Below are 230,686 nucleotides of genomic sequence, written 5' to 3'. Positions count from 1 at the left end.
AGTGAAAATGAGAAATTAATGTTTCCTTTTATAGAATAAACAAAGGGTAGCTCCTTAAACCATTCGTGGCTTTAGGAGCTACCCTTTGTTTAAGGGGTAAGAGACTCAACAAGGTCAACAAAGGATTGCTGCAACGGTTTTAAAATATGATCTTTACGCCAGCCGAGCACAAACCCACCGCTTTCAGGCAGAATCCCTGGCAGATTAGCATAGCTAAGCTTGCCTAGCACAATCTCAGCTTTAACCGCCGCTTTAGAACATATGCCAACACAGTCACTCCCGCTAACTAGCTGCTTAATCACTTCTGGAGAATTCAACTCGGATCGGTTCCATAAACGGATTTGATTGAATTGTGCCCATTGATCGGCATACCCTCGTAAACAAGATCCTTGCTCATGCTGAATCCACGGCTCATTGGCAATTAGTTCAGGTGTTAATTTCTCTAGGCCTTCAAATGGATGACCCGGTGCAAAAATTAGGACAGGTTCATCACGGACAATAAGCTGAAAATCAAAAGATTCGTCCTGCCAATCCGAAGTATGTAAAATGGCCATCTGAATATCCCGACTACGGAGACGTTCGCGTAACAAAGCATCGCTTTGAACCGTCAAGGAGTTGTTAATCCCCGGATAGAGTTTCATGAATTGGATTAACACATTAGGTAAAATATAAGTTGCAGGAATAAAACTGGCTTCCAGCTCTAATGTTCCTTTTGAGGGGGAAGAAAATTGTTTGACTGTACGCTCAGCTTCTGCTGTGAGGGAAACGATTTTGAGGGCGTATTGATAAAGGGCTCGCCCAGCATCCGTAAGCAGCACTCTTCCGCTGCGGTAAAGAAATAGAGGGGTTCCGAGCTCAGCCTCCAGATTCTTCATATGAAAAGAAACAGTAGGCTGTTTAAGGCCTAATTCTGCGGCTACATCGGTTACCTTTTTATATTTTTCAATTAGAACTACGATGTTCAATTTCATAATATTCATGACTTTCCTCCACATAATGCTAAGTTGGATTACAAATTATATCTCCATTATAGATTATATCTATACAGATATACACTTTATATTGGTATTTTTTTCGTTCACTTTACAAAGATAAGAAGTTTCTCTAACGAACGAGCTCTAGAATAAGAAGAGTCAGAGGGGCCAAGAAGTCCCGGACAACATATAACATATGCGTTTGATGAACTTTTACAGTAACCATGCATATGGGGGCCAAGCTCCACAACACCATGTTAAAGCTTTCGAAGCCAGTTTGGTATGAACTGATCAGGGAGCCATGCTAACAAACCATTTAGGAGGAGACAAAACAATGCAATTCAAAAAATCTTGGATCATGACTTTGGCTTTAACAAGCGTACTGGCACTATCGGCTTGCGGTAACGGCGGGGCAAACAACACAGGAGGAAACGCTGCAGCAACTAACGAAGGAAGCGGCGGCGCTGAAATAAGTGGTTCGATTCTGGCTTCTGGTTCAACAGCATTACAACCCTTGGTTGAGCTGGTAGCAGAGAATTTCATGGATAAAAACACTGGCGTGGACATTCAAGTTCAAGGCGGTGGCAGTGGTACTGGTCTTACTCAAGTAGCTGAGAAACAAGTAGATATCGGAAACTCTGACGTATTCGCAGAAGAAAAATTAAAAGATGCAGATGCAGAAAAAGCAGCAGCACTCGTAGATCATCAAGTAGCAGTAGTAGCGATAGCAGCAGTAGCTCATCCTGATGCTGGTGTGGATAGCTTAACTAAACAACAACTGGTGGACATTTTCACTGGTAAAATCACTAACTGGTCTGAAGTAGGCGGAGCGGATCAAAAAATCCAAATCATCAACCGTCCAGGCAGCTCCGGTACTCGTGCAACCTTTGAAAGCTTTGCACTTGGAACCAAAACAGAAGATATCCCAGGTTCGATTCAAGAAGATTCCTCCGGTACGGTTAAGAAAATGATCGGTGAAACTCCAGGGGCAATCGGATACCTTGCTCTTTCTTACCTGGATGATTCCATTAAAACACTTAGTCTTGACGGTGTGGAAGCATCTGTTGATAATGTTGTTTCTGGTAAATACCCAGTGTGGGCTTACGAGCATATGTACACAAATGGTGAACCTAACGCGACAGTAAAAGCATTCCTCGACTTTTTCTTAACTGACGAAGTGCAAACTGGTGAAGTTGTTGAACTTGGATACATCCCAGCTGTTAAAATGCAAGTTGTTCGCGACGTTGCAGGAACTGTTACCGCTAAGTAATTAAATTCTAGGCAATGTTATTGATTAGAATCTCAAGTGATTAGAGGCGGATACATCTGCCTCTCTTTTCACTTTAGAAAGAGGGAGCAATTGAGGGTGAAACTAAAGAACTCACGATTCGAAAAACATCATATTGAAGATTTTGTTGGACGTACTTATATGTCCTTCTGTGTATTACTGTTGATAACAATCATTGTATCGATGGTATATTTTGTAGCGTCTAAAGGAATTTCAACCTTCACAAGTGGTAATGCTACAGTTTCTGAATTTTTATTCGGTACAAAGTGGTCGCCAGAAGCGGATACGCCTTCCTTCGGAGCTTTTCCATTTATCTCGGGTTCCTTTCTGGTTACTTTGCTTGCCGCATTGATTGCTAGTCCACTTAGCTTATGCGCTGCGTTATTTATGACTGAGATTGTTCCAGGGTGGGGCAAAAAATTACTTCAACCTGTTATTGAGCTTTTGGCAGGGATTCCTTCGGTAGTATATGGTTTCATCGGATTAAGTGTAATTGTACCGTTTCTACGCAACAACCTGCCGGGCCAAGGCATCGGGGTAGCTGCAGGCGCGCTTGTGCTCTCGGTAATGATTCTTCCGACGATTACAAGCGTGGCTGCAGACGCGCTGGCTTCATTGCCGCAAAACTTAAAAGAATCTTCCTATGCGCTTGGTGCCACCCGGTGGCAGACGATTTCGCGGGTGATTATTCCAACAACCTTTCCTGCCATAATGACAGGGATTGTATTGGGAATGGCTCGTGCTTTCGGTGAAGCACTCGCTGTACAAATGGTTATCGGGAACGCGCCATTCGTACCAAAATCACTCTTTGAGTCAGCTTCTACCTTGACCAGTGTGATCACACTCGGTATGGGGAACACGACCATGGGCTCACCTCACAATAATGCACTGTGGAGTATGGCACTGGTTCTCATGCTGATGACTTTCGTATTTGTCTTCTTTGTGAGAATGCTTGAAAGGAGAAATAAAATTTGAAGCCGAGAACCGTAAATAAAATTGCCACCAGTCTTATTGTATTTTTCGCGATGCTCATCGTTGCCATTCTACTTGGACTTTTGGGATATATCCTCTTTAGAGGCTTAAGCCATATCAGTTGGGATTTTCTTTTCTCCGCACCGCAAAAGATTCGTGCAGGTGGAGGGATCGGACCACAGCTATTTAACTCCTTATTCCTGTTAGTACTGACACTTATTATTACAGTTCCGCTTGGACTGGGTGCCGGTATTTATATGGCGGAATATGCTCGTCCCGGTAAGATTACCGGCTTTATTCGCTTGATTGTTGAAGTATTGTCATCTTTCCCTTCCATCGTAGTCGGCTTGTTTGGTCTATTGCTGATTGTTAACTATTTCAATCTAGGCTTCTCCTTAATCTCCGGTGCATTGGCATTGACGGTCTTTAATCTACCACTGATGGTGCGGATTACGGAGCAAGCTTTTCGTAGTGTTCCAAAACAACAAAAAGAGGCCGGTTTTGCACTAGGATTATCCAAGTGGAAAATTGTTACCTCGGTGTTGTTTCCGGTAGCATTACCTACAATTATTACAGGTACTATCTTGTCCGCTGGCCGTGTCTTTGGGGAAGCAGCTGCGTTGATGTTCACAGCAGGAATGAGTAGCCCTAGATTGGATTTCACCAACTGGAATCCACTTAGTGCGAATTCGCCACTGAATCCCTTCCGTCCAGCGGAAACGCTGGCTGTCCACATTTGGAAGGTCAACAGTGAAGGTCTAGCTCCAGATGCTGCACAGATTGCTGCGGGAGCTTCGGCGGTGCTTGTAATTATGGTGTTAATCTTCAATCTGGCAGCACGTTATTTCGGAAGATTTATTTATCGTAAGCTTACAGCTTCAAAAAGAATGAACTAATCATACAAATTAAAGTAGAGATGTAGGAGGAGTAATCGATGGGAACGTCGGCAACAGCAGTGCGTGAATCTTTTCAAACCGAAGACCTGAGTATTTTTTACGGAACATATGAGGCAGTAAAGGGGATAAGCCTTCCATTTGCTGAAAATACGGTTACTGCACTGATCGGCCCATCCGGCTGCGGTAAATCAACCTTTCTTCGTTCTTTGAACCGGATGAATGACGAAATTTCTGGCTCAAAAACAAAAGGAAGCATCTGGATTGATGGAGTGGATATTAATGCTCCGGGTACGGATGTGATTAAGCTGCGTCAGAAGATCGGGATGGTATGGCAAAAGCCAAATCCGTTCTATAAATCGATTTACGATAACATCGCTTTTGGACCTAAGTATCACGGCATTAAAGGCAAAAAGGCTCTTGATGAGATTGTTGAGAGCAGTCTTCGCAAAGCAGCATTGTGGGATGAGGTAAAGGATCGTTTAAAAGATTCAGCACTTGCACTTTCCGGTGGACAACAGCAGCGCCTTTGTATTGCTAGAGCGTTGTCGGTTAACCCGCAAATTCTGCTCTTGGACGAACCAGCATCAGCTCTAGACCCGGTCTCCACAGGTAAAGTAGAGGAGCTAATCAAGGAGTTGAAAGAAGAGCTTCGCATCGTTATTGTGACACATAATATGCAGCAGGCAGCTCGGATCTCTGATTATACCGCATACTTTTATCTAGGCTCCCTTGTCGAATATGATAAGACGGATAAAGTCTTTACCAATCCAGAGAATCAAATGACGCAAGAATATATCATGGGCCGATTCGGCTGAAGCTGTGAACATCGTTCTTTCGGGAACGGTGTTTTTTTGTGAATTCAAGAGTTGTGATTCGAATGGTTGCCTATTATTTGCAAAAGGCAGAAAGATGCTGTATCATTTGTGATAATGATTATCATTATTGCTATATTAGGGAGTGGATCTTATGACGCAATCTCAGAAGACTCAACAGAATAGTGTGGCCAAAATAATAAAAGAACGACGCTCGATTAAGCTTTTTAAAAAAGATCCACTTCCACAAGGCCTTTTAGAGGAATTATTAAATGTAGCGGTATGGGCACCGAATCATGGTGTGCGTGAGCCGTGGAGATTTATTGCTTTTCAAGGGGAAGGTTCGAAATTCCTAGCTGAATCTGCATTTGCTTTTGTAAAACGTGCTATAGCTGATCCAGAAGTGGCTGCTAAACGTAAAGAATATATCTCGAATATTCCATTAACAGTAATCGTAGTGATGCCTGAAGATCCTCGGCAAAGAGAGTGGGACGAGGATTTTGCAGCAGCGTCCGCACTAGTACAGAACTTCCAGCTCGCAGCTTGGGAACAAGGTGTAGGAACGATTTGGAAGACTGATCCATACATCAACAACCCTGAATTCCGCACTAAAATTGGTGTGAAGCCCGGCGAAAAAATTGTAGCCATGATCCATGCCGGATATCCGGAAACTGTACCTGACAGCCGTCCACGCACAGACGCTTCGGAGCTGCTGAAGATCGTAGACTTCTATCCAGAGAATGGCGTAGTGGAATAAGGAAAGTCGAAGGCATTCGTATATTAAAAGCGGAAAGATCATAAACATCGAAAAAGCGTCGAAATATCAAAAAGATCGAAAGATCAAAAGCATCGAAAGATCAAAAGTATCCTTAGGGATGCTTTTTTTTGTTACTTTGACTAGCGATAGTAGGGGGAGGGCTACTGGGTGCTAGGTGCTGATCACGTTTCGCTGCTGGTTCCTCTGCTGATGTGGCTCAACCTTCTACTTACTTCTTAATGATCTTTACTGACCTCCAGCGGGCTTCATACAGACCTCCTACGGGCTCCCTAGTGATATCCTACTGACCTCCGCATCGGACCGTATTGCAACTATTTGAGCTTTTGGAGTCATTTTGCAGAAGTATCGGACCACATAGCTCTTATAACCATGTAACTGTGCAGAACTGGTGTGGTTATGAGTAAATAGCTGCAACTGGGTCCGATAGCACGTCAATTAGCTGCAAATATACGAAATAAGGACTCCTCAGTCCGATGCAACGGCGAATAAGCGAACTAACCCCAAACTAACCCCAAACTAACCCCAAACTAACCTAAACTAACTAAAGAACCTCATGTTGCGGACTGTATTGCAGCTATTTGAGCTTTTTGAGTCATTTTGTAGAAGTATCGGACCCCATAGCTCTTATTACCTTGTAAAGGCGCAGAATTGGTGTGGTTTTGAGTAAATAGCTGCAATTGAGTCCGATAACCCGCAGAAAACACTCGAATTTGCATAATAAGGTCATCTGAGTCCGAACTATTGGCAAAAGTGTACTTACATACTAGCAAAGGCGGCGAGTTAGGCATCGCAGCTGACTGGCTATGGACTCAGTTACAATCACTCTTCACCATTTGATCCAACGGTGGGGAGAAAGTATTTCCTGACGGAGAGGGAATGGAAAATGAAGTCTGGATCCTAAAATGACACGTCGATCCTAAAGTGAAATGTTGATCCCAATAAACAAATGTAATATATAATGTACATAATGACCGATATAGATTACAATGGTGGAAAATGGAATGCATCACAAACATTAAAGGGAGGTTATGGAGTGGGAGAGAACAAAAACATCAAGTTAAAGCTGGCAAGGATCCAAAAGAATCTTTCCCAAGAACAGTTAGCGGAAGTTGTAGGGGTTACACGGCAGACGATCGGCCTGATTGAAGCTGGTAACTATAACCCGACGATTAAGCTGTGCATAGCCATCTGCAAGGCGTTAGATACGTCATTAAACGATATTTTTTGGGAGGATTAGTTGTGAAAGGGCCAAAGATTAAAGACGAACGAATTATCACAGAAATTCAGAAGTTTAGTACGCACGGATTATTGATTGTGTTAGTGGGATTTATGATCAGCCTTTTGGTAAAAGTATTTATCCTGGAATGGGACATCAAATATTGGGTAGATACTTTTGGGATTATGCTGTTAGGTTGCTTGTATGTTACCGTTCGTTGTGTCAAAGATGGGATATACCTGCTGCCGAGTAAGGAAGGAGAACTCAGACGGTTTAAGAAGATTCATTTAATATCGGGTGTTATCAGCACGATTATTTGGGCCACGCTAACATTTTTGCTTGATTTTAGAGAAGCGGGTGAAGTGGATATTAGAAAAAATATATCGAGTACTCTCGTGGGGGCGGTTGTTTTTTTCATAGGGATCACTTGGGCGATGTGGTACATAATTAATAAATCCAACAAAAATGCTGACAAGAACATTGAGAGTTAAATATTAAAGATTAAAGATTAAAGATAACAATCTCTTGCAAAACTAATATCATTAGTTTATATTTAAGCTAATACCATTAGTTTATCGGAGGGGTAAGGATGAGAGTAACACGTGAAGGTCATTTATTGCAGTTGACTTGGATGCCAAATTTTTTTCCAGTGAATTGTTACATTATTGAGGAAAAGGATGGATTAACTTTAATAGATGCCGCTATGCCATTTAGTCTAAAAGGAATTATGGATACTGAAGTGAAGCTAAATAAGAAGCTTACACGCATAATCTTAACGCATGCGCATGATGATCATATAGGGGCACTGGATGGACTAAAAAAGCAACTTCCAGAGGCTCAGGTGTACATCTCTGAGCGAGATTCGGCATTACTACGTGGAGATCGTTCACTTCGGGAAGGAGAACCTCAGACCCCTATTAAGGGAGGCGTGCCGAAGAAGATAGCTACCAAGCCAGATGTCCTTCTCCACGAAGGGGATACCATTGGATCATTAACAGCGATTCACACTCCAGGACATACCCCCGGCTCTATGTCTTTCCTTGATTCACGCAGCGGTGCTGTAATCGTTGGGGATGCTCTTCAGACCTTCCGGGGAACTGCGGTGGCTGGAACCATCATCCCCCTGTTTCCTTTTCCAGCAATGGCTACATGGAATAAAGCTCAAGCTCTGAATAGTGCGATTAAGCTTCTAGAGTTATCTCCAGCTTTACTTGCTGTTGGTCACGGCAACTTACTTAAAGCGCCAAAGCAGGAGATGGAGAAAGCCATACGTAAGGCACAAATGATTCAGGATAGGAGTAATTAAATGTCACCTAGAGCAGGATTAGATCGTCACACACTAGTGATTAGAGCAGCAGAAATTGCCGATGATGAAGGTATAGAGGCCGTTACCTTGGCTGCATTAGCAGGTAAACTAGGTGTTCGTTCCCCGTCATTATACAATCATATAAATGGACTGCAGGATTTGCGGACTGGGCTCGCCATTTACGGATTAGAGTTATTATTTACAAGCATGTCGAACGCAGCTGAAGGATTAAATGGAGATGCTGCTGTACACGCGATGGGCCGGGCATATGTGGATTTTGCTAGGAGTAGACCAGGTCTGTATGAGACTACACTACGAGCGCCTGAGCAGGAGAACACGGAGCTTGAAGCGGCTGGTGAGCATATTTTGCAGTTTATAATTCAGGTGATGAAGAGTTATCAATTAGGCGAAGAAGGAGAACTTCATGCCGTAAGGGGATTACGGAGTATCCTGCATGGATTCGCCTCATTGGAGCAAAAGGGTGGATTCGGTATGGCGCTCGATACTAACGAGAGTCTAACCCGCTTGATTAGCACTTTTATAACCGGAATTGGAAATATGAAATCTGATTAAATTAGATCTAGGAGATGATGAACAAATGGGTCAGGAATATGAACAAGGTAGTGTCACCACTTATGGGGAAACAGCAGAGGTTATTGCGAAATTGGGGATTTTACCGCTTGCTGCGCTCATCCCCGGGCACCCGTCTTTAAACGGCTTAACTAAGCCCGAGAATTGGCATACTGGAACAGATTTAGATCCGTGGTCATGGCGTGCGCAGTTTCCAGGTGAGGGCCTTGCAGGATACGGAAAGTTTATCAAGAAAAAGGCTATTTTGGTCTCAAGGGAGTGGTTCCCGGCATTTGTAGCAGCAGCAGGCAGTACCAAATCTATTGAAGAGCGGTATAAGGATGGGTTGGCTAGTAAAGAAGCTGTGACCTTGCTGCAGATTGTTCGTGAACATGAAGGTATTGATACACGTAAACTTCGGGCAGAGGCTGATATGAAGGCAAAAGAAAAGAAAACAGCCTTCGATAACGCGGTTACTGAGCTGCAAGGATCTTTAGATATGGTGATCTCAGGCATCCAGCAACGTCTGAATGATGAAGGTGAAGTAAATGGTTGGAGCAGTACCTCGTTCGAGACGGTCAGTCACTGGATGTCAGATAACGGTTTATCCGCTTTTGAAGGGGATAGAGAAGAGGCCATAGCTTGGATACAATCGAAGATGAACGGGGTATGGTCGCCTACAGCAATAGCTTGGACAAACAAAGCATTCTCATGGAATTAATAAAAACGGTTAATCACTACTCCATAGAGAGTGATTAACCGTAAGCGTTTTCCAATAAAGTTATATCCATCACATTAAGGTTCCAACATAGGCGCCAAGTAAGCAATCAGGAAATACAAGAATCCAAAAAGCAGCATAACATAGGCAGTGTATTTAATAGCATTAGATGCAACAATTCTTGAATCTACCGGTGGTTGAATTTCTAGCTGTTCTTCTTCGATGCTGTCAACTTCTTTGGATACTGGGTCTCTCAACATGATAATCCCCTCCTTGGAAATTCAATCCTTAATTGTATTGTGACATATTTGTGAACGGAAATCAACAATAGTGTGAACAAATATTGAACAATTATTCAAATTTGGGCATTTTACCACCAGAAATGTTGTTGTTAAAACAAAAACAACCCGCTTACTCTCTAATTAGAGAGCTAAGCGGGTTGTTTGAAGTTGGTTCTATCTAGGATCTAACGGGTGTTGTTTAAGCCTTAAGCCCAATCCCCATTACGGAAGATAGGTACTGTTGTTCCATCATCGTTAATTCCGTCAATATTCATTTCAGGAGAGCCCATCATAAAGTCAACATGGGTATGGCTTTGATTCATTCCTTTTTCCAACAGCTGTTCCTTAGTCATCGTAATTCCTTCTTGAATTGTGAAGGCATAAGCTGCACCTAAAGCCAAATGACAGGAGGCATTCTCATCATACAACGTAGTGTAATAAAGAATACCGCTCTCAGAAATCGGAGAGTGGAAAGGTACCAAAGCAACTTCGCCAAGATAGGAAGAGCCTTCATCCAGCGCGATTAGTGATGCTAAAGTTTCAGCGCCTTCTTCAGCAGTAAAATCAATCACTTTACCGTTCTCAAAGGTCAGCGTGAAGTTATTGATTAGATTGCCGCCGTAGCTAAGTGGCTTAGTGCTGCTCACTTTACCATTAATACCAGACTTCAAAGGGGCAGTAAACACTTCTTCCGTAGGAATATTGGCTAAGAAAGGGACGCCCTTACCGTTCACAGCTCCAGCCTGACACCAGATGTGTCCTTCCGGCAACTCAATAGTTAAATCTGTACCAGGTGCTGTATAGTGCAGCTTGCGAAACTTACTTTCATTCAAGGAAGAGCAACGAGTTTTGAGTCCATCTAAATGGCGGCTCCATGCTTCAATAGGATCGTCCTGATCCGCACGTGTGGCTTTAAAGATGGCATCCCATAACAGTTCAACCTGCTGCTCGGATGGAGCGTCAGGGAACACTTTTGCAGCCCAAGAGGCTGATGGGAAGGCAAGACCGCTCCAGCTCGCATGATTTCCCATTAAGTACTCACGATATGGCGCTAGGGTCTGCCCAGAGATACGCTGATTATCGGCAATTCTTCCAGGTTCAACGCCTTTTAAAAGATCCGGGTCAGCAGAGATAATGGTTAGAAATGCCGCTCCCTTTTTAGCAAGATCCTCTAATTCATCGGCTTGCCACTGCGGCGGCTCCAGGAAGGAATCGGATGGAGCAAGATCATATCGTGTACGTAATACAACTTCATCACTATAATTCACCTTTACAAGTCTCGCGCCGGCTTCATAGGCTTTACGAACCACAAGTCGCACAAGCTCTGCGGATACAATATCTGCATTCACAACGAGTGTCTGACCCGGTTGAATATTAACGCCAATCTTCACGGCCAGCAATGCGTAATTCTCCAGCTTTTGCTTGAAATCCAACATAGTTTCTATTCCTCCCAATATCCTGTATCTCTTGTGTGCTTAAATTAGAACGCCCAGTTTCCATTCAGGAAGACAGGTTCTTCAGTTCCATCAGCAGTTATCCCGTAAATGTTCATCTCAGCTGACCCGATCATGAAATCCACATGGGTTACACTATTGTTGAGGCCATGCTCAATTAACTGCTCTGGATTCATGTCTTTACCGCCTTCTAAACAGAAGGCATAAGCCATACCTATAGCAAGGTGATTAGAAGCATTTTCGTCAAACAATGTGTTGTAATAAAGAATGTTGGATTCAGAAATAGGGGATTTATGAGGAACCAAGGCAACTTCCCCTAAGTATTTCGCTCCTTCATCCATACTAATGAGGTGCTCTAGCGCTTCTTGACCTTGCTCAGCAGTAACACTTACAATACGGCCGTTCTCAAAGCTAATAGAGAAGCCATCGATGATGTTGCCGCCATGACTAAGTGGCTTTGTGCTTCTTACAGTGCCATTAACACCAGTTTTTAGTGGTGCAGTGAAGACTTCTTCGGTAGGCATATTGGCTACAAAAGAATGACCTTTTGCATTAATGCTGTCTCCTTGTGCCCAGATATGGCCTTCAGGAAGCTCGATGCTAAGGTCAGTGCCAGGTGCTATGTAATGCAGCTTTTTATATTTTTTTGCATTGAGTACATTTGCTTTTTGTTCTAAGGTGTCGAGATGCTCCTGCCATGCAGCTACTGGATCTTCACGGTCAAGACGCACGGTGTGGAAAATGGCTTCCCAGAGTTTATCTACACGTTCTTCGGCTGGAACCTCAGGGAACACTTTATCCGCCCAAGCTTGACAAGGAACAGCTACAATACTCCAGCTAACTTTGTCGGACATTTGCATTTCACGATATTTGGTGAGGGCAGCTCCACGTACTTTTTGAAAATTGGAGATACGTACTGGATCAATACCTTTAAGTGCATCAGGATCTTCAGCGATCACGTTAAGGATAGCCGCACCTTTTTCGGCGAATTCAGTCATTTCACCTGCGTACCAAGTAGGAGGCTGAGTGAATACCTCTGGCGCAGCGTGTTCAAACTGTTGGCGTGTAATGCTCGCATCACTCCAGTTCACTTTAACTAAACTTGCTCCGATGGCATATGCCTTAGCGGTAATTAGACGTACGAAATCAGCGGCAAGAATCGGTGCATTCACCACTAGAATTTGCCCGGGTTGAACATTAACACCTATTTGTACAGCTAAATCTGCATATTTACTAAGCTTAGCCTGAAAATCAGTCATTGTAATTTCCTCCATTTACTAATAGTTTAGTACTTTACAAGCATTGTACTAAATTATTAACCGCCGGATGAAAAAAGTCAATTACGTGGAATTTACAGAGCAAAGAGAAGGAATTACAATCATTTCAATGATATACTGAAAGGGTAGCTGATTTGATGATAGGAAGGAAGATAAGTGGATGAATTTAGAGATCGTAAGTGCTGAAATGAGCCGTAAAGAAGATAAAAGTTATGTAGGGAGGACTGTATTCACTCTCGAAAATCATAAGGCTCCATATGAAATTACTTTCTTCAGTACAAGAGGAACGGAATGGGATTACAGTCTAAGCTTTGCGGGTGAGCCTGGGAGCGAGGAACAGTTCTTAGAAACGGATGCATTGCTGGAGAATGACGATGATGTGTACAATCAGTTGCTGGATGCGGCACTTGATCAACAAGAAATCGTGGAAGAATAATACTATTATTGATATGACGCCAGCGGCATTATCTGGTAGCCGCTGGCCATATCATGACTATCCAATCGTTATCTTACCTTCTGGGTAACGATACAGTTCTTTACTACCTTTTGGTTTCAAAGCATAAGCAAGTGTAAGTGGTCCGGTCCGGCCCATAAACATCAGGATAATCACTAGAACCTTTCCTGCCGTAGTCAGTTCCGGAGTAAGGCCCATAGATAAGCCTGAGGTTCCAAAAGCAGATACAGCTTCAAAAAGTACAGTTAGAAATTCAGCGCTCTCGGTCAAGGATAATAACATCGTAGCGATGACAAGCAGCATGAGAGACATTAATGTGATGGTAAGGGCTCTATATACATTTTCTTTAGCGATCCGGTGGCGAAACATTACAATATCTTCTTTCCCCCGTAATCGTGCAGCTACCGCAGTAACCAGTACGGCGAATGTAGTGATCTTAATTCCTCCACCCGTCGACCCAGGTGCAGCTCCGATAAACATCAATAGAATCATCAGAAATTGTGTGGATTGCCGTAAAAGTGGAACTTCAATGGTGGTGACACCACCAGATCGCGGAGTTACCGCTTGTAAAAAGGTCGCCCAAAACTTTCCGCTTGCACTCAAGGGCTTCAGCGTAGAATTATACTCCAGTAAGAAAAACAGCCCCGCACCAATAATAATCAATATAAGAGAAGTCCAAAGAACAACCTTTGAATGAAGAGTGAGTCTTCTGCGTTTAGGAAAGTCCATAAGATCAGACAGAACGATAAAACCAATCCCTCCAAGAAATATGAGGCTCATTGAGGTGAAGTTAACAATGGGATCATTTACAAAACGAGTAAGTCCGCTAAAGGGTCCATGAATATCACCGAAGAGATCAAAGCCTGCATTATTAAAGATAGATATACTATGAAAAATCCCATAATATGCTGCTTTCCCAAAGGGCATATCCATCATAAACCTTCCAGCAAACAACACGGCACCCGACAGCTGAATAACAAGAGAATAGATCAGGACTCTACGGATTAAGAGTACAATTCCCTGCATCGAATTTTGGTTCATAGATTCTTGCAAAAGGATTCGCTCTTTCAAGGATATCCGTTTATTAAGGACCAAGGTAATCAAAGTAGCCATCGTTACAAAGCCTAATCCTCCGATTTGAAATAAAATGAGTAGAACAACTTGTCCGAAGGTAGTTAGCTGAGTTCCCGTATCAATGACTGCAAGACCTGTAACACATGTGGCTGAAGTCGCCATAAACAAGGCATCGATAAAGGATATTTGTCCGGATGTTGAGGAGACCGGGAGACTAAGCAGAAAAGTCCCGGCAGTGATAAGGATTAAGAATCCTAGTGATAAAACTTTGGGCGGGGTCATTTTAAAACCACCGAAGTTCAGGTTAGCCAATGTAATTCTCCTGACGTACGTGATATTGGAGTAATGCTCACAGAATTATAACACAACTTACCAGCCCTTCCCTAAATGGAGGGAGGTAATTGACATATTTTATCGAATTATTCTAGAATAACACCCTATCCGTCAACTTTAAAGAGGAGGCTTTCTTAATGATGATAAGTCCGATTCTGAATCAGATTGGTGCTGTTTTTATTCCGGTAAAGGATATTGAGAAATCTAAACAATGGTATTGCCAATTGCTTGGACTGCCACTAGATGGAGAGGTATTATTCGGCCATTTATATGTAGTCCCTATGCAGGGACCGGGCATCGTTTTGGACAGTAAGATTTACACCGCTGAATCTGTTCTAAACATCCCTTCGTTTCATCTAAACACCGAGGACATTGATGCTGCTTATGATTATGTAAAGGCCAACGGAGGAGAGATTCTGACGGATATCGAACATGATCATTGGTTTAATTTTAAAGATCCCGATGGAAATGTGATTATGGTCTGTCGTTGTTAAGCGTTATATAGAAGGGAGTAGACGAATGATAAGAGAAGCTGTGCCCAAAGACGCTATCAATATTGAAGAACTATACCGGATTTTGCTGCCTGAGCATCCAGCTATTCATGTATCCCCTGAGCGACTGAAGCAGATAGCAGATCATCCGGATAGTTTTCTTTATGTGTACGAAGAACAAGGAATAATTGTCGGGTCGTTACATCTTCATTTTTGTATGGATGCTTTGTGTGACGATAGGCCCTTTGCTGTTATAGAAAGAGTTATTGTGGCTGAAAAAGTACGAGGAAAAGGGTATGGCGCAATGCTAATGAGACATGCCGAGAATGTAGCAATCTTCAAGGGAGCCCTTAAGATTATGTTATCAAGTGCTGCAAAGAGAGAAGAAGCGCATCGTTTTTACGAGCATCTAGGTTATGATGGCAGCTCCAGCAAGTTGTTCAAGAAGTATTTATAGTTATTTACGATTGGAAGTGATGATATGATGGTCACACTTAGAGAGCTGGTGCCGGAGGATGCAGGTGAATTGCTTCGACTTCAGCATCAGTTAGACCAGGAGTCCAAATTTATGTTATTGGAACCGGATGAAAGACAAGCTAGTCTTTGTCAGGTCAAAGAAATGCTCGAAAGCTTTCTGGCAGGGAAAACTTCAATTCTTATAGGGGCAGAGGTTGACAATCATTTGGCAGGTTACTTGTCTGTTAGAGGTGGAAGTGTTAGACGCAATAGACATAGCGCGTACATAGTGATTGGGATTCAGAAACAATATCAGGGGAATGGGATTGGAGCTGGCCTGTTCCGTGAGATGGACATCTGGGCTATGAACAATGGGATTGTTCGTCTTGAGTTATCCGTCATGACCCATAATCAAGCTGCTTTGGCGCTATATATCAAGAACGGGTTTGAAATCGAAGGGACGAAGCGGAAATCTCTTATTATCGATGGTGAGTGGGTGGACGAATATTATATGAGCAAAATTCTCCCAAAAGAAAAAAGGATAGAGGATCAGATTTAATCTGATGACTCTATCCTTTTTTTTATGAATAAAGGTTATGATTTCGTAATTTATGATGATTCAGTGTTGCTTGATTGTTCGATAACAACTTCAACCTTGCGGACACGGTATCTGTTCATCTCGCGGATGGTCAATGTTACATGGTCACGAACAATACTTTTGCCAATGGCTGGATCTGTAATATGACTATATACCCAACCTCCAACTGTAGTCACTTCTTCATCTTCGAAATCAAGCCCTGTAAGTTCCTTGACCTCTAACAGAGATACTTTACCATCGAACAGATAGTTAGTATCGCTTATTTTTTCGACTTCTCTGCGTTCATCACCGTCAAACTCGTCACGGATTTCACCAACGATTTCTTCCAAAATATCTTCAATCGTGATGAGACCGGATGTTCCACCATATTCATCAAGCAGCAAGGCAATATGCACACGTTCCAACTGCATACGAGTTAGAAGATTCTTGACTGGTGTAACCTCAGATACTGTCAGGACGGGTTGAATCAAACTTTGGAAATCAAAATCAGGATTGTTATCATACTGCAAATAGAGCTGTTTTGTATTGATCATCCCGATAATATTATCCTTGCTGCCTTGTGCCACAGGGAAACGAGTATATTGCTCCTTGCGGATAATTTCGAAATTTTCTTTCAACGAATGATTGGTAAAAAGACATACCATATCGGTTCGCGGAACCATGATTTCTTTGGCGAGCATCTCATCAAAAGTAAAGATTCGGTTAACATAGCCATATTCGGCTTTATTGATTTTCCCGCTTTCGTAACTCTCGGACAAGATCAAACGAATCTCATCTTCACTATGCGCGTCTCCATGCTCACTAGCTGGTTTCATCCCGAAAAGACGAACAAGCATATTAGCGGAACCGTTCATGAACCAAATGAGAGGGTACAAAATTCTGTAGAACCAAATAATCAGCGGTGAAGTAATTTGACCGATTTTTTCCGGAATGTTTATAGCTGCCGTCTTCGGAGCAAGTTCTCCGACAACAACGTGTAAGAATGTTGCAATGATGAATGCGAGTAAAAACGCAAGAGGGTGACTCACACTAGAACTGATATTGGCCCAGTCGAAAATCGGAAGCAATAACTGTTCGAATGCAGGTTCTGCCAGTGCACCAATACCCAGCGCAGTGATTGTAATCCCGAGCTGACAAGCGGATAAATAGCCATCGAGATTAGCGGATACCTTCTGTACTGCTAAGGCATTCTTCTTTCCGTCAAGCACCATTTGACTGATCTGGCTACCTCTAAGTCTCACCAATGCAAATTCTGTTGCTACAAAAAAAGCGGTTAAAATAATCAAAATAACCACCAACGTCAAACTAAGTCCTATACCCATATAATCTTTACCATCCCTTTCGTTCCTAAAATAGGTTATACTCATTATTATGAGTTCTTATGAACTATTCTACGAACTTTTCAGTAAAATATCAAATGGTGGAGGGAAACAGATATGGAATCATTTGCATTGACTCGTGTGGAGATGTCCAGTCTACTGCTCTCATTGACCGGATTGTCAGACCGGAAACCGCTGAATATCCTCCAAGAGGCATGGGCAAAGTTTCACCGTGAAGAATTACAAAAGGGGACTTCGTTACCCGCTTTTTTATCAACCAATGTTCCACCCATATTACAAAAGATCATTAAAGGCGGCCATGTAAAAGGCTTTTCACTTGGTGAAATTGCTTCATTGGGCCATCTTATAGAGTATTCCACATTGACCGTCACAGCTATGCAAAATTGGGTCAAGCGCGACTTCAAGGAATATCTCGGTTCGCCTAAAGAAGGAAAGAAATATTCGGTTAATCAGGCGGCGCTTTTGTTTATTATTGATGATCTCAAATCAGCCCTTAACTTTGAAAGTATTCGCCAATTGTTCCAGCTAATGTTCCTAAAGCCGGATCGCGATGATGATGATCTAATTGAACCGGCCAAGCTGTATTACGCATATGCAGGGCTTTTTGAGGAGATCAAAAGCAATCCATCGATTCAGACGCAATGTAAAGTAGATCAAGTGTTGCACAAGGAGTTCTCTTGGAAAGAAGATACCTCGTTAAAAAGCTCTATAGATCGTGTAATTAACCGGCTGACACATTTGTCGAGAGCGCAGAGAGAATCCGTTCGTAATATGCTGCTTATCGCCACAATTTCTGTGCAGACCTGTTATTTTCAATCGCTGGCTAGGCAATACTTTAATGCTGCTTTATTTCTTGATTTTTGAGCACTTCAATTTTAAAATGTATAAGTGAAACAATCAAAAGTAAGTTTTATTAGTTAGCAGGTTGAAATAAGGGGGCTTCGAAGTGAATCAAATGACACTGCTGCGGAATCCGAAACAAAGGAAATTACTCTTCAGCGCTGGCTTGAGCTGGATGTTCGATGCGATGGACGTCGGAATGATTTCTTTTGTTGTAGCAGCTTTAGCTAAGGATTGGAATCTGGGACCGGAGCAGATCGGTATATTGACTAGTATTAATTCCGTCGGTATGGCAGTAGGTGCTGCAGCGGCAGGAATATTAGCAGACCGCTTTGGTCGTAAACCGGTATTGCTGTGGACACTCCTTATTTTCTCGGCGGCAAGCGGATTATCTGCATTTGCAACAGGCTTTGCGATCCTCTGTGTGCTTCGTTTTATTGCTGGGTTTGGCCTTGGCGGAGAGCTGCCTGTCGCTTCTACCTTGGTCTCAGAGAGCATGCCTGCTCAGGAGAGAGGCCGTGCGGTTGTGCTTTTGGAGAGCTTTTGGGCAGTCGGTTGGATTGCATCTGCATTAATCGCGTTCTTCATTATCCCTGATTATGGCTGGCGTATAGCTTTCGGAATTGGGGCTGTACCTGCACTCTACGCTTTATATCTAAGACGGGCGATTGATGATTCACCGAAATTTGCTGAGATTAAAAAGGCACCCGTTTCCTTAAAGAAACGAATCGCTACCGTATGGTCGCCAGAATATCGCCGTTCTACAATTATGTTGTGGATTTTATGGTTTACGGTGGTGTTCTCGTATTATGGCATGTTTCTATGGCTGCCTACAGTTATGGTACTTAAAGGCTTCAGCTTGGTCAAAAGCTTCGAGTATGTGCTTATTATGACGCTCGCTCAGCTGCCTGGGTATTTTACTGCCGCTTACTTTATTGAAAAGTTCGGACGTAAATTTGTCCTAGTCATCTATATGCTGTTCACTGCGGTTAGCGCTGCATGGTTCGGAAATGCGACTACTGAAGGTATGCTGATGGCTGCCGGAATTTGTTTATCCTTCTTCAATCTTGGCGCTTGGGGTGGCATGTACGCTTATACGCCAGAGCTGTACCCAACGGCTATTCGTTCCACAGGTGCTGGTTTAGCAACGTCCTTTGGCCGGATTGGGGGCATTATCGCACCTTTGCTGGTAGGGGTTCTAGTAGGTAAATCTATGGCGATTGGCTCGATCTTTATGTTATTTTTTGTAACAATTATTATCGGTGCATTAGCGGTATTGTTCCTTGGCAAAGAAACAAAGGGTACCGAGCTTCTCTAAAGTGTGATTCTGCATTACATACTTGATGTTAATCTATCAACAGTGCTAAAATATCAAGAAGAAACGATGTTGTCGTCCTGTATGGACGACCACTACTATTACGTAAGAACAAAACGGTTCCTTCACAGTTGTGAACAGGACCGTTTTTTTACATTAATCCTTATTTATAAGGACGGAGCGATCGCACATGAGTAATGATAGGAAGCAGCCGCATTTCACAGAATTAGTCTGGGAAAGTACGGAACAAAATGTACCGATTCCGCCGCGAAATTCCCCTGAACCTGCGCTGCCTAAGTCATCTTCTAAGAATAATGGCAAAACAAATTCCACCCCTGAACCTTCATTACAGCTGCAGCTTTGGGATACAGAGATGGAAACGCCGGAGCCTGTGACTACCACCGAAGGGCAGTTCGTAACAAGAGCGAAGGAATTGGTTGATAAAACTGAGGATTCAGCGCTATTTGTTCCTTTTAAGAGTTACTGGCCTACATATGGCCATATGACAGGCACGCAAAGCAGATGGTATTTTTATTGGCGGAATGAAGTTAGACAAGGCAGATATCTGAAAACAGATCTTTCTTATATTTTTCTGCATGTATATGAGCTTATTAATGGCGTGGGGTGGACTGATCCTTATGATGGCTATAGGCAGCTAAATCAGATGTGGGAAGCTTACCGGGAAAGTTATAAACGCTTGGATCAATATCTTGGCGGCTGGATCGCGGACTTCTCTTTTGTACATCACTTGGATGTCCCGCTTTCTATCATTGTGGCTCGTTCACGTGGTCTTGCAGGAGATCTGGCGGAACTTGAATTAATGAGAGGCTTGACCGCAGCGCCTGAGCAACTAACCTTTGCAGTATTAACGGCAATGTCGGACTATGATATTAGTAAATCCAAGTTCTACATCGGAGAAGGCAAAGAAGCTCTTGAACAATACATTCCGCAGGTCGTGGCGTTAATCAATGCTTATGTCACCCGAAAACACGGCTCCAATCTAGTTGAAATGTTTCCACCTGGACCAGCGGTGATGCGGGAGCGTTATTTATTCCGAAGTGCCGTATATGACATTTCATTATATGGCTATTCTGTTCTTATACCGGTTGTACGTATTAGTAAATCTCCACCACTTCGCAGTCTGATTACCAGGCTATTTCGTCTGACTGAGAATAAACTACGGGAACTGATGGGCTACCGCGGACGACTTAAAGGTGTTAATGTGGATGCCGATATGGACGATTTGATCACTCGTTTTCTAAAGCGTGAGTACCTTAAAGAGACGCAGGAAGACAAGGGGCCGGCAGTCGTCATAGATCCGGAGAAGCTAGAACGCCTGCAAAGTGATTCTGAAATTGTACGGACGATGCTTACGGTTGAGAATATGGACGAGCAGGAAGATTACGAGGATAGCGAGATCGATGTAACTATCGATGAAATCGGTCCAATAAAAGACAGCAAGGAAGAATTGTTGCCTGTAGATGTGATGGAAGAAGCTCAAGTGGTTAACATAGGGTCGGAGGCAGAACAGTTTGCCAATGCTTTAAGTCCACTACAACGGGAAGCACTGTTTGCTCTTTTGGATGAGGATGGAAGTCAATCTATGCTGAAGCTGGCTGCTGCCAATGGCACGATGTCAGAGCTTTTAATTGATGAGATTAATGAAATCGCAATGGATATTCTCGGTGATCTGATCATTGAGGGTGAAGATATTGTTGAGGAATATATCTCTATGCTGCGCAATATTTAATGAGGTGAACTTTGGATGAGTGAATTAAAAATACCTAAACGAATGACAACTGCGCTAGTCAATTCGTTGACGGCTGGTGTTGTTCCGCGTATCGGACTAGAGCATATAGCCGTTGGCCGCCGGCCGGAGATTGAAGCCATATTAAGAGATATGGAGAACATTGCAGAGGGTGGGGCAGCTTTTAAGCTGATTACAGGCAAATTCGGCAGCGGCAAAAGCTTTCTGCTTCAGATGATCCGTAATTACGCGATGGATCGTGATTTTGTAGTAGCAGATGCTGACCTCTCCCCTGAGCGCAGATTAGTGGGAACCAAAGGACAAGGCCTAGCGACTTACCGGGAGCTAATGAGCCATTTATCGACCCGCACACGTCCAGATGGTGGAGCGTTGGAGATCATACTGCAAAAATGGATTATTACGCTACAGCAGTCCGTGATGCAGGAGAAGGAATATGGACCTGATCACCCTCAGCTTGGTGAAGAAGTAGAGAAGCGAATTTACGCTGTAGCCTCTGAAATGCGTGGTTTGGTACATGGTTTTGATTTTGCCAAAGTACTCGCCTCTTATTGGAATGCACACAAGCTGGCTGATGATGACCAGAAACAGGATTCGCTTCGCTGGTTGCGTGGAGAATTTGCAACTCGGACAGAAGCCCGCAAAGCGCTTGGAGTTGGCGTGATTATTGATGATGATAATTGGTATGACTATATGAAGCTTTGGGCGGAATTTACCGCGGCTATTGGCTATAAAGGTCTGCTGCTGTTTATTGATGAAGGTGTCAATCTCTATAAAATTACGAACAGTATTTCCCGCCAGAGCAACTATGAAAAGCTGCTTACTATGTTCAATGATACGATGCAGGGGAAGGCAGAGAACCTTGGGATTTTTATAGGGGGAACTCCGCAATTTGTGGAAGATGGACGGCGTGGATTATTTAGTTATGAGGCACTGCGATCGAGATTGGTTGCAGGCCGGTACGGGGCGGCGGGTCTGAACAATTATACTGGACCTATCATTGCACTGGACATGTTATCACACGAGGAAATTCTGGTACTGCTGCAAAAGCTTAAAGGGATTCACGCCCTACATTATGGTTATGAAGCGCGTTTATCACAGGAACAATTGGTTCATTTTATGGAGGAAGCGGTTGGAAGATTAGGGGCTGAAGAACTCTTGACTCCACGGGAGGTAGTACGTGATTTCATGGATCTGCTGCATACGCTCCACCAGCATCCGGAGATTACTTTTGAACAGCTAGTGGGCGAAAAAACGGCTAAGCCAGCTGAGACTGAGCAAAATGAACTGGATGGGTTTCTGGCGGAGTTTGAATTATGAGCGATAATCCGTTCTATAGGCTGGCACCCTTCATTAAAGAGTTTATTTATAAGAACCGCTGGGAGACTTTGCGTGAGGCACAGGTGGATGCCTGCCGGGTGCTTTTTGACACCCCGCATCATCTGCTGATTGCCTCAGGTACCGCTTCAGGTAAGACAGAGGCAGCTTTTTTCCCTGCGCTTACTGAACTGTATGAACGTCCTTCCGGTTCGGTTGGCATTTTGTATATCGCCCCTCTGAAAGCTTTGATCAACGATCAATTTACACGTTTGAATGATTTGCTTCGTGAAGGCAACATTCCAGTGTGGCACTGGCATGGAGATGTACCACAAGCCGATAAAACAAAACTGGTGCAGAATCCTTCAGGCGTGCTGCAAATCACCCCTGAATCGCTTGAAGGATTGTTGATGAACCGCCCGAATGCTATTCCAGCGTTGTTCCATGATCTGCGTTTTATTGTCATTGACGAGGTGCATGCCTTTATGGGAGCTGACCGGGGGATTCAGGTGTTAAGCCAGCTGGCGAGAATCTCACGTATGGCGGGATGCTATCCTCGCAGAATCGGACTATCAGCTACGCTGAGTGACTACGCTTCTGTCACAGAGTGGCTGGCGGCGGGCACGCGGGAGAGCGTTGAAGTGTCCGCTCCACAAGGCGGGCGTAAGCTCAGGTTAAGTGTGGAGCATTTCTCTTTCCCGGATGCACGGGATGAGGTGCAGGCGGAGCATTTAGAACGTGCGAAGCAGTCTTATTACGATTTTATTTATGATCATACGCATCTGAAGAAGGCGTTGATCTTCACCAACAGCCGCTCAGATGCGGAGACGGCGACCCTAGAGATGCGGAGAACGGCCGCGAAGCGTGGTGAACGGGATGTGTTTCACGTTCACCACGGCAGCATCTCCGCGATGCTGCGTGAAGAGACGGAAGCCGCGCTGCGGCAAGGCACCGGACCGGCTGTTGCCGCAGCGACATTGACGTTGGAGCTGGGTATTGATCTGGGCGAGCTGGAGCGAGTGCTACAGGTTGGCGCTCCCTATAGCTGCGCAAGCTTTGTGCAGCGGTTAGGCCGCTCGGGCAGGCGTGGAGACGCTGCATCCGAGATGATCTTTGTCACGCCCGAGGAAGAGGACGAGGAAGCTCAGCTTCCGGCGCGGATGCCGTGGACACTGCTTCGAGCGATAGCGGTTATTGAGCTATATGTGCGCGAGAAATGGGTTGAACCCCTGGTCGTGCGTCAGCTGCCAGTTGGACTGCTATACCATCAGACGATGAGCATTTTGAAAAGTATGGGTGAGGCCGAACCGGATGATTTAAAAGAAGCGGTTCTGAGTTTGCCTTCGTTTAAAACCATAGATCCTACTGATTATGATATTTTCATGACCTATATGTTAGGCATGGGACAAATTGAGAAGATGGACGAAGGCAGCTTGATCATCGGGATGGCGGGAGAGAAGATCGTGAATAACTTCCGCTTCTACGCGGTCTTCAAAGATGATGAAGAGCATGTGGTCTATAACGGAACTGAGGAAATCGGATCGATCACAACGGTTCCACCACCAGGCTACTGTTTTACTCTGGCAGGTAAGCTTTGGAAGGTAGAAGAGGTGGATAATCGCCATAAAGCCGTTTATGTGAAAACCTCACGCGGCAAAGTAGATACGTTGTGGCTTGGTGCGGGTGGGGATGTACATACACGCATCATGAACAAGATCCGTGAAATCTTAGGAGCCACTTCATTGTATCCGTATTTAGCTCCGAGTGCGGCTGCGCGGCTCGAACGATCTCGTCGTTTAGCGAAGGAAAGCGGAATGCTTGTGCGATCCGTTATGCCGGCGGGTGGAGATTCTATGTTCATTCTGCCCTGGGCGGGCAGTCGGCAATTCCGCACGCTGGAGCGCCTTCTGAAGAACAATCTGAAGAGCCCTCTGGGACTGCGTTCTATCGTTCCGATGGAACCTTATTATATGGTTGTTGCGGGTAAAACTGATGCAGAAACGCTGGAAGCAGAGATCATTGCCGAAAGTATGGCTGCCACAGATCCATTATCATTGTTATCACCAGATGAAGCACCCTACCTCGGAAAATACGATGAGTTCATCCCGCATGAGCTGCTGCGCAAAGCTTTTTCCTTGGATGGATTAGATGTCCCGGGTCTGATTGAAGTTTTAAAGCAGTGGCAGCAACCTAATTAACCTTGAGCAGTAAACATCGAAAATACTCTAAATTGCAGACGCCCGCATAAGCGGGCGTTTTGTTATGTCCGGACCCATGGTGATATATGAACTTTCCTTAAGTTTCAAATGTTGCATAAGAATAGGGTGGAAGGAGAATAGTACTAACAGATTCCTATAGAGGATGATTGCGATGTGGCCTAAAATAGTCTCTTATATTCCGGACTGGACAATTTTTATGCAGGCGGCGATTACGCTGCTCTTTCCCGTAGGGATTTTTTATCTTTACAGGCATTTGTATTTTTATGTTGGAAGCGGACGCTCTAAGGAAACAGAGGCCAAATCACAGGATGCGGAACTGAAGAAGAATGACAATCGGGAAGTAAATCCGCAGCCTCCTGTGTCTACTGCTTTTACTCAGGACTATGATGCCGATCTGACAGCGATAAAAACGGCATTGGGGGAGAACAGTGATGTACATTTTCGTGAATTCTCAGTTAAAGGTATTCAGGCACGTGCCGCATTAGTCTATGTAGAGGGGATGCAGCACGAAGAACTGATCAATCAGCAGGTGCTGCAGAATTTGATGTTTGCCGGCGAAACGCAGGCTTCAGAAGGAATATACAACTACTTGAAACAGAATATGCTCCCGCTAGCTCAGCTCAGTGAAGCCAAGGATTTAGACCAGCTGCAGGAGTTTGTCCTATTCGGATACACTGCGCTGATTGTCGAAGGCATGTGTGAGATGTTGCTGGTGGGTTCTCCGCATGGAGCAGTGCGCTCGATTACTGAGCCGACCTCAGAGGCTTTGCTGCGGGGGCCTCGGATTGGCTTTACCGAAGTGCTCAGTGAGAATACCTCTATGCTGCGGCGCCAAGGGCTTAATAAGAATCTGGAAATGAAAATGGTTGAAGTAGGCAGCGAAATCAAGAAGAACCTGGTTATCGCTTATATGAAAAACATTGTAAATCCTGATCTGCTCCAGGAAGTGAAGGAACGTATCTCCAAAATTGATATGGACTTTATTCTGGAATCCGGCTATGTGGAACAGTTGATCGAGGATGATTATTTAAGCCCGTTTCAGCAGACACAGAATACGGAAAGACCCGATCGGGTAATTGCTTCCTTGTTAGAGGGAAGAGTCGCTATTTTGCTGGATGGCACACCGTTTGCACTCGTTGTTCCAGTGACGTTCAGTATGCTTTTGCAGTCTCCTGAGGATTATTATGAGCGCTGGATTCCGGGTACACTTTTGCGGATACTCCGGTTTTGCGCATCATTTCTGGCTCTGTTGGCTCCGGCGCTGTATATTTCCTTTATCTCCTTTCATCCGGGACTGATTCCTACACAACTGGCGATCTCCATTATCGAAACACGCCAAGGTGTACCCTTTCCTGCATTAATTGAAGTGTTGATTCTGGAAATTTCCATTGAAATCTTGCGTGAAGCTGGAATCCGGCTGCCGAAGCCCATAGGTCCGGCAATGGGGATTGTCGGAGGTCTGATCATTGGAGATGCCGCGGTACAGGCTGGTATTGTGAGTCCGTTTCTGGTAATTGTTGTAGCCGTGACAGCGATCTCTTCATTTTCCATACCGATGTACAGTGCGGGGATTACTCTCCGGATCTTACGATTCGCAGGCATGTTATTTGCGGCGGTCCTGGGCATGTTCGGAACCATCCTTTTCTTCCTGCTTATTTGCAGTCATCTGACTCGGCTTTCAAGCTTTGGAGTTCCTTACGTCACCCCTATTTCCCCTTTCCGGTTAAGTGACTGGAAGGATTTGTTCGTCCGTGCACCGTTATCAATCATGAAGCGAAGACCGGAGATGCTGAAGACCCAGAAGAAAAAGCGCAGGTCCTAGAGAATGTATTCTTAGCAGGAGCAGAGGGGAGACCACAGTGTTCAAACGAACTGATGACAAGATCACAACCTCGCAGGCTTCCATAATCTTGACCAATTCAATGCTAGGTGCGGGAATTTTGACTTTGCCCAGAAATGTTGTTAAGGCTGTACAGACTCCCGATGCCTGGATTTCAGTAGTGCTGGGAGGTATCACCGTATCTTTGGTGATATTGGTTATGGTGAAGCTTAGCCAGCAATTTCCAGGGAAGACTGTCTTTCAGTATTCTAAAAGAATTGTTGGGAATCTTCCAGGCAGTGTAATGAGTACAATATTGATTCTGTACTTTATTGTGATAGCGGGTTTCGAAATCCGCGTTTTGGCGGAAGTAACATTGTTTTTTCTTCTGGAAGGGACACCGATCTGGGCGATTGTGATACCGTTCATCTGGGTGGGCACTTATTTGGTGTATGGTGGGATTAATTCCATGGCCCGCGTGTTTCAGATTGTATTCCCGATCAGTATTTTTATCCTGATAATTTGTTATATCTTAAGTACCAGAATATTTGATATCCAGCATTTGCGTCCTTTTCTGAGTGAAGGTATGATCCCGGTGATCCGAGGCATGAAATCGAGCATCCTGATCTTTACCGGTTGTGAGGTTGTGATGACAATGACGGCCTTTATGGAGCATCCACAGCAAGCAGTCAAGGGAATGTTGGTTGGTTTAAGCATACCATTTGTATTATATTTGGTTACTGTTGTAATGGTTATCGGCGGCTTATCTATTAATTCTGTAATCTCCAGCACCTGGCCGACGATAGATTTGGTGCGGAGCTTTGAAATTTCAGGGTTCTTTTTTGAACGATTTGAATTTCCGTTGCTGGTTATCTGGCTGATGCAGATGTTCTGCAATTTTTGCAGCTTTTTCTTTAATGCGTCACTCGGAATCTCCCAGGTGTTTCACCTAAAGATCCATCCGGTTATGTTCGCTTTAATGCCCATCATCTTCATCTGCACGATGATCCCTCAACGCATCAATGATGTCTTCAGTCTTGGTGATGCGATTGGCTATATGGGTGTGCTGATCTTTATATTGCTGCCACTGTTATTGTCGATTGTATTAATCATTAGGAAGAAAGGACTCAAGCAGAATGTTTAGACAGCAGGTTATTCGCTTACTATTGGTATTTATGATTCTGCTTACGCAGTCCGGCTGCTGGAGCAGTAAGGAAATTGAAGACTTGAGTGTTTATACGGGATTGGCGCTTGACAAGGGGGAACCTCAAACAGTCGAAAAGAAATTTGAGGAACTCGGAGGAAGTTACCTTAAGCATAATAAATTGACGGCTACGGTACAAATTGTGCCTGAAAATGTAATTGGAAACTCCGGCAAAGAAGGTGAAACACCCAAAACTCATTTCCATAATATTTCAGAGTCTGGAGATTCCCTGCTTGAAGTATTCCGCCAGATTTCGATCCGCAAGAACCGTCCGATTATAGGCCATCACCTCAAGGTTGTTGTCATATCCGAGAAATTGATACAACAAGAGAAAATCCGACGGCTAATGGACTTTCTGTTGCGTGATAACGATATTCGCCCTAGCTGCCTCATCTTTCTTAGCCAAGGACGTGCGTCTGATACGCTAAACACGACAGCAGAGGAGGTTCCTTCTTTTCGTCTGGAGGACATGGTCCATAACCACTTCAGGACTAGTAAAGTTATGAAGGGCATAACATTGTCGAATCTAGATGCATTGATGTATTCGAAGCAAAGCTTTGTTTTGCAGAACGTTATTGAGGCAAATGGTGAGGTGGAGTTTTCCGGCGCCGGTATTATCAAGGGAGACACAGGATATTGGATCGGCAATCTGAACCAACAGGATGTGGAGAGTATTGCCTGGATCAAAGGCGATGTTAAAGGCGGGAGCATCAAAACATATGATCAGTCAAACGAAGCAATTACTTATGAGATTAAATCAGTCAAGAGCAAAATTACACTGAAGGAGACTGCTGATGAGAAGTTTTCCTTTCATGTTGCGATTGAGTCTGATGGACGTCTTATTGAGCATTGGGATGATAATGAGCATTCCGCGGAAGTTGCCTATTTCAAAGAATTGGAGAAGATATTCGAGGAGAGATTGACCGAAAAAATTAATGCTCTTATTCACAAAATGCATTCCACCTATAAAGTAGATGTGGCAGGGTTCGGAAATTGGTTCAGCATAGAAAAACCGCAGGTTTGGAAAAAGGTCAAGGATCATTGGGACGAGGAATTTATTCGGATGCCATTAACCTTTGATGTAAAGCTTAAAATCACCGATTTTGGTTCCACGACTGAATGAAGGGTTCACTTGATAAACGTGTTAACTCAAAAAGGATCTCAGCAGCCGATGATGGCTATTGAGATCCTTTTCGTGGTTAGTAAGTAGAAGCTGCAAAAACAAACACAACCACGAATAATATAATAATTGCGTACATCAGCGTGCCCACAATTCCACATACCAGACCTGCAATCGCTAAGCCTTTGCCTTGTTCATAACGATTACGGATTTCCTTCAGCGATAAGGCGGATAGAATAATCGCAATAATTCCTAACAGAAAACCAATATAAGGCACAACAATGGAGAGGATTCCCAAGACAAAACCAGCGATTGATTTGCCATTCGTTGGTGCCGGAGGGGGTGGAGGCTGATAATAGTTCAAATTGTCGTTTGGTGGATAGCTCATTAAAATCACCTCCAATAGAAATTGTTATTGAATGTAGTTAATCCAGTGCTCTAGCTGCACACAAGGGACAAGTCCAATAGATTCAGCTAGACGAATGGACGCTTGATTTCTTTCAAGGACGTGATAGCGTGGAATAAAGCCTCGTTCTAACGTTTCTTGTATGGCTGTGCGAACTACCATTTTCGCGTATCCGTATCTTTGAAATGCTTCTAAAGTATGTACAGCGCCGATTTCCCAAATCTGCTCTTCATTGCGGAACGCTAGGCAGGTACTAACCGGATTGTCGCCCTGAAAGATTGAAACGGAAAACGCTCCTTTTTGGAAATATTCCTCAATTTCTTCCTTATTGTAATGGTTAGCAGCCCAAAGTGGAAGTAGTCTGTCGTCAAATGAATGATTGATTGTTACCTCTTTGTCCTTAACATACCTTAACCCCTCAGTTGTGCTGTAAGAGAAAAACCCCCGAACTTTTTCTAAAGAAAAATGCGCAGACAGTGCCTCTTGGTACTTCACATCCTGCAGTTTAAAAACAAGCTTCGCCTCTGTGGGGAGCAGCGTTAGTAATGCTGGAAATATATCGGGGCAGCTGTAATCCAAAAATACGATGTAATCCGCTTGAGGATATACCCTATGATCATATGCGTATGCTGTGGCTGGAAGAAGTAAAACAACACCCCACTGCTCACCTTGCTCTACTAGATGTGTTTCCATGACTTCGTGGAAGGAGGTTAACATTTTTAACAAGCTAACATTCTTTAAGGGGTTCTTTTGTAGTTTGTTTATGATTTGTTCGTTCTGGTGCACACCCATCCACTCCTAGCTCAGATTTATATATTTTACTATAAATTGTACTTATGCAGATATTTATATTTTTGCTTTTACTAATCATTAATCTATTGAAAAAGAAGGTTGACAGTGACTGATATAATATATTAGGGAAAATAAAGCTCGCTGTTTGAAGCAGCATACGTGAACGGAGGCACATAATTTCATGACACAATCTATCACAGGCGCTGCTGTTCGTGTAGGAGAAGGTCTATCTAAGCAATTCATCCTAATTCTAGCCATTGCATCAGGACTAAGCGTGGCAAATATGTATTATAATCAGCCGCTCCTAGCTGAGATAGGACGCACCTTTAATGCTTCCTCTAACGCAGTGGGATATGTATCGATGCTTACTCAAATCGGCTACGCGCTGGGAATGTTATTTTTTGTTCCACTAGGTGACATTCGTGAACGCAGAACACTGATATCCGGACTTCTTATTGCTGTATCACTGTCCCTAATTGGTTTCGCTACCGCACAAAACCTCACTTGGATGTATATCGCCAGCTTTGCTATCGGCATAACTACGGTGGTGCCGCAGGTCATCATTCCTCTCTCGGCTGAGTTAGCTTTACCGGAGGAACGGGGGAAGGTTATAGGTACAGTAATGAGTGGATTGTTTTTTGGTATTCTGCTAGCAAGAACAATATCCGGAATTATAGGGGATATGTTCGGCTGGAGAGCGATGTACTGGATTGCCGCAGTAGTTATGTTATTGCTATCCCTTATTCTTTATCGGCTAATCCCGGCAACGAAACCAGACAATAATTCTTCGTACTCCGATCTGCTGAAATCAATGGGGCAACTGATTCGCAGATATTCGACGCTTCGTGAGTCATCTTTAATTGGGGCTTGCATGTTTGGCGGCTTCAGTGTGTTCTGGACTTCTCTAGCTTTCTTTCTGGAAGGAGAACCTTATCACTACAGTAGCTCAATCACAGGATTGTTTGGTCTTATTGGTGTAGCAGGTGCTGCTGGTGCTCCATTTATCGGGAGGTTAGCAGACAGAATTGCTCCCAAAAAGATTGTAGGGATCCTACTGTTAATTACATTGATTGCTTACGGATTTTTTGGTTTAGCCGGATTTACAATCTGGAGTTTGATTGCAGGAGTTATTATTCTGGATCTTGGGGTACAGGGATCACAGATCAGTAACCAAACACGGATATATGCACTTGAACCAGCGGCTCGAAGTCGTATAAATACTGTTTTTATGGTCAGCACTTTTACAGGTGGAGCGATTGGATCCACGCTGGGAAGTTTTGCATGGCAGCATTGGGGCTGGAGTGGCGTCTGCTTAATGGGGGGAACGCTTGTTGTAGCCGCTCTATGCATATGGATAGTCTATAGAGTGATAGAGAAAGAGGATATACCGGAGATTAGCTAGAAACGTATTATATTACCTTTTATTATACCCGGGAGGTGTTTGATCATCGCTGAGAAGACGAAAGTTATAGAGGTTGTCCCGTATAACCCAGAGTGGAAGGCAGAATTCAATAAATTAAAAGAACAGCTCTTATCTTATGTCGGAGATCTTATTATTTCTATCGAGCATGTGGGCAGTACTTCCATTGAAGGGCTGGCTGCTAAACCTATCATCGACCTAGATCTTGTGATGGAAAGCTACGATGTACTCCCACAAATCATCGAACGTTTACAACAGCGTGGTTATGAACACCAAGGGAACTTGGGAATAGAGGGCAGAGAAGCTTTTCAAAGACTTCAGGATGACGGGTTTATGAAATATCATCTGTATGTTTGCCCTAAGGATGGAAAAGGCTACTTGGAGCATATCGCTTTCAGAGACTATCTGCGATCGAATACAGCAGCGCGTCAAGCGTATGCAGAGGTCAAGCAGCGCCTGGCAGAACAACATCGTTATGACATTGATGCTTATTGTGAAGGAAAGACAACGTTTGTTAGCTCTATTTTATCTAAAGCCATGAAAGAAACGTGAGTAATATCAATCACTTGCCCGTTCGAAGATGATTTCGAAATTCACTGGGAGACATGCCGCTCCACTTACGAAACTGCTTGGAGAAGTATAACGCGTCATTGAAACCGACCGAGGAAGAGATCTGGTCGATGGTCAGCGTTCCTCCTAGCAGTTTTTTTGCTTTATCCATCCGAACCTTTAATAAATATTGTTTGGGAGACATGCCGATCTTTTGTTTAAAGACTTTAGAGAGGTGTGCTCTATGATAGCCAAGGGAGGATGCCATATGGTCGATACTGATCTGTTGATGAAACTGTAGAGAAATCCAACGGATCGCTTGATCGATCTGGCGGTCGATAACATCCGGTAATTCTATCGATTGAGAGGGCAGCGAACTTATGTTCGCAACGCCGAATTTGTGCACTAGCAGCCGCAGCCAACCCGAAGCTTCTAAGCTCTCCAGTCGAGGATAAGCAGATTGCTGAAAGGATAAACGAATATGTTCATATATCTTATGTATCTCTATTAGGTTATCTAAGTGGACTATTGGATTGTCCCTTGTAATTCCCACTTCCTGTAGTAGCTGTTCAACCGCTTCCCCTTGTAAGGCCACCCATACATATGTCCACGGACGATCCATGTCTGCCTGATAGCTAAATAACGCCCCCGGAAAAATAACAAAGGTATCCCCCTTACTACATCCCTGCGAATTACTGCCACTTTGAAAAACACCTTCACCATCAATTACTGTATGAATGAGATAGTAATCATGAACAGAGGGGCCCATTTTATGTCCAGGAACGGGTTTGCCTTCTCCGCTGAATAATACAGATAGGTCATGATCATCGGGAGCCAGATTAAACCCTGCTGTAAAATGATAATGTTCTGAAGCCATTCACTTAGAACCTCCCCAAGATTGCTTTTATAATACATTTAGATTATAGGATTGAATATACAAATGCAACAAACGTCCATATTTCTCTTGTATTTCTCCATACTCATTGGGACCGCTCTCATTTATAGTGATTAGTGAAGAGAGCAGACGGTTATGATCTAACATCCTAGTGTTTATAAGGGAATTATAGTTTACTCTACTCCATAAAACTGCGATGTTAACACCGTTCACCTCACCTATAAGGAGGAATATTTCATATGTCTAAAATTACATTTATCGGAGCGGGTAGCACCGTATTCGCCAAAAACGTGTTGGGAGATTGTATGAGAACGCCAGCCCTGCAAGGGTTTGAACTTGCCCTGTATGATATTGATCTGCAACGCCTTAAAGATTCCGAGAATATGCTTAATAATATAAAAGAGAGCAGCGGCAGCACTTGTGTTGTGAAATCCTATACGGATCGTAAAGAAGCTTTGCGTGGAGCTAAATATGTCATTAATGCAATCCAAGTGGGAGGTTACGATCCTTGCACCATCACAGATTTTGAAATTCCGAAGAAATATGGCTTGCGGCAAACGATTGCGGACACAGTTGGCATAGGTGGGATATTCCGTAACCTGCGTACTATTCCAGTGATGCTGGACTTTGCTGCGGATGTACGGGAGGTTTGTCCGGACGCACTCTTTATGAACTATACGAATCCTATGGCAGTTCTGACCAATGTGATGAATACCTATGGCGGTGTAAAGACGGTGGGATTATGTCATAGTGTGCAGCATTGTATTCCGGGCTTGTTCGAGCATCTGGGTATGGATCAGACAGGTGTTCAGGCTAAGATCGCTGGGATTAACCATATGGCTTGGTTATTGGAGGTTACTAAAGACGGCGAGGATTTGTATCCGGAAATTAAACGCCGTGCAGCTGAGAAGCAAAAAGAACATCACGGAGACATGGTCCGTTATGAAATGATGCTTAAATTCGGTTACTACATTACGGAATCTTCGGAACATAACGCAGAGTATCATCCTTATTTTATCAAACGTAATTACCCTGAGCTTATCGAACGGTTTCAAATTCCACTCGACGAGTATCCACGCCGCTGTGTAGATCAAATTGAACGTTGGCAACAAATGCGGGAAGAATTGGTTAATAACAAAGAACTTAAACATGAACGTTCGCATGAATATGCGTCTTATATCATGGAAGCCATCGAAACTAATGTGCCTTTCAAAATAGGTGGCAATGTTATGAACACAGGTCTTATCACCAATTTGCCAAATGAAGCATGTGTAGAGGTCCCTTGTTTAGTAGATAGAAGCGGAGTAACTCCGACCTACGTGGGAGATCTGCCTCCACAGTGCGCCGCACTGAATCGTACAAACATTAATACACAATTGTTAACGATCGAAGCAGCGATTACCCATAAGAAAGAGCATATCTATCACGCCGCAATGCTCGATCCACATACAGCAGCTGAATTGTCGATGGATGACATTACAAATATGTGCGACGAGCTGATCACAGCCCATGGAGACTGGCTCCCAGCGTATAAATAAATTAACTAGTTAGGACTAAGGAAGCCTGAGAAATCAGGCTTTTTTTGATTGTATTTCTACGAAAAACGAATGTTATCTTTAAAAAAGACAACGTCATTTCTTCTTGCTTATCTGTCTAGGACAACTGGGGTATATCGGAATACACATATATGGATTATCTAAATGTGGAGGTGATCCTTTATGATCGTTGAAAGCTATACCTTAGCATCGTCCACAGCTTATGCTACCCCTTATTATGTGATTAGAGGTGAGCTTCCTGGTCCTGTCTTTATGGTGGTGTCGGGGATACATGGGAATGAGACAGGAAGTATTCGTGCCGCACAGATCATTGTAGAACGTTTTAACCAGAGAAGGTTGTATATACACCGGGGCACGATCATTGTAGTTCCTCTATTGAATCAAAAAGCTTACCGCAAACGGATCAGAGGTGTACCTGATTTAAATCGCACCTTTCCACGTTCTAGCAAAACAGCGGCAAGACATCCATTAGCTTCAGCTTTGCTACAGCTAGTACTAAGATATCGTCCCACCTGGTTTCTGGACCTTCATGAAGCAAATGGGTTGTCACAAAAAAATCCTAAGCGACTTGGCCAGTCGATCATCGTCACTCCGGGAAGCCGAGGAATAGGTACAGCAAAACGTGTCATCAAAGGCATTAATCGAACGATTCCCAAAACCGCTTATCATTTTAATATCCGTTTACGGGAGCGCCCCGGCTCCTCAAGGGCAGCCGTTACCCGTATATTAGGAGCTAAAGCATTTACTGTGGAAACCTGCTGGAGCCTTGATCGTGACCTACGGATTCGCTATCAGATAGATATTGTTAGCCGTTTTTTAAAAAGTGCTGGATTATTGTGATGAAGAAAATATCTGATAACTATGTAAGCTGGTTCTTAGATCCTAGGAATCAGCTTTTTTGCCGATACAAGAAAGGTAATTGACAACATTGAGTATAGTGTATATATTACATATATACATTGATAACACATAAACTAGGAGTGAGGGCACGATTCCATGAACATATTGATATCCAACACTTCCGGTGAACCCATCTATGCACAGATTGTCAGCCAGATCCGCCAGATGATTCTGCAAGGAGAGTTAGTGTCTGGCACCCCATTACCTTCTATCCGGCTATTAGCCAAAGAGCTGCAGATTAGCGTAATTACAACGAAACGAGCCTATGAAGAACTGGAGAGAGAAGGGCTTATCAATTCAATTGTGGGGAAAGGTTCCTTTGTTTCTGGTGCAGATCAGGAGTTTATTCGGGAACAACGGCTACGGATTATGGAGAACAAAATGAAGGAGATTATCGACGAGAGTAAAATGTTGGGGATTGATTTTGCTGAGTTTAGTGAGATGTTGAAATTGCTTTATGAGGAGGAGACAGAATGAAAGAAGTCATTCAATTGGACCAAATTTCTAAAAAATATGGCCATTTTAGCCTATGCGAACTTACGTTCGGTATCAAAGAAGGGTATATCACGGGGCTAATTGGGCCGAATGGGGCAGGGAAAACAACAATAATTAAAATGATGATGGGGATGGTGTTTCCTGATCGCGGCAGCGTCAAGATTTTTGACCAAGAGATGTCTATTCATGAAGCAGAGAATAAGGATCGGATTGGCTATGTCTCCGATGAGAATTACTTTTACGATCAATTAACCATCGATCAGATGAGTAAGATTATTGCTCCTTTTTATAGTCGTTGGGATCAAGAAACGTATAGGAAATACATAGAGATGTTCAAGCTTTCCCCGCGGAAAAAGATTAAGGAGCTCTCCAAAGGAATGAAAATGAAGTATTCACTCGCCATTGCCTTATCACATGGTGCAGATCTGCTCATTATGGATGAACCTACTGCAGGACTTGATCCTATATTCCGAAGAGAGTTGCTTGATTTGCTTAGTGAGCATATCCAGGATGAAAAGAAGTCTATTCTTTTTTCAACGCATAATACGACTGATTTGGATCGGATCGCGGACTATATTGTTTTTGTGAACGAAGGGCGCCTAGTATTTAATGAAATGAAGGAATCACTAGCCAACAAATATATGATGGTTAAAGGCAACAAAGAGTTGCTTGATCGGGATGTGCGAAAATGGTTCATCGGGCTTAGAGAGACGGAAGTTGGTTTCGAGGGGCTTCTGAACAATCGCTCTGAGGGGGAACACTTCTTTAGAGATCATGCCATATGCGAAACACCTACCCTGGAAGAAATCATGTATTTTACGGTAAAGGGAAACGCTTTGTATGTTTAACCTCTTTTTGCTGATTCGAAAAGATTTTATCCTACTGCGGAATTTTATCCCTATATTTCTCTTGAGTATCTTGTTTATTGCATATGTTCAACTGGATAACTCCAGCATGTTTGCTACATTTCAATCTTTACTGTTGCTCGTATACTCCTGTTCTATGGATGCATTGAATAACAACACAAAGTTTGTTATAGGGTTGCCAGTAAGACGGCAAGAGATTATCTTGGCTAAATACTTATCACTTGTTCCTTATTGTTTCATCGGTTTGGTTTGCTCTTTAGCTTTGTTACTAATTTCCTTTTCATTTGGATATTCCATTAGCCCGTTTTATTGGATAGGGGTATCTTTAACATTACTGATGATTCCTTTGACTGCGTCTATTTATCTGCCGATTCATTATTGGCTTGGTTCCAAAAACTATTACTTCAATATCCTTTTTAATGTAGTAATAACGATTACCACCCTAAACACTGGATCTTCACTCTCAAATTCATCCTTTTTCTTAACAATTACCCATTTAAAGCTGCAGGATCATCTGGTGCCGATTGGTTTGACAGGGATTGTTTATCTATTCATATTGTACTGCTCTTATAGGATTTCACTACGATTGTTTAGCAAGGAAGAGTTATAAGCTAAGGAGGACGTAAAGTGTATAAATCATTTTTTTTAATTCAAAAAGACTTCATTCTTTTGCGTAAATTTCTGATGCTGCTAATCCCTTTCTTTATTTTCATAGCATACTCAAGCTATCATAGCTTCAGTTTATTTACGGTAATGCCACCTATGCTGTTATTGATAAGCTCCTGTTCAATGGATACTCAGCAGATGACGCAACGGTTTCTCGTTAATCTCCCTGTACGGAGACAAGAGCTTGTCCGGGCCAAATATTTTTCGATCCTTCCGTTTGCTCTTGTCGGGCTGGCAGCAACGGCCTTTACCTATCTCCTGATTGTTGTGACAGGTAAAGCCGTAACCCCTCATTTTTGGCAAGAGGTTGGTATTACGATATCCATTTTCCCTCTCCTTGCGATGCTTTATTTACCGATTCATTACTGGTTAGGGGCAAAGGGGGCACAAGTGGTTAATCTTGTTTTTATGATGATTGTTATGTTTGGCCCGAACGTGTTTAGCTTTTTGATCCAGTGGATACCTGATGTGAACAGATGGCTAAGTTTTGGAGTGAAAGGTACGGTCATTCCCTTTATAATTCTAGGGCTGGCTTATGTATTCTTGCTTAGCTGTTCATATATCATTTCTCTGCGGATTTTTGTGCGGAAAGATCTTTGATTCGAAGGATTTGAGATTTTGAATGAATTCATATACCATTGTCACTACAAAGATAAATAGTAGGGGAAGGGTATACAACCAATGCCTAAAATGATTTATAGCTTTCGTACAAAAATGATTATGCTGCTGATGGCCAGTATGCTTGTATCCGGTGGAATTACCTTTTCAATCTATAAAATTCTGCAGAGATATTACCGATCAGAGGTCTTATTAGAAAATCCATTGACTAAAGTTCGCTACTTGATGCGGGATATCGGTGATGTTAATGCGTTTTTGATTATCTTCATTCCTTTGGCCATCTTATTCTTTTTTATATTTACTAAACCATATGCAAATTATTTCAAGGAAATCTCGAAAGGGATCCATCAGCTGGCGTCGGGTGATTTCTCGGAGCGGGTGGATATCCCTTCTAAAGATGAATTCGGCCTTATTGGCCATGATATCAATCTGGCTATTGATCATCTTCAGGAAGCTATTGAGCGGGGAGACTTTGCGGAGAGCAGTAAAGATCAACTTGTGTTAAATCTGGCACATGATCTGCGTACTCCACTTACCTCAGTTATAGGTTATTTGGATTTTATCCTTAAGGACAATGAATTAACGCCAGAACAGACCAGACATTACACAACGATTGCTTATACTAAATCTCAACGTTTGGAAAAATTAATTGATGAGCTATTTGAAATTACAAGAATGAACTACGGTAAGCTTACGCTTGAGAAAACCTCGATCGACCTTAGTGAGCTTCTTTTACAATTAAATGAAGAGTTATATCCCGTTTTTGAGAAAAATGGTCTTACTTCCCGCTTGGATGTAACCCAACCTCTGAAGATAGAGGGTGACGGTGAGCTGCTGGCACGTGTATTTGAGAATCTTCTCACTAACGCAGCGCGATACGGAAGCGACGGTCAATTTATTGATATTCATGGGTATTTAGAAGAAAACGAAGTCGTTATTGAGATTATTAACTATGGAGATTGTATTGATCCGGAAGAGCTGCCGCGTATTTTTGATATGTTCTACACCGGGGATCGAGCGCGAACGCATCCCACAGGGAGTACGGGACTGGGCTTATTTATCACTAAAAACATTGTGGAACAACATGCTGGAACAGTTTCTGCACAAAGCAGTGTAGTGCGGACGATGTTTGAAGTGCGGCTTCCACAAAATAATTGAGAACGAAGTCAAGTGTTGACTGGGCAGGAGTAAAAAAACAAGATCTACGTGATCTTGTGGTTTTACTCCTTTTTTAATGGTTTGGTCAGCAAACAGGATGAACGTTACGGACATTTATTTGAAATTTTTAATAAATCGTGATATTATTAGCTTGCTAAGTAATTTGTAAGGCAGTACGGAGGAAATATCTGTGATAGAAGATGAGATAAGGGAACTACTGGATAGAATATCAGCGGAAATGCGTAGAGATTATGCAGAGCTGCTTAGAGAACTTAATCTTCATGTGGGTCAAGAACAGTTATTATGCCGGTTATGGAGAACAGATGGAATGACACAGATACAGCTAAGTGAACGCTTGAATTGTGAGCCTCCAACCATAACAAATATGGTGAAATCTCTTGAAAATCATGGGTTTGTTGTTCGAAAAAGAGATCCTGAAGATGGCAGAGTTAGCCGAGTGTATCTAACCCCAGCCGGACGTAATCTCTGCGAACCTGTGGAACAGATCTGGAACAAACAGCTGGATAAATTACTAGCCGGAATTATACCTGAAGAACGTTTATTATTAAGAAGACTTATGAAACAAATGGCTGATAATTTAGCTTGAATCTGGAACTAATCGCCATAACCGTTAGTAAGCTAATTAAAACTAAGAAAAGAGGAACATAGATGATTACAAGTTTGACTCGCATCAATGAATTAGCTAAGAAAGAACGTGAAGTAGGTCTGACACAAGGCGAATGGGTTGAACAGATCGCATTGCGTGAAGACTACCTGCGTGAAATTCGTGGACAAGTTCGTAACAGTCTTTCTGGAGTGACAATTTTAGATCCGGATGGAAATGATGTAACTCCTGAGAAGCTTCGTGCAGCGCGTAAATAATCAATGAACTAATAAGTGGAAACTACACCTTTAGAAAACGTTGAATTGGCCTATGGTTAATCGACGGATAACTAAAGGTGTTTTTTTGTTATTCCAATCTTAACAGAAGCTTAAATCGTTATCATTAGGGGCTGTTGAAAGTTAAGAATCAATTAAACTTGCGTTACACAGGATCTAAGACTGGATTGATAGAATGGAATAGACAAAAGATAAGGGATAACAAGAAGGGGTGCAGAAGTTGGAGAAACTAAAAGAAACATCAAGGAAGGAAATGAAAGTATGAAGAAAACATTATTAATTTTACTTAAAGTAATAGTCGCTATAGTCATCCTCCTAGCACTTTTTCTGGTCATCGTTTTTACAGTCAATGTGATCAGCAATAAAGTGGAGAAAAGAAAAATAGAACCCTATGGTCAGCTTGTACCTGTCGACGGGAAAAAAATGAATGTAACCATACAAGGGCAAGGCAAGGAAACGGTCGTGTTACTCCCAGGGTTTGGAACCGCATCACCCGTAATTGATTTCAAACCACTTGTAGATGAACTGACTCCTTTCTATAAAGTTGTAGTAGTTGAGCCGTTTGGTTATGGACTAAGTGATGTCACCACAAAAGAACGAACAGTCGACAATATAGTGAGTGAGCTTCATGAAGCTTTACAAGAATTAAAGATAGATCGTTATATTCTGATGGGACACTCTATAGCAGGAATTTACGGACTGGACTATGTGAACAAATACGAAAACGAAGTTAGTGCATTCGTAGGCATCGACAGCAGCGTACCCACACAAGGGGGCAACGATGAAGAATTTCCATCAGGAACCTATAAGCTGCTTAAAAAATCAGGATTTATGCGATTGCTGGTAAAACTCAACCCGGCCCAAATCGTTACACCAAGTGATGATGAGGAAACTAAAGAACAAAATAGAATGATTTCACTTAAAAACATGATGAATCCTAATATCATCAGCGAAGCAGAGCATTTTAAAAGCAATTTCAAAGCCACGGAAACATTAAATTTCCCTAAAGATCTTCCTGTTATTTTCTTCCTAGTGAAAGACAATACGGATGTTCCAGGTTGGGAATCCCTGCATAAAGAACAGATTAACGACTCCTTACACGGGAAATTGATGTTGCTTGATGGGGAGCATTATTTGCACCATACCCGATCTAAAGACATTGTCGAGAACTTTAGAAGCTTTCTGGGAGAGATAAAGTAAAAATGAATGAGAAAAGCCTGCTAATACAGGCTTTTCTTTTTTTATATTTTCAAATAAGTGAATCCTTTAGAAAAAAATGATAAATTTATCAAAGCAATTATGGGCACTCTATATCCTAATCTTTATAATAGGAAGGACTGCCAGAGTATGTGTGGAATAGCAGGAATATTAAAATATAATGGACAGCCACCACATGAAGAAACCTTAAAACAAATGACAGGGGTTATGAATCACCGAGGTCCCAATCATGAGGGAGTATGGCTCGATTCTCGCATTGGACTTGGTTTTCGCAGATTGTCTGTAATTGATTTACGTGATGGCAATCAACCGATGACGAATGAAGATCGTACTCTTTGGATTATTTTTAATGGTGAAATCTATAATTATAAAACACTACGAGATCAACTTAAGCTAAAGGGACATCAATTTCAGACGCAATCAGATACAGAGGTCATTGTGCATTTATTTGAGGAATACGGCAAGGACTGTGTCCATCATTTACGTGGAATGTTTAGTTTTGCGATTTGGGATCTTAAGGAACAATCTCTTTTTGCTGCTAGAGATCATTTCGGGATCAAGCCTTTTTATTATTACAAAGACAAAAATAATCTTTTATTTGCTTCGGAAATTAAAAGCATACTTGCAGTGCAAGGGGTACCCAGAAAGCTTCAGTATCAAAGTTTATTCAGCTACTTAACTTTTCAGTATGTCCCGCATCCTGATACGATGTTTGAACACATTCATAAATTAGGACCTGCAGAGCGAGTATTTGTTAACTCGGAAGGTGAAATGAAGATCGAGAAATATTGGGAACCCCATTTTCAACCGGTAGTACGATCTTTAGCAGACTACGCAGAAGAAATTCAGTGGAAATTGAAAGAGTCTGTAAACCTTCATTTACAAAGTGATGTGAATAGAGGATGTTTTTTGTCCAGTGGAATTGACTCTACAGCTATAGCTGCAATGATGAGAACAGAAGAATCCACCAAAACCTTTTCAATTGGATTTGAAGGGTTGAACAATGAAACAATCATTGCAAATCAAACAGCAGCCAAACTGGGGACAGATCATTATTTTCACATCTTATCGCAAAAAGACTTTTTTGAAAGTATCCCGAAAACGGTCTGGCATCTAGATGAACCTGTAGCGGATCCTTCTGCCATTGCACTCTATCATCTAAACCAGCTTGCCAAAGAACATGTTACGGTTGTCTTATCAGGGGAAGGTGCTGACGAATTATTCGGAGGATACAGAATCTATAGAGAGCCAAATGCTTTAAGACCGATAACCTGGATGCCTAACTTTATAAAGGATTCGTTACGAAAATCATTATCCGTATATCCCTATCATTTTTATGGAAAAAATTATTTGCTTCGGGGTCTGACACCTTTAGAAGAACGTTTTTTCGGTAATGCGAACATCTTCAACAAAACCGGTAAGATGAATTTGCTCCACGAATCGGTACACGCTCAGCATAGCTTTTTACATCCCGCGGATATCGTTAAGCCTTTTTATGATAAGACAGCTCACCTAGACCCTACGACAAGAATGCAGTTTATTGATATGAATTTTTGGTTACCTGGAGACATTTTATCAAAAGCAGATAAGCTATCCATGGCTCATTCATTAGAATTAAGAGTCCCATTTTTAGATAAAGAGGTTTTCGAAACGGCTAGTAAAATACCTGTGTCCAATCGGATTGGGCAAAAAACAACAAAACTTGCTTTGCGTAAAGCTATGGAAGGAATCGTTCCGGAAGCTATTGTGAATCGCCCGAAACTAGGATTTCCCGTACCCATTCGTGATTGGCTCAAAACTCCAATTTCAGATATAATGTTCGAACAAATACGATATAGTGGCATTGAAGAAATATTCAATATGAATATCATCGAAGAGATGTTTACCCAGCATCGGAGTAATAAAGGCGACTATTCGCGTAGAATATGGCTAATTTACATTTTTTCAGTATGGTACACTCTTTTTATAAAAGAAGATCTGAAGCAATTAAATAGTGCCGTATTGTAATGGGGGAGTGATTCGTTGAATATTGAGGAACATGCATGGAATAAACATGAACAGCAATTAAGAGAAACTAACATGTTTACTTATACTAGTCCAAAGATAAAGATTATAGATAACCATGAATTAAGAAATCGGCTTGAAGAAACGCTTGAAGAGCTGCCGCAGAAGTTTCTGGCCAAATGGGCTTTGAAAGTAGCAGCTGAGCACCTGGATCATCTGGACCAGCAGCTTGTAAATGACCCGCGGATTGATTTAGGTATAGAAACGCTAGAAAAGCGTATAACTGGTGAGATTAGAGCCTTTGATTTAAGAAAAGTTGGATTCATAGTCAATGAATTGGCCAAAGAGTCCACAACCGAGGTTAGTAAGTATGCTGCCCGTTCTTTTGCACAAGCCATTGCAACTGGACATATGAGAGGACATGCTATGGTTTGCAGTGACTATGCAGTTAAACTAGTGAATTACATATCAGAACATTCTTCAGTTGCAGAGGCAGCTACTAAAGAACGGGAAAGACAATTAAGGATAGCTGAAGAGTTGCTTTGAAATTAAAGCTTTAAAGATGAACATGTATGAGGACGATTCTAAAAGTTAAATAATGGTAATAGTCAATTTATATAATCAAGAGTTATGTAATCTAATGCAACAATAAAAACATTATCAGCACTTAAAGTTTTATGCGAGACTTGATGAGCTTTAAAGCTTAATACTCGTTTAAGATAAATCGATTACTAAATAAGAATCAATTGCTTATGAAAGAGTAGCTATTTTGAACAGGTTTGAACATTGATTAGATAATCATTAATAGACAGTAAATTGGCAATAATTTGGATCAAATTGGTTGGTTCCTTTAATTTACACACTACTTCCTCACAAAACCCGTATTTTGTACATATGTCACTAAGATGCATTCTACTTAGACTATACATAGATCTATAATATGACAATCTAGGGGTTTATATTATTTGATCTATTTATCACTTCCTCTTTCGAGTTCCGAGCAATAACCACATCATTAATTAGAGCCTTGCGATTTCGACTGGCCATATCAATTGCTCAGAGTTTCATCAACCACTTATAGGACGACACACAAATGCATTTAAAAAAACTGTTGAGCTGATTCAACGGTTTTTTTGAAATTCCTACAAGGCATCACATCCAAGTTAAACATTGAGCGATAATCACCCTTTGTTTATATGCGCTAATAACCGGTAGCGAAGCCATATAATCTTCTTCGCTTATTGCACAGTATGTACTAATTTCTTCTTTTTTGAAAAGATTAGATAATAAAGAACTTTGCTGCGTTCTGTAGATATCCCCAAAAGTCCCGACAACAATTGTAAGTCTCTTTTGAAGAGTACTATTATTATTTAACTAATCACCGGAAAACGAATCATAACTGTCGTACCACACCCTACCCCGCTGCTAATGTGGACAGTACCTTGATGTTGATCGACGATCCAACGTGCGATCGATAGCCCTAGACCTGCTCCATGATCCCCTCTACTTCTAGAGGAATCTCCCTTATAAAAGCGATTAAATACGAGTGGTAATTCATGTTCCGAAATACCCACTCCGTTATCCTTGACGGTTACAAGAACTGATTTCCCCTGCCTAAGACACTCAAGATCGATTTGCCCATCCGCCTGCGTAAATTTAATGGCATTGTCCAACAAAATCATGAACAACTGTATGAGACGATTCTCATCTCCATTCATGAGCAATTCCGAGCCTTCGACATGAAGCTGTACCCGCAACTGCTTGTAATCCATTATTGGCTCCATTTTTTTGGCGATCTCTTTAATGATCCCGTCAATACGAACAGGTGTGCATGAGATAACTTCCTCATGTGAACGCCTCTTGCCAGAAGAAGTAGGCCGTCTACCATGTTGCTCATTCTTTTGGTTTCTTTCAGAATGGCTGAAAATTGGAGCACTTTCTTCCTCGATCGTATGATCGGGATGGCGTAACAATATTCTACTTCGGCTACGGTACTTAAAAGGGTAAAGTTAACGGGTGGCCGTTAGCTTAATAAAAAGACAGCCGATCATCTAGACGGCTGCTATCGTGTATGGATTGATCGATCATTCCCCGTAAGCGTAATGATGTTGCTTCAGTCTAAAATAACTGCAATCATATTAACCTGCTCCGTAATTTATAGCGAGGTTACGAACTTCACCTCCGGAAAACGGCTATCCGGTCCTTTCATTAAGATTCCGTCTTGATTTTTCAGATACATATCGAAGAAATTCAGCATATAGGTATTGGTAACGGAGTCCGCTCTATCGGGCTTAATCTTTCCTGTAATGCCCAGCATTTTGAAAATCGGAGAAATGAACTGTACGTCGGTAAAATTCAAATGCTCCGTATTTTCGATATAGAGGACTTGTCCCCCTTCGTCGACCGCTTTGCGCATTCGTTCTAGCTCTAACTTTTTATCTTCCGTTACTTGATCCTCCCACTCTCTGGTTGAGCCCATACGGTTAATTTCTGCATCCGTGTAGACCCGGTTATCCATCACCATTTTTAATTTTTCAAAATAGCTTTCCGAGTTGAGGAATAAAAACGGCTTTTGCAGTCCCTCTCTTTCACGCAGACGATAAAGCCCTCCATCCAGGTCTATGCCAACCGCGATTCGCGGATCGTAAGAAGCGTCATAAGCCGTTGCTCCACCGATAGAATGACCGAACACCCCGACATGGTCGAGATCAATCCAGCCTTTTAGATGACTTGGAATCTGCCCCGATTGGATAAGTTCGAATTGGTCCAGCACAAACACCACATCGTCGGTTAAAACTTTCCCTAACTTGTCGCGATTTCCGCTTTCCGTCCGATAATCATGGTCAGGCGAGAATAAGTCGTTGGTTGTGCTGGTCGTGATTCGACCGTCCGGAAACTCGGTTGCAGATGTGTTGTAGGTGTGGTCGATCATTGCCACGATATATCCGTGACTCGCGAGATATTCGGCTTGCGACGTGTGGAGGAACCTAGAAGAGCCGTTGCCGGGATTCCCAAGGATCAGTGGGTATGAAGTCTTTGCCGTAGAGATTTCCGCTTCCGAATATGCATGACTGGATACGTACTTCAGGTGTTGAAAAGTAAACCCGGGAAGACCATAGTTCGCGGCCATATAACTTAAAATCCGCGTATCGGGAATAAAAGCAGTTCGCTTGCCACTACCAGCTTGAGTCGGATACCATACCTGAACCATCAATTCTCTTTTACCCTCTCTTGCTTTATCAAAAATCTCTTGCCTATTGGTATCCACAAAATGAAACGTTTGCGTTCCTACCTTAAATATGCCTGTCAGTTCAGGGAGTTTAAACACAGGAAAAGTATACATGAGGACCGCTGTTCCGACCAGCATGATCGCTATAGCGGTATAAGCTGAACCCAACAGGAATCGAGGGATTTTTTGGAAACTGCTTTTTTTTAAATAACTATAACTTGAAATGGCTAAAAAAAAGACCGTTATGCAATATGATAAAAACAACTGCACTCTGTATCCTTCCACCGTCCAATGAATGACCAGTAAAACTGCGGCGATCCCGCTTGCAACGAATACTGGAATTATACGCTGACCTTTTTTTAATACAACTGTTAATACAAACAAACTGATGTTTGACAAATATAGCAATAATTCAAACAATCTCATCTCAAGTCTCCTTTAAAAAAATTTCATTTTCATTTGTTCCAATCATTCCTGCCTAGCTAGCCTAACCTCCCCTCCTTTTGCTGCTTCAGTATAAAGACGGTTTCTCAATCCAAAATGTATCAGTTTCGTTACTGTAAACTGCTTATTAGCTAATGAAAAGGCAGCCGATCATTTGACCGGCTGCCTTTTCATTTTGATTGAGCTATCGTTTATCATTAACTAGCTTAATGGATCACATTTGTAGTTTTAATGCAACCTACCACTTATTCCCTTAATCTCCCTTTACTTCATTATCGTTCGGAATTAATTCATACAAGGCACGAACATCACAACCGATGGAATCGGCGATCGATATGGCAATTTTGAGTGGCATCACTCTTTTGTTTTCAATAAAGTCGTAAACTCGTTCCGGTTTAAAAAACAAGTCTTTTGCCAGCCATTCTGCTGACTTTCCGGATTCCATCAATCGTTCATTCAGTAAGCAACGTCCTAGTTCAAATTTCAAGAAGCGATGACCTCCCGTATAAGATAATACTTAACCTTAAGCGTTGTCCATTGCCAGCATGAATATACTTCATAAAGAGTCCTATAACGATGAAGTTCCCCATGCGTCTGCCCAATTGTTGGGCGAGTTCCATCGCGGGCCTTCGTTTCCCGTTAGTTCAACCGTGTTAGACTCCGAAGAACTCTTTTATCTTCAGCCAAGACTCATACCAAAATGTTTTCGATTTATATAGTATGGCGTTCTCTATCTGTTCCTCATTTTTTATTATAAAAACTGCATTATCTGTGGCTTTCAAATTATTTATCTTGGCTGTCTTTTCTATATTGTTCCTCTCTTCTATCTTCACACTCCGCTTATCAACCGAAGTTTCAAACGAATTTTCCTGTTCACGATTGAGATATATGATGCATAATAGCACTGTGTAGAAAATCTGAAAAATCCTCATTGCTATATTGATTAAAGTAGTTATTGAATCGTACATCGAATTTATAAGTATCGGCAATGCAAGCCAGTAGCTCTTTATCACATGGCATGAATTGCATTAGATTTTTTTTCCACTCCTCGATTAATCGTTGAACTTCATCGGAGGAAGGATGCTGATCGACACAAGACGCAATTTGCTTGAATACTTCCTCCATCGATTGAAAACGTTCATCTTTTTCATCTTGTGATAGTTTATCCAACGTTTCATTAAACACATTATACGCTTCTGTTTCACCATAGATGAATCTCGCCTCATTTGCATATTGTTCTTTTAATGGCAAAACGGAAGAATTGTTGAAAATTTGCAAATTACTAATATCATTCCCCGAAACGTATTCTTCGAGAGCAACCATGATGGTTTCTAGTCTTTGTTTTCTCGAAAATAAGGTTTGTCTCTGCTTCTTTAATATTTGATTCTGTTCTTGCCTGGTCAGCTTTAAAATGTCCGCAATTTCTTTCAAGGGAAAATCCAATTCCTTTAAGAACAAAATAGTTTGAAGTTTTTCCAAACTGCTTCGATCATATAAGCGATACCCTTTTTCCGTCAGATGTGTCGGTTTAAATAAATCAATCCTATCGTAATAATGCAAGGTCCGGCTAGTAATGCCTGTAATCTGAACAATATCTTTAACAGCTAATAATGGTTTCTTCATCCCAAAATCCTTTTACTTCGTCTAGTATTTGAGCAGCAGGTGTTATTGTGGCCTCAAAGATTGTTCTTCCTGTTTTTCTTAAATAATATTGGATTAAATAATATCCGCAAGCGTAGCCAGCACTATAAGGCATATTGACCGGTTCAAAGTTTTGAAGTTTGGCGATCTCGTCACCGTAAAGATACGGAGCAAATTTATCAAACCCTGTTAATTGCAATTGCTCTCTAAGGACAGGCTTTATGCGCCTGTTAAGTGTGTCTGCGTTTGTTTTCGTTACCCAAGGGCCGAGCAATTCTTCGCCAAACATGAACATAGCATAGTTTTCAGCTAATCCTTCACTTACAATGAGCTCGCCCAAATTAACGGTGTGATCCCACTGAATAAATTGATATCGCACATTATGGTTGCATTCGTGCGCCAGCGCAGCCTTCATTCGAGAAATCGTGTACTCATTTGGCAAGAGTGTACCCCAGATAAACCCGGGAATGCCCCCAAAGCCACTATATCCTTCGTTTATTGTTAAGGCACTGCTTTCAGGATTCCCTAGTTGAATGGTAAACAAATATTCGGATACGGGGAGACTTATTTCATGCTCTATAAATAGACGGAGGCTTTTCCTTACCGCGTGCTCACACTCTAACCAAAAAGAATCTGATGAAATCAACTCTACCTCAGATGAAATCTGCTGGGTAATCTGATCAGGGGATCGATGCATTATACTATTAAACGTAACAACGTCAAAACCATTCCCCTCTTCAGCTCTAAAAGGGATCTGTTGAATTTGCCATTGTTTCATAAAGGGAGCCATCATTTCATTTCTGAATAATTCAAGTTTTTCCTCGGGCGAAGCTTGGGCAACTTTTTGATAAATGTGGTCTGAACGCAATGTTTTTATGTTCATATCTCTCACTCCTAGTCGTCTATTAGTGAGAATTATGCACTATGACCTAACGTCATAGTCAAGGGATTTGGATCAAATACTGAAAATTAGGTATTTTTATCGCCAGTTATATAAGTTTCTTCCCAGATGGTTCTCCTTTGCCTTAATAATTATGATTACACTGTTGAATCAATTGTTAGATACGAATTTTTTTGCAAAAGGTTACAAACAATTTCGTTGATATTTCAATATAATAGAAACTGATCGTATGGAACGTCGCTCAGTAAATATATAAGCAATAACGCCCTATCTCGTGCTCTATAACATCGTCCACCTTAAGAGTAAGTTAGGTCAGTTTTTATGGAGTATATTGTGTAAACAAGCTTATGCGCGCTTATTTATTGTTATAGACCATATGGATTTGGTTTGAATGACAGACTCATTCGTTAAAATAGGGCGTAATCCCTTTTGAATATAGGTTCTCCACTAACTTGAAAAATTCTTCAGACGACAAATCCTTTTGACGCTGGAGCCAAAGACGAAACAAAGAAAGAGCAGTTGTCAGGTAAAACTCAATGAAGTATGGCGTTAAGGATTGGTTTTGCGGAACGTTTAATTCTAATTGATCCAAAGTGATTTCTTTCTTTAAGCGTTTTAAAAAACGGGCACTTCCATAATCACCCAAAAGGGCATTAAGAACCAGGAGATGTTCTTTTTTATCCAGACAATTGAGCGTATCTTGAACCGTATCCTTCGATAGCTCTTTATTCGCCAATTCTTTTTTTATGTCATTCAATAAGTCATTTTCAACAGAGTCTAACAATTCGTAAATGTCAGTAAAGTATTGATAAAAGGTGCTGCGGTTATATCCTGACTTATTCGAAATTTCCTGAATCGAAATTTTTTCAATCGGCTTTTGACTATATAACTCACAAAAAACTTCTACAAACTTTTGTCTTGTTTTCTCCGTTATTTGGGGTTGCTTTTTCATGTTACCCTCCTACTAGTGAATAAGAATATCATCCGACAAATCATAAAAAACTGATGGTTGATCAAGGAATAATGAAGATTTATAATCACATCATACAACATGTTGTCGGATAATCAAAAGGAATATTAATAAGTAGGGGTGGTTTATATGTCGGCAAAACAAGATAGAATTTTAATTTTTGGTGCAGGTGTCATCGGGAGCATGTACGCAATAAAGCTTATTGAAGCAGGGTTTGACGTTAGCCTGTTTGCACATTCGAATAGATATACATCATTAAGAGAAAATGGCCTGCAGTATATAGAAAAAGGTACAGTTAGATCGATACAAGTGAATGTCATTGATACGCTCGAAAATGACGATGTATACGATTTTATTTTCGTTACCGTTCGTTATGATCGGTCCGAATCAGCATTGTTAGCGCTAAAAGATAATCAAAGCAAAAATATAGTTACGATGATTAGTAATTCAATTGGATTTTCTTCGTGGCTGGATATCGTAGGGGATAGACTTTTACCAGCTTTTCCTGGCTTCGGCGGACAGATTAAAGATGGAGTATTGCATACTCGATTTCTACCAAAGTTTATAGCGGCAACTGCATTTGGAGAAATTAGTGGTGTAGCGACAGAACGCATAGAAAACCTTGCAAAATTATTTAAAACTGCAAAGCTTCCCTACGTTATTAAAAAAGATATGCAAGCGTATCTAATCACACATTCCGTATCAGACATTGCCATGTTGAGTTTTTTGCATTCTGAGAATAAGATTATTGACAAAAAAACAGCCAGAACCAGAAAGACGGCACGCAAAATAACAGTCACTTTAAAAGCGTATCTAAGGGCAATACAAAAAGCTGGCGTTTCAATTGATCCATCAATGCTTAAAATGGTGCTGAAATTTCCAAACTTATTTTTGGATCTTTTCTTTATGACATGGCTAAGAACTAAAATGGTTAGGGATATGATGTTGCCGGATTATGCGAATAATGCTAACAATGAGATTGTGCAGCTGAGTAATGATTTAATAAAATTTTTAAGTCAAAATGATATCAAATCGGAAATACATGTTCAGTAATTTTTTGTTAAAATAGTATGGTGATTTTTAATTTATTTTCATTAAATCCTTCAATTGGGGTTAATCTAAATATGAAAATCGAAATATATAGTTTTTTCGTAACATCCTTGACTAAACTAACGGGAAACGATAATTGAGCAACAACAGCGGCAGTCTAAGACTTTATTTATCAAGTCTTTTTCTGTCGCTGCTTTATTATCCGGGACAGTCAGCTGATAAACGCATTTCAGTATTCAAAGTTTACTCACACCTGGGGTGATTCCTATCTTGGTTGTGGTTCTTGCCTGGATGCTGGCTCATAATATTTTGTACACCTATATCTCTCCTTTCCTTGGGCACTCCTGATTCTCTTGTTTCTTGCTCTGTTTGTTGCCTGGCGTGCTAAAAGGCATGGGTTTCGTCCATCCCAGATCCGTTAAGTAATCCGATTGCCATCCGTCTGCTATTGACTGTGAATTGTTCTTGCACGATCGTGGCAATCATTCATCGATTTGCACCACTGAAAATCATAAAATGCACCACCAAAAACAAAAACCATAAATTACATTAGATCGATATGTGAACCTGACGGAATCATGAATTTCGTCAGGTTCTTTTTGTAGTCTAGTCTTGTAAATCAAAGCAATCTAAGTAAACATAAAGGTTTTATATTACTTAGTATAAGTACACTTTACTTTTGTTAAAAATAAGTTTATAATTTGCTTCAAGAGGTGATGGTCATGAAGAAAGATTTTGGTGATTCAATATCCAATAAGGTTTATGAATATCGTGTACTTGCCAGAATGTCTCAGCAAGAATTAGCAGAGAAAGTCGGGGTTTCCAAACAAACCATTTTCGTAATGGAAAAAGGGAATTATGTTCCGACTCTGCTATTGGCTTTTCGAATTGCCGATTTTTTTAATGTTGATGTAAACGATGTTTTTACTTATTTGAAAGGAAATGATCAAAATGAAAATTAAGTCTATTTCTGATATCCATAACGCAATTTTTCATCCTTTAAAGTCCTGGGCTGAGCAATCTACGGGAAATTGGAATATTCTCATTGGAGTCGGTTTTTTACTGCTCATGGGTAGTGCGATTTTTACCTATGTATTTTATAAGAAGATTGGGCAAGACGATGAACGGACAAATAAAATCTTTTTGAAAAGCAGTTACTTTATGCTGTTGACAATTATTCTATGTGACATGATTTTTCCTAAAGAGTATATGTGGAACATCTTTTTCTTGTTCAAATATGCGCTAGCATTTTTAGCTGGTGGAATTTACATGGCCATCCAGTATAAAAAGGATTTGTCGTAAGGAAGGGTCGCAGAGCGAGGGCCAGCTAAGGATGGGGATTAGACAATGTTGATAAATATGCTAACTAAGTGATATGGAAGTTCAATAGGTGCAATCGGGTTGTAAAATAAATTGCTAAAATCAAAATATCCTTTTATGTTCCTTCCCCCCTCTGCTTCTAGCGGCAATGGTTACATGTTCTTGTCCTTTGATCGCGACAAGAACATGTATTCATAAATCAAAAAAACCTCGCTCTGCCCCGCCTCTTATGAGACTATTATATCGGTGAGTGTATACAAACCATGTAATGCTTGCTGTTAATAATGCTGACGAAATCAAGGCTGTAAGAACACTATATGTTTGCCAAATAAGTATCGTTGACCAATCTAATACACAGCACATTATACACAGGGCAATCGTAGCAATCAGCAAAATAGCTGTTACGATTATTCGCTTTTTTGTCATTGACTGCCGCTCATTCGTTTTCCTTCTGCGTAATCCTAGTAGAAAGAACAGAACGGCCAATAGGCAAAAAATAATTGTGGTAGACGATAAAATGATGTCCAAAAGCTGTGTGCTGCTTATTTCATATGACTGCGTTAGATTGCCGTCTAATATATCTTTAACTCTTAGTACAATGCTTCTATTGATATTTGCGCCGTTGGTCAGCAAGCAGACGGCTGTTCGTTCATTGGGCAGTATAATCACTTCGGTTCCAAAATTCGGATTTCCCCCGGGGTGCTCTATAATCGTTTGGTTGGCGTTTACCGTCCAGCCCGCCGCATAATACATTTCGTTGACAGCCGGAACAGACATATCACCCTGATGTGATTTTTCGATAACCGTATGGAATATTTCGGGTATGTCCTTCACAATACCCATCTGTATGCTCATCCAACGCGCCATATCTTTTGTACAAGAAATGATGTAGCCTGCGGGTTTATTCCCGGAATAATCCGGTGCGTTATATGGAGTTGTCATAAAAAAGGAAGAACGGTAGCCCTGTGCCAACTGTCCGGTGGCTTGAGCATCTTCTTTATAAACATACGTCTGGTGAAGACCTAACGGCTGAAATACCTGTTCCCTCATAAAGTCTTCATAGCTTTGTCCCGACACAATCTCAATAACCAAACCCAATACGTCATAATTAACGGTTCCATAGCTATACTGTTCACCGGGAGGGAACGCCAACCCAGCATCTACCAGCTTTTCCACAGTCTTTTGCAGCAAATCTGGTGTATTGCCTTGTGGAATATTTTGAGAATGCCTACTATTTGTTAGGCCGCTAGTATGGTGAAGAAAGTTATTGAGTGTAAGGCTTGTCATATCAACAGGTTTCCCTTGATACTTTAACGTAAACCAAGGTAAATATTTTTGGACAGTGTCAGTCATTGACAGCAGCCCTTGCTCCTCCAACAGCAGAATGCCCATGCCGGTAAAGGCTTTACTGACCGAGGCCAACTCATATAGTGTATTTTCACTTGCAGACAACCCACTTTTACGGTCTGCATACCCGGAAGAAAAGTAGAACATTTCATCATCAGCAAGTATCGAGATTGACATTCCCGGCACACCTGATATACGACGGGCATCATCCAGCAACGCGTGTATTGCCGCAGATTGCGTATCTGACAACGACGCATAACTTTGTGTTGCGAATCCTGAGATTAATATAAGTATCGTTATCACACAAACAATAGTCTTTTTCATAAACTCTCCATATCGAAAAAATTATGCGAGGATAATATAAACAACCCGTAGTACGCCTTATCCACCTAATGTATCGTTCCATTTTACTTAATGCTAGACGTTCAATAATTAGATTACAATTGTAAACTTCACAGACCCATGTATATTATTTCTTGTTTCGCAAAAAAGACCCCTCTGATTGCTTACCGGAAAGGTCTCCTTTCTTTTATAAAAATTCCACCCTATTATGATAAAGCTCAGCGTAGGCAAGTTTCATTAATCTTTCCATGTTACCTGCCATCCATATGACTGAAGTTTAAAGTATTTACTAAACTCCGCGACTACGGACTTCGCATTCTCTTTCGATGTTGCATGAAATATAGTTATATCGACTATATTACAGTCTGAAATTTCCTCCAAACCTTTAAGTCTTGATGCATCTACTCCAATCTGCTTTAGACTCATACAATTTTTGAGTATTGTTAAATCTCCAACCGGATAAGTGAACTGCTTTAATTTCTTCAATTCTCCTATAACCTCTATGTGTGATTCATCTATTGCACAGCTATCTGTCTCAAAAACCGTTAGATTCTTTAAAGCTTTTAAGAATGATAAATGTGGTATTGTCACTTGTTTGAGCTCTAGTTTTATTAACTTACTAAGGTTTGAAATATAAAGCAGGTCGCCAACCTCCATTTCTTCTAAACTTAGTTCCTTCAAATTTTTTATAGTTCCTATTAATTCCATTTCAATTGAGTTCATTCTACATAATCTCAAACTCTTTAATTTCTTTATATCTTTCAGTTTATGTATATTTTTTAATGGAAGTCCTATTAATGTTAGCTTCCTTAACCCATCTAAAGAAACCAAGTACTTCAAATCAGACTCTTTAAAAGCTTCTGATCCTATCACAAGTTCTGCTAAAGAAGTCAACCGTTGAAGTACATCAAAATTAGTAATTTCATCCGCATGTATAATAAGTTCTTTAAGATTAACCATATGGGTTAAAATATCCAAAGATATTGCTCCGTATTTTTGAGCTTGATCAGCTCTAATAAATACCATTCTCTTTTTTTTCAATGTTTTTGAAGATACAAAACCACTCTCAACATCGTCTTTAAAATACTCTTCCCAAAATCCGCTTACAGGGATAAGGCTTTTCTCTTCGATATTCCAATTAGTCAAAGCCAAAATATCATCTAACAAACTTCCATTTTCACGAGATAATATGATTACATCATCTTCTTCACGAATACCAATACTACTATTTCTGAGGCTCGAATTGATAAATTCAAAGAAATGCCCCAAACTTTCCGCAATAACATAGGAAAAATTAGAATTGTGATCTATAGTAATAATTTGCCCATAAATGCCCTTTTCTCCGGGGTCTAAATCTATTGCCAAAAATGAGCCACCACCATCTTCAGCAAAAGGAATCCAGCCTTCTCTGTAGTTCCCATCTTTTATTACATCTGATTTGCTGGATATAATATCGTATGCTGATTCCAAAAGGGACTTCCAGTTGCTTACTATCGATTCAATGTTCATCCAACCAAGACCAGCCATAACACCAAAAATCTGCTCTCCTTCTCCATTAGAATTCATGTATAACTTTCTGAAATCTTCTGGAAATTTGCAGTTCATCATGCTCTCGAAAAGATCTATTTCTGATTCCTCAAGTGCTGGATTCAGTAATTCCTCTACATTTGGTATATGCGATTTTAATGTCTCAATAAGTAAACACTCTTCTTTTTTATTAGCTAACGACATATAGTGGCCCCCATTCTACAGAGTCATAATAGTTTCAGTAAACATCCTTGGTTGATCATCAATCATTTTGTTATGATTCATCTTCAACAGTTCTATCAATAATTAATTCTATCTTACATATGGAGCATCTATTTCCCAATTTAGCAATATCGTATCATGAATTTGTAAATATTGTTGTATTAAGTCATATACAAAAACCTAAGAGTCATCTTAGGGGTTGATTTTATCTCTATATAAACTTCAATCACAACTAATTTTTCACCCTATTTATGATACGGTTCTCCTTATACGCTATAACGGCTAAATTTCTTTCACAATTTAAAAAGGGATATCGAGAAAATCGATATCCCAGAATAGACTCTTTACTAAGTTGACTTTGGTGCAGCGGCCGACAACATCCAAATGTGCTCAACACCTCAACACATTTTTATTGTAAATCTAAGTATAGCTTGCCCTCTTTTATTGCGGATTTGTTGTCAAAATTCCAGCAGTCTTTATAAAGACTCGTTGTGGTAATTGCAGAGTCGCTACAATAAGTTCAGCCACATCTTCAGGCTGCATCATCCTGTCTTCGTCACCTATTTTCAGACCAACATTCGCCGCCAATTCCGTATTAACCGTGCTTGGGGTCAAAGCAGTTACGAGAATATTGGATTTCCTCACTTCATGCATGAGAGATTCTGTGAATCCCAACACTGCGAATTTGGAAGCACAATAGGCAGAACCGTTGGCAATGCCGCCCGGGTAACATAGTACGTCCCCATGAGGTTCGTTTGAATGATGCGCTCCCAAGCCTCCGTTTCCATCTCAAGTACGGTCCCAAACTTCGCTACACTCGCATTATTGATGAGAATATCAATGGTTCCAAGCTTTTCTGCCAGCGTATTTATTGCTAGTTCAGCTTATTCTTTATTGAAAATATCGGCGGTAACCTGAAACACCTTGACTGCATACGACTTCCCTAAAAATTCTGAAGGCTCTCCAAATCGGCAGCGCTTCTAGCCATGATACCAAGATGTACGCCTTCTTTCGCAAGCGCAATAGCAGCGGCTTTCCCGATTCCCTTCCCTGTTCCAGGGCTAAGACTTGGGGGACCAACAATTTAAATCCTCCATGTAAATGACACTGAAAGTAATCGGCGGCAAGTGGAAGCCGGTTATTCTTTGCCACCTTACCGAGGGAGCCAAAAGATTCGGAGAGCTTCGCCGCGATATGCCAGGCATCACACAAAAGGTGTTGACTCAACAATTAAGGGAACTTGAAGATGATGGCATCATTCACCGAAAAGTATATACGCAAGTGCCTCCAAAGGTGGAATATAGTTTGAGCTTTTGTTCAAGTTCCAATACTGTTCCGTTGGTGGTAAATCATGCTGGTCTGTAACAGTTGCCAAAATGCTGTAGAACCCATTTCACCATCACATTCAATACTTCTTTCAAGGTACCATCCACCTCTTGAGTTTACGTAAATGATTTCACCCAGTGAGAGACTAGATCTTCCTTTGAATACTCTTTCTAGCTGCTCCGGGTAACGAATCTATCAAAAAAGGACCCCATCGTCGTTGACGGTGAGCACGAACCGATCATCAGTATAGAATTGTGGGATGCCGTCCAGAAGTTCTGCAAAAATCGGGGCGTGAAATAAACCCTCGTCCGTTCAATGATCGCGTCCGTTACCTGCAGGCGGCCTTGCGAGGATAAGACGACCGGCAAACGAATTATGCACCCAGGACGGTTTGAAATACAAATTGCCGGTTGTATAATTTTTCGATTACAGAGCAAGATAATACCAGATAATCACTTTAATCATGGAGGAGAAGACTATGGTTAAAAAAGACCCTCAAATGAAGAATCATCAAATGTCTACATGGCTTGATGAATTAAAACAGAAATTGAACCATATGGATGATGCCGAAGTCGTTGAGCACAGAATGGGTACCAGTGCTTCAGTCCATCTTTTATACATAAAAACGTTAATCGATCAAGAGCGTTTAAACGAGGCGATTATTCAGCCACTTTATCGATCTGTCGGCAATTCACTTTCTTCATGCATAACCAATGCCAAAGTTTCGGAAGTTCTATCGATCGAAGATGCTGAGCAAAAAATAATGCAAGGATTTATTCTTCTAAACGATTCAGTCAACAATCAATGGTTAGGCGTCCAGTTGGAAAGTTCTTTGGGTCGGGCAGTTGAACCTTCCCAAACGGAAACGGTTATATATGGAGCGAAAGACAGCTTCAGTGAACAAATCGATAAAAATATTACAATGTTGCGCAGACGTTTGCCTATAACTACATTAAAAACGGAAAGCTTTACTATCGGTTCACTAAGTAAAACGAAAGTTGTGTTACTGTACATAGACGGATTAATTAATCCAGAATTTGTATCCCTTGCAAGAAAGAAAATTAACAGTGTGGATTTCGATCAATTTTTAGACTCCTCTCAGCTTGCAGCTTTTATTGAAGATCATAACCATACGGTCTTTCCGCAGTTTCTACAAACGGATCGGCCGGATGCCTGCGCCTACGCCTTAGGTGAGGGAAAGCTGACGATATTGGTTTCCAATTCACCGTTTGCCTTAATTGCTCCCATTACTTTTTTCCATCTAATGCAATCGCCGGAAGACTACTTCCTTCGTTGGCCGGTAGCCAGTTTTTTACGTATAATCCGGTATGTAAGTTTTATTGTTTCTTTGACGATGATTCCTTTTTATGTTGCGTTAACGACATTTCATTACCAAATGGTTCCGCTGCCGCTTCTTTACGTATTGTTGGAATCGAGAAGCAAATTGCCCTTTACTCCGTTTGCGGAAGGATTTTTCATGATCATAACGCTGGAAATCATCAAAGAAGCAAGTTTGCGAATGCCGACCAAAACCAGTCAAACTTTAGGGGTTATCGGTGGTATCGTCATTGGACAAGCTGCAGTAGAAGCAGGCTTTGCAAGTAAAGTACTGATAGTGCTGATGGGTATATCCGCTATTGCTTTCTTTTTAGTTCCCAATTATCAAGTGACAAAATCCATGGTGCTGATACAAATTCTTTTTCTTGTCCTTGCATCGTTTCTTGGGTTGCCGGGAATCGTGATCGGGCTAATCGGGATTCTTGCACATCTCCATGCATTAACGTCATTAGGTCAACCTTATTTAGCACCGATCGCTCCTTTTTATGGGAAGGATTGGAATGACCTCTTTATCCGCGGCCCTTTAATTTGGATGAAAACGCGTCCAAAATATCTAAAACCACTACGGAAATGGCGACAGGAGATGAAGAAGTGAAGAGTTTATCCTTATATAATCGAACTTCCACCCTTGGCGGTATCTATTTCCTTCTCTTAGTGAATCGCATGCAAATGCATTATTTCATTTTAATCATGCCGGCTTATTTGGTTCATTCGTATATGGTTTGGGGAATTGTCGTGATGGGGCTACTGTCCCAACTTAATTTGATGATGATGTCCAAATGGTTTACTTCAAGTTATGCAGCGAAAGGCTATCAAGGATTTTTACAGCTTTTCGGGAAACGGGCGGTTCAAGTTTTCGCAATACTTGGTTTTTTGATAATATTGTTAAAAATTTCAGTCATCACACTGGGATACGTTGAAATGCTCCATAGTTTTATTTATCCATCAATGAATAAAAAATGGCTGATCCTAATGATTCTTTTGATCAGCTTATTTGTGGCTTCACATGGAATGGAGAACACATTGCGTTTTGTCGTCATCGCCTTTCTTTGCGGGGCTTGGATCGTAATCGTGTTTATTCCTTTTTTCTTTCCGCCGATTGCAAATTACCGCGATTTGTATCCTCTCATACCCACCGAATGGTCAGGACAATCATGGCAAGGTTTGTTGTTTATTTGGTCGGCATTTTCCGGTCCAGTATATTTGGTCTTTATGGTTCCATGGTTAAGCTCCAATAAAAAAATATCGAAATATCTGGTCATTGGAAACATGCTGACGATCCTGGAATATTCATTATTGTTCATTGCTTCGGTATTATTTTACGGTTCGAACTTCTTAAGCAAGATCAATTTCCCGATAGGATATATGGGAAGCTACATTCAAACGAGCGGTTTAGAACGAATCGATTACATCCTTATCTCTTTCCATATGTTTAATTATGTGTTTGACATTTCAATTCTTCTGTTGTGTTTTTATGGAGCCGGAAGAGTCTTTATGAGAAAAATGAACGAACGCACGACTCGGATCAGATTATTGTCGAGTTGGTTCGTCATTTTGATAAGCATCATCTTAATGGATCAATGGTTATGGCAAACGGTTCCGGGTCAAAAGATGTTACTGAACATTCAAATCTGGCTCAGCGCATTCATTTATTTACTTGTTCCTACGATCCTTTTCACTGCAGTTAAACGAAAGGAGAGTATGTAGGCATGGTATCATACAAGCACTATGGTTTATTAGCGAGTGTATGCCTTATGTGGATGGCCGGCTGTTCTTCTCCATATGTCGAGAACAATTTGGTCGAAGAGATCGCTCCGGTAGTTTTCTGGTCGGTTGACGAGGGGACGGAAGGAAAGTTGAAAATCAGCACTTTAGTACCACCGCTCATCCAAGAAAAAAAACGTCTTCTCTCCAAGGAAGTCGATCTGTTAAAGCAGGGAGGCAGGGAGTTTAATTTAATTTATTATCGGGAATTAAAGCAGGGGCAGCTGCGAATGTTATTAATCAATGAGGAGCTGGCAAAAAAAGGAGGAATTGAAAGGCTGATCAATACGATATTGGTTGATCCCGATATTTCAATGCGTGTCTATTTGTTGATTGTCAGAGGCGATTTTGATGAATACATAAAAAATCAATTGACGAAGCAAGAAAACCAAGATTATTTTCTTTATCGGATGTTAAAGCATTACGAGGAGCATAACCAAGGTGAAATGAGCATCGTCAATATTCATCAATTTATGAAGATGTTATATTCCCCTCTTAAGGATCCGATCCTGCCGGTTTTTCATTCGGATAAGAACAATTTCAATTACGTAGGGACAGCCTTATTCCAAAAGGATAAAGAAGTAATGGTCATTCAAGACGTGGACGATGATATTTTTCAACTTCTGGATAACGATCATTTCCTAAAAGTCTTGGCCATTCCAAAGTTATCTATCAGTTTAGGACGTATTCGATCCGATGTTCGCATGAAATTATCGAGGGACTATTCATCCTTGTCTTTACATGTGGGATTGAACGGAAGAATAGAGGAATACCAGGGAGAAATGAATATTCAAAGTGAAGAACAATCGGAACATTTAATTAATGAGCTTGAGCTCTACCTTCAGGAACAAACGTCGGATTTATTAAAAAGAATGCAACGGTGGAAAGTGGATCCCTTAGAGGTCGGAACCCATTCGCTTAAGCCGTTTTCTAAAGAAATAACGGATGAGCAATGGTTGAAATATTGGGAAAATATGAAAATTAATGTTGACTACGACATCAAAGTACATCCTTTAATTAATGGAGCGGTTGATGTGAGGTAGCACCAAGAAGTTTGTGTAAGCTAGGGAAAGTAATTCTTTGGATTGCCTGAGTGGTATGGGTGTTCGTTGGAGTGGAGGGGCCCCCACCCCAACGAAACTAGAGCAGCATTACTCTTCTAGCATGGCGAAACGGGATATCGTAGTGGTTGGAGAGTAATGGCTGCCAAACATACTTTCAATAAATCGAGCTACGTCACGCGTTCCCATTCCACTTTTGTACATCTGGATAACAGCCTCTTCCAGCTTCCTCACTGGTCATGAACTGCTGGATTTCCGCCTTCATGATGGACTTCAAATTATCTTTGACAAACTGGGTGACAAGATTTCAAATAGATTATTAAGCATGTTTTCGTGTAGAATACTCATCGAGTAGGGATAAGAAAATTGACAGTAAGGAACTTTATCCTGAGCTTGTTATTCTCGAGATTTTCGTAACTCTTAAAAAATCGGCTCCATGAGGCTCACAAATCGATTTATTGGTGCTTGCTTTGGCTTCGAGATGTGGTTTAAATCACACAACAACACTATATGTAGGCTAAGGAGTAGTTAATTTATTTAGTAGCCGTCATTTATGATACGGTTCAGCCCGATTTGTCCTCACCGCGGGATACATCTGTTCCAAGCTTTCAGCCACGTTTAGATTCTATTGTGATTGTGCGCCCTGAGTCTGAACCAGCTGATCTTCTCAACTGCTGTGTTGCGGTCCCCATCTGCAGTTTCCGGGCAATCTGCTTGTTGCGCATTCCTCTGATACCTTCAATAGTCCTCCTTGCTTCATTTAGAGTTATATATACTGGTTTTCTCAAATTAATCACGTAATCTAGTGCTCCGAATAATAAAAAAAGCCCGCAAGCTAGGTACCTGCGGCTTTGAATTTTATTTAGGATATGTTGTAATTTATTATTATCTCTCCCCTCCCCAACAAAGCCATAGCCCCCTTTTATGGAGTTGCTTGTGGAAGCTACAGCAAAGGCTATACGCGTTGAATCGTGGCTATCACGACCCCGGCAAATCCAATGCCTAACTGCACCAGTATTTCCGTGCTCCTAGGAGGACACGCTATGCGATTTTCAAGTGGCAATCGCCTCTTTCTGTTCCTTAGCTTTTGGGAATCCTTGATCTACTCCTTGTTCTCTACGACTATCACGCAAGAGCTCGTACGTCACATACACCGGTCGCCCTGTTCGTGGTTCCAGCATAATCTCGGCATCAATGGCAAACACCTCACGCAGCGTCCGTACCGTCATTACACGCTCTGGCGAACCATGCTCCACCACCTGGCCCTCACGAATCGCCACCATATAGTCGGAGAAGCGTGCTGCCAGATTCAGGTCATGCAGCACCATCACAATCGTCACCTGTTGACTGCGATTCAGTTCATAGAGCAGTTCCAGCACTTCAAGCTGATGCGCCAGGTCCAGATAGGTGGTGGGTTCATCCAGCAGGATCAGATCGGTTTGCTGGGCGAGAGCCATCGCAATCCATACGCGCTGACGCTGACCGCCAGATAGCGTATCGACCTCACGATGCTCAAACGCTGTAAGCTGTGTAACCGATAGGGCCCAGGCTACTACTTGCTTATCCTCTTTGGAGAGCTTGCCGAAGCCCCGTTGATGTGGAAAACGCCCATAGGCGACTAATTGACCGACCGTCAAACCGCTTGGTGCGGTCGGCGTCTGCGGCAGAATCGCCATCTGCTTGGCCACTTCCTTGGTGGACAGCGTGCGGATATCTGCACCATTCAGATAAACCGTACCATTATTCGTCTTAAGCAGCCGACCAACTACCTTTAGTACGGTTGATTTGCCGCATCCATTGGGACCAATAATCGAGGTAATCTGTCCACGCGGAATCTGCAAGTCCAGTTCTTGTACGATAAGCGTGTCATTATAGGCAATATCGATTTGTTGCGCTGTAATACTTTCCATGACGTCCTCCTAATTGGCCTTCGATAGTAAATAAAGAAAGTACGGAACACTGATGACCGTAATGACAATTCCCGTCGGCACATCTCCCCCCAGGCTAACCGTGCGCGTAATCGTGTCAGCAAGTACCACGACTAATCCCCCGGTCAGGCTGGCAGCGGGAACGAGCAATTTGTGATCGGGCCCGACCAGTTTTCTTGCCATATGCGGAGCGATCAAGCCAACGAAAAAGAAGCTTCCACCTACGGCCACACTGCCAGAGGATAAAGCAACCGCAGCGACCGACAACCCCAAAAACTGCCGCTTCACGGCAAGACCCAGCCCTACTGCCGTCTGATTGCCCAGATGGAGGGTGTTGAGTATGCGAGACTTGTAGAAAATATAGCCGAGTAAAATCAAGACCCATGGTCCCAGTACGGAGATATAGCGCCAATCAGCGCCCCATAAGCTTCCTGCCAGCCAGTGCAGCATGAAATCCATCTGCGAATCATTCAGCTTGAGTGTCAGGAAGGTGGTCAGCGCTTCATACCCGCTTCCGAGTGCGACCCCGGTTAAGATCAAACCGATTGGTGAGATATCTCGCCCACGGCGATACGATAATAAGAAGATTAATCCCGCCGCCAACAATCCGCCAACAAAGGCCAGTAGTGGCAGAGCAATAAAGGAGCCCTTTCCTGTTGATGCGATGAATACGACAAAGAACAGGACAAACAAACCTGATCCCGAACTAATCCCCAGCGTCCCCGGACTAGCCATGTCATTGCGCAGCAAACTCTGCATCACGACCCCAGACGCTCCCATTCCCAGACCTACCAAGATCGACAGTGTGATTCGTGGCAGGCGAAAATCGAACACGATCAGATTTTGCTTGTCTGTACCGTTTCCCAGGAGAACATTCAGCACTTCTAGCGGTGAAAGATTCATTTTGCCAGAATTCATGCTAATGACAGCAAACATAAGGATGAGCACCATAAGCACTATATTGACGATTATGCCCCTTTGCACCGTATAACGCTGCTTGATCATTCAGCTTCCCTCCTTTGCTTGCGAGCCAGGAAGAGAAAGTACGGCACACCAATGATAGAAAATATAATGCCAATCGGTGTTTCGAACGGCTTATTGATCAAGCGTCCAGCCAGATCGGCCGACACGGTCAGCAACGCACCATATAGCGCAGCTGCCGGAATAATGTAACGATAGTCGACACCGATCATGTATCGCACAATATGTGGGGTAATCAGACCAACAAAACCGATGGGGCCAACTAAGACAACAGCCAATCCAGTCAGCACGAGCACGATAATCGTCGATAACCCCTTGACAAGTCCGCTACGAATACCGAGTCCACTTGCCACATCATCCCCCAAACTGAGCAGTGTAACAGAAGGAGATAGCATCAGCGCCAGCAGCACACCTCCAACAAATAGCGGTGAGATAATTAGCAATTCCCCCCACTTGACCCCCGCTGTACTGCCTGCCGTCCAAAATGCCAATGCTCGACCCAGGTTATAATTGATCGCTAAATACTGACTGAGTGCGCCAAATAGCATGGAGATGGACAGTCCTGCCAGTACCAGCCGCTGAGGCGTCATCCCGCGCTTGCCGAGTGACGCGATGAAATAAGTGATCCCGGTCGCGAGCGCTGCTCCCAGACAAGCAAACAGCATCATCTGCCCATACGAATAACCCGGCAGAAAGGCCAGGCAAAGAGCAATCGCGAATGCTGCCCCAGAGCTGATCCCCATCAGCCCGGAGTCGGCCAGCGGATTGCGCGTCGTTCCCTGCATAATAGCCCCACATACCGCAAGGCTGCACCCGACGATCAGATCGGCTACGGTACGCGGAAGACGTAGGGTTTGAATAATTTGATGCTCAGTGAGCGTTGGATCAAATCGGAAAATAGCCTCCCATGCAGTCGCTAACCTCATGTCGGCGGCACCGAAGCTAATCGACGCCGCCGACATGAGAACCGTTAATCCAAGCCCTACCACCATGTACATGGCGAAGTTCACCGCCCCACGGCGTTTTTGTTCAGGCTTGTTTTTCATTACGTTTTCCTTTCCTTACCTACTGACAGTCATATTTGTAAATTGGAGTACTTCTTAATACCTTGTCAAAACCCTTATTGAGGCATTGCCAGCAATTGATTGATAATATGATCAATCAATGCACTGGAAGTCATTATATCCGTGGACCAAGATAGCGATGTACCCACCGTTATGATCCGATTATGTTGCACAGCAGGTAGTGATTTCCAGACCGCATTATCAGTTGGAACTTCCGTATCTCCTATAGCGATTAGATAATCCCCTATGTAAGCAGCCAATACCTCCATAGAGATATCTCCCCAATATTTATCTGCGTCAATAATATCAGTTTGAACTTTTGATGGTGCTTTCATTTTAAGTTCATTATAAACAAGCTCGCCAACCGCATGTTTGGCTCCAGCGATATAGTTACTTTTATCACTGAATTCCCCCATAGTAATCGTCACGTCTGAAAGACCTGCATTCTGAAGGGCTAACTTCGCTTCTTCGATTTTTCCGGCATAAGCACTCAGAACAGCTTTAGCCTCTTCCTGCTTGTTCAAAACATCGCCAATAAAATGTATACGCTCTTCTGTAGTCATATCACCATAAGGGACATAAATTGTCGGGGCAATTTTGGATAAATCTTCATAATTTTCATCACCCCATGCTAAAATGATCAGATCAGGCTCAAGAGTCATGACATCTTCCGGCTCCATAGCTATTTTAATGGAGTCTGTAATCTGGTTAGCAAAAACAGCCTCTTTCCCGTCCCTTGCTGCTCTCGCCACACCTAGAGGAGTTACACCGAGGGCTACCACATCACCCACTAAGTAATCGACTACAACACGCTGAGGGTTGTTAGGCACCTTAACGTCACCCTTTACTGTGGATATCGTTCTCGTCTGCGAGACTGCTTCTGAAGCTTTCGTCTCCGATACTTCCGGTTGTGTCGTCTGTTGTGTCTGTGCAGGGTTTGGATTTACCGTTCCCCCGTTATTCGATGGCGTTCCCGACGCACATGCCGACAATAACAGCATCAAGCTCATCGCCGCCGCCAAGATCATTTCTTTACTTCTTACTTTTCCAAACATGGTTGATTCCCCTTCTCTATAAGACTGGACTAGACCTGCTAGTTCCCTCTCATAGTAAAGAAAATGAGAATCATTATCAATACCATCAACCTGCATGGATAGTGCGTTTATTTTCCGATAATCACTTGGTGTCATCTTGTAATACTTCTTAAACATCCGAAACAGATTTTTCTCATCTGCAAAACCAGATCCTGTTGCGATCTCTTTAATGGTTGCTTCTGTATGCTTCAAGTCATGGCAGGCAGCTTCAATCCTTCTCTGAATGAGGTACTCCTGTAAGCTCATGCCTTCCTTCTTTTTGAACAGCCGCGTCAATTGCCCGCCACTGATCCCAAACATATCGGCAATTTCTTGAAACATAATCGGCTGCATGTAATGTTTATCGAGGTATATCTTGGCAGAACAAGCCGGATCTGGCTGGAGATACCGAATCTCACCACTCTCAAAATCTCTGTAGACCCCATGAATCAATTGATATAGAAAACTTTTGGCCTGCAGCTGATCCATCGCTTTGCCGCGGTTCCAGCCATTCATCATCTGTTGAAACCAATCGAGTAGCAAGATAGGATTACTTGGTGTATAACCAAACTGTTGAACAAATGGGTTCACTTCCTCCAGTAATTGCTGCAGGTGCCTCTTGAAAAAAAGAGGTAATTCTGCTTTATAAAACACCATAAAGGTCTTTACATTCTCCCCTATAGGTGAAATACTGAGCAGGCTCCCCTTCCCTCCGTGAACTAAACCAAAGCGTTCCATTCCAAATGTGGTTTCATTCAGTTGAATTTGTGCTTCTCCTCCACATGCATAGATAAACATACTACTAGGCATTTTATACTGCTCCAACGGGTATTGGGACGCTACATTCTGAAAACGCACGTCTATTAATGTAATGATCGAACGTGTCCAAATGTGGGCCATCGTATCGATCATCTCCGGTGTAAATACCTGGCTTGCTGCTGCTTCGTCTTGCATCTATCTGCGCTCCCTCATCTCACTTTTTCCATTTTATATATCACCTATCAATTGATATTGATTATCAATATCATAATTCATGAGGTAAGTATATCATCATTAAGTGACATTGGGGACAGGGGCCGAATAAATGTATAGAATCCTTATCTAGGATGCTTTCATGAACGGTCATCGTTGCATCAACCCCACCTTTAAACACAGATATCGTAAAAATGAACGTTTCAGCGGGCTTCCGCTTCGAGAAATTTAGAAGAACATCGAATCGGCAATCACAAGTTCTTGCCCTGAACAAAAGACAAGAACTTGTTCCAATAAAAAAACCGCGCCCAGCGCGGATTCCAGTGAGACTATGTTCTTGTCCTCTGATCGGAGAATCGTTTCTCAATCTCAGCAGAAGATATAGTTTACAGCTAAATATCACGAAGCAGTGAAGTATTAAGCTCCGCTCTCCCCAAGTAGCCGCTGCAGATAACGGGGCGGTTAATGATTTCATACATTTTTTTAAGATCGGAAATGTACTCTTGGCTCCAAGTTTCAAACGAATCGAATTCCGCCATTGATATTTGATGGTACTCCGGGGAGTCGGTTACCCCCGTTAGGACCTCATATGCATAAATATTGTCACCAAACTTTCCTACAGATTGGTATCTACCTGTTTTCAGGCGGATATAATCGGTATATCTCACGGTCTTCCCTCATCCTTTCATTGATTTCATCATGTCTATTTTCTTAATCTTGTATAAATCTAACTCCGCAGCAACTCGTCCCGCGCTTCCGTCAGTGCGAACCCCAGCAGATTTCTACCCCGCCATTTCACGGGATTCTCCGCATCTGGATTGGACTGGCCCATGCCGATCCCCCAAATACGGTCCCGCGGGCTAGCCTCCACAAGGATGCGGTTCTTCGTCGAGTTAAGATAATCGTTAAGCTTCGGATTCTGCGAAAATTTGGCCAAGCTGGCTCTTTTGACGATACCGTAACATTCCTTATCCCAAATATCTTTGTCAAAGTTTTGGACCGCACGTCCAAAAGCCTTCATCTCTTTTGGGTGCTTAGCTTTAAGGATGGACTCCAGCATTTCGTCATCGCCGAACAACCTTGCCTTTTCGGCCATCATAAACTGCTCGGCGCAGGAGTACTGCGTTCCCTCTACCGTGAACGGGCACATCCACCATTGGCTGAAGCAGCTTTTATCGACGCTCCCGTCCTTAGGCGGTGTATGTCCCCAAAAAAATACGAATTTGAACTTTTTTCCTTCGTTATATACTTTTCTTAACTCATCGATATTGTAAATCATCGTTAACCCTCCAAATTTCTCCGATATAAGCGGGATGGCCTATGCCCCGCATTTTCGGTATAATGATCGGTCTCCACTACAAGATCTGCAACTTTACGCCGGAAGGCCGCCTTCAACAGTTCTTTATCCATAATTACCTCATACACCTGCTGCAGTTCCGTCAAGGTAAAAAGCATCGGCATCAAGTGCAGTGCAATATCGGTATAATTCACTTTTCCCCGCAACCGATCAATCGCGCATGCTATGATCTTCGCATGGTCGAAGGCTAATCCGTCATTCGATACGATCTCATAATCCGTGCCAGTCGATGTAGTCTTCGCTGTCATAGTCCTTGCCACGACCGCCGAAAGTTCTTCTTCTTCACTGCTTAGTTTGAGTTCGTACTCCAGCGTCTTGATGTATCCGTCCTCAATCAGCTCTTTTTGCTCCCGCAGCGGCCGATAGGATACCTTGAACCAGGCGGCGTCTGCTGCATCATCTCCTGCCTTAAGCTCCAACTTGTCGCTGTTGATCAGAGCCATATAGCTGCAGCTTATCACCCAGGTTCGTGGGTCGCGCCCGATATCACTGAACGTATACAGCTGTTCCAGATAAATGTCTTCCACACCGGTTTCCTCGCATAGTTCCCTTACTGCTGCCTGCTCAGTCGTCTCATTCGGCCGGACAAAACCGCCAGGCAGAGCCCATTTGCCCAAGAAGGGGTGAGCCCCCCGGCGAATAAGGAGGACGCGTAGCTCTTTTTCCGGCAGTTTGCGATAACTGTCAGCATCCTCTTCCGTCACAGTGAAAATAACCATATCCGTTGTCACTGAAGGCCGCTCGTAATCCCCTGCTCTGTATTGCTCCAAAAATTCGCGTTCCATAAGACCATCCTTATCCAACAAATCCAAGTGGGTACGCCTCCTTTATATTTGATTTAACCGTTCAGCTCTCCGAAATAGTTTCCGTAGGGCTCGAACTTTGCCAACACTTCATCAACCTTGCGAATACGTTCCTCCAGGCTCCCCCGCAGCGTAATATAGGGGATCCGCCGCTCCTTCAAATCCGCGATAATCTGTTTATGAAACACATGCCGCTTCTGATCCCCACTGCGGTCCCAAGTATCGTCGTAAGGAATATCGTCAGCGCATAGGAAGAACAGATCATAACGTTGCGCGTTCTCAAGAGCGATCCGGGTTAACAGCTCTGGGGCCCAGCCGTGGTAATCCAGGGCGAACATATACGTCGTGATCGCATTGGTATCGACGAACAGAACCCGGTTCGCCTCAAGTATTGCCTGTTCTTCGCGCTCGATATGACCCACCGCGATTTCATCGAACGCTTCCAAACCGATTCGGCGGTCCACCTGATGTTCGGTCCAATAATCGCGTCCGTATTCGTTCGCGAACGTCGTGCAATATCGCCGTGCCAGCGCTTCGGTGATCGTCGACTTCCCCGTCGACATCGCTCCAACGAACACCACTTTCGTGATCAAATCCCGGTACACGATATCACTTACGAACTCCCTGTACTTATATGGATTGGAGCGGACCATCGTCGCTGAGATCGGAACCCGCTCTCGGGCTTCATCCACCCGCCGGTCTATTGCACCCAAAGAGAGACTCATATGTTTGCCGTAGAACTCGCTCGAGTAAAAATGCGTTACTTGCTCTCCGTTCAGCAAACCGAGTATATACTGTTCTTCCCGAATCTCATGCTCCCTGTCATCCGAATACCCGTCCGGACCGTCCCAAGCCTCGATTACCCGGACTTCCGGATAGAGCCTGCGAATCCAATTTGCCCGGACATGAAGCGGGATCGGGGTGACCGTCGTTTCGTAAATGACCAAGATCAATTCATCGACTTCTTGTAGTGCCGTCTCGATCATGAACTGATGGCCTTTATGCAGCGGGGCAAACTTCCCCAGTGTTAGTCCAAGCGTTTTCATGCCGCCACCTCCTTAGCCCCTTTATTCCAAATATAGTACCCGTATACTGCGTTGACCAGATACGCGCTCCACATCACGATCATCAGCAGGCCTTCTCCGCTACCCTCCAGCATACGAATCACCCACAATAGCACCGTAAAGAGATTTAGCACGATATAGACCAGCCATTGTTCCTTGAATCTTCTAACCATTAAGAAGGTCGCCTCAACAGACAGCACCGTCGTAGTAGCATCGATGTAAGGCGAGTTCTGTCCCGGAATGAACGAAAGACCAAATCCGAGGAGCAAGCAGCCGATTACACAGACCATCCCAACGAGGAGCAGTCTTCTAAGATCCATCTGCCTCATGGTCAGCCTACCATCTTCTTGCCGATTACTTTTCCACATGTAGAAGCCAATGACATTCATTGGAACGAAGAATAGCAGATTGAGCATAACCTCTCCAAACAAACCGTTAATATAGGCCAAATAAGCGTAACCGACTGTATTGTACATGCCGAAAACATAGCTCATCAGGTTGCCCTTCGCCGCAAGCACCACGCATAACACCCCAGTAATAAAAACCGTAAATCCGAATAAAGAGTCCTTTGTTATCACCGTAAACCCGACAGCGATTGAGGTAAACAGTACCAACCACGTAATTTCGAACAGATTCCAGCTACCCGCCACCTTTTTCATCTTGCATCCCTCCGCTTTTTCGACTCATTCATAGAGTGAAAAACATAAGTTTTACTTAGTATCATTTTGTTAATAACATATTGTTACTATCAAAAATAACAGAAAATCCTGCGAAGGGCAAGTAAATTCTTCCTATTTCTACAGACAGGTACTTATTCATTTGTAATGGTTCGTTATAGGATCAAGCATAAGCCCTTTGCTCTAGGGATAATTGAACTCCTCGCCAGTAAGGTATGCGTTTGGAAGTCCAGAAGGCTTCTCAACAGAACTAACTTTAATTGTGTGAAAATAAAAGAAGACCCCTAATAAAAGGGGTTTCCTCCAATCTTGTTCAACTAACGTACCAATAGGTGAACTGTTTTTTTAGGTATGTATTTTATAATTCTCACTCTATAAGGTTTACTATTCCGTCTTTATACTTAAATAAATAATCACCCTCTTTTTCTAAGAGAACAGGTAAATATTGAGCTACCATTTCAGCAATTCCTAAATTACTTGGGTTCAATATCCAATCAATTTGTTTCCAATCGAGAATACCTTCTCTCGTTATTTGTATGGGCTGATTTCCTAAATTCTTATCTACTTCGAATAAGTACAGATACAATCCATCTTTTTCCTCGCCATTTTTATCCCAGGTAATGATACCTTTTGAATAGTATTTGCTTACTTTAATACCCGTTTCTTCTAATACTTCACGTTTTGCACCATCATCAGCATTTTCGCCTACTTCATTTTTACCGCCAACACCGTTCCACACGCCCATAATTGGTGGTTTTTCACGATTCAACATTAAGATACGGTCGTCACTCTTTAAAAAACACACATTATATTGAAACACGAAATCATCTCCACAATTAAATTGTGCACTACATCAGATAAACCCGTCTTCGGGTTCACCAACATCAAATCCTAATACTTTTGTCGCTTCCAATTTAAATCTCTCTATCCAAGAATTCCAATCACCATTACTCATCTGTGCATAAAATGATAATCCACTTGGCTCTACTGAGGCCACAATAAAAATATCATCATCTTCCTGCCCGAACCAATAGGGAATTCCATTTTTATATCCTATCCAACCTGGCATACTCTCATATATATTAGTTACTTTATCCCAGACTTCATCTGATAGGTAATACCATATATTTAGATTGCAATTTTGAGAGGTTAGGTTACTCATTTGTGTCCCTCCTTTAGCCAAGATCTATTTCAGATCCTAGCTTCACTTATCTCTATATAGCATCAGCAACTTATAAGAGTCAGCAGCTCTGATAGAATAACTCTAAGCTCATGCTCCGTCTGCTCTGACTTCACGGCTTTTTCCAGCTTTGCTCGACTTCCGAATATCCGGTATAGAACCTGCTCCCGTTCATATATTTCTTTAGGAGACACCTCTCGAAGCAGCACTTCTGCTAGCTCGGCCCGATCGATCACGAAGTTTTTGACAGATCTTGCTTCCTCATTTCCTGCTAGCAGAATGTCTACTAGGACTGGTATAAGCTCAGCCTCTACACCGTGCGCATCAATAAAGGCCTCCGCATAACCATCCTGTATCATTTGGTGCTCCGTATCTACCATCTCCATATAACGAGAGATGAGTGAAAAATATTCCTTGCTATATAATCCTAATCCGAGTACAGCATAGGTACCAGGCATGACCGACTTTTCACCCGGATTTGTGTCCTTGTACCACGCATAGGGCTCCATAGCGATATTCGCATACGCAGCTAGCTTAGGATATAGAGCCGGATATGCGAGTGCACCAGCAAAAAACTGATGAAGACCTGATTTAGCCATTTTTTTTAGAGGAAGATAGTTCTTTTGTTTGCTTTTCAGCTTCAGGTTATATTCCTTCGGGAATCCTTGCTGCAGCAATTCGGTAATGTGATCTAATGCTTCTCCATAAGCTGTTTCCTCCTCGGTCAAAATCCGGACTTCAATGCTCTGGGTTACATCATTATTATCAACTTCAACACGGGTTCCTTTATATACTGGAGTGAATTTCCCGCTTCCCCCCTGAATATACTCCGCTGCGCGTTTTGAACCAAGCTGGACAGCAAGTTTCAAATATTGTTCCCGGATGTCCGGTTTCGTTTTTCCAATTTGCAGAGCGGTATATACAAAAAAGGAAAGTTGATCTGCATTCGGATCCATAAGCGCCATATTCTCTTTAGGTATCCAATCCATTCTAAAGCTGCCTGTACGCACAAAATGGCGAGGAAGAAAAACATTCTGAATCCAATCATCCATAGCCGAAGTATACTGGCCAGTCCATTCGTCTAAGCGTCCCCTATTACTTCTGAGATTGTCGGACAAACGCTCTATTAATGGGCCAACCGCATTCTCTTCCTGCTTCAAAAGATCAGGATTCATCAAGTGATGAGAAAAGAAAAACTGGTCATCAACACTCGGCAATACCGGAAGATCAGACATGATTTTGGATGTTATAAACTTCTGTAATGATTGGCGGAGTTCGTTCAGCTTCTCTTCGTTTACCAGATGCACGCAAAGCGTTAAGTCTTCGTCCTCCATTTCAAAGGAAAGTACGATCTGGAATCGGTAATCAAAAAAACGAGGACCTAGTTTATCTGATAAAAAAAGCTCCTCCACTCTCTTGCATAATGCCGGGTAAAGTTCAGATCTAATTAATTCATCCGTGAGCTCGGCGATATAAGGACCTGCTTCGATTTCATAAGAGCTGTCCGTCCAATCAAGCGGTTCTTCAACATCAATATGTATTTTTCCTTCACGCCAAGCTACTTGGAGATAATCCTTTATCCCAGCCTGAAGCGGACGATTGCCTATGAATTCATTTATTCTTATAGTCTCTTTGTTATATATGGTCATCATCTCGCTCCACACATCGTTTAAAAACCTCTGTACTGCTGCGTTCATTCCCACTCCTCCTCATAGTTAATGCTAATAGAACTTAGTACTCCTCATGCAGATTGAAGACGGAGCAGCAGTTGATCAACCAGATCTGTCTCTCGCAGCTGGTTGATCCAGCGCTGAGGGATATGCTCATAGCCATATCGGATTCCCGCAAGACCGCCTGTGATACAGGCCGTTGTATCCGTGTCGTTGCCTAAGGCAACTGCTCGTTTGACGGCATTTTCGTAGGAAGTGCAGGTTTGGAGGATCATACATGCACTGAACAAGGAATCCACGACATAACCAGATCCTTCGCCATAGAATACTTTATCAGGCTGAATGTTCTCTTCAAGCTCCCGTTCATGCTCAGGCATCTGCTGGTAGATCTTTCGAAGCTTGCTAAGAGCAGTTCGGTAGCACAGATTGAAGTCTTGCTTTTGCAACAGTTCACGTGCAATTAACACATACAAGGCACAACATACCTGATTACAGATATGTCCATGAGTTACAAGGCATTGAGTATGTGCGTTTTGAACGAGCTGCTCGTCTGTTCCTTTATGCCACAAGGCAAGTGGTAGCACGCGCATCAGCGCTCCATTCCCTTTCCCATCAGGAACCGTATTGCCACTCTCGTAAGGGGACATTCCATGGTAATAAGTAGTCAGCGTACGACTGGTTTGTATCCCAATATCAAAAACTTGTTGGGCTACTGCCCATCTACCTTCGTGATACCAATCGACCAATTTGTCTGCAAAATCAGTTAGCTCCAGTGTACCTTTATCGATCAGACTCTCCAGCAGACATAGTGCCTGCGCACCATCATCCGACCAGGTGCCTGCAGGGACATCTCGGTAGGTGGGCTGAAAGCCCACAGGAGGAGTAAACTCAATATGCTTCAGAGGTGGGAGCTGCTCCGCTGATCTGAATTCATAGGGGACACCAAGAGCATCTCCAATCAATAAGCCGTAAAGCCCACCCTTAATTTTATCCCACATGTTGTATTCTCCTTATCACTAGATATAATTTGGATCAAGTAGCCTACAAATATATAAGCCTACCCTATCAATATTTAAACTGTTTTGCATCATCTAAATAAAAATTGAAAAAATAAGCTTCCAATGAACAATACGATAGTAATCTAAGCCTTTTTTAAAATCAATAATATATAACAAAAGATGAGGCTGTTTTTAAAAATCAACAACCTCATCTTTTTTATGAATCTTTCCCGAATAATTACGTGTCTCTACTTAAATAACCAATCAAGTTTTTCTGCGTATTCGCAATTTACTTTAGTCCCAGTAATTAGTTAGGGTGAAGTGCCCGGGCCATCGCATCCATATAGCCCTGAACAGCGCGCTGACTCACTTCTGTTTCTGGAGCGAAAATTTCGAAAAGGTGAAAACAACCGGGATACAGGTGGAATTCAACATCTACACCTGCTTGTGCAAGTCGTGCCACATACTCCATTGTCTCGTCTCGGAATAGATCGAGCTGACCTATACAAGTATAGGCTGGCGGCAAACCTGCCAAGTTCTCCGCTCTCGAGGGTACTGCATAAGTAGATTCTCCTCTGCCAACGCTCTCCTCGCCCAGGTACATGTTCCAAGCTGCTATGTTGTCTGTTCGGTTCCAGATTGCGCCTGCTTCTGTGATCTCATGACTGGACGGTGTGATGTTACGGTTGTCAAGCATCGGATATAATGGCATTTGGAAAATAAGAGAGGGTCCTCCTTTATCACGCGCCATCAGCGCGAGCACTGCTGTCAGTCCGCCGCCACCGCTAGCACCGGCAATTGCAACCCGATTCACATCAATGCCAAGCAAGGCTGCCTCCTCCGTCATCCATACCAATCCAGCATAACAATCTTCGATCGCCGCCGGATAAGGATGCTCGGGAGCAAGCCTATAATCAACCGATACGACAATACATTCAGCTGTCTGAACAAAACGTTCGCATAATTCGTCGTCCATATCCGGATGTCCTAACACGTATCCGCCCCCGTGAATCCATAGCATGGCAGGTAACAAGTCATTCGTTCGCCCGGCAGGTTCATAAATTTTCACCAGCATCTCGCCTCCATCCCTCGGGATTTTGCGACTGGTTGTGTTTACATGCTCTGATCCTTCCACGGATGCAGCTGACACTAAGCTCCTGCTCCACTCTAAATTCTTCTCCAATTCAAACCCTGGAAATTGTGAATAAACCTCTCTTAATTCTGGTAGTATACGTGGTTCAATACTCATAATAATCCCTCCAAATAAAATAATGAATTCGTTCGTTTACGTTTTATTCATAGATAATCCTTATCCCATTTGAGCTTCCCACTTGGCAATTTCCTCTCGTACTCGCGGCGCAACCTCTGTACCGAGCAGTTCTATAGCCCGCATAACCAACTCATGCGGCATCGTACTTAAGGGAACATACATCATGAATCGTGTAATCCCTACATGCTTACGCAGATGGATAATTTTTTGGGCGACTGTTTCCGGATCCCCTACATACAACGCACCATCAAAGCGTCGGGCAGCATCATAGCTGGAACGATCATAGTACGCCCACCCCCGTTCTTTACCGAGCTTATTCATACCGTACTGGGTAGACGGAAAAAAGAGTTCTGCCGCCTGTTCCGTATCTTCTGCAACAAATCCAATGGAATGTGAACCTACCTGAAGCTGCGAAACATCATGTCCGGCATGAGCTGCCGCCTTTTTATACAGTTGTACAAGCGGCGCAAAATTGGTTGGGTTTCCACCGATAATCGCCAGGACTAATGGCAGACCCAGAAGTCCTGCACGTACGGCAGACTCCTGAGTACCGCCGCTACCAATCCATACGGGTAAAGAGTGCTGAACAGGGCGCGGGTATACACCCAGATTATTTATCGCTGATCGATGTCCTCCACTCCATGTTACTTTCTCAGATTCCCGTATTTTCAGAAGCAGCTCAATGTTTTCATTAAATAAATCCTCATAGTCATGCAGGTCATAACCAAAAAGCGGAAAGGATTCAACAAAGGAACCCCGGCCTGCTATAATCTCGGCACGTCCATTGGATAAGCCGTCCAGCGTGGCAAAATCCTGAAACACACGGACAGGATCAGCTGATGAAAGGACCGTCACAGCACTCGTCAATCGAATCCGCTTTGTTAGGGGGGCCGCAGCAGATAACACCACTGCTGGTGATGAAGCTGCATAATCTTCACGATGATGTTCACCTATGCCAAACACATCTAGTCCTACCTGATCCGCAAGGACGATTTCTTCGACGACTTCACGTAATCGTTGTGCGTGACTCATCACAACTCCGGTCTCAGTATCTGGCTTTGTTTCTATGAACGAAGTAACACCTATTTCCATAGTTAATCTCTCCTTATATTTTCTCTTGCGATTTGTCCGACATCATCGGTGACAACCCAATTTCTTAAGAAGAATGCTCAAGACAACGGATTAAAGCCGTCCAATCCAACTCACCATAACCATTGGCAATTCCCTCAGACAAGTGATGGTGGATAAGCTGACCTAAAGGTAGAGGAGTTTGAACGGACTTCGCTGCCTCAATAGCCAATGCAACATCTTTTAACCCAAGCTTCATTTTAAAACCGGCCGGTTCAAAGCGCTGTTCGCTCATGATCGCTCCATAGTTCTGATATATTGGAGACTGAAAAAGAGCATTTACAACATTCATAAATTGGGACGAATCAATACCGTGCTTTTCTACCATTAGCTGCACTTCCGACAAAGCTTCCAGCATTGAAGCAATTAGAAAGTTAACGCCAATTTTTACAACGTTCCCTTCTTCGCCGTGATCCCCAATCTCTACTATCTCTTGACTCATTGCTGTTAAAACGGGAAGTACCCGTTGTCTTGCTTGTTCCGGACCAGCTAAAATAATACGCAATTTAGCTTCTTTAGCGGCATCTGGGCGCCCCATCACCGTGGCAGACACAAAGTGTTGCTTTCGCTCCGCATGCGAGACGGATAATTTTCGAGCCAGATCTACGCTGATTGTACTGGCAGAGATGTGAATTCCATTTTCCGATAATCCATTCAGAACACCATTCGGTCCCTCGACGACCTCCTTCAAAGCAGCATCATCAGAAAGCATGGTAATTACAAGATTGCCTTCTTTCACTGCCTCTAGCGGTGTTTTGGCATATCGTGCTCCCTGTTTCATTAAGGGTTCAACTTTTTCAGGGGTCCGATTAAAGATGACTAATTCATAACCCGCTTTCAATAGATTTTGGGCCATTGGTAGCCCCATATTTCCAAGCCCAATAAACGATACTTTCATTAGACACCTCTCCTTATTTTGATGGACTTCTCAATAACGGAATGATCGTTCCAAAATAATCAAAAAAAATATAGTCTAACATATACTCTTCAATTATCACCTTCATAATATGGGAAACATGATAACGGAACGATCGTTCCAAAATAATTAAAAAAAATTAGATTCCTGCAATTACAAAGCTAATCATCTCTTTTGCACGTTCCGGGTGCTGATCTGCTTTGGCCATAATATTTATGCTTTGATGTAAATTCAGCAATAAATAAGATAACACTTTGATATCAGTCGTTTTATCAATTTCTCCCCGTTGCTGGCCCTTTTCTAAAAGGTCACAAAAAGCTTGCTCTAATTCCAAAAAACTAGTCTTTATCAACTCATTAATTTTTTCATCTGGCGACTCCAATGTTGTAGCTACATTCGTAACAAAACATCCGCCCGGCAGGCTGGTATCGTATGCTGAAGCAATGTGATACTCAAAAAATTGAAGAATTCCATCTCTAACGCTTGATGCCTGTTCAAGAATAGCCTGCTTATTGAAATTCCCCTTTTTATAATGCTCAAGGGCATCTGTATACAAGGTTTGCTTGTCGGAAAACGTATCGTAAAGGCTGGATCTGCTAATGCCCATCACTTCTAGTAAATCTGGTATGCTAGCCGCTTCGTATCCTTTTTTCCAAAACAATAGCATGGCTTGATGCAGCGCTTGATCTTTGTTAAATTCTTTTGTCCTAGCGATAAGTAACACCTCCCGTCATTGAAATATAACATATCTGAACTGATCAGTCCAGAAAAAAGTGAGCAGAACTTTCGCTCATGATTCTTTGCGATATGTGTACATTTATTTTCTATTATTAAAATCCTAGACTATGTCATTAATCCAGACTATTCTTTTGATTTATAAAATAAACGGACACTCATATTGGTGTCCGTTCTTAGATGAAATACTTATTCATTGAATTGCTCAAAAACATCTTTTATTCAAACATTAATGTTTGTTGCATATTGATCTAGTTAAATGATCATATCAGCTAGTTCAGAGTTAGGCATCTCGTTTACGGTAAAGTACAATGGCTGCTGTAATAAAGACCAGTGTCCATAACATGGAAATACCTGTCCCTTCCATTGGTGTAAGGACATTTATTTCATCGGAGGAAGGCGGCATAAACATATAATAACCTGCTGTATCTGGAAAAAAATATTTAGTATTGTGTAGAAAATCTTTCGACAATGGACTGACAATGAAGTAATAGCCAAGCAGTACCACTAAAGCAGGAGTAGTTCGTCTTAATAAAGCACCTATAGCTGCACTGAGAAGTGTGGTTAAAGTTAGATAGCCTGTTGCACCTGCTAATGATTTTATCATTTCGTCTATTTCAATCACTACTGCTGTGTCTTTCATCATGATAAAGGTATATAGTACACCTGATGCAATAGTAATAGACGCCGCAGGAATGGTTATAATGGCCAAGGCCAAATACTTCGTGGATAATTGAAACCCTCGCCAAGGTATCGTAGTTAAAGTAGTTCGAATCTGTCCCCCTGTATACTCCGAACAAGTAGTTAATATACCAAGAATAATAAACCCTGCTTGAAGATATCCCATAGAAGAAAGTCCTGTATTCAGTATATTTTGCGTTCCTGCTGCCTCTTGTAGATCAACAGAAGTAAAAGCTGCGGCTAAACCTAAATTAAGAAGGAATGTAACCAAAAGAGTGAGCCATATCAATGGTAATGTAACTAATTTATCCAGTTCAGCACCAAGGATTTGTGTTATCTTTCTACTAGATGAGACACTCATGCTGCTACATCCCTCCTATGGAATACAACAGCTGCAACAATGAAAACAACGACTACCCAGGCAAACATGACTAAACCGCCTGTGTAGGGGGTGTGAAACCCGTCGAATAAACTGCCTGTGGACGTGTTGTCCGTAAACATAAACATTTCAGCGCCAGCCCTATCTGGTAAGTAAAACGCCAACTTTGTAACCCTATACAACAGGACACTAAATGATACAACGGATGAATTTATTATGAGCACAGCTAGCGGGATGATGCCATTCTTAGTTAGAAAAGTAATCCCAAGTGCTAGAAGAGCAGTAAATGTCCAGTAACAAACTGCACCGATAAGTCTGGACCATTCAAATGCAGGGGCATATTCACCAAGAATAAGATGCGTTGCTGACACAGTTGTCATAATAGCAGCAATACAAAGCAGTATGCTGATCACAGTCACAGCACCTGCTTTTGCCAGCAAAAAATGAATTCGGGATGAAACAACAGTTAAACTCGTTGTAATCTGTTGTCCTCCACCAGATTCACTGCTCTCTGTCAAATACTCACTGCTAACAGCTAGCACACCAAGAATAATAACACCTTGCACACCAAGAGCTAACCCGATATAGCCAACTTCCGATAGCCGTGTGCTAACTCCAGCTATAATCTCCTCTTTTTGTGCTATGCTGTCCAAAGCAGCAATGGCTGCCGGAGCAAATGCTCCAATAAGTAAGGCTAGCCAAATGCCTGGCAGGGAGATCAATTTAGATAGTTCCGCGTTGAATGCCCTCATACAACATCACCTGCATTTTCAGATGTCAGGGCAAAAAAGGCTTCCTCCAGCGTGGAATAGTTACCTATTACTTCTTCCAAAGTTCCATCTGCAACGATGGTTCCATGCTTAATAATCACCACATCATCAACGGTCTCTGCAAGCTCTCCCATTAGATGACTGGATAATAACACCGTATTTCCAGACTTAGCACGTTCACGTAAAAATGTCCGAATCCAACGAATTCCTTCTGGGTCGAGCCCGTTTACGGGCTCATCTAAAATCAGTATTTTTGGATCACCAAGCAGCGCAGCTGCAATTCCAAGTCTTCTCCCCATACCCAGAGAATACTTCCCAACTCTTTTTCCAGCGGCATTAGTAAGACCTACTATTTCCAAAACTTCCTCGACACGTGAGTTAGACAATCCTGCGGCACGAGCAATCCAACGCAAGTGTGCCCGTCCTGTTCGCATACGATGAGCTCCAAATCCATCAAGTGCAGCACCTACTGTTGCTAGAGGATTATGTAGTTCTGCGAATGGCTTTCCATTGATTAGGGCACTCCCTGAGGTGGCACGATCTAACCCAAGCAGGATACGAAGGGTAGAGCTTTTACCTGCCCCATTTGGACCTAAAAAACCAGTTACTCTACCAGGTCTAGCTTTAAAACTGATACCTGATAAGATTTCCACAGTTCCGCGATGTTTGACTAAGTTATTAATTGTAAGCAACCATAACACTTCCCTTCTGTTATGGTTCTAATTATAAAGAAGCAAAGTTACATCTCGGTTATCCTGCTATTTACTTCTGGGTTAACTTTAGGTTAAGCTCTCTCTACCAATAGCTACTCTTGTGCCATCTTCATTTGATGTAAAGTCAGCTTTCAGTTTCATTTTTTTTAACATATAATTTGAAGTCGATAAACCAATCCCCGCCCCACGTTCATAGGAAGAGTTATCCATACCTGGACCTCTGTCTGCAACAATGATCTGTTCTTTTTCCACATCAACCCCAATGCTTACAAATTTCCCCTCTGCTGCATGTCGAAGAATATTCTGAAATAAATTATCAAGAACCCGTGTCATCCATTTAGGATCTGCTTCCCAATAAAAAGTCGCCTCTGTCGGTAAATCAACCTCGATCTGGATTTCTTTTTCTTCAAATACAGGATACCACGCAGCAACAGATGCTCTTACTAAACGTCCAATATCTGTTGAAGTGGGCTCAAAAGGATGTTTTCCTGATGTAAGCAATGTATAGGAAAGTAAATCATCCATTAGTTCTCCGACTCTAGTAATCGTATGGTTCATCTCTGATAATGAGTTTTGTCCTTCTAGACTCATTGATTCTTTATTTAATCGGGTGACATGTCCTCTCAAAATGGTAAGCGGTGTTCGTAAGTCGTGAGATAAATTCGCGATGAGTCGATGTCGTAACAATTCCTCTTCATGTTCTCGCTTGCGACTGTCTTCAAGCTGTTGAATCATCCAATTAAAAGAACTGCCTAACTGGTCTATTTCATCCATACGATCACTTTGAACAGATATTGGTTTAGGAAATGAGTTATGATTAGCGGAAAATGACATGACTTCCTGTAAGCGGGTGAGACGTTTACGAAGTCTCAAGAAAAAAATCCAAGAGATTACCACAAATGCGACAATAATAAAACCAAACAAAAGTAGTACAACGTAAAATAGATTTAACGCATTCAGTTCTTCACCATTAATAGGAGACTCAATGAACGCAGATAAGAAAATAAGTACGATCGGAGGTGAAAAGATAAATAGAAAATGTCCTTTTAGAAAACGACGAAATAATGATTTAGTCTGTTTCATAGTTTCACCCGATAGCCTATTCCCTTCAACGTTTCAATAATCTCTGGGGAGTCTGGATGACGTTCCAGCTTTTGACGCAGTCGATGGATATGTACCATTAATGTTTTATCACCTGTTATATAAGCTTCTTCCCAGATGGCTTCATAGATTTGTTCTTTTGGTAAAACTTGATTAGGATGGCGTAAGAAGTACATTAAAATATGATGTTGTTTCCCTGTCAATATAATTTCTTCTCCTGTGTGTTTGTCAAATACCATTTGAACTTCTGGATCTACTTCAATATAGTTCCCTAATGAAATACGTTCGGAATGTGTTCCGCCCTTTCGACGGATTAATACTTCTAATCTAGCAACTAATTCATCCGTATGGAATGGTTTCGTTAAATAGTCATCAGCAAATTGTAACCCTTCTACCTTATCATCTATCGATGTTCGAGCAGTTAACAGCAAAATAGGAATAGCAGGAGCTGCCTTTTTTAATCGTTTTCCCACAGTAAATCCATCTAAACCGGGTAACATGATATCCAAAATAACGATTTCATGCTGATTCACTTCTTTTTCAGCTCCTTCACCAGAAAGTAGCCATTGTACTGAAAATCCTCGTTGTTCCAATTCTTCCTTTACCCAACTGCCTATCTTCTCATTATCTTCAATATATAACACGTTTCTTTTCAAGTAACTTCCCTCTCTCTAAATCGAGTTCACTATTAGACAGATTAACACAATCTAAAGAATTGTTTCCAGTTAAGACAATTATATGGTTCGTGCGGACTTTCACTGCCAAGTTATCGTCCATGCCTGGCGCACACTAGAAAACCCTCTAACATGGCAGTGCATGTTAGAGGGTTTCGAGCGTAGCTGCTAATTTTAGGAAATACTACTTCATGATACTAATAGATTTCGAAGTATTATCGAAGAATATATTTGCACCAAAATACTCAGCAATGAAACGTAATGGGAGCATAGTACGACCGTTTACAAGTTCAGCTGCTACATCCATTCCTGGTGCAAGTTCACCGATCTTAATCGACAAAGTCTGACCTTTCAAGGTAATCATTACGGTTTTCATAACGTTATCCCAGCTTACATTTGCTCCTAAGCTCTCGGCAACGAAGCGCAGTGGGACTAACGTTCTGCCTTTAACTACCATTGAAGCAACGTCCATACTCATTTCGATTCCGTTTAATTTATATCCTGTCTTCCCTAAAGTGAATTCCAATTTCACAGGTTCAGGTTTGGTTGTAACGAAGATATAGCCTAGCCCTTTTGCCGTGAAGGTAAATTTACCTGTCTTATGGTCATAGTTGCCGCCTGAACGTTCCATGTTACCGTCTAACCGAAGCATGATACCACATAACATTCTAATATCGTTAGTCGACAACTTCTCTTTTGTCAGATCGAAGGTTACGGGTATAAGCCCTGTATAATCCGTTACTTCCCGGCCATCCGCGAAGATCTTCAACTCATATCCCCGCCCTATAACTCCGTCGCCTTCATCTACAGGTTTAATGACAATCTTCATCCTCTTGCCTGTATTCAACTGCTTCAACAATTCAGAGGACAATTCAACCGATACGGTGTCATTCGTAACGATTAGCGGTTTGTCGGCTTTAATAATCGCACCGATCGTATCGCTTTGAATCTCAAGCTCATCTTTTCCGGCTGACATCGTCAATGCAATGGAATTGCCCTTCTTCAGCTGCTCTTTGATTGTAGCATCAATACGCTCCGCTACTGATAACTCTGGCGAAGGAGTCGGCGTACTGCTGTGGCCATTTGAATTGCCGCCATTGTTATTGCCATTATTGCCACCACTGTCATTTGTAGTAATTACAATAGTTAACTCTATCGTATCCATAGCTGCATAATTGGAAGCCGTAATATTGAATTTGTAAGTTCCCGCTTCAGTAGGCACGCCTGAAATAACACCCGTAGCTCCTTCTAGATTCAGCCCAGCAGGTAAATAATTATCACTCACTGTCCAGGTAATCGGTTTGTCGCCGTAAACCGCTAATGTTACCGTATACGGTTGTCCAACTTTGCCGTTTGGCAAATTTTTAGTGATAATCTCCGGAGCTGTAACAACTGGCTTATCCTCTTTAATCTCGATGCTCAATACTCGCTCATCTATACCAAAGTCATTCGTTGCTGCAACCGTGAATTCGTAATATCCTGTCTCTTGAGGCGTACCCGAGATAACGCCTGTTGCTTCATCTAGGTTCAAATCTACTGGCAAATCTCCTCCCTGGACCTTCCAAGTAATCGGTTCGCTGCCATATACCGCTAGTGTTACCGTATACGGTTGTCCAACTTTTCCGCTTGGCAAATTCTTAGTAATAATCCCCGGAGCTGTGTCAACTGAGACATCTTCAGTGATCACTATATTGAAAGGTTTTGTGTCACTGCCTGCGTCATTATTTGCTTGAACTTTGAACGTAAATTGACCCCACTGATCCGGTGTACCAGAGATAACACCTGCACCTTCATCCAAGCTCAATCCTGATGGTAATTGTCCCTCTACAACGGCCCATTTGATAGGCTTATCGCCTTCAGTCGTAAGAACTGCCGAATAAGGTTGTCCGACCTTGCCATCCGCAAGCGAATTCGTCGTAATCGTTGGTGCCGTACCTGCGTCTTCAACCCATTTCGCATATAATCCAATATCCCTTGTAACAGGATCAGCAACGAAATTCCAGGCATCGTTTAATCCTGTATCTTGATACCAACCGCCGAAAACAGTTTTTTCTTTTGTTGGCGCTGTTGGCTCGGTAATTGTCCCGCCCATATCAGCGAACTTCATCGCAACTTCGCTGCCACCATTGGAATCAAAAGTTACCGCATAAGGGTTGTGCGCGCCGATGGAAGGCGTTCTTCCGCTAAGTGGATTGCCGAAGAAGTCTGTTCTCTCCGTCATATGAGGCAGAGCGTTCGCCCGATCCACATATGGGCTTACAATCTCGGCACCTGCACCATAGGCCAGGTTATTACCATCAGCAAGACGGAACCCGTTCATCGCACTGTAATCAAGCTTGGCATCCACTGTTCCGCTGTTGGTAATCCAATGTTCCGGCGCAGATTTATAATCATTTAATATAGAATTTAGTTCCTCTTCCGTTACATAGCGGTTGTCTGTTGCTGTTACGCCTGCACCTAGATATCCGCCTCCACCTGCGTTCATACTGTCAAAAAGATTAGCCGGATATACAATGTTGTTTGTAAACCGTCCGGTTGCAAATGGAGCTGATGTTCCCCCGCCTTTCAGACCAACCTGGTTGTTTGCCCCAGTGTAGGCAAATATATTATTTTGGAAATAAATGTGCAAGTTGGAGGCTGTCGGGTCAAATACTAACGAACTGCTATTCTTCAATGGTGTGACGATAACATTGTTATAGTATAAGCCACTTAATTCCTCGCTCGTTGAAGAACCTCCTGCAAGCAATATTAGACTGTTAAAACTCTTGTTAAAATCCGGACTGCGGCCGTCGTTCACGCTAATATTATAGCGAACGATATTGCCCTTGGCAGCGTTCATCTGTAAGTACCAACCACCATAGTTATTTCGGCTGTAATTGTATTCATACACATTGTCCTGACAATAGTTGTCAATGTCCCAAGCCATACCGTCATTACTTGCATGATAAGGGTTATCCACAGCTTCATTATAGCGGAAGATGGTGCCTTTACTTGCCATAATCCACGCTGCTGCATAGTTTTGCGAACCTAGATATGTTGGTGTTGTATTATTTGGACCCCAGTTCGTAACCAGATTGCCGCTCTTATCGCTTAAATAGCTATAACCGTTGTCTGTGACCACATTTCGTTCCACAAGGGAGTTGTTCCCGCCGGACATGACAATGCCATCTCCAACCGAACTAGAAACCCAGTTGTTTCTAAACACAGCGTTGGATGCCCAAGGATAGCTTGAGTTACTCCAAGTAATACCTGTGTTATTAGTCCCTGGATTGCTTGGCCCGTAGGCATTATTGCGAATACCTTCGTTATCACAACGAAGGGTTTTGTTGCCTTCAACCAATATATCTACATAACCATTAATAATGATGCCGCCGGATACCTTACTTGCTCCATTTGCTTGGTGCAGCCCATTAACATCATGAACATAGTTATCTCGAATGACGATTCCTTGCATACGAGCATCAGCATAATCTTGAATATTAAACTGTCCTTGTCCCAGCTTGGAAATCCGTGACATTACAGCGATACCGGAACGGCCGTCACCTGCCGCATTGCCGATGTTCGTTACTTCAATTCCACTGACAATCCAATAGTTAACGTCATATAACTCAATGGTACCGTTTAAGGAAATGCCAGATGGGCTCGACGCTGTTCCTCCACCATTAATTACCGGGCGTTTGTTAGGGTCGGTCGTATTATATTTTGTAAGCGTAATCGGATTTCCTTCCTCACCATTGCCACGCAGTCTGATTTGTTCATTCCATACGCTATTCGCATCCAGATAAATGGTTGAACCTGGCATAAATACATATTCATTAATTTTGGAGATTGATTTCCATGCTGTAGCCGGTGTGCGTCCATCTGCATGATCGTCACCGTTATTGGAGAAATAATAATCACGGACTTCAAGGGGTACAATGTTCAACTCGAATGTGATTTCGGCAGGATACAGATCAAGTCTAACGGTATATTTCCCCGGCACGATATTATTTCTTGCGAATGATTCTTTGTTAATTTTCAATACATTACCGCTAACCGTATAATCCACATCCCGCTGCAGTGTTACAGCGCCGATCTCCACTCCAGCTAGATCTGCTAAATCAGGATTTACGGTGATATTATAGTCGTCCAGACCCATAACATATGTGCTGTCTTCCAAGTGGCTATACTCTTTGGGCAAAAGCTTTAGCGTAATAGAAGATGTTCCGGTTTGGGCTGTTATTCCACTATCGATAACATATACGTCATCGATAAAGTGCCTGTTCTGTATATCCTTAACCGTTCCAGCCTTGTTGCCCCAGTTCGTAGCAAGCTGCAATGCATCGATCTTGGAAATATTGTTCTTAACTAGGGTATCAAAATTTCCGCCATCTGTTGATTGCCTTTGAATGTCTTGTCCGTCAATTTTATAGGTTGTTCCTGTTGATGTAACGAACCATTGAAATTTATGCCAGCCTTCACTTCGCTTGACATCTACAGGATAGAATCTCCCGGATGAACCGGGTCTGACTGCGTAATTGGTCAGATTTGCCGTCCAGTCACCATCTCCATTGCCATAATTTATTGCGATATGTTCATTGGACGATGGGGTTAAGCCAAAGACAGCGTGGTCATTGGAAGCCGCTCTGCCATCATCATAGTACCAAGCAGTAACGATTGTTGTCTTACCGGTTGCAGGGGCGTAATTATAGGTACCTGGAACAGTCGCCACCTGACCGGCGCCGCTTGATGTCGCGGCCTTTCCTCCGGTACGGGACATCACATCGCTGTGAATATATCCGTTCGCACCATTTGAAAATTTCTTCTCCCCTTCAAATCCATCGTAAAATTTAGTGTCAGCCTTATTGAAGTAATCAACGCTCACATGTACAGTAACTTCTTCGTTCCCTGTCGGAATATAACCTTTCTTAACCGTCACGAATCCGGCATCATCAACTTCAATCTTATCCTTGTCTTGATCCGCCGGACTGAAGCTGATGTTATCAGCAACGAACACATCAGCTGTGTCAACCATTAACCGCGTTCTATCTCCTGCCCGTAATGTATCGTTCTGGCGAATTAGCGCAATGTTCGCTGAATATTGTGCACTCTCCCCTGATTCATCAGAGTCCAAGAATCGTGACGTTGCGTTGCCGTTTGCCTTTACTTTAAAGGTATCGTTTAAAGTCGGAGACAAAGCCGTATCATTGCTTGTCGCTGCAATCGGGCTTCCATTAACCACTCCATTACTGAAGAGTTGAACCGAATAGGCAGATGCGTTAGCGACGCGATCCCATGTAGCGTATGTGCCGTTCCATCTGGCATTTGCCGGTGTAGGCAATTTCTCGATTTTCAATATTCCGGATGCTGCAACTTCTTCACTGATATCTCCCGCATTATTTATGACAATAGCTGTAACAGTGTAGTTGCCCACTCCCAGTGCCCTTGCATAGGGCAGAACATGATGCCTTTCATGATTGTTAGGCTGGTCGGGACCCCCATTTTTCGATAAATAATAACCAACAAGTCCACCGTCTTTGAACAGTGTTACAAGGGTATCGCCGTAATTGGAAGCGCCATTATAAATACCCGTATCCGAGTCAAGCGTTGGATTAATTGGTGCATTCACCTGCGTATTGGTGGTTATCAACAACGGTACAGCATGGGATTTCACCACAACTCCCTCTGCCGAGGAGACTTCGCAATAATAAAAATTGCCTTGTTGTGAAGCTGCGTCCACATTGGAAAGTGTTAATACTGCCTTATCAGCTCCGCTGACTTTTGTCCCGCTCAAGCCAGTCTCGTCATCAGATACATACCATTGATAAGCAGTAGCAGCGGCTGATGCCGTAATGCTAAATGTTGCTGTCTCACTTTGTTTCACTTCTGCCCTTGTTGGCTGAGTGATTATTTCTAAATTTGGCAATCCGCCGGGAGGTACCAAATTCACTGTTAATGTTCTGGTACCTGTTGTTGTAGCCACATCTTTTACAACATAAAAATCGTCAATTAGATGTTTATTTTTAATATAAGCTTTGTTCCCTGACTGGCTATTCCATCCTCCAGCTATTTTAGGCTGAATGGTTGTACCGCTCTTCATAGCTTTGTAAATATCACTTTGCGCTGAATCGGATATTAATGTTCCGTCTATTTGTAACGTCGCACCATTCGGTGTAATAAGCCACTCGAATTTATGCCAGCCTGTGGAACGTAAAGCCCCGCTATCTTTCCAACGGTTGCCTGCTGTACCCGCTGATGATGGTTCATAAGCCCAAGTATATTTCGTCGGGTTATGAATAACATCAGCCTCTGAACTTTGATAGAATGTCCCGGCAAAGGTGGCATTTTTGCCATCTACAATAGCAAATTGCGTTCTATCCGTCGCAGTCTTCTCCTCATTAGGATACGGGTCAAAATACCATGCCGTCATCTTATAATTGCTGCCAGCCGGCAATGCCACGTCCTGGGCTACCTTTTCATTATTCGTATCATCCGATGGTGTAATCGCTTTCAATCCAGAGCGGGACTGTGCATCGGACAGCGTGAAGGACGAGCCTAATTTGCTCATAGATGTCATCGGACCATTGTTGTTCTCGAAGTCCTCCATGAATAACACTTCTGAGTCAGGGTAATAACCTGCCGTGGCCGTGATTGTCACCGGGACGCCCGGGGCACCTGGCGACGCAAATGTATAACCGTTAGATAAAGTAATGTTACCCTGATTATTAACAGTTAAAAGATGCGAATTGCTGGAATCATAACTTACCTCGTCAATAACCGGTCCTTTAACCAGACTGCTTAAAGGCGAACCTTTATAGGAAAGATTTACCCTGCCTGCCTGACCTGCGGCTTGTGTCAATTCTAGTACAACGGAGTCAAAAGATTCGCCCCCTCCCGCAGCTGATACTTCAGATGAAGGCGCCAAGCCGAACAGACCAGGGAATGCCAACGTTGTTGCCGTAACTATCGACAAAGCTTTTTGCATCCATTTCGATCGTATCATTCCAAAATTTCCTCCCTTTGAAATTAATAAATTTATACTTTATAAAAAAATCTGTATCTATGGAAATCTCAATAGACATAGATTTTTATAAACTTAAAAACTAACTATTCTAGTTCACTACTAATTCACTGAATCGATTACCGTTATACACGATCTTCAACTTATTCGTATTTGTTATTAACGCTCGCAAGTCAGATTCCGCCCATTCGTATATAATGGAATCTTTCACTTCTTCCAGTTTAAGCTTGGTGTTTTCCGGTTTTGTGATTAATGTGGCAATGACATCCTCGTCCATATATTTACCGATTACTGTCTCACCTACAGAAGCAGCAGCTAATGACTCCCAGAACTTAAGAGACTCGGTATCTTCTTTGGATATATCCAAACGATTTAGCACTTTCTCTTCCTTGGCCTGCCCCGTTGTCGCTAACGCAGCCGTTAATTTATCAGCAACACGAGTATATTCCGCACTTTTTGATGCATACTCAACTTGTAACTCCGCGTTGCTCATTTTCGTTTTCTTAACCTGGGTTTCTACCAAATCCGGCCAACGGGCGCCACTTAAATATTGCATGTATTGATATAACTCAAACTGAGGCAGCCCATAGTATGTCTCTCCTGAATCATCCATCTTAGCTCGCTTAACATTTTCATCATCCATGTCGGATTCTAGCTCATCAAAGCTTTTATAAGGGGCGATCCCTCGCTCATCTGCAATAAATTGCTCCTGCTTGGTTTTTAGCAATGCAGTCATCGCAGAATTTTTGGCGTATTCAGAGGGGGTTTCATGATTTTTGCCGTATTTACGTGTCCAGAAGCCCTCATCTACTTGAGCCCCATAAGTTCTGAAGAAATAGTCTGCTGTTACAGCTCTTTGCTCTGTTACATAGAAATGAAATTCTTCCTCTGTTACGGCATATCCATCTACTGTAAATATCCAGTTTTCAGGCAGCTCCGCCTTTTTGTTAGTTAAGCCCAACATGAGTAAAGCAAGAACAATCAGAGCGGTAAACAAGATAATCACTGTTGGTTTTCGTCTTGTAATCCCCATGACAGCCCCCTTTCCAATATTCAACCTAGCTTTGCATGAAAGCCATGACAGTGAAATTCTTCCCCGTTGCAGGAGAAGTTCCCAAATTTAAATGGTTAGACATTATTGTAAGTTTAGCCACCCCTTAATGTAAGCGCTTATTTAGACTGAATTAGAACAAATTTGACTTATAAAAAAACAGTCCTAGTTCGCAACTTTGTGTGTACTAGGGGATCAATATCTTAAAAAGGAACTGTCGTTTGGTGTAAACGCTTTTATTTATGGATATTAATTTTTAAATTTTATTCACAAACACCTAGACACGGCGAAAATAGTTGTGATACATTTGAGCATAAGTAATGCTGCTGGGTTAGCAATTTCTACCTATAGGTGAAAAGTGACGTTGAGGATGCGATGATTTCCTATTGAAGCGCATATCTTCAAATCTCTTCAGCATATAAGTCAAATGTCACTTTCGCCCTAAAGTTAAAGCGCTTAAACTTTATAGGCTTAAATAACATCTATTGTTAAGCGTGTTACTTTGGAGATCAGACTATAGGGAAGGAGGATTCATTGACGCTAATTAAAAACCGTCACTTAAGGAGAAATTTTTGTGCACTCATTGAAATCGACCTCGGGCACAATGAAAGTGTTAATAGTAACGTTGAGGATGCGATGATTCCCTAATGAAGCACGTATCTCCAAATCTTTTTCAGCATATAAGTAAATGTCACTTCCGCCCTAAAGTTAAAGCGCTTAAACATTATAAGCGTGTGTAGCACTTATTGTTAAGCGTTTTACTTTGGAGATCATTCTATAGGGAAGGAGAATTCATTGACGTTAATTAAACTAACCATCACTTAAGGAGGAATTTTTATGTACTCATTGAAATCGACCTCAGGCACAATGAAAGTGATGTTACTTGTTATGCTTTCGGCGGTTATGCTTCTATCGACATTAGCCGCACCTGCACCGCTTCAACCAAAAGCTCATGGAGCGGGTGAATTGAAACCGTTTCCTCAACAAGTCAGCTATCCGGGTATCATTAAACCAAACCACGTCAGTCAATCCTCGTTGAATAGTTCTGTAGCTTCCTACTATGACTACTGGAAGGCTACTTATCTTAAAAACAACCTGTCCTCGCTGCCTGGAGGATACTATGTAAAAGGTGACATTACTGGCGAAGCGGACGGCTTCGATCCGCTAGGCACATCGGAAGGCCAAGGATACGGTATGGTCATTACCGTGCTTATGGCCGGTTACGATACGAATTCCAGAACAATCTATGACGGTTTGTTCAAAACGGCTAGAGCGTTCAAGAGCTCTAACAACCCGAACCTGATGGGATGGGTAGTAGCAGATAGTACTGGGGCTCAAGGGCACTTCGGTTCGGCAACAGACGGGGACCTCGATATCGCTTACTCCCTTATTCTAGCTGATCGCCAATGGGGCTCGACCGGAACGATCAATTATTTGGCTGAAGCCAAAAAGATGATTGGCGCTATTAAGCTTAGCAATGTGACAACTAACAACAGGCTGAACCTTGGTGACTGGGATACGAAGAGCGCCTTGAATACCCGTCCCTCCGACTGGATGCTCAGCCATCTACGGGCTTTCAATGAAGTAACTGGAGATTCAACTTGGCTAAATGTCATCAACAATCTGTATAACGTATACAGCCAATTTACAGCAGCTTATTCGTCTAGCACAGGTCTGATATCGGACTTCGTGATAGGCAACCCGCCTAAGCCGGCTCCCCCAAACTATTTGGAAGAGTTCCCTGAAACAAATGAATACAACTACAATGCAAGCCGTGTACCACTTCGGATCGTAATGGATTACGCCTTGTACGGAGATACCCGCGGTAAGGATATCGCTAATAAAATGGTGGTATGGATCAAAGGAAAAACAGGCAACAATCCGAACAATGTGAAGGACGGTTACCAACTGAACGGTTCGAATCGCGGTACTTATGCAACAGCGGTATTCGTAGCGCCTTTCATCTCCGCAGCGACGACTACCAGCACGCATCAAGCTTGGGTCAATGCCGGTTGGGACTGGATGAAGAACAAAAAGGAAAGTTACTTCAGCGACTCCTTTAACATGCTGAACCTACTGTTCATCTCGGGGAACTGGTGGAAGCCTACCTACAGTGCAGCGGATGCACAAGCTCCCTCGGATCCAACGAATCTGACCGCAACAGCAGTTTCAAGCAGCCAAATTAATCTGAGTTGGACTGCTTCCACAGATAATGTCGGTGTAACAGGCTATCGGGTTTACCGTGGCGGCGTGGAAGTAGGCGCACCTACAGACACATCCTTCAGCGATACCGGACTTACCGCATCGACAGCTTACAGCTATACGGTGAAAGCTGTCGATGCTGCAGGCAACCTGTCTGCTAACAGCAATACCGCAACAGAAACTACAAGTGCAACTTCTCCTGACAACACCAACCTTGCGCTAGGTAAGACAGCGGTAGCCAGCTCTATCGAAGGTGCAGGATTTGAAGCTTCCAAGGCAACAGACGGCAACTCCACTACCCGTTGGGCGAGCATGGAAGGAAGCAACAATGAATGGATTTACGTCGATCTGGGTGCAACCCAAAGTGTGAACCGCGTCAAGTTGAATTGGGAAGATGCTTACGCTAAAGGCTACAAAGTTCAGGTGTCTAACGACGCAACAACATGGACGGATACTTACGTAACAACGACCGGTAATGGTTCTATTGACGATATTACATTTACCGCAAATAGCGGACGTTACGTCAGAGTGCTGTGTACTGCTAGAGGGACCGTATACGGATATTCAATATTCGATTTCGAGGTTTACGGCTCTTAATTGAACAAAGCCTGGCGGATATGAATCCGTCAGGCTTTGTTACTTTTGCTTAGGGCAGCGACGGTTCTATAAACCGTATTATCACTGGATGTGCAGCTATATGGACTTCATTTCGATTATAGGAGAATAAGAACCATTTCCATTGCGACATTTGCTCGTATCTCTTTATTAAAGATTAAATATCCCGAAATCTGGATGCCTCCCTCCACTCTCATATCCTGATCTTGATCATTTATTCGATTTATCGTTCGCAACAAGGTTGATTTCCAGCAACCGGAGGGGCCGATCAAAGCCGTAATTGATTTTTCAAGGATGCACATAGTTATATTTTTTAATCTGGCACATCTCACGTTCAAAATAATACGGTTGGCTGAAATCGCCCTGCTGATCTAGCATGAGCAGTATCGTGTAAATATCACCCAGTTGTGAGCTTTGAAAGATTAGATTAAATACGATCGGATGCTCCGGCATATGTTCCAAAAATGTACTGTCTTCTTACATCATCGTTTTACAAGTGATTTGCATAATTCAATACTAAATTCCTAGAAATAAAAAGCCGAATGGATCGTTCTCATCCACTCAGCTCATAGGTTTATTTTACAATAATCTGTATAGTATCACTTTCCGTAGTTCCACTTCCATTCATAAACTCACAGTGATATTGATAAATGCCAGGAGTTTTCCCTGAGATTTGTGTAATGGCCGATTGAGCACTTGGTGTTTGTGAAGATAAAGATTGCGTTTCAATGAGTTCGCCATTTTCATATAATCGATATTGTGCTGCGTTCGTGCCCCACCACATATTAGCAGTAATGTTATAGTCCCCATCTTGATCCCAGTTGTCACTAGACAACACAGGTTTGCCGGGATTCGCCTCAGTCACGGTGACGGTGTGTGGATCACATGAAGTCGTTCCATACAAATTCGATAACTCACATGTATACACATAGGTTCCATTCGGCTTTCCTTGAATAGGAATAATGGAAGTCTGGGCAGCAGGCGAAACATCGGCCAGTGACTTCGTTTGGATCAATTGGCCATTCTCGTACAACTTATACAGTGAGCCATTGTTTCCCCACCACATATTCATCGTAACTTCGTAATTGCCATCATTTATGCCTGTGGCAACACCGCTATTATTCGAAAGTGCCGGTTTACCTGGCACCCCATTTGCAAGCAATTCCGGGCTAACGGAATGCCGTTCGAACTTGACTGCATCAGCCCTCGTATAAATCATATCGGCAGGTAGAGTTGGCGGATCTACCGTTGTCGGAGTAACCCTGGTTAGACGAACATACTCGCTGCCGTCTCCAGTAAAGTCGAACGTTCCTAGATTAACCCAACCTGAGGAGCCGACGGTTGCATCAATATACGTGACCTCGGTAACCGACTGATGCTTCACTTCTACTTTGACATAATTATCGTTTGCCGTCGTATGGACGAGCTTGTAGATGGAGACCGTATATTTCCCCTCTGGGAACTGGCCTTTCCACGTCGCTGATGATCCTTGCACGGTAGAGTAACGGGACTTAACCCCAATTTTGTATCCGGCTAAATTGCTTTGGCTCCAAGATCCTTCTGTCGTGTATAACCCAGTCGTATTCGTGCTGTCGACAATAACCGTTAAGTCCCTGATCGCAATTGTCAAAGACGGCGTTGTTAAGGTCACCCCGTCAATCGTTACAGTGGCCCATACCTCAATATGATCCGTTTCTCCGTCGAGACTTAGAAGGGTCAACATACCGCTACTGTCCACTTCAGCCAGATCGGTTCGATCAACGAAATATTGCACATTTGCCTGTGATAGATCACCAATCAGACCGTTATCCAAATAGCCGGTCACGCTTAGTTGTGCGGTTTGAGTCATTTGCAGTTCACTCCGATCCGACAGGATCACCACAGACTCCAATTGCGGCATACTGTTTGGATCGACCCACATCATCGCATCGGCAACTACCCGTGACTTGTTGGCCTTATTGGTTAACTCGACATATCCGCTATCGCCTGCTGCAAAAGGATAATCTCCCAGGTGCACCCAAGTCCCATTGGCCGTTGTCTCATCAACGGTAACCGTCTCGGAGCCTCCACTATAATAAACGGTAAATGAGGCATTCGTTGCCCAATTTTCACTTGTAGCGGTTATTTGCGGAAGCTTGTAATACACACTGTAAGTAACACTTTCCGGCAGCTCAGGCTGCCATTTAATTCTGCTTGTCGCTGTGCCGGCAGCCGATTTGGCGTACACATAGTTATCATAGTAATAGTCGTTAGCGGTTGTATCCCGTATCCAGACGCCTTCTGTCTCCGCCTCCGTATTATCCACAATGATCGATGAACCCTTCTGCCAATCCGGTTGAACCGGAGTTTCTTGTACCTGATCAGGCAAATAGAGTGTCCGCTTGCGAGTCTGTTTCCCGTCCGATTCCACATAATAAGTGAAGGTTTGGGATAAATCGTTTACCCGTATCGACCATTCCATCGGATAAATCGTATCTGGAATCGTCGTATACGTCGCCCCGCCATCCAAGGAATAATGGATCGTCGCTGGTTTTGTCGTTTTTGCCTGCACATAAGCATCATAGGCCGTTTCGTCGGGCTTGACGATCAGCATACCTTTAACCGCATCTATAGGGCTGTGGATATCGAAGAAATAGCTTGCCTCCGATGTATCAGCAGTTCTGACCTGGTGCAGCGGCACATCAATGTTGAGTCCTTCTACAATGATAGCGGTTATTCCCTTGCTTGAAACCGTGGCTTGAATGATTCCGCCACTCATAACCGTTTGCTCTGGTGTGCCATTGTCGCGGATGATGGTTACGGTATAATCTTGTGCCGGGTTGAACCCAATGATTTGCGCATTCAATTCGATAGGAGTCTGGACTTCAGCTGACGATTCGTTGCTTAACCCGATGTAGAATTTATTCCCGCTCTCTCCCGTTATCCAGTTCAATTGAGGATGGTTGGTCTTAATAATCCCCTTGGGCATCCAGAGCCAAACGTCGGAATTACCGTAAAAATGACCTGGTTTGTTTCCATAGAGGTGATATTTGAACCATAAAAAATTAGTTTCAAATACAGTAGGGAATGTAATACCACCATTCGATTTCAACGATTGTTCGCTGATCAAATAATCCATCGTTTGCCCGAGTTGTCCCGGGATATGGTGATAATAGATAGATGTAGCCCCGCTTGGGCCTTCCAGAGGAAACTCTGGTTCAAGTTGGCTAACGGCGAAGCCCTTATAGTAATAACCTGGATAACTGGAATATCGACCAATAACCGCATTATGAGCAATATCCTGCAGCAGTTTATCACCTGTATAGAGCGACAATCTCAGCATGAATGGAGCTTCCTGAGCATTCATCCGATAATAGCCAGTTGTACTTCCCGCTTCAAACGTCAATCCATTGGGAGATACAAGCTCACTATCCGCTTGTACGCCTCCGGCTACATCTTCTGGGAGCTTGATCCGAGGATATTGATATTTACCACTTTCCGGCCAGTGGAACGACTCCGCGTAATTATACGTCTCAGGCTGCGGAATCGTAACGGCACCTTCAGGAACCGGACGAGCAACGAACATCGTTGCATACCGTTTGGCTTCCTTATAAGCAGCATTCAAGTATTTGGGATCCTGAGTTTCCTCGTAAAGCTCCAAGATCTCCATCCACAGCTTGCTATAATAATAAATGAACTCATTTTTACTCACATTAACAGATGCAGGCGTATCAATATGCTGCATGATATAGCTGTCGGCTGCATCCTTGGCAGCCTGTAAATAATGCGCATCTCCCGTCATACGATACATCATCAGGGGCTGAATGACAGGACCGCGGTCTTTCTGGTCAGGATCACGCACGAGGTACTCTTCCTGTGCTAGCGCCCCAATTCCTGCCGAAGTACCCATCATCTGATTGACAGCGGCTACGCTTGAAAAATCAAACGGCAAGGTTGCCATTTTCCATAACGACGGCACACCGTATACTGGCTTCTGCGTCGGCGACCAACCTATGCCATTTCGCGATAAGCCATACTGGACGGACGGCAATGCTCTCGTATCGTAAAGCTGGTCATCCCCAGTCAAATAGTAAGCCCCCAAAAGAACCGCATTCGAGCTTGTTCGAACGCTATCCTCGTTTTCGATGTCAATGAAGCCCTTGGCACGGCTCCACCACCCGCTGGGTGACGGGACATAATCAACAGAGTCATCTCCTTGCGGCTCTATCTTAAGTAAATCGATCATATTGAACATCGCGTCAGTAAGCGACTGATCTGATACATTCTCACGGTATGCAGAATAACCGTACTCTTTGCGAAGAATATCCGCGTAGGACTCATACAAATTGCTTTTTTGAGCGATTAGTCCCATATGAAATTGATAAGTGCTTTCTGCGTTCATTTGCGAATAGGTCCCTAATTGAGGAGCATACAAGATTGGCTGCACGCTGCCTTCGTTGTTGACAAGGCTCATGCCGAGCCTTTGCTTCGTAACACCTCCCGTCGGTTCAAATTCAACCGGAAGCTCATCCGACGGTACAAATACCCCATACGTCAATGGATTCCCCGAACCGTCATTCTTCTCAACCAGACTCATCGGAGCGCTCAGTTCCCTTAAGCTTGTTGATTCCACTGAACCTACCATTTTGGCGTGTGATCTGAAACCATTTAACACTTCATTGACACCTGAGATTTGCTCTGTTGTGAAGGACTGATAACCGATTACATAATTGCCATCCCTGCGAGGTGTAAAGGCGAAGGAAACATCAGGTTTGTCCCCTGACATGGACCAGTTCACTTGTAAATCGTAATCGCTTTCATGTGAAGAATCGGTTAATACCGCCGTGTGGCTGTCTGGGAAAACGATCTCGTCGAATGTAATCCAACGTTTGTTCATCGTATCGTAATAATTGGTTCGACTCCCCGCATTTCCATCCAATAAGACCCATTGTTCTTCAAGTCTTTCCGCTACATTATTGACAGGCACCCAGTTCCCCGTATCCGTGTCTTTGTAGAACATATCACGAACGATAGTTTTCCCTTCATCCCAAGCTGCTTCATAAAAGGTCGCTTTATAGCTGGCATTCTCGATGCTGCCTTTTTCCGTGTAACTGAGATTCGCCAATGTACGGCTGCGCAGCGGAGGCAACGGTGGAGCTTGCTGCCGGATATTCCCTTCAAATTTGACCGCATCGGCCCGCGTAATGATCTTTCCGGTCGTAGGTTGTGTTCGAGTCAGTCTGACAAATTCGCTATCATCACCGCTGAAATAATAGGACCCCAAATCAACCCATCCGGCCGATGGCCCCGACGAGGGTCTCAGATCCATAAACATGACATCCGTTATCCCATTGTGAACAATTTCGATTTTAACGTTACTGTCTGCTTTATCCGCCCAATCAAGCTTGTTGAACGAAATTTTCGCTGTCCCTGCTTCTAATCGCGGATTCCATGTGATGCTTCTTCCTACTGCATCGGTAAATTTCGAACTGGAATTATTATATCCCTTCACTCCCGTACTTGTAGTCCAATCAGGAGCGGAGAACCCGTTATTTGCGTTATCTACATCAGTGGTGACGACATCATCAATCGTGAGGCTTCCATCATCTATGATGATCGTCTTATGAGGTTCTTTTTGCTGAATATTCCCTTCGAACTTAACCGCATCTGCACGAGTAAGTATCGTGCTGGTTGTGCTGGTAGACCGAGTTAATCTAACGAATTCGTTACCAGCTCCAGAAAAATAGTACTCTCCCAAATCAACCCATCCCACAGAAGCGCCAAATGAAGGTCTCAAATCCATAAAAAGAACATCCGTCGTTCCATTGTGGACGATTTCAATTTTTACATTGCTATCCGCTTTATCTTCCCAGTTAAGCTTGTATAACGAAATTTTCGCCGTTCCCGCTTCCAATCGTGGATTCCATGATATCGTTCTGCCTGCTGTACTCGTATATTTGGAGCTGGAGTTATCATACCCCTTCACCCCTGTACTTGTGGTCCAATTCGGAGCCGAATATCCGTTGTTCTCGTTACCCACATCAGGTGTCACAACATCATTGATCGTGATGCTCCCGTCATCGATGATAATCGTCTTATACGGTAAGGTCTCTGCATAAGCGGTCCTTATTCCGTCTAGGCTGAAAGGAACTAATATCGTCACGATGAAAACGATTAAGAAAAACAGCTTCCTTTTTATCATACAATTCATAGCCTCCCTTAAGTTGATAACGCTTTCAAAATAATAAAACCCTCCTTTGTTCGAAGATCATAAAGAAGCGATCAGCCGTATCCTTCTGGCTAATCCCGCTCCGTCGTTTTTATCATAACATGTCACAGAACTGTGAAATTTCTTTGATTTCAAGAATTTCTTATAAGATTTTAAGCAAGAAGAAACGACTTTGTCTTCCTTTAAAAAAGAGACCTACATCATAACTGGCCGCTCAACTGCAGTCAGTATAAAATAGGTCTTTCAATTGGATAAAACCTTTAGATTAATTATAATGGCGGCTGCACCAATAACAACTTCCCAAGCTGGATCACCGTTTGATCATACCAATCTGGATGCTGCCGAACATGCTCAATACTTCGTTCATTGCCGCATGCCTCAAACACAGCCGCTTTGTCTGTCTTTTCGGTATCGACTTCGAAGCGAACCGTATGTTTCCCATTCGGGAGCTCTGGCAAGAATACATACTGATTACGATTATGATCGTTGTGTAGTGTGAATCGATCGACAATAAAGGGTTCTCCACCATCCACCGACACCTTCAATCTGCCAGAATCAGGCCCCCCGATATCGAATAACCCGATATGGGTTCCCTCGAACTGCACCGTGATAGCCTCTCCAGGATCGACTGCTCGCCATAGGCCGGGGAACAACCAATTGTACTCGCGCACTAAAGCACAATCATCCGGAGTCATGTAAGACCATCCTGCGGAAAAATCGGTAAGACTATCCAGTGACAGCATGGTCGCATACTCCCAAGGATTAGCCGGAACCAACGGATTCTGAGGTAAGTGATGTACTGACCTTCCCGGATGATCTTGAAGTTCTCTAATTTTCTCAAATGACCGGGTGATCGTATCCGTGTAAATCTGGTGTCCTTCGGGAATAGTCGGATGGATCGAATCATGCGTAAAAACAACGGCTCCGGAAATGGACACGTCTTCCCTTGAGGTAAAAACGAGTTTTCCCTCCGACACCAAGTGACTGACCTCTACGCCTAGATGAATCGAAGGAATGCCGTAATAGTCGGCCACTTCCTCTTGCATTATAGCCCCCTTCTGGTATTCCCCAGACTGAAATAAGGCCACATCCCGCTCCTTCAGCGTATAAACGAACAGGATATCAGTAAACCGGTTCCGCTTGCGGATCTGACGGACAATCCCTTCGATACGCGCCTTGGATTCGGGATCTCCGCCATCGTTACCGACAAATTCAACAAATACTAGATCAGGCCGATGACGCAGTACATCTGTCTCCAAACGGGCACAGCCCAAATCCGATCCTGTCCCATCAATGCCTGCATTCACAGAGCGGATATCCGCCTTAGGATATTGCTTACGAAGCCAATCCGCCGTCATGACCCTGTAGCCTTCAGAACGTGTATTACTGCCGCCGAAATAGACGATTGTTACGGTATCCCCATTTTCCAATTTTTGAATTATATTGGGGAGCCCTTTACGAGGGAATAATTCCTTCATCGTGACTTCACCTGACCTCATTTATCGATTTTAGGAGCAAACAATTTTACAGCAAACACTTCGAAATAAGGCGAACCATAAGTTGCGCAGAAATTAATCCGGATTCGGGATACACGTTTCTCATCCACCTTATGTTTATTCAAGGTGAGATAATTCCCACGAGTTATGATTGTCCTATCGGTTCCGTCTTCTAAGGTCAAGGTCATATCATAATCTTGAATAAGGGACTCGATCGGATCGTTGAAATGCTCCAAATCCAGCTGTGAATTAAAAACAAGATGGATTTCGTCCAGATTTTTGGGGCTTGTAAAACAGAATTCCAACCATTCCTGTCCTTTCGAATGTTCAGAAATCCAGCCGTTCGGTTGGCCATAAGGTCTGGAGTAGCCATTGACAACATTCTCAGGACTATACATATTCTGAGCTGGCATCAGGTCCTTAAAGCAAATGCTCTTATTGAATTTCTTCAGCCTGGACGGCTCTTCCGGCCTATAATGGAAGCTGACCGCACCTGTCAATTTCTCTTCATTACCGTATATGGCAAGGCTCGCCGTGCCCTCCAATATGAAGTAGATTTTGTCGTCAGCCGGTTTCTTGCAGTCCAAGTCTAGCGTAATCCAGTCGTCATGACCGGCTGTAATAACCAAGTGGTAGTCTCTCAACTCGCTGGTTGGAATGTAGTTTTCCTTCCGTTCCCCGCCAAACAGCTTCACATGTAGAGTTTCCGAATGCTTGGACCTATTTTTAATTTTGATCCGTACGCTTTCAGCCACGGATGTCTGAATCGGCAAGACCAAACATAACCCTTTCTCCAAGGAAATCTCTTCGGTTGGATGAAGATTGTCATAACTGCGCTGAGACGAGGCACGAATAGTTAATCCGTCAGCGAAGTAAGGATCCAATTCTTCTTGAAGGCCTACAATGGTTTGCCCGTCTCGAAGCAGTAGCGCCTGCAGCTCCCCCATATGAGCTTCGACTATGGCCGCGGGGTCTACCTCATATTTCGAGCACAAAGAAGCAGCTGTTCCAACCGCCTGCCCCATACAACCGCAGGTTGCCATAACCCTTGTAGATCCGAAAGCCACATGGGTAGCACTTATATTGCGACCAGCGAACAAGAGATTAGGAATATTTCGTGAATATAAACTGCGGAAAGGGATATTGTACAATCCGGGCACGAAATTCCAAGCTGTAGCCGGCCCCTCATCGTAGATGCCCTTATTAGCATGTAAATCCATATACCATCCACCGACGGATACAGCATCTTCGAAATGCGGCTTTGCTGTGAGATCGTTCTGAGACAACATGTGATCGCCAATAAACCGCCTCGACTCCCGCTTTCCCGGGATCGGGCATACATAATCCAAAATGAGATTGTCTACATCATCAAATTCACCGCTATTTTTGAGATAATCCCAAATCCCATACACCAATTTCCGCAGCTCCAACGCGATGTCTTCATTATTTTTGATAATATCCATATGTCCGCCGTATTCCAGCCACCACAATCCGCCAAGCCCGTTGATTTTTCTTGGAAAAGCCCGATGGTTTAAGCCTTTTCTGATACTATCGAAAAAGGCCAACTTCGTAATATCATACGCAAAGCCAGGTCTTTTGTATGGAACGGAATATCCTACGTCACGGGCTTGAAACAGGATCGTATCGCCCATGGTGTAATGGTCCGCCACTTCAGGAGCCAATTCTTCCTTGTATTCATGTTTCGCTTCTCTCCCCCATCGGAAGAGAGCACCTGCCTGATATCCGACAACTCCATCTCCGGAGCAATCGATATAGGTTCGGCTTTCAAAACGAAATTTCCTTTCGGAAGCCAATTGAAGGCCCTCCACCCATTTAATTCTGCCGTTCTCCATGCCCGTTTCATGCACGCATGTATTCAGAAATAGAGAAATGTTAGGCTCAGCATAGACCATATCCAACAAGACCGTATCCGAAAGCGAAAGCATCAGCTTCTTGTTGTATAACGGATTATAGTGGAAAATCTTCAACTTGAGTTCTTCCACCAACCCTCCTTCGCGTGCATAATAGGATGGACTGTTTCCGAGATATGCCGACCCGTTGATATGAACCCTGACCTCGCTGCTCGCATTTCCCCCAAGAACCGGTCGATCATTAATAAGTGACACTTGCAGCCCTTGGCGTGCGGCAGCAATGGCAGCGCATATCCCAGCAATACCTCCGCCGACGACGGTTACATCTGCTTTAATAAGCTCCATTTTGATAACCTCCATGATTAGATCCTTCTATCATGGTAATCCTTTTGCTCCCTTTTTTTTTACATGATTTCGCGAAAAAATCACACATTTTTTGCAACCTTAATTGGATTCATACCGTGTCATTTTTATCCGATATTGCTTAGGAGTATCACCCGTATATTCTTTAAATAATTTGCAAAAATAACCTTCATTCACAATTCCTACTTCCTCGCACAATTCCAATATAGAATAATCCTGAACATTTAACAGCTCGAGAGCTAATTGGATTTTTTTACGATTGATGTAGCTGATAACGCCCTCGTTCATTGTTTTTTTGAATAAGCTGCTAAAATACGATGGAGCTAAATTCACTTCCTCGGCAATCGCCTCGAGCGTTAATCGCTGTTTCAGGTTTTTCTCTATAAACCGCATAGCACTCATGATTTCTATACGATGTAAAAGTTGGCCAGCGTGTACATATTCGAAGGTAAAGTCGCCAATATAGGCAAGCTGCTCCCGAAAAGCTAAAAATTCTATGGGAAACTCTGCTACTTCCGTGGCCAACTTGTTCCCCGATTTAAACTTCACAATAATGTCTCTGTACAAGTCTCGTAGCATAGGCGCCATGATGGACTTATGGATTTTATGGTCCGTAACAAATTGGTTCAGATCAGCAAATGCTTTCTCCAGCTCTTCCTTGGAAACCTTTCTTTTCACCCCAGCAAGAAAATCAGCCAGTTTCTGCTGAAATTCTTCTTTTCTGTCATTATGGTAATGGAACCGATGCATGGGTGTTTTTACTACTTTCTCTGTATGATAATAGAAATCATCACTCACATTTTGTGCTTCCGTGTAAGCTTGTTTGATGGATTCCCAGCCTCGGTGCTGACCTCCAAAAGCGACAGATACCCTTTGATTCAAATATTGATGCAAATGGGAGACGATCTGCCCCCCCAGTGTCTGGCAATCATATTCCGTTTCCAGATCACTACGATTATTTTCCCAGGAAAGAAAGCCAATAAAACGATTATCGGATAGATCCGCAGCTACACCACTGCCGCCATTCATCACCGTTTCTTCGATTATATTTGTAATCGCATACCGCAAGATGTTTTGATCAGACGCTGAATAATCGTTTCGGAAACTTTCATACATATTCATTTCGACAATGAAGCAGCGATAGTTGGCTTGAAAAAAATGGAACTGCATGCGATTGGCAAAATCCGATGCCCGATGAGAAGGAATTTCGCCTCTGATAAGCTCGTTAAAAAATTGCTTGCGGACTCTATATTTATTTTCAAGCACGGATACGTTTAACGATTGAAATTCCGCTTCTTTTTTCTTTACCTCATTTAAAATCCCGGCTGCCTTATCTAAAGCTCGATCCAAATCCGCGTCCCTGAGCGGAACCTTAACAATGTACTCCAATACGTTGGCTTGAATAGCTCTCTGGGCGTATTCAAAGGATGAATAAGCGGTCAAAAGAATGAATTGGGTATGGGGAAGCTTTGGCTTTAGCTGCTCAATCATGGAAATCCCATCCATTCGCGGCATAACGATATCAGATATCACGATATCCGGCTTAAGCTTTACGATCTCCTCTAACCCCTTCAGCCCATTATTCGCTTTTCCCACTAAATGAAATCGCCTATCCCTAAGGGAGAGCTCGTGAAAAAACAATTCCAATCTCTGAATGATTAGATCTTCATCGTCAACAATGAAGCAGGTGTAGTCTCTCATCATCATGCATCTCCTTTAAACAAGCCTGCTGGGAATAAGGCGCGAACCCGGGTTATTTCCTTAGGTATGCTTATGATTTGGAGCCCGAATTGTTCTCCGTAGTGAAGTCTGATTCGGTCATGAATATTGTTTAACCCGATTCTTTTTCTTTTCAATTCCACATCCCCCGGTTCTGAAATTAAAATATGCTTTATTTTATCAGTTGGAATTCCCTCGCCCTGATCAACTACTTCTATGATGACATTGCCGCCCTCCCTGTACGCATGAATAGTAATAGGGCCTTCGATCCCCCCACCGTTATAACCATGGAAGATACTATTCTCCACAAGGGGCTGCAGCAGCATTCTAAAAACCGGAAAATCTATTAGCCCTGCTTCGATATTTTCGATTAAGTGGAAGTTTCTGTTATAGCGGATGTTCTGGATCGCGATATAGTCCGATACATTTTGCAATTCCTGACGCAGTGATACCTTCTCCGAAGCGTCGGCTATCCCATATTCCAATATTGAAATAAGAGACTCAATCACCACATCTACTTTCTCTATTTGTCCGAGTCGTATGACATTGCTGATAGAACCAAGCGTGTTATACAGAAAATGAGGGTTTATTTGAGACTGCAGTACTTGAATTTCCAGCTTGCGTTCAAGTTCATTATGAAGCTCTGCTCCCCGAATCAGTTCCACAATTTGCTGCAGCATACGATCGAATGCTCGGGAAAGATCTCCAAACTCATCGTTTCGGTTAATCGATATTGTAGTTGTGAGGGAGCCTTGCTCCACCCGCTTCATTTTTGTTTTGAGTGCATAGAGCGGAGTCCTTATATATTTGGCAATAAAGAAGGAAACGAACAGACTTAAGAGAAAACCTGCAGCTAGAAGCTCTATATAATAGGTTTCCAATCTGGATAAAGCAGCTTTTAGGCGTGATTCATCGTTGATTGAGATGATGGTCCAGTTAAATTTTTCAGTCGGTTTTTTCAGAAGGGAGACCTGAATCCCCTCCTTGGTGTGCAGTTGAAGGTTTGTTTCTGTAGTATCCAGAATTTGTTCCGCTGACGTTTCACCGACTGAAAAAGTATGATCTTGAACATTCAGGGGTCCTTTATTTTCCGAAAACCCGGCAATGATTTTTCCCGATGCGGTGATTAGAGCCAAATTCATTTGTTCTTTTTTATTAATCTTGAACAAGGTTTCTTCAATGGCATTTAGATCTAAGTCTACCGCAATGGCCATAGGAAACGGAGCACTGTTCAGATATCGGACCATCGTAACTGTCCAGCCGGAATATTTAGATTTGTAAGGATCACTGACAAATGTAATCCTTCTGTTCTTGTCAGCTGCCTCAAACAATGGTTCTCTTTCAGATAAAGGTTCATCAAATATTCGGGTAGGTGTACTTCCGCCTAGAATGGATAAATCGCTTTTGATCAAATAAATATTACTGACGTAATTACTGTTGAGTTCATACAGCTCTCTTAATTGCTTTTTAATCACGTCCGGATTGTCAATGTTGGCTTTCACCGATGACTCGACCGAGAACAGCATCGTCTGGAAGGAGGAAAAATTAACTGTGAAATACTGATCAATCTTATCAAGTATTTGGTTGGTGTAATAAATGTCAGAGGTTCTTATTTCCTTTTGGACATAGCGATAAGACAATTGACTTATCAAGATTATGCAGCTTAATACAAATGCAAACACGATAAAAAATAGTTTTAAAGGCAAGCTGATTCTTCTTCGCATCGATCATCTTCCTTTTAAATCTGTAATAAACAAATAATAGCATATGATAAGAAGAAACGCCTTCGGCGTCCTTTTTAAGGACGATAAGCGTTTCTTCGAAAAATAGAAGGATAAAGTATAAAGTAAAACTTATACTTTCTTATATTTCAATAAAGAGAGGGGCTAATTATAGCCGCTCTCTTCGTTTAAAAGATAAGAATTTATATGCTTCGCGCATAAATGTTCCTTATCTTTCTCGCTGAAACGGTACCGCCCTTTAAAAGGACGGCGAAGCCGTTTCTACTTGATTTACTTGATTAAGCCTGCTTCTTTAAATTGCTTGATTACTGAGTCTTTATACTTCTGCATGTCAAACTTAGTTTCCAATGTATTGAGGAAATTGTCCCAGTTCGAAAGAGGTTCTTTGCCAGTCATAAATTTGACCAAGCTTTCATTAATGTAACGTTGGCGGTCAGCTGCCAATGAATCGTTCGGGTCTTCAGTCAATAAATTCCCGGGCAACGTAGCCGCCACGTATTTCTGGTTGTTCTCAAAAGCTTCTGCCGTCTTAGGATTCTGGAAGCTGAAGTACTCAGCATCATCACCACGACGCGGCATTCTATAATGATCGACCCATAAGTACTTTTCTTTCATTTCCTTTGATAATTCGGAGGTTTTATTTTTGATCTTGCCGTCTACCAAATCCCAATGAATCCCTTTAATTCCGTATGCAAAATTCGGATATGCTTCTTTGTCCGTAAAGAGATAATTTAGCATGGACAAGATCCGAATGATTTTGTCCTTATCCGCTTTCTTGGATATGGCCCATGAATTGCCTTGGAACGATTTTCTCTCTACAATTTGATCACCATAAGGACCTGTCATTGGAGGAATGACGATCCATTCCGGCACCTCTCCACTGATTTCTTTCATTTTTTGCTGATAATCTGGTTCCAACCTGCGGGCATCTCTTATCATGAAGCCAACTTTACCCTTAAATAACTTTTGGTCCAATAAATCGGGAGTATTCATCGTCACCCAGTCTGGATCTACAACTTTAGCTTCCATCATTTTATTGATATAAGCGAGTGCTTCTTTCATTTTTGGGTCGGTAAACAGGAACACTGGTTCATTGTCTTTCACATCAATGGCTGAGGGAGGATTGACACCAAACATCCACATCAAACTATCGAAGCCGTAGGTTTGCAGATTCCCTTCTTTATTCATTCCGCCTATGAATCCGTACGTATCATTTTTGCCATTGCCGTCAGGGTCTTTCTCTGTAAAGGCTTTCATAACTTCAAATAGCTCGTCAGGTGTTGTTGGCACTTCCATATTCAGCTTTTTCAGCCAATCATTACGGATAAAGAAGCTTCGACTAATACCGTTTACGTTATCATAACCTGGAACCCCAATGGTTTTTCCCTGATAGGACATCGCCTCCCAGGAGTCGTTGCTAAAACGTTTCTGCAATTCAGGAAATTGATCCAGATACGGTGTCAAATCCGCAAGAACGCCTTGGTCATAATATTGTGCGAGATCAGCCCGGCTCTTTAAGAAGATCAAATCTGGAATATCTCCGCCAGCAATGAGCGTATTTAATTTAGTCGTTGCTTGCCCTGATTGAGGAATCATCATTTCCAAGTCGATATTTACTGCTTTCTCCAACATTTGGCGTTGGATATCTTCTTCACGGGGAGGAATCGGAGCAGCAGCATTGAAAGTTCCTTGGTTAAACATCGAAATTTTCAATTTGGTTTCAAAGGGACTAGACTGGCCTTGTGAATTACCCGAAGCTGTCGATGTAACCTCTTTTTGTTCCCCACAGCCTGACAATACTGTTCCCACACCGACCATTGCTGTCAGAATAGCAAATGTAATCGCTTTACGTTGCATAATGACCTCTCCTTTGCTTCTATATTATCACGGTTTCCCCGTAACAACTCAGGTTGGAATATCTTTTTAACCTTTAACCGATCCCAAGAGCACACCTTTGGTAAAATGCTTTTGCATAAATGGGTAAACGATCAAAATCGGAACTGTAGTCACGACAACTGCTGCCATTTGTATAGCGAACGTACTAACAGCTCCGGTATTGGCAAGCGAATCAGCACTTTGTGTTGCGACGTTAAGCAGGATGTTGCGCAAGATCACTTGAAGCGGCATTAAGTTGGAATCATTGATATAAACAATAGCATCGAAGTAACTGTTCCAATGCCCGACTGCGTAAAATAAAGAAATTGTGGATAGGACGGGCAAGGACAGAGGTAAGATGATCCGCCATAGCGACTGAAGTTCACTTGCACCGTCTACCCTCGCTGATTCCTCGATTTCAGCAGGCAATTGCTCGAAAAAGCCTTTAATGATCACCAGATTAAATGCACTAATGAGATTTGGAATAATCAATACCCACGGGCTGTTTAGCAATCCCAGAGAGCGGACTAGTAAATAAGTCGGAATTAATCCTCCCCCAAACATCATCGTAAAGACAATGAATAGTAAAAATGGGCTGCGACCTGGCAAATATTTTTTGGATAACGGATATGCCGCGATTACCGTAAAGAACACATTGAGAGCAGTGCCCACAATCGTTCGAAACAATGTAATTTTATACGCCTGCCCAATACCATGAGAAATAAATACTTCTTTATAGGCTAGAAAGGTAAAGGTTTCTGGTATAATAACAATTCCTCTTCTTAGCACTTCCGATTCTGGTGTTACTGAAACAGCAACCACATATAGAAAGGGTAGTAAGCAAAGTAGAGCTAGCAAAATAAGAATAAAATAAACGAATGCTTGCCAGACCTTTTCTCCGATTGTCAAATTGATCATTTTGATAACCACCTCACCAAATTTGCCCATCGAATTTTTTGGCGAGCTTATTCGCTGCCAACACTAAAACAAATCCGATGACCGCTTTAAATAATCCCACAGCAGTAGCCAAGCCAATCTTAAGTCGCTCGAGCCCTTCACGGTATACCCATGTGTCGATAATGTCGATCTTCTCCTGATTAAAGCTGTTGGCAAACATGAATATTTGGTCAAAACCAGCATCCAGAATATGGCTTAGTTTAAGGATCAGCATCAGAATCATAACGCCTCGAATGCCGGGAAGTGTTACATGCCATAGCTGTCTCCACTTGGAAGCGCCATCAATTCTAGCCGCTTCATATAAGCTTGGATCGATTCCTGCTAATGCTGCAAGGTACAATATCGCTCCCCATCCAATATCCTTCCATATTTCAGATAAGATGATCAGCAGTCTGCCCCAGGCAGGTTCCGTTAGGAATGAGATGGGTTCAACTCCAGTTTCCTTCAAAATCATGTTAAAAAGACCATCCCCTGGGGCTAGTAATGCCACCATCATTCCATAAACAATGACCCATGATAGAAAGTGGGGTAAATAAGTGATCGTTTGTACGATTTTCTTAAACCATTGGGTATAAACTTCATTGAGCAGCAAAGCAAGTATGATAGGAGCTGAGAAACCGAACAACAGCTTATACAGGGATATGATAATCGTATTTCTCATGATGTCCCAGAAATAAACGCCGTTCATAAAATCTGTGAAATTTCTAAATCCCACCCATGGGCTATCCCATAGTCCCAAAGCTAGGTTATAGTTTTTAAAGGCAATAATGATTCCCGCCATAGGAATGTATTTGAATACGGCAAAGTAAACTAATGCCGGGAACAAGAGAGCGTACATCACTTTATACTTTTTTATCGTCCTTATCCATGAGTTCCGCTTTTTGGGGAGGGGAATGGCGTCCGCTGCCAATTTTGCTTGCATATCATCACCTCGTCTTTATTTGTATTTGTATAATAGCATCTCGTTATTGGATAAATTTCTGTAATTTCAAGAATTTCTTATAATATATTAAGTAAGTACAGCCTCGGATAATTCGAATACAATAGGCATGATTGTCTTGCATTAAAGATCGTACAATAACTCTGACACGAAAGTTTGAGTATAGACCAAATACAATCCTGAGGTCCCAAACAAAAAAAGCCCTAGAAAAAAATGGGCTTAATTTAATGAGTCTGTTTTTATATAATGCATCCACGTATTTTATTTTCCATTAATAAAAACTACATTCATGAACAAAAGTCATCCTCCAGCGTAAGTTTAGAGTTCTCAATATATAAATCAATAATGCTTATGACTAGACCAAAATTCCTTTAACAAACAATGAGACACTATGCTTGTAGAACTCTTCCTCGGTGACGAATTGGGATTGATATTGCCGATGAATCAGCTCGCTCATCTGAAATCCGTAACACATCGAGAGAAAAGACATTGCGACAAGACGCTCATCCTGCCTGGCGATAACTTTTTTCTTCTGCAAGCGTTCAAAATATTCAACCAGCAAGGAGTGAAGTTTCGCCGGCGGATCGGCCAGCACTCTGTCTAATTCGGGAAGCATTCCTTTGTCGCGGATGCCAATCAAAATGATGTCCGCATTTTTATGGAAAAATAAACGGTACTGCTGACTTACATTCAGCAGATCGACTTCCGGATTATCGGTCGCTTCCTCTTTTAACAGCTTCTCAAATTGCGGAATATCCGAATGTCTTTGAATGATGGCTTCCAATATCCCTTGCTTGCTTCCGAATTGCCGGAAAATCGTAGATTCATTTACTTTAGCTTCCGTTGCAATGGCTTTGGTGCTTACACCCCGATAGCCATTCTTTTTGATGAGACGTGTCGCGGCTTCAATGATTCTGTCTGAAGTTTGCATTGTAGTTCTCCTTTTGCATATGTTAATCCTATTCTACTACAAGTTTTGCAGTCAGGTACCACTTGCGTGAGCATGCTCTTTTACTATCATATCGCATAGAATAAATGCAAGCAAGTACTCGCTTGCATTTATTCTTTTCATTCTCTATAATAATGACTTAGTCAGTATGCCTTATCCTAAAAACATATACGTAAAGGAGAATTTTTATGAAGTATGGACGTATTATCCAAAAACCTCGCGTTAAATTTTTTGAAGTCGCAGATGGCGTCTTTGCTGGTATTTCGCCGTATCGTGGGATCAGTTGGGCCAATGCCGGATTCATCAACAAGGGTGATGGGTTGGTGTATGACACGTTCTTCGATTTGTTCCATGCGCGGGAAATGCGGGAGGTTTTTATGGAAGTAAGCAACGGCGGCTCTCCCGCATATGTGGTGAACTCGCACTATAACAGCGACCACGCCTGGGGAAACAAAGTGTTTGAAGATGCTTGTATTATTATGCACAAGGAAGCCTCCAGAGAGCGTCTCACCGAAAATATCGCTTGGATGGACAGCGTCATCAGAAGAGGAAAGAATTCTCCGGAATCGACTCCGGGTGAGCGGTTTTTTGCAGCGGAATTTGAAGGATTCGACCTGGAAGGCGTAGAATGGGTGCTCCCGAGTATTGAGATAAAGGACGATATCAACATCCGTCTTGGCGATACAGAAGTTATGATTCACAACGTAGCTCCAGCCCATTCTGATAGTGACTTACTGTTGTGGATGCCAAAAGAAAAAGTGCTGTTCGCTGGCGATGTCGTGTTTAATGGTTGTACGGCATACAGCGAAGAGGGAACTCTCAATTGGGTTAAAGTGCTTGATCGCATTATTGATGAAATTAAACCCGAAATCGTTGTTCCAGGGCATGGCGCCATTTGCGGCTTGGATTTCGTGAAGGAACAGCGAGACTACCTCTTGAACCTGATCAGCGAGTTCAACAAGCATTACAATGACGAAATCGATTCCTTGTCCCTGACCAAGCAAATGGATATTTCCCTCTTCCTTCATTGGATTCAGCCAGAACGCTTGTATGTTACAGTGGATATCCTATTGAAAAGCAAACGAGGGTTACCACCCCTTCCAATTTGGAACGAGGTGCCTGCTAAGCTGGAAGACATGAAAGCTTTTTTGGCTGGAAAATATGACAATCAGATCAAGCCATGGGACCCTATGAGTGTTTGGCAAGAATAGCAATTTACAGCTAACCTATGAAAACAAAAGAACCGCCCTGTCGCAAATGATGCGAACAGCGGCCGTTCTTTTGAATTGTTCCACGAAATTAAAAACGGTGCTTAGAAACGATTATGATAAAAAATGGAGAAGGACTATGACTTACTAGAGGGTATCCCCTCATTTGGATTGGAGAAGATTCCCGTTGTTGTTGGACTTATTATTCCAAATAACCTTCGGCAAGTTTCATCAAGGTTTCTTTGCTTACCTTATTCAAGTCCCCTTGTATAGTATAGGCGTATTTCACCTTTTTGTCTGGGCTCTCGTATACCCATTTCAGCTCGTGCCACTGCGAAGGACCAAATTCTGTATGCAGCATTTCTACACCCTTCACTTGAACCTTCTCCTGCTTAAATTCAACTTTCTCGTCAATATACGATGTTGGGTCGCTTTTCCCGCTCAGATTATTGATCATAACCCCGATTTTATCTTCGCCATTTTGATACGTAACATTGAGAAGAGAAAACTGATCTGTCATTTCAACAGACATCATTGCATAGCCCTTATTGGACTCTTCCGCCTGTTTTCTCAGCTTTTCTGCCATTTTCTTCTTTTCTTCCGAAGAAGGAGGATTCACTTCCTGAGCATTTTTAAAGATTACGTCCGCCTTTTGGAAAGTATAATTTCCATTGATGTTGTCTGCGATCTTAATGGATTTATCTGTAATCTTCTCGCGTAATTGTGAAGGATTTTGGAAGACAGTCAACTTCGTTCCAAGATCTGTTTGATGATTCGGGTTATTGGCAACCATATAAAACAGCCCTGCTTCCCCGTTCTTTAGCACCTTTTCCTTCAGTTCAAAAAATGCCTTGAAACGATCTGCCTCATCTTTCGATTCTGTTTTTACGTAATCTTTCGTAGATTTAGTTTCATATACGATTTTTCCATCTTTATTCGTCAAAGAATGATATTGAACTGCCGCATAACCCGTGGAGGCCATTAACATCATCCCTACACACGCAGTCAGAACAACTTTATATTTCATAAAAAACCTCTCCTTTTCTTTTGGCTTATCATGTAGTATTTTCATTACTCTTCCTGTCAAGTTGGCGTCGGGAATGCGCGGGTCATCAAACAGTTTTTTCAAATCCCGATCCCGATCCCTGTCCATATTCATACACTCCCACTCCCTTCACTTGAGCATAATACTTTCGAAATTTTGCAGATGTACGTTCGTACCTTTTACGAAGGCTGGCGCTGTTTTTACCGAGAATCAATCCGATCTCCTGGTAGCTTTTATCCTCGACACAACGTAAGATTAACAAATTACGCTCTTCTGCCGATAATTTTGCCATGGCCTGATGTACGGATTCATCAAAATAGTTGGCTTCAATATGCAAATCGACTTCATTATTTTCTTTATCATCCTGGTAAAAGAAAGGCAAATATTTAACCAACTTACGCTTACGGATGATGTCTATACATTGATGGTAGGCAATCTTGTATATCCAGGCGCCAAAATCGATCTGATATTGGGTATATTTTTTCAAGGTGCGGAAGGTCTTCAAAAATACCTCCTGTGCGTTCTCCTCGGCTTCGGCATAATTGCCCAGCATGTGATAACAATAGAGAAAAATCGGTTTTTGATAAATCTCCATGATTTTCTCGAATTGTTCTGTGTTCCCATCCAACACATCTGCAATGATCTGATTTAACTCCGTATCATTCAAGCTGTCTCCCCCCTTTCACTCTATACAACGAAGAGCTCGACCCAAAATGTGACAGCAATAAAGATCATTACAATCTAAATCGAGCTTCGCAAGGAGCTTGTGTGGCCCTTTTCCGTTGGAATGTTTGTCCTTTTTTCGCCATAAAAATATCCCCTCCAAGTGTCACTCGAACCTCCATGATAACATGCAGGTTTTTTCGAGTGTCTACTTGAAGGGGATAATACCAAACAAGATCAACCTTTAGTTTTTATCTTAACCATTTTTTGAATCAATCGTGTATAAACCATCGGAATCTGAGAAGTGGCATTTGCAACAAGTTGATGTGTTTGGTCTATATTTACACTTCAACTTCTCCGATCATTTGCTGTTCGATTTGTTTCATCTCATAAAAATAGCCTTTTTGCCCCATCAACTCCGAATAGGACCCCGTTTCGACTACCCTGCCTTGGTCCATGACCACAATCTGGTCCATCTCTTCTAATCCGGTTAGCCGATGACAAATCAGGAGAAGCGTATCATTAGCCGCCTGTGCGTAGAGATGCTTCAATACGTGATGCTCTGTCACATAATCCAGCGATGAAGTTGGTTCGTCCAGAAGCCATACCCGTCCTTTGCGGAGCATCGCTCGCGCCATAGCCAACCTCTGCTTCTCGCCGTCTGACAGATTCTCCCCTTTTTCATACACCATATCGGTCAACGATGTATCGGGCAGCTGCATTTTAGCTAGCACATCCAACAATTGTTCGTCAGCGTGTTCTTCTCCATTTAGCAGCAGGTTGTCCCGAATCGTTCCCCGGAAGAAATGATTTTGCTGAAATACCACATTAGCCGTTTGCCAAATGCTCGTCTCGTCCAGTTCCTTCACCGAAATACCGTTTAATCGTATCTCGCCAGCCGTTGATGTTCGCAGTTTGAGCAGCAATTCGATAATTGTTGATTTTCCTGACCCACTCGGCCCGACTATTGCCGTTTTGGAGCCAGGTAAAATGTGCAGGGACATATCCCTGAGTGCCGGTCTCCACTCCCCTTCATATTGAAATGTAACATTGGATAGTTCCATCGTAACAGCATGATTAACAGGCAATGTGCCACTTGGTTGCGAAGAGTGCTCATCAAAAGTCTGAACTGTTTCCGTCAGTCGTTTGGCTGCGTGTTCGCTATCCTCTTTATACGCGGGTAATGTGGCCATAGCCGCCGCTTCTTCAAATACAGTTTGTGATGCCATAACCAACATGGCAAGAAATACGCCTGCAAGCGCTCCTTCCATAATTAAATAGGCGCCGAGCGTCAGCACTCCCCAGGAAACGAGAAATGTAACAAAAGTATGCATCGATTGCCCGCGCAGCAAGTGCCCGGCTGCTCGTTGCTGTTCAGTTGCCAATACAGCGGAAGCATGCTGAAGCTGCTCCTCCCGCTGTGCCAATTGACCATATACTTTCAAATCCCGGAAACCGTACAACACTTCGGTAACTTCCGTGGACAGCTGCGCCCTCTGCTCACGAACGCGTCCATGTGTTCTCCGCTGCCCGAGTAACACAATTCCCGGTACAACGAATGCCGTTACCAGCATACCTATTACAAACAAAACGGCAATCCAGATCGAAAAGGTAGAAGTAAACAGCACCGTAGCCAAAAATACCATGACGACCATGATCGGAGGATAAGCGACTCGCAAAAAATAATTTTGCAAACTTTCCACATCCCCAACGATCCGCGCAAGCAGATCCCCGCTTCGATTTTTGTTCAATATACCAGGCGTTAAAGGAATAAGCTTGGCGAAAAAGGATGTACGTAAACGGCTAAGCATGGAGAAAGTCGCCCGGTGAGAATACAAGCGTTCTCCATAACGACTCGCCGCCCGAAGCAGACCCAGCAGTTTGACCATGGAGGTGAGTACAATTAAAGTATAAAGCGGTGGCGCAAATACCGTTTGTGAAATCAGATACCCGCTCGCAGAAAAGAGTGCCACACCGGCTATGCCGGCAATAAATCCACCCAAAATCGAAAGAATGATATCCTTGCGCTCCTGAATCATCGCCTTTGACAGAACAGCCAGTTCATTCATGAGGATATCCCCCCTTTCCGCTCTACATCAATCATCTCGGCATACTGAGGCAGGCGCTCCAGAAGCTCGTCATGTCGTCCCGAGTCCACCAACACTCCATTGTCCATAAACAAAATCTTGTCGGCTTGTTGAATCGTATATAATCGGTGAGCCACCGTAATCATCGTAGCCGTTTTTGCCAGTTTGGCTATGGAGCGTTGCAGTACCCGCTCGGTGTGCAAATCCAGTCCAACTGTGGGTTCATCAAACAAAATGATAGCAGGACGCTTCAAAAAAGCGCGTGCTAAGGCAAGCCGCTGCTTTTCCCCACCAGACAGTCCCCGGCCTCCTTCACCAACAAAGGTATCAAATCCATGCTCTAATTGGGCTGTAAGCGCAGCGAGTCCGGCTTCCTCCCCCGCCCGCTCAATTTCAGCTCTGGAGATGTTTCCACCAGCACCAATCGCAATATTTTCAGAAAATGTGCCTGCAAAAATATACGGATGCTGTGTAATGTAGCTAACATGTTCGAACCATTCGGTTTCATCGTATTGCGAGAGTGGACTTCCATTCACCAGAAGCGTACCCGATTCTGGTTTCAGCAGACCGGCAATGAGATGTAGCAAAGTCGTTTTGCCGGAACCGCTTTTGCCAACAATCGCAATGTGTTCTCCTGGGCTAAGCTTGATCCGCCCCGTCTTAAGCTCGAAAGAATCTGGAGCATACTGAAACCGAAGTTGGTCAATTACGATAGACGGTGGTATTAAAAGGTCTCCAGAATGGGCAAGTTCCAGTTTGCTTATTCTGTCGGTCCTATCCCCGACCTTATCTATGCTGTCGATCTCGTCGATTCCATCGGTTGTTAATGCTCCTTCAATGCCATTAGCGTCCCTGCTCTCCCCTGCCGTTTCCTCAAGCATCTGTTCCACCTTACGAACCGCACCCATACTTGTCCGGCCGCTGTGAAAGGCTGTTCCCGTATTCTTTAACAGGTTGTAAAACTCGGGAACGAGCAGCAAAACGAAAAAGGCAGTGTGGAACGTCATAGCTTTGAAAACAAGCAACTGGATGGCCAGTTCGAGAGCCACAATACCAATGCTTAGCATCACGATTGATTCCAGCATGAATGTATTCGTAAACGCAATCTTCAAAATACCCATCGTGGCATCACGATAACCCAAGCTACTGCGTTCAATCTCCTGTTGCTGACGGTGAGCCCGTCCAAATATTTTCAATGTCACCAGTCCTTGAAGAGAGTCCAGAAACGTCCCTGAAAACTCAGCGAGTTGCGCATATTTTTCTTCGGATTTGTTCTTCGTTTTCAGCCCTACCAGAATCATGAACAGCGGGATGAACGGAGCAGTAAACAATAGAATGAACCCCGTGTTGGCATGTTGGATAAATGTAACGACCAAAATCAGAACCGGGATGATAGCAGCTTCCATCATACGCGGCATGTATTGACTGAAATAACTATCAGCCTCATCCACAGCATCCAGAGCAATACTGACCTTCCCTCCCGTCTGTCCACTAAGGGTTGAAGGCATGGAAGCATGGGTCAAGTTTTGCAGCACGGCTGCGCGCATATTTGTCTTGGCAGCAGCTGCCATATGCAAGCCAACAATACCGTTTCCATAAGACAATAGTGTGCGTACAGCCATAATAGCCAGAAGTATACCGAGCAACAGGATAACCGATGAAAATGAAGCTCTCTCCACAAAAATCCGTTGGACTGCTTCAGCAAGCAGTCCAGCCTGACTCACAATAGCTATACCAAGCCCGAGCGAAATGATTGCGAGGAGAGCCATGTTTTTCCTTTGTGAAGACATTTGTTGAGAAATCAAACTGGATTTCCTCTTCACAGATCACACCTCCTTTATATATAGGCTTGTAGGGAAACCTCAAACATGCCGTAATGGATTAATCAGCTTTATTTTTTCCCTTTTACATAATCCGCATCAAACAGGAAGAGTCTGGAGACCAGAATAAGGGATGGGATCAACAGGCATAGACCGCCGATAAACACAATAACTAACGCTAAGCCCATTGCTGGTGAAGTTGCACTGCTCTGAATCGTGATATACGGATCAAGAATATAAGGGTATTGCCCAATCCCATAAGCGAAAAAGGCACAGAAAAATTGCAACATGACGCATATAAAAGCTAATCCGTAACGGCGTCCGTTATATAACAGCCACATCGCGATCATGAAGAAAGCAACGGAAAGTGCCAGCAACCACCATAAATCCATCATATTTTGAAAATGCCGCTCATTGTGTTGACCCAAATAGATAAATGCTGTAAGTGCGAGGATTATCGTCGGTGTGCTCCAAAACAGGGCGTAGTTGCGCATCAGCTTCAACGCGGAATGATCCTCTGCCCGAGAAGCGTAAAATGTCAGAAATGAGCCGCTAATGAACAAAACGGACACAATTGCCAGTCCAACGATACTCCACGATAACGGATTGGTGAACAGCGCCCAGTAATCCAGAGAAACCGTCTCCCCCTGCTTCACGATAAAACTGCCTTCAGACAAAGTTAGCGCCACTGACAACGATGCTGGAATAAGCAAACCTGTAGCTCCGTACAAAAAAAGATATACTATGTTTTTCTTGGAACCGTAATTTTCAAAAGCATAGAATGAACCGCGAATCGCAAGAAGAATCAATGCAATGCTTCCCGGAACAAGTAGCGCGGAGCCATAATAATAGGCTGTGTCCGGAAAAAAACCGACGATGCCAATGTAGAAAAAGATAAAAAATACATTTGTAATTTCCCAAACGGGTGATAAATAACGCGAAATCAGACGATTAATGAGATGATCCTGCTTCGTTAAACGGGCATAAAAGGCGAAGAAGCCCGCTCCGAAATCAATGGAAGCTATAATTAAATAGCCGTACAAAAACAGCCAGAGCACCGAGATGCCAATCAATTCGTAACTCATCATTCAGTGCCCCCCTTTTCGGTAGAATGATTAGGATGATCCTTCATCCATTTCTCCATCTCAGCTTCTGCCGGATTATTGTTGAACAAGCGTCTTAGCACGATTACACACATACTGCCGAGTACGATGTACAAGAGCAATAAGGCGAAGAATATAATTCTTACATTCGGTGAAGACGTGGCAGCCTCCTCAACACGCATATATCCACGGATAATCCACGGCTGTCTCCCGACTTCTGCATAAAACCAACCCAGCTCAACAGCCAGAAAAGCGAGGGGGGCGCTCAGTGCGATGATGCGAAGCATCCACTTGTTAAGCTCATTACGCTTTTTCCAGAACACAAACAGAAAATATAGGAACGAAATCGCGAGCAGAGTAAATCCGATTCCGACCATTAAATCAAACAGATAATGAACGAGAAGTGGTGGCCATTCTTCCTTGGGGAATTCCTCGAGCCCCGTCACCTCTGCATTAAAGTCTCCAAAGGCCAGGAAGCTGAGCAGCTTCGGAAGATGAAGAGCCCCTAGAACTTCATGCTCTGCATTCAGCCATCCCAATAGAACCAAATCCACCCTGCTACTCGTCTCAAAATGCCACTCTGCCGCTGCAAGCTTCTCTGGTTGATGCTCGGCCAAAAACTTGGCGGACACATCACCGGCTAACGTGTTCAGCAAACCGAATAGTAAAACGACCGCCATCATGAGATTTAAAGATTTTTTGTGGTATGCGGACACACCTTTTCTCAGCATCGCGAAGGCTGCAATCCCGGCTAACAAGGCAGCTCCTGTTAAATAGGCCGAGCTTAATACATGGAACACTTTGGAGAACGTCGCCGTATTCAGCATCGCTTGCACCGGGTTAATCGCTGTGAATTGGCCTGCTTCCATGACAAAGCCTTCAGGCTGGTTCATGAATCCGTTCACCGTCGTAATAAAAACGGCAGACATGCCTGCCCCGGCGACAATCGGTATCGTCAGCAGCCAATGGGTATATGGATTTTTGAACCGATCCCACGTATACAAATAAATGCCCAGGAAGATAGCCTCGAAAAAGAACGCGAACACCTCCATGAATAACGGAAGTGCAATGACATTCCCAGCCAGTTTCATAAAATTCGGCCATACCAGGGCCAGCTGTAGTGAAATCGCTGTACCGGTCACAACACCAACCGCCACAGAAATGACAAATCCTCGAGACCACCTCTTTGCCATAAGTGTATAATGGGGGTCTTTCTTCCGGATCCCGATGAACTCTGCTATAGCGATCATTAGCGGTATACCGACGCCAATCGTCGCAAAAATAACGTGGAACCCGAGAGTCAAGCCTGTCACTAGCCTGCTCCATAGCACCGTATCAATTGCCATTCTTTACTGCTCCCTTCAAAACTCTGTTCATTTTTCGTCTTAAGTTGATACTTATGATTAGGCCCGCTAACTGTAGGCTGCATTCAATATCAGGTTTAGCAAGGCTCAGCGACATCGTTTCCTGTTCGTTTTAGTATGACATTCCTCGTTCTTTGCTATGTAAAAAGAGAAATATTTCACAAAGCAAGAGTTGGCGAACCTGATTTACCTGTTACTGAGCAGTCAAATTAATAACGTGGCCTAATAATTAAAGCTATCTTATCTTAAATTTTAAGTATTTCAATCATCGACATCTCTTAATCCCTAAACGTTCAAGAAAGGGACAAATCTTTCTAACAACTCAGTGAATAACACAAAAAGCACCCGAAGGAGCTATTGATTGATTAGCGTATATGTGATGTCACAAGTTTCCTCCTACTTCGATGCTAACAAAAAAACGAAATTTTCTCATTTTAAGCCGTAATATACCCCCTTTTTGCAACAAAAAAACACTGACTTAAATCATCAGTGTTTTTGAATTCAAGCTAATTTCATCTTCGTCATGACAAATCTTGAACTGCCACCATCATTTAGTACGACCGTAGAAAAAAGAATACCCATCTGACTTCCCGAGTTTAGTCGTCTCCGTTCCGTCCACTAGCTTGACCGCTTTCAGCAACGATACAATTTGCGTATGCATTAGCTTTGCATCAAATTTGTCCATCTCTCTGTTGTCACTATCCACGAGCAGATAGTCGGGCATTGGAATGAATCCAATCACCGGTATCCCTGCTTCAAATAAGGGCTGACTCTCTCCAAACTCAAACTTGTTATGTCCACGCAATAATACAGTACGTGTGTTATCTGTCTTTTCAATAGCCTTCAGCCAAATGGCTGCCATCATTTCATTGCCTGCATACGTATATTCTGTACTTATTTGTCCAGTTGGACCATAATGACCCGTATCATCGTCCTTCCACTCCATGCTGCCTAAATGCTCAACCGTAATTCCAGCTACAGCTTTTAAATGACCATTCTTGCCATCCCACAGCTCTCGATGCCCCTCCATCCAGGTGGAAGTTGCCTGAGAGGACCCTTTGAACTCCGGTAATCTAAAATGTCCTGTCACAAAAGCGAAAATCATCGTACGTTCCGGCTGCTCCTGCTGTAAGTAACGAATCATAGACAGCATGCCCACAGCGCCATTCTCCTCCACTACATTTATCCCATCCGTATGGGTATTTACGATAATCGCTTCGTCTTTATTCTTACCGTCAATTTTCACATAAAAGGATTCTGTTGGGGCATCTTTTTGAATTTCCGCTTCTAAAATAACCGTACCTTCTTTATGCTCCTGAGCTGCGCTGATCACCTTTTTCCCTTCCGTTTCATTAACCCAGATTGCAGGGATTCCTGCATAATCGGTGGTAAAAGGCACATATTGCTCTTCAACCTTATCGTCAGATACCCCTTTCCAGACTAAAACAACAGCTTTTACGCCCATTTCCGTCGCTTGCTCCAATTTAGCTTCTTTTAAAGCTGTAGTGAGGACCAGATCGCCTTCATTTGGGGCAATTTGGTTGTCCATTGGAGATGAAGCCCGCATATTCATAACGATCCCACTTGGAAAATTTCTAAAATTCTCAATTTCAATGACAGCAATTTTTCCACTGGCCTGGCCATATTCACCACGCTTCGTATACACCAGCTCCCCTGTCACACCTTTTTCGTCAGTTTCCCCGGAATAGGGAAAAGCTGAAGAGACATGAATTGCCTGCTGATCAATCATTAAAGCACTGTTCTTTTCTTCCCATCGGTCAAAAGTATAGCGATCACGATATACTTGCAGCCCCATATCCGTTACCTGCTGCTCCAGCCAAGCAATAAACTGATTGTGACCCTCAGAGCCGGTTGTACGGCTTCCAAAAGAATTCATTACTTCAATATCTTTCAGCATCATTGCTGCAGAATCCAATTTACGTTCATCGATCGTCATAGCCGCATCAGCTGATAATGCCACAGGTGTTGTAATAGGTTTTGCATAGATTCCAATCCCCCAAAGTGCAGTAACGATAAGTGCAGTAATGCTGAATAACACTTTACGAACGGCTAGAAACGGAGTGACTCTTCTGCTCCCCGATTGCCCAAAGAGTCCTCTACATATGCCCGCTACGATCAGCAGCAGGATAGAAAGCGCAAGCAGCCAAAATTCTCTTGTTAGTAAGAATAGCCCTTCTGCCACCATCACACTAATAAAAACCACATGTACCTTCTCACGTTTCTTTAAAAGTAAAAAAGAGATGCCTAATTCTGCTAAAAAAAAGATAATGGTCACGATCGAGATTACCGTTTCTTTGCCAATGAATACCGTAGCACAGAGTGCTAGGATCAAATGCAGGACCGCTGACAATCGTCTATATAAGATTTCTAACATGACGCCCTCCCATTTTAACTAACGATTATTTTGACATTACATTTGTAATGCCTTATGGTTTTAGCATATTGAAAAGACTCATGAAAAACAATGAAACGAACATCAGAATGTACAAACGGAGGGGAAATGTCATCTCAAATCATGAATTATACAGTCCAAATACCTCTCAGCATCGTTCCAATAAAGAAACTAACCGTTTGACAAGAGAAGCCATCTGCACGGCATTAGTCTTCTTGATCCAGGAACAGTCTTTTAGTAAAATCACCATCACCGATATTGTAAAACGCGCAGGGGTTTCTCGAACGGCCTATTACAACAACTATTCCTCCAAGCAAGAGATCCTGGTGGATTTGGTCGATTCGCTTATTTTCGAAATTAATCAAAAACTCTTACCTTACACCAATGAATTAACAGGCAAAGCTAAAGAACCTCAAAAATTTATCAAAGTGCTTTTTGAAGTTATTTTTCAGCAGCGGAACATCTACAAAGCACTTCAAAGTGCAAAATTTGATCATGTAATTCTGGATTGCTTGAATGAAATGATGCTTTCTACTGCTCATGACAAAAGCGACGAGAATGTGTACCGAATATACTTTAAAGCGGGAGCCCTCTATAATGTTCTCCTTAAATGGATACAATCAGACTTTGCAAAATCCATTGACGAAATGACCAAAATTTGTCTTGAGGTATACCAGACTCCAATGTCCCAGGAATAAGGTTTAAAAATCGTGTTTATAAATGAAAAAACAAAGAAACCACGGAACCAAGTTCGGCTCCGCAGTTTAATTATCAACCCTACTATTGAATTTGAATTTGTTTCATGTACTCTTTGAATGCCTCAGCGATTTCTTTATATTTTGTATGATGCAGATAATGTGAACCTTCCATTGGGATCATTTTGCCCTGTGCGGATTGTTTGACTTGCTCCTCATGCAGCGGAATCCACTGTTTATTGTGCTCGTTATTCGATTGAACGAAGAGAAGCAACGGCAAGTCATTTGGCATTGTGATTTTTTCTCCATTTTTGAAATTGGAACCGAGGTGGCTCAGTTCATTCATCAACGTTGGATTGGTCGCGACTTGATTCGAAATCAAACGCATTTGTTCTTTGGTATGCTCATCGAATGCAAGCGATTCATACGGATCTCCGCTCACTTTTTGGACCAATCTCATTAGACCTGATTTTTGAAGAAACTGCATGGATTTCAAAGGTAGTTTGACATCCATTCCGGGTTGATTGGGAACGCTGCTATCGATGCCGACAAAAGCAAGAACTTCATCCGGATATGTGTTCACATAGGTCGCTCCGTAAAGTCCCGCGATGGAATGTCCCATTAGAATGTAACGGTCTACACCCATTTGCTGCAAAGCTTCGTGAACCTCACTTACTATATTTTCCGTAGTTCTTTCCTTCTCGGTTTCATCGCTCAAACCATAACCGAAAGGCTCGACCACTACGACTTTATAATTAGGGGTAATTTCATCGATCAGTAATTTGAAATCAAGAGCAGGCGTCGGGGTTCCTTGTCCCGGTAGGAGTACAACGGTTTGTTCTCCGCTGCCTTGAATAAGCACATTCATCTTTTTCCCATCCACATTGACATACTGGCCATACGATTCGATTTTCTTTTTCTCTACCCCGTCGCTGATTGCATCAACGATAAAAACGATGCCCATGAACAACACGAGCGCCCCTACAATACCTCCGATTATTTTTAACCATAGGTTCCGTTTCTTGTGGCTCTTAGTCCCAGTTGTTTTTATTTCCACCTTATTTGCCACGTTCATCTCTTCCCTTCCTTGTCCCTGTATCTGAAGTGCCGCCTTGACGACATATTCAAAGTGTAATCAATCAAGATGTACTCTTCGTGACGACAATATGAACGGAATATGAACAAGCCAAATAAGAAGTTTTAGATCAACATCAAATCGGAAATGAAATAATGTTCTTGTCCTTTACTCAAAAAGCAGCGCCTCTCATTTAGAGGATCGCTGCTTTTTATTGTTTACTTCATTTAATTATGTGTAGGTTCTCACTATTATATTATTTTTCAGCACAAATCATGAACATCGGTGTTGACCGGTTTAAGACTTGCTGTTTCTCATCCAGTACTTTGGCGTTCAAATTCTCTTCAGCAAAAATAGTGGTGAATCCTTCTTCCTTGAGAGTCCGTATATCCCATTCGGGACGCCACTCTCTGGTCAGTGGCAATACAAGACTCAGACGGTCTGTCTCCTCTATGTCCTTATGATGCGGGAGCTCACCAAAGCCCTTATCTACATAGACTTTCTGATCCTCTACTCGCTTTTGCTGCATCTCTTCGTCCCAGAGATGGCGATTCCAGTTGGCATCAAAAACCAGTAGCCGTCCCCCAGGCTTAAGTACTCTTTTCCACTCTTTGTAAGCTGACTGCGGATCGGTAAGGCTCCAGGTAACATTGCGGCACACGATCAGATCGAAACTCTCCGCAACAAAGTCAAGCTTGTGCGAATCCATCTTGCGGAAGGTAACGGTGACACCCTCCCGACTGGAGTGGGAACGTGCTTCTTCCAGCATATTGTCGGTACAATCGATCGCAGTAACCAGATACCCGGCACTTGAGAGAATCACAGAGAAGAAGCCAGGCCCGCAGCCAATATCTAGAACCTGCAATCTTTCCTTCTGTGGTGCGTTAGCGAGGATAAGCTTCAGCCAGGCCTCCCGCTGGAATCCGTTCAGTTCCTTCTGAATGCCTTCGCTGTACAGCTCGGCTTCGCCTTCCCAATACATTTCCACCTCTTGTTGTATACCCATTTATCATTCACTCCTTCTTGGCAAGTATCATGAACCGGTTTACATTCTGGTAACCGTATTTCATATAATCTAGCGGCATCGCACGGGCAGGGATAAAGTTTCGGTGAACATCTATGCTGCGGAACCCGGCCTGTTTCAGCGCTTTCTCGTCAGCTTCAGGCCGTTGTACATTAACAAATGGCAACTCGCTTAGCAGGTTTTTATCTTGACTGCTTCGCTGGCGGATTCTTTGTTCTGTGAGCAGAATCAGCGTCCAGGACAAAGCATACCAAAGTTTACGGAATACAGTCTTGCTCTCTTTATACAAATAGTTGCCGTCAAAAATAATCAGAGTCCCGCCCGGTTTTAGAATCCGGTACCATTCAGCATAAGCCCTCTGTGGATCAGGAAGCGTCCATACTACATCCCTGCAGACCACTGCATCAAAGCTATTCTCTAGCTCCATATGCAAGTCGGCAGCATCAGCGACATAAGCTGGAACTTTGTATCCATAACTCTCAAAATTTCGTGAAGCTCTATCTATCATTCCCTGAGAGGCATCCACCGCTGTAGGCAGATGACCCATCTGTGATAAGAGTATGGAGAAAAAGCCAGGTCCTGTTCCCACATCCAGCACCTTTTGCTGGGGAGTTGTTCCCAACCCTTTAATAAGCAGTTGTTTCCAGAGGTTTATAGTTTTTTTACTGCGGAATTGAGTCTGTATGACTTTGTCATAACTCTCCGAGCTTGATGTCCAGTATTTCGAAATCTCTTTTAACATCATTTTTCTCCTATGTCGAGTAGATTCCAGAAGACCGGCATAAAGGTGGAGTACCCCGGTTTAAATCCAGTCACTCTATTATTAACTGCCAAGATATCGTCAGGGAAATAAATAGCTGCAAACATAGCCTCCTGATACAATTTGGAAAAAATGGAGTCATATGCGGTCTGACGTTCCTGAATATCGGTTGTTCCTACTGCTGTGTCAATTTGAGATTCTAGTGCAGGATCAGACCATACCACAGCAGATGCATCAGCTGTTTTATGAAATAAGGAGAGCAAGAATGCATGCGGATTATAGGCATCGTCATAAGTCCGGTACATAATTAGATCATAGGCTTTGCTTGTCCATAAGGCATCGTAATAGGCATTCGGCTCAAGAACCTGAAGATTCACTCTAATGCCAATCTCCTTTAACTCAGACTGAACCAGTTCACTGATGGACTTCCATTCGGGATACTCAGCCTGCTGCAGCACGAAATTAAGCTCAAGCTGCGCTCCGTCCTTCTGTACCATTCCATCTCCGTCCGAATCCGTGTAACCGGCAGCTGCTAGCAACTGCTTCGCTTCCAGCGGATCGAAGCCGTACCAAGTATTATTGGACTCCGTCACATAAGGAACTGTCAGCGGGAACAGACCTTGAGCTTCACTGCCGATACCGTCCATAATATCTTCGACAATGCTTTTTTTGTTAATTGCCAAATTGATAGCTTTGCGCACATTCAGATCTTGAAGTGCAGGCGTTTTGTAGTTAAAGATCATGAAATGAGAGTTTGTTCCTTGTGCTTTTTGCAAGGTCTGTGAAGAATCCGCTTCAATCACTGGCACGCTTTCGACTGGAATCTTTCCCATTTGTCCCCCGGCAATGTCAACATCTCCCGCTTGCAGCGCTAGTACTCTGGACTGTGGATCAGGGATTACCTTTAAAATAATTTTCGACAGCTTCGGCATTTCTCCCCAATAATTCGGATTTCTGACGAGTACGGCTTCCTGATCTGTTTTGTAGCTCTCAGCCATCCATGCGCCAGTTCCAATCGCTTTGATGAATTTACCCGTAATATCTCCTGCGGGTTCCACAGCGGAAGGGCTGATAATTCGGACCGGTCTTGCAAAGGATAACTCGGTTAAGAAGGGATAATACGCTTTGTTGAATGTCATTGTAATCGTATGTTCGTCCACAACAACAAGGGATTGCATCGCAGTCGCCACATTTAACGAATTGGCTGGATCCTTAATCCAGCGTTCGAAGGAGAATTTAACCGCATCGGCATTAAACTCCGTACCGTCAGAGAATTTGACGTCATGGCGAAGATGGAACGTATATACTTTCCCATCTTCTGAAATATCCCAAGACTCCGCAAGCGACGGCAGTATTTCGCCTTTTTCACTATACTCCACTAATCCCTCATATATCATCGCGTGCACATTCATCGAACCATCATAGGCACCGGCATCCAATCGGTCTATACCGGCATCGGACGATATAGCAACAGTGACTGTCTTGTCCTGAGCTTCAGATCCTTGTGCAGCTTCATTATTGGCGGTATTATTGGCTCTAGCCGTAGAATTGCTGTTATTACTGTTACCGCAACCTGATATCACCATAACTACCACAAGAAGCATAAAGAATAACGATTTTGATAATAGGCTTTTTGTCTTAAGGTTCGTTCTCATTCTTGGTACATCCTTTCTCTACTTAACATCATAGGAATGGCTGGGTTGCCACTCTGTGCCCAGTCTCTTCTTCCTTAAGCGGGGGTCCTGCACGGGTACCGAAGAGAGTAATGTTCTTGTATAAGGGTGGTCTGCTTGCTGCAACATAGTTGCACCTGATTGCTTCTCTACTATTTCCCCTTGACACATCACTGCCACACTGTCGCAAAAACGATTTACAACTGACAAGTCATGTGTAATGAATACATAGGATAATCCCAGCTCATGCTTCAACTCCTGCAGCAGATCCATCATTTGCTTTCGCAGGGTGACATCGAGACTCGAGAAAGGTTCATCACAGATAATCAGCTCCGGCCGCAAGGTGATCGCTCGTGCAATTCCGACCCTTTGCTGCTGTCCACCGCTGAGTTCATGCGGATAGCGGTGAATATGCTGCCGTTCAAGTCCGACAAGCTCAAGTGTGTCTGCTACCGTAACCCTGCGGGCTCCAGCCTTCCTCTCTCCATAGTTTCGAAGAGGCTCCCCGATAATCTGCTCTACCGTAAACAACGGATTAAATGAAGCCAGACTGTTCTGAAACACCATCTGCATCTTCCTGCGGATCATGCGCATTTCGCTGAAGCTCCAGTCCGTATAATCCTCGTTCCGGTACATAACTCTTCCGGAGGATGGTTTCTCCAGTCCCAGAAGAAGTCTGGCCAAAGTGCTCTTACCACAGCCACTTTCCCCCACTAATCCAAGGGTTTCGCCGCTCTCCAGACTGAGAGACAGGTTGTTGACGGCATGAACACTTCTGGCATTACGTGTGAACCACCCCCTTTCCATCCCATATTTCTTGTTCAGGCTTACCGCTTCCAATAACTTCAAGATCACCACGTCCCTGAAAAATGTAATATTACCGTTGTTATCTGCACTCCATTAAGTATTGAGTATAGGGATGCACGGGATTAGAAAAGAGTTCAAACACATTGCCTGATTCCACGATCTTCCCGGACTTCATCACATATACATAATCTGCAAGCTCCGCAACAACGCCTAGATCATGGGTAATTAATAGGATGCCGACATTGTTCGTCCATCTGATTCGGTCCAGCTCTTTAAGAATCTGGGCTTGAATGGTTACATCCAATGCCGTTGTAGGCTCATCTGCAATTAATAATTTTGCACCGGATACCAGTGCGATGGCAATCATTACTCTTTGACACATACCACCGCTAATTTGAAAAGGATATTTATTGAAAAGCAATTCAGGATCGCTGAGCCCTGCTTGCTCCATCTGCTTCATGGCAAGTAATCTTGCTTCTTTTCCCGACACCCGCTTATGCAGTTTAATCGTCTCCGTGATCTGCCTGCCAATAGTAAGTACCGGATTCAGCGCGTTCATAGGATCTTGAAAGATTACGGCCATTTCTGTTCCCCGAAGTTTCCGTAACTGACGGCTGGAGCACTCACGAAGATTGTTACCCTTAAGCCAGATTTCTCCACGCTCAACTAAGCCTGGAGAATCTAATAATCCTAATATGGACATTGCCGTAACACTTTTACCGCTGCCGCTCTCGCCTACAAGTGCGACAATCTGCCGGGATTTCACCTCGATACTGACATCATCAACTGCCGTAACTTTATAACTGCCTGTGTGAAAGCTGGTGCGTAAATGATTGACCTTCAGCAGTGGAGACTCTACCATCATGTTCTGGCCCCCCACTTCACTGCAGAATCGAAAACACGCTCTGGTTGTCGCAAGCCTTCTCCCAACAGATTAAAGCCCAGAACCGCCAGCATGATCATCATTCCCGGAAATAGCATCAACCGTGGCTCCGTTTGAATATAGGCACGGCTGTCGTTCAGCATTACTCCCCATTCCGGTGTAGGCGGCTGAGCTCCCAAACCCAGAAAGGACAAACCCGCAATGGAGAGCATAATCGTACCCACTTCCATAGATGCAAGAACCAGAATAGGCCGGGCTGCGTTCAGCAGAATATGCCTGGAAATAATTTGTAAATGAGAAGTGCCTGACGCTTTGGCCGCTGTAATATATTCACTTTCCTTGATTTGAAGGACCATGCTGCGTATCACTCTGGCATATCCCGTCCACCAGACAGCAGCAAATGCGATTAGCAAATTCTTCATACTGGGACCTAGCATGGCTGTAATCGCAAGGGATAGGATTAAGCTGGGAAAGGCTAGCAATATATCTATGATCCGCATAATCAAATGATCGATCTTGCCGCCAGCGTAACCCGCCAGTAAACCAACAGGGATGCTAATCGCAAAAACAACGATCAACACCATAAACGAATAATTCAGGGTGGTTCGGGTCCCATAGATTAATCGGGATAAGACACAGCGTCCCAGATGATCCGTACCAAGCGGGTATTGCCAGGAAGGCATAGCCAGTTTGTGTTCCATGTGAATCTGCAGCGGATCGGAAGGTGAAAGCCATGGGGCAAAGAGTCCAACGCATATGAACAAAAGTACTATGCCCGCTCCTAACCTTGATCCCTTATTCTTAAATAAGCTAATACGAAATATGACAATCCGCTCCTTCTAAATCGTCACCGCAGCCTGATTCGCGGATCCAGCAGCAGATGTAATAAATCCACTGTCAAGTTAATCAGGACAACGACAACAGCCATCCATAATACGTAACCCTGAATGACAATATAGTCTTTCGCAAAAATCGCCTCAATGGCATACTTACCGATTCCCGGCCAAGAAAATATAGTTTCAACAATAACGGAACCGCCCAATAGCCCCGCTATGTTAACTCCAAGGAGGGTAAGACTCGGAAGAAGCGCATTACGAAGTGCATGCCGAATGATTATTCTCCATTCCTGCAGCCCCTTAGCTCTAGCTGCTGTGATGTACCGCTTGCCCAAAACGTCTAGAAGACTGGAACGAATCAAGCGGATGTAGACTCCTGCCATTCCAAATCCTAGTGTGAGGGCAGGTAGAATGACACTGGATACCCCATCCATTCCCATCACAGGAAATAGCTTAAACTTCACTGCACCATAATAAATTAGGAGCAGACTTAGCCAGTATCCCGGCATTGAAACACTGAGCAGTGCACATACTCTTCCCAGTCGATCAAGCAATTTACCCGGATATAGTGCAGATCCCACTCCTATAGGCAAGGCAATAAGAATAGCGGACAATACGGAACAGGCACTGAGCAGTATAGTTGCCGGAAAGCGACTCATTAGCTCTGTGAATACTGGACGACCGCTGCTGTAAGATAGGCCTAAATCGAGATGGGACACCCGGTTCAACCAATGAAAATATTGCTTATGTACAGGACCATCCAGACCAAGTGCATGTCTGGTCACCTCAATAGCTTCCTGCGTGGGTTTAATGCCGTCAGTACGCAGCATGATCTCCGCTGGATCACCTGGCGTTAAGTGCATCAGCGCAAAGGTAATGCAAGAGATACCGAGCAGCGCGGGGATGAGCTGCAATAAGCGTTGCAACAAGTATCGATTGATGGCATTCAACTCCAAGATCTTAATCGTAATAATTACGATTATAGCATAATCTTTTTAAATTAATAGTCTTAATTTGATTTATTTCATGTAGGACATAAAAAAATCAACCCATATTAAATGAGTTGATCTTTAAACATTTGGCCTCTGCACAGTCGCAACTTTTTTTGCAATAATATTGTCAAATCCTTAATAATCATGTCATTATAAGTAGGTTCATATTAAAAATAACAATAAAGGAAGTGTGTATTTGAATCGGTTCAATTTAGTCCTCATCTATGTTTTATCCATCATGATAGCTTTTCTTTTAGGAATTTACGTGGCCCCTAGCGTTGAAACACGCTTGAATGGGCAGAATGTGGCAAGTAATCCCGTTATCGAAGAAATACCACCTAGTACCGCAGATAAAGCTGCTATTGCTGCTGAATCCAACACTACTGGGTCCAATTCTATTGAATCAGATCCTACTGAATCAGATCCTACTGAATCTTCACCTTCCCCGGAAGCCGTTGTCTTGGAAGATATGCCTTCGGACGATGATACCGGACCCGCCGGTGATGAAGCTGAAGATCTGCCAGCAGCAGATACCCCATCCGGGCAAGGGATTGGTGCGCCATTAGAATTCAAGTATAGTACGAACTCTGCCGATGCTGTTAAGCTGACCTGGGAAGCTGACAACTTAACCGGTAAAAGGATCAATTATTACACAGCCCACATCAGCACGTTTAATCCAGTAGGCGATCCTTCCAATGATCAGCTGAACGGCAAGAGCAGCTTTTCGCTTAAATATGTGGGGCCGGTTGAGCCCAATGATACTTTATTTATTTTCAGTGATTTTACATATCAGAATACAATACATACGATTATTATTGACCAGCTCACACTTCAATATGATGATGGTACTATCGAGACCTTCGACTATGGTTACGAAACTACCGATGATAGCGGTCTATAATCCATATGATTTGCAGCCCTGGTGCGAACCAGAGCTTTTTGCGAGGCACAATGAACTAATGGTAATGTAAAAAACGAAGAGCGGCCTGGAATCCGGCGCTCTTCGTTTTTTACTGTTATTGTTACTGCCATTCAGTTTAGCGGATGACCGTTACCTTGATCGTATCACTGGCAGTTACTCCCGCCGCGTTGACCAGCTCCGCCCGATATTCGTACACACCGGCAGTGCGTCCGCTGATGGTGGTTGCTGCACTTTGCGCCGAAGGTGTATGGGCATTCAGCGGCTGTGAGTCGATGAGCTCCCCGTTCTCATATAGGCGGTACTCTGTAGCGTTAGTTCCCCACCAAAGATTCATCGACACCTTATAGGTGCCATCTCCGTCCCAGTTATCTTCGGACAGAATCGGCTTGCCCGGCGCAGAGTCACTTATGGTGACCGTAAGCGAATCGATCTTGGTCGTGCCATATTTGTTGGTTAACTCTGCAGTGTATACATAAGTGCCGTTCACCTTGCCATGAAGCTCTGTGCTTGCCGTCTGGGCAGCCGGCGATACATCCTTCAGTGTCTTAGAATCAATCAGTGTGCCGTTCTCATAGAGTTTGTAGCTCGTGCCGTTATTACCCCACCATAGGTTCATGGTGACCGTATAGTTACCATCACTAAGTCCATTAGCATAGCTGCTGTTGGAGGAAAGATCAGCCTGTCCTGGCTTACCAGTCGCAATCACCTGGCCGCCAATAACCTGGAAAGTATAGCTCTTTTCAGTCGTATTGCTGGCCGCATCCTGCACGGTGTATTTCACGGTGTGGGAGCCGGCGCCTAAATCGGCGGCGCTCAGGGTCTGGCCCTCGGCAATCGTTTTCCCATCTAATAGAAGCTGTTTCGAGGTGACACCTGACAATACATCGTCAGCAGTCAATTCAAAGTAAAGCTGCGCTCCTTCTTCTACATCTCTCACCTCATGGCCGGATTCCTTCAGTTCGGCAACCGGTGGAGCCGTATCAATATTGAGGTTCAACGTCTTGGGATCTTCCGATTTGCCTTTTCCCGGCACAGCATGGTATGTCAATGTATGCCGCCCGTCTTCCTTCAGGTCCACAGGTGTACTGTACTCAGCTTCCTTGTTGCCGTTAAGCGAGTAATAAACATTAGCTGTATCTGTATTCGCCTTCAGGGTAACGGTGACCGGCTGGTTAAACCAGCCGGAAGCATTAGGCTCGGCAGACAGCGTCGCCGTTGTCACCGGAGCCCCCTCTTCTTCTGCTGCGGCGAAGTCATCGAGGCTTCTCGGCTTGAGCTGGTAGATGCCTTTAAAAATTGCGGCAACACCTGTGATATTAAGTTTTTGTCCCTCAGTATAAGGGAAGATATCCTTAGTAATGCCTGTCCGGGCATCCACGCGCACATGATTGCTTGTCCCGTCGGCGTTGACTGCGTCGAATTCAAAGGAGCCGCTTGGCGTAGCGTTGATAATGTTCACCACTGTCACACCGTTCAGTTGAACCAATTGGCCTTGGTTGGCATCATTCACCATGTTCGCCGCAATCGGCTGCGGCAGTGCCGCCGTGCCCGTCTTCGCAATTTGTACTGCTTCGGTCAGCTCCAGCTCTGTGTTGTACAGTGCGGTGGACGCTGTTACCTTGACCTTATCGCCCACGTGGAAGCCGCTCTGACTCTGGAAGACATAAACCCCACCGGTTCCATCTTGGAGATAGAAGGACTGTCCGCCAAAGATACCCGGCTCGGTCGTCACGGTCCCCTCCACCGTTACCAGTGATCCGGCTGCCTTAGCCCGGGAATCGCCGATAGAGATTGTAGCCGGAATGGGATCTTCCTCAGCCGGAAGCGGTTCAGCAGGAACATTGCCCAGCGTCACCGATTCAGTCTTGAGGTTTGTACTGTTCTGACGGAGGCGCAGATTGGATGCAGCTGTGGTGCCCGGCTTGATCTGGATCGTCAGGTCCTTGTAGGCATGACCGTTCTGATCAGCCGTCAGATTGAATGAGGAGCTATAGCCGTAGCTACTTGGCCAGGTGCCGTCGCTGTTCTGAATCTTGGCGATTTGGGCGCCGCTGCTTACCTGGTAGACACCTACCTGGAAGCCGGAAACGCTTGTGCCTGCTGGAAGATTATCTGCACTCACCCGAATCTGAAAATTCTGTGCATTTGGCAGCACAGCCTGGTGCGTGAAGTTATAAACCGCACTTGCAGTGGCTGCTGGTCCGCCGTAGGAGCCTGCTTTGAAGGTGCTGCGATCATACCATTTGTAGCCAGCATTTGGTTGAGCCCAAGGCTCCGGTTGCGGCTCAGTGGACAGCGCTGGCTCCTCGAATGGCAGCAGTGCTGTCGGCTGATCTAGCATCAGGCCATTCACCTGGGTGAAATCCGTATAACTCTCCTGCTCAGCGAGCCAGTTGACGGTGTTAACCAGCAGTGTGGCATCGTCCACTTCCTTGAAGCCATCGTAAGTTGTTTTCTTGGCGCCGGTATCTTCGCGCAGGTATTTCGGTGTTGCATCCTCTACAGGAGATGAGTCACCGATGAAGGCTGCCTTGCCGGCGCCTTTTTTCGCAACTGCCACATAAGGACCTTCTGCCACACCACCGCCATTATAGACCCCCTGGTCTACGGCATTGGCCCAGGCAGCATTGGTTTGCGGCAGGTAGACGATACCTTTCGCACGGGCTGGGTCTAGAATGGCCAGCGTGGAACCGGCATGCATAGCTACCGCCGATACGCCCGTTGTAATGCCGAAGGCTTGATCGGGAGCCACGATGTTGGTTGCGTTAATGTCGCCAAGCGCATTGTAGCGGAAACGGACACCGAACTCGTCCGCCAGCCAGTCAGAGCTAACCACACCCTGCATGGCTGCAGAAGCGACCTCATCGGCATTCATGCCTTTGGCTGGATTGTCCCACGCTCCACGGCGGTAGCCGTTGAAAGCTTCAGAACCATCCCAGCGGTTTTTGTTGCGGTCGGCGTTATAATGGTCGCCGATGAAGAAAATACTGCCGCCATCCTCCACATATTCCGCCATCGCAAGCTGCTCGCTTGCTTTGTAGGGCACGTTGGATTCGGCGACGATGTAGACATCATAATCGGAAAGATCACTCAAAGTAATTGGAGTCGTCTTGCGGAGTTCTTTGACATAATAGCCTTCCTGGGCAAGGGCATTCCCAAAGTCTGAAAAAGCGCCGTCAATCACCCAATCGGCTGCTCCCGCAGTCTGCTCATGGGTGTTGTCAAACAGGATCTTCTGGCCTGCATGCTCATTGACCACTTTGGCCTCAATGTACGGTGCAGGATCGTTTGGTCCTTCTGCGAATACCGCCGAACCGGCTCCGAACGTGAACAGCTGAAGTGGTACGGCCACCGCCACAGCTAGAGTGCTGTTCATCAGCCTCTTTTTCCAAACTGAATTCTTCTCCTTCATACCCTTCCTCCTCAAGAAATAGTCCGGTGAGTAATTACCATAAATACCCACCTGCTTGACATCTACTATCCTATCTCAAAACAATTAAAAAAAAGATAGATTTATGTAAACTGCTGTAAAAATTATACTTTTGGCCTATAAAACGGGTCGAATATAGAAAGGGTATTATGAAAAAAGTCACAGTTGCTGAGGCTCATGATGAAGGATTGGGCTATCGGGATATTAGTACAAAAAAAAGCGAAACGGATAAATGCTCCGTTTCTCTCTCTCCTAAGTTACTGATAACCAAGTAACAAATTCACAATCGTATCAAGCTGAAGCTCTAATGAAAAAGGGTCCTCCATTACGAATTCATCATGATAATTATCGCCATACAAATAAACTTTGCCATTTTTCACTGCAGGGATGCCTTTCCATATGTTACTTTCCATTGCTTTATTGGTTGCATCCGCATCGCCATTATATACAAAAACATAATCACCTAAGTATTCTGGAAGCACTTCAAGTGAAATGGATTCAAACCCCTCCGCCATATTTTTGGCACTTTCTGTTGGAGGTAGCTTCAGCATATTGTATATAGTGGAAGAACCATAATTTCCTCCCTTTGCCGCTAAGACGTACACGGCCTTTTGTGAAAACTGAACAATCGAAACGGTTTCCCCTTCCTTGATAACCCCGGCAAGTTTCGACTTTGCTTCAGCTACTTTCAGTTCATATTCCGTAATCCATTCTTCTGCTTCTTTTTCTTTTCCGAATATTTTGCTTACACTCCTAAATTTATCAAGCGGCCCTGCTGTTTTTAACCCCTCCCAATAAGGCAGAAAAACAGTGGTCCCAATTTTCTCATATTGTTCTATGTTCTCATCGATCGAACCGATAATTAAGTCCGGATCTAGCATCGTTAATTTTTCCAAATTTAAAGGAAAATCCCCTAAATCCTCAATTTTCTCGATCGTTTCTTTGGGTATGTCCGCTTTTTCCATCCACCCTTCATCCAGCATAAACGTTCTTGCTCCGATGGGTATAATTCCTAATTTCAATAAATGCCCCATATATTGGTCAGCCGCCACTCTTTTCGGCTCTGCTGGTAGTTCCACATCTCCCTTAGGCGTTGATACTATTCGAGTGTTCGTACTTTCTTCTGATGTTGCTTGATTTACGGTTCCATTCCCATTACTTTGTTCCTTCGTAGCAGTACCCGTCCCGCTTGAGCAAGCACCTAATAATAGAGAACTGCAAAGCAGTAAAGCTGCCGTCGTCTGAGATTTTGTCATTTTAAACATAGGTAATTCCCCTTTTTCCGTATTATGATAATGATTATCATTATTAATATACTGTTGAACGATGGGTTCAAAAATAGAGGATGTGGGGAAGTTTAATGGACTTTCAGCAACTTTAGGCCGCTGAAACTCTCTTGTTCTAAAATGTGCAGGGGATACACCTTTTCTTTTCTTGAAAATTCGGCTGAAATAATATACGTCTTTATAACCAACACTTGCTGATATTTCCCCGACCGAAGCATCTGTTGTCATTAAAAGCTCCGTTGCAAGTTCAAGCCGAAACCGAATTAAGTAATCAATCGGACTCATACCTGTGTGCTCTTTAAACAAGGATGACAAATGATAAGCACTGAAATTAAATACTTCCGCAAGCGAATCTAATGTAATTGGCTCCGCATAGTACTCCTGGATATAGGTGATTACCTGGACTGCAACACTTGTTTGTTTCACTTCAGTCTCTTTTCTATGTAATTCTTTTAAAACCTGATGAATGAATTGATAAAAAAGTGATTTTACATTGAGTCTCTCTTCTTGCTCGTTCCATTTTTGATACATCAATTGCATTTTGTTATAAAGTAAAATGGGTGCATCTGGGGAAAAACAATATTGTGTTTGGAACAGATCCTCCTCTTGCATCCATGCACGGTAATAAATGATATAGTAAACAAAATTCTTGCTTGTCGGAACAATATTAAGGGTCGCTCCTTTCCCGCTATGCAGGACTTGAAATCCTGTAAAAGAAAATTCAGACTGATCTAATTGAACTTGAGCGCTCCCTTGTACCGAAAGTAAAAATATACTGGCAGGAATCTTATATTTATGAAGAATTTCGCCCCGAATCCTTTCAATACGGCGCACATCCAATAACTTGACCGTCGCTTGGTCCCAAAGCAATATTTGATTGCTTTTGTGCATAATGACTACCCCTCCGTTATCTGTCTAATACTCATCATAAATGATAACCATTATCAATAACAGTCAAGATATTTAACTTAATAACAAAAATCCGATTGCCCTAAAAGGTGCAATCGGATTTTGTAATATAATTTTATTGTTCAGACGCCAATTGCAGAAAATGATCTGCAGCCAAACGGACAGCCAGGATACTTGCGCTATTGAGTGAGTTATCAAAGATAAGTACATGATTGTTTTTCACTGCTTCCAGTGAGTTCCACACGTTCGAAGTTTCCTTGTCCTTGATGGCTGCCTTTGCGATATCCATATCATGCTGGATAATAATAAAATCTGGATTCATGCTGTATATTCCCTCCAGAGAAAGTGCCCCTCCCTCTTCAGGATATCCCTTTGGTGGCAACAACCCAAAGCCTACAGTTTGATTGTAGTACATCGTGTTTTTAGAGCCTTGAGCATTAAAATTGGCTTTTCCGTCGACCCGTAGTAAAGCAAATGTTTTATTCTCAAGACTACTTAACTGTTCTTTTGTTTTTGCAATCATTTCTTGGGTTTCCTTAATGGCTTGTTCCGCTAATGTCTCTTTACCAACAATCTGAGCACACAGCATCGCCGTTTTTTCCCAGGTATCGGTGTAGTCAATTAAGATGACTGGTGCAATCTTATTCAACTCTTCATAATTGCTATCAACAGAACCCTTGAAGGTTACAATCACATCTGGCTTTGCATCCATGATCATTTCCAGGTTCGCATTGCTGCTGCCCAAATCAATAATTTCAGCAGTTCCAGCATAAGGCTGTAAAGTAGCAAAATCCTTCATCGCTTCCGCTGCATTGGTTGATGCGATTGGAGGAGTATCTAGAGCAAAAAAGTAATCTAAATACAAGGGATGCAAAACCGCTATACGCTCAGGACGTGTCTTAAGCACCACTCCATTGTCGCTGGCATCCGCAATTGTTCTAGGCCATCCCGCTTCATCGATCTTGCCGGCTTCCGGTGTAGGCGTGACTGAAGTTTCGGAACATCCAGCCAGTAATCCTGCAAGTATAATTAAGGATGCAATCCATCCATATAGTCTTTTCATTTGGCTCCCCCTTGAGTTGTTATCATTACTGTCTGTATAAATGCTTCATTAAATCACGGTTTTTCTGCGTGAACAGGTCATTATGTGAAGACACCATCCCGGACGAATTTGCCTCCGGTGTGATGTATTGTTTGGCTTGGTTTACCGCATTGGCAGCATCCTGGAATGCCCCCGCGATCAGGTGCAGTTTCCCATCATGATGTAGAACATCACCTGCCGCATAAATACCCGGCACGGATGTCCCGCTCGTTACTGATCCTGAAATCTGGTGTTCCCACAGATCCATTTTAATTTCACTGTTCACCAGCAGTTCTTTGTCGCGCTCATAACCGTGATTAATGATGACCTCATCGACAGACAGCTCAAATGCCTCTCCGTTGTCATTACTTTTCAGCAGTACAGTCCCTATTCTTTCGTGATCCGGTGTGGCAATCAACTTTTCGATTGAAGTATTTAACAAGCACTCTACGCCATTGTTTGCCAAGCGTGAAATATCGGCTTCATGCCCCTTTAAGTTCTCTTTCCGGTACGTCAGAAACACCTTTTTGGCAATCGGAGCCAGTTCATTCGCCCAGTCAACAGCAGAATGGCCGCCTCCCGATATTAGGATAGTCTTCTCTTTAAATCGGGCAAGTGACTTCACCGTATAATGCAAATTTGTGATTTCGAATCTTTCGGCACCCTCGATTTCGAGCTTGACCGGCTTCAGAATGCCTCCTCCAATGGCCAATATCACAGTTTTAGTGAAATGCTTCCGGTTTGCGGCGGTGTGTAAAATAAAGTAACCTGCTTCATCTTGCGAGATGGATGTGACCTTTTCATTAAAGGCAACCTCCGGTTGGAAAGTCATCCCTTGAGCAACCATTTGTTCTATAAGTTGTGAGCCAAGAATAGGCTGTAAGCCTCCTACGTCCCAGATCATCTTTTCCGGATAGACATGCACCTTACCGCCAAGCACAGGTTGGAATTCTATAATTTTGGTTTTCATTTCACGGAGTCCGCTATAAAATGCAGCAAATAATCCAGCCGGACCGCCGCCAATAATCGTAACATCAAACAATTCCTCTTCATGCATCGTTCAATCGCCTCATTTCTCTTTTTTAAATCCCTAAATGCTCACGGAAAGTGCTTCCAGTATATTCACTCCGGAATAAACCTCTTTCAACCAGCTCCGGTACCAACTTCTCAAAAAACAACTCCATAGATTGTTCCGAGCCGCCTGGCAAGGCGATGAAGCCATCCATAGCCTCCGCATCAAACCGTTCAATAATATCGTTCAGCACATCCTCTACTGTCCCGACAGATACCCAATGTGCAGATCCGACAACCTCCGGCCTGTCCAAGATTTCTTTCACTGTAGGCTGGTTTTTGATAATATACCGCCGTAACAATTCGGCATGAGTCCGGCTGCGGACGGCCTGACTGGAATCGGGTAATATATCGTCAGTTACTCGCTTATCTAAGGGATAACCGCTTAAATCAAGACCCATCACCGATTTGAGCGAAGCATGTCTGCGTTCAAGGCTTAAATTCGCATGTGCAGCCTTATGTAATTCAAGTGCTTCTTCGCGCGTATCGGCCAGGAAAAAATATAAGCCCGGCAAAACTTTGATAGCATCCGGATCACGGCCCTGCTCAGCCGCTCTTCTTCTCAGATCATTCCTTAGTTCCACTCCCGATTCGATATCCGGCATTGCCGCAAAAATAGCATCAGCTACAGATGAGGCGAAATTCCGTCCAATGTCTGAAGCACCAGCTTGAAATAGCGGCGGTGTTCCTGATTTGTGAGCAGGCAAAGTAAGCGGCCCTTTTACACTGAAAAATTCCCCGGAATGATTAATAGCAGTCACTTTATCCTTATCCGAAAACATACCTGACTGACGGTCGATAACAATCGCTTCATTCGGAAAACTCTTCCAAAGCTTGCGTACAACATCCGTGAATTCCATAGCCTTGGCATATCTTTCTTCCGGTGACGGCATAGGTGAATCGCTGAAATTATCGGCACCTTCAATCGAAGTGACAATATTCCAGCCGGCGCGTCCATTGCTCAGCCAGTGTAAGGACTGCAATTGCCTTGCAACAACATACGGCGGATTAAAAGTAGTGGAAATCGTCGTTACCAGTCCGATCCGCTCGGTTTCACGAGCTATCGCTGCAAAAAACAATGCAGGGTCGGGGCTGCCGAAATTTGAGGAGTCTCCTATCATCTGCGGGCTAACATACAGATAATCAGCCCTGAAAAGAAAATCGAGCTTTGAATTCTCAGCCATTTTTGCCAAATCAATATAGTAATCAATAGACTCCATCTTCTCTACTCCGCTATCCGGGTGCCGCCAGCCGTCTCCTTTCATCCAGGTTGCATTTAAGGACAGGCCAATACATAATTGTCTTGGTCTTTTTTCTGTCATATCTACCAGCCTTTCATTTATAAATCAATTTACTGATAATGATTCTCAGTTACAAAGGTGAGTTTATCAAAAATTTAAATAAATTCAAATGTACAAATCTCAAATCCAGCATGCATCATTATTTAATCTAAATAAAAAAAGTCTGCACTTCTGGCTTATCACCAGTAGCTGCAGACGTAGTTCAAGTAAAAGAAGCTCATTATGTACATTATTTATAAGCAGAGGGAGAAACACCGAATTTCTTTTTGAATAATCGGCTGAAATATAGTGGATTGTCATAACCAACACGGTCAGCAATCTCGCGGATAGGAAAATTACCTGCTTTGAGTAATTCACAGGCCCGTTCCAAACGATAATTAACGACATAGTCGATTGGTCGTAGTCCCGTATATTTATGAAAGAGGTAAGAGAAGCGGTTGGCACTCATTGCATGCTGTTCCGCTAACTCACCGAGTGTAAGTGAATTCATATAATGAAGTTTAATATACGCAAGAGCTTCGTCTACCATTTTTTGATTCGGAGAACTATCGTTCTCTCTGTAACTGCACGCAATCAGAACCTGATGCATCAGGCTTAAGAACAACTCCTTGATACGCAGCTTCCCAATTTCTCCGGATGGATGGGCATTCTGATGGAGCATAATTAGTAATTCAATAATCTTTAGATTCGCTCCCGGCTCCAGCTTGAAATGAGAGTCAAATTCGTGAGTACTATTCATTTCTTCCGGCATATCCAATTTATAAAAAAGTGAGTAATACTCGAGCTCAGATTGTCCTATAACCTGCGAATCCATCTGCATGCCCGGAGCAGCATGAAAAACTGATCCTGGCCGTAATTCATATACCGTTCCGTTCACACGTATTCTGGCTCCCCCGCGAATGATAAATAAAAATCCATGCTTAACGGTGGTGAATTCACTTAATAAGCTTTTGGGCTGGATGACTAAGCGGCTTCTATCTTCTATTTCATAGACACCTTTAGTAAATGCCTTTGCTAATTTGTCCAAATTTATCAATGTTCTGCACCTGCTTCCTAGCACCATGCTTCTTTTAAAATCAGATCCAATTCTGATATTTATTTAAAACAGTATAGACAATAGTGTGCGAAATTGCTAGAAGTGTAGTAGATATTCTAATGTACATTGTACCCAAGAAGATGCTCAGGAGATTTTGGTTGAAAATATGCCGTTTTCATTACAATCAATTTGAAGAAGTTCATCCTGTAAAATCCAAACATCAGTTTTTTCAACAAAAAAATGAAATCCGCCAATGGATTGAACCCATGCGGGATCGATCGGTGTAGCACTTGCATTAATTCCAACAGTGAAGGCATTTGAGCCTCCACCGGCATATTTTGCATAAATTCTTACATATTGGTCCTCTTCCAAACCCCATTCATTCTTAAATGAATCCAATGCTTTTTCGGATACTGCAAATGATATCATTCCTCTTCTCTCCTTTCTGCTGTTCAATCACATTTTTTTATTTCGCCACGATAATTGGCCATTCTGAAACTGGCTCCGCATCCACATGAAGCTTTTGCATTAGGGTTATTCATAGTGAATCCGCCTACCATTCCACTCTCTTCATAGTCAATTTCAAGACCGTCAATATAAGGAATACTATTCGGGTGAACCAATATACTAAAATCCTTTTTATTTAATACAATATCCTCTTCTGCCTGCTGTTCATCTACGACTAGGGTATAGGATAATCCACTGCATCCCCCTTCATCAACACCCACTCTAAGGAATGGATTTCGGATATTCGCACTTAATAAGATTTCGGCGATTTTTTCTGATGCCTTATCACTGACCTCCATGATCATTGTGAACTCCTCCTTCGTTTATTTGTTTTTCAAACCTAAAGATTGGATACCCGTTCCTATCTGTTCAGCTACTGGTGAGATCCGAGTGCTCGCAAATAAACTCATTACAATCAACAAGAGATGGAAACCCATTGCTACAATTAATCCGGATTGGAGTGACATTCCGCCAGCCTGACAAACCACAAGAATGGAACCGCCGATCCCGATAACTACACCGGGTGTAAAAGAATCCGCAAATTGCAGATTTGCCGAGGTGTTGCCGACACCTCCTTCTCTTGTCTGAGAAAACGCCACAACACCGCTAATCGGATGCGCCAATCCAATGCCGATTCCAGCGATGATCTGTCCAAAAACTGCAACGGTAACGGTCACCACGGGTATCCAAAATACGATAGTAATCCCTATGGCAAGCAGCAATACACCCAGAATAATTCGCGTATGCCGTCCACGCCCCTGATCTGCCGAATCCCACCGTCCTTGCAGATACGCTATGACGCACCAACTCAACGCAGCACTCGCTACAATCAATCCGGCCTGAGAAGGCGTTATTCCCTTCACATCGATTAGAGCCAATACCAAGAAATTCTGTGTGCTGGTATAGGCAGCGAAGAACAGCCCACGTGTTGCCAGAATAGCTGGCATGCCTCTTCGAAGCGTAAGAGTTCCCTTCGGCAGCAGTTTGCGGAGCGGAAATATCATCAGTACTAAGCCGATAAGGACTAAAACAAATCCCATAATACTCGGAAGCATGCTTAGACCAACCAAGAAAATCCCTGTACCCATCGTTAACAGTAAAGCCATCCAAGTCGATGAAGCTCCGATATCCCCTTGTGTCTTCGGTGTTTTTAATTTCGTGAACGCAGGTAAACTAAGCAGCGCTGAAATTATCAGGATCGGTAATATTCCCCAGAAAACAAACCGCCAGGACCACTGATCTGCGATAAGACCTGCAACGTATGGACCGAGCATGGACGGAAGAACATAGGCCGTACCAAATGCTCCTAGTATTTTGGCGCGTAATTCATCCGGGTAGCTTAAGGATATTGCTGTGTACACACAAGTCATCATAGCTCCGGCACCCAAACCCTGCATGGCCCGTGATCCTATCATGGTATACATATCGCCTGATGTTGCGGCAGCGATCAACCCAACGATAAACAAAAGTAGTGCGATAGTGAACGGTACTGCAGGTCCTCTTCTATCTATGATTCGACCGACGACCAGAGTTCCGATAATCTGCGCAAGCAGATAAGTACTGAATATCCAGCCAAACAGGCTAAGGCCGTTCAAATCTCCAGCAATTGAAGGGGCAATGGTGGTTACGGACAGACCTTCGAATCCAACGGCCATCACTGACAGAATAATACCTATGGATAGTGCAAAATAACATGGGCTGAAAATACTTTGATGATTAGACGACATGAAATGTGACCTCCAAGAAAATTGGTATGTATACATCGTATCCGGACACTTAGTAAACAATTTTGTTTATAATGTCTAAGCTACAGTTCAGCTTTGACTTTGTCAACATTTTTGTTTAAAATGTAGTCTGTGATGTAGATTTAGTTGCTTCAAAAGGAGGTGCACCTTGAGCCGAAATCAAACCAAAAAGGATGTCTCAACCAAGACCCGAAGAGCGATCATTGATCTGTTAAAGCAGCAAGGGGGAATGGATGTTATGGCACTCTCCTCGCAGTTTTCGCTATCTGGAATGGCTATTCGTCAACATTTGAATGCGCTGAAAGAAGAAGGGCTGGTTACTAATAAAGAAGAGGCCCGTCCCATGGGGCGGCCCACCAAGCTATGGATCTTAACCCCCGCGGCCGATCGGTTTTTTCCAAGCGGATATTCGGATTTATCCGTCAGTCTGATCCATTCCATGAAAGAAGCTTTCGGAAACGAGGGGCTGGACAAGCTGCTGGCTGTTCGGAATAAGAATATGCAAGAACAATATCTTCAGCAACTTGGTGATACAGCAGACGTTAGAGGGAAGCTGGAGAAACTGGCCGAGATTCGAACAAATGAAGGCTATATGGCCGAGGTTAAGGAGCAGGATGATGGCAGTCTTTTATTCATTGAGAAACATTGCCCGATCTGTGAAGCTGCTGCTGTATGTACCGGGTTATGCAAAAATGAGTTACATCTATTTAAAACTGTTCTAGGTAATAATGTTCATATTGAACGGGGGGAGTACATATTAGCGGGAGGAAGAAACTGTGTATATACGGTTAGAATCTGACAATTGCTGTGGCACTTTCCAAACGCCTGCCATGTCACACATGAGCATCCAATGACTAGCGATATGAACCATTATCATAATATTCATTACAAATAGATAACAACCCACAGCCAAGATTTATAATAAAAATGATCTTGGCTGTGGGTTGTTTTAGTTTAACTTTACCCCGTTATTTAATGTTACATATTCCATTTCATTTCTTCCTCAATTTAACTACGATATCCCTTATTCAGAAAAAATAGGTTCACTGAGCTCCCACTATAGAATGCGGAACATATAGTTCTTCTAGTGATGAAATTTCTTCAGAGGTTAATTTCACAGATAGAGCTTCTACTGAATCTTCGAGTTGAGAAATTTTCGTAGCACCTACAATAGGAGCAGCTACAGATTCTTTTTGCAGCAGCCATGCAAGCGCAATATGAATACGGGGTACACCGCGCTTCTCTGCAATTGACGCCACTCGCTCAATGATCAATCGATCTGCATCAATAGTAGAATCATATTTTGCTTTTTGAATTAGATCTGTTTCGGATCGTTGCGTGGTTTCCGACCAGTCGCGAATCAGTCTTCCAGATGCTAATGGACTATAGGGAGTCACCGCAATTTTTTGGTCCTTACAAAGTGGCATCATCTCCCTTTCCTCTTCGCGGTAGATGAGATTCAGGTGATTTTGCATGGATACAAAACGAGTCCATCCATTTTTCTCAGCCACATGTATTGCTTTTTGAAATTGCCATGCATACATAGCAGAAGCACCGATATATCTGGCCTTTCCAGACTTCACCACATCATGCATAGCTTCCATGGTTTCTTCAATTGGCGTGTTGTAATCCCAACGATGGGTGATATAGAGATCTACATAATCGGTCCCTAGTCTCTTTAGACTTTTATCTATCTCGCTCATTATAGCTTTTCGGGAAAGCCCAGCACCGTTTGGACCTTGATGCATGCGCCCCCAAACCTTTGTTGCGAGGACAATTTCATCCCGATTTGCATAATCCTTTAGAGCTCGTCCTATAATCTCTTCACTGGTTCCACTTGCATAGATATTCGCTGTATCAAAAAAGTTGATGCCGAGGTCCAGCGCTCTTTTTATAATAGGACGGCTGTTCTCCTCATTAAGCACCCATTGATGCCCTTCTGGCTGCACATCTCCAAAGCTCATACAGCCTAGGCAAATCCGAGAGACATCCATACCTGTATTTCCAAATTTAATATATTCCACAATGTAAACCTCCTTCTATTTATATAGATTAATTTCTACAGTTGTTCAAACCATTCATCATCGACAGCTTCAAACCATTCTGTTTCCCCTGGAGTCACCTGTTTTAAGTAATTGGGCAGATTTTCCTTCTTCTTGATACCACCCGTTGCCGCCAGTAATTAACAGAACTTGTCCAACGTGATGAGCGTGCCAATTATTGCGAGCACCTGGAGCAAAGGTTACATTTCCAATTGCAGTATTAAGTGGAGTAGGATCTGTAAACACCATTTGCAAATAAGCATCACCCGTAAAGTTTGCTTTAACTTTTTCCCCTAACGGAAAAATGGTACTGTTATCCTCTTATTCTCCCGCAGAAAAGTCAGTTGAAGCGGCCAGTTCAGTCTGCGTCTCGTAGTCAGCAATACGGGCTTTCAAGGTCGAAACGGTGTTTGCCAGTGCTTGAGAACCGAGTACCATTCTCATTGGCGCAGGTTCTTGATCAACGCTCTCAATGATTCGGGAAACCATACGCACTGGATCACCGGGAGCTAGTCCATTGGAAGGGTCGAGCATATTCAAGAAGCTGTGCGCCGGATTTTCATCGTATTCTGGCATCAGGTTCGCTACCTGTGCACTGCCATATCGAAACTCGGTACGGGCGCCTCCTGGCTCAACCAATGTAATACCAATGTTAAACGGTGCAACCTCTTGAGCGACCGATTCGCAAAATCCCTCAATACCAAATTTGGTGGCATGGTACATTGAATTACCTGGAAAGGCAACCTGCCCACCATAGGAGGAGATCTGAATAATTCGCCCGCCACCCTGAACACGCAGATGCGGCAGAGATGACCGAATTAGCTGGATGGATCCAGTTAGGTTAGTCGCGATGATATGATCAATCTCGGCGTCTGAGAGTTCCTCGGCTGCACCGAAAAGGCCATAACCTGCATTGCTTACGATAACGTCGATATGTCCAAACTTCTCAAAAGAGCCGTCAACAAGTTTATGAATAGCAGGAACATCGGTTACATCCAGTGTCTCGCAAGTGAAGGTATCGGGATAATTCTCGATGAATTCGGCGACCTTGTTTTTGTTACGGGCAGTTCCGATAACCTTGTCACCCTTCTCAAGAAGCTGTTTTGTCATCTCATAACCAAAGCCACTACTAACACCAGTAATAAGCCATGTACTCATAATTAATTCCTCCAAAATTTTATTTCGTTCTTTTTTAATTAGATTTCGCTGCTGCTTCATTCACACATCGTAGAGCATTCAGACTGCGCGGGTAACCTATGAAAGGTAGGCATTGAGATATAATTTTGATCAGGAATGACTTATCATTTCCAAGCCTGATATTGGCGGCCGCATGGCTGGTTAACTGAGGTTCACACCCACCCTGGGCAAAGAGAAAGCAGAATGTAATCATCTCTCTTTGTTTGTAGTCGAGTCCTTTTCGGGTATAGTAATCGCCAAAGCAGTTAGCAGCAAGCCAATGATTAATGTGTCGACTCTCTTCCGGACCGGATTTCCAGAATTGTTCCATGCTTTCTCCAAAAATTTCTACTTGTGCTTGAATTCCTGCTTCTAAACGATTCTCTGTGGTTGTAGTTGCCTGACTAGGTAAAGGTAGTTCCACACCTCCGGCAGTCAAAATATCATTTACCGCATGCAGAAAGGGAAATACCCTTCCAATGCCAAGGTAAGGCACTGACTGATAGACAATTTCCTTCGCTTCCACAGGAGTAACACCAAAGTTTAGTGCTGCTGGAAGCATGGCTTTAAACTCGTCAATCCCTTGACAGCCAATTAAAACAGAGAGAATGGCCATCATACGAGTACGATCATCCAAATCGTCCTGATTTACCACTTCATCAAAGGCAAAGTTATCGAACCGTTCAATAAAATCTGGATCCGTTGTTAATAATTTAGATTCATAGCCTGGGAACATTCTTTCATGGTACTTATTTGCTGCCTCCGTTATTCTCATGATTCAAACCTCCTCTTAATTTAATAAAAGCTGGTTTATCGCTTTCTGTAGATACTTTTCCGTGAGATCTCGATTCCTATTAAAAGTTTATCCTTTTCGGTTATTTCATAGTCGACTTATCTACCCCAATAACGGTATGGAAGTTACAGATAAACTAAAGATGAGTCAATCCTTTGATTGACCCATACTTCATCAGAATAAACAATTACAATGTAGACATATCGATTACAAACCGATATCGTACATCACCACGAAGGACATGTTCATATGCCTCGTCAACTTGGTCCGCACGAATGACTTCGATCATTGGAGCGATTCCGTGCTCAGCCGAAAAGTCGAGCATCTCTTGAGTTTCTTTGATACCACCAACGTTTGATGCAGTTATGCTCCGACGCCCAGCAAATAAGGAAAAAACATTGTATTGATCTGGTTTGTTTGGCAGACCCAAATTAACTAATGCTCCGTCCACATTAAGTATGGATAGAAAGGCATCGACATCTATATTCGCAGAAACTGTGTTTAAAATTAGATCAAATTGACCTGCCAACTCAGTAAATGTGGCGGGATCATTTGTTCGATAATAGTGATTTGCACCAAATGCAAAGGCTTCTTCTTTTTTGTTCAAATTATGACTTAGGACAGTTACTTCAGTGCCCATCATATGGGCAAACTGAACTGCCAGATGACCAAGTCCTCCCATTCCCACAATCGCAACCTTCTTACCTGGTCCAGCGTTCCAATGTCTAAGAGGCGAGTAAGTGGTAATGCCTGCACACAACAGTGGGCTTGCCACATCCAGTTCTAAGGCATCCGGAATACGTACAACAAACTTATCTTTCACAACGATTTTCTGACTATATCCACCATATGTTAGATTTCCGTCGTAATCTATAGAATTAAATACGACGACGACACCTTTCTTACAAAACTGCTCTTCTCCTCTGAGACAGAAGTCACATTCCCCGCACGAGTCAACAAAGCAGCCTACGCCAACACGATCGCCAGCAGTGAATTTTGTCACACTACTACCTACAGCAGTAACAACACCTGCAATCTCATGACCCGGAACCATCGGGAAAACTCCGCTGCCAAAATCATCATGAGCATTGTGAATATCAGAATGGCAGATACCACAATATTTAATATCTATTAAAACATCATCTGGCCTTAAATCTCTACGTTCTATGGTTGTTAGTTCAAATGGTGTCTTTGCCGCTGGAACACATAGTACTCGAGTAGTAATGTTGTTATGATTGTTACACATATTACAACAATCCTTTCTAATAAAAGATGAATTCCATAATTAATGTTCATAATTATCTTAATGAACTTATGTCTATTATTATAATTGATTTGCATTTGAGGTCTATTGTCAATTTCAAGTGATTTGTGCATTAATAAATAGAATGATTGAATTTGTTTATTATTTACTGATTTATATTGAAAAAATAATAAACATTTGTTAATAATTAAAAACAAGTACAAAAATGTATTTTCTCTATATTTATGATGATAAAGAAAGTTCGGTGGGCAAAATGACTAAGGTCGATAGAAGAATTCTTAAAACCCAGGAAGCATTAAAAACAGCAGTAATTAAACTAATGGCTGAGAAAAATTTTGATGATATAACCATTCAAGATCTTTCGGATCAAGCAAATGTCAGCCGTGGGACGATTTACCTCCACTACATGGATAAATACGATTTGTTGGATAAACTTATTGAAAACCATATTAATGAGCTTCAGGAGAGATGCGAAGCGGCAGCTGATTTGGATTTTGTAACTGGGTCTCTGATTTGGACGGAATACTTCGAAAGTAATTACGATTTTTTCTCCATGATGTTAGCGAGTAAAGGAGCGCCTTTCTTTCGCAACCGGTTCCTTGAATTTTTGATTGAAGAGTTCAAAGATGAAGTAGATAACACAAAGGGGAAAAACGAAGGGCTAAATAAAGATCTTGTCGTACGATTTGTGGCTTCCTCGTATGTGGGCGTAGTTGAATGGTGGTTTACGAACAAAAGGCCTGTAACTCATCAAGTATTAGCAGAACAGTTAGGGGCCTTGTTGGATAGAATTTGTGAGTAATAGGTGCAAGTTCTTGGCTTAATCAAAGATTGTACCCATAAAACAGAAAATCCGCGCTGGGCGCGGATTTCGTACAGTATATTTAATATTTTATTTTTCACTAGTTTATCTCAACTTTAGCCTTTACAGTAGCACCCGCTACGGATAACGGTAGGATGACATCCTCATTTACATCTCCGATATGCACGACCTCATAAGGAGCAATATGTGCGTCATCAAAAAGCACTGTAAAAGCACTCCAGCCATCATAGTAGTATATGCCACCTGCATGTGCATCTGAAGTCATAGGAACTCCCTGAATTGATGGCTTGTTAGGAAGTGAACTGTAGTATTCGTGACCTGCATATCGTTGCAGGGTTAATTCCATTGGTAACATATTTAGTATATCTTCTACTGTACGGTTACTGTTTAATGTTGCTGTATATTCTTTTCCATCTAAAGTTAATTTTATTGACTTCCCCATTGCTCTCTCCACTCTCCTGATGAATTCAGAAGCCCATCGTATTCTAAACTTACTCAGGCTTATTCACACCCAAGCTACTACGGACTTCCAATCCCGGCGTTACAGCTAATTTAACAATTAAATCAGCAACACTCTTACGTGATACTTCCGACCCCTTAAACAATTCGCCTTTCTGAGTTGTTTCATAGTTGATTTCATTCTTATTGGTAAACCATGCGGATCGCAATATCGTATAGTCAAGATTTGAAGCCTCAATGACTTGAGCTGACTTTCGATATGGGTTTAAAATGCTACCATATTTCTCCCCTGGAACTTCATCATAAATGCCCATAGAATTGATGAAAATAAGGCGTTTCACGCCGCTCGCATTCATAGCTTCTACAATGTTCTTAGCCATCTTTTCCAAGTTGCCCGCTAGATTGGCATAGACAACGTCTTGGCCTGCCATTGCTTTTTCTAATGTTTCCATATCCATAACATCGCCTTCAAAGACACGAGTGCGATACGGATCAAGTTTTCTTAGGTTGCCAGCATTCCGTAGGAAAAGCGTTAACTCAGCATCCGTTTCTTTGAGGAATAAATCGATAGCATAACCAGCAATTCCTCCGTTTGCTCCAAGAATCAATACTTTGGTCATAATTAATACTCCCTTTCATCTTTAAAAGTTAAAGCTTTGACATATCAATAACAAATCTGTATCGAACATTACTTTTGAGGACTCGTTTATACCCGAACTTAGATTAGAACGTCATACCCAGAACTGGATGTGGCACATAAGATTCTTCCAATAAGTCCATTTCTTCAGGTGTCAACTTAATCGAAAGTGCAGCTACTGCGTCTTCAATATGAGAGATTTCAGTTGTTCCAACAATTGTAGATGTAACGGGCTCCTTGTGAAGCAACCAAGCAAGTGCGATTTGTGACATCGGTACCCCCCTTGTTGCAGCAACTTCGGCTACATGTTCAACGACTAGTAGATCTGAATCAGCTGTTGAGGAATATATCGCTGTTGCGATTGCATCAACTTTGGCACGCTCGTCCGTTCCCCCCAAGGTCTTGCCAATCTTCCAGCAGCCAGCGGACTCCAAGGCATTACTGCGATTTTATCTTCCTTACATAGTGGCATCATCTCTCTCTCCTCTTCTCGGTATAAGAGATTGTAATGATCCTGCATAGCTACAAACTTGGTCCAACCATTACGGTCAGCAGCATGTTGTGCTTTTAAGAACTGCCAAGCATACATCGTGGAAGCGCCAATATATCTAGCCTTACCTGCCTTCACGACATCATGCAAAGCTTCCATAGTCTCTTCTATAGGCGTATTGTAATCCCAACGGTGGGTATAATAGAGATCGACATAATCGGTTCCTAGACGCTTAAGTGTTTTATCAATTTCACTCATAATAGCTTTGCGGGAAAGCCCACTACCATTTGGACCTTCACTCGTTGGGTAAAAAACTTTAGATGCTAGGACGATTTCATCCCGGTTGCCATACTCCTTTAGGAGCCGTCCAATGATTTCTTCACTCGTTCCGCCCGAGTAGACGTTCGCAGTATCAAAAAAATTGATTCCTACATCAAGTGCTTTTCTAATCATAGGACGACTGCGTTCTTCATTAAGTGCCCACGGAAAATCGCCTCGTTCTCCTATACCAAAACTCATCCCTCCAAGACAAATTCGTGATACATCCAAACCTGTATTTCCAAGTTTTACATATTCCATTCTATAGTTCCTCACTTTCATTTCGTTATATTTTTTAGATGTACCGTATAAATTAACTTGAAAGTTGCTCTGTTAGGTTACATCTGTGTATTATTATATATAGATATTAAAGGTCTACAATTACTAATTGACCGATATTTGTGCATTAGTTCACAGATTGATTCAAAATAGCTAATATTTATAGAAAGCAGTGATCCTCATATGCCTAAAGTAGATAGAAGAATACTTAAATCTAAAGAAGCGATAAAACAAGCGGTTATTGAACTTATTTCCGAAAAAAACTTTAATCAGATTACGATACAGGATATTTCCGACAAAGCAAACGTAAGTCGTAGAACGATTTACCTTCATTATCTAGATAAATTTGATCTGCTGGATAAGCTTATTGAAGAACATATTAATGAACTAGAAGAACTGCGTAATGCATCAGTTGAAATGGATTTTATAGATGGAGGTTTGATTTGGTTTGAATACCTAGAAAGCAATTATTTATTCTTCTCGACGATGTTAGCCAGTCAAGGCGCCCTCTCTTTTCGTAATAGATTCCTTGAATTTGTCATGGAAGGTTTAAAGGATGAAGTGACTATAGAAGAAGGGAAAAATGAGGGGTTCAATGAAGAGGTAATTCTTCGATTTATTGCAGCGGCTTATGTAGAGGTAGTGGAATGGTGGTTTAAGAATGAAATGCCTTATCCACCTCGTGAAATGGCCAAACAAGTGGGAGTATTGATAGAGAGGATTGTATAGTCAGTATCTTAAACAAGGATGAATTATCCCAATTTCACGTAGCCATTCAGATACAGCTTCTTGTGCAGTTGTCACTTCATTACACTCTATATCAAAGCCTTCTAAGACGTTTTGCCTCCGGGACAAGCTCTCTGATCATTTCAAAGCTCTGTCCAGGTCCATATCCACATGAGTAATAAAAGGTACGATGGTTTTTCCTGAAAAATCATATTCAGATATAAACGATGCAATTGGAGCAACTTGAATAGGTTCCTATTATTCGGAGTTTGTTATAGTTTTCAATATGGCGTACATCCAATAACTTTAACGTCGCTTGATCTGCAGTCAAACGGACAACCAGATAATTGCGCTATTTAGTGAACAAACCCATAGGCATCCAGATTGGCAAAATAATTTATTGAGATCACCTCGTATAGGTCCTGATGATAGAATCGCCATTCTAGCGAATGGAGCAGCAAGAAAAATTGATCCTGACCGTAATTCATATATCGTTCCATTCATACGTATTCTTCTCCCCCTGCGAGTGAAACAGAAATTCATGCTTTATTATAAATGGAAGTTTTAGTGGAAAATTTTGGGTAGATATGTTAATAGAAAAATGGTAGATTATTCTATGGTTGATACCTCAGCTTGTTCGTGTTCGATATATGTTATTAGGATTACGCGCAAGTCGGGAGATATGTTTAGGCTTATATAATCTATATTTGGGGCGGGTGTCTGCATGGACAAAAATTCTGGTTATAGAACAAACGTTATAGGCGCGGGTGAGGTTGGCGTCGCCATCTCGGTCGATATGAATACGAATGCTATTCATGAAACAAACAGCTTATTTTGGGATACAAAAGGAAATGATGTTTTAGGAGCTACCGCACTACCTTTATATGGAGCATTTGTCTCAGAAGAACAATGTCAACTTTTTGGTGATGTCTCAGGGAAAAAGTTGCTGGAGATAGGCTGTGGAAGCGGTCAATCTTTGCAATATTTGGGGGAACGCAATGCATCTGAACTATGGGGTACGGATATATCAGAGAATCAAATCGAAAAGACTAGGCAACTTTTGACGGCGCACGGACTTTCAGCAAATTTGATCTGTTCTCCCATGGAAGAAGAATGTGGCCTGCCAGAGGATTATTTTGACTTTGTTTATTCGGTTTATGCCATAGGCTGGACAACAGACCTTGAGGGTACTTTTAGCCGGATTGCTTCTTACCTTAAAAAAGATGGAACATTTATTTTCAGCTGGTCTCACCCTATACACAAATGTGTTGTTGCAGAAAATGATATGCTTGTTTTCAAAAAATGTTATTTCGATGAATCTTGGTATTCAGTATCTCTTGAAGAAAGTACGCTAACCTTATCGGATCGTAAATTATCAACCTATGTGAATGCGCTCTCTAAAGCTGGATTTGTTATTGAGCAAATGATTGAGCAATCTGATGATGAACTTATGCAGTCGCGGGACGATAAAAGCGATTTTGCAAAAAAAGCAAAGATGCTTCCTGTAACTTTTGTAATTAAAGCAAGAAAACTCTAGCATCCGATACCTATTGAACAACCTTACAACGTAATAATTATTATTCTAAGCCGATCCAGAAAAGGATCGGCTTATTTGATAGCTTTTTTAAGATCAATCTTGTCTGTTCTCAACAGATTTCATACGGTTTTGATCATCTGGCACTCGGTCATTACTGAATTCCTGGCCTGCTTCTACTTCACCATGACCGGAAGCACTTCGGGCAAAATTTGTGAACTGCCTCTTCTGCTCATCTAGCTTATGTTTACTTTTAAGAAGCTCCTGCGGATCTTGATTTGTCATCATTATCACCTCGCAAAATGGATTCATGCTGTTTATTCGCACTACATAAGTTTTCCATAATAGAGCGGTGCTTATGCAAGATAAAAAAACTCCTGCTCACCATAAGCAGAAGTTTCTAAATGAAGTTCTATTTAACGAAAAATATCAATTATTTTATGCAAAACAAGGTATTCCAAAACAACAATCCCACCGCAAATGAGTATAAAAAACTGAAGTCTTGCCGTATTCATTCTATCCTTCCAATACTCTCCCCGGAATAAAGAAATGATGTTAGGCGTAAAAGTATGCCTAATCGATTCGTTATAATCATCATTATCCTCGAAGAACACGCGAAACAAAAATCTATATACTGGAATATTTAAGAACAGTAACAAAATGATCATCACAAGACTCAATGTCCTCTCCTCCCAAGATCCACTTATCCTAATTTTACCACATGGATAACTGTAGAAAATGGAAACTGATGACAACTTTATAACCGCTCCACTAAAAAAGACCTTTCCTTTATAGGAAGGCCATTATTGAGTAATATTCACTTTCAGCTGTGTAAACGACTATTTATGCTCCAACCACTTACACTCAGTAATTTCCATTTCCGTGAAAACGCCTTTAAATGAAGAATTCTCTGGGCTACAAGCATATAAGCCAAAATTTATTTCCTCATTCCCTTCAAACAAATGAAAAATACGCATCTGTTCAAACGTAGTTCCATCCAAAGAGCTTTCAATACAGAAATCACTTTCACGTCGACTTAGTCTATAATACATTGTTTTAATATTTGCATCGATATCTGTTGTTGCCCAATCTGAATATCCGTGATTTGTAACCACACTTCCAAGTCTTTGGAATTCCTCATTTTCATATTCTACCGATGCTTTGAACCAATTGTCACTGTCCTGATAGATGACTATCCCACACTGCTCGTATCTATTTGCACTATCATAATCTGTTCTTACTATAAATGAAAAATACTTCTCAGCAGTTTTCATTAACAGTGCAGGTGAATTATCATTTCTAAAACCATAATAGGTTCGTTGCCAAAAATCTGTATTCGGCATCGTTACAAATTCAATCCTGTTTTCTGTAATAGAATAATCATTGATTGGATTTATCCAAAAAAGCTGTTCTTTATTAAAGTTCATTGCTCTACTCCTCACTTTTTATAAAGTTTTGTCAACCATTTTCATTGCTAAGATTCCAAATACAATTTAAATAGTTTTCAGCAGTTCATCCTAATAATACCATTTGAAGAATATAACGCACATCATTTTCTAATCTTTTATATTGAAGTATCCAGAGAATTAAATAAAAAGGTTGTCCCGTTCACATAAGCTCTCAAAATCGCTTGAGCATATGGCTGCTCTTCAATCAAACCCTCGGTCTCTAGCGGATTCTCTGCATGAAAGCTATAGGCTTCGATTATTGCCATGACTAAGAAGCACTCTAGCTTCATTATATGTTCATCTTCCAGCTTTCTGATTCTCTGATATCCTTCGACGAAATAAGCTCTTTGTGTTGGGTATAATCCCATAATAGCCTGAGCTATATCGTAAAGATGGTAGCCGAAGCCACACCTGCCAAAATCAATAGGGTACGGTTCATTATCCTGAAAAATGACATTTCCATTATGTAAGTCCGCGTGGATCATCCCATAATTTTGTTCATGTCTTGTGATCGTTTCGAGACATGTTGCCACTTTAGTGGCAGCTACGGAATACAACTTAAAACCCTCATCCGATATGAAATGTTTGCGATGTAGACTTAGGTGATCCCAGTCCCGTTTAAAGCTCAGTGCACCCCAAGAAGGACGAGTAAAGCCGCTGGAAGGACTAAAATCAGAGCTGGCCTCATGAAGCTTTGCCATCAATGATCCTGTTTTACGGATGCCCTCCTCCGTTAGTTCGCTTTTGTCTACATGCTTTCCCTCGACCCATCTCATTAAGCTCGAATAAAACCGTTGTCCGTCACACACCGACGTTTCCGTAATAAAGGCCCCTTCACGATTGATTACAGCTTCGGGCAAGATGAGGCCCTTACTCTTCAATGCGAACAACCACTCTATTTCTGAAATGGTTCCTTCGCGTTGTTTGTTATTCGGGTGAATACGGAGCAAGAACTGTTCCCCCACTTCGCTTACAATGCGGAAGGTGACATGCTCGGATACTTGAATGAAGTGAATGGAGTTCCAGTCTATTTCGTATTCCTGCAAAGCATGAAAGGCCGCTTGCTTTACTTGTCTCAGAGTTCGGAGTCGATTCTCCTCAGTATTGATCTGAAAACCGTTATTCATTGCTTATCTCCTTTGTCTACCATACTTCCATCATTTTAACAGTCTAAACGGATAGCTGTAATGATAAAGAATGAATATGAAAAGATTTTTCTCTTTTTGACTCACCTATAAAAATAGGGAATTCATTGCCATTTAGGCATGAAATTCCCTACTCTTTAAATCTAATAAGATTCTTCTACAAGCGAAATTGCAACAGGTTCTATGACATTAGTATAAGTGCCATCACCAAGCTGGGCTAACCCATTATACCCCCAGGTCAGCAAGGTCCCCTCCTCACTAACCGCACCGCCGCTCATATAACCTGCACTAATAGCGACGATACGACTGCCAATGTTGAGCTTAGAAGCGAGGGAACGCTCCGACTCAGCACTACCACCGAGCTGGCCCTCATTGTTCGCTCCCCATAACCATACGTTTCCATCGCTTTTCAGAGCCATGCTATGCAAGGCGCCAGCGGATACACTGATAACTGAACCAAGATCCAAGGCTTGAACGGGAGTATAATGATCTTCGGTTGTCCCATCCCCCAAGATTCCCTTAACGTTCGTTCCCCAGCTCCATACGGTTCCGTCCTTTTTCACTGCCATGCTGTGATAAAAGCCGGCAGATACGGAAGTAACGCTGCTTAACTCAGCAACCTGCACTGGGGTCACGTGGTCGATTTTTGTGTTATCTCCGAGCTGACCGTAGGCATTGAACCCCCATGCATAAACCTGACCATCGTGGCTAACCGCTAGATTATGAAAGGCTCCGGCTGAGATCGATGCGATTGAGTCCAAACCTGCAACCTGCACCGGTAATGCACTATCCTCGGTGGTTCCATCTCCAAGCTGCCCATATGTGTTAAGTCCCCATGCCCACACCGTTCCATCGGACAACAACGCTAACGAATGCTGCTCACCTGCTTGAACCGCTATGACATTCACTAATCCAGTCACTTGCTGCGGCACAAGCTGGGGCGCCGACGTACCATTACCCAGCTGGCCCACGCTATTGCTTCCCCATGTCCAAATCGTTCCGTCCGTCGCGAGCGCGATGGAATGGTCTTGTCCAACGGATGTGGCGCTTATCTCCGGCAAGCCAACAATTCGCACAGGCTTATTACGAGCAATGGTTGTGCTATCACCGAGCTGGCCCATCCTATTATTGCCCCAAGCCCATACGGTACCATCCGGCTGTACAGTCAATGTATGAAAGGAATTCCCGTTGCCCATGCTCATAATGGGACCAACATTACTTACAACATCAAGTGTACTAACCTTCAACTCGTTACTAATTGCTGATTTGTTCCCTGCTTCGTCTATAGCTTGTACTACAAAGGTATACTCCTGTCCAGCCTTCAAGTCGACGGCCGTGTAGACCGTTGTGCTAACTGTTACTTCTGCCAACAGATCAGAGTCCTTATATAGAACATATTCCGCAACTCCGACATTATCCTCGGATGAAATCCATGCCAAGCTAATGCTATCTGATGTGCGACTGAAAAGAGTTAGCTCGGGCGTACTCGGTGATTCTTGATCGGTTAGAGGGAGTTTCTCTTCCTTCGTTGTTGGTGGGTACGCTTCCGCTGGAAGCGTACTTGCGGTTAAAGGTGGACTTGTTTTTGACACGGGTCCGGATATGTTTACGGCTTGGACCGTAAATGTATAGCTCCGGTCGGAAACCAACCCCTTCACCGTATACTCCGTTAATTCGCCTGAATCGAAGGTATAGACCACATCGGTTACGCTAGGATTGGTAGACTCCATTAGATTTACCTTATAACTCACATCCGTGTTAGAGGTTCCCTCTACGGCATCCCAGGTAAGGCGAATGCTTGTGGAGGTTGAATCGCTGACTGCCAGATTCGCTGGTGCAGCCAATAGCTTTACTTGTTCAAAAGAGCGTCCTTTTGCATCTCCTACAGACGGGAATTGAATGACGGATGGAAATATAAGAACTAACACCAACATTAAGCTCATTTTTTTTATCGGAAATAGCTTCCTTGCCATTTTTAATCACTTCCTATCAAATAAAATGGATGGTTCCTACCTCAAATCTTGAATTACTTAATCTCAATTCCGGCGCTGGCATAACCTGTTACAGTATTTATCAAGCTTAGACCGGAAGCCGTCGAAGAGAACACTAACATTAAGCGATCGCCAGCCTGAACAGCCGTATTTATGCCTTTGACTGATCCGTCACTAGTAGATCCAATAGAAATTATTCCTGTCAAACTAGGCGCCAAGGATACTGCTGAACCAATAATAGGTGTAAAACTGTTGCTATTACTATCCGCTTTATATATTTCTGCTTGAACGTTTATGGTCGTGCCTATTAAAGAAAACGCTAAAGTTGGGCTGAAAAAAGCATATATTGAAGTGATCGTACCATTACGTGGAACGATAAACGCTTGGTTGTACGGATCTTTTGTAGGATCAGAACCATTACTTCTGGTTAAATCTATTTTTCCACCTACTATACTAGCTCCTGAGTACGAACTGCCAAATCCAAGCATCGCAACTGTACCTTTTAATCCCCCGACGATTGTTGTTACAGTAATTGGTGATCCGGAAGAGAATGGAATTATAGTTGATGCGCCAGATGCCCCGGTAGCTCCGGTTACCCCTTGAATTCCTTGTACTCCCGTAGCTCCGGTTGCGCCAGTTACTCCTTGAACTCCTATTGCACCTGTAGCTCCGGTAGTTCCAGTCACCCCTTGAACTCCTTGTGCGCCTGTATCGCCAGTTACGCCTTGAATTCCCTGAACTCCTTGTGCCCCGGTAGCTCCGGTTTCACCTTTAGAGACAAGCAGGGTAAAGTCGTTATTTATATCAGAAGGTACTCCAGATGGGTTGTTTATAGTAACGATGTAGATACTTCCTAAATAAGTAACGACTTGTCCTGCATGATAGGAAGTCGCTGAATTGAACGGAGCAATGCTATCAAGACCAATGCCAGTTGCGCCAGTCGATCCGGGAGCACCGGTTATCCCTTGAATACCCTGTGCACCCGTTACGCCAGTTGACCCCATCGCTCCATAAGCGCCAGTTGCACCGTTAGCACCCGTGGCACCTGTTGCCCCATTTGCTCCGGCTGCTCCAGTAGCCCCGACAGCACCAGTTGCTCCGGCTGCACCAGTAGCCCCGACAGCACCGGTAGCTCCAGTAGCTCCGGTTGCACCAGTAGCTCCAGTAGCTCCAACAGCCCCAGTAGCCCCGACAGCACCAGTTGCTCCGACAGCACCAGTCGCTCCATTAGCACCAGTAGCCCCGGTTGTGCCAGTAGCTCCAACAGCCCCAATTGCCCCGACAGCTCCGGTTGCACCAGTCGCTCCGGTCGCACCAGTGACACCTTGCGGTCCACTTGAACCAGATGCCCCATTTTGACCCGCTGGGCCGGTAGCACCTGTGTCTCCTTTTTCCCCTTTCGAACTAGTCTGGCCTACAGCCCCTAATCCCAACACTTCAACGAAGGATGCCATTCCTCCATTATGAATAAGCGTCACCAAAGATCCCGCAGGAAACACGCCCTTGCCATGGTCCCCGAACAGAACAGATTTACTATTGATTTCGAACTTCTCTGTCTGACCGCTGCTGCTTAAGAGTTCGATCGAATTTTTGGACATCGAGACGATAGAGCCATGGATAATCCGATCGGATACCTTGCTCGCAAATATTTCAGTCTTAGACAAGATAGCTGCAAACTCGGCGCGAGTAGCCGTCTGCTTAGGCTTGAAAGTATTATTAGGGAAGCCAGATATGACCTTGCGGTTAACTGCGGCATTAATGTAGCCTGCTGCCCAGTCCGATGCGTCTGATGCATCCGAGAAACCTATGTCGCTATCCCTAAACTCGATAGCTTCGGATTCTTTGCCTGCGGCACGAATAATTAGACGTGTTATCCACTCTCGACTTGCTTGCTCTTTTCCCCAGATGACGGTGTTGGGTCTCACTTCCTCGCTTGGAATCACGAGGCCAATGTCAATCGCTTGCTGAATCCAAACAGTAGCCCAAGAATCTACGGTGAATGGCAGGCTGCCGCTAATAGCCTTAGGTTGCTCATATCCCATGAACCTGAGCACCATAACAACCGCTTCCTGATTCGTGACTGGTCGGTTAGGGCTAAAGTTTCCGGAACCGTCTCCTTCGATTACCCCAAGCGCGGAAGCTTTAGTGATATACTGATACGCCCATGAGGTAGAATCGACATCACTGTAAGCTGCTGCGCTTGCCCGGGGCAGAATACTGCTATAAGCAGGGCTCAAGGGCGCAATCAATTGACTCATCAGAATAAATGCCATTGAGCTCTTGTAAGCTAACTGCTTGCCACTTTTCTTGCCACTTGCCTTCGTCCTCTTTAATCTTGCCATTACTAAATCCCCCTCAAATTTATAAAGTTATGTATTGCTTCAAATAATCACGATTAACCATGACGCTCGGATAATCCGGTACATAGCCCCCAGCTATCTCATTGTGATAATGCGCTTGTTCGTATTGTCCTAAGCGATCGTAACAGACGCATAATTGCAAATGCGGCAGCCACGTCCATGCCGGAAGGTCTACTCTAGCGTTAGGCTCAGTCGGCTTTGGTACTTCCGTGGCTAGCTTGTACCAAAAAGCAGCATTCTCGAACCGTTGTTCGATTAGCTCATAAGACCCTAATTGACAACAGGCTTCGGCTCGGGGAGGCGACAAGGCAAAAGCTTGAAGTACTTTAAGCTTGGCTTCTTGAAAGAGACCTAATTGTGACAATGCATCTCCGGCACGCCGACTCGCAAGTAGCTTGTCCTCCAACCAGCCATTCGGCATGGCAATGAAGGCATCGTATTGCTCTATCGCTCGCTGCCATTGGCCGTGATCGTATAGCTCGTTGGCATAATAAAATAAATCCCGCGGAGTGAACCTCGTTTGCGCTTTCAACATCCCCTCATAGATGAGAAGATTACGCGAGGACTGCGTATGCTTTCGATCATGTGTTATGCCTAACTCGGCATAGAACACATTGCCTGCGACCTCAAGGTACTCATGAACGACTCCAATCCAACGGAATTCACAATTTCGTCTTAGAAGGCGATTACGTCTCAAGCTCGAAGTTACACTTCCGTCTTTGTCACGGTCGAGATAATAATGCATCGATACAGCATCGATATCCCATGGTAGATCGGATACGATGGACTGGAGAGCCTTTGCATCCTCTAACTGCAGATAATCGTCCGCATCCAACCACAGCAGGTACTCTTGAGTAGCGAGACTGAAGGCATAATTTCTTGCTTTGGAGAAATCGTTCACCCATTCGAAATCATAAACCCGTGCTCCATAAGATGCCGCGAGCTCTTTGGTTCCATCACTCGAACCTGTATCCACAATAATGATCTCATCGACAAGTTCCCTCACGCTGGATAAACAACGCCCTAAGGTGTACTCTTCGTTTTTTACGATCATGCATAGGCTGACAGTGACTTTCCTTGTGCCACTATACAAGGAAGAAGTTAAATCGAATCCCCACTTGCTTATGGCCATAGCACGATTTAAGATTAATCGGTTATTGTACCAATCAGGATCATTGGGATCTACTGAAGGAGGTTCATTCCGGAAGACTACGCATCCTTCGGCTATGTAAATATCCAGGTTCATAGATAACGTGCGATAACACAGATCGTCATCCTCGTAAGATTCGACCTCAAATCGCTCATCAAAGGACCCGATCTGCTCAAAGTAGCGACGGGGTATCATCATTAGTAAACTGACAAGTCTAGGAACCCGGGTCCAAGACATTGATTTCCCGATGGAAAGCATCGATGACGACTGATAGAGTTGCTCCATGTTCTGATATACAATCGGAATCCGTTGAGCGCCGCTAACATCATTCATCCTCGGACCCACGATTGCAGCATTGGAATGATGGTCCAGACAGCCCGACAACTGTTCTAACCATCCCTCGTTAACCATAATCTGATCGCGGATGAATACAAGATGATCTCCCGAAGATGACACCGCGCCCAGATTGAATGCTGCTGCAACCCCTTGGCTCCGGCTATGAATGACATGAACGCCGTATTCATACGCAAGGTAATTCGACACTTCGGCAGATTCGTTATCCGAGACGACAATCAGCTCATAGGACATAGACGTATATTTCTTAATCCGATCCAGACATTGTACGGTCAGGTTAAAGTGCTGAGCCAACAATATAATGCTAATATTCAATCGCTTTTCCTCCTATATTCGACATTTTCCCTAAATCTACCATTCTATTAGCGTTGCATTCAAGACAACCAAAGTTGCTATTAGCCAGTTTCACAAATAATGATAAGCTTAAAAAGACAGCCGGGTATGCAACTCTGCTCTATTAATGCAATAAATAATTTTTACAGAATGCAGGAAATTTCCACCTACTAATTCTGGCATGCAACGTATACCGTATTTGTTACGACTGGCAACGAAGGTATCGCTGTTTCCATATTCCAACAATATATATGTATAAAGAACATTTAAATAGTGTGGGTTGTCATCACTTTTGTCATATGACAATATGGTATTTAATGGGTTTTACATGAAAAGATAGGGTCGTTAATCATTTATCTGTTCCTATTGAGATTCAACATTCGATCGTCTTACAGAAAAAAACTGCCTCTGAGGGCAGTTTTTTTCTTAATATATCGTTTTTGCGAACGGTGAGAATGAACCTCTAAAGCGCTCTTGAATCGAAAATTTGCACAGTATTGGCTATATAACTCCAACACACCTGATAATGATTGAAATGGATGGAGATTTCATATTTCATATTCGGATTGTATTTTTTCTCAGGAAACTCTCATAAAAAAAAGGGTATCCCAAACTGGGACACCCTCTGATTAGCTTATCGTCTCACCCTCCGAGCAAAATCCACAAACTGAAATTTATCCAGCCGGTGTCTAGACTCGGTATATTGGTAAAGCACCGTGTTCTCCAAATAAACATAGTTTCGTACTACTACAATATGCGTAAAATTCTTCAAATCGAGCAGTCTATGATCCTCCTCGGTGGAAGGTTCAACAGATATCAGCTTCTTCGCATAACTGATCTTAAGTCCCAATTCCAGCTCCAGATATTCATAGATTGAGCCCTCGGCGATTTCTTCACTCAGGAAGGAAACGATATCCGCACGAAAATAATCCTTATCCAAAATGATCCGTTCACCTTCAATCTCTCTGGCACGAACAACCTTCCAAACCAGAGTTTCAGGTGGAATCTGCAGATGTCTGGCGAGTGCGGAGCCTGCCGGCTCTTGTATCGTCCGCTCTACCAGTGTCCGCGAGGCAGTACCCAGTGTATCGGCCATCTCTTTAAATGAAATCAAACCGGTAACGGGGAAATCCATTCGGGTCATGTCAAGCACAAAGGAGCCTCTGCCCTTAATTTTGTGAATATATCCTTCACGGAAAAGTAGATTCAGCGCTTTGCGCACGGTCTCTCGTGAAGTGGCGTAAGCTTCGGCGAGTTCACTTTCGGAAGGCAGCTTGGTTCCCGGCAGCAGTTGTCCAGAATGGATTGAGTTGCTGTATTCATTATAAATTTGCAAATATTTATTTTCTCTCAATTTTGATCACCGCCCTTTATTGTATCACGTCATGCCTTTGGAAGCATCGATTCAATTGGAGGGGAATTCATAGCGTTGAACATATAAATTCTTATATTTATAGAAAAACAGCCCCCAAGGGGCTGTCTTACTATAGTATAAAGTCTTTGCCAATATAGCCTTTATCAACCCTTGAGATGAATAGTCAAGATGCTTGTTTGTTTGGCCGTAGCTGGTCCGGTCTTCTCTTCAATCTTCTCGACCATCTCCTGACCTGCAGGAATGATGATTGGAGTAATCACCGGGTAACCTGCTGCGCGGATAGCTTCCATATCAAATTCTAGTAGAAGCTCGCCTGCCTGCACCTTATCACCAATATTCTTCAGGCTGGTAAAACCGCTACCTTTAAGCGCCACCGTGTTAATTCCAACGTGGATTAATACCTGAACACCGCTGGCATGCTCCAGTATAAGCGCATGTTTGCTCTTAATCACATGAGCTACTGTAGCATCAAAGGGAGCATATACTTTCCCCTCAGAAGGTTCGATTGCAATTCCCTCACCCATTTGCTTTTCAGCAAAGGCAGGATCGGGCACCTGTTCCAGCGATACTGCAGTTCCACTAAGCGGTGAGACAAGCTCTAGAATATTAACTGATTCCTGTGACCCTTGAACTGAATGACGGCTGCTCAATTCCTCTGGTTCGCTCGTAGTACTAGAAGCCTCTGTAGCTGTATTCTTTTCGGAACGACCCACTACAGAACGTCCGTACAATACTGTGGCGGCAAATGGCACAACGAGAACAATAACCATACCTATGAAGAATACGCCCCACTGGTTCGGGAAAATCGAAAGGAAACCGGGAATTCCCCCTACGCCAATGGATGAAGCGCGAACCTGGTTAACGGTAAGGAGCATACCGGCAATTGCTGAGCCGATCATCCCGAAGATAAAAGGGTAGCGATAGCGGATATTCACCCCAAAGATTGCCGGTTCAGTCACGCCGAGGAATGCAGAGACGGAAGACGTAGCCGCCAAACCTTTTGCCTTTTGTTCTCTAACAACGAACATCATCGCCAGTGCCGCAGCGCCTTGTGCAATATTGGAGAGCGCCAGCATCGGCCAGAGGAAGGTGCCTCCCTTACTGCCGATGAGCTGTACATCGACTGCCAGGAAAGTATGATGCATCCCAGTGATGACCAGAAGTGCATAGAATCCGCCATAGATCAAACCACCAAGGAGCGCAAAATGATCAAATACATAGATCAAACCCGAGGTGATAGCATTGGCAATGGCGAACGTAACCGGTCCGATAATGGTGAAGGCCAGAAAACCTGTAACCAGCAGGGTCACTGGAGCAACGACCAGTAGTTTAATGGAATCAAGCACCCGACGGTTGAGGAACTTCTCCAGTCTAGCCAGAATATAGGCCGAAACCAGTACAGGCAATACTTGCCCCTGATAACCGATCTTCTCCAAATGCCAGCCGAACAAATTCCAGGTCGGAACGGTTCCCTCAGTTGAAGCACTTGCATAACTGTAGGCACTTAACAGATCCGGGTGTACGAGAATGAGACCTAGCACGATCCCGAGCAGAGGACTGCCCCCGAAACGTGTAACAGCTGCCCAACCGATAAGTGCTGGTAAAAAGGTGAAGGCTGTGCTGGCAATCGTGTTAATAATCGCAGCAATGTCTTTCCATGCAGGATAGACATCTACCAATGACTTACTATCAAAAAAGATACCAGGTCCGGTCAAAATATTATTAATCCCAAGCAGCAAACCTGCGGTTACGATGGCCGGAAGAATCGGAATAAAAATATCAGCCAGTGTTTTGATCGCCCGCTGCAGTGGATTCTGTTTCCGTGCTGCCGCTGATTTCACGTCATCCTTGGAAGAGCGGGCACCACCAGTGATCTGAATCATTTCATCGTATACTTTATCTACAGTTCCTGGTCCGATAACGATCTGGAACTGCCCCTGCGTAGAGAATTGTCCTTTTACGAGTTCGTTACGGTCCAGGGCTTCCGAATCCACCTTGTTCTCGTCATACAGCGAGAATCTCAGCCGGGTTACACAATGCGTCGCAACTTCAATATTCTCCTTGCCCCCAACCGCCCGTACAATATCTTCAACATTTTTGCGGTCTATAGCCATATCTTCACTCCTTACAAAATTGATGTGTGCTCCTTCTTAAGTACACCTCGTTAGCGGACTAACCACATGTAGGAAGCATAAGGACTGAGCTGAAGCTTTTGTGTTAATTTAGGTGCATCTGCTGTATTCCCAATCAGAAGCTCGTCCTTACCACTTGGCGACAATTCAGACCAGTGATTATCTTCAAAGCGGAAAGAGATCTTTTTACTGCTGAAGTTCGAGACCACAACAAGTGTCTCTCCATCTCCTGTTCTGGCGTAAGCGAAGACTTCAGGATGACCTTCATCGAGTCTCTTGAAAATACCTTCTATAAATATTTCATATTCCTTGCGTAGTGCAATCAGTTTACGGTAATGGTGGAAGATGGAACCAGGATTTTCCAGCTCCTTCTGCACATTGATGTTTCGATACCGCTCATCTACCTTCAACCATGGAGTACCAGTGGTAAATCCGGCATTCCGGCTGTCATCCCACTGCATCGGCGTACGTGAATTGTCCCGCGAACGTTCTTGGAGAATGCTGAGAGCAACCTCCGGGCTTTTCCCCTGTTCACACAGAATGCGGTACATATTTAGTGACTCAATGTCGCGGAACTCATCGATGCTTTTCCATACCGGATTCGGCATACCGATTTCTTCTCCTTGATATACATAAGGTGTTCCCTGAAGGCCATGCAGAGTTGTCGCGAGCAGCTTGGCGCTTTCCACACGGTAAACCCTATCATCAGTGAATCTGGAAAGGGCACGTGGTTGATCATGATTGTTAAAAAATAGTGCGTTCCAGCCTCCGCCTTTCTGCATTCCAGTCTGCCACTGCGAGAACAACCGTTTCATTGCCTCGAAATCATAAGGCATCAGTTCCCACTTCTGTCCATTCGGATAGTCGACTTTTAAATGATGAAAATTGAAGGTCATGGAAAATTCCCGCTCTTCGGGACTTGAGTACCGGATACAATGCTCCAGTGTAGTTGAGGACATCTCTCCTACAGTCACCATCTCAAACGGACCAAACACCTCTTTATACATTGCTTTGATGTATTCATGGACCTGTGGACCGTCAGTATAGAATTTACGTCCATCCCCCGGTGGAACACTCCCGTCATCGTTAGGGAAGCGCTGATCTTTGGAGATTAAATTAATTACATCCATGCGGAAGCCGTCGACACCCTTTTTAGCCCAGAATAACATCATATCATTCACTGCTCTACGTACCTTCTCATTCTCCCAATTCAGATCCGCCTGGGTTTTATCGAAGAGAGTAAGATAATATTGTCCCGAAGTTTCGTCGAACTGCCAGGCAGGACCCCCGAACTTCGACTGCCAGTTGTTGGGTAAGCCCCCGTCCGGAGCCGGATCCTTCCAGATATAGTAATCACGGTAAGGGTTGTTCCTGCTTGAAATGGACTGTTTGAACCACTCATGTTCAGTCGAAGTATGGTTAACCACGATATCGATCATTAGCTTCATTTCGCGTCTATGCAATTCCTGTACCAGCTCGTCAAAATCCTCCATCGTACCGAAATCCGGGTTGATATTTTCATAATCTGCTACATCGTAACCGTTATCATGTTGCGGCGAAACATAAACCGGCTGTAACCAGACAATATCGATTCCAAGCTTCTGCAAATAATCTAATTTCTCAATAAGTCCTTTAATATCTCCTGTTCCGTTGCCTGTAGTGTCCTTAAAGCTCTTCGGGTACACCTGATACACCGTGGAGCGGCGCCACCATTCCGAATACTGGGACTGACTCAAGTTGAACACCTCCAAAAAGAATTCTTTATTTCAACCATTAAACCTGTATATACAAGTTCAAACACTTCACACAGTTTAAACCTGTATATACAGGTTGTCAACACTATTACTATCGAAGGAGTGGCATGAGTAGAAACTAGATTATTTATAACGTTGTTTTAGAATGCGATTCATCGAAAAAAGGATTAACGACAGGTGGATATAAAATTAACCCCTTTAATAATTGATTATTACCCTAATAATTGATCCGTAATAACAAAAAAAGCCGCTTACTCGGCAGCTTTTTAGATACGAAGATATGTAGATAAAAAAACAAACAGGATACCTTTTACTAATACAAGTTAGGTACCCTGTTTCTATTCAAAGTGTCTATTCAAATTAAGTTTATTTAAGCTCCTGTAGGAGACTCTGACCAAATTGGGGCATGGTCACAACAAAGTTATCAGCAACTGTTGCTCCAATATCCGAAAAAGTCTTCGATATAGGCAGCTCCCCTTGTCGATTGAAACTCTTACTGTAGAGGAGTAAAGGAACATATTCACGGGTGTGATCCGTACCCGCATGAATGGGATCATTCCCATGGTCTGCCGTAATTATTAGAAGATCGTCTTCACATAGCTCCTTTAGAACTTCATGTAATCGATCGTCAAATTCTTCTAGCGCTTTCCCATACCCGATCGGATCTCTACGATGGCCATAAAGTGCATCAAAATCAACAAGATTCAAGAAACTAAGTCCTGTAAAATCAGTATGAAGGGTCTCCATGAGTTTATCCATGCCATCCATGTTAGACACTGTACGCAAAGACTTGGTGACACCCTCCCCATCGTATATATCTGAGATCTTGCCAATCGCTAGTACATCGAACCCGGCATCCTTGAGCTCATTCATCACGGTTCTTCCATAAGGCTTCAAGGCATAATCATGACGGTTCGATGTTCTTTTGAAATTTCCGGGCTGCCCGAGGAATGGTCTAGCAATCACTCTGCCTAGCATGTACTTCTCACGTAAAGTAATCTCTCTGGTAATCCCGCAGATTTGATACAGTTCTTCTAAAGGAATAACCTCTTCATGAGCCGCAATCTGAATCACGGAATCTGCTGAAGTATAGACAATGAGTGCACCTGTGTTCATATGCTCTTGTCCAAGCTCATCGAGAATAGCTGTGCCACTAGCGGGTTTATTCCCAATCACCTTTCGTCCTGTTCTTTCTTCTAATTCATTAATTAATTCATAAGGAAATCCTTCAGGAAACACTTTGAAAGGAACGTCAATTCGTAGGCCCATGATTTCCCAGTGACCTGTCATCGTATCCTTTCCATTAGAAGCTTCCTGCATTTTGGTCCAATAAGCTAAAGGGCGCTCTACTTTGGGAACTCCGGGTATTGGGTCAATATGACTTAACCCTAGCTTGGATAACGCAGGAACATGTAGCCCATTCATTTTTTCTGCAATATGCCGTAATGTATGTGATCCTGCATCCCCAAACTTTTCAGCATCTGGAGCTTCACCAATGCCTACAGAATCCATAACGATGACGAAAATCCGCTTAAACCGGGGTGTTTGTTTCATGTTAATACTCCTTGCTTCAACTAGAATATGATACCGATAATCAAAGCTGATAAAACGCTTACAAGTGTGGCGCCAAATAACAGCTTTAATCCAAATCGTGCGACGATATTCCCTTGCTTTTCATTCAATCCCTTCACTGCACCCACAATGGTACCAATCGACCCAAAGTTAGCAAATGAGATTAGAAAAACGGAGACAATGGCTGTAGTACGGCCACTTAAACCTTCTTGAATCTTAACAAAGTCAAGCATAGCAACGAATTCATTCGCAACAAGCTTTGTCGCCATAATACTACCGGCCTCAACAGCTTCATGCCATGGCACACCGATAAGAAAGGCGATGGGTGCAAAGACGTAGCCTAACACTCCTTGGAACGAGATTCCGAATATGCCACTGAAGACCCCGTTAATCAAAGCAATGATTCCCACAAAACCAACTAACATTACCCCAACTACTATGGCTACTTTAAAGCCATCCATAATATATTCGCCCAGCATTTCAAAAAACGTTTGTTTTTCTTCTACCTGAACTTCAACAATATCTTCTTCAGGTGTAACTTCATACGGATTAATGATGGATGAAATGATAAATCCGCCAAATAGGTTTAATATCAATGCAGCTACTACATACCGAGGTTCTAGCATCGTCATATAGGAACCAACGATTGACATGGAAACCGTAGACATTGCAGACGCACATAATGTATACAAGCGATGTTTCGGCAATAGTCCAAGCTGGTTTTTCACTGAAATAAACACTTCATTTTGTCCGACAATTGCGGCTGCAACTGCATTATAAGATTCCAATTTACCCATGCCATTTATTTTACTCAGTACCAGTCCAATATACTTTATAATGAATGGCAGTATTTTGTAATGTTGCAAAATCCCTATCAATGCTGACATAAAAACAATGGGCATCAAAACATAAAGGAAAAATGTATGCGCCCCTTCATTTGCAATCCCGCCAAACACAAAGTCAGTACCTTCATTGGCGTATCCAAGTAATTTTGCAAAACTATCAGCAAACCCTTTAATCAAAAATTCTCCAATGCTCGTTTTTAGGATAATTAATCCCAAACCTATCTGAATAGCAATCATTACAATGATTGGACGATATTTAATCTTTTTCTTATTGTTACTTCCTAGCCATGCCAGTAATAGAACAATAACCAGACCAGCAATAGAAATTAGATAATGCATTTTTAGCCCTCCAAATTATCGGTTAATTTTCTTGGAATCCTCATATCGGAATGCATCTTTCCACATTAACCCTTGTTCCAAAATAATCGCTAACAGGCTTCCGCATATTAATCCATTATTTAAAATGGCTACCACGATCGGAGATAAATGGGCCGTAGCTGATGCAGGAATAAACATTAAACCTACACCCACTAAAAGGGAAAGCCCACTGACAATAAATGTTCGCTCTTCATGAATAACCTTTTTCAATTCCTTTAGCGCTAGTCCGACCATCTTCACAAAAATGACGAAGGTAACAGAATATCCTATGGGAGCTGGAATCGCAGATATGAAATTCATCATAGGCGGAAACAAGGATATTGAGATCACTAAGCTGCAGCCTATTAAAAATGATCTGCGCTCCCTCATCCCTGTTTGCTCAACATATCCCGCCGCTCCCGAAATAGGGACTGAGCCGACCGCTCCTAAACCACCACTAATAAGATGCGTAATTCCAGAAGTAAACCCGGCGCGCAAATAACGACGATGATCCCCTTGCTTGGGTTTCATAACGGTCTCCATCAAACGGATGGATGCCACTGCATTGGTTATTAATAATAGGGTTAGTAAAAATGCAGTAGTAATTGTCCCGGCATCGAATCGGGGTTTTCCAAATGGGAATATTTCCGGCAGCTTAAATAGAGTATCCGCACGAGAAACCGCCGGCATACTACCGCAGATTATAAATAATAGGCAGCCTATCACTATACTGAAAATTATTGAAAACTGGCTGAGTAATACAAAGCGGCTGTTGCCTAACCAAAAGGTAATGCAGACCACAATCACACTAAGGATGAATACTTTAACATCTAACATGGTGTGGGATATGGTAATCCCCATCATCCCTTTCATAAAAGATCCGCTTAATTGAAAGATCAATAAAAGTAAATAAATAAAGGTGATGGTGGGAGTAAATAGACGAGCGATTTTATCCATTAGCTTAAATGCTGAAATTAGGATAAATAACACTCCGCTAATGATCATTGCCCCACTTAAAGCCTGTAAAGCTCCGTTGTTAGAGGAATAGAGTCCCCCCACTAAACTCGCGTAAATGGTAAAAATGCTCCACCATAACCCTGCCGGACCTTCATGAATAGGGAATTTATGACCCATCAGGCCTTGTAAAAATCCAGCTATTGCTAAAGTAATCATGGTGCTCTGAATGAGTCCGGAAGTCTCTATGGGTGTTAAGTTATATAAATCTGCGATAGCAATGGGTGCAGCAATTGCACCAGCGATCATAAAAATCATCCACTGCAATCCTGACAGTATTACCTTCATTTCTTTCTCACTCTCTTTTCTAACAACACTACACTCTTATCAATAAATCAGCCTTCAATGACTGTGTTAAGAGCTACTTCGACCATTTCATAAAAGGATTGTTCACTTTCTTTATGAGTTAGGTGTTCCTGTCTTAACAATTGACTGCCGACGGTCAAAATCGATAAAGCTTTTACACCATATTTAGCGGCTAAAGTGTATAGGGCGGTACTTTCCATTTCTACAGCTAATACACCGAAATCCATAAACTTGTGAAGCCGATCTAAATTTTCACGATAAAATTCATCAGAATTATAGATGTTACCAACAAACACATTGGCATTTTTAGCTTGTGCTTGTTGATATGCTTTCATTAGCAATGAGAAATCTGCCGTTGGTGCAAAATTACAGCCATGAAAGATCTTTTCCGTCATATTACTGTCTGAAGATACTGCTTGGGCTAATATAATATCGCGGATATTGATTTCTTCCTGCATCGCGCCACATGTACCAATGCGAATCAATTTCTTAACTTCATAATCGACGATCAATTCTGTCGCGTAGATACTCATCGATGGATTTCCCATCCCTGTACCCTGAACCGACACAGGCACACCCTTGTATAATCCAGTGTATCCATACATCCCTCTTACTTCGTTATAACAATAAGCCTCCTCTAAAAAGTGTTCTGCCACAAACTTTGCACGCAAGGGATCTCCTGGGAGCAAAACGAGCTCTGCTATTTCTCCCTTATTTGCACCTAAATGCCTACTCATAGTTCTTCCTCCAACTTTTAATAGTAAACTGAGGTTTACCGAAATCGCTTTCCACTTGCCGTCAAGTAAAATCAGTTTCGAAACTAGATTGAGCATAAGGTTTTTTAACATTACAAACTAGACCAAAAACTTACGGAGCTTACGGAAAATAATTGGTCAAATTATAAAAGCAGTTCTTTACGAATGTTGTCTAAGTCTCTTTTAGAGGGGATCGTAGAAATAATAACAACAGGCACTGTCTTTAATGCAACCGGGATATTACTAATGACAAGATCGATATTATTTTGCTGCATGATCTCGTCGGTCAGGCCTTTCATTATGGAAGTATTAAGGATCAACTGATCCCCAATTTCTTTTTTTATCAAATCTGCTATGTAATGACGAATTGAAAATTCTTCCCCGATCACTAAAAAAGCCCTCTTACTTTTGTAACGTAAACTCGAGCGAACAATTAAGGTTAGCTTTGTTAAATGAAAGTGATTAAACAAAACAGAAGGGTAAGTTTTATTCCACGTTTGCATACAGGTTTGCAATTCTTGATAAATCTGCTGGCACTCCTTTTGAACATATGTTGTTAAATGACTTGTTGAAATCATCATCCACTCAGGAATGGCATTTTCGATTAATAGCTTGTCAAAGAACCCGTAAATCTCCAAAATAAACCGTTCTTGCATATGCAAGTTCGGGTATACCTTTGCTAATAACATTAGAAGCAGATTCCCCATTTGATATTCTTCTTTATCCTTATGTAATTCTACTTCTTTCATCGGAGTGATCTCTGACCCTTCATAATAATGATATTGGCTGAGACTAACCATGGATTGCATAAAGAATATTTCACTGTTTGGAAATTTAAGGGACAGCTTGTCCTCAAGACGTTTTGCAATAGTTTTCACTGGAAAATAAAACATCCCCTTTTCCCAAGGGTAAGCATTTTCGTCGATTTTCACACATTTTCCTTTAGCCACTCTTTCTATAACAATGGCCAACAAAAACGATAATCTCCTTTTGGAATTGATAAAATATACAATGTTATTCTCATTTTCTATATTTGTGATTAACTGATTAATATAAGCAAAATCAACATTCGCAAAGGGCCAGCCTGTAAACTCATACGCATCACAATATAACTTCCAATAAAAATATCGAATATTCATTTCATTCCCTTTGATCATGGGGGTAGAAAAACTAATGCGTAGCTTATAAGCTTTTAGATCATCATTATTTAATTGCACAATCAATTTCTTCAAAGACGAGGTACTCATAAACATGGCTTCGGAGAGCTCCTCCACAGACAGTCGACCCACATTCGTAAACAAAAAATCCATCAGCCGATAAAAGATGGTTTGTCTGAACATAGAAGAAATCACTTCACTAATCGTACTTCGCCCATCACGTTGAAGAACTATTCCCTTTCCTCTAGAAACCTCAATGGTTACAGTAGATGGTAATTGCTTGCTGATTTCCTCCACCATCTTCCGAATGGTCTTATCAGAGATCCCTAAACTTTTTTCAATTTCCGCTAAGGTAAACCATCTATGTTCCGTATCAAGCAGCGTTAATAGTTGACTAGCTAAATTAAATCCCTTATCCATTTTTCTACACCCACTTCAATTTCGTTTTAATTTTTATAGTATAAACAAATTCGCAACCATAACCCTATTATTTTTCAATAAAAAAACCCGGGTTTTATTTACCCGAGTTTCACATCACATTATATTTGTGTTTTTTCTTCAATAGGGCTAATTGCTTTCAGCTGCATCGTTATGACGGCTGCAATAACGGCTTTGATGATGTCTCCCGGAAGAAAGGCCAACGCTCCGACAAGACCAGCCCAGATCGAAGTATTGGTTATCAATGCCATGACAGGGGCACCAATCAGACTCACTAGTAATACACCGAAGATTATGTTGATACCTACCAGCTTCCAAGTTCGAACCTTCGGCCAGATTTTTTCGGAATACCAGCCAATAAGGCCGGCCGCAATTGGAAAGCTAAATATGTATCCTGCAGAAGGTCCAACTAGCACCGAGATTCCGCCGCGACCGCCGGTCAGTACAGGCAACCCAATGGCTACTAGTATGATGAAAATAATTAGACTGAGAGCGCCCATCCGTTTCCCCAGAAAACATCCAGCCAACATGACGCCAAGTGTCTGGGCAGTGATCGGAACGGGGATGAAGCCGAGTGGGATGGGCGGTATCATCCCCAACACCGCGATAAGTGCTGCGAATAATGCAGCATAAATAAGTTCTTTTGTCTTCAAAAAAATGACCTCCATTGGATATCAATGATTGTATTCTGGTTAGTAAATACGTCCAGTAAGCTGAATTATAATGGAGATATTCTTTATTGTAAACCATAAAATATTATATGGTTTACAATAGAATAAAATACCATGCTTGAGTTTTTCCTATTGTTATATAGAATTAGAGTATTCAGTCGCAATCGTTGGATGTTAATCTATTCAATGGGTTTTGGTCGGAGAGTTATACTTTTGGAGGTTTAAGTTCATGACAGTAAAAGAACATATTCTTGCCTTACTCGACAGTAATAAGGGTGAATATTTTTCCGGGGAGGAAATAGCCGTTCAGTTATCCGTGACGCGCAGCGCGGTCTGGAAAGCCATAAAATCTTTACAGACAGACGGTTATTCCATACAAGCTGTAACCAATAAAGGATACTCCATGTCACCACAAACGGATATCTTATCAGCCAGTGCAATTTCAAAGTACCTGGATACTCAGGGGCAAAAGTTACGAGTCGAAGTCTTTAAGACCATATCTTCCACGAATGAAGCCGTAAAAAACCTTGCCTCAAATGGAGAAGCTGAAGGTAAAGTGATCCTTTCGGAAGAACAAACAGCTGGTCGCGGGCGAATGGGCCGGAAGTTCTTTTCTCCACCTGGAACGGGTATCTATATGAGTATCCTGCTGCGTCCCAAGCTGTCCGCAACAGACTCAGCTTTATTGACCACTTGCGCCGCAGTAGCTGTAGCCCTTTCTATCGAGAGCGTATCCAGTAAAGAAACGCAGATTAAATGGGTGAATGACGTTTTCATGGAAGGGAAAAAAGTGTGCGGGATTCTTACCGAAGCATCCGTGTCACTGGAAAACGGCTGGCTTGATTATGCTGTTCTCGGCATCGGTATCAATGTAGTCCTCCCTTCCGAAGGCTTTCCCAATGATCTTACCGAGATTGCAACAACTGTAATTTCCGAAAACAATCCTTATGGTGATCTCCGCAACCGGCTCGTTGCAGAAGTACTAAACAATTTCATGAGATATTATGAGCATTTAACGGACAGATTGTTTCTTTCCGAATACAAAAAAAGGTTAATTTCACTTGGAGAACCTGTGACCGTGATAAAGGATAATGAACAACGTAAAGCAACAGCCATTGATATCGATGACGATTGCCATCTGAAAGTCAGATATGAGAATGGTGACGAGGAGTATCTTTCAAGTGGAGAAGTCAGCATTAAAATTTAACTGGAGCTTCGCCTCCAAAGCAGCTATGTGCTGCCTCATGGCAGGCTGCGTCATCATACGAGCCAAAAAAACCTTGCTGATCCAAGGTTTTTTTAGATGAACTTAAAGTATCAACTTAAAGCTTAGAATTTTACTGTACTAAAGTATCTAAATCAGGCTGCAATTTGTTCCGCAGAACATACAGCATGATGGCACCCACAAGGAACGCAACAGCATCCGAAATGACGAGCGACCAGACTACTCCGTGGAAACCGTTCATTCGATTAGCGATATACAATACTGGAATCAGAGTAATACCTTGAATAATTGACATAATAAAGGCGGCGGTTCCTTGTGCTGTCGCTTGGAAGATACCTGTAAACAACGCGGTCGTTCCTGAAATGAACAGGGATAAGAACGTTACATGAAGAATGTAGCTGCCCAGTTCAATTAATTGAGGGTCATTCGTAAATAAACCGATTAAGTGGTCTGAAATCAGATATACAATAATGCCGAACACGGCTGCTAATGCCACAGTCACTTTGATTGTAAAAGTAATGGTGTGCTTCATGCGTAATTTGTTAGCTGTAAAAGAGAAGGCAATCAGCGGCACGACTCCCTCACATAAGCCCATCAGGATAACCTCTGGAAATTGTAATAAACGTGATGAAATCCCGAAGGCCGCAATGGCCTGCTCCCCATATTCGACCAGAAAACGGTTAAAGATGAGTGACATTGCACCCATGAAGAGACTCATAACAAAGACTGGAACTCCAATTTTAAATACATTGCTGAGAATGTCTTTGGAAGCTTTGAACCATTTTACGGAGATGGTTAAGAATTGGCTCTTATATCCCATGTGGAAGGCGTAGAATGCACTTGCAACCAAGTTAGAAATGACTGTAGCAGATGCAACCCCGATCACGTCCCAATGGAAGACGAAAATGACTAGCGCATCGAGAATAATATTCACAACAACACTGAGAAGCATACCGATCATCGAAGTGATTGCTGCCCCCTCCGAGCGCACGATATTCTCCAGCGTGAAGAATAGAACGACGAAAGGTGAACCAATAAGCATAATCGTGACATAGTCCTTCGTGAATCCGAAGGAGTCAGGCGTCGCTCCCAAGCCATGAACGATTGAATCGATCAATGGGATGCCGGCAGCCATCAAAATAAGACCGAGAACTAAACTGCTGTAAAAGGCGAATGAAGACACATGCTTTACATCATCATATTTTTTCTCTCCCAACAAACGGGAGATAAATGCACTGCTACCGATGCCAATCAAGTTACCAAGCGCCATTATGGCGGCAAATAACGGTAAAGTTAGTGCGAGTGCGGTTAACATCGCAGTATTGCCCAGTGTACCAAGGAAATAGGCGTTCAAAATGGAGTATATGACACTCATCGACATGCCTAGCATCATCGGTACTGCGAAGTGAGCTACGGCTTTTGCGACAGGTGCTTTTTCAAAGTAATGGAGGTTTTCTGCATCCATAGGGTTCACCACTATCTTTCTTTATTTTGTTTTTTGAAATACTTAGAATTCTAACTATCGGTCCAATATGAACCGTGACGCAGCAACAAGCAAACCTGTACCCTAACGTCGAGTTTTCAGATTTGGCATACGAAATTTGATTATTCTTCAGTTTCACATTACGCTGCCTTTGCCGTTCATCTTTCTCTGGTGGAAAGGCAGCGCCTCAGCTACTGTTTGCAAAAAGACTCTAATTACTTATCGTCCGGGCCATGTGACTTGTCAGGTGACGAATTACTGTCATCTCTGGAAGGCCAGCCGAATCCGCGCATGTCACCATGCCCTTCTCCGCCAAACCCAGGGAATCTGCCGCTAAAGCGTTCGTCCCTAGAATTTCCCCACATTTTGTGCATTTGTCCGCGCATAGCCATCAGTTTTTCAAATTCCTCTGTTCCCATACGCTCCTTTGCGGCTTCCATCCACATAGCCATCACATCACGTTCTCCGTCCGTTCCAAGTTCTTCCTCCAAAGCTGTAATGACGCGAGTTAGGTAATCCCCGAAAGCTATCTGCTCTTCTGGCGATAAGCGAGAAAATATGTTGCCGTTGTCTATCTCTTGTTTCTCTTCCTCTTGCCCTTTTTGCGTTAGGTAAATCAACATGATACGTTTGTCTGTTTCTGAGGGCTTACGGGTGATGTATTCTGCTTTCTCCAGTTTACCAAGCAATTCATTGAGGGATGATACACGGATGTCCAGCATATAGGATAAGTCTTTGGTGCTGATACCGTCTTTCATCCGAAGAAATGCTAATATCCTGCCTTGCCCACGTGATGCGTCGGCCATCGGACCAACCGCGGCGTGAGTTTTCAAGTGTTGCCTTTGCAACAGCCATTGCAGTTTCGCGAGTTTTTCGTATAACTCATCATTCATGTCCATAATGAATCCTCCGTTGAATTTTTACGGTACCTGTTGCTCTTTGTGACGGTACCTGTTGATTTGTATTATAACGGTACCTGTTAGATATGTCAAAATGTTTTTTGCAGGTACCGTTAGTATGTTGTTACGATGTTTCTGGGAGGTGGCTTATAAGCTTGCAAACAAATAGAAAACCCGCGTCCCGCGCGGGTTATTTTAAAATTATATTGTGATCAGTTTTCATTTTATATATCTGCAAGCAATCCTTCAAAGCACTTTAAAACGGTTTGCTCGCCTATTCGATGTGCCTTGATATTCTACTTATCACCGGCAAGTGTAAGCCACTTGCGGTTATGATGTTCCTGTACTTCAACAGGGGTATCGAAGAAATCGCTCAAGACATCCGACTGCAAGCAGTTTACTGTCTCATCCCCTTTGTAGATTTCGCCGCTCTTCACCAGCAGCGTGTGCGTAAAGCATGGTGTTATCTCCTCGATATGATGGGTTACATACAGCAAGGTTGGTCCACCGGGTTGCTTTGTTATCTTCTCGATCATCTGCAGCAGCTGTTCTCGGGCAAATATATCAAGTCCCGTGCATGGCTCATCAAGAATTAGTAGATCTGGATTGGCCATTAGTGCGCGTGCTATGAGGACTTTCTGCCGCTGTCCTTGCGACAAGGTATCATATGTACGACTAACCAAGGAAGAGCAGTCTAGAAACTCCATTAACTCCTCGGCTTGTTTTTGATCCTCTTCATTCGTTTTATCATACAGACCAATTGTCGCGAATTTTCCGCTTAGGACGATGTTCAGGGCAGTCTGATGGCCGTACAGCTTCTGCTGCAAGGAGGTGCTTACCCAACCGATTCGTTTGCGTAGCTCTCTCAAGTCCACATCGCCAAAGCGATGGTCCAGCACCTCGACTTGTCCTGTTGTCGGCCAGATATAGCCGTTCACTACATTTAGCATCGTCGTTTTTCCTGAACCGTTCAGACCGACGATACACCAGTGTTGTCCCTGCTTCACTTCCCAATTCATATCGCGTAAGATCATTGTCGTATCACGTTGCCATGATACATTTTTGAGTGATATAATCATGCCCAATTTTCCCTCCTTAAACATGCTTCAATGAGTTCAATACTATCATGGTACAGCCCTTCCCGTAAAAAAACCATAACCTCAAGATTTTTTTACCAGTGGTTCTACGGACAATTAATCTTTGATTCTCTGTTTGTTTCGGTATACTGTCGGAGGGATCCCGTTAAGCTGTTTAAAAATCTTGCTGAAATGATATTCTTCGTAGTACCCGCATAATTTGGCTATTTCCTTAACTGGATAATCGGTAAAGACTAGATAACGGCAAGCTTGCTGGTTCTGTATGTGCATATGGTATTCCTTAGGCCCCATCCCCGTAAATTTTAGGAACATCTTACGCAAGTAAGATGGCGAAATGCCGTATTTCTCCGCCAATTTCTCGATCCGGTGATGATCCTTATAGTCGTTCTCGAGTGTTTTCTTGATCTGTTCGAAGGCGGCGAAAGCTCCAGACTCCATCAGATTCCAGTCCGGTTGTACGGTCTGGTGCAGCATATGCAGCAGGATCTGCATTTTAGCCCGGGATACAGCTATGCCATCGGTTAGTCCGGGCAGCCAGTCCTGGTGAATCCCCCAGACCAGCTTGCTAATTTCCTCAGCTTCCTGTTGATTATATTGGCTTAAGAAGGGAAGTCTCAGTTTTCCGATTGGCTTGACTTCCTTCCATACCGCATCATAACCAAGCTCTGCACAATCGAAGAGCAGCATCGTTATGCGAAGTGGAGCATCCATCTGCGAGCGCATGGACAGTTTAAGGCCTGGTTTTAAATAGATTAGCATTCCAGCCTCTACTTTGTGCTCAACATTGGTCAGGAAAACCCCTTTACCTTCATGAATCCAGTACAAGCTGTGCACATTTACCATGTTACGGATGTCCTCCCAGCCGGGATAAGTAGCTTTGTCGAGTACAAAATGGATATGCACTATGAGGTCATTCAGCTTGTAATCATTTTCTTCCAATTAATATCCCCTCCTGCTGCTAAAAGAGCGATTTAAACAAGACGATAACGTTTTTTTCTATTCAATGCTTAAACTCCAAATGTTACTATCCATATTATCAAGATGTCTGAAATTCTCAATACATTACAGGAAAAAAAGGAGGAACACACTTGTTAAGGACTTTTAGCGAGTATCAAATTCGGAGAGCTGAGCTGTTGGATGGGCCTTGGGATTTCATGAAGGATCCGTTAAATACGGGTGTTCAAGAAAAATGGTTTGAGCGATTTCCACATTCTAGGCAGTCTCTTTATGTGCCCTCGTGCTGGAATAATGAACTGGGAATGTACGATTATGAAGGTGTCGGTTGGTATCGTAAAAAAATACAGATTGTGAATTCGCAGCATGTCAGACTCATCTTTCATGCCGTGCTGGGCCATGCCGATGTCTATTTGGACGGGCGGCACCTTGGGTATCACTATGGCGGATTTACACCTTTTGAATTTATTGTTCCTTCCTTAGGGGCAGGAGAACATGAGATTATCGTCCGGACGGACAGCACCTTGGACCTACTTACGATTCCGACAGAGCAGGTGGATTGGTATCATTACGGGGGTATCATACGGTCGGTGGAGCTGCAATATTTGCCTGATATTTACATCGAACAGCTGAAGATTGATTATGCACTGCATGGATCAGATGCAGATGTTACTGTTCAGGTGCAGCTCCATTCCTTCCATAAGGAGCAGCATACTACCAAGATCACATTCTCCGAAAGCGGACATGAATTGCACTCGGAAGAAGTACAGATTGAGACTGGCCAGACCCTCAGTCATACGTTCAAGTTGCTTATGCCTGAAATACGTTTGTGGAACGTAGGTCTTCCAGAACTGTATACCTTTCAACTGCGGACAGAGGAAGACGACAAAATTGAACGGATCGGTTTTCGCTGTATTGAAACAAAGGATCATCGGATTCTAATTAACGGTTCACCCGTATATCTTAAGGGGGTGAACCGACATGAAGAGCATCCTGAGTGGGGTTTTGCCTTCCCTCCGAAGCTGATGCACAAGGAGCTCAGTATCATTTTGGAGTTAGGTTGCAACTCCGTCCGGGGCTCGCATTATCCCCAGAGCCCATATTGGCTTGATCTACTCGATGAGCAAGGGATTGTATACTGGAGCGAAATTCCGATATGGGGAGCCTTTCTGCCGAACGAAACGGTAAGTGAGCCGCTCTTCCAGGAGCGTGCACTGTCTATGATTGAAGAAATGATTGGCCTGCATTTTCATCACACAAGTGTGATCTTCTGGTCCGTTCATAATGAGATTGATACCCGGACTCAAGAAGCATATGCTTTCACACAAGCTCTAGTCGGATTGGTGAAGAAACTCGACAGCACTAGGCTTGTCACCTACGCTACGATGCATCCACTCGAAGATATTCTACTTCCATTATTCGATGTTATCGGTATAAATAAATATTTTGGCTGGTACGAAGGCGATACAGCCAGCTTCAAAGACATGCTGGAACAGTTCCATGTGCGTGCGGAGCAGATGGGAGCCGGTAACAAGGTTGTGCTCATGACCGAATTCGGTGGTGCTGGACTATTCGGGGATGTGGGCTGGGAGCCGAGATTGTTCAGCGAGGATTATCAGGCAGATATTGTGACTGAAGCGCTGGCAATCTTCAAGAATGATTCGAAAATTGGCGGGACCTACATCTGGCAGTTTGCAGACATCCGCGGCGATCTGAAGAGCAGCAGTAAGAACTTCCGCGACCGGGCCCGCGGCTTCAACAATAAGGGTCTGGTTAATGAATACCGTAAACCCAAACAATCCTTTCGTGAAGTGCGCCGTATCTACCGATCTTGGACAGATTAATATCCACATTGACTAAGAAGCCCATCGTCAGCATGGTTTTTTTAATGTCTGCATTCTTAGATCCTTACAGCTGGTGTCGGATGCCGTATATATAGTTAAGCTGGGCGTATTAAGCCGGTTCTATTCTTTGCGTACTCGGGTAGCAGTAAGTTGATTGACTATTTTCGGCATTTGATACAAGTGCTTCTCCTCTTACATTGCAGATAGATAAAGGAGTTTTAATTTAGAGTGATCAGTATGGTATGAATAATACTTGTTAATTTTTTATGATCCGTTGCCGTTTTTACCATTGTACGCAGTCCTAACCAGGCATTCATTAAATAATGAGAAATGGCCTCGGGCTCCAGTGAAATTCTAAGTTCACCTCTTTGCTGGCCAGTCTGGACGAGGTCATATAACAACTTCTCCGTTTTTGAATAGCTATTCTCAACAAAGGATGCAACCTCCGGATCCAGTACTCCCAACTCCACACCCGAATTAACTATGAAACATCCTTGAGGTTCTCCTTCGCTCCTCATCGAGGATTCTAGAAATTGTCGGATGATCTCCTTTACCGGTTCTTGCTTCTCAACCAAGAATCTCATTTTTTTGTTTTGAGTAGATTCGTACCGTTGGAGTGCCGTCAAATATAAGGCGTGCTTATCACCAAATGTATCATAGATACTTCTTCTGTGAATTCCCATACAGTCTACCAAATCTTGCATTGAAGTTTTCTCGTAACCTTGCATCCAAAATAGTTGTATCGCTTTATCTAGTACTTCATTAATTTCAAATTCTTTGCTTCTTGCCATTGTAATCACCTCAAGCAATCATTATACATTTAAGTAAACGATCCGCAAACTAATATATAAAACGAAAATAAAATCAAGCAAGATGCTTGATTTTATTCATAACATGATAACTGAACTGATGCTTACCATTGGATTCTTACTTTGGCTGTTTTTAAACAATCCAGAGTCCAATCTTTTTCCAGCGTGTGCAAAAGTTGTACCCTACGTTTAAGAATAGGGAAGCCAGTTCTTTTTGCTCCAGTTTCTTCGACGATCGTTTTCGTGACTAATATCTAATTCGATTTAAAACTCAGATATAATTGGATAGATTTGATCTCTCAGATTGAAGTTATAGTTCTGGTCAACAATCCCTATCATATCATTGCTATTATAAAGTTCTACCATGAAACTCGCCATTTGTTTGGCAGTGTGGTACTTAGGCATGTTTGCTTTGTAATCAAATTCTTCAGCATCTATTGATTTCTTCACAAATTCCGTTTCAGTTATTGCTGGAGCTAAAACTTTTGCTTTTAATTTCGCGCCTTTAAGCTCTAGTTCTTTTGCAAGCCCTTCGGTGAAGGCACTAACATAATATTTAGATGCAGAATAAGCAACGCTCCCAACAGCAATGGCATATCCGAGTGCGGATGATACGTTAATTAACTGAGTTCCTTCTACATCAGCATAATCTCGCACAAATAGTGTAGAAAGGATCGTCAAGGATTCGATGTTAACACGTAACATAGTTTCAACTTTATCTAAATTCTGTTCTACCACAAAAGAAGCTTCACCAAGTCCTGCATTATTAATCCAGGTTTCTATTTGGTATTCCTTCAAAGTGTTATACAGTGTGTAAGCCTGCTCTGTAACAGACAGATCACTTGAACGAACAAGAACATTTACATTAGGATCAATATTCTGAATTGTTGATTTAAGTTCTTCTAATTTATCTAATCTTCTAGCTACCAAAATTAAATTTTTACCGCGTGCAGCAAACGCCAATGCTGTTTCATACCCAATTCCTGAGCTTGCTCCTGTAATCACTGTATATTTCATATTATTCTCTCCCTTTTAAGTTTTTTGATCATTTAACAACATTTCGATAGAGTTTTGTTCACGATTAAACTTGTATCTCGTTCATCCCTCCCTTAATAAATTTCTTCGAAATATTCAAGAACGATCATTCTAGTTACGGCAAAAAAACTACACTATTAACTCTAATTTAAATCAGTATATCAATTCTAGAATGATCAGTAAAGAATTTTTTGACAACCAATTGAGATATACTCCTTAAAATCTGATAATAACTTTCCCTTTAGGATGACCTTCAGCAACAAAATTCAGTGCTTCGTTAATCTCTTCTATGTGGAATTCTGTTGGGTCCACTGCTGGTACAATCCCATTATCTTCAATAATCTTCGTGATTTTCTTTAATTGTTCGCCATCACTGCGAACAAAAATGAAATGATATTGAATCTTCTTTTTCTTCGCTTTATGATCATACCTAGCCCCGGCGATGGTGAAGAGCTTTTTTTTCCAGCCAGAGAAGCCCAGATCTTCTGCAAAACGTTTGTTAGGACCGGTCCGCAGAGAAAGAAGGCGGCCTCCTGCTTTAATAATTGAAAGCTCATGATCAAATTCGCTTGGTCCCAAGGTATCAATCACATAATCTACATCACCAAGCTGTTCCCAATAGTTCTCAGTCGTATAATCAATATATTGGTCTGCACCAGCGGCCATTGTCCGTTCACGTGCTTCTGGATTTCCACTGATGATGACCTTGAGCCCCATACTTTTGGCGATAGGAATGGCCATTTGGCCAAATGAACCAGAACCTCCAGGGATAAACACGATTTCGCCAGCTTTAGCATCTAATTCTTCATTTAATCCTTGATAGGCTGTCAATCCTGTTAATGGCGCAGCTGCACCAGTCACAAAATTCAAATTAGCGGGTAGGTGCCCGATGGCATTTGCATTAATTGCCGCGTATTCCGCAAAGGCACCGATTTTTTGTAGTGGCAGACGTGAATAAATTGCATCGCCAACTTTGAAGCCTTGCACCTTCTTACCCACTTTTTCAATAACACCCGTCAGCTCGTTACCAAGTACCAATGGGAATTCATAATCCTGAATCAGCTTTACGCTTCCGGTACCAATGAGCAATTCCAAATGATTAACTGCTGCTGCTTTCACCTGGACCAAGACTTCGTTATCACTTATTTCTGGGATTGGAATATCGTTCACTTTTACTATGAACTTTTTTGAATATTTGGTGATCTGTGCTGCTTTCATAATTAATGACCTCCTATGCGTTAAAAAAGTAACATTTATTTATTTTTGTAACTTATACAATAAGCATAAAGCAATAAGTTACAAAAATCAATAATTGTTACTGATTATTTTATATGTTAAAATATTCGCAAGTGTATTAATGATAAAAAGGAATTTATTGAAGAAAGAAGGGTTGGCAGTACTGTGGCTAAAATCACACAAGAGCTCATTATTGAAACAGCTGAGGCATTAATTAAACGCACGGAAAAATCCGAAGTGACACTCTCACAAATTGCGGATGAATTAAGTATCACCCATGCAGCGCTCTATAAGCACTTTAAAAATAAGCAAGAGCTCTGGGCAGCCGTATCTAAGAGCTGGTTCAACCGGATGATTTCAGAACAAATTAAATTAGATATGACTAGTTTAACTAAACCGCAAGAATTGCTTCACGATTGGTTATGGGCATTTGTTAACGCAAAAAAACGGGCTTATAACGAGAATCCCAAGATGTTTGCCTTGAATACTCAATACGTGGATAGCAATCCACTGGTATTACGCGATGTTCTCTGGGATTCCTACCAAATTATTGACGGCTTCATGGACTATCACGATCCCCACTTGGAACGGGCTGAGGCGATTCTCTCTGCGTTTGCAGTATTTAGCCTCCCATCCTTCAAAGAATCCTGGAATTTACCTGACTACCAAGACAGGTTTGAACGCATCTGGAGTTTAATCAAACAGGGTCTATGAATTCAAATCCTCTAGTTTTTAAAAAAAATTATTCTTCAATCATAAACATGGTCCAGAAGCTTCTGTCTTCTGAAGTACTGCCGTTGCTCTCCCACTTTTGTCCGGTTCCCCAATTTTCGTAAAACTCGGAATAAAATTATCATTACGAAGTCCTGTTTTGGTGGAATACGCGGAATTCCTGAATTCCTCACTGAGCATGCCAATATGTGCGGGTTACGGACGACTTCTGGAACCTGTGGCTGGTGAATGGCAAATTCAAGTGCGATTATCTTTAAATCTCTCCTAAAAATGGTTTGCTAAAAAAATGTAAAGCCGGTTATTCAGGATCATCCTGAAACCGGCTTTTTATTTAGAACAAATTAAAGGTATAAATTTTTTGCCGAGTCTGTAAATGCAGTCCTCAGTTCTAATCATAAAAATGGCCCCTATAGTTCCCTTTAACTCTAAAAAGTTTAGCTTTTTTCTCGGCTTCTATTCCGCAAGCCTGTAAGTCCAAGCAACCCTAAGAGACCCAACCAGCTCCAATTAGTGCCTCGATTCTCATCCCCGACTGCCTGCGCTCGGTAATTTCCATTCTCGACCGCTGTTGAATTATGATTACCCGTTGCATTAACATTCCTTGCATTCAGGTTATCATTTGTTTGATTAGCCGAGTAATGTGTTTGTATCCCTAGGTTTGCTTCATCTTGGTTCGCAAATGCTGGAATACTTAAAAGTAAACTAAGACATGCAACTGATGCAAAAGTAGCAATCTTCTTCATTTTTTTCCCTCCAGAACAATATTGGGCAGGCAGCACCCATTGCTATTTTCCCCTATTTAATCCTTCCTATCCGAGAATTTTGAGGAATAGCTTTGCTTCTGATTGTTCTTCCCTCCTGTCTTTCCCTCGCTTGGAGTAACAGCGAATAAGGATAGCAGTCACGTTCCGCCCCTACGGCTGCTATATAAAGAAGTGATCGTGCCTCGATTTTCTTTTTCAATTCCTTCAAGGGTGCAAACCATAACAATGTACCTAAATAAGCGCCGAGGACAGGGCTTAACACTTTACCAAAAGTGTTGGAAGTAATGACTCCTAATCCATGCCTCGATTGGAGATACACTCGACTCTCTCCAGTGATAACCAACTTCATTGAATGCAAAGGCAATTATACTTGCAAGCGGTCCGTTAGAACGATTACTGATAAGTCCTCTCTAAAATAGTATCTGCCATCGTCCATGGAAGTATCTATCCAATCATCACGATGAAAAACATTTGATTCCTCCACAACTCGTGTTCAATTTTATCGTTCCTTATTTTCACATTTATCCTATTATGAGAAAATTAGTGCTATTTATCCTTAAACTTGCACGGATGTCGAAGCCTCAAATTGACATACCTATTTTATGTGAAAAGCTGCAATTTTCTTGTTGTTGTGGGCATGCTAATGTTTGTTCAAATCCAACAATAAAGGAGACTATTTATGACAGGGATTCTAGGCGGTAACCCCAAAGAAGAACCGATGCATTATGGAGAGATTTTTACGGTTTGGCAAGCCTCAATGGTCGCAAAGGGAGCCCTCTCTTGTTACAGAGCTTATATGTACCACGCGGGCGACAATGACCTGAAAAAAATATTAGGAGCTTTAATTGATCAAGCGGAGCTTGAAATCAGTGAGTGTGATACACTGCTCTCAGAGCAAGGTATTGCATCTGCACCAGTAATGCCAAATCGGCCCGATGCTAAACTTGAAGATATTCCTGTAGGGGCACGTTTCACAGATCCTGAAATTGCAGCCAAACTTGCAGCTGATAATGCTGTTGGACTTGTGGCATGTAGTCAGGCAATGGGACAATCGATCAGAGAAGATATAGGGGCTTTGTTTGCTAAATATCACCTTACCAAAGCAGCCATCGGCCTTAAAATTCTACATTTGACTAAGAAAAAGGGCTGGTTGATTCCTCCACCTCTTCTTGTTAAAAGACCTGAATCCGTGAAGGCGTAATTCTACTCACTCTTTAGTTTCTTATAAAAGAAGGCCCGCGATCTTCCGCGGGCCTTTTTTTGGTTGTCCTACCACTGCCTTTATCAGAATAAGCTAACTATATAAAGGAGGAGGACAACATTAACGTATTTATAGGTTATATGATTATAGGATTATCCCTCTCGGCACCTCTCGGACCCATTAATGCAGCACAGCTGGACAAGGGACTCCGCGGAGGATTTATGCCTGCCTGGATAGTCGGTTTAGGGGCGGTTAGTGCCGATATCATCTACATGCTGCTTGTTTATTTTGGCCTCATTCATCTGCTGGATGCTCCGTTTGTTAAAGTGTTTTTATGGTTGTTCGGATTCTTTGTCCTCGTCTATTCAGGTGTAGACAGCATTAAAAATACAGGTGACATTTTAGCTGACGGGCTGAGGGGCAACGATACCTCACTATCCAAATCTTATCTGTCGGGATTTCTCATGTCCTTGTTCAATCCCCTCTCGATCCTTTTTTGGTTGGGTATTTACGGCTCAATATTAGCCAAGGCGGTCAGCGAGTATCCGATGCAGCAATTATTGATCTATAGCGGAGCAATCGTACTAGGGATTCTTTTCTGGGATGTAACCATGGCTGCCGCCTCCAGCCTCTTTCGTAAATTTCTAACCGTTCGGGTATTGAAGGCGATCTCCGTTCTGTCAGGTCTGTCGCTGATTGGATTTGGTTTTTATTTTGGTGTACAGGCTGCCCGACTTCTCTTTTTTCATTAAACCTTGTTTTTTCGCATCCTGATGCCCTTAATCCGAAATTCAGGACCGCCCGGTAAAGAATGATATTCATGGGTCTGTTCGTCCGCCCCATGCCCCATAACATAACTGTCCTTCTTATTACGGATGTGTTGAACGATCCAATCACTCAAGGCAATCAGCGAAACAATTAGCAGGCTGATGTAGAAGCCTGGACGACTGAGCGCATGAAATAGCGTACCTGCTACAGCAGTAGCGATCAGCACTAAGCCTAGCCAGCGTTTCACCCCGTTTAGAAGACTGGGCTTAAGCAGCTTGCGGGAGGAGAGCAATATAAAGGACCAGTTATAGAGGATCATCAGTCCGGCAGCTGTTGTAATGTATTCGTATACTTTTCCTGGCAACCACAATGACATCATAATGGCACCCCCTAAACCTCCAGCTATTAAACAAAGGGCAAAAAACGGATATTTATCCTTCCATTTCTTCGAAAAAACCTTGGGTGCATCCCCTTCCTGTGAAAGAGTGATCATTATCGAGGTAATGGCATAAAGCGAAGCTGTCATCGTGGAGAACCCAGCTATGATCAACACCCCGTTAAACAAATGCGGTATAAAGGTCAGATGGTCGCTGCTGAGCGCGAGCACAAAAGGACTTTCTTTTGGATTAAAAGCACTAAGCGGCACCATGATTACTGCAAGCCCGATTGAGAGAACGTATACTGTAGCCAGTCCCAGCAACATCACCTTTCCTGCTTTTGGAGCTTCCTCAGGTTTCTTTAGCCTGTAGGACATAATTCCCAGCACCTCAATGCCACCATAGGCATAAAAAGCAAAAATAAAGGCAGACCACAACCCAATACCTCCAGATGGAAACAAAGCTTTAAACCCAAGTGGAACTTTCGGTGAGAACTTAGAACCGCCGATCCAACCCGTCAGAAGTACGGCAGCAATAACAAGGAACATTAGTATAGCCGCCACTTTAATGATGGCCAGTATATTTTCAACCCTGTCAAAGCCCTTATTACCAAAAAACACAATCAATAGGCTCACGGCCGCAAAGCTGGCAGCAAATACCCACATCGGTACGGCCGGGAACCAAAAACGCGAGAATATGGACAATGCTGTGAGCTGACTTCCCATAATCAACAGTTCCGAAAACCAATATACCCAGCCGCTCCCGAACCCTGCCCAATTTCCAAATGCTTTTTTTGCATAGGATCGAAATGAACCCTGCTCCGGATCTTCCGCTGTCATCTGAGCCAGTGCATCAAATACGACATATGTTCCAATAGCAGCTAAAATGTAGGCTAGCAGTACTGCTGGCCCTCCCATGGAAATTGCTAGACCTGAGCCAAGAAAGTACCCGGTTCCTATAGTGCCTGCTATGCCTAACAAGCTTAGTTGCCACCATTTCAGTTTATCGTCTTCTTCAGTTTTACTGGAAGGTTGCTTCATGAATTCCGTCCTCATCCTGATTAGAATTTGAGATATCTCTCATCTCTAGAATTCCCTTCAGGCGGGTACGTTATTTACAGGAATCATAATAAATAAGCTTCCCGACCAGAAAGGCTGACAGGCTTATAGTTATTCATACCGGGTAGTATGCAATAAAGAAGAAAAGACTGGTTAATCAGTATGGCTTTTTTGTGGTAGGAATCGTTGTATCGATTCGCATGTTTACGGAAGTTTCTTGTTCTGTGATCTGTGGAATGGCAATCGTAACTACATCTAAACCGCAGTATCTGGTTTGTGTGCAGCGAACTTAGGTTTTTCTTCAGACACTGCTGATCCTTCAACACTTTTTTCTTCTGTGTCTTCTTCTATATAATTATTCATGAGGTACTGCGTTGCCGCTAAGGCATGGGTGCGAACCAGATGCAGCAATTCCTTGATCGATACCGACTCATTGGCCGCGCTGCAATTGCTTCCGTCCGGACCATACCAGAAAGCAGGCGTACCACGATAACGCCAGTACCGACAATCGGAAATTGCAACATCAGGAACCAGCACCGGTTTTTTCCACCCCAAATCTTCTACCGTCTCCTGCAAGATCCTAGCCATCTCACTGTCTGGATCCGATACATCCGCCGAATCGACCCCTTCCAATTTGATTTCTGCTTCGGGATAGCGAGCAACAATATCTCTGGCTTTCGAGAAAATCGTATACGGATCAGTTCCGACTGGAAGAACAACGGATACCGAGAATATACAATCAGGTGAAATGACACTAGGTGAATTGCCGCCCTCGATCGTACCAACATTAACCGTGATTAATGGCAGAATCTCAGCCGCACCTTCTCCTCTGGACTCGTTGTACTGTTCACGCCGCTGCGGATTAGAGAGTATATCCGTAATCGAGGAGGGAACGTCTACCTCGATACCTTCCAACTCGTCAAGGTCGCGGATGATATCGGTGGCGATATGGATCGAGCTTTTGCTTTCGTTAGGATACCCGGATATAGCTCCCCGTGTCGCCACTCGTACAGAAAACTGCATGTAACCCTTCGAGGCGAACGAAATCGCATCCGTTCCAGAGGGTTCGGCGCTGAGGACGCAGTCGGCTTTCATTTCGCTTTCGATCTGCTCGAACATAAAGCCGGTGCCCCGTCCATATCCAGTCTCTTCATCGGAGACGATGGTAAGCGATAGTTTGCCCTTCAGTTGATCGCGTAATTGTGATAGATACGTGTAGGCGAAAAGCATCGCCGTTACGCCTGCCTTCATATCTGACGTCCCGCGTCCCCATACCCGACCGTTCACAATCTTTCCGCTCCATGGATCGTCAGTCCACCCGGGTTCATCTCCAGCAGGCAGTACATCGAGATGTCCGTTGAACATCAGATGCCTACCCTCGCTTGGCATTTGCACCGAAGAAATGATATTTGGCATGGTATCTTTGGCGTTGACTTGCCTGTACGGAAGTCCTTCGATGTCGAGGTAACTCTGAACCATCGCCATTGCCTCACGCGTATCACCTGGAGGGCTAGGGGTTTCACATTTAACTAGACTTGAGAAGAACTGAACAATCTTCTCCTCATCACGTTCGACCCAATTCATTATTATCTCGCTAATTTGTTTTAACTGATTCTTTTGCTTCAATTGTTGATCCATATCCTTGTCTCCTTTGAGTGATTGATGATTTGCAGGCTTACATAGGTCATCTGTCCTGACAAAGGGTATCATAAGGTATGGAGTTACTCCATAGTAAAGAGGGGGTTTTTCTTTTGTTTTGGAATAGCTGAGTAACTCCTAAATCCAAACCGTATCCAGCAGCTCGTCCACTGCTTGAATTCTGGTCACAGATGGTGTTTGTATTAAATTCCCTCTGACCATAACCATAGCTACATCAGACAAAGCTTTTATGTTCTCCAATGGGTTTTGCTCCATCATGATTAAATCCGCATATTTGCCCACATCTATAGAACCTGTCAGGTGATCGATTCCCAAAATATCTGCATTTGATTTGGTTACTAGTTCAATAACCTCACATGCGTTCAGCTTTGTTTGTCGCATGAAATGATCAAGCTCACGCCAAAGATCATAGTGGGTTACATAGGACATAGCAGCGTCCGTTCCCACACCGATTTTGATATCATGTTCTATAGCCTGCTGTAGCCCTGTTAACATAGAGTCATACACAAGCCGGGCATTTTCCTTAATGGTTGTATTCAACTTTGTCAGGATCGGATCTAATTTCGCACTGGGATAAGCTGCTTGTAAAGTAGGAATCACAGCGGTGTAGCCCTTTAAGGCTCTGGGATTATTTTTGTACAGCCTGATCATATCCTCATCCATCTCCGCGCCGTGTTCAATAGTATCCACCCCACCCTTTAACGCAACTCTTACACCTTCGGTACTTTCTGCATGTGCCGCCACACGCATCCCAATTTTGTGAGCTTCCTCGCAAATGGCAGCCACCTCTTCTTCCGTCATTTGCAAGCGGCCTGCTTCTCCGATCCTTTTGGCATCGGTGACCCCGCCAGTTACACATATTTTGATTAGATCCACTCCGTTTTTTACATTGATTCTTACATTTCTTCTCCCTTCCCATGGTGAATCACCGACCAAAGCCAAATAAGGTGCACCGTGGCCATCCGTTACGCTCAGGAAATACCCAGATACCAAAAGATTAGGTCCAATAGATTGATTTGCCTTAATCTCATCCCTCAACTGAACATCAGTATAAAAAAATTCACCTACGCTACGCATCGTTGTTACTCCGGAATGCAGTGCGGTTAGGGCATTTTTTTTCATCCGTCTCTTCAACATGTTTCTGCCCAGTCTCGTATCCAAAATATGATGAAACGCAAAATTCAGCAGCCCTTCACTGGCAGACAGCGTAAACGGCTTACCATCGGCAAAAAGATGGACATGCGCGTTGATGAGACCGGGCATCACATATTTCCCCGAACAATCGATCGTTTGGAAATGGGTGGGGACAGTTACAGCGCTTGCTTTCCCGATCTCCTGAATCAAGCCGTTTTCATCAATCAAAATCGTCATATGGGAATCAGTCCCTTTTTTCGCATCTCCATAAATAACATTACAGTCCATAAACGCATAACCTGTCTTCATCGTAACTTCCCCCGTTTCTTGATTACACCGCCCAAAAATGAATAATTAATTCATTATTGGATTAAAAAAATAGGGACCCTCGTAGATGCTAAATGTGCATATCCACTTGGTTGTCCCTCATTGCTGCGTTGCGCCCCAGTTCTACCCCACACCTAAATTCGGTGCATTGATGTTATTCGTTTAAGCTTTTTAGTCCATGTAGCCAGTATAAGCTTAATGCCTCAAAAATCCTTCTCCGGCTATCGGCGCTCATCTCGTGCTTTAATAAATCCAGAATCATATTGATGACATTGTTCGCGATGATCTTCAGCAGAATCATATTTTCTTCGGTTCCGATTTCGTATCTTTTATAATGATCTTTTATATAGGGTCTTTTAGTTTCGATCATCAGATCGATCAGCTCGTTTTTGGCATTGCTATATACGGTCCCTTTATTCTTTTCAAAAATAATGACAATCTGCCTGCTGTACTGGGTTAATATATTTATTTGCTCTTGAACGATAGCTGATTTTTTCTCATTATTAACATCATCAAAAAAAGTCTGGTTATCGATACGAATATTTTCCACTAGCACATTCTTCAAATAGTCCACTAAAGACGGCGGAACAACCGAATAGAACAACTCTTTTTTATTTTTAAAATAAGTATAAATATTGCCAACAGAAATTTGAATTTCATCGGCAATATCATTCATTTTGGCATCAGAGAAGCCTTTTCGGAAAAATACCTTTAAAGCGGCGGATTCAATTTCCTGTTTTACTTCTTCTTTTTTAGACTGCATATTGCCCCTCACCTTTAATAATGAATTTATAATTCACTATTAAAAATAATTCAAAAGATTCGATTTGTCAAACTACATTCGTGATTCAACCATTACAATATTTCGATATAGCCTTCTGTACCATGCACACGAATTCGTTGCCCATCTTTTATCAATTTGGTAGCATTCTCCACTCCGACAACTGCTGGTAAGCCATATTCACGCGCAATAACTGCCCCATGGGTCATTAGTCCACCAACTTCAGTAACTAGGCCTTTTACAGATACAAACAATGGAGTCCAGCTAGGGTCAGTGAATAAGGTAACTAATATATCTCCATCTTCTAGATCAGCATCCTCCATGTTTAAGATGACACGCGCTCGTCCCTCTATAACACCGGAAGAAACCGCTAGACCTACAATAGCTTCTGTTGGGAGGTTTTCTCGGTTGTACTTACCCGCAATAATTTCACCATCAGACGTGAGAACACGTGGTGGAGTTAGTTTTTCATATAATTTGTACTCTTCTTTTCGTTTGCTGATGATCTGGTAATCCAGTTTGCATCTACTTACGACTTCGCGAAGTTCTTCAAACGTTAAATAGTATATATCTTCTTTTTCAGGAATAACTCCTGCTTGTACGAGTTGTTCGGCTTCTTTTAATAAAGCTTGCTTATAAACGAAGTAGCGATTAACCATACCGTATTTGGGGTATTCCCTAAACCCGCTGAAATTCCGGATGAGATCAATCATTCGTTTTGTTTCTTTAGCTTTTTGTTCACCATCGGGTAATTGCTTCAATCGATCTAATAGCTCTTGTTCTTTTTTCAAAGCTTCCTGTCGACCTTGCTCAAATTTCCGATGGCCAGCATTAGGTTCAAAGTTTTTGATATTACTAAGAATCATGGGGACAAGTGTAGTTGGTTTTTCGCTCCAACGAGTTCTTGTAAGATCGATTTCTCCGGTACATCGCATTCCGTATTTGCTGAGATAGTCATAGAAAGCCTCTTGGGTTTCCTGCCCACCCTCAAAACTAACCAGTTCATCTAAGAAATTATCGTCTTTAACCTGCTGTAAATAATCAATGACTTCCGGATAAGGCCGAATCACATCAGCGAGATTGAGTAACGCCAGACCCATTTCCGAAGTAATATTGCCCTGTACAGATTGAGAAAGCGTATCTGCTACGTTTTTTTCACCTAACCACTCATTTATTTTTTCATTGATCCATGCTGAAGCATCCATAGCCGCCATAATCACACGCATACTTTGTGGGTTGAATAGAATCTTCTTTAATTGCTGCATATCTTCCAGAATAAAATCAAACAACTCCGCCCCTGATTTGGTTTGAATGTTTTGTTGCAGCTCTTCTATCGATGCTTGGTTGCTCTTAATGAGGTCAGAAACGATTGTCGGATCCTTTTCGAGTTGTACTTGAGAATCACTAGGTGGCAGGCTTGTATTGCTTTTACTCGGAGTAGAAGCTTTTTCATTATCTGCCGAAAATTTTATAAAATCTTCTCGCTCTGCGATGGTTATGAGTGCGTCTTTTATGAGGGGATCAGATTTACCTAAGGCTTCTATGATCATTTCTCTGCTACCAGGTGAAGCAAGACTTGATGTGACATCAACAAACAATCTTCCGCCAGCTGTACGCATAGGTGCAGGAGTCGTTAACAGGTAAAAAGCCAATCCCAGCGGTTTCATGGGATCTGTCATCATTTGTTGATGACCAACAGATACATAAACGTGGTTTTCTTGATCATTCGCTTCAGGGATGGGGAATAAAGTCGTGATTGGCCGACTCTGGACGATATAAAATGTATCCTCGTCCAAACACCATTCGATATCTTGTGGGCAACCAAAATAGGCTTCAATCTGTCTGCCTATCCTTGCTATTTTTAAAATTTGTTGTTCAGTAAGTGTTTGAGTCTTTTGCTGTTCGAGGTCGATCTGCCGGGTCTCTGTTCCGCCTTCTTTTAGTCCGTAGATAGCCAATTTTTTGGTTGCTATTCTCTTATCGACAATTTTCTCTTGCTGTACTTTATAACAATCGGCAGATACCAAGCCAGAGACCAGTGCTTCGCCAAGTCCAAAACTAGCATCGATGGATAGCAGTTTCCGGTTAGAAGTAATCGGATCAGCGGTAAATAAAATCCCTGAAGCCTGTGGAAAAACCATCCTTTGAACGATAACGGATAAATAAACTTGACTGTGGTCAAATCCATTTTGCATACGGTAGATTACGGCACGATCCGTAAATAGAGAAGCCCAACATTTGCTGATATGCTGAAGGATTGCTTCTATGCCGATGATATTTAAATAGGTATCTTGTTGACCTGCAAAAGAGGCATGTGGTAAATCTTCAGCGGTGGCACTAGAACGCACTGCATAAGCATGTTCATCACCAAGCTGGGTGAGATAGTGAGAAACTGCCTTCACAACATCGGAAGGAATTTCTGCTTCCATAATGATTTGCCGAATCTTCCTACTGATTTCACCGATTTGATCCCGATCTTCTACTTTTAGCATAGTTAGTTGATCCAACAAAGCATGATACGTTTGGTTCTGTTCGAGGGCTTGGTGATATCCTACTGTTGTAATACAGAATCCTTCTGGTACTTGTATTCCTTCTATTTTTGATAATCTCCCTAAATTTAACCCTTTTCCGCCAACGAGCAAAAGCTGTGTATTGTCCACTTCCTGAAAACCGAGAACTAAAGAACGCATTTATTATCGCTCCTAACTATTAAATTGAGAAAAAAATTGACAAGAATTTAACGGCATGATAATATAAATATATAAGATGCAATTATTATGCCTAACCTTTGGATATCAGTCGTGAGTTGATTATATCATCGTGTCTTTTCATATGCAATATATAAGAATCTGATGAGATAAATCAGGTTCTTTTTTTGATTTCAGCTATCATTAGTGTTAAAGCAAATAAACCGCAGCCCCTCAAGTGGCCTACGGTTTATTTGCTTTAATATTAGAATGTCGTAATAGGGTATATTATAATCCCTTCACTTCAAACTCATAGATCCGCGCTGCCGTATCGGCTCCCTGCGTAGGTTTGAGAATCAATAATTTTACATAGCGGGCTTTTACTAACGCAATTGAATCAGTCGACTCGGCAGCCGAGTTTCCTTGGACGTTGACAACATCCGTCCAGTTCGTTCCGTCGCTGCTGATCTGAATCGTATAATCACTGGTATTAAAACCGGACCACTCTCCTCCGCTCTCAGCATGCTTGATGACAAAAGTGCTGAGTTGATGTTCGGCGCCGAGGTCAACCTGAAGCCAATGGGGCAGATTGCCAATTGCGCACCATTTACTGTTATCCGTCACTTTACCATCTACGGCGTTAGGTGCCCCTTCCTTTTCCCCGCAGGCATGATCGGCTGTTGCAGTTTTACCAAGTGCCAGATTTTTCACTGCGCTAGCTTCCTTGCTCACTGTGATGAGTGCTTTTTTCGTAATTGTGTCTTGGCCCGAGCTGTTGGTTGCAGTCAGCGTCACGCTATAAACGCCTTCCTGAGCGAACGTCACAACTGGGTTCTTCGATGTGCTGACCGCCGGGCTTCCGCTTTCGAAGGTCCATGACCATCCTTCTGTCACTTCAGTCGACAGATCAGTGAAGTTAACGCTCTCGCCTGGAGCCACTAGGGTACGATCAGCCTTGAACTCCGCAATCGGCTTAGGATAAGCTGGCCAGCTGATCTTCACGCTAGTGGTTTGACCTTGCTCGTATCTTCCATTCACGGCAACAACCTTCAATATTGTGATCGTTTCTTTGTCTATTCTTCGCATCTCAGGAACGTAAAACACATGATTTGGTGTTGCACCTATGAACATTTCACTACCATCTGGCAGTACACGATAGATTTCGTATTGTTTGACCTGCTGGTCAAGCTGTTTCCACTGTAATCGGGCGTCTCCATAAATACCATTGCGGAAATCGGATTGAGTGACCTTAAGATCGCGAACCGCGGGCAATGGTTTGATCGAGTCATTAGCATTTTGAATAGAGAGCTGGCCAATTTGAATGTTGTAATTATTAATCGCATCCTTAGAGTCAAAATACAGTGACAACTCTACGATCCGTTTCCCTTTGTATGGGGTCAAATTCAATGTTTCAGTAGTCCAGTCCGGCGATGTCTTATCCTTCACGTTAAGGAAGACATATTGGTTGGGATGGTCTGCGAAAGCGAGACCAACCTTCAGGCTTGGCTTATTTTGTGTTTTGTACGTAATAGACAGCTTTGTACTTGCTTCGATCTTAAGGTCGGTCTTGTAGAGTTTCAGATGTGTCGCATTGTTAGGGTTCAGCACGCCTGATACCTTCAGCGAACTGCCGCCGTAATATGCATTGGACCAGTCGAGCACTGGTGTAAGTGGGGTACCTTTGCTGTCTGCGATCCAGCGCCAGGATGGAAGAATATCCTGCAGACTCCGGTTGTTCCAGCCCTTATCCCGCACCTGCTTCCCTCGTACAAAATATTTCTGTCCGCTTCCCGTGTTGAAGTTAGTGGTGAAAGGCAGCTCATTTACTGGTGATGATTCGATCACATCGTTTGCGATACCTTTCCAGGCTTGATCGCTCGAGGTGTTACTCGGATTCCCGTTTGGACCCACCCAGAATTTGTTCTCGCGTACAAAGAAATCTTCCATACTCTCTGCGCTGTTAAAAGCCCAATCCGGACGGTAAATACCAAGGGAAGTAACGGCAGGATCTTTATCCGGAAACAACAGATTCCAGTTCACCTTTGTATCGTAACCCTTGGCTTCGACATCGATGCCTGCATACAAGTCATATGGACTTCTGCCCAAGCTTCTAGCCTTCTCTGCCGAGCTTTTAAGATCCCTCCACCAGAAGTTCAGAAACATACTGTCCGTTATTTGCTTTTTATTGTCTTGCAGGAACATCGAATTCTTGTCGTTAAGTGCATTTTGCCAACTGATACTGCCCTCATTGGTCATGGAATCATACCATACGATGTGCATAGAATTTAACTTGTGTGATTCCAGATAACTTAGGAAAGCTTTCATTTGCTGTGCGTCGGCCGGCGTTCCGCCCTCAGTCTCCTGGTTAATAAACCAGCCGTCAAATCCGTAATGGCTCGCAACCTGGATCAACTTGTCAGCAGCGGGAAAGGAGCCGTCACTATTCTGCTGAAGCATCTGCTTGACCCATTCATACTTTCCGCCATATACGGTTGGTGGGAAGAACACCGTTCCGATAATCGGCACGCCATTTTTATGAGCCGCGTCGATCGTATCAGCGCTTGGAGGTACGATGATCCCTTCGCCCGCGGAACCACCCCAATAGACCAGCTTGTCAACATATTGCCAATAGGTAAATGTGTTAGCTTCGAATTTGCTTGAACCCTGCGATGGAACTCCGCTTGTTCCCGGGTTCAGTGCTGATAAAGCCATGACTTTTGGCGCTTTGGTTGCATGAGCGTTGACTCCATCTGCTACAAAACGGTCCTGCAGCGGGACTGTGCTCCGGTTAAATGCCGCATCCGGGTCGGATGCCGGACTCCACTGAAGCAATTGCTCCGGAAACCAATAGGATGAATAAGGCTGTTTCGCGAACGCAGTTGTGGATAAGGCTGCGCACATCACAAGTAAGAATATAAAACCTGCCCCAATCTTTTTCATGCCATACTCCTCCAATCGATAGATTAAATGATTGCGCTTACATTTTATCAAGTTGAACAAAGCTATAGATAGTGGATTAATGGCAAGTTCAGGTGCAATTATTACAGGTCGTAAGTCTAAGGTCAATAATCTCAGTGGGGAATTTGCTCCCATAAATTTGATATTTATATACAAAAAGCCGCAATTATGCGGCTAGTAAATGTAAATGTATAGGATAAGGTAAAGTGTATAGTTATTACGCTTTCAGGTTTAAAAGAAAATGCCGTGTGTCCTGATAAGCATCTGTCCAGCCCATCTTAGCATAGAATCGAAGTCCATCGAGTCCCTTAAAATAATAGGCACCGATTAGCCGCTCCTCAAAATTCGGGGTCACTATTCTAGCTTTCTCTTGATAGTTTTGATACGCGTTAATGACATTACACCAAGGCATATGCTTGTCGAGAATCGCAAGGTCTATGAGAGAATCGCCATACATGCAATTTCCATCAATAATGCTGGTTATCCTTGTTCCGTTGGACAAAATATTCCACTGTTGAAAATCTCCGTGTATAAAGCTTCTATTAGATTCATTATAGGGTACGTAGGTCATCAAACGACTATAGATTTCTTCGTATACGTCTTTTTCCAAGCAAGACGTGCGGAAGAGTTCATGCCAATTCTCCCAGAATGTCCCCGTCTGATCTTCCGCATTTACGGCAATGACGAAGTCTTTCCAAGATGAATAGGAGCCATTGCCCTCAGGCCCGATCCAACCATACCCGTTAGTTCCCCCAATATCCGTTTCGGCCATTCTTGTTAAAATGCCGATAATTTCAGGCATCAGACGGGTTTGTTCTTCTGCTGAACAATCGGATAGATTGCGACCTTCCATTCGCTCCATGATCAAATAGGTTAACTGATTAGTCCTCCCTAAACCCAAACATTTTGGGAAAGGGATACCTTGGTCGAGTAGCAAATTGGATACAAATTGTTCGGTCTCATATGCTCGTTCCAAATCGCTGAATTTAACAACATAGTCTTTTCCTTCGAGAATAAAAGAAAACACGTTGCTAATATTGCCGCCAGACATCGGTGTAATCTCAGCCGCTCCCTGTCCAAGATGATTCCACAGTACTTTTTCAATTTCACTCATGGTCAATTCCGGTTTTTCGTAAGCCATTTTTACTCCAACTCCTGCTTATTTGAGTCTACTATGAATTTATCCGCAGCATATCATAAACACCATCATCCTAAATATCTCGTTCCTCATACTCAAAGGGTTCATCACATGAGTAAATTTCATGGAAAAATCCTACATATGGGATATCGTCTTCTAGACATTTTATACGATATGACAGCTCTTCATCGCATTCCGGCTCTTCACCATTGTTCCGCATTACCTCGAATGCATCAACGATGTTTTCCATGAGGGTTACTTGGATAAATAATGGCAATGTACCTAACATCGAATCTTCGATCCTGGTCTCGGATCTGTAGCCATCAAGGACTGTTTTAAAATAATCATCCATAAACATTTTGCGTTTATCAGTATCTTGTTCAAATTGTATCCAGCCCACTCCAAGTGTCCAGAGATTTGCCAGGTCATACATATACCAACAAAAGCAGGAGTTATCGAAATCAAACACAGTTATTTGCCCTGTATTAAAATCGATCATATAATTCCCATCGCAGTAATCAAAATGGACCATCCCAAAAGACTCGTGATCCCTGTCCATCCCTTCTAACGTTGTAAGGAGATCTACCAGCTTCTCCTTCAGCAGAGATAACGAGTCAGGTATTAGCTTATCTATATAATCGGCATTGTATTTATCAAAAAAATCATACCGAGAATGGACAGGCGTATATCCCTTCGATAATTGATGCATTTTCCCAAGAACTTTGCCACAGTTATAATAGTATTCCGTAATAGGAACGCCTTCCCGATACTGATAATTATTTTCCACGAGCATACCCCCCTTGGCCTTTTCAAACAAGCAGACAAAAAAGGTATGATTATTAAGGGTTATCGTTTCCAGTAGATTCCCCTTCTGGGAGTTGACCACATTCGAAACACTGCCGCCATGCTCGTACAAATACCTGATATATTCCACTTCACCCAGAATATCTTCTCGGCTTCTGTCACTTAAGAAGGCAATTCTGATTATTTTTGCTTCAGAATCAGCTTTATCACAGTTATATGCAACATTCCGTCCTCCTTCATGTGCATTGATAAGCCTGATTTCATAACCTTCCAATCCGTACAATTCCATCACTAATGGAAGTATGTGTGTATCAGCAATTTTAATAACCTCGTTATAATTCAGAATATCTCTCCTCTCCACTTCTTCAATATATGGATAGTTTACCAGTTCCAGCTGATAAACTGGATGGAGAAAACAACTATAACTGAAATATCCTGCTTCATTAGGTCATCGTTCCTAGGTACACACGAATTAAAATATCTTGGTCATGGTTACCGAATCCAGCCCCATAAAGTGTCAAACCACCAACATTAACAGCCTTCTCGTCAACTGCGAACCGAAGCGTCCAGAACTGTTCCCGTAGCAAAATATCTGCGACAGTAATGTCCGACATCCTTTCTTCATCAATAAATGTGCCCGAAGTATCAATGCGGATCGTCTTCAATAACCCGTATTGATTTACATTCCGATGCCACCAATCCGGAGTATATATGCCTCGTGCCGCTCTTCCAAAGTCTGCCGGACTGGTCCAAGTTCCAAGCTTCACACCGTTAAAAAAGAACTCAATATCCGAAGGCCAATGATCTCTCAAGCCCGGGGCTTCAGAAGCAATTTCCATTGAAATCTCGATGGCGTCGGGCATTTGACCGGGAAGTAAGTAGTTAGGCGTTTTGTACTCTACGTAACCTCTCCCAAACCACAAAATGCCGGCGTTGACCCGCTCGGGATCCAGAAAATAGCGGGGATCGTCCCAAACCCCAATTTCTTTCTCTTGTGTCCCAAGACCACATGTAGGATGAACATCAAACGAAGTATAATGACCGACTGAAATGGTCTGCTCTCTGATCCTCGGGGTTTGAGTGGCAGTGGGGAGTTCGATCTCAACTCTTTTTTGTTTAAGGAAGCACATTTTGTGCGTTCCTCCGTTTAGGCGTACCCTGTGGCTTCCTGTAAGTCCAGCTTGTTCGAGCTTTCGGATATGCATAGTAACTATGGAAGGGCTAAGCTCTAACTTAGCCGCGATCTCCTTCACATTCATTTCATTATCTGCAATGAGGCTCATAATCCTCCATCTGACTTCGCTTGCCAGCGCTTCATACAACGCCATGAATTTTGCTTCGCCGTTTGCTTTGATCATCATCATAATCACCTGACCTGTGCTTATTGAAATTACATATATATTAATTTAATAAATATAACGTATATCTTCAACCCCGATTCATTGAAAACCTATAAGCAATAGTGTTTAATTTTCTTAGTAGTTAAATATATTGAATTCTTATTTATATGAATTTATTAATGAGGTGGAGAAATGAAATACAATAATCCGGTCATCAAAGGGTTTTATCCTGATCCCAGCGCATGTAAAGTTGAAGACACTTATTATTTGGTCTGCAGTTCCTTTCAGTATTTTCCCGGTGTTCCGATTTTTGAAAGCAAAGATTTAATTAATTGGACCCAAATCGGTCATTGCTTAACCCGAAAAAACCAGATTCAACTGGATACTGTGGACAGCTCCGGTGGTGTATTCGCCCCCACCCTGCGGTACAATAATGGACGATTCTACATGACGACCACTAATGACACTTTGCGCCAGAACTTCTATGTCTGGACTGACAATATTTACGGCGAATGGTCTGATCCGATTAATGTAGATCAAGGCGGTATTGATCCGGATTTGTATTTTGAAGACGGCAAAACGTATTTCATGAGTAATGGGACAGACGATTACGGAGTTAATGGTATTGTCCAATGTGAAATTGAAATTGAAACTGGGCAGAAGCTGTCGCCAAGCCGTTCAATCTGGCAAGGATCCGGTGGGCGTTATTTGGAGAGTCCTCATTTATACAAAATTAATGAACAATACTATCTGCTAGCAGCTGAGGGCGGAACCGAATATGGGCATATGGTCACTTATGCAAGGGGCAATTCTCCTGCTGGCCCATTCGAAGCCTATCCGCATAACCCCGTATTGACTAATCGAAATTTAGGCGGTTACGAGCTTCAGGGTGTTGGTGGCTGTTACATCTTGGATTCCGGCAGACTGGCCAGTATCTTACCTATCACCATTTGGGGCGTGAGGTTTTTCTAACTCCGATTACCTTTGGCGAGGATGGATGGTTTACAGCAGGTCATGAAGGTACCACTCTAATAAGTTTCGAGACTGATCGTATTGCGGACACAGTCATTCAGCAGGAGAAAGAAGTCTATACGTTCGAGAACACAGATTGGAATTTGGACTGGTGTTACCTGCGTCACCCGGTTACAGAAAATTATCGGTTAGAAGCTGATAAAATAAAGCTTAAAGGAACTCCAATAACGTTAGATATCCCGGCTACCCCGACATTTATTGGTATTCGTCAAAAAGACTTTAACGCGATTATTTCATGCGAAGTCAGCCTTACGAATGGTGAAGCCGGAATTACGCTTTACATGGACGAAAATCACCATTATGACTTGGCCTTGCGTAAACATCCAGAGGGTTATGAGATTATCGAACGGCTGAATATCGGAGATATCAAATCCATTGAAAAAACAAAACATATAGGTCAATGTAACCATGCTTCATTAGTTGTCAAAAGCAGTCCAACGCATTATCACTTTTATATCCAGGTAGACGGTACTGAGATCTTACTCGGAGCTGCGCAAACCAAATATTTATCCTCTGAAATAGCCGGAGGATTCACAGGTGTGCTTATTGGTTTGTACGCCACTGGAGAAGACCAAGATTATAATGCGATATTCACAAATTTTAGCTGCCTTTATTCTTAAACCTCCAAATTAGAATGAACTGTACAAGGCTAAGGGTGTTCTTATAAATAAAAGATGGGTTAACCCCTTAATTATGGTTAACCCATCTTTTATCAAAACCAATAAGATCCTAAGAAAAATTAGATATCCAGCTTCCTAGTACTTAACGCTTTTACCATTACAGGATCTCTATGTGAAAAGAACAAACTCTCTTTTGTGTCTAACAGCGCAATTTGTTCTATATCCTCTGAATTTAATTCAAAATCAAAGATATTAAAGTTTTCAATTATTCTTTCTTTCCGGACAGACTTTGGAATCACAACAACTCCTCTTTGCGTCAACTAGCGTAAAACCACTTGGGCAACAGATTTATTATATTTTCGAGCTATTGATACTAAAACTTCGTTCTGGAACATGTTGTTTTTACCTTCAGCAAATGGACCCCATGATTCGATCTGAACATTGTTTTCTTTCATGAATGCAGCACTTTCAATTTGTTGGCAGAATGGATGTGTTTCAACTTGATTAACGGCAGGCGTTACTTCATTATGAATAATCAAATCAATCAGACGATCGTTCTGGAAGTTACTTACGCCAATCGCTCTGATTTTTCCTTCACGGTACAATTCCTCCAGCGCCCGCCAAGAACCATGCACGTCGCCAAAGGGCTGATGAATTAAATACAAATCCAAATAATCAAGTTGCAATCTTGAAAGGGATTTTTCAAATGCTTCCTTTGTACGTTCGTATCCGGTATCTTGAACCCATAATTTCGTAGTAATAAATAGATCCTCTCTTGGTACTCCACTCCGTTTGATGGCTCTTCCCACCGCTTCTTCGTTTAGGTAAGAGGCTGCGGTATCTATCAGTCGATAACCTGACATGATCGCATCGTAAACAGCTTGTTCACATTCAGCTTCATCTTGAATTTGAAAAACTCCAAAACCAAGTATCGGCATTTCAACACCATTGTTCAAAATAACTTTTTGCATAAAAAATCCTCCTATTAGTTGATGATACACCTCTAGTTAGAAGTGTGTACTATCAATTTCCATTTTAGACAAAGCTTCATTTAGTCTATCTACATCTTCCTTTGTTAATTTCAGATCAGCTCCATATAGGTTTTCTTCTAATCTGTTTAATTTTGTAGTGCCTGGAATTGGAATGATATATGGTTTTTGAGCTAATTCCCACGCTAATACGACTTGAGCCGGTGTTGAATTTTTACTTTTTGCAACTTGAGTAATTAAATCTAATAACACTTGGTTATGATCAATCACATCAGGTTTGAATCTTCCCATGAAACTTCGATAGTCATCTTCATCATATTTGGTTTCCTTAGTATATTTACCACTTAAGAAACCATTTCCTAATGGGCTGTAAGCAACAAAAGCAATTCCTAACTCTTCACATAGTTCAAACAACTCTTTTTCTGGTTCACGCCACATCATAGAGTATTGATTTTGGGTTGCAGAAATAGGGCATACCGCATATGCTCGTTTAATATAATCAACCGGTGCATTTGAGACTCCCCATGTTTTAATCTTCCCTTCAGCTATTAAATCTTTCATTGTTTCTGCGACAGCTTCAGGTTCGACATTCGGATCCACTCGGTGCTGATAATATAAATCAATGCAATTAACCTTCAACCTTTTTAATGAATCTTCTATTTGTTCACGAATAGAATCTGGTGTGCTATTTAAAATAAGTTGAGGTTGACCGTCTACAGCTTCTTGTCCTAAAATTCCAAATTTAGTTGCAATCACAACTTGATCTCTTAGTGGTGCAAGGGCCTCGCCTACTAATTCCTCATTGGATTGTCCATAAAAAGCAGCAGTATCAAAGAAATTACATCCTAGTTCAACTGCTCTGCGAATTAATTTAACCATTTCATTACGATCTGCTGGCTTTCCATAGGCATGATCCATTCCCATACAGCCAAGCCCTATTGCCGAAACATCCAAGCCACTATTTCCTAATTTACGCATTTGCATCTGTGATCTTCCTTTCGCATGAAGTTCAGTCAAAGTTCAACGTTCGACGTAGTCTGCATTATTTTCAGCACGTTAATCCAGCTAAATTAGTTTGGGTACTATTTTAGTATGCAACAATTTTTCACAAAACAGATATCATAATAGTATTAAATCATTGCCTATTCCTCTCATTTTAACGAATAGACAGATATATGAGTCACTTTATAGCGACTACAAGGATTTCAAACCGAATCTTAAGATTAGATAAATATTGATTCTGCTCCCTTTAAAACAAATTCCCCACAGGTAATAATGGATACAAACCTACTATTGGAGTGAACAGTAATGATTAACATACTCGTAGTTGAAGATGATAAGCATGTAAGAAGACTTCTTGAAGCTGTTCTGAAACGCGAAGGATATGATGTTGTAACTGCCGAAGATGGAGTTAAAGCTTTGGAGGTCCTTGATTCACAGCATATTGATCTAATCATTCTGGATATCATGATGCCTAATATGGATGGTTATGAATTCGCCAAGGAAGTAAGAGCTGCTGATAGCTTAATCCCTATTCTCATGGCTACAGCAAAACAGCTGCCTGAAGATAAGAAAAAGGGGTTCCGGATTGGAACCGATGATTATATGACCAAACCGATTGATACCGAAGAAATGCTGCTCAGAATCCAAGCGCTGCTTCGCCGTTCGCAAATCGCAAGTGCCCGTAAATTAGTAGTGGGTAAAGTGATCCTTGATTATGACGCATTGACAGTAACCCGGGAGGACGAGAAACAAACGCTTCCGCAAAAAGAGTTCTATTTGTTGTATAAACTATTATCTTATCCGGAACGGATATTCACCCGTATCCAGCTTATGGACGAAATATGGGGCATGGAAAGTGAAAGTACGGATACAACCGTTAATGTACATATCAATCGCCTGCGGAAACGGTTTGACGCTTATCCAGAGTTTGAACTGGTTTCCGTCAGAGGTCTTGGATACAAGGCGGTGCGAAGCCAGTGAGCAAAATAAGTAACAAGCTCAGCAACAGAATCAGCCTTCCCATCTATTTTTCCCTTATCATATTTGTCATCTTTCTTATTACCGTTGTGATTACAGGACTACTCTTCTTTCTCGCACAGGTTTTTGGTTTGTTGAACGAAGAGCTTGCCCAGGATGGATTCGTACTACCCATAATGGTATTAATCGCTTGTACAATTATCGGTACCACGATATCAGCCATCACAAGCCGGAAAATGGTAAAATCCATCCGGTTATTTATTGAGGCCACAGAGCGTCTTGCCAGCGGTGACTTCTCCATGCGGCTTCAGCTCAAAAGCCCGCCGGAGTTTGAAATTCTATCAGAGAACTTTAACCGGATGGCTGAAGAGCTTGGGGGTATTGAAATTCTGCGAACCGATTTTGTGAATAATTTTTCCCATGAATTCAAAACACCGATTGTATCTATCAAGGGATTTGCCGAAGTCTTAAAGAACGATGATCTTACCAAAGAAGAACGGAATGAATATCTAGATATTGTCATTGAGGAATCGACCAGACTTGCCTCCCTTGCTTCGAATGTACTGGAGCTGACACAAGTTGAGACGCAAAAGATTCTGACAAACAAAATGAGGTTTAATGTTGGGGAACAAATTCGCCAATCTGTGCTTTTGCTAGCTGCTAAATTTGAGAAGAAGCACCTGAAGCTGAACGTTAATATTCAGGATTATGAACTCTCCGGCAATAAAGAGCTTTTAAATCAAGTTTGGTTAAATTTATTGGATAACGCGATCAAATTCACTCCTGAACATGGCGAAATTGAAGTTAACATGAAGAGAAACGAAGATAACGTGGTGATTCTAGTTCGTGACTGCGGAAGCGGTATTCATCCTGAGGCTCTTCCCAAGATATTCGATAAATTTTATCAGCAGGATACTTCCCATTCGACTGCGGGCAATGGACTTGGATTAGCAATTGTTAAAAAAATCATTCATCTACACAATGGAACCATTTCTTGCGAAAGCATTCCATTACAAGGAGCCACATTTACAGTTACGATTCCGATTGGAATGTAGTACGAGCCCTGGAGAACCTCATCGTTCTTTCAGGGTTTTTTCATTTTTCAGAAAAGTTAACTTTCAGTTTATCTTCTTTCGTTATCATTTAAGCAACGCCACATAAAGGAGTCAGATGTATGGTAACTATACTTAAGTACTTAAAACCGAAGGAATGGACCCTAATCGGTATCAGCATCCTGTTCATTGTCACACAGGTATGGCTGGATCTGGAATTGCCCGGTTATATGAGCGAGATTACTCGTCTTGTACAGATACCAGGAAGTGAAATGAGCGAAATCATTGCAGCCGGAGGCTGGATGTTGCTCTGTGCCCTCGGCAGTTTAGCCACATCAATCATAGTGGCAGGGATCGCCGCTAAAATTGCCGCTAACTTCTCTTCAAGATTACGCTCCAAATTGTTTGATAAGGTACAGTCTTTTTCTATGGAAGAAATCAACAACTTCTCTACAGCTAGTTTAATTACCCGTTCAACGAATGACATTACACAAGTGCAAATGCTAATTGTCATTGGTCTGCAACTGCTGGTGAAGGCTCCCATCCTTGCCGTTTGGGCAATGCTCAAAATTACAGGCAAGAGTTGGCAGTGGTCGCTTGCTACCGGTGTCGCAATTGGGGTATTGATTCTTATTGTCAGCATAGTGATCGTGCTTGTGCTTCCGAAATTCCAAAAATTGCAGCAACTGACTGATAATCTTAATCGTGTTGCAAGAGAAAATCTTACAGGCCTTCGTGTCATTCGTGCTTATAATGCGGAAAGTTACCAGGAAGATAAATTTAGCGTAGCCAACAGCGAGCTTACCCGAACGAATTTATTTGCCAACAATGTACTGTCCATGATGATGCCAAGTATTTCTCTCATTATGAGCGGTTTAAGTCTCGCAATATATTGGATTGGTGCTATTTTGATTCAAAATGCCAATGGTACGGCGAAGATGGGCTTATTTTCAGATATGATTGTCTTCTCATCCTATGCGATGCAGGTGGTTATGGCATTCATGATGCTGATCATGATTTTTATCCTGATGCCTCGTGCCCATGTATCCGCTAAAAGAATCAATGAAGTGCTGGATACTAAGCCAAGCTTAGAGAACGGATCACTTACTTCCTCTAAGACAAATCGGTTGGGTGAAGTCGAATTCAAAAAAGTCAGCTTTAAATATCCGGATGCAGAAGAATACGTTATTGAGGATATCAGCTTTACGGTGAAAAAAGGAGAAACTGTGGCCTTCATCGGTTCAACCGGATGCGGAAAAAGTACCGTAGTGAACCTGATCCCTCGCTTTTATGATGCTACAGCAGGTGAAGTGTTGGTGGATGGTATTAATGTTAACCAATATGAGCAAACTGCACTGCGCAATAAAATGGGATATGTATCTCAGAAAGCGATTTTGTTTGGCGGCACGGTGAGCTCTAATGTTGCTTTCGGCGACAATGGCAGTGATCTGTCCTCTGATGTTGTAGATGCCATTTACACCTCTCAAGCTTCAGATTTTGTTGAAAAGATGGAAGGAAGCTACGAGGCTCATGTCTCTCAAGGCGGTACGAACTTGTCTGGCGGTCAAAAGCAACGTCTTTCCATTGCCCGAGCCATTGCCCGTCGTCCTGAAATATTGATCTTCGACGATTCCTTCTCAGCACTTGATTATAAGACGGATCGCAAATTGCGTAGTGAATTGAAGAAGAAATCCAGCGGTACGACGATACTAATCGTTGCGCAGCGGATCGGTACAATCAAAGACGCAGATAAAATCATTGTACTGGAAGCCGGACGAATGGCAGGCATGGGAACACATGATGAATTGATGCAGACCTGTGATGTCTACCAAGAGATTGCTTACTCACAACTTTCAAAGGAGGAGCTAGCTTAATGAACAAAAGCAAAGAGCAACTCAACACGTGGAGCAAACTTCTCCACTATTGCAGAAAATATATCCCTGTAGTCCTTATAGCTATTATTAGTGCAGCAATCGGTACGGTTCTGACTTTGCTTGGACCGGATAAGCTTTCGGAGATGACAGACTTGATCACGGCGGGCCTCGTCACCGGAATTGATATGGAAGCAGTAACTTCTATCGGCCTTTTCCTTGTATTTATCTATATCCTTAGCGCTGTGTTATCTTTGGTACAAGGATTAATTATGTCCGCAGTTACGCAAAAGGTCTCCAAAAACTTAAGAGCCGATCTCTCACGCAAAATGAACAAACTTCCAATTTCTTATTATAATAATTCTACAACCGGTGACATTCTGTCCCGGGTTACCAACGATGTGGATACGATCGGGCAAGCTTTAAACCAAAGCGTCGGCACACTGGTAACTGCCCTTGCCCTCTTTACGGGATCCATCATCATGATGTTCAAAACAAATGTGATCATGACTATTACGGCGGTTGTTGCAACTATCATTGGCTTTGGCCTCATAGCGGCAATTATGAAAAAATCCCAAAAGTATTTTCAAAGTCAGCAAGAATACTTAGGGAAAATCAATGGTCATGTGGAGGAAGTATATACAGGACATACTGTAGTGAAAGCTTACAATGGTGAATCACAAATGCGCAATACATTTGAATCCCTGAATATGAATCTTAAAGATAGTGCATTTAAAGCGCAGTTCCTCTCCGGTCTTATGATGCCGATTATGATGTTTATAGGCAATCTAGGTTTTGTGGCCGTTTGTGTCGTTGGTGCTGTACTTGCTATGAACGGAACGATATCCTTTGGGGTCATTGTAGCCTTTATACTGTATGTCCGTTACTTTACACAACCGCTCTCTCAGATTGCTCAAGCCGCACAAAGTCTGCAATCGGCTTCCGCGGCAAGCAAACGTGTCTTCGAGTTCCTCGATGCTGATGAAATGGACAATGAAAGTCATAAAGAAAGACATCTTAAAACTGCAACGGGCAGAGTGGATTTTGAACATGTGCAATTTGCTTATGAAAATTCAGATAAACTTGTGATTAAAGATTTTTCTGCAGAGATTAAGCCTGGGCAAAAAATTGCTATAGTCGGCCCTACCGGCGCAGGTAAAACTACACTGATAAATCTTCTAATACGGTTTAATGAATTAAAGGGCGGAGAGATTTATATTGATGATACCCCCATCAGCAGCTTAACAAGAGAAAACATCCATGATCTATTCTGTATGGTCTTGCAGGACACCTGGCTTTTTGAGGGCACTATCAGGGAAAATCTGGTGTACAACAAAACAGGTGTAACCGATAAAGAAGTTGAAGATGCTTGTAAGTCGGTAGGCTTGCATCATTTCATTCAGACCTTAAGTGCCGGTTACAATACCATACTAAATGACAAGGTTAATTTATCCACCGGCCAAAAGCAACAGCTTACCATCGCCCGCGCGATGCTCAAGAATGCTCCAATGCTCATCCTCGATGAAGCTACAAGCTCAGTCGATACAAGAACAGAGCTCTTGATTCAGCAGGCAATGGATAAGCTTATGGAAGGAAGAACCTCCTTTGTTATTGCGCATAGACTCTCAACCATTAAGAACGCCGATGTGATTCTGGTTCTGAAGGAAGGCGATATTCTGGAAAGCGGCAGCCACGAAGAACTACTTGCCAAAAATGGTTTCTATGCGGAGCTTTATAATAGCCAATTTGATCAAGCCTCTTAAATCCTAGTTGAACTGTGAATTATATAGCGAAAGGACCTGCTTATTGTTCAGTATAAGAACAATAAGCAGGTCCTTTGTTCGCTATGAACGCATATTACCTACTGGCAAGGAATTCATCAAGCTGTTTCTGCTTTTCAGCAATGACTTTATCTAGGCCGGCCGATTTTTGGGCGGCGATAAATTTCGGTAATTCTTTGTCCAGATCAACCGAGCCGGTCTCAAGCATCTTCTGATATTCTCTTAGGACGTTTGCTAGTGCTCCAACTTCTGATTTGACTGGCTCACTGTCAAAGGTGAAGCCCAGCGCTGGTGACGATTTGGCCCCTTCGTTGAACTTTTTGAACTGCTCCCACTTGTCCGGAGCTTCCGAGCTCCAGACATAGTTGAGGAACTGATTTCCCAGCTCCCAAGCGACGCCCGGTGCGTACTGTCCTGACTTCTCCGTCTGCGTCATAACATTACCATTAAGTGTGAAATGTGTACCTTCAATACCGAAGTTAAGCAGATTAATAATCTCTTGATCTGTATGAAGCAGGTTAATCAGCATCATGGCGCGTTCCGGGTTCTTGGACGTTGATGAGATGGCTAACATGGCACCGGTAGTCTCCGATGTGGCGACCGTTTTACCTGTCAAAGTAATTTGTGCAAGCTTGCCATCAAGTCCTGTCGCGGATGCGATTTCCTCTGCTTTGCCTGGCTTGAGAGGCTCTACAGTGGAAAATACGTTGCCCGTCTTATAAGCATCAAGGGATGACGTTTGGGAAGTGGCCGCATCTTTGTTTAGATACCCCTTCTGGAAGAAATCACGGGTTACTTTTAATGCATTTAAGTATTGGGGATACTCTTCGGTCGGTTTGACTGTCGCCTCCGTGCCATTCTTATCGATAGCGCCAGGTATCGTCGTATCACCTAAAAAATCCAATTCCACAAAAGAGTGAGAGGCGAACGTGCCACCCGTTGTATACAGCGGATACATGGTTGGCTTCTTCTCTTTAACGATCTTATAAACGGCATCTAAATCTTCGATTTTTTGCACTTTACTCATGTCGATGCCGAGTTCATCGGCAATGTCCTTCCGGTACACAATGCCCCCTGACGATGCCAATTCTTTATTAGTAGGAACTGCATAATTTTTGCCGCCGATTTTGGAGCCATCGAGAAAAGCTGGATCCAAGCTATCCTTAATGCCCTGGCCATACTGATCGAGCAAGGGACCGAGATCTAAGTAAGCACCTTTGGCAACGTTCTTTGCATACCCGTTCCATGAGGCTGTAAATAGAATGTCTACGGGCTCTCGAGAAGCGATGATGAGGTTAGTCTTATCATCCCATGCTCCCCAATCGATTGGTGCGATATCTACCGTCGCGTTGATTTTTTCGGTCAAGATCTTGTTCAGCGCTTCCTCGACGATAGCCTCGTCCGCCTGTGGAGCTCCTTCGTAGACCAGCTTTAGTTTGTAGGGTTCCAGCTTCGAGGGCTCATTGGATGTGTTATCGGTGGTTGAATTCGCTGATGAGCTCGGTGTGGCGCTTTCTTTTCCGGCATTATCCGGTGTAGCGTTGTTCGAGTTGTTTGAATTGCCGCAAGCCGTAGTGCCTACTGCTGAGATAAGCATCAGTGTGAGAAGCAGTGAAGCCTTGCTTTTCGTATCCTTCATTTTCAAGTAATCCCCCCGTAAAATAGAATGATATGCTAAACCATATACTGGTTTTAGCCGTTTCCGTGCCCACGTAAGTGATCAGCAATCTTAGCCTTTAACGGAGCCTACTGTCAGTCCTCTAATAAAGTATTTCTGGAAGAACGGGTAAGCAAATACAATAGGTCCAACACCTACAACCACCATCGCCATACGCACGGTTTCACTTGGGAAGTTAATCATTCCGCCAGCTCGGGTAATTTCAGCCATCGCGTTCGGGTTACTGGATAAGTACTGGATGTTGACCATCATCTTGTAAAGAAAGTACTGCACGGATATATTGTGGTTGTCTGTAATAAACATTAAGCTTAGGAACCAGTCGTTCCAGTATGTCAGTGTTTGGAACAGTGCTACGGTTGCCAGAACCGGCAGAGATAAGGGCAATACAATTCGGATAAATATCCGTAGCTCCCCTGCCCCATCTATTTTGGCTGACTCCAGCACAGCTTCAGGTACGGTCTCCTTAAAGAAAGTGCGCATGATCAGTACCCAGAATGCGGACATGATCAGCGGCATGATCAGTGCCCAAAGTGTATCTTTTAATTCCAGCATCTGTACGTAAACCAAGTACCAAGGGACTAAACCGCCGGATATCAGCATCGTTAGAAAAACAAAAAATGTAAAATACTTAGCCTGTGGAAAATTATTCCGGGAAATGGGGTACGCATACAGTGCTATTATGATGACGCTTAGTATCGTGCCGATCACCGTGACAGTTAGTGAGATTCCATAGGAATGAACGATTTGACTGATATCTTTCATTAGGAATCGATAGGCTGCCAGATTGAAATTTTCGGGCATAAATCGATATCCGTGTGTCATAACGGACTGCTCATCGGAGAACGATACCGAAAGAATCAGCAAAAGCGGTAGGATACAGAGCGCCGAATAGATGACGAAGAAGATGTTGATGAGGGTTGACGCCCATCCCGACAGCTGATTCTTTGGATTGGACCCAGATAAGGATTTACTCTTTGTATTGGTCATAAGGGCTCCTCTCTTAGAACAGCGCGTTCTCGCGGTTAAAGCGGCGAACGACCCAATTAGATACAAAAACCAAGATGAAACCAACTACTGATTGGAACAGGCCTGCTGCTGAGGAAAGTCCGATATCCCCAACGGTCAGGAAGGTGCGGTAGACATAGGTATCGATAACGTTTGTCACAGGGAACAATGCCCCCGATTCACGCGGCACTTGGAAGAATAGGCCAAAGTCAGCATTGAAGATCCGGCCAACCTGCAGCAAAGTCATAATCGTGAGGACAGGCATGATCAAGGGAATCGTGATTTTCTTGATCTGTTGCCACTTGTTCGCCCCGTCTATCGTCGCGGCTTCGTAGTACTCCTCGTCGATACCAATGATTGCTGCCATGTACACAACCGTGTAGTACCCCATGTTTTTCCACGTGTTAATGATCGGCAAGACGATCGGCCACACTTCTTTCGTGAAGTACCAACGTACGGAATCAAGACCAAGCGCCGGCAGCAATGTGCCGTTGAAGTATCCTCGTTCGTCGCTCATGAACCCATACACTAAGTACGAGATGACGATCATCGACAGGAAGTATGGCAGGAACATGATCGTTTGGTGTAGCTTCGAGAGGAAGCGGTTCTTCATCTCGTTAAGCATCAAGGCGAACCCCAGTGGAAGCGCCATGTTCAATACAATAAACAGCGAGTTATAAAGCAATGTGTTGCGAATGATGATGTACGAATCCTTCGAGGCAAACAGGTATTCGAAATTTTTCATCCCTGTCCAGGGGCTTCCAAGGATACCGTCCTGGTAGTTAATTGTTTTAAAGGCAATTACGATCCCGAACAAAGGGATGTAGTTATTTATTACAAGCAGAACGATTCCCGGCAGCATCATTGCGTAGAACATCCAGTAAGTACGAAGATTCTTCACGATGGAAAAATTACGTACAGTACGTATCGGTTTCCTATTTGTAGGAAGTGGCATAGCTTTCAATAGAGTTGTTGCACTCCTTTCACTGTCTTACACACTCCCCACACCGTTGTTTAGGCGGTAATGGGGAGTTCAGGTTTTCGCTATTGAGCCGTAATGGCAATTGTGACGTTACTTATTGAGGTTCTGTTCCCCACTGAAGAGCGCCTGCGACATAGCCAGTTGTATGACTCCAATCGGTGTAAGTCGAATCGGTCGGATCGAAGGAGTAATCGCCCGTCTGCGTGTAGTTCGTCCAATCGGTCTTGTTCATGCGGATCTGAAGCTCAATGCTGTCTCCAGCAGCCAAACTTCCAGCTCCGCTCGTAAAGCCGATTTCCAGATAATGATCAGCTCCTGTCAAAGGAGCCGGCAACTTGACGAAGACGCCAGTTACGTTGCTACTGCCGACAGTGGACCAATCGCACCAGAAATTCTGATCCTTCTCCCCATCGATCGTGTAATAATAATGAAGCTTCACGTCGGACAGATTGATGGCAGTGGTACCGGTGTTCTTCAGCTTTATCCGTGGGTTTAACGAATTGCTCGTTGCCGTAACAGGAGAATTGTACTGCTGCACTGTGATAGAACCACTTCCGGTAGAGGAGGTATCGACCACGGAGACCGCAAGATTCGCACTTGCTCCTGTGCTAAAGTTGAAAGTCAGTGTCGTTGTTCCCACCGGTTGGGCAGCCAGATAAGCCTTCTGGATCGTCACTGTCGTGCCTGATACGGTGTAGTCCGTACCAGCAACTAGGGCAGTCGTGCCATTATTAATGCCGATGAGTGTGTTATCGTTCAGCGTCAAGGTCACCGGAATGTCGGTCTGATTCGCGGTTTGCTTGTCAAAGGTAGCGGTCGTCGGACTGATCGTCGAGTTAATAACCGACGAATCGTTCACAGCAACGGATAGCGTAGCAGATGAACCGGCGTTAAACTGGAAAGTGAGGTTGACCGTGCCGATTGGCTGCTGCGCGAGATAGCTCTTGTGTAGAGTGACCGTGTTACCCGAAACGGTATAGTCCGTGTCCACAACCAGAGATGTCGTACCGTTCTTAATGTCGGTGAGCGTGTTGCCGTTCAACGTTAGGGTCACCGGAATATCAGCTTGATTTGCGGTTTTCTTATCAAAGGCAGCAGTCGTTGGATTAATGGTCGAATTGGTGCTATTTCCGGTTGCGAATGCGGCAATGAATACCAACCCTGAATTCCAATAAACGGTATGTTCATTTGTAGTCCATTCTTGGAAGTTATCGGTATAGTTCTTGGCTGCAAATCTTGATATCTGGTTTCCTACAGTTATGTCATTGGAGTATTTATTCGGTCCTCCGACCAGATATCCCTTAGGTACACCAGGTAAACCATCCGTTCTATACATGATGCTGAACGGATATTTCACGCTGTTATCGCCGTAACCTGATACAAAAGATACGCCTACCGGGTTCTGCCCCAGAATCCAGTCTAACTGGCTATTGTTAATCTCATTAATGATAGCGCGGTTGCTCTCAAAAGTTCCCAGCAATTTCGTACCGATGATCATTTCCATCGGTGTGTCCGCAACCTGCATGGTAATTCCCCAATAGTAGTTACCATCTTTTATGATGCTTTTCCAAGGGCTGTCGTTGTATCTGCTCACTTTGTCATTGAACCATTGCTGGAATTTATCCGAATACCAGCTTAAGACTCCAGAGTCCGGATTAGCGGCTTTCAGATAGCTGAAGAAGCCTGTATTCCAGGTGTTTGCCCAACCACTGGCGAAATCAAGGGTATCCTCAAAAAATATTCCCATATCAGTGTAATTCGCCAGGAAATAATCGTTGTATTCGGCATCGCCGGTTGATCGGTACAGGGAGCCTGCAGCCCACAGACGATTCGAAGCGTCATCCGTCACATCGTAAGGCCATCTGCCCGTGTTAGGCGTCCGAATATTTTCCGGATGTGCTTCCAGGTACCCCCATGCGTCTATTGCCGCATCCAAGCAACTTTGGGCAAAAGCCGGATCAATATTCTGATACATTAAGTAGGCATGTGCCAATACACCTGCTGCGGTAGCTGTATCGGCGGTCGTTTTGATATCAGTCCGCGAGCTTACCGTATCCTTATCGATAATTTCTCTGTCTACCATATTGTCGTCATCCTGAAAGGTCACTCGCGCATAGAAACCGCCAGTTGCAGCATCCTGCATTTTGAGCATCCATTCCAGTTCCCACCTTGCCTCATCCAGGATGTCGGGAATGCCGTTTCCGCTCTCAGGAATATTAAATTGATTGTCCGTAAATTTCTCCGGCATCATTTCATAGGCCCAGAAGAGATCCGACAAGGCTTTGGCTCCTGCGTTAACGTACTTGCCTTTATCGCCCGCATCGTACCATCCCTTGGAAACATCTTTTTTGATGGAAGGATTGGACATTAAAGGCACTGCGGTGTCAGGAGTAAAATCTGTTCTTTGATAATTTTGAGTGTATGGGCTGGTAATATTAATCCCGGTTCTCTGGTAATAGAAGTATCTCGTTACGTCATTTAAAAAGGGTTCATAGATTTCGTTAGCTTCGCTGATAGTGAACTTGGGCGAATTCTGAAGACCCTGAACTGAAACATAATATTTTCCCGGAATCGTTAAATTTGTGAAATCGGCGGTAAAAATACGCTCCCCGCTGTCAATAGCATCATAATTCTTGGTGAGTACAAGCGTTCCGGAGTAAGCTGTGGAATTATTTGTGGCGTTAATAACGTTAAACGGAGTACCTGCATCGACCGTGAGCACATCCTCAAAACCGGTTACGAGCGCTTGCTTTACTCCATCTACGGGATAACCTAATTGATTGACCTTGATGGGTGCGTACTCTTTTTCCTTATCGGGAGACGTAACCCTAATGTCATTAAGCCAGACTTTTAAAGGTTGAAAACCATTATTCTTGATGGATAATGCATCTATGGAAGATACATCAATTCCTTGGGAGACCTGAATTAGATCCTTTAACGGGATCTTCACATGGGTCCAACTTGTAGTAATGCTGACGTAGTTGTTAATGTTTACTGTAGTGGTAATTTCATTGCCGGCAGCTCTTTCGAATACCCGGTCTTTGAAGCCCAGTAAAAAGGACTCTCCACCCGCATTTCCTTTGATATTAAACTCAAGGAATCCATTTGGATGATAAGAGGTAAAGTCATACGCTTTCCAGCCGGCAACCGTAATTAAAGCGTTGTACCAGGAAGGACTGGTAGGCGTCTTCGCATTCAACAATAATGAAGGCAATCCATTGTACATTGCTGTAGAATCTATGGGCAGCTTGCTGTTCTCCGTCTCCAATCCAAACCCGCTATCTCCTGCCCAGCCATCGGATATATTACTGAATATTTGGTAATCTAGTAAGTCTCTCCATCCTGCAGGCGCTTCGGGGGTTGCCGCATTAGTCTTGATCGGATTTGAAAAAAAGATAGTCACAAACATAGTTAATGCCAGAAACACGCTTACTTTTTTCCTCATTACCTCTCCTCCTAAAAAGTTTTGTGAGCATAAACTGCTTCGCTCCGCTTCAAACAAAACTCAGTTCGAAAGTTTACACTTAGTTGTGAGAGTTACTCTATGATTAGCTTCGTATACCATCACCTCTTTTTATTGAAAACGCTTTCTAATAAAATCATTTTAATTCAATAAGTTAATCCTGTTATATAGAAGAAATAAAGGAACATAGAAGAAAACAAGCCACAATATTATGGCTTGTTTTCCATGTACCAATTATTTACTTCTCTCGTGATTACGTCGCCGCCATTCTTGTAAAATTGGGCTACGAACTCATCAAAGTAGGAGAGCGGCTTCTCGCTATAAATGATGCTCAGATAACTCTCCGTTGCGAGTTTCTGCAGGAACACTCCGTGTTTCTCCATCCCGTCCGTTAAAGGTCCGTGGTACCGGTTCGGGATTTCGAGTCCCTGCTCAGCAATCGCCACCCCAGCCGCCGTAAGTTGAGCCGAGTTCAAACCTTTAATGGCTTGTTCGATCGGCGTCGTCACTATGGCTTCCGAATTTTCAGATAATTTTCTGATTGCATCCGCATTCATATAAGGCAAGGCTGGAGCGCCACCTGTTAGCGGATAGAGCATCCAGCGCATATCCATTGAAGACCCGTCCGCAAGCGGCCACTTATCATTCGGCACGCCTTCAGTCGCAAAATTGACAGTAATGACCTTGTCGTTCATGATCACATAATCGTAACCTTCGTGAAACCCTTGTGCGAATCGGGGATCGAAGTACGGATCATCCGGTCCGAAATTTTTGGCAAGCAACTTGTTATAATAAGCGAACCAGGCTTCCATATTCGTGAAATCCTTGCTGAACACCGTATAGATACCGTACAACGGCTTTTGTGCCTTGCCCTTTAACCCATCCGGTCCGGCAGGAAGGGAATAAGCCTCCCAATCCGCTTCCGGGTCGACCTTCACTGTATCGCCGAGCGGCCAGGCTCCCATCCAAAACGGGCCGAACATGACACCAGCCATTCCGTTAACCGCCAGTTCGGACGCTTGGCTCGGGTCCTGCATGCCTGCATCCCTGTCCATGTAGCCCTTCGCCATCCAGGACGCCATCGTTTCCAGGTATTTCTTAGCATCCGGATGTACGGCGCCAAAGATCAAGCTGCCCTTCTCGTCCTCATTCCAGAACAGTTTGATGTCAGACGTGCTAATCATCTGCCTTGAAAAAGCTCCGGCGATCGCATCTGTCTGCCCCATCCAGCTCCAGGGACCTTCCTTTAGCGGAACCGCCAGACCAACTTCGTCATCTTCGCCATTCCCATTAGGATCTTGTTCAGAAAATGCCTTCAGCACGTTCTCCAACTCACTTATCGTCGTAGGCGGGTTCAGCGACAGTTTCTCAAGCCAATCCTTACGGATCCACATGACCGTTCCCTCATCTCCTGCACTAAAACGGGGAAGTCCATATATCTTGCCGTCTTTGGTTACTTCTGCCATAGTATAAGCGTACTTCTCGAGCGCTTCTTTTAGCTTAGGATGCGCATACTTCTCGATGGCATCATCCAGCGGAAGCAGCTTGTCGGCTTTCAGCAGATACTTCAGGATGTCTCCTTCAGCGCTAAGGGTGTCCGGCAGCTTGCCATTCACAGCCAGCGCCAGCCGAATTTTGGTATCTGCATCCTCGAACTTGCTGACAATCCAATCAAACTTCGTGACGATTCCCAGATTATCTTCCATCCAGCGGGTGTGCACGTTGTCTGTAAGGCTCTCATCTGGCTTGAATGCGTTAGGCCGATTCTCGTCCACGATTCCTGTTGTGATCGTTATAGGCGGATCGTATTTAAAGTCCCATACCGGCTTCGTTTCCCCATTGGATGTACTGTTCTGTGCCGTTTTCCCTGTGTTACTTAAACAGCCGGAAACTAGCAGTACTCCGCTCAGAACTGCCCATAGAAATCTGGCCTTTCTTTTTTGCTTCTTCACCGGCCCAATCACTCCATTCCCGATCGGTATCTATCCCTGAATTCCTGCGGCGTCACCTGATAATAGTCACGGAATTTCCGAATAAACCAGTTGGTATTGGGATAGCCAATACTTTCACCAATATGGTAGATTTTATTATTTGTATGCTTGAGCACCTCGCAGGCTTTGAGCATACGCTGCTCGTAAATATATTGGGATACGGTAGTGCCTGTACACTGCTTAAAGATTTTTGACAGATGGTTAGGATGTACGAAGACGCGTTTGGCCAGCAAAGTAAGTGACAAGTCCTTGTCCAGCTCTTTCTGGATGTAGAGTTGCGTCTTCCGGACGATCACCTGGCTGTGGTCCTCGGTCTCCTCCCCTAGCTTATCGCGAAGTGTGCGTAGTAAGTCGAGCGCCCAGCTTTCCAGCTGCGACGCGTGCAGCATCGCTTTTCCTTTAACGAAAGCCGATTGCTCAGGAGTGAGCATTTGGGCCAGCGTCCTGCCGCTGCGATTCGCGATATACTGGAAGGCATTGGAGAGAAAGAAAAAGACATCGCGCATGAGGTAAGGCGAACCCGTATGCATTAGCGGTGATACAAACGCTCGGATCTTAGCTTCCGCCGCTTCCCATTGCTCCGTTTCCAAAAGATGTGTCAGCAGAGGCGTTTCATAGAGCTTGCGCATAAGACGCGCTTCCTCTTCATTCTGCTCGGGCACCTGCCCACCCGAAAAACCGTCACTATCTAATCGCGATTTAGCTGTCATATAACTAGCTTGCAGTCCTTCCGGGAATAGACAGTCGGTTTCCCCTACAGAAATTTTACCTTTAAGCAAACTCTGTACTTCTTGCTTTAATCGCTCTATCCGCTCAAGCACCCATTCCGGATCGGGTGGTGCTCCTGACAGGTCGTATACCAGAGCGAGCAGGTTTCCTTCATCATCCGCCGCCGACCAGCAGTCATAGCGGTCCATCAGCAATTCTTCCAGCATGTTTGTTACCGCGAACCGGATCAGTGACTGCGAATAGAGGTCTTGTCCATCGAAGGGGGAACCCAATCGGACCAGGCACATCGAGACATGACCTGGTATCGGAAGAGGGAGGTCAAACAGCTTTAACTTCTCTGCAAGCGCCTTGCTATTCAGATTTCCGCTGAGCACTTTGAGCAACAACCCTGCTTTCAGTTCTGCACTATTGTCTCGGTAGATACGGAAGCCCTGTTCGATTGATCGCTCCTGCTCAAGCTGCTTAATGATCCGGCCCATTGCCTTAAGTAGCTGCTCGTCCTTCGCGGGCTTCATCAGGTAATCGAGCGCTTGCAGCTCAATCGCTTTTCGGGCGTAATCGAAGTCCGCATAACCTGTGAGCAGCAGGCACTTCAGCCCTGGAATACGAAGCCTGGCCTGTTCGATCAGTTCCAGGCCGTTCATGCGGGGCATACGGATATCCGTCATAAGGATGTCAATGGGGAAGGTGTCTATCAGAGCAAGTGCCTCGCTCGCGCTGTAAGCCTTCCAAACGCGGGAGATACCAAGTGTCGCCCATGGAATTGTATCTGCCAGACTGTCCGCATAATGTTTCTCGTCATCAACTACAAGCAGGCTATTCATTGCTCTTCCTCCTTCGTTTCGTCTTTCATCCCAAGTCTCCAAATCAGCCTCACGTTTAGCCCCCCCAGTCTGGACGGGCAAAACTCAATTTGAGCGTCTGAACCGAAGTTGCCTTGCAGTCTTTGATATACGTTCCAAAGACCGCAGCCTGCATATTCACTGGCCGGAATATGAAGCTCCATTTGCAGTTGGTCCATCCGTTCTTTATTTAATCCTTTTCCGTTATCCTCCAATTCCAAGTGCAATTGATCTTCATTGACGTAAACTCTAATTTCAACCCGGCCTGGATATTCGACGTTCTCAAGTCCATGCACGATCGCATTCTCCACGATCGGTTGGATAAGAAGCCGGGGAATTCGCAGCTCCGCCAACTCTTCAGGCAGTTCGATGCTGTAGGACAGCGTCTCATTGCGAAGCCGAAGAATCTCGAGGTGAATGCGCACGAACGCCAGTTCTTCCCCCAGGCTGACTCCTTGATTATCCATTCGCGTCGTATACCGGTAATAGTCGGCCAGATGATACGCCATGTCTATGACAGCCCGATTCTTTCCCATCTTGGTCATATTAATGATGAAACCTAAACAATTGTACAGAAAATGAGGATGAATCTGTGCTTGTAGCTGTTTTAGCGTAGCATCGCGCGCAAGGATACGCGATTGTAGGACATTCTCGATGAGATCTTGGATCTGCGTCGCCATCTCGTTAAAGTTCTGCATCAGGAACGTGAATTCATTGTTTGATTTCTTCGGCAGGCGGTAGGCGTAATCGCCTTCCTTAATCCGCTGCACCGCACGCACAAGTTGAAAGATAGGCCGATGTACGTTCCAGTACAAGGCAGACGCGGCGGTAATACAGGATAGGAGCAAAATAATCGAAGAAGCTCCAAACAATAACCGCTGTTGCTTGATAGGTCCGATAATCTGGTTAAGTGGAACAGAATCGACGAGATGCCACTCAAGAATATTGGAATAATAATAGGTAATCAGATAAGGCCTGCCGTCGAAGGAATGAATTAAAAAACTTGAATCCCGGATATTGATCCTGTCGCCTAATTCCGCGATAATTTGGTCCATCTTGGGCCCATCTGCGGATCGGCTGGCGATGATGGCATGTCCTTCTTTGTAAAAAAACGGGTTGTCAGAGTGACCAGATTTGTAGGTATCAAGCAAATTTTCGAAGCTCCACTTGTAGAGGTTAATGCGAACGGCAACATCCAGATCGTCCGTACGGGCTGGTTTGTAACCCGTAGTGACATAAGTTCGAGTAAACCCGGAGCCAATCTCCAAATCTTCGCTGTAGCTCCACCCTAGCGAAAATCGGCTTTCAAACTCTTGAAGGTCATATTCATAGGAGGGGGAAGAAGAAATACTATCGTCTCGTTGCGGGAAATAGACGGTCACGTCATTGCGCCAGTTGCCCGATGCGCTGGCCAGCGACAGCTTCTCTTGGATCAGCAGCCTTGTTTTCATTAGGGAATAATCGCTCACGTTGAGGTTGTAAAGGTACTCCAGCACGTTCGTGTCAACGAGCATAGGTGCGGAGACTAAGTCGAACTTCTCAATGCTGGCATCCAGTTGTGCCACGAAAAGCTCCATCCGGTTCAGGCTGGCTTTGATAAGCTCCTCCTGTATGACGTTGATGCTCTTAGAGGTAGAATAATAGTACAGCGCCACAACCGGAGTTAGCAAAATCAGCAATAACACTAACATTTTCTGAAAAATATTAAATTTGATCCGCATGGGATTTCCATCCTTGTTTTGTAATTACACCTCAACCTGTATTTTACAATGGATAGAAAGCGTTTTCTATACAAATTCTTTGCGTTTCAACAAATTAAAATAACCTCATTCCCAATGAACTCTACTTAGGAATGAGGCTTCGTTAAAATTTAAAGGCATTATCAACCGTTATTTTAGGACTCCCCAAAAAGAATCTCCGCATTAAATATCTAGCGATCCTGCTATTTCCCATCAGTTTCATGCACGCTAGCGAGAAGTTTTTAATCCCTTTAGGGGATTTAACGATCATGCTGATTATCAACTGTTGAGCAAAATGCACAAAACGAATTTCCCGATTACGAATGGGCTGCAAACGATCTAAACGCTTGTATTCATGATTTGGCTCTAATTTTGATGCAACAATAAGTTCAGCTGTGACCAGCGCTGTTTCAAAAGCCAAGGACAATCCGATAGCTCCGAGTGGAGAAGAACAATGTGCAGCATCACCGATTAGAATACAACCCTTATCATGCCAATTGTCCACCATAAAAGTCTCTGATTGGATAGAAACGAACGATTTGAAATCACTGATTTTTTCAATGTCTTCTTCAAGCTCAGGAAAGGCCTTTATGAATTCAAGCTTTAATGGTTCGATGCCTTTTCTTTTTATGGTATTCCATTGGTCTTTCTTCATTGTAAAACCTATTTGCACACAATCAGAGGAATAAGGAAGCGCTATGAAGTTACTAAAATCAGACAATCTGAAAAGGAGTTTTTGATTTAGCTTGAACTCATTAGTCGATATTTTGCACCAGATTAAATCAAAATCTTCTTTTTTATACTTAAAAGAAAAATCGCTTGTCTTCCTAACCGTGGACATCCGTCCATCCGCTCCGACTACTAAAGAAGCATGGATCTCAGTCATTTGTCCATCTACTAAGGCGTTTACCCCGACTGTTCGATTTGTACTTTTAATAGTTGAAGTGACCTTAGCGTTAAAAATGAGCTCAAAATTAGTATAATCCTTTGCTAGATCGTAAAGAAAAGTTAACAGGACGGATTGTTTTATTTTAATTGCGTAAGGTGCCTCTGGCATTTCCTTTTTATAATCAATTTGAGTGATATATTTTTTATTATTCCATATTTCGGCATAAAATAATTTTATATGCTCATACTTTTCAAGACGCTGTTCCAGGTTCAGCTCTTTCATGAGCCTTACAAATCGAGGCTGGAGAACTTCTCCTCTAAACTTGCGATTAAAGCTTGTTTGACTTTCCAGTACAGTAACTCTAATTCCGTTTTTGGCTAACAGCAGCCCTAGAAAGAGACCTGAAGGTCCACCACCAACAATGCAAATCTCCGTTTCTTTAATCATTCCTATCACTCTGTGGGTAAAGAAGCAGCCCGTTCATTTTTCACTACTGGAACCCTAGCCGATAATCTAAGAAAAAGAGAGATTAAAAAACCTAATAAAAGAATAGAACCTAATATAGTAAAGGATAACGAATAATTTTCTGTTTTTAATAATTTCAAAGCTAATATCGGGCCTGTGCTAGCGCCTAGGAATAGAATAAATGCATTGAATGAAATAGCAGACCCTCTTGCATTTCCCCCTAATTGACTGACAATTGAGATGATAACGGGAGTTACCAGCGCGATACCAGCCACAAATACAACGCTCATTAGGACAAGAAGTGGCAGGTTCGTGCTAAAACCTAGAGCAAGCAACCCAATTGCAGCTAAAGCTAAGCCTCCCCTTAGAACAGCAGCCATTCCAAGTTTTTGAGCAATTCTTCCGGAAAAGGGTGCTAAAAGCATCCCCGCGATTCCAAATGCACGAATATAAAGGATATCCTGTGAGGAAAGTCCAAACTTAGCTGAGCTTAAATAACTTCCCAAAACGGTGTACATGCCAACTAAAGTTAATAGGAGCATAAAGGTTATCGCAAAAGCCAAAAGCAATTGTGATTGTTTTAGCAGAATTGTCATTTGTTTAAACTTCCGCAGAACATTTTCTTTCGGTCTTAGCATTTCATCTTTAGGAAGGAACCTTATTACAATCACTGAAGTAATACCATACACAATCCCCAAAATAAAGAAAATAGCACGCCAGCCAAGAGCTTCGTTAACAATCCCACTAAAAACCTGGCCTACTATGCCTGCCATTAACAGTCCTGAGCTTATAAATCCAACGGCTGTTAATCTTTTATGAGGCGGGAACATTTCCCCTGCATACACTAGCGCAATAGGTGCAAAAGCAGCAGCCACTAGGCCTTGCACTCCTCTGAGCATA

Annotated in this window: 189 protein-coding genes and 6 pseudogenes (2 of these 195 cut by a window edge); 64 read left to right on the top strand and 131 right to left on the bottom strand. The window is 43.1% G+C overall.

All coding sequences use genetic code 11. The annotated features are described in order from the left end of the window. A protein-coding gene (locus MKX34_RS16930; RefSeq protein WP_076296599.1) for a substrate-binding domain-containing protein crosses the window boundary here: on the top strand, positions 1 to 39 show its 3' portion. 951 nt of this gene lie to the left of the window's left edge; 39 of the gene's 990 nt are visible here — the last part of the coding sequence; the start codon falls outside the window, past its left edge; it ends in the stop codon at positions 37 to 39. A gap of 50 nt (positions 40 to 89) precedes the next feature. On the opposite strand, the gene MKX34_RS16925 is transcribed toward MKX34_RS16930, so the two are convergent. Then, entirely contained in the window at positions 90 to 980 is an 891-nt protein-coding gene (locus MKX34_RS16925) for a LysR family transcriptional regulator (protein ID WP_038571421.1), read from the bottom strand. 328 nt (positions 981 to 1,308) lie between these two features. Here MKX34_RS16925 and MKX34_RS16920 point away from each other — a divergent pair, with 328 nt between their 5' ends. The 10 genes from MKX34_RS16920 (at position 1,309) to MKX34_RS16875 (ending at position 9,533) form a co-directional block, all read left to right on the top strand. Further along, positions 1,309 to 2,244, top strand: a complete 936-nt coding sequence (locus MKX34_RS16920) for a phosphate ABC transporter substrate-binding protein PstS family protein (RefSeq protein ID WP_036687522.1) — start codon at positions 1,309 to 1,311, stop codon at positions 2,242 to 2,244. A gap of 90 nt (positions 2,245 to 2,334) precedes the next feature. After that, positions 2,335 to 3,237: a phosphate ABC transporter permease subunit PstC gene (pstC, locus tag MKX34_RS16915; protein ID WP_036687519.1), complete on the top strand. Its 903-nt coding sequence runs from the start codon at positions 2,335 to 2,337 to the stop codon at positions 3,235 to 3,237. Beyond that, positions 3,234 to 4,130, top strand: a complete 897-nt coding sequence (gene pstA / locus MKX34_RS16910; RefSeq protein ID WP_036687518.1) for a phosphate ABC transporter permease PstA — start codon at positions 3,234 to 3,236, stop codon at positions 4,128 to 4,130. The genes pstC and pstA overlap by 4 nt, the downstream gene beginning before the upstream one ends. A 38-nt stretch (positions 4,131 to 4,168) precedes the next feature. Then, positions 4,169 to 4,945, top strand: coding sequence for a phosphate ABC transporter ATP-binding protein PstB (gene pstB, locus MKX34_RS16905; protein ID WP_036687516.1), 777 nt, complete (start codon positions 4,169 to 4,171; stop codon positions 4,943 to 4,945). Between the two features lie 151 nt (positions 4,946 to 5,096). Beyond that, a complete protein-coding gene (locus tag MKX34_RS16900) occupies positions 5,097 to 5,699 on the top strand; it encodes a nitroreductase (protein WP_052097075.1) in 603 nt (200 codons plus the stop codon). Positions 5,700 to 6,753: 1,054 nt separating this feature from the next. Next, complete coding sequence (locus MKX34_RS16895) at positions 6,754 to 6,957, top strand: helix-turn-helix transcriptional regulator (RefSeq protein ID WP_036676881.1); 204 nt, start codon at positions 6,754 to 6,756, stop codon at positions 6,955 to 6,957. 2 nt (positions 6,958 to 6,959) lie between these two features. Further along, entirely contained in the window at positions 6,960 to 7,427 is a 468-nt protein-coding gene (locus tag MKX34_RS16890; RefSeq protein WP_038571413.1) for a DUF6773 family protein, read from the top strand. 98 nt (positions 7,428 to 7,525) lie between these two features. Further along, positions 7,526 to 8,242 (top strand): MBL fold metallo-hydrolase, encoded by a 717-nt coding sequence (locus MKX34_RS16885; protein WP_076296600.1) that lies wholly within the window; start codon positions 7,526 to 7,528, stop codon positions 8,240 to 8,242. Next, a complete protein-coding gene (locus tag MKX34_RS16880) occupies positions 8,243 to 8,815 on the top strand; it encodes a TetR/AcrR family transcriptional regulator (protein WP_036676889.1) in 573 nt (190 codons plus the stop codon). A 25-nt stretch (positions 8,816 to 8,840) separates the two neighbouring features. Next, positions 8,841 to 9,533 carry a hypothetical protein gene (locus MKX34_RS16875; RefSeq protein WP_076296601.1) on the top strand — a complete coding sequence of 231 codons (693 nt, stop codon included), beginning with the start codon at positions 8,841 to 8,843 and terminating at the stop codon, positions 9,531 to 9,533. Between the two features lie 74 nt (positions 9,534 to 9,607). Here MKX34_RS16875 and MKX34_RS16870 read toward each other — a convergent pair whose 3' ends face one another. The 3 genes from MKX34_RS16870 to MKX34_RS16860 all read right to left on the bottom strand — a co-directional run bounded on the left by MKX34_RS16870 (position 9,608) and on the right by MKX34_RS16860 (position 12,524). After that, positions 9,608 to 9,790 (bottom strand): hypothetical protein, encoded by a 183-nt coding sequence (locus tag MKX34_RS16870; protein ID WP_036676895.1) that lies wholly within the window; start codon positions 9,788 to 9,790, stop codon positions 9,608 to 9,610. Between the two features lie 227 nt (positions 9,791 to 10,017). Beyond that, entirely contained in the window at positions 10,018 to 11,247 is a 1,230-nt protein-coding gene (locus MKX34_RS16865) for an aminopeptidase (protein ID WP_076143602.1), read from the bottom strand. 44 nt (positions 11,248 to 11,291) lie between these two features. Continuing rightward, on the bottom strand, positions 11,292 to 12,524 hold the full coding sequence (locus tag MKX34_RS16860; RefSeq protein ID WP_038571402.1) for an aminopeptidase: 1,233 nt from the start codon (positions 12,522 to 12,524) through the stop codon (positions 11,292 to 11,294). Between the two features lie 178 nt (positions 12,525 to 12,702). Here MKX34_RS16860 and MKX34_RS16855 point away from each other — a divergent pair, with 178 nt between their 5' ends. Continuing rightward, positions 12,703 to 12,978, top strand: coding sequence for a hypothetical protein (locus tag MKX34_RS16855; RefSeq protein WP_038571400.1), 276 nt, complete (start codon positions 12,703 to 12,705; stop codon positions 12,976 to 12,978). Between the two features lie 57 nt (positions 12,979 to 13,035). Here MKX34_RS16855 and MKX34_RS16850 read toward each other — a convergent pair whose 3' ends face one another. Then, on the bottom strand, positions 13,036 to 14,352 hold the full coding sequence (locus MKX34_RS16850) for a TrkH family potassium uptake protein (RefSeq protein ID WP_036677378.1): 1,317 nt from the start codon (positions 14,350 to 14,352) through the stop codon (positions 13,036 to 13,038). A gap of 191 nt (positions 14,353 to 14,543) precedes the next feature. On the opposite strand from MKX34_RS16850, the gene MKX34_RS16845 reads away from it, so the two are divergent. The 3 genes from MKX34_RS16845 to MKX34_RS16835 are packed head-to-tail and all read left to right on the top strand — an operon-like array spanning position 14,544 to position 15,909. Next, complete coding sequence (locus MKX34_RS16845; protein WP_036677380.1) at positions 14,544 to 14,897, top strand: VOC family protein; 354 nt, start codon at positions 14,544 to 14,546, stop codon at positions 14,895 to 14,897. 25 nt (positions 14,898 to 14,922) lie between these two features. After that, positions 14,923 to 15,351, top strand: coding sequence for a GNAT family N-acetyltransferase (locus tag MKX34_RS16840; protein ID WP_076106756.1), 429 nt, complete (start codon positions 14,923 to 14,925; stop codon positions 15,349 to 15,351). A gap of 24 nt (positions 15,352 to 15,375) precedes the next feature. Further along, the gene (locus MKX34_RS16835; RefSeq protein ID WP_076296602.1) at positions 15,376 to 15,909 is read left to right on the top strand and encodes a GNAT family N-acetyltransferase; all 534 of its coding nucleotides are present in this window, start codon (positions 15,376 to 15,378) and stop codon (positions 15,907 to 15,909) included. A 50-nt stretch (positions 15,910 to 15,959) separates the two neighbouring features. On the opposite strand, the gene MKX34_RS16830 is transcribed toward MKX34_RS16835, so the two are convergent. Then, positions 15,960 to 17,270: a hemolysin family protein gene (locus MKX34_RS16830; RefSeq protein ID WP_076296603.1), complete on the bottom strand. Its 1,311-nt coding sequence runs from the start codon at positions 17,268 to 17,270 to the stop codon at positions 15,960 to 15,962. A gap of 114 nt (positions 17,271 to 17,384) precedes the next feature. Here MKX34_RS16830 and MKX34_RS16825 point away from each other — a divergent pair, with 114 nt between their 5' ends. The 8 genes from MKX34_RS16825 (at position 17,385) to MKX34_RS16790 (ending at position 28,890) form a co-directional block, all read left to right on the top strand. Then, complete coding sequence (locus MKX34_RS16825; protein ID WP_036676915.1) at positions 17,385 to 18,152, top strand: DUF1836 domain-containing protein; 768 nt, start codon at positions 17,385 to 17,387, stop codon at positions 18,150 to 18,152. An 82-nt stretch (positions 18,153 to 18,234) separates the two neighbouring features. Continuing rightward, positions 18,235 to 19,446, top strand: coding sequence for an MFS transporter (locus MKX34_RS16820; protein ID WP_094900681.1), 1,212 nt, complete (start codon positions 18,235 to 18,237; stop codon positions 19,444 to 19,446). 187 nt (positions 19,447 to 19,633) lie between these two features. Continuing rightward, positions 19,634 to 21,193, top strand: a complete 1,560-nt coding sequence (locus MKX34_RS16815) for a TerB N-terminal domain-containing protein (RefSeq protein ID WP_076296604.1) — start codon at positions 19,634 to 19,636, stop codon at positions 21,191 to 21,193. A 15-nt stretch (positions 21,194 to 21,208) separates the two neighbouring features. Beyond that, complete coding sequence (locus MKX34_RS16810) at positions 21,209 to 22,528, top strand: ATP-binding protein (RefSeq protein WP_036676916.1); 1,320 nt, start codon at positions 21,209 to 21,211, stop codon at positions 22,526 to 22,528. Continuing rightward, positions 22,525 to 24,723: a DEAD/DEAH box helicase gene (locus MKX34_RS16805; RefSeq protein WP_076296605.1), complete on the top strand. Its 2,199-nt coding sequence runs from the start codon at positions 22,525 to 22,527 to the stop codon at positions 24,721 to 24,723. Before MKX34_RS16810 ends, MKX34_RS16805 begins: the two co-directional genes overlap by 4 nt. Positions 24,724 to 24,895: 172 nt before the next feature. Continuing rightward, positions 24,896 to 26,566 (top strand): spore germination protein, encoded by a 1,671-nt coding sequence (locus tag MKX34_RS16800; protein WP_036677387.1) that lies wholly within the window; start codon positions 24,896 to 24,898, stop codon positions 26,564 to 26,566. 37 nt (positions 26,567 to 26,603) lie between these two features. Further along, the gene (locus MKX34_RS16795; protein ID WP_076296606.1) at positions 26,604 to 27,707 is read left to right on the top strand and encodes a GerAB/ArcD/ProY family transporter; all 1,104 of its coding nucleotides are present in this window, start codon (positions 26,604 to 26,606) and stop codon (positions 27,705 to 27,707) included. Then, positions 27,700 to 28,890 (top strand): Ger(x)C family spore germination protein, encoded by a 1,191-nt coding sequence (locus tag MKX34_RS16790; protein WP_076273240.1) that lies wholly within the window; start codon positions 27,700 to 27,702, stop codon positions 28,888 to 28,890. Before MKX34_RS16795 ends, MKX34_RS16790 begins: the two co-directional genes overlap by 8 nt. Before the next feature lie 76 nt (positions 28,891 to 28,966). Here the strand turns inward: MKX34_RS16790 and MKX34_RS16785 are convergent, their stop codons facing one another. Then, positions 28,967 to 29,275 (bottom strand): DUF4190 domain-containing protein, encoded by a 309-nt coding sequence (locus MKX34_RS16785; protein WP_036676925.1) that lies wholly within the window; start codon positions 29,273 to 29,275, stop codon positions 28,967 to 28,969. 24 nt (positions 29,276 to 29,299) lie between these two features. Then, on the bottom strand, positions 29,300 to 29,986 hold the full coding sequence (locus MKX34_RS16780; protein WP_178944252.1) for a GNAT family N-acetyltransferase: 687 nt from the start codon (positions 29,984 to 29,986) through the stop codon (positions 29,300 to 29,302). Positions 29,987 to 30,266: 280 nt separating this feature from the next. On the opposite strand from MKX34_RS16780, the gene MKX34_RS16775 reads away from it, so the two are divergent. Further along, positions 30,267 to 31,487, top strand: a complete 1,221-nt coding sequence (locus MKX34_RS16775; RefSeq protein ID WP_076296607.1) for an MFS transporter — start codon at positions 30,267 to 30,269, stop codon at positions 31,485 to 31,487. A 39-nt stretch (positions 31,488 to 31,526) separates the two neighbouring features. Beyond that, entirely contained in the window at positions 31,527 to 32,057 is a 531-nt protein-coding gene (locus tag MKX34_RS16770; RefSeq protein WP_256717617.1) for a GrpB family protein, read from the top strand. 10 nt (positions 32,058 to 32,067) lie between these two features. On the opposite strand, the gene MKX34_RS16765 is transcribed toward MKX34_RS16770, so the two are convergent. Next, positions 32,068 to 32,931: an AraC family transcriptional regulator gene (locus MKX34_RS16765; RefSeq protein ID WP_076296608.1), complete on the bottom strand. Its 864-nt coding sequence runs from the start codon at positions 32,929 to 32,931 to the stop codon at positions 32,068 to 32,070. Between the two features lie 257 nt (positions 32,932 to 33,188). Between MKX34_RS16765 and MKX34_RS16760 the strand changes: the two genes are divergently transcribed. The 12 genes from MKX34_RS16760 to MKX34_RS16705 all read left to right on the top strand — a co-directional run bounded on the left by MKX34_RS16760 (position 33,189) and on the right by MKX34_RS16705 (position 43,876). Next, entirely contained in the window at positions 33,189 to 34,487 is a 1,299-nt protein-coding gene (locus MKX34_RS16760; protein WP_036676934.1) for an alpha-glucosidase/alpha-galactosidase, read from the top strand. Between the two features lie 180 nt (positions 34,488 to 34,667). Further along, a complete protein-coding gene (locus tag MKX34_RS16755) occupies positions 34,668 to 35,345 on the top strand; it encodes a succinylglutamate desuccinylase/aspartoacylase family protein (protein WP_038571386.1) in 678 nt (225 codons plus the stop codon). A 156-nt stretch (positions 35,346 to 35,501) separates the two neighbouring features. Continuing rightward, a complete protein-coding gene (locus MKX34_RS16750) occupies positions 35,502 to 35,882 on the top strand; it encodes a GntR family transcriptional regulator (RefSeq protein ID WP_042188506.1) in 381 nt (126 codons plus the stop codon). Beyond that, a complete protein-coding gene (locus MKX34_RS16745) occupies positions 35,879 to 36,748 on the top strand; it encodes an ABC transporter ATP-binding protein (protein WP_038571381.1) in 870 nt (289 codons plus the stop codon). Before MKX34_RS16750 ends, MKX34_RS16745 begins: the two co-directional genes overlap by 4 nt. After that, positions 36,741 to 37,376: an ABC-2 transporter permease gene (locus MKX34_RS16740; protein ID WP_076296609.1), complete on the top strand. Its 636-nt coding sequence runs from the start codon at positions 36,741 to 36,743 to the stop codon at positions 37,374 to 37,376. The genes MKX34_RS16745 and MKX34_RS16740 overlap by 8 nt, the downstream gene beginning before the upstream one ends. Positions 37,377 to 37,393: 17 nt before the next feature. Next, positions 37,394 to 38,032 carry an ABC-2 transporter permease gene (locus MKX34_RS16735; RefSeq protein ID WP_076296610.1) on the top strand — a complete coding sequence of 213 codons (639 nt, stop codon included), beginning with the start codon at positions 37,394 to 37,396 and terminating at the stop codon, positions 38,030 to 38,032. Positions 38,033 to 38,113: 81 nt separating this feature from the next. Beyond that, positions 38,114 to 39,208 (top strand): HAMP domain-containing sensor histidine kinase, encoded by a 1,095-nt coding sequence (locus tag MKX34_RS16730; RefSeq protein ID WP_036676951.1) that lies wholly within the window; start codon positions 38,114 to 38,116, stop codon positions 39,206 to 39,208. A 190-nt stretch (positions 39,209 to 39,398) separates the two neighbouring features. Further along, positions 39,399 to 39,815 (top strand): MarR family transcriptional regulator, encoded by a 417-nt coding sequence (locus MKX34_RS16725; RefSeq protein WP_254848917.1) that lies wholly within the window; start codon positions 39,399 to 39,401, stop codon positions 39,813 to 39,815. Positions 39,816 to 39,877: 62 nt separating this feature from the next. Further along, complete coding sequence (locus MKX34_RS16720; protein ID WP_036676956.1) at positions 39,878 to 40,090, top strand: DUF896 domain-containing protein; 213 nt, start codon at positions 39,878 to 39,880, stop codon at positions 40,088 to 40,090. A gap of 279 nt (positions 40,091 to 40,369) precedes the next feature. Beyond that, entirely contained in the window at positions 40,370 to 41,308 is a 939-nt protein-coding gene (locus tag MKX34_RS16715; protein ID WP_076296611.1) for an alpha/beta hydrolase, read from the top strand. Between the two features lie 147 nt (positions 41,309 to 41,455). Further along, entirely contained in the window at positions 41,456 to 43,333 is a 1,878-nt protein-coding gene (gene asnB / locus MKX34_RS16710) for an asparagine synthase (glutamine-hydrolyzing) (protein ID WP_076296612.1), read from the top strand. Positions 43,334 to 43,348: 15 nt separating this feature from the next. Continuing rightward, positions 43,349 to 43,876, top strand: a complete 528-nt coding sequence (locus MKX34_RS16705; protein WP_081383898.1) for a putative immunity protein — start codon at positions 43,349 to 43,351, stop codon at positions 43,874 to 43,876. 824 nt (positions 43,877 to 44,700) lie between these two features. On the opposite strand, the gene MKX34_RS16700 is transcribed toward MKX34_RS16705, so the two are convergent. From MKX34_RS16700 to MKX34_RS16670, 7 genes are all read right to left on the bottom strand, one after another. Continuing rightward, the gene (locus MKX34_RS16700; protein WP_143763729.1) at positions 44,701 to 45,303 is read right to left on the bottom strand and encodes an ATP-binding protein; all 603 of its coding nucleotides are present in this window, start codon (positions 45,301 to 45,303) and stop codon (positions 44,701 to 44,703) included. Between the two features lie 182 nt (positions 45,304 to 45,485). After that, positions 45,486 to 46,985, bottom strand: coding sequence for a dienelactone hydrolase (locus tag MKX34_RS16695; RefSeq protein WP_076223749.1), 1,500 nt, complete (start codon positions 46,983 to 46,985; stop codon positions 45,486 to 45,488). A gap of 271 nt (positions 46,986 to 47,256) precedes the next feature. Next, positions 47,257 to 47,490: a hypothetical protein gene (locus MKX34_RS16690; RefSeq protein ID WP_036676988.1), complete on the bottom strand. Its 234-nt coding sequence runs from the start codon at positions 47,488 to 47,490 to the stop codon at positions 47,257 to 47,259. A 166-nt stretch (positions 47,491 to 47,656) separates the two neighbouring features. Continuing rightward, a complete protein-coding gene (locus MKX34_RS16685; RefSeq protein ID WP_076223747.1) occupies positions 47,657 to 47,836 on the bottom strand; it encodes a hypothetical protein in 180 nt (59 codons plus the stop codon). A 40-nt stretch (positions 47,837 to 47,876) separates the two neighbouring features. Then, positions 47,877 to 48,626 carry a MerR family transcriptional regulator gene (locus MKX34_RS16680; protein ID WP_076223744.1) on the bottom strand — a complete coding sequence of 250 codons (750 nt, stop codon included), beginning with the start codon at positions 48,624 to 48,626 and terminating at the stop codon, positions 47,877 to 47,879. Next, positions 48,601 to 49,527 (bottom strand): DUF2268 domain-containing protein, encoded by a 927-nt coding sequence (locus MKX34_RS16675; RefSeq protein ID WP_036676993.1) that lies wholly within the window; start codon positions 49,525 to 49,527, stop codon positions 48,601 to 48,603. Before MKX34_RS16675 ends, MKX34_RS16680 begins: the two co-directional genes overlap by 26 nt. A 418-nt stretch (positions 49,528 to 49,945) precedes the next feature. Then, positions 49,946 to 50,497 (bottom strand): TetR/AcrR family transcriptional regulator, encoded by a 552-nt coding sequence (locus tag MKX34_RS16670; RefSeq protein ID WP_036676995.1) that lies wholly within the window; start codon positions 50,495 to 50,497, stop codon positions 49,946 to 49,948. A gap of 147 nt (positions 50,498 to 50,644) precedes the next feature. Between MKX34_RS16670 and MKX34_RS16665 the strand changes: the two genes are divergently transcribed. The 3 genes from MKX34_RS16665 (at position 50,645) to MKX34_RS16655 (ending at position 52,867) form a co-directional block, all read left to right on the top strand. Further along, positions 50,645 to 51,568 (top strand): 2-dehydropantoate 2-reductase N-terminal domain-containing protein, encoded by a 924-nt coding sequence (locus tag MKX34_RS16665; RefSeq protein ID WP_076296613.1) that lies wholly within the window; start codon positions 50,645 to 50,647, stop codon positions 51,566 to 51,568. 719 nt (positions 51,569 to 52,287) lie between these two features. Then, positions 52,288 to 52,527 (top strand): helix-turn-helix transcriptional regulator, encoded by a 240-nt coding sequence (locus MKX34_RS16660; protein WP_036677000.1) that lies wholly within the window; start codon positions 52,288 to 52,290, stop codon positions 52,525 to 52,527. Then, positions 52,517 to 52,867 (top strand): hypothetical protein, encoded by a 351-nt coding sequence (locus MKX34_RS16655; RefSeq protein WP_036677002.1) that lies wholly within the window; start codon positions 52,517 to 52,519, stop codon positions 52,865 to 52,867. The genes MKX34_RS16660 and MKX34_RS16655 overlap by 11 nt, the downstream gene beginning before the upstream one ends. 210 nt (positions 52,868 to 53,077) lie before the next feature. Here the strand turns inward: MKX34_RS16655 and MKX34_RS16650 are convergent, their stop codons facing one another. From MKX34_RS16650 to MKX34_RS16640, 3 genes and pseudogenes are all read right to left on the bottom strand, one after another. Beyond that, complete coding sequence (locus MKX34_RS16650; RefSeq protein ID WP_076296614.1) at positions 53,078 to 54,556, bottom strand: serine hydrolase domain-containing protein; 1,479 nt, start codon at positions 54,554 to 54,556, stop codon at positions 53,078 to 53,080. Between the two features lie 255 nt (positions 54,557 to 54,811). Beyond that, positions 54,812 to 56,305: an SMI1/KNR4 family protein gene (locus MKX34_RS16645; RefSeq protein WP_076106718.1), complete on the bottom strand. Its 1,494-nt coding sequence runs from the start codon at positions 56,303 to 56,305 to the stop codon at positions 54,812 to 54,814. A gap of 459 nt (positions 56,306 to 56,764) precedes the next feature. Further along, positions 56,765 to 57,407, bottom strand: a pseudogene (locus MKX34_RS16640) (SDR family NAD(P)-dependent oxidoreductase). A 17-nt stretch (positions 57,408 to 57,424) separates the two neighbouring features. Here MKX34_RS16640 and MKX34_RS16635 point away from each other — a divergent pair. The 4 genes and pseudogenes from MKX34_RS16635 to MKX34_RS16620 all read left to right on the top strand — a co-directional run. Beyond that, positions 57,425 to 57,631, top strand: a pseudogene (locus MKX34_RS16635) (helix-turn-helix domain-containing protein); the annotation flags it as partial. Positions 57,632 to 58,127: 496 nt separating this feature from the next. Further along, positions 58,128 to 59,582 carry a spore germination protein gene (locus tag MKX34_RS16630; protein ID WP_076106716.1) on the top strand — a complete coding sequence of 485 codons (1,455 nt, stop codon included), beginning with the start codon at positions 58,128 to 58,130 and terminating at the stop codon, positions 59,580 to 59,582. Further along, positions 59,579 to 60,694 (top strand): GerAB/ArcD/ProY family transporter, encoded by a 1,116-nt coding sequence (locus MKX34_RS16625; protein WP_076296615.1) that lies wholly within the window; start codon positions 59,579 to 59,581, stop codon positions 60,692 to 60,694. Before MKX34_RS16630 ends, MKX34_RS16625 begins: the two co-directional genes overlap by 4 nt. A gap of 2 nt (positions 60,695 to 60,696) precedes the next feature. Continuing rightward, complete coding sequence (locus MKX34_RS16620) at positions 60,697 to 61,794, top strand: Ger(x)C family spore germination C-terminal domain-containing protein (protein WP_076106711.1); 1,098 nt, start codon at positions 60,697 to 60,699, stop codon at positions 61,792 to 61,794. A gap of 132 nt (positions 61,795 to 61,926) precedes the next feature. Here the strand turns inward: MKX34_RS16620 and MKX34_RS16615 are convergent. The 25 genes and pseudogenes from MKX34_RS16615 to MKX34_RS16495 all read right to left on the bottom strand — a co-directional run. Then, positions 61,927 to 62,160: pseudogene (locus MKX34_RS16615) on the bottom strand (transposase); the annotation flags it as partial. Positions 62,161 to 62,864: 704 nt separating this feature from the next. Then, positions 62,865 to 63,722 (bottom strand): ABC transporter ATP-binding protein, encoded by an 858-nt coding sequence (locus MKX34_RS16610; protein ID WP_076106709.1) that lies wholly within the window; start codon positions 63,720 to 63,722, stop codon positions 62,865 to 62,867. 9 nt (positions 63,723 to 63,731) lie between these two features. Further along, on the bottom strand, positions 63,732 to 64,745 hold the full coding sequence (locus MKX34_RS16605) for an iron ABC transporter permease (RefSeq protein ID WP_076106706.1): 1,014 nt from the start codon (positions 64,743 to 64,745) through the stop codon (positions 63,732 to 63,734). Next, positions 64,742 to 65,713 (bottom strand): iron ABC transporter permease, encoded by a 972-nt coding sequence (locus tag MKX34_RS16600; RefSeq protein ID WP_256715543.1) that lies wholly within the window; start codon positions 65,711 to 65,713, stop codon positions 64,742 to 64,744. The genes MKX34_RS16605 and MKX34_RS16600 overlap by 4 nt, the downstream gene beginning before the upstream one ends. Before the next feature lie 128 nt (positions 65,714 to 65,841). Next, positions 65,842 to 67,812: an AraC family transcriptional regulator gene (locus MKX34_RS16595; RefSeq protein ID WP_076106701.1), complete on the bottom strand. Its 1,971-nt coding sequence runs from the start codon at positions 67,810 to 67,812 to the stop codon at positions 65,842 to 65,844. Positions 67,813 to 68,222: 410 nt separating this feature from the next. Next, positions 68,223 to 68,498 carry a hypothetical protein gene (locus MKX34_RS16590; protein WP_036677015.1) on the bottom strand — a complete coding sequence of 92 codons (276 nt, stop codon included), beginning with the start codon at positions 68,496 to 68,498 and terminating at the stop codon, positions 68,223 to 68,225. Between the two features lie 59 nt (positions 68,499 to 68,557). Beyond that, on the bottom strand, positions 68,558 to 69,109 hold the full coding sequence (locus MKX34_RS16585) for an NADAR family protein (RefSeq protein ID WP_036677017.1): 552 nt from the start codon (positions 69,107 to 69,109) through the stop codon (positions 68,558 to 68,560). Positions 69,110 to 69,111: 2 nt separating this feature from the next. Then, on the bottom strand, positions 69,112 to 69,999 hold the full coding sequence (locus MKX34_RS16580) for an NUDIX domain-containing protein (protein ID WP_076106699.1): 888 nt from the start codon (positions 69,997 to 69,999) through the stop codon (positions 69,112 to 69,114). A 26-nt stretch (positions 70,000 to 70,025) separates the two neighbouring features. Then, positions 70,026 to 71,036 (bottom strand): AAA family ATPase, encoded by a 1,011-nt coding sequence (locus tag MKX34_RS16575; RefSeq protein WP_076106696.1) that lies wholly within the window; start codon positions 71,034 to 71,036, stop codon positions 70,026 to 70,028. Further along, complete coding sequence (pnuC, locus tag MKX34_RS16570) at positions 71,033 to 71,713, bottom strand: nicotinamide riboside transporter PnuC (RefSeq protein ID WP_076106694.1); 681 nt, start codon at positions 71,711 to 71,713, stop codon at positions 71,033 to 71,035. Before pnuC ends, MKX34_RS16575 begins: the two co-directional genes overlap by 4 nt. A gap of 385 nt (positions 71,714 to 72,098) precedes the next feature. After that, positions 72,099 to 72,551, bottom strand: a complete 453-nt coding sequence (locus MKX34_RS16565) for an 8-oxo-dGTP diphosphatase (RefSeq protein ID WP_036677025.1) — start codon at positions 72,549 to 72,551, stop codon at positions 72,099 to 72,101. 33 nt (positions 72,552 to 72,584) lie between these two features. Continuing rightward, positions 72,585 to 72,893 carry a hypothetical protein gene (locus MKX34_RS16560; RefSeq protein WP_036677026.1) on the bottom strand — a complete coding sequence of 103 codons (309 nt, stop codon included), beginning with the start codon at positions 72,891 to 72,893 and terminating at the stop codon, positions 72,585 to 72,587. A 62-nt stretch (positions 72,894 to 72,955) separates the two neighbouring features. Next, positions 72,956 to 74,608: a DUF6138 family protein gene (locus MKX34_RS16555; protein ID WP_076296616.1), complete on the bottom strand. Its 1,653-nt coding sequence runs from the start codon at positions 74,606 to 74,608 to the stop codon at positions 72,956 to 72,958. A gap of 44 nt (positions 74,609 to 74,652) precedes the next feature. Further along, a complete protein-coding gene (locus MKX34_RS16550) occupies positions 74,653 to 75,579 on the bottom strand; it encodes an ADP-ribosylglycohydrolase family protein (RefSeq protein WP_036677031.1) in 927 nt (308 codons plus the stop codon). A 307-nt stretch (positions 75,580 to 75,886) separates the two neighbouring features. Beyond that, positions 75,887 to 76,828, bottom strand: a complete 942-nt coding sequence (locus tag MKX34_RS16545) for an alpha/beta hydrolase (RefSeq protein ID WP_076106689.1) — start codon at positions 76,826 to 76,828, stop codon at positions 75,887 to 75,889. Positions 76,829 to 76,888: 60 nt separating this feature from the next. Further along, entirely contained in the window at positions 76,889 to 77,941 is a 1,053-nt protein-coding gene (locus MKX34_RS16540) for an LLM class flavin-dependent oxidoreductase (RefSeq protein WP_076106687.1), read from the bottom strand. Positions 77,942 to 78,005: 64 nt separating this feature from the next. Further along, entirely contained in the window at positions 78,006 to 78,875 is an 870-nt protein-coding gene (locus tag MKX34_RS16535) for an NAD(P)-dependent oxidoreductase (RefSeq protein ID WP_076106684.1), read from the bottom strand. 157 nt (positions 78,876 to 79,032) lie between these two features. Next, positions 79,033 to 79,617: a TetR/AcrR family transcriptional regulator gene (locus MKX34_RS16530; RefSeq protein WP_232061372.1), complete on the bottom strand. Its 585-nt coding sequence runs from the start codon at positions 79,615 to 79,617 to the stop codon at positions 79,033 to 79,035. Between the two features lie 294 nt (positions 79,618 to 79,911). Further along, complete coding sequence (locus MKX34_RS16525; protein ID WP_076296617.1) at positions 79,912 to 80,670, bottom strand: ABC transporter permease; 759 nt, start codon at positions 80,668 to 80,670, stop codon at positions 79,912 to 79,914. Further along, positions 80,667 to 81,440 (bottom strand): ABC transporter permease, encoded by a 774-nt coding sequence (locus tag MKX34_RS16520; protein WP_076296618.1) that lies wholly within the window; start codon positions 81,438 to 81,440, stop codon positions 80,667 to 80,669. Before MKX34_RS16520 ends, MKX34_RS16525 begins: the two co-directional genes overlap by 4 nt. Then, positions 81,437 to 82,150 carry an ATP-binding cassette domain-containing protein gene (locus MKX34_RS16515; protein ID WP_036677045.1) on the bottom strand — a complete coding sequence of 238 codons (714 nt, stop codon included), beginning with the start codon at positions 82,148 to 82,150 and terminating at the stop codon, positions 81,437 to 81,439. Before MKX34_RS16515 ends, MKX34_RS16520 begins: the two co-directional genes overlap by 4 nt. An 87-nt stretch (positions 82,151 to 82,237) precedes the next feature. Continuing rightward, positions 82,238 to 83,254 carry a HAMP domain-containing sensor histidine kinase gene (locus MKX34_RS16510; RefSeq protein ID WP_076296619.1) on the bottom strand — a complete coding sequence of 339 codons (1,017 nt, stop codon included), beginning with the start codon at positions 83,252 to 83,254 and terminating at the stop codon, positions 82,238 to 82,240. After that, positions 83,251 to 83,928 carry a response regulator transcription factor gene (locus MKX34_RS16505; protein WP_076296620.1) on the bottom strand — a complete coding sequence of 226 codons (678 nt, stop codon included), beginning with the start codon at positions 83,926 to 83,928 and terminating at the stop codon, positions 83,251 to 83,253. Before MKX34_RS16505 ends, MKX34_RS16510 begins: the two co-directional genes overlap by 4 nt. A 202-nt stretch (positions 83,929 to 84,130) precedes the next feature. After that, the gene (locus MKX34_RS16500; RefSeq protein WP_076296621.1) at positions 84,131 to 90,928 is read right to left on the bottom strand and encodes a stalk domain-containing protein; all 6,798 of its coding nucleotides are present in this window, start codon (positions 90,926 to 90,928) and stop codon (positions 84,131 to 84,133) included. Between the two features lie 109 nt (positions 90,929 to 91,037). Beyond that, complete coding sequence (locus MKX34_RS16495; RefSeq protein ID WP_076296622.1) at positions 91,038 to 91,979, bottom strand: hypothetical protein; 942 nt, start codon at positions 91,977 to 91,979, stop codon at positions 91,038 to 91,040. Positions 91,980 to 92,954: 975 nt separating this feature from the next. Here MKX34_RS16495 and MKX34_RS16490 point away from each other — a divergent pair. Both MKX34_RS16490 and MKX34_RS16485 read left to right on the top strand, forming a co-directional pair. Further along, positions 92,955 to 94,103, top strand: a pseudogene (locus MKX34_RS16490) (glycosyl hydrolase family 8); the annotation flags it as partial. Next, complete coding sequence (locus MKX34_RS16485; protein ID WP_256717625.1) at positions 94,080 to 94,796, top strand: discoidin domain-containing protein; 717 nt, start codon at positions 94,080 to 94,082, stop codon at positions 94,794 to 94,796. The pseudogene MKX34_RS16490 and the gene MKX34_RS16485, both read left to right, overlap by 24 nt. A 306-nt stretch (positions 94,797 to 95,102) precedes the next feature. Here MKX34_RS16485 and MKX34_RS16480 read toward each other — a convergent pair whose 3' ends face one another. From MKX34_RS16480 to MKX34_RS16435, 10 genes are all read right to left on the bottom strand, one after another. Beyond that, a complete protein-coding gene (locus MKX34_RS16480) occupies positions 95,103 to 95,276 on the bottom strand; it encodes a hypothetical protein (RefSeq protein ID WP_162164256.1) in 174 nt (57 codons plus the stop codon). Between the two features lie 112 nt (positions 95,277 to 95,388). Continuing rightward, positions 95,389 to 100,995 carry a hypothetical protein gene (locus MKX34_RS16475; protein WP_076296624.1) on the bottom strand — a complete coding sequence of 1,869 codons (5,607 nt, stop codon included), beginning with the start codon at positions 100,993 to 100,995 and terminating at the stop codon, positions 95,389 to 95,391. Positions 100,996 to 101,291: 296 nt separating this feature from the next. Beyond that, entirely contained in the window at positions 101,292 to 102,500 is a 1,209-nt protein-coding gene (locus tag MKX34_RS16470; protein ID WP_076099125.1) for an SGNH/GDSL hydrolase family protein, read from the bottom strand. A gap of 17 nt (positions 102,501 to 102,517) precedes the next feature. Continuing rightward, a complete protein-coding gene (locus MKX34_RS16465; RefSeq protein WP_076296625.1) occupies positions 102,518 to 104,749 on the bottom strand; it encodes an FAD-dependent oxidoreductase in 2,232 nt (743 codons plus the stop codon). An 84-nt stretch (positions 104,750 to 104,833) separates the two neighbouring features. Next, the gene (locus MKX34_RS16460) at positions 104,834 to 106,453 is read right to left on the bottom strand and encodes a response regulator (protein ID WP_256715539.1); all 1,620 of its coding nucleotides are present in this window, start codon (positions 106,451 to 106,453) and stop codon (positions 104,834 to 104,836) included. A 2-nt stretch (positions 106,454 to 106,455) separates the two neighbouring features. Continuing rightward, positions 106,456 to 108,195, bottom strand: coding sequence for a sensor histidine kinase (locus MKX34_RS16455; RefSeq protein ID WP_076141258.1), 1,740 nt, complete (start codon positions 108,193 to 108,195; stop codon positions 106,456 to 106,458). A 288-nt stretch (positions 108,196 to 108,483) separates the two neighbouring features. Then, on the bottom strand, positions 108,484 to 110,070 hold the full coding sequence (locus MKX34_RS16450) for an extracellular solute-binding protein (protein WP_036677074.1): 1,587 nt from the start codon (positions 110,068 to 110,070) through the stop codon (positions 108,484 to 108,486). Positions 110,071 to 110,136: 66 nt separating this feature from the next. After that, positions 110,137 to 111,006 carry a carbohydrate ABC transporter permease gene (locus tag MKX34_RS16445; protein WP_036677077.1) on the bottom strand — a complete coding sequence of 290 codons (870 nt, stop codon included), beginning with the start codon at positions 111,004 to 111,006 and terminating at the stop codon, positions 110,137 to 110,139. 13 nt (positions 111,007 to 111,019) lie between these two features. Continuing rightward, positions 111,020 to 111,967 (bottom strand): ABC transporter permease subunit, encoded by a 948-nt coding sequence (locus MKX34_RS16440; protein WP_036677080.1) that lies wholly within the window; start codon positions 111,965 to 111,967, stop codon positions 111,020 to 111,022. 373 nt (positions 111,968 to 112,340) lie between these two features. Beyond that, on the bottom strand, positions 112,341 to 112,916 hold the full coding sequence (locus MKX34_RS16435) for a TetR/AcrR family transcriptional regulator (protein ID WP_076273214.1): 576 nt from the start codon (positions 112,914 to 112,916) through the stop codon (positions 112,341 to 112,343). 206 nt (positions 112,917 to 113,122) lie between these two features. On the opposite strand from MKX34_RS16435, the gene MKX34_RS16430 reads away from it, so the two are divergent. After that, the gene (locus MKX34_RS16430) at positions 113,123 to 114,145 is read left to right on the top strand and encodes an MBL fold metallo-hydrolase (protein WP_076274556.1); all 1,023 of its coding nucleotides are present in this window, start codon (positions 113,123 to 113,125) and stop codon (positions 114,143 to 114,145) included. A 199-nt stretch (positions 114,146 to 114,344) separates the two neighbouring features. Here MKX34_RS16430 and MKX34_RS16425 read toward each other — a convergent pair whose 3' ends face one another. The 7 genes from MKX34_RS16425 to MKX34_RS16395 form a co-directional block, all read right to left on the bottom strand. Beyond that, the gene (locus MKX34_RS16425; protein WP_076274555.1) at positions 114,345 to 115,169 is read right to left on the bottom strand and encodes a hypothetical protein; all 825 of its coding nucleotides are present in this window, start codon (positions 115,167 to 115,169) and stop codon (positions 114,345 to 114,347) included. Positions 115,170 to 115,254: 85 nt separating this feature from the next. Continuing rightward, positions 115,255 to 115,854 carry a sigma-70 family RNA polymerase sigma factor gene (locus MKX34_RS16420; RefSeq protein ID WP_076274554.1) on the bottom strand — a complete coding sequence of 200 codons (600 nt, stop codon included), beginning with the start codon at positions 115,852 to 115,854 and terminating at the stop codon, positions 115,255 to 115,257. 337 nt (positions 115,855 to 116,191) lie between these two features. Beyond that, positions 116,192 to 117,919, bottom strand: coding sequence for a thiol reductant ABC exporter subunit CydC (gene cydC / locus MKX34_RS16415; RefSeq protein ID WP_076274553.1), 1,728 nt, complete (start codon positions 117,917 to 117,919; stop codon positions 116,192 to 116,194). Further along, positions 117,916 to 119,760 (bottom strand): thiol reductant ABC exporter subunit CydD, encoded by a 1,845-nt coding sequence (gene cydD / locus MKX34_RS16410; RefSeq protein ID WP_076106652.1) that lies wholly within the window; start codon positions 119,758 to 119,760, stop codon positions 117,916 to 117,918. Before cydD ends, cydC begins: the two co-directional genes overlap by 4 nt. 68 nt (positions 119,761 to 119,828) lie before the next feature. Next, positions 119,829 to 120,845 carry a cytochrome d ubiquinol oxidase subunit II gene (locus MKX34_RS16405; RefSeq protein WP_076296626.1) on the bottom strand — a complete coding sequence of 339 codons (1,017 nt, stop codon included), beginning with the start codon at positions 120,843 to 120,845 and terminating at the stop codon, positions 119,829 to 119,831. Continuing rightward, positions 120,842 to 122,206, bottom strand: coding sequence for a cytochrome ubiquinol oxidase subunit I (locus tag MKX34_RS16400; RefSeq protein WP_076106649.1), 1,365 nt, complete (start codon positions 122,204 to 122,206; stop codon positions 120,842 to 120,844). The genes MKX34_RS16405 and MKX34_RS16400 overlap by 4 nt, the downstream gene beginning before the upstream one ends. A gap of 565 nt (positions 122,207 to 122,771) precedes the next feature. Then, positions 122,772 to 124,619 (bottom strand): hypothetical protein, encoded by a 1,848-nt coding sequence (locus tag MKX34_RS16395; protein WP_076296627.1) that lies wholly within the window; start codon positions 124,617 to 124,619, stop codon positions 122,772 to 122,774. An 80-nt stretch (positions 124,620 to 124,699) separates the two neighbouring features. On the opposite strand from MKX34_RS16395, the gene MKX34_RS16390 reads away from it, so the two are divergent. Beyond that, positions 124,700 to 125,335, top strand: coding sequence for a TetR/AcrR family transcriptional regulator (locus tag MKX34_RS16390; RefSeq protein ID WP_217904419.1), 636 nt, complete (start codon positions 124,700 to 124,702; stop codon positions 125,333 to 125,335). Between the two features lie 82 nt (positions 125,336 to 125,417). On the opposite strand, the gene MKX34_RS16385 is transcribed toward MKX34_RS16390, so the two are convergent. The 8 genes from MKX34_RS16385 to nikB all read right to left on the bottom strand — a co-directional run bounded on the left by MKX34_RS16385 (position 125,418) and on the right by nikB (position 133,316). Next, a complete protein-coding gene (locus MKX34_RS16385) occupies positions 125,418 to 126,407 on the bottom strand; it encodes an alpha/beta hydrolase (protein ID WP_076296628.1) in 990 nt (329 codons plus the stop codon). Between the two features lie 256 nt (positions 126,408 to 126,663). Further along, complete coding sequence (locus MKX34_RS16380) at positions 126,664 to 127,413, bottom strand: class I SAM-dependent methyltransferase (RefSeq protein ID WP_076296629.1); 750 nt, start codon at positions 127,411 to 127,413, stop codon at positions 126,664 to 126,666. Between the two features lie 7 nt (positions 127,414 to 127,420). After that, positions 127,421 to 128,176, bottom strand: a complete 756-nt coding sequence (locus MKX34_RS16375; RefSeq protein WP_256719402.1) for a class I SAM-dependent methyltransferase — start codon at positions 128,174 to 128,176, stop codon at positions 127,421 to 127,423. Then, positions 128,173 to 129,846 carry a nickel ABC transporter substrate-binding protein gene (locus MKX34_RS16370; RefSeq protein WP_076296630.1) on the bottom strand — a complete coding sequence of 558 codons (1,674 nt, stop codon included), beginning with the start codon at positions 129,844 to 129,846 and terminating at the stop codon, positions 128,173 to 128,175. Before MKX34_RS16370 ends, MKX34_RS16375 begins: the two co-directional genes overlap by 4 nt. Before the next feature lie 18 nt (positions 129,847 to 129,864). Beyond that, a complete protein-coding gene (locus tag MKX34_RS16365; protein WP_051490951.1) occupies positions 129,865 to 130,713 on the bottom strand; it encodes an ATP-binding cassette domain-containing protein in 849 nt (282 codons plus the stop codon). 37 nt (positions 130,714 to 130,750) lie between these two features. Continuing rightward, positions 130,751 to 131,536: an ABC transporter ATP-binding protein gene (locus tag MKX34_RS16360; protein ID WP_076296631.1), complete on the bottom strand. Its 786-nt coding sequence runs from the start codon at positions 131,534 to 131,536 to the stop codon at positions 130,751 to 130,753. Beyond that, complete coding sequence (gene nikC, locus MKX34_RS16355; protein ID WP_143763730.1) at positions 131,533 to 132,369, bottom strand: nickel transporter permease; 837 nt, start codon at positions 132,367 to 132,369, stop codon at positions 131,533 to 131,535. Before nikC ends, MKX34_RS16360 begins: the two co-directional genes overlap by 4 nt. A 32-nt stretch (positions 132,370 to 132,401) precedes the next feature. Further along, positions 132,402 to 133,316: a nickel ABC transporter permease gene (gene nikB, locus MKX34_RS16350; RefSeq protein WP_339202822.1), complete on the bottom strand. Its 915-nt coding sequence runs from the start codon at positions 133,314 to 133,316 to the stop codon at positions 132,402 to 132,404. Positions 133,317 to 133,578: 262 nt separating this feature from the next. Between nikB and MKX34_RS16345 the strand changes: the two genes are divergently transcribed. Then, entirely contained in the window at positions 133,579 to 134,283 is a 705-nt protein-coding gene (locus MKX34_RS16345) for a hypothetical protein (RefSeq protein ID WP_076223676.1), read from the top strand. Between the two features lie 136 nt (positions 134,284 to 134,419). Here the strand turns inward: MKX34_RS16345 and MKX34_RS16340 are convergent, their stop codons facing one another. The 9 genes from MKX34_RS16340 to MKX34_RS16300 all read right to left on the bottom strand — a co-directional run bounded on the left by MKX34_RS16340 (position 134,420) and on the right by MKX34_RS16300 (position 146,652). Then, positions 134,420 to 137,716 carry a chitinase N-terminal domain-containing protein gene (locus tag MKX34_RS16340; RefSeq protein WP_076296633.1) on the bottom strand — a complete coding sequence of 1,099 codons (3,297 nt, stop codon included), beginning with the start codon at positions 137,714 to 137,716 and terminating at the stop codon, positions 134,420 to 134,422. A gap of 275 nt (positions 137,717 to 137,991) precedes the next feature. Beyond that, complete coding sequence (locus MKX34_RS16335) at positions 137,992 to 139,911, bottom strand: AraC family transcriptional regulator (RefSeq protein ID WP_076296634.1); 1,920 nt, start codon at positions 139,909 to 139,911, stop codon at positions 137,992 to 137,994. A 133-nt stretch (positions 139,912 to 140,044) separates the two neighbouring features. After that, the gene (locus MKX34_RS16330) at positions 140,045 to 140,992 is read right to left on the bottom strand and encodes an ABC transporter substrate-binding protein (RefSeq protein ID WP_076273199.1); all 948 of its coding nucleotides are present in this window, start codon (positions 140,990 to 140,992) and stop codon (positions 140,045 to 140,047) included. Between the two features lie 25 nt (positions 140,993 to 141,017). Then, positions 141,018 to 142,067, bottom strand: a complete 1,050-nt coding sequence (locus MKX34_RS16325; protein WP_076106628.1) for an NAD(P)/FAD-dependent oxidoreductase — start codon at positions 142,065 to 142,067, stop codon at positions 141,018 to 141,020. Between the two features lie 25 nt (positions 142,068 to 142,092). Then, a complete protein-coding gene (locus MKX34_RS16320; protein WP_076106626.1) occupies positions 142,093 to 143,403 on the bottom strand; it encodes an NtaA/DmoA family FMN-dependent monooxygenase in 1,311 nt (436 codons plus the stop codon). A 208-nt stretch (positions 143,404 to 143,611) separates the two neighbouring features. Further along, positions 143,612 to 144,409: an AraC family transcriptional regulator gene (locus MKX34_RS16315; RefSeq protein ID WP_256718562.1), complete on the bottom strand. Its 798-nt coding sequence runs from the start codon at positions 144,407 to 144,409 to the stop codon at positions 143,612 to 143,614. Between the two features lie 153 nt (positions 144,410 to 144,562). Next, entirely contained in the window at positions 144,563 to 144,847 is a 285-nt protein-coding gene (locus MKX34_RS16310; RefSeq protein WP_076106624.1) for a hypothetical protein, read from the bottom strand. Positions 144,848 to 144,870: 23 nt separating this feature from the next. Then, positions 144,871 to 145,227: an iron-sulfur cluster assembly accessory protein gene (locus MKX34_RS16305; protein WP_076106827.1), complete on the bottom strand. Its 357-nt coding sequence runs from the start codon at positions 145,225 to 145,227 to the stop codon at positions 144,871 to 144,873. 21 nt (positions 145,228 to 145,248) lie between these two features. Beyond that, positions 145,249 to 146,652, bottom strand: coding sequence for an MFS transporter (locus MKX34_RS16300; RefSeq protein WP_076106622.1), 1,404 nt, complete (start codon positions 146,650 to 146,652; stop codon positions 145,249 to 145,251). A gap of 166 nt (positions 146,653 to 146,818) precedes the next feature. Here MKX34_RS16300 and MKX34_RS16295 point away from each other — a divergent pair, with 166 nt between their 5' ends. Continuing rightward, complete coding sequence (locus MKX34_RS16295) at positions 146,819 to 147,469, top strand: metalloregulator ArsR/SmtB family transcription factor (RefSeq protein WP_076106619.1); 651 nt, start codon at positions 146,819 to 146,821, stop codon at positions 147,467 to 147,469. 244 nt (positions 147,470 to 147,713) lie between these two features. On the opposite strand, the gene MKX34_RS16290 is transcribed toward MKX34_RS16295, so the two are convergent. The 5 genes from MKX34_RS16290 to MKX34_RS16270 all read right to left on the bottom strand — a co-directional run bounded on the left by MKX34_RS16290 (position 147,714) and on the right by MKX34_RS16270 (position 151,927). Beyond that, on the bottom strand, positions 147,714 to 148,694 hold the full coding sequence (locus tag MKX34_RS16290; protein WP_076106617.1) for an aldo/keto reductase: 981 nt from the start codon (positions 148,692 to 148,694) through the stop codon (positions 147,714 to 147,716). A gap of 69 nt (positions 148,695 to 148,763) precedes the next feature. After that, complete coding sequence (locus MKX34_RS16285) at positions 148,764 to 148,961, bottom strand: hypothetical protein (protein ID WP_339202806.1); 198 nt, start codon at positions 148,959 to 148,961, stop codon at positions 148,764 to 148,766. Positions 148,962 to 149,033: 72 nt separating this feature from the next. Continuing rightward, positions 149,034 to 149,930, bottom strand: coding sequence for an SDR family oxidoreductase (locus MKX34_RS16280; protein WP_081383900.1), 897 nt, complete (start codon positions 149,928 to 149,930; stop codon positions 149,034 to 149,036). Then, complete coding sequence (locus MKX34_RS16275; protein ID WP_076099156.1) at positions 149,905 to 150,663, bottom strand: carboxymuconolactone decarboxylase family protein; 759 nt, start codon at positions 150,661 to 150,663, stop codon at positions 149,905 to 149,907. Before MKX34_RS16275 ends, MKX34_RS16280 begins: the two co-directional genes overlap by 26 nt. A 205-nt stretch (positions 150,664 to 150,868) precedes the next feature. Continuing rightward, a complete protein-coding gene (locus MKX34_RS16270) occupies positions 150,869 to 151,927 on the bottom strand; it encodes an NAD(P)-dependent alcohol dehydrogenase (protein WP_076106613.1) in 1,059 nt (352 codons plus the stop codon). 271 nt (positions 151,928 to 152,198) lie between these two features. Here MKX34_RS16270 and MKX34_RS16265 point away from each other — a divergent pair, with 271 nt between their 5' ends. Beyond that, on the top strand, positions 152,199 to 152,747 hold the full coding sequence (locus MKX34_RS16265) for a TetR/AcrR family transcriptional regulator (RefSeq protein WP_076099158.1): 549 nt from the start codon (positions 152,199 to 152,201) through the stop codon (positions 152,745 to 152,747). 100 nt (positions 152,748 to 152,847) lie between these two features. Here MKX34_RS16265 and MKX34_RS16260 read toward each other — a convergent pair whose 3' ends face one another. The 3 genes and pseudogenes from MKX34_RS16260 to MKX34_RS16250 all read right to left on the bottom strand — a co-directional run bounded on the left by MKX34_RS16260 (position 152,848) and on the right by MKX34_RS16250 (position 154,933). After that, a complete protein-coding gene (locus MKX34_RS16260; protein ID WP_076296635.1) occupies positions 152,848 to 153,210 on the bottom strand; it encodes a cyclophilin-like fold protein in 363 nt (120 codons plus the stop codon). A gap of 49 nt (positions 153,211 to 153,259) precedes the next feature. After that, on the bottom strand, positions 153,260 to 153,847 hold the full coding sequence (locus MKX34_RS16255; protein ID WP_076296636.1) for an NAD(P)H-binding protein: 588 nt from the start codon (positions 153,845 to 153,847) through the stop codon (positions 153,260 to 153,262). 103 nt (positions 153,848 to 153,950) lie between these two features. Further along, positions 153,951 to 154,933, bottom strand: a pseudogene (locus tag MKX34_RS16250) (aldo/keto reductase). A 201-nt stretch (positions 154,934 to 155,134) separates the two neighbouring features. Between MKX34_RS16250 and MKX34_RS16245 the strand changes: the two are divergent. Continuing rightward, the gene (locus MKX34_RS16245) at positions 155,135 to 155,680 is read left to right on the top strand and encodes a TetR/AcrR family transcriptional regulator (RefSeq protein ID WP_076296637.1); all 546 of its coding nucleotides are present in this window, start codon (positions 155,135 to 155,137) and stop codon (positions 155,678 to 155,680) included. Positions 155,681 to 156,033: 353 nt separating this feature from the next. Here the strand turns inward: MKX34_RS16245 and MKX34_RS16240 are convergent, their stop codons facing one another. Then, positions 156,034 to 156,177, bottom strand: coding sequence for a hypothetical protein (locus MKX34_RS16240; RefSeq protein WP_176462520.1), 144 nt, complete (start codon positions 156,175 to 156,177; stop codon positions 156,034 to 156,036). Positions 156,178 to 156,401: 224 nt separating this feature from the next. On the opposite strand from MKX34_RS16240, the gene MKX34_RS16235 reads away from it, so the two are divergent. Next, on the top strand, positions 156,402 to 157,214 hold the full coding sequence (locus MKX34_RS16235; protein ID WP_076296638.1) for a class I SAM-dependent methyltransferase: 813 nt from the start codon (positions 156,402 to 156,404) through the stop codon (positions 157,212 to 157,214). 93 nt (positions 157,215 to 157,307) lie between these two features. Here MKX34_RS16235 and MKX34_RS16230 read toward each other — a convergent pair whose 3' ends face one another. From MKX34_RS16230 to MKX34_RS16155, 16 genes are all read right to left on the bottom strand, one after another. Further along, complete coding sequence (locus MKX34_RS16230; RefSeq protein ID WP_036677120.1) at positions 157,308 to 157,499, bottom strand: hypothetical protein; 192 nt, start codon at positions 157,497 to 157,499, stop codon at positions 157,308 to 157,310. Between the two features lie 128 nt (positions 157,500 to 157,627). Beyond that, positions 157,628 to 157,891 (bottom strand): hypothetical protein, encoded by a 264-nt coding sequence (locus MKX34_RS16225; RefSeq protein ID WP_081383901.1) that lies wholly within the window; start codon positions 157,889 to 157,891, stop codon positions 157,628 to 157,630. Between the two features lie 159 nt (positions 157,892 to 158,050). Further along, positions 158,051 to 158,638: a DUF1349 domain-containing protein gene (locus MKX34_RS16220; protein WP_076099164.1), complete on the bottom strand. Its 588-nt coding sequence runs from the start codon at positions 158,636 to 158,638 to the stop codon at positions 158,051 to 158,053. A gap of 137 nt (positions 158,639 to 158,775) precedes the next feature. Next, complete coding sequence (locus MKX34_RS16215) at positions 158,776 to 159,786, bottom strand: phosphotransferase (protein ID WP_076296639.1); 1,011 nt, start codon at positions 159,784 to 159,786, stop codon at positions 158,776 to 158,778. A 161-nt stretch (positions 159,787 to 159,947) separates the two neighbouring features. Next, the gene (locus MKX34_RS16210) at positions 159,948 to 161,747 is read right to left on the bottom strand and encodes a fibronectin type III domain-containing protein (protein ID WP_339202791.1); all 1,800 of its coding nucleotides are present in this window, start codon (positions 161,745 to 161,747) and stop codon (positions 159,948 to 159,950) included. Positions 161,748 to 161,830: 83 nt separating this feature from the next. Then, on the bottom strand, positions 161,831 to 164,137 hold the full coding sequence (locus MKX34_RS16205; RefSeq protein ID WP_081383902.1) for an exosporium glycoprotein BclB-related protein: 2,307 nt from the start codon (positions 164,135 to 164,137) through the stop codon (positions 161,831 to 161,833). A 19-nt stretch (positions 164,138 to 164,156) separates the two neighbouring features. After that, positions 164,157 to 165,974 carry a glycosyltransferase gene (locus MKX34_RS16200; RefSeq protein ID WP_081383903.1) on the bottom strand — a complete coding sequence of 606 codons (1,818 nt, stop codon included), beginning with the start codon at positions 165,972 to 165,974 and terminating at the stop codon, positions 164,157 to 164,159. Positions 165,975 to 166,626: 652 nt separating this feature from the next. Next, positions 166,627 to 167,346, bottom strand: coding sequence for a trehalose operon repressor (gene treR, locus MKX34_RS16195; protein ID WP_076296641.1), 720 nt, complete (start codon positions 167,344 to 167,346; stop codon positions 166,627 to 166,629). Between the two features lie 164 nt (positions 167,347 to 167,510). Beyond that, complete coding sequence (treP, locus tag MKX34_RS16190; protein WP_076296642.1) at positions 167,511 to 169,481, bottom strand: PTS system trehalose-specific EIIBC component; 1,971 nt, start codon at positions 169,479 to 169,481, stop codon at positions 167,511 to 167,513. Positions 169,482 to 169,531: 50 nt separating this feature from the next. Next, positions 169,532 to 171,235: an alpha,alpha-phosphotrehalase gene (treC, locus tag MKX34_RS16185; RefSeq protein ID WP_076296643.1), complete on the bottom strand. Its 1,704-nt coding sequence runs from the start codon at positions 171,233 to 171,235 to the stop codon at positions 169,532 to 169,534. 384 nt (positions 171,236 to 171,619) lie between these two features. Further along, positions 171,620 to 172,807: a phosphopentomutase gene (gene deoB, locus MKX34_RS16180; RefSeq protein ID WP_076099167.1), complete on the bottom strand. Its 1,188-nt coding sequence runs from the start codon at positions 172,805 to 172,807 to the stop codon at positions 171,620 to 171,622. Between the two features lie 20 nt (positions 172,808 to 172,827). Beyond that, positions 172,828 to 174,009, bottom strand: a complete 1,182-nt coding sequence (locus MKX34_RS16175; RefSeq protein ID WP_036677141.1) for a NupC/NupG family nucleoside CNT transporter — start codon at positions 174,007 to 174,009, stop codon at positions 172,828 to 172,830. A 15-nt stretch (positions 174,010 to 174,024) separates the two neighbouring features. Then, the gene (locus tag MKX34_RS16170) at positions 174,025 to 175,329 is read right to left on the bottom strand and encodes a purine/pyrimidine permease (RefSeq protein WP_076296644.1); all 1,305 of its coding nucleotides are present in this window, start codon (positions 175,327 to 175,329) and stop codon (positions 174,025 to 174,027) included. 47 nt (positions 175,330 to 175,376) lie between these two features. Further along, positions 175,377 to 176,084, bottom strand: a complete 708-nt coding sequence (gene deoD, locus MKX34_RS16165; protein WP_036677145.1) for a purine-nucleoside phosphorylase — start codon at positions 176,082 to 176,084, stop codon at positions 175,377 to 175,379. 161 nt (positions 176,085 to 176,245) lie between these two features. Next, on the bottom strand, positions 176,246 to 177,679 hold the full coding sequence (locus MKX34_RS16160) for a helix-turn-helix domain-containing protein (RefSeq protein ID WP_036677148.1): 1,434 nt from the start codon (positions 177,677 to 177,679) through the stop codon (positions 176,246 to 176,248). A gap of 119 nt (positions 177,680 to 177,798) precedes the next feature. Continuing rightward, positions 177,799 to 178,350 (bottom strand): biotin transporter BioY, encoded by a 552-nt coding sequence (locus MKX34_RS16155; protein WP_076272593.1) that lies wholly within the window; start codon positions 178,348 to 178,350, stop codon positions 177,799 to 177,801. Between the two features lie 247 nt (positions 178,351 to 178,597). On the opposite strand from MKX34_RS16155, the gene MKX34_RS16150 reads away from it, so the two are divergent. Continuing rightward, positions 178,598 to 179,575, top strand: coding sequence for a biotin--[acetyl-CoA-carboxylase] ligase (locus tag MKX34_RS16150; protein WP_076201274.1), 978 nt, complete (start codon positions 178,598 to 178,600; stop codon positions 179,573 to 179,575). Positions 179,576 to 179,705: 130 nt separating this feature from the next. On the opposite strand, the gene MKX34_RS16145 is transcribed toward MKX34_RS16150, so the two are convergent. The 4 genes from MKX34_RS16145 to MKX34_RS16130 form a co-directional block, all read right to left on the bottom strand. After that, on the bottom strand, positions 179,706 to 181,058 hold the full coding sequence (locus MKX34_RS16145) for an MATE family efflux transporter (protein ID WP_038571252.1): 1,353 nt from the start codon (positions 181,056 to 181,058) through the stop codon (positions 179,706 to 179,708). A 233-nt stretch (positions 181,059 to 181,291) separates the two neighbouring features. After that, positions 181,292 to 181,975, bottom strand: coding sequence for a MarR family transcriptional regulator (locus tag MKX34_RS16140; RefSeq protein WP_051490959.1), 684 nt, complete (start codon positions 181,973 to 181,975; stop codon positions 181,292 to 181,294). 296 nt (positions 181,976 to 182,271) lie between these two features. Further along, complete coding sequence (locus MKX34_RS16135) at positions 182,272 to 183,054, bottom strand: ABC transporter ATP-binding protein (RefSeq protein WP_036677157.1); 783 nt, start codon at positions 183,052 to 183,054, stop codon at positions 182,272 to 182,274. Between the two features lie 114 nt (positions 183,055 to 183,168). Then, a complete protein-coding gene (locus MKX34_RS16130) occupies positions 183,169 to 184,011 on the bottom strand; it encodes an AraC family transcriptional regulator (RefSeq protein WP_076296645.1) in 843 nt (280 codons plus the stop codon). Between the two features lie 149 nt (positions 184,012 to 184,160). Between MKX34_RS16130 and MKX34_RS16125 the strand changes: the two genes are divergently transcribed. Beyond that, positions 184,161 to 185,870 carry a glycoside hydrolase family 2 TIM barrel-domain containing protein gene (locus MKX34_RS16125; protein ID WP_076296646.1) on the top strand — a complete coding sequence of 570 codons (1,710 nt, stop codon included), beginning with the start codon at positions 184,161 to 184,163 and terminating at the stop codon, positions 185,868 to 185,870. 218 nt (positions 185,871 to 186,088) lie between these two features. Here the strand turns inward: MKX34_RS16125 and MKX34_RS16120 are convergent, their stop codons facing one another. From MKX34_RS16120 to MKX34_RS16110, 3 genes are all read right to left on the bottom strand, one after another. Continuing rightward, positions 186,089 to 186,661: a TetR/AcrR family transcriptional regulator gene (locus MKX34_RS16120; protein ID WP_076296647.1), complete on the bottom strand. Its 573-nt coding sequence runs from the start codon at positions 186,659 to 186,661 to the stop codon at positions 186,089 to 186,091. Between the two features lie 282 nt (positions 186,662 to 186,943). After that, a complete protein-coding gene (locus MKX34_RS16115; protein ID WP_038571241.1) occupies positions 186,944 to 187,696 on the bottom strand; it encodes an SDR family NAD(P)-dependent oxidoreductase in 753 nt (250 codons plus the stop codon). Positions 187,697 to 187,930: 234 nt separating this feature from the next. Beyond that, on the bottom strand, positions 187,931 to 188,932 hold the full coding sequence (locus MKX34_RS16110) for an NADP-dependent oxidoreductase (protein ID WP_076274528.1): 1,002 nt from the start codon (positions 188,930 to 188,932) through the stop codon (positions 187,931 to 187,933). 183 nt (positions 188,933 to 189,115) lie between these two features. Here MKX34_RS16110 and MKX34_RS16105 point away from each other — a divergent pair, with 183 nt between their 5' ends. Beyond that, a complete protein-coding gene (locus MKX34_RS16105; RefSeq protein ID WP_038571236.1) occupies positions 189,116 to 189,664 on the top strand; it encodes a TetR/AcrR family transcriptional regulator in 549 nt (182 codons plus the stop codon). 452 nt (positions 189,665 to 190,116) lie between these two features. Here MKX34_RS16105 and MKX34_RS16100 read toward each other — a convergent pair whose 3' ends face one another. Then, positions 190,117 to 190,425, bottom strand: a complete 309-nt coding sequence (locus tag MKX34_RS16100; protein WP_038571232.1) for a WGxxGxxG family protein — start codon at positions 190,423 to 190,425, stop codon at positions 190,117 to 190,119. 700 nt (positions 190,426 to 191,125) lie between these two features. On the opposite strand from MKX34_RS16100, the gene MKX34_RS16095 reads away from it, so the two are divergent. Both MKX34_RS16095 and MKX34_RS16090 read left to right on the top strand, forming a co-directional pair. Beyond that, positions 191,126 to 191,647: a DUF3231 family protein gene (locus MKX34_RS16095; protein WP_036677170.1), complete on the top strand. Its 522-nt coding sequence runs from the start codon at positions 191,126 to 191,128 to the stop codon at positions 191,645 to 191,647. A gap of 119 nt (positions 191,648 to 191,766) precedes the next feature. Continuing rightward, positions 191,767 to 192,399: a LysE family transporter gene (locus MKX34_RS16090; protein ID WP_076296648.1), complete on the top strand. Its 633-nt coding sequence runs from the start codon at positions 191,767 to 191,769 to the stop codon at positions 192,397 to 192,399. Here the strand turns inward: MKX34_RS16090 and MKX34_RS16085 are convergent. From MKX34_RS16085 to MKX34_RS16045, 9 genes are all read right to left on the bottom strand, one after another. Next, on the bottom strand, positions 192,396 to 193,832 hold the full coding sequence (locus MKX34_RS16085; RefSeq protein ID WP_076296649.1) for an amino acid permease: 1,437 nt from the start codon (positions 193,830 to 193,832) through the stop codon (positions 192,396 to 192,398). The genes MKX34_RS16090 and MKX34_RS16085 overlap by 4 nt on opposite strands. Before the next feature lie 273 nt (positions 193,833 to 194,105). Continuing rightward, entirely contained in the window at positions 194,106 to 195,488 is a 1,383-nt protein-coding gene (locus tag MKX34_RS16080; protein ID WP_076296650.1) for a M20/M25/M40 family metallo-hydrolase, read from the bottom strand. A 138-nt stretch (positions 195,489 to 195,626) separates the two neighbouring features. Continuing rightward, positions 195,627 to 196,952, bottom strand: coding sequence for an amidohydrolase family protein (locus MKX34_RS16075; protein WP_076296651.1), 1,326 nt, complete (start codon positions 196,950 to 196,952; stop codon positions 195,627 to 195,629). A 172-nt stretch (positions 196,953 to 197,124) separates the two neighbouring features. Further along, on the bottom strand, positions 197,125 to 197,733 hold the full coding sequence (locus MKX34_RS16070) for a TetR/AcrR family transcriptional regulator (protein WP_076296652.1): 609 nt from the start codon (positions 197,731 to 197,733) through the stop codon (positions 197,125 to 197,127). 92 nt (positions 197,734 to 197,825) lie between these two features. Next, positions 197,826 to 200,441, bottom strand: a complete 2,616-nt coding sequence (ppsA, locus tag MKX34_RS16065; protein WP_076296653.1) for a phosphoenolpyruvate synthase — start codon at positions 200,439 to 200,441, stop codon at positions 197,826 to 197,828. Between the two features lie 285 nt (positions 200,442 to 200,726). Next, a complete protein-coding gene (locus tag MKX34_RS16060) occupies positions 200,727 to 203,378 on the bottom strand; it encodes a discoidin domain-containing protein (RefSeq protein ID WP_076296654.1) in 2,652 nt (883 codons plus the stop codon). A gap of 235 nt (positions 203,379 to 203,613) precedes the next feature. Continuing rightward, positions 203,614 to 204,537: an aminoglycoside phosphotransferase family protein gene (locus MKX34_RS16055; RefSeq protein WP_076296655.1), complete on the bottom strand. Its 924-nt coding sequence runs from the start codon at positions 204,535 to 204,537 to the stop codon at positions 203,614 to 203,616. Positions 204,538 to 204,607: 70 nt separating this feature from the next. Further along, positions 204,608 to 205,627 (bottom strand): phosphotransferase, encoded by a 1,020-nt coding sequence (locus MKX34_RS16050; RefSeq protein WP_179089296.1) that lies wholly within the window; start codon positions 205,625 to 205,627, stop codon positions 204,608 to 204,610. A 154-nt stretch (positions 205,628 to 205,781) separates the two neighbouring features. After that, positions 205,782 to 206,696, bottom strand: a complete 915-nt coding sequence (locus MKX34_RS16045) for an ArsR family transcriptional regulator (protein ID WP_076099187.1) — start codon at positions 206,694 to 206,696, stop codon at positions 205,782 to 205,784. 174 nt (positions 206,697 to 206,870) lie between these two features. Here MKX34_RS16045 and MKX34_RS16040 point away from each other — a divergent pair, with 174 nt between their 5' ends. Further along, complete coding sequence (locus MKX34_RS16040; protein ID WP_256717619.1) at positions 206,871 to 207,650, top strand: glycoside hydrolase family 43 protein; 780 nt, start codon at positions 206,871 to 206,873, stop codon at positions 207,648 to 207,650. Then, the gene (locus tag MKX34_RS16035; RefSeq protein ID WP_256717620.1) at positions 207,629 to 208,330 is read left to right on the top strand and encodes a hypothetical protein; all 702 of its coding nucleotides are present in this window, start codon (positions 207,629 to 207,631) and stop codon (positions 208,328 to 208,330) included. The genes MKX34_RS16040 and MKX34_RS16035 overlap by 22 nt, the downstream gene beginning before the upstream one ends. A 119-nt stretch (positions 208,331 to 208,449) precedes the next feature. Here the strand turns inward: MKX34_RS16035 and MKX34_RS16030 are convergent. Together MKX34_RS16030 and MKX34_RS16025 are read right to left on the bottom strand one after the other, a co-directional pair. Further along, a pseudogene (locus MKX34_RS16030) lies at positions 208,450 to 209,301 on the bottom strand (aldo/keto reductase). A 36-nt stretch (positions 209,302 to 209,337) separates the two neighbouring features. Beyond that, positions 209,338 to 210,303, bottom strand: a complete 966-nt coding sequence (locus tag MKX34_RS16025; RefSeq protein WP_076296656.1) for an aldo/keto reductase — start codon at positions 210,301 to 210,303, stop codon at positions 209,338 to 209,340. 324 nt (positions 210,304 to 210,627) lie between these two features. Between MKX34_RS16025 and MKX34_RS16020 the strand changes: the two genes are divergently transcribed. The 4 genes from MKX34_RS16020 to MKX34_RS16005 all read left to right on the top strand — a co-directional run bounded on the left by MKX34_RS16020 (position 210,628) and on the right by MKX34_RS16005 (position 215,985). Continuing rightward, positions 210,628 to 211,302 (top strand): response regulator transcription factor, encoded by a 675-nt coding sequence (locus MKX34_RS16020; RefSeq protein WP_076105748.1) that lies wholly within the window; start codon positions 210,628 to 210,630, stop codon positions 211,300 to 211,302. Continuing rightward, entirely contained in the window at positions 211,299 to 212,354 is a 1,056-nt protein-coding gene (locus tag MKX34_RS16015) for a HAMP domain-containing sensor histidine kinase (protein ID WP_081383906.1), read from the top strand. The genes MKX34_RS16020 and MKX34_RS16015 overlap by 4 nt, the downstream gene beginning before the upstream one ends. 119 nt (positions 212,355 to 212,473) lie before the next feature. After that, complete coding sequence (locus MKX34_RS16010) at positions 212,474 to 214,225, top strand: ABC transporter ATP-binding protein (RefSeq protein ID WP_038571195.1); 1,752 nt, start codon at positions 212,474 to 212,476, stop codon at positions 214,223 to 214,225. Further along, positions 214,225 to 215,985, top strand: coding sequence for an ABC transporter ATP-binding protein (locus MKX34_RS16005; protein ID WP_038571192.1), 1,761 nt, complete (start codon positions 214,225 to 214,227; stop codon positions 215,983 to 215,985). The genes MKX34_RS16010 and MKX34_RS16005 overlap by 1 nt, the downstream gene beginning before the upstream one ends. A 94-nt stretch (positions 215,986 to 216,079) precedes the next feature. On the opposite strand, the gene MKX34_RS16000 is transcribed toward MKX34_RS16005, so the two are convergent. From MKX34_RS16000 to MKX34_RS15960, 9 genes are all read right to left on the bottom strand, one after another. Continuing rightward, a complete protein-coding gene (locus MKX34_RS16000; RefSeq protein WP_076296657.1) occupies positions 216,080 to 217,642 on the bottom strand; it encodes an ABC transporter substrate-binding protein in 1,563 nt (520 codons plus the stop codon). Positions 217,643 to 217,732: 90 nt separating this feature from the next. After that, a complete protein-coding gene (locus tag MKX34_RS15995) occupies positions 217,733 to 218,668 on the bottom strand; it encodes a carbohydrate ABC transporter permease (RefSeq protein WP_038571187.1) in 936 nt (311 codons plus the stop codon). Positions 218,669 to 218,681: 13 nt separating this feature from the next. Next, positions 218,682 to 219,641 (bottom strand): ABC transporter permease subunit, encoded by a 960-nt coding sequence (locus MKX34_RS15990; protein WP_038574490.1) that lies wholly within the window; start codon positions 219,639 to 219,641, stop codon positions 218,682 to 218,684. A gap of 121 nt (positions 219,642 to 219,762) precedes the next feature. Further along, complete coding sequence (locus MKX34_RS15985; RefSeq protein WP_076296658.1) at positions 219,763 to 223,113, bottom strand: glycoside hydrolase family 9 protein; 3,351 nt, start codon at positions 223,111 to 223,113, stop codon at positions 219,763 to 219,765. A 227-nt stretch (positions 223,114 to 223,340) separates the two neighbouring features. Beyond that, the gene (locus MKX34_RS15980; protein ID WP_076296659.1) at positions 223,341 to 225,083 is read right to left on the bottom strand and encodes an extracellular solute-binding protein; all 1,743 of its coding nucleotides are present in this window, start codon (positions 225,081 to 225,083) and stop codon (positions 223,341 to 223,343) included. A gap of 8 nt (positions 225,084 to 225,091) precedes the next feature. Beyond that, the gene (locus MKX34_RS15975) at positions 225,092 to 226,675 is read right to left on the bottom strand and encodes a response regulator (RefSeq protein ID WP_076272581.1); all 1,584 of its coding nucleotides are present in this window, start codon (positions 226,673 to 226,675) and stop codon (positions 225,092 to 225,094) included. Further along, a complete protein-coding gene (locus tag MKX34_RS15970) occupies positions 226,672 to 228,414 on the bottom strand; it encodes a histidine kinase (RefSeq protein ID WP_076272580.1) in 1,743 nt (580 codons plus the stop codon). Before MKX34_RS15970 ends, MKX34_RS15975 begins: the two co-directional genes overlap by 4 nt. 142 nt (positions 228,415 to 228,556) lie before the next feature. Next, positions 228,557 to 229,768 carry an FAD-dependent monooxygenase gene (locus MKX34_RS15965; RefSeq protein WP_076296660.1) on the bottom strand — a complete coding sequence of 404 codons (1,212 nt, stop codon included), beginning with the start codon at positions 229,766 to 229,768 and terminating at the stop codon, positions 228,557 to 228,559. A 5-nt stretch (positions 229,769 to 229,773) separates the two neighbouring features. After that, on the bottom strand, positions 229,774 to 230,686 hold the 3' portion of the coding sequence (locus MKX34_RS15960; protein WP_256717621.1) for an MFS transporter. 275 nt of this gene lie beyond the right edge of the window; the window shows 913 of its 1,188 coding nt (coding positions 276–1,188); the start codon falls outside the window, past its right edge; it ends in the stop codon at positions 229,774 to 229,776.

This window comes from Paenibacillus sp. FSL R5-0636, assembly GCF_037974255.1.
In the GTDB taxonomy this organism is placed as follows: Bacteria; Bacillota; Bacilli; order Paenibacillales; family Paenibacillaceae; genus Paenibacillus_AQ; species Paenibacillus_AQ odorifer.
This window is presented reverse-complemented; position numbering and strand designations above follow the sequence as displayed.

Bases quoted from the DNA above. Each gene is read 5' to 3' on its own strand.
- MKX34_RS16925 (WP_038571421.1), bottom strand. From the start codon at position 980: ATGAATATTATGAAATTGAACATCGTAGTTCTAATTGAAAAATATAAA.
- MKX34_RS16920 (WP_036687522.1), top strand. From the start codon at position 1,309: ATGCAATTCAAAAAATCTTGGATCATGACTTTGGCTTTAACAAGCGTA.
- pstB (WP_036687516.1), top strand. From the start codon at position 4,169: ATGGGAACGTCGGCAACAGCAGTGCGTGAATCTTTTCAAACCGAAGAC.
- MKX34_RS16900 (WP_052097075.1), top strand. From the start codon at position 5,097: ATGACGCAATCTCAGAAGACTCAACAGAATAGTGTGGCCAAAATAATA.
- MKX34_RS16885 (WP_076296600.1), top strand. From the start codon at position 7,526: ATGAGAGTAACACGTGAAGGTCATTTATTGCAGTTGACTTGGATGCCA.
- MKX34_RS16880 (WP_036676889.1), top strand. From the start codon at position 8,243: ATGTCACCTAGAGCAGGATTAGATCGTCACACACTAGTGATTAGAGCA.
- MKX34_RS16875 (WP_076296601.1), top strand. From the start codon at position 8,841: ATGGGTCAGGAATATGAACAAGGTAGTGTCACCACTTATGGGGAAACA.
- MKX34_RS16870 (WP_036676895.1), bottom strand. From the start codon at position 9,790: ATGTTGAGAGACCCAGTATCCAAAGAAGTTGACAGCATCGAAGAAGAA.
- MKX34_RS16865 (WP_076143602.1), bottom strand. From the start codon at position 11,247: ATGTTGGATTTCAAGCAAAAGCTGGAGAATTACGCATTGCTGGCCGTG.
- MKX34_RS16860 (WP_038571402.1), bottom strand. From the start codon at position 12,524: ATGACTGATTTTCAGGCTAAGCTTAGTAAATATGCAGATTTAGCTGTA.
- MKX34_RS16855 (WP_038571400.1), top strand. From the start codon at position 12,703: ATGAATTTAGAGATCGTAAGTGCTGAAATGAGCCGTAAAGAAGATAAA.
- MKX34_RS16850 (WP_036677378.1), bottom strand. From the start codon at position 14,352: ATGACCCCGCCCAAAGTTTTATCACTAGGATTCTTAATCCTTATCACT.
- MKX34_RS16845 (WP_036677380.1), top strand. From the start codon at position 14,544: ATGATAAGTCCGATTCTGAATCAGATTGGTGCTGTTTTTATTCCGGTA.
- MKX34_RS16840 (WP_076106756.1), top strand. From the start codon at position 14,923: ATGATAAGAGAAGCTGTGCCCAAAGACGCTATCAATATTGAAGAACTA.
- MKX34_RS16835 (WP_076296602.1), top strand. From the start codon at position 15,376: ATGATGGTCACACTTAGAGAGCTGGTGCCGGAGGATGCAGGTGAATTG.
- MKX34_RS16830 (WP_076296603.1), bottom strand. From the start codon at position 17,270: ATGGGTATAGGACTTAGTTTGACGTTGGTGGTTATTTTGATTATTTTA.
- MKX34_RS16825 (WP_036676915.1), top strand. From the start codon at position 17,385: ATGGAATCATTTGCATTGACTCGTGTGGAGATGTCCAGTCTACTGCTC.
- MKX34_RS16815 (WP_076296604.1), top strand. From the start codon at position 19,634: ATGAGTAATGATAGGAAGCAGCCGCATTTCACAGAATTAGTCTGGGAA.
- MKX34_RS16810 (WP_036676916.1), top strand. From the start codon at position 21,209: ATGAGTGAATTAAAAATACCTAAACGAATGACAACTGCGCTAGTCAAT.
- MKX34_RS16805 (WP_076296605.1), top strand. From the start codon at position 22,525: ATGAGCGATAATCCGTTCTATAGGCTGGCACCCTTCATTAAAGAGTTT.
- MKX34_RS16800 (WP_036677387.1), top strand. From the start codon at position 24,896: ATGTGGCCTAAAATAGTCTCTTATATTCCGGACTGGACAATTTTTATG.
- MKX34_RS16790 (WP_076273240.1), top strand. From the start codon at position 27,700: ATGTTTAGACAGCAGGTTATTCGCTTACTATTGGTATTTATGATTCTG.
- MKX34_RS16785 (WP_036676925.1), bottom strand. From the start codon at position 29,275: ATGAGCTATCCACCAAACGACAATTTGAACTATTATCAGCCTCCACCC.
- MKX34_RS16780 (WP_178944252.1), bottom strand. From the start codon at position 29,986: ATGGAAACACATCTAGTAGAGCAAGGTGAGCAGTGGGGTGTTGTTTTA.
- MKX34_RS16775 (WP_076296607.1), top strand. From the start codon at position 30,267: ATGACACAATCTATCACAGGCGCTGCTGTTCGTGTAGGAGAAGGTCTA.
- MKX34_RS16765 (WP_076296608.1), bottom strand. From the start codon at position 32,931: ATGGCTTCAGAACATTATCATTTTACAGCAGGGTTTAATCTGGCTCCC.
- MKX34_RS16760 (WP_036676934.1), top strand. From the start codon at position 33,189: ATGTCTAAAATTACATTTATCGGAGCGGGTAGCACCGTATTCGCCAAA.
- MKX34_RS16755 (WP_038571386.1), top strand. From the start codon at position 34,668: ATGATCGTTGAAAGCTATACCTTAGCATCGTCCACAGCTTATGCTACC.
- MKX34_RS16750 (WP_042188506.1), top strand. From the start codon at position 35,502: ATGAACATATTGATATCCAACACTTCCGGTGAACCCATCTATGCACAG.
- MKX34_RS16745 (WP_038571381.1), top strand. From the start codon at position 35,879: ATGAAAGAAGTCATTCAATTGGACCAAATTTCTAAAAAATATGGCCAT.
- MKX34_RS16740 (WP_076296609.1), top strand. From the start codon at position 36,741: ATGTTTAACCTCTTTTTGCTGATTCGAAAAGATTTTATCCTACTGCGG.
- MKX34_RS16730 (WP_036676951.1), top strand. From the start codon at position 38,114: ATGCCTAAAATGATTTATAGCTTTCGTACAAAAATGATTATGCTGCTG.
- MKX34_RS16720 (WP_036676956.1), top strand. From the start codon at position 39,878: ATGATTACAAGTTTGACTCGCATCAATGAATTAGCTAAGAAAGAACGT.
- MKX34_RS16715 (WP_076296611.1), top strand. From the start codon at position 40,370: ATGAAGAAAACATTATTAATTTTACTTAAAGTAATAGTCGCTATAGTC.
- asnB (WP_076296612.1), top strand. From the start codon at position 41,456: ATGTGTGGAATAGCAGGAATATTAAAATATAATGGACAGCCACCACAT.
- MKX34_RS16695 (WP_076223749.1), bottom strand. From the start codon at position 46,985: ATGAGATTGTTTGAATTATTGCTATATTTGTCAAACATCAGTTTGTTT.
- MKX34_RS16680 (WP_076223744.1), bottom strand. From the start codon at position 48,626: ATGAAGAAACCATTATTAGCTGTTAAAGATATTGTTCAGATTACAGGC.
- MKX34_RS16675 (WP_036676993.1), bottom strand. From the start codon at position 49,527: ATGAACATAAAAACATTGCGTTCAGACCACATTTATCAAAAAGTTGCC.
- MKX34_RS16670 (WP_036676995.1), bottom strand. From the start codon at position 50,497: ATGAAAAAGCAACCCCAAATAACGGAGAAAACAAGACAAAAGTTTGTA.
- MKX34_RS16665 (WP_076296613.1), top strand. From the start codon at position 50,645: ATGTCGGCAAAACAAGATAGAATTTTAATTTTTGGTGCAGGTGTCATC.
- MKX34_RS16660 (WP_036677000.1), top strand. From the start codon at position 52,288: ATGAAGAAAGATTTTGGTGATTCAATATCCAATAAGGTTTATGAATAT.
- MKX34_RS16655 (WP_036677002.1), top strand. From the start codon at position 52,517: ATGAAAATTAAGTCTATTTCTGATATCCATAACGCAATTTTTCATCCT.
- MKX34_RS16650 (WP_076296614.1), bottom strand. From the start codon at position 54,556: ATGAAAAAGACTATTGTTTGTGTGATAACGATACTTATATTAATCTCA.
- MKX34_RS16645 (WP_076106718.1), bottom strand. From the start codon at position 56,305: ATGTCGTTAGCTAATAAAAAAGAAGAGTGTTTACTTATTGAGACATTA.
- MKX34_RS16630 (WP_076106716.1), top strand. From the start codon at position 58,128: ATGGTTAAAAAAGACCCTCAAATGAAGAATCATCAAATGTCTACATGG.
- MKX34_RS16620 (WP_076106711.1), top strand. From the start codon at position 60,697: ATGGTATCATACAAGCACTATGGTTTATTAGCGAGTGTATGCCTTATG.
- MKX34_RS16610 (WP_076106709.1), bottom strand. From the start codon at position 63,722: ATGGAAAGTATTACAGCGCAACAAATCGATATTGCCTATAATGACACG.
- MKX34_RS16605 (WP_076106706.1), bottom strand. From the start codon at position 64,745: ATGATCAAGCAGCGTTATACGGTGCAAAGGGGCATAATCGTCAATATA.
- MKX34_RS16600 (WP_256715543.1), bottom strand. From the start codon at position 65,713: ATGGTGGTAGGGCTTGGATTAACGGTTCTCATGTCGGCGGCGTCGATT.
- MKX34_RS16595 (WP_076106701.1), bottom strand. From the start codon at position 67,812: ATGCAAGACGAAGCAGCAGCAAGCCAGGTATTTACACCGGAGATGATC.
- MKX34_RS16585 (WP_036677017.1), bottom strand. From the start codon at position 69,109: ATGATTTACAATATCGATGAGTTAAGAAAAGTATATAACGAAGGAAAA.
- MKX34_RS16575 (WP_076106696.1), bottom strand. From the start codon at position 71,036: ATGAAAACGCTTGGACTAACACTGGGGAAGTTTGCCCCGCTGCATAAA.
- pnuC (WP_076106694.1), bottom strand. From the start codon at position 71,713: ATGAAAAAGGTGGCGGGTAGCTGGAATCTGTTCGAAATTACGTGGTTG.
- MKX34_RS16560 (WP_036677026.1), bottom strand. From the start codon at position 72,893: ATGAGTAACCTAACCTCTCAAAATTGCAATCTAAATATATGGTATTAC.
- MKX34_RS16555 (WP_076296616.1), bottom strand. From the start codon at position 74,608: ATGAACGCAGCAGTACAGAGGTTTTTAAACGATGTGTGGAGCGAGATG.
- MKX34_RS16550 (WP_036677031.1), bottom strand. From the start codon at position 75,579: ATGTGGGATAAAATTAAGGGTGGGCTTTACGGCTTATTGATTGGAGAT.
- MKX34_RS16545 (WP_076106689.1), bottom strand. From the start codon at position 76,828: ATGAGTATTGAACCACGTATACTACCAGAATTAAGAGAGGTTTATTCA.
- MKX34_RS16540 (WP_076106687.1), bottom strand. From the start codon at position 77,941: ATGGAAATAGGTGTTACTTCGTTCATAGAAACAAAGCCAGATACTGAG.
- MKX34_RS16535 (WP_076106684.1), bottom strand. From the start codon at position 78,875: ATGAAAGTATCGTTTATTGGGCTTGGAAATATGGGGCTACCAATGGCC.
- MKX34_RS16525 (WP_076296617.1), bottom strand. From the start codon at position 80,670: ATGAGTGTCTCATCTAGTAGAAAGATAACACAAATCCTTGGTGCTGAA.
- MKX34_RS16520 (WP_076296618.1), bottom strand. From the start codon at position 81,440: ATGAGGGCATTCAACGCGGAACTATCTAAATTGATCTCCCTGCCAGGC.
- MKX34_RS16510 (WP_076296619.1), bottom strand. From the start codon at position 83,254: ATGAAACAGACTAAATCATTATTTCGTCGTTTTCTAAAAGGACATTTT.
- MKX34_RS16500 (WP_076296621.1), bottom strand. From the start codon at position 90,928: ATGATACGATCGAAATGGATGCAAAAAGCTTTGTCGATAGTTACGGCA.
- MKX34_RS16495 (WP_076296622.1), bottom strand. From the start codon at position 91,979: ATGGGGATTACAAGACGAAAACCAACAGTGATTATCTTGTTTACCGCT.
- MKX34_RS16475 (WP_076296624.1), bottom strand. From the start codon at position 100,995: ATGATAAAAAGGAAGCTGTTTTTCTTAATCGTTTTCATCGTGACGATA.
- MKX34_RS16470 (WP_076099125.1), bottom strand. From the start codon at position 102,500: ATGAAGGAATTATTCCCTCGTAAAGGGCTCCCCAATATAATTCAAAAA.
- MKX34_RS16465 (WP_076296625.1), bottom strand. From the start codon at position 104,749: ATGGAGGTTATCAAAATGGAGCTTATTAAAGCAGATGTAACCGTCGTC.
- MKX34_RS16460 (WP_256715539.1), bottom strand. From the start codon at position 106,453: ATGAGAGACTACACCTGCTTCATTGTTGACGATGAAGATCTAATCATT.
- MKX34_RS16455 (WP_076141258.1), bottom strand. From the start codon at position 108,195: ATGCGAAGAAGAATCAGCTTGCCTTTAAAACTATTTTTTATCGTGTTT.
- MKX34_RS16450 (WP_036677074.1), bottom strand. From the start codon at position 110,070: ATGCAACGTAAAGCGATTACATTTGCTATTCTGACAGCAATGGTCGGT.
- MKX34_RS16445 (WP_036677077.1), bottom strand. From the start codon at position 111,006: ATGATCAATTTGACAATCGGAGAAAAGGTCTGGCAAGCATTCGTTTAT.
- MKX34_RS16440 (WP_036677080.1), bottom strand. From the start codon at position 111,967: ATGCAAGCAAAATTGGCAGCGGACGCCATTCCCCTCCCCAAAAAGCGG.
- MKX34_RS16435 (WP_076273214.1), bottom strand. From the start codon at position 112,916: ATGCAAACTTCAGACAGAATCATTGAAGCCGCGACACGTCTCATCAAA.
- MKX34_RS16430 (WP_076274556.1), top strand. From the start codon at position 113,123: ATGAAGTATGGACGTATTATCCAAAAACCTCGCGTTAAATTTTTTGAA.
- MKX34_RS16425 (WP_076274555.1), bottom strand. From the start codon at position 115,169: ATGAAATATAAAGTTGTTCTGACTGCGTGTGTAGGGATGATGTTAATG.
- cydC (WP_076274553.1), bottom strand. From the start codon at position 117,919: ATGAATGAACTGGCTGTTCTGTCAAAGGCGATGATTCAGGAGCGCAAG.
- MKX34_RS16405 (WP_076296626.1), bottom strand. From the start codon at position 120,845: ATGATGAGTTACGAATTGATTGGCATCTCGGTGCTCTGGCTGTTTTTG.
- MKX34_RS16400 (WP_076106649.1), bottom strand. From the start codon at position 122,206: ATGGCAATTGATACGGTGCTATGGAGCAGGCTAGTGACAGGCTTGACT.
- MKX34_RS16395 (WP_076296627.1), bottom strand. From the start codon at position 124,619: ATGTTAGAAATCTTATATAGACGATTGTCAGCGGTCCTGCATTTGATC.
- MKX34_RS16390 (WP_217904419.1), top strand. From the start codon at position 124,700: ATGAAAAACAATGAAACGAACATCAGAATGTACAAACGGAGGGGAAAT.
- MKX34_RS16385 (WP_076296628.1), bottom strand. From the start codon at position 126,407: ATGAACGTGGCAAATAAGGTGGAAATAAAAACAACTGGGACTAAGAGC.
- MKX34_RS16380 (WP_076296629.1), bottom strand. From the start codon at position 127,413: ATGGGTATACAACAAGAGGTGGAAATGTATTGGGAAGGCGAAGCCGAG.
- MKX34_RS16375 (WP_256719402.1), bottom strand. From the start codon at position 128,176: ATGATGTTAAAAGAGATTTCGAAATACTGGACATCAAGCTCGGAGAGT.
- MKX34_RS16370 (WP_076296630.1), bottom strand. From the start codon at position 129,846: ATGAGAACGAACCTTAAGACAAAAAGCCTATTATCAAAATCGTTATTC.
- MKX34_RS16360 (WP_076296631.1), bottom strand. From the start codon at position 131,536: ATGATGGTAGAGTCTCCACTGCTGAAGGTCAATCATTTACGCACCAGC.
- MKX34_RS16340 (WP_076296633.1), bottom strand. From the start codon at position 137,716: ATGAAGGAGAAGAATTCAGTTTGGAAAAAGAGGCTGATGAACAGCACT.
- MKX34_RS16335 (WP_076296634.1), bottom strand. From the start codon at position 139,911: ATGCACAAAAGCAATCAAATATTGCTTTGGGACCAAGCGACGGTCAAG.
- MKX34_RS16330 (WP_076273199.1), bottom strand. From the start codon at position 140,992: ATGAAAAGACTATATGGATGGATTGCATCCTTAATTATACTTGCAGGA.
- MKX34_RS16325 (WP_076106628.1), bottom strand. From the start codon at position 142,067: ATGCATGAAGAGGAATTGTTTGATGTTACGATTATTGGCGGCGGTCCG.
- MKX34_RS16320 (WP_076106626.1), bottom strand. From the start codon at position 143,403: ATGACAGAAAAAAGACCAAGACAATTATGTATTGGCCTGTCCTTAAAT.
- MKX34_RS16310 (WP_076106624.1), bottom strand. From the start codon at position 144,847: ATGATATCATTTGCAGTATCCGAAAAAGCATTGGATTCATTTAAGAAT.
- MKX34_RS16300 (WP_076106622.1), bottom strand. From the start codon at position 146,652: ATGTCGTCTAATCATCAAAGTATTTTCAGCCCATGTTATTTTGCACTA.
- MKX34_RS16285 (WP_339202806.1), bottom strand. From the start codon at position 148,961: ATGGTGTTTACAGATCCTACTCCACTTAATACTGCAATTGGAAATGTA.
- MKX34_RS16280 (WP_081383900.1), bottom strand. From the start codon at position 149,930: ATGAAGCAGCAGCGAAATCTAATTAAAAAAGAACGAAATAAAATTTTG.
- MKX34_RS16275 (WP_076099156.1), bottom strand. From the start codon at position 150,663: ATGAGAATAACGGAGGCAGCAAATAAGTACCATGAAAGAATGTTCCCA.
- MKX34_RS16270 (WP_076106613.1), bottom strand. From the start codon at position 151,927: ATGTGTAACAATCATAACAACATTACTACTCGAGTACTATGTGTTCCA.
- MKX34_RS16265 (WP_076099158.1), top strand. From the start codon at position 152,199: ATGACTAAGGTCGATAGAAGAATTCTTAAAACCCAGGAAGCATTAAAA.
- MKX34_RS16260 (WP_076296635.1), bottom strand. From the start codon at position 153,210: ATGGGGAAGTCAATAAAATTAACTTTAGATGGAAAAGAATATACAGCA.
- MKX34_RS16255 (WP_076296636.1), bottom strand. From the start codon at position 153,847: ATGACCAAAGTATTGATTCTTGGAGCAAACGGAGGAATTGCTGGTTAT.
- MKX34_RS16245 (WP_076296637.1), top strand. From the start codon at position 155,135: ATGCCTAAAGTAGATAGAAGAATACTTAAATCTAAAGAAGCGATAAAA.
- MKX34_RS16240 (WP_176462520.1), bottom strand. From the start codon at position 156,177: ATGGAACGATATATGAATTACGGTCAGGATCAATTTTTCTTGCTGCTC.
- MKX34_RS16235 (WP_076296638.1), top strand. From the start codon at position 156,402: ATGGACAAAAATTCTGGTTATAGAACAAACGTTATAGGCGCGGGTGAG.
- MKX34_RS16230 (WP_036677120.1), bottom strand. From the start codon at position 157,499: ATGATGACAAATCAAGATCCGCAGGAGCTTCTTAAAAGTAAACATAAG.
- MKX34_RS16220 (WP_076099164.1), bottom strand. From the start codon at position 158,638: ATGAACTTTAATAAAGAACAGCTTTTTTGGATAAATCCAATCAATGAT.
- MKX34_RS16215 (WP_076296639.1), bottom strand. From the start codon at position 159,786: ATGAATAACGGTTTTCAGATCAATACTGAGGAGAATCGACTCCGAACT.
- MKX34_RS16210 (WP_339202791.1), bottom strand. From the start codon at position 161,747: ATGAGCTTAATGTTGGTGTTAGTTCTTATATTTCCATCCGTCATTCAA.
- MKX34_RS16205 (WP_081383902.1), bottom strand. From the start codon at position 164,137: ATGGCAAGATTAAAGAGGACGAAGGCAAGTGGCAAGAAAAGTGGCAAG.
- treP (WP_076296642.1), bottom strand. From the start codon at position 169,481: ATGGCTATAGACCGCAAAAATGTTGAAGATATTGTACGGGCGGTTGGG.
- deoB (WP_076099167.1), bottom strand. From the start codon at position 172,807: ATGAAACAAACACCCCGGTTTAAGCGGATTTTCGTCATCGTTATGGAT.
- MKX34_RS16175 (WP_036677141.1), bottom strand. From the start codon at position 174,009: ATGCATTATCTAATTTCTATTGCTGGTCTGGTTATTGTTCTATTACTG.
- MKX34_RS16170 (WP_076296644.1), bottom strand. From the start codon at position 175,329: ATGAAGGTAATACTGTCAGGATTGCAGTGGATGATTTTTATGATCGCT.
- deoD (WP_036677145.1), bottom strand. From the start codon at position 176,084: ATGAGTAGGCATTTAGGTGCAAATAAGGGAGAAATAGCAGAGCTCGTT.
- MKX34_RS16160 (WP_036677148.1), bottom strand. From the start codon at position 177,679: ATGGATAAGGGATTTAATTTAGCTAGTCAACTATTAACGCTGCTTGAT.
- MKX34_RS16150 (WP_076201274.1), top strand. From the start codon at position 178,598: ATGACAGTAAAAGAACATATTCTTGCCTTACTCGACAGTAATAAGGGT.
- MKX34_RS16145 (WP_038571252.1), bottom strand. From the start codon at position 181,058: ATGGATGCAGAAAACCTCCATTACTTTGAAAAAGCACCTGTCGCAAAA.
- MKX34_RS16140 (WP_051490959.1), bottom strand. From the start codon at position 181,975: ATGGACATGAATGATGAGTTATACGAAAAACTCGCGAAACTGCAATGG.
- MKX34_RS16135 (WP_036677157.1), bottom strand. From the start codon at position 183,054: ATGATTATATCACTCAAAAATGTATCATGGCAACGTGATACGACAATG.
- MKX34_RS16120 (WP_076296647.1), bottom strand. From the start codon at position 186,661: ATGGCAAGAAGCAAAGAATTTGAAATTAATGAAGTACTAGATAAAGCG.
- MKX34_RS16115 (WP_038571241.1), bottom strand. From the start codon at position 187,696: ATGAAATATACAGTGATTACAGGAGCAAGCTCAGGAATTGGGTATGAA.
- MKX34_RS16110 (WP_076274528.1), bottom strand. From the start codon at position 188,932: ATGAAAGCAGCACAGATCACCAAATATTCAAAAAAGTTCATAGTAAAA.
- MKX34_RS16100 (WP_038571232.1), bottom strand. From the start codon at position 190,425: ATGAAGAAGATTGCTACTTTTGCATCAGTTGCATGTCTTAGTTTACTT.
- MKX34_RS16095 (WP_036677170.1), top strand. From the start codon at position 191,126: ATGACAGGGATTCTAGGCGGTAACCCCAAAGAAGAACCGATGCATTAT.
- MKX34_RS16085 (WP_076296649.1), bottom strand. From the start codon at position 193,832: ATGAAGCAACCTTCCAGTAAAACTGAAGAAGACGATAAACTGAAATGG.
- MKX34_RS16080 (WP_076296650.1), bottom strand. From the start codon at position 195,488: ATGGATCAACAATTGAAGCAAAAGAATCAGTTAAAACAAATTAGCGAG.
- MKX34_RS16075 (WP_076296651.1), bottom strand. From the start codon at position 196,952: ATGAAGACAGGTTATGCGTTTATGGACTGTAATGTTATTTATGGAGAT.
- MKX34_RS16070 (WP_076296652.1), bottom strand. From the start codon at position 197,733: ATGCAGTCTAAAAAAGAAGAAGTAAAACAGGAAATTGAATCCGCCGCT.
- ppsA (WP_076296653.1), bottom strand. From the start codon at position 200,441: ATGCGTTCTTTAGTTCTCGGTTTTCAGGAAGTGGACAATACACAGCTT.
- MKX34_RS16060 (WP_076296654.1), bottom strand. From the start codon at position 203,378: ATGAAAAAGATTGGGGCAGGTTTTATATTCTTACTTGTGATGTGCGCA.
- MKX34_RS16055 (WP_076296655.1), bottom strand. From the start codon at position 204,537: ATGGCTTACGAAAAACCGGAATTGACCATGAGTGAAATTGAAAAAGTA.
- MKX34_RS16050 (WP_179089296.1), bottom strand. From the start codon at position 205,627: ATGGAATTGTACGGATTGGAAGGTTATGAAATCAGGCTTATCAATGCA.
- MKX34_RS16045 (WP_076099187.1), bottom strand. From the start codon at position 206,696: ATGATCAAAGCAAACGGCGAAGCAAAATTCATGGCGTTGTATGAAGCG.
- MKX34_RS16040 (WP_256717619.1), top strand. From the start codon at position 206,871: ATGAAATACAATAATCCGGTCATCAAAGGGTTTTATCCTGATCCCAGC.
- MKX34_RS16025 (WP_076296656.1), bottom strand. From the start codon at position 210,303: ATGCAAATGCGTAAATTAGGAAATAGTGGCTTGGATGTTTCGGCAATA.
- MKX34_RS16020 (WP_076105748.1), top strand. From the start codon at position 210,628: ATGATTAACATACTCGTAGTTGAAGATGATAAGCATGTAAGAAGACTT.
- MKX34_RS16010 (WP_038571195.1), top strand. From the start codon at position 212,474: ATGGTAACTATACTTAAGTACTTAAAACCGAAGGAATGGACCCTAATC.
- MKX34_RS16005 (WP_038571192.1), top strand. From the start codon at position 214,225: ATGAACAAAAGCAAAGAGCAACTCAACACGTGGAGCAAACTTCTCCAC.
- MKX34_RS16000 (WP_076296657.1), bottom strand. From the start codon at position 217,642: ATGAAGGATACGAAAAGCAAGGCTTCACTGCTTCTCACACTGATGCTT.
- MKX34_RS15995 (WP_038571187.1), bottom strand. From the start codon at position 218,668: ATGACCAATACAAAGAGTAAATCCTTATCTGGGTCCAATCCAAAGAAT.
- MKX34_RS15990 (WP_038574490.1), bottom strand. From the start codon at position 219,641: ATGCCACTTCCTACAAATAGGAAACCGATACGTACTGTACGTAATTTT.
- MKX34_RS15985 (WP_076296658.1), bottom strand. From the start codon at position 223,113: ATGAGGAAAAAAGTAAGCGTGTTTCTGGCATTAACTATGTTTGTGACT.
- MKX34_RS15975 (WP_076272581.1), bottom strand. From the start codon at position 226,675: ATGAATAGCCTGCTTGTAGTTGATGACGAGAAACATTATGCGGACAGT.
- MKX34_RS15970 (WP_076272580.1), bottom strand. From the start codon at position 228,414: ATGCGGATCAAATTTAATATTTTTCAGAAAATGTTAGTGTTATTGCTG.
- MKX34_RS15965 (WP_076296660.1), bottom strand. From the start codon at position 229,768: ATGATTAAAGAAACGGAGATTTGCATTGTTGGTGGTGGACCTTCAGGT.